This window comes from Glycomyces sambucus (genome assembly GCF_900102815.1).
Taxonomy (GTDB): Bacteria; Actinomycetota; Actinomycetes; order Mycobacteriales; family Micromonosporaceae; genus Glycomyces; species Glycomyces sambucus.
Window position 1 is genome coordinate 286282 of the sequence record NZ_FNGF01000003.1, and the last position, 227179, is coordinate 513460.

197 protein-coding genes, 4 tRNA genes, 2 pseudogenes and 1 riboswitch (2 of these 204 running past the window's edge) are annotated in these 227179 nt (G+C 71.5%); of the genes and pseudogenes, 95 read left to right on the forward strand and 108 right to left on the reverse strand.

What is annotated here, in order from left to right:
- Both BLS99_RS11030 and tilS read left to right on the forward strand, forming a co-directional pair.
- Nucleotides 1–908, forward strand: partial view of a zinc-dependent metalloprotease gene (locus tag BLS99_RS11030; protein ID WP_091048719.1) — the 3' portion only. It extends 139 nt beyond the left edge of the window; only the last 908 of its 1047 coding nucleotides appear in the window; its start codon lies beyond the left edge, outside the window; its stop codon occupies nucleotides 906–908.
- Entirely contained in the window at nucleotides 901–1923 is a 1023-nt protein-coding gene (gene tilS, locus BLS99_RS11035) for a tRNA lysidine(34) synthetase TilS (RefSeq protein WP_176953312.1), read from the forward strand. The genes BLS99_RS11030 and tilS overlap by 8 nt, the downstream gene beginning before the upstream one ends.
- A 402-nt stretch (nucleotides 1924–2325) precedes the next feature.
- On the opposite strand, the gene hpt is transcribed toward tilS, so the two are convergent.
- Complete coding sequence (gene hpt / locus BLS99_RS11040; protein ID WP_245712223.1) at nucleotides 2326–2901, reverse strand: hypoxanthine phosphoribosyltransferase; 576 nt, start codon at nucleotides 2899–2901, stop codon at nucleotides 2326–2328.
- 346 nt (nucleotides 2902–3247) lie between these two features.
- Here hpt and ftsH point away from each other — a divergent pair, with 346 nt between their 5' ends.
- Together ftsH and folE are read left to right on the forward strand one after the other, a co-directional pair.
- Nucleotides 3248–5227, forward strand: coding sequence for an ATP-dependent zinc metalloprotease FtsH (gene ftsH, locus BLS99_RS11045; protein WP_091048727.1), 1980 nt, complete (start codon nucleotides 3248–3250; stop codon nucleotides 5225–5227).
- Between the two features lie 104 nt (nucleotides 5228–5331).
- Nucleotides 5332–5973, forward strand: coding sequence for a GTP cyclohydrolase I FolE (gene folE, locus BLS99_RS11050; RefSeq protein WP_091048730.1), 642 nt, complete (start codon nucleotides 5332–5334; stop codon nucleotides 5971–5973).
- A 126-nt stretch (nucleotides 5974–6099) separates the two neighbouring features.
- Here the strand turns inward: folE and BLS99_RS11055 are convergent, their stop codons facing one another.
- On the reverse strand, nucleotides 6100–6735 hold the full coding sequence (locus BLS99_RS11055; RefSeq protein WP_091048734.1) for a hypothetical protein: 636 nt from the start codon (nucleotides 6733–6735) through the stop codon (nucleotides 6100–6102).
- Nucleotides 6736–6892: 157 nt separating this feature from the next.
- Between BLS99_RS11055 and BLS99_RS11060 the strand changes: the two genes are divergently transcribed.
- Nucleotides 6893–7465, forward strand: a complete 573-nt coding sequence (locus tag BLS99_RS11060) for a hypothetical protein (protein ID WP_091048737.1) — start codon at nucleotides 6893–6895, stop codon at nucleotides 7463–7465.
- A gap of 80 nt (nucleotides 7466–7545) precedes the next feature.
- Here BLS99_RS11060 and BLS99_RS11065 read toward each other — a convergent pair whose 3' ends face one another.
- From BLS99_RS11065 to BLS99_RS11075, 3 genes are all read right to left on the reverse strand, one after another.
- Nucleotides 7546–8700, reverse strand: coding sequence for a DNA polymerase III subunit delta' (locus tag BLS99_RS11065; protein ID WP_091048741.1), 1155 nt, complete (start codon nucleotides 8698–8700; stop codon nucleotides 7546–7548).
- The gene (gene tmk, locus BLS99_RS11070; protein ID WP_218126418.1) at nucleotides 8697–10844 is read right to left on the reverse strand and encodes a dTMP kinase; all 2148 of its coding nucleotides are present in this window, start codon (nucleotides 10842–10844) and stop codon (nucleotides 8697–8699) included. The genes BLS99_RS11065 and tmk overlap by 4 nt, the downstream gene beginning before the upstream one ends.
- 118 nt (nucleotides 10845–10962) lie before the next feature.
- The gene (locus tag BLS99_RS11075; protein WP_218126419.1) at nucleotides 10963–11634 is read right to left on the reverse strand and encodes a TetR/AcrR family transcriptional regulator; all 672 of its coding nucleotides are present in this window, start codon (nucleotides 11632–11634) and stop codon (nucleotides 10963–10965) included.
- A 357-nt stretch (nucleotides 11635–11991) separates the two neighbouring features.
- On the opposite strand from BLS99_RS11075, the gene mshA reads away from it, so the two are divergent.
- The 8 genes from mshA (at nucleotide 11992) to BLS99_RS11115 (ending at nucleotide 19818) form a co-directional block, all read left to right on the forward strand.
- Complete coding sequence (gene mshA / locus BLS99_RS11080) at nucleotides 11992–13227, forward strand: D-inositol-3-phosphate glycosyltransferase (protein WP_342761275.1); 1236 nt, start codon at nucleotides 11992–11994, stop codon at nucleotides 13225–13227.
- A complete protein-coding gene (locus BLS99_RS11085) occupies nucleotides 13224–13700 on the forward strand; it encodes a type III secretion system chaperone family protein (protein ID WP_091048749.1) in 477 nt (158 codons plus the stop codon). Before mshA ends, BLS99_RS11085 begins: the two co-directional genes overlap by 4 nt.
- Nucleotides 13701–13792: 92 nt before the next feature.
- A complete protein-coding gene (locus tag BLS99_RS11090) occupies nucleotides 13793–14545 on the forward strand; it encodes a phosphoglyceromutase (protein ID WP_091048752.1) in 753 nt (250 codons plus the stop codon).
- An 89-nt stretch (nucleotides 14546–14634) separates the two neighbouring features.
- Entirely contained in the window at nucleotides 14635–15876 is a 1242-nt protein-coding gene (locus tag BLS99_RS11095; RefSeq protein ID WP_091048756.1) for a sensor histidine kinase, read from the forward strand.
- 12 nt (nucleotides 15877–15888) lie between these two features.
- Nucleotides 15889–16575: a response regulator transcription factor gene (locus BLS99_RS11100; RefSeq protein ID WP_091048759.1), complete on the forward strand. Its 687-nt coding sequence runs from the start codon at nucleotides 15889–15891 to the stop codon at nucleotides 16573–16575.
- Nucleotides 16576–16644: 69 nt separating this feature from the next.
- Nucleotides 16645–17637, forward strand: a complete 993-nt coding sequence (gene mgrA, locus BLS99_RS11105) for an L-glyceraldehyde 3-phosphate reductase (protein ID WP_091048764.1) — start codon at nucleotides 16645–16647, stop codon at nucleotides 17635–17637.
- 136 nt (nucleotides 17638–17773) lie between these two features.
- Nucleotides 17774–18271 carry a PH domain-containing protein gene (locus BLS99_RS11110; protein WP_091048770.1) on the forward strand — a complete coding sequence of 166 codons (498 nt, stop codon included), beginning with the start codon at nucleotides 17774–17776 and terminating at the stop codon, nucleotides 18269–18271.
- The gene (locus BLS99_RS11115; protein ID WP_218126420.1) at nucleotides 18268–19818 is read left to right on the forward strand and encodes a PH domain-containing protein; all 1551 of its coding nucleotides are present in this window, start codon (nucleotides 18268–18270) and stop codon (nucleotides 19816–19818) included. The genes BLS99_RS11110 and BLS99_RS11115 overlap by 4 nt, the downstream gene beginning before the upstream one ends.
- On the opposite strand, the gene BLS99_RS11120 is transcribed toward BLS99_RS11115, so the two are convergent.
- The 5 genes from BLS99_RS11120 to BLS99_RS11140 all read right to left on the reverse strand — a co-directional run bounded on the left by BLS99_RS11120 (nucleotide 19807) and on the right by BLS99_RS11140 (nucleotide 28012).
- Nucleotides 19807–21030 (reverse strand): NAD(P)/FAD-dependent oxidoreductase, encoded by a 1224-nt coding sequence (locus tag BLS99_RS11120; protein WP_091048774.1) that lies wholly within the window; start codon nucleotides 21028–21030, stop codon nucleotides 19807–19809. The two genes, BLS99_RS11115 and BLS99_RS11120, sit on opposite strands and share 12 nt — an antisense overlap.
- 118 nt (nucleotides 21031–21148) lie before the next feature.
- Complete coding sequence (gene narI / locus BLS99_RS11125) at nucleotides 21149–21892, reverse strand: respiratory nitrate reductase subunit gamma (protein WP_091048777.1); 744 nt, start codon at nucleotides 21890–21892, stop codon at nucleotides 21149–21151.
- The gene (gene narJ, locus BLS99_RS11130; RefSeq protein WP_245712225.1) at nucleotides 21889–22509 is read right to left on the reverse strand and encodes a nitrate reductase molybdenum cofactor assembly chaperone; all 621 of its coding nucleotides are present in this window, start codon (nucleotides 22507–22509) and stop codon (nucleotides 21889–21891) included. The genes narI and narJ overlap by 4 nt, the downstream gene beginning before the upstream one ends.
- Entirely contained in the window at nucleotides 22506–24233 is a 1728-nt protein-coding gene (gene narH, locus BLS99_RS11135; protein WP_091048782.1) for a nitrate reductase subunit beta, read from the reverse strand. The genes narJ and narH overlap by 4 nt, the downstream gene beginning before the upstream one ends.
- Entirely contained in the window at nucleotides 24233–28012 is a 3780-nt protein-coding gene (locus BLS99_RS11140) for a nitrate reductase subunit alpha (RefSeq protein ID WP_091048785.1), read from the reverse strand. Before BLS99_RS11140 ends, narH begins: the two co-directional genes overlap by 1 nt.
- Before the next feature lie 185 nt (nucleotides 28013–28197).
- Here BLS99_RS11140 and BLS99_RS11145 point away from each other — a divergent pair, with 185 nt between their 5' ends.
- From BLS99_RS11145 to BLS99_RS11155, 3 genes are all read left to right on the forward strand, one after another.
- Nucleotides 28198–29394: a nitrate/nitrite transporter gene (locus tag BLS99_RS11145; protein ID WP_091048790.1), complete on the forward strand. Its 1197-nt coding sequence runs from the start codon at nucleotides 28198–28200 to the stop codon at nucleotides 29392–29394.
- Between the two features lie 84 nt (nucleotides 29395–29478).
- The gene (locus BLS99_RS11150; protein WP_091048795.1) at nucleotides 29479–30348 is read left to right on the forward strand and encodes an ABC transporter ATP-binding protein; all 870 of its coding nucleotides are present in this window, start codon (nucleotides 29479–29481) and stop codon (nucleotides 30346–30348) included.
- Nucleotides 30345–31526 (forward strand): ABC transporter permease, encoded by a 1182-nt coding sequence (locus BLS99_RS11155; protein WP_091048799.1) that lies wholly within the window; start codon nucleotides 30345–30347, stop codon nucleotides 31524–31526. The genes BLS99_RS11150 and BLS99_RS11155 overlap by 4 nt, the downstream gene beginning before the upstream one ends.
- A gap of 59 nt (nucleotides 31527–31585) precedes the next feature.
- Here BLS99_RS11155 and BLS99_RS11160 read toward each other — a convergent pair whose 3' ends face one another.
- The 3 genes from BLS99_RS11160 to BLS99_RS11170 form a co-directional block, all read right to left on the reverse strand.
- Nucleotides 31586–32962, reverse strand: coding sequence for an NCS2 family permease (locus BLS99_RS11160; protein ID WP_091048802.1), 1377 nt, complete (start codon nucleotides 32960–32962; stop codon nucleotides 31586–31588).
- Between the two features lie 424 nt (nucleotides 32963–33386).
- On the reverse strand, nucleotides 33387–34487 hold the full coding sequence (locus tag BLS99_RS11165; RefSeq protein WP_091048805.1) for an LPXTG cell wall anchor domain-containing protein: 1101 nt from the start codon (nucleotides 34485–34487) through the stop codon (nucleotides 33387–33389).
- A 232-nt stretch (nucleotides 34488–34719) separates the two neighbouring features.
- Nucleotides 34720–35385 (reverse strand): hypothetical protein, encoded by a 666-nt coding sequence (locus BLS99_RS11170; RefSeq protein ID WP_091048809.1) that lies wholly within the window; start codon nucleotides 35383–35385, stop codon nucleotides 34720–34722.
- A gap of 164 nt (nucleotides 35386–35549) precedes the next feature.
- Here BLS99_RS11170 and BLS99_RS11175 point away from each other — a divergent pair, with 164 nt between their 5' ends.
- Nucleotides 35550–37814, forward strand: coding sequence for a glycosyl hydrolase family 95 catalytic domain-containing protein (locus BLS99_RS11175; protein WP_091048811.1), 2265 nt, complete (start codon nucleotides 35550–35552; stop codon nucleotides 37812–37814).
- A gap of 74 nt (nucleotides 37815–37888) precedes the next feature.
- Here BLS99_RS11175 and BLS99_RS11180 read toward each other — a convergent pair whose 3' ends face one another.
- The 5 genes from BLS99_RS11180 to BLS99_RS11200 form a co-directional block, all read right to left on the reverse strand.
- Complete coding sequence (locus BLS99_RS11180; protein ID WP_143034760.1) at nucleotides 37889–38389, reverse strand: hypothetical protein; 501 nt, start codon at nucleotides 38387–38389, stop codon at nucleotides 37889–37891.
- Between the two features lie 43 nt (nucleotides 38390–38432).
- Entirely contained in the window at nucleotides 38433–38987 is a 555-nt protein-coding gene (locus BLS99_RS11185; RefSeq protein WP_091048819.1) for a hypothetical protein, read from the reverse strand.
- Between the two features lie 63 nt (nucleotides 38988–39050).
- Nucleotides 39051–39428 (reverse strand): hypothetical protein, encoded by a 378-nt coding sequence (locus BLS99_RS11190; RefSeq protein ID WP_091048823.1) that lies wholly within the window; start codon nucleotides 39426–39428, stop codon nucleotides 39051–39053.
- Between the two features lie 83 nt (nucleotides 39429–39511).
- The gene (locus BLS99_RS11195; protein WP_091048825.1) at nucleotides 39512–39880 is read right to left on the reverse strand and encodes a hypothetical protein; all 369 of its coding nucleotides are present in this window, start codon (nucleotides 39878–39880) and stop codon (nucleotides 39512–39514) included.
- A 195-nt stretch (nucleotides 39881–40075) separates the two neighbouring features.
- A complete protein-coding gene (locus BLS99_RS11200; protein ID WP_091048828.1) occupies nucleotides 40076–40924 on the reverse strand; it encodes a hypothetical protein in 849 nt (282 codons plus the stop codon).
- Nucleotides 40925–41379: 455 nt separating this feature from the next.
- Here BLS99_RS11200 and glnII point away from each other — a divergent pair, with 455 nt between their 5' ends.
- Complete coding sequence (glnII, locus tag BLS99_RS11205) at nucleotides 41380–42393, forward strand: glutamine synthetase GlnII (RefSeq protein ID WP_091048831.1); 1014 nt, start codon at nucleotides 41380–41382, stop codon at nucleotides 42391–42393.
- 81 nt (nucleotides 42394–42474) lie between these two features.
- Here the strand turns inward: glnII and BLS99_RS11210 are convergent, their stop codons facing one another.
- Complete coding sequence (locus BLS99_RS11210; RefSeq protein WP_091048833.1) at nucleotides 42475–43788, reverse strand: glycosyltransferase; 1314 nt, start codon at nucleotides 43786–43788, stop codon at nucleotides 42475–42477.
- Complete coding sequence (locus BLS99_RS11215; RefSeq protein WP_091048837.1) at nucleotides 43785–46901, reverse strand: glycosyltransferase; 3117 nt, start codon at nucleotides 46899–46901, stop codon at nucleotides 43785–43787. Before BLS99_RS11215 ends, BLS99_RS11210 begins: the two co-directional genes overlap by 4 nt.
- A gap of 207 nt (nucleotides 46902–47108) precedes the next feature.
- On the opposite strand from BLS99_RS11215, the gene BLS99_RS11220 reads away from it, so the two are divergent.
- The 4 genes from BLS99_RS11220 to BLS99_RS11235 all read left to right on the forward strand — a co-directional run bounded on the left by BLS99_RS11220 (nucleotide 47109) and on the right by BLS99_RS11235 (nucleotide 53041).
- On the forward strand, nucleotides 47109–48647 hold the full coding sequence (locus BLS99_RS11220) for a glycosyltransferase (protein ID WP_091048840.1): 1539 nt from the start codon (nucleotides 47109–47111) through the stop codon (nucleotides 48645–48647).
- Nucleotides 48648–48705: 58 nt separating this feature from the next.
- Complete coding sequence (locus BLS99_RS11225; protein WP_218126421.1) at nucleotides 48706–49329, forward strand: hypothetical protein; 624 nt, start codon at nucleotides 48706–48708, stop codon at nucleotides 49327–49329.
- 137 nt (nucleotides 49330–49466) lie between these two features.
- A complete protein-coding gene (locus BLS99_RS11230; RefSeq protein WP_143034761.1) occupies nucleotides 49467–51344 on the forward strand; it encodes a glycosyltransferase family 2 protein in 1878 nt (625 codons plus the stop codon).
- A complete protein-coding gene (locus BLS99_RS11235) occupies nucleotides 51341–53041 on the forward strand; it encodes a glycosyltransferase family 2 protein (protein WP_218126422.1) in 1701 nt (566 codons plus the stop codon). Before BLS99_RS11230 ends, BLS99_RS11235 begins: the two co-directional genes overlap by 4 nt.
- A 54-nt stretch (nucleotides 53042–53095) precedes the next feature.
- On the opposite strand, the gene BLS99_RS11240 is transcribed toward BLS99_RS11235, so the two are convergent.
- The 7 genes from BLS99_RS11240 to BLS99_RS11270 form a co-directional block, all read right to left on the reverse strand.
- Nucleotides 53096–53704 carry a hypothetical protein gene (locus BLS99_RS11240; protein ID WP_091048847.1) on the reverse strand — a complete coding sequence of 203 codons (609 nt, stop codon included), beginning with the start codon at nucleotides 53702–53704 and terminating at the stop codon, nucleotides 53096–53098.
- A 90-nt stretch (nucleotides 53705–53794) separates the two neighbouring features.
- Entirely contained in the window at nucleotides 53795–56152 is a 2358-nt protein-coding gene (locus tag BLS99_RS11245) for an acyltransferase family protein (RefSeq protein ID WP_176953314.1), read from the reverse strand.
- A gap of 198 nt (nucleotides 56153–56350) precedes the next feature.
- Entirely contained in the window at nucleotides 56351–58510 is a 2160-nt protein-coding gene (locus BLS99_RS11250; protein ID WP_176953315.1) for an acyltransferase family protein, read from the reverse strand.
- Nucleotides 58511–58611: 101 nt separating this feature from the next.
- The gene (locus BLS99_RS26930; RefSeq protein WP_245712226.1) at nucleotides 58612–60279 is read right to left on the reverse strand and encodes an ABC transporter permease; all 1668 of its coding nucleotides are present in this window, start codon (nucleotides 60277–60279) and stop codon (nucleotides 58612–58614) included.
- Complete coding sequence (locus BLS99_RS11260) at nucleotides 60266–61318, reverse strand: iron-containing alcohol dehydrogenase family protein (RefSeq protein ID WP_091048855.1); 1053 nt, start codon at nucleotides 61316–61318, stop codon at nucleotides 60266–60268. Before BLS99_RS11260 ends, BLS99_RS26930 begins: the two co-directional genes overlap by 14 nt.
- Entirely contained in the window at nucleotides 61318–62136 is an 819-nt protein-coding gene (locus BLS99_RS11265) for a phosphocholine cytidylyltransferase family protein (RefSeq protein WP_091048858.1), read from the reverse strand. Before BLS99_RS11265 ends, BLS99_RS11260 begins: the two co-directional genes overlap by 1 nt.
- Before the next feature lie 208 nt (nucleotides 62137–62344).
- Complete coding sequence (locus BLS99_RS11270) at nucleotides 62345–63568, reverse strand: NADP-dependent isocitrate dehydrogenase (protein ID WP_091048862.1); 1224 nt, start codon at nucleotides 63566–63568, stop codon at nucleotides 62345–62347.
- A 466-nt stretch (nucleotides 63569–64034) separates the two neighbouring features.
- Here BLS99_RS11270 and BLS99_RS11275 point away from each other — a divergent pair, with 466 nt between their 5' ends.
- Genes BLS99_RS11275 through BLS99_RS11295 form a run of 6 tightly spaced genes read left to right on the forward strand, consistent with a single transcriptional unit; the run spans nucleotide 64035 to nucleotide 70225 of the window.
- On the forward strand, nucleotides 64035–65135 hold the full coding sequence (locus BLS99_RS11275) for an ABC transporter permease (RefSeq protein ID WP_143034762.1): 1101 nt from the start codon (nucleotides 64035–64037) through the stop codon (nucleotides 65133–65135).
- Nucleotides 65135–66037 (forward strand): ABC transporter permease, encoded by a 903-nt coding sequence (locus BLS99_RS11280; protein ID WP_091048869.1) that lies wholly within the window; start codon nucleotides 65135–65137, stop codon nucleotides 66035–66037. The genes BLS99_RS11275 and BLS99_RS11280 overlap by 1 nt, the downstream gene beginning before the upstream one ends.
- Nucleotides 66038–66041: 4 nt before the next feature.
- Nucleotides 66042–67115: an ABC transporter ATP-binding protein gene (locus BLS99_RS11285; RefSeq protein ID WP_091048871.1), complete on the forward strand. Its 1074-nt coding sequence runs from the start codon at nucleotides 66042–66044 to the stop codon at nucleotides 67113–67115.
- Nucleotides 67108–68271 (forward strand): ABC transporter ATP-binding protein, encoded by a 1164-nt coding sequence (locus BLS99_RS11290; protein ID WP_091048874.1) that lies wholly within the window; start codon nucleotides 67108–67110, stop codon nucleotides 68269–68271. The genes BLS99_RS11285 and BLS99_RS11290 overlap by 8 nt, the downstream gene beginning before the upstream one ends.
- Entirely contained in the window at nucleotides 68259–68447 is a 189-nt protein-coding gene (locus BLS99_RS26180) for a hypothetical protein (RefSeq protein WP_176953316.1), read from the forward strand. The genes BLS99_RS11290 and BLS99_RS26180 overlap by 13 nt, the downstream gene beginning before the upstream one ends.
- On the forward strand, nucleotides 68444–70225 hold the full coding sequence (locus tag BLS99_RS11295) for an ABC transporter substrate-binding protein (protein WP_176953317.1): 1782 nt from the start codon (nucleotides 68444–68446) through the stop codon (nucleotides 70223–70225). Before BLS99_RS26180 ends, BLS99_RS11295 begins: the two co-directional genes overlap by 4 nt.
- Before the next feature lie 295 nt (nucleotides 70226–70520).
- Here BLS99_RS11295 and pknB read toward each other — a convergent pair whose 3' ends face one another.
- From pknB to BLS99_RS11330, 7 genes are all read right to left on the reverse strand, one after another.
- Nucleotides 70521–72422 carry a Stk1 family PASTA domain-containing Ser/Thr kinase gene (gene pknB / locus BLS99_RS11300; RefSeq protein WP_091048881.1) on the reverse strand — a complete coding sequence of 634 codons (1902 nt, stop codon included), beginning with the start codon at nucleotides 72420–72422 and terminating at the stop codon, nucleotides 70521–70523.
- 70 nt (nucleotides 72423–72492) lie between these two features.
- Nucleotides 72493–73797, reverse strand: coding sequence for a serine/threonine-protein kinase (locus BLS99_RS11305; RefSeq protein ID WP_143034763.1), 1305 nt, complete (start codon nucleotides 73795–73797; stop codon nucleotides 72493–72495).
- A 205-nt stretch (nucleotides 73798–74002) separates the two neighbouring features.
- Nucleotides 74003–75469, reverse strand: a complete 1467-nt coding sequence (locus BLS99_RS11310) for a penicillin-binding transpeptidase domain-containing protein (RefSeq protein ID WP_143034764.1) — start codon at nucleotides 75467–75469, stop codon at nucleotides 74003–74005.
- Nucleotides 75466–77316 (reverse strand): FtsW/RodA/SpoVE family cell cycle protein, encoded by a 1851-nt coding sequence (locus BLS99_RS11315; RefSeq protein ID WP_176953318.1) that lies wholly within the window; start codon nucleotides 77314–77316, stop codon nucleotides 75466–75468. Before BLS99_RS11315 ends, BLS99_RS11310 begins: the two co-directional genes overlap by 4 nt.
- 185 nt (nucleotides 77317–77501) lie before the next feature.
- Nucleotides 77502–78743, reverse strand: a complete 1242-nt coding sequence (locus BLS99_RS11320; protein ID WP_176953319.1) for a PP2C family protein-serine/threonine phosphatase — start codon at nucleotides 78741–78743, stop codon at nucleotides 77502–77504.
- A gap of 112 nt (nucleotides 78744–78855) precedes the next feature.
- Nucleotides 78856–79344 carry an FHA domain-containing protein FhaB/FipA gene (locus BLS99_RS11325; RefSeq protein WP_091048897.1) on the reverse strand — a complete coding sequence of 163 codons (489 nt, stop codon included), beginning with the start codon at nucleotides 79342–79344 and terminating at the stop codon, nucleotides 78856–78858.
- Nucleotides 79345–79722: 378 nt separating this feature from the next.
- The gene (locus BLS99_RS11330) at nucleotides 79723–80436 is read right to left on the reverse strand and encodes an FHA domain-containing protein (protein ID WP_091048899.1); all 714 of its coding nucleotides are present in this window, start codon (nucleotides 80434–80436) and stop codon (nucleotides 79723–79725) included.
- Between the two features lie 226 nt (nucleotides 80437–80662).
- Between BLS99_RS11330 and BLS99_RS11335 the strand changes: the two genes are divergently transcribed.
- The gene (locus BLS99_RS11335; RefSeq protein ID WP_218126423.1) at nucleotides 80663–81001 is read left to right on the forward strand and encodes a helix-turn-helix domain-containing protein; all 339 of its coding nucleotides are present in this window, start codon (nucleotides 80663–80665) and stop codon (nucleotides 80999–81001) included.
- A 228-nt stretch (nucleotides 81002–81229) separates the two neighbouring features.
- Here the strand turns inward: BLS99_RS11335 and hisC are convergent, their stop codons facing one another.
- Together hisC and BLS99_RS11345 are read right to left on the reverse strand one after the other, a co-directional pair.
- Nucleotides 81230–82282 carry a histidinol-phosphate transaminase gene (hisC, locus tag BLS99_RS11340; RefSeq protein WP_091048905.1) on the reverse strand — a complete coding sequence of 351 codons (1053 nt, stop codon included), beginning with the start codon at nucleotides 82280–82282 and terminating at the stop codon, nucleotides 81230–81232.
- Complete coding sequence (locus BLS99_RS11345) at nucleotides 82279–83136, reverse strand: RDD family protein (RefSeq protein WP_091048907.1); 858 nt, start codon at nucleotides 83134–83136, stop codon at nucleotides 82279–82281. The genes hisC and BLS99_RS11345 overlap by 4 nt, the downstream gene beginning before the upstream one ends.
- 505 nt (nucleotides 83137–83641) lie before the next feature.
- Between BLS99_RS11345 and BLS99_RS11350 the strand changes: the two genes are divergently transcribed.
- On the forward strand, nucleotides 83642–84415 hold the full coding sequence (locus BLS99_RS11350; RefSeq protein ID WP_091048912.1) for a DUF4190 domain-containing protein: 774 nt from the start codon (nucleotides 83642–83644) through the stop codon (nucleotides 84413–84415).
- A gap of 56 nt (nucleotides 84416–84471) precedes the next feature.
- On the opposite strand, the gene BLS99_RS11355 is transcribed toward BLS99_RS11350, so the two are convergent.
- On the reverse strand, nucleotides 84472–85590 hold the full coding sequence (locus BLS99_RS11355) for an amidohydrolase family protein (RefSeq protein WP_091049634.1): 1119 nt from the start codon (nucleotides 85588–85590) through the stop codon (nucleotides 84472–84474).
- A 180-nt stretch (nucleotides 85591–85770) separates the two neighbouring features.
- Between BLS99_RS11355 and BLS99_RS11360 the strand changes: the two genes are divergently transcribed.
- Nucleotides 85771–86556, forward strand: coding sequence for a DeoR/GlpR family DNA-binding transcription regulator (locus BLS99_RS11360; RefSeq protein ID WP_091048916.1), 786 nt, complete (start codon nucleotides 85771–85773; stop codon nucleotides 86554–86556).
- Nucleotides 86557–86627: 71 nt separating this feature from the next.
- Here the strand turns inward: BLS99_RS11360 and BLS99_RS11365 are convergent, their stop codons facing one another.
- The 6 genes from BLS99_RS11365 to BLS99_RS11390 all read right to left on the reverse strand — a co-directional run bounded on the left by BLS99_RS11365 (nucleotide 86628) and on the right by BLS99_RS11390 (nucleotide 91589).
- A complete protein-coding gene (locus BLS99_RS11365) occupies nucleotides 86628–87881 on the reverse strand; it encodes a hypothetical protein (RefSeq protein WP_091048919.1) in 1254 nt (417 codons plus the stop codon).
- Nucleotides 87882–87917: 36 nt separating this feature from the next.
- A complete protein-coding gene (locus BLS99_RS11370; protein WP_143034765.1) occupies nucleotides 87918–89189 on the reverse strand; it encodes a hypothetical protein in 1272 nt (423 codons plus the stop codon).
- Nucleotides 89190–89268: 79 nt separating this feature from the next.
- Nucleotides 89269–89826, reverse strand: a complete 558-nt coding sequence (locus tag BLS99_RS11375; RefSeq protein ID WP_091048927.1) for a DUF3180 domain-containing protein — start codon at nucleotides 89824–89826, stop codon at nucleotides 89269–89271.
- Nucleotides 89819–90340 (reverse strand): 2-amino-4-hydroxy-6-hydroxymethyldihydropteridine diphosphokinase, encoded by a 522-nt coding sequence (folK, locus tag BLS99_RS11380; RefSeq protein WP_091048930.1) that lies wholly within the window; start codon nucleotides 90338–90340, stop codon nucleotides 89819–89821. The genes BLS99_RS11375 and folK overlap by 8 nt, the downstream gene beginning before the upstream one ends.
- Nucleotides 90337–90702, reverse strand: a complete 366-nt coding sequence (folB, locus tag BLS99_RS11385) for a dihydroneopterin aldolase (protein WP_091048933.1) — start codon at nucleotides 90700–90702, stop codon at nucleotides 90337–90339. Before folB ends, folK begins: the two co-directional genes overlap by 4 nt.
- A 47-nt stretch (nucleotides 90703–90749) precedes the next feature.
- A complete protein-coding gene (locus tag BLS99_RS11390; RefSeq protein WP_091048936.1) occupies nucleotides 90750–91589 on the reverse strand; it encodes a hypothetical protein in 840 nt (279 codons plus the stop codon).
- 69 nt (nucleotides 91590–91658) lie between these two features.
- On the opposite strand from BLS99_RS11390, the gene BLS99_RS11395 reads away from it, so the two are divergent.
- The 5 genes from BLS99_RS11395 to BLS99_RS11415 all read left to right on the forward strand — a co-directional run bounded on the left by BLS99_RS11395 (nucleotide 91659) and on the right by BLS99_RS11415 (nucleotide 96687).
- Nucleotides 91659–93422 (forward strand): glycerol-3-phosphate dehydrogenase/oxidase, encoded by a 1764-nt coding sequence (locus tag BLS99_RS11395; RefSeq protein ID WP_091048940.1) that lies wholly within the window; start codon nucleotides 91659–91661, stop codon nucleotides 93420–93422.
- Between the two features lie 14 nt (nucleotides 93423–93436).
- Nucleotides 93437–93512: transfer RNA gene (locus BLS99_RS11400), tRNA-Arg, on the forward strand.
- A gap of 94 nt (nucleotides 93513–93606) precedes the next feature.
- Nucleotides 93607–94578 carry an NAD-dependent epimerase/dehydratase family protein gene (locus tag BLS99_RS11405; protein WP_091048944.1) on the forward strand — a complete coding sequence of 324 codons (972 nt, stop codon included), beginning with the start codon at nucleotides 93607–93609 and terminating at the stop codon, nucleotides 94576–94578.
- A gap of 122 nt (nucleotides 94579–94700) precedes the next feature.
- Nucleotides 94701–95402 (forward strand): glycoside hydrolase family 11 protein, encoded by a 702-nt coding sequence (locus BLS99_RS11410; protein ID WP_091048947.1) that lies wholly within the window; start codon nucleotides 94701–94703, stop codon nucleotides 95400–95402.
- A gap of 82 nt (nucleotides 95403–95484) precedes the next feature.
- A complete protein-coding gene (locus BLS99_RS11415; RefSeq protein ID WP_143034766.1) occupies nucleotides 95485–96687 on the forward strand; it encodes a hypothetical protein in 1203 nt (400 codons plus the stop codon).
- Nucleotides 96688–96880: 193 nt separating this feature from the next.
- On the opposite strand, the gene BLS99_RS11420 is transcribed toward BLS99_RS11415, so the two are convergent.
- Entirely contained in the window at nucleotides 96881–97234 is a 354-nt protein-coding gene (locus BLS99_RS11420; protein WP_091048955.1) for a hypothetical protein, read from the reverse strand.
- A 487-nt stretch (nucleotides 97235–97721) separates the two neighbouring features.
- Here BLS99_RS11420 and BLS99_RS11425 point away from each other — a divergent pair, with 487 nt between their 5' ends.
- A complete protein-coding gene (locus tag BLS99_RS11425) occupies nucleotides 97722–97967 on the forward strand; it encodes a DUF397 domain-containing protein (protein WP_091048962.1) in 246 nt (81 codons plus the stop codon).
- A gap of 164 nt (nucleotides 97968–98131) precedes the next feature.
- Nucleotides 98132–98967 (forward strand): annotated as a pseudogene (locus tag BLS99_RS11430) (helix-turn-helix domain-containing protein).
- A gap of 164 nt (nucleotides 98968–99131) precedes the next feature.
- On the opposite strand, the gene BLS99_RS11435 reads toward BLS99_RS11430, so the two are convergent.
- From BLS99_RS11435 to BLS99_RS11450, 4 genes are all read right to left on the reverse strand, one after another.
- Entirely contained in the window at nucleotides 99132–99950 is an 819-nt protein-coding gene (locus tag BLS99_RS11435; RefSeq protein ID WP_091048967.1) for an SAM-dependent methyltransferase, read from the reverse strand.
- Between the two features lie 233 nt (nucleotides 99951–100183).
- Nucleotides 100184–101329: an LCP family protein gene (locus tag BLS99_RS11440; RefSeq protein ID WP_091048970.1), complete on the reverse strand. Its 1146-nt coding sequence runs from the start codon at nucleotides 101327–101329 to the stop codon at nucleotides 100184–100186.
- A 69-nt stretch (nucleotides 101330–101398) separates the two neighbouring features.
- Nucleotides 101399–102367 carry a UDP-glucuronic acid decarboxylase family protein gene (locus tag BLS99_RS11445; protein ID WP_091048974.1) on the reverse strand — a complete coding sequence of 323 codons (969 nt, stop codon included), beginning with the start codon at nucleotides 102365–102367 and terminating at the stop codon, nucleotides 101399–101401.
- Between the two features lie 82 nt (nucleotides 102368–102449).
- Nucleotides 102450–104021, reverse strand: coding sequence for a sugar transferase (locus BLS99_RS11450; RefSeq protein WP_091048978.1), 1572 nt, complete (start codon nucleotides 104019–104021; stop codon nucleotides 102450–102452).
- A 221-nt stretch (nucleotides 104022–104242) separates the two neighbouring features.
- Between BLS99_RS11450 and BLS99_RS27630 the strand changes: the two genes are divergently transcribed.
- On the forward strand, nucleotides 104243–105394 hold the full coding sequence (locus tag BLS99_RS27630) for a glycosyltransferase family 4 protein (protein ID WP_091048981.1): 1152 nt from the start codon (nucleotides 104243–104245) through the stop codon (nucleotides 105392–105394).
- On the opposite strand, the gene BLS99_RS11460 is transcribed toward BLS99_RS27630, so the two are convergent.
- Nucleotides 105391–106092 carry a CDP-alcohol phosphatidyltransferase family protein gene (locus BLS99_RS11460; RefSeq protein WP_091048982.1) on the reverse strand — a complete coding sequence of 234 codons (702 nt, stop codon included), beginning with the start codon at nucleotides 106090–106092 and terminating at the stop codon, nucleotides 105391–105393. The genes BLS99_RS27630 and BLS99_RS11460 overlap by 4 nt on opposite strands.
- A gap of 261 nt (nucleotides 106093–106353) precedes the next feature.
- Here BLS99_RS11460 and BLS99_RS11465 point away from each other — a divergent pair, with 261 nt between their 5' ends.
- A complete protein-coding gene (locus BLS99_RS11465; protein WP_091048985.1) occupies nucleotides 106354–107850 on the forward strand; it encodes a glutamate-cysteine ligase family protein in 1497 nt (498 codons plus the stop codon).
- A gap of 74 nt (nucleotides 107851–107924) precedes the next feature.
- Here the strand turns inward: BLS99_RS11465 and BLS99_RS11470 are convergent, their stop codons facing one another.
- Entirely contained in the window at nucleotides 107925–109211 is a 1287-nt protein-coding gene (locus BLS99_RS11470) for a hypothetical protein (protein ID WP_091048989.1), read from the reverse strand.
- 190 nt (nucleotides 109212–109401) lie between these two features.
- Here BLS99_RS11470 and BLS99_RS11475 point away from each other — a divergent pair, with 190 nt between their 5' ends.
- The 3 genes from BLS99_RS11475 (at nucleotide 109402) to BLS99_RS11485 (ending at nucleotide 114204) form a co-directional block, all read left to right on the forward strand.
- Nucleotides 109402–110676: a serine hydroxymethyltransferase gene (locus tag BLS99_RS11475; protein ID WP_091048992.1), complete on the forward strand. Its 1275-nt coding sequence runs from the start codon at nucleotides 109402–109404 to the stop codon at nucleotides 110674–110676.
- Nucleotides 110677–110885: 209 nt separating this feature from the next.
- Nucleotides 110886–112466: an LPXTG cell wall anchor domain-containing protein gene (locus BLS99_RS11480; RefSeq protein WP_091048997.1), complete on the forward strand. Its 1581-nt coding sequence runs from the start codon at nucleotides 110886–110888 to the stop codon at nucleotides 112464–112466.
- A 190-nt stretch (nucleotides 112467–112656) separates the two neighbouring features.
- Nucleotides 112657–114204 carry an LPXTG cell wall anchor domain-containing protein gene (locus tag BLS99_RS11485; RefSeq protein WP_091049001.1) on the forward strand — a complete coding sequence of 516 codons (1548 nt, stop codon included), beginning with the start codon at nucleotides 112657–112659 and terminating at the stop codon, nucleotides 114202–114204.
- A 144-nt stretch (nucleotides 114205–114348) separates the two neighbouring features.
- Here BLS99_RS11485 and BLS99_RS11490 read toward each other — a convergent pair whose 3' ends face one another.
- Nucleotides 114349–114567: a hypothetical protein gene (locus tag BLS99_RS11490; RefSeq protein WP_091049003.1), complete on the reverse strand. Its 219-nt coding sequence runs from the start codon at nucleotides 114565–114567 to the stop codon at nucleotides 114349–114351.
- 320 nt (nucleotides 114568–114887) lie between these two features.
- On the opposite strand from BLS99_RS11490, the gene BLS99_RS11495 reads away from it, so the two are divergent.
- Both BLS99_RS11495 and BLS99_RS11500 read left to right on the forward strand, forming a co-directional pair.
- Nucleotides 114888–115712 carry a P1 family peptidase gene (locus tag BLS99_RS11495; RefSeq protein WP_091049005.1) on the forward strand — a complete coding sequence of 275 codons (825 nt, stop codon included), beginning with the start codon at nucleotides 114888–114890 and terminating at the stop codon, nucleotides 115710–115712.
- 90 nt (nucleotides 115713–115802) lie between these two features.
- Nucleotides 115803–116702: a glycoside hydrolase family 191 protein gene (locus BLS99_RS11500; protein WP_091049008.1), complete on the forward strand. Its 900-nt coding sequence runs from the start codon at nucleotides 115803–115805 to the stop codon at nucleotides 116700–116702.
- Here the strand turns inward: BLS99_RS11500 and BLS99_RS11505 are convergent.
- Nucleotides 116684–118255 carry a GGDEF domain-containing protein gene (locus BLS99_RS11505; protein ID WP_143034767.1) on the reverse strand — a complete coding sequence of 524 codons (1572 nt, stop codon included), beginning with the start codon at nucleotides 118253–118255 and terminating at the stop codon, nucleotides 116684–116686. The two genes, BLS99_RS11500 and BLS99_RS11505, sit on opposite strands and share 19 nt — an antisense overlap.
- A gap of 162 nt (nucleotides 118256–118417) precedes the next feature.
- On the opposite strand from BLS99_RS11505, the gene BLS99_RS11510 reads away from it, so the two are divergent.
- The 4 genes from BLS99_RS11510 (at nucleotide 118418) to BLS99_RS11525 (ending at nucleotide 123093) form a co-directional block, all read left to right on the forward strand.
- Nucleotides 118418–119365, forward strand: a complete 948-nt coding sequence (locus tag BLS99_RS11510; RefSeq protein WP_143034768.1) for a hypothetical protein — start codon at nucleotides 118418–118420, stop codon at nucleotides 119363–119365.
- A gap of 177 nt (nucleotides 119366–119542) precedes the next feature.
- Nucleotides 119543–120679 (forward strand): LCP family protein, encoded by a 1137-nt coding sequence (locus BLS99_RS11515; RefSeq protein WP_091049016.1) that lies wholly within the window; start codon nucleotides 119543–119545, stop codon nucleotides 120677–120679.
- A gap of 79 nt (nucleotides 120680–120758) precedes the next feature.
- A complete protein-coding gene (locus BLS99_RS11520; protein ID WP_091049019.1) occupies nucleotides 120759–121874 on the forward strand; it encodes an LCP family protein in 1116 nt (371 codons plus the stop codon).
- 106 nt (nucleotides 121875–121980) lie between these two features.
- On the forward strand, nucleotides 121981–123093 hold the full coding sequence (locus BLS99_RS11525) for an LCP family protein (RefSeq protein WP_143034769.1): 1113 nt from the start codon (nucleotides 121981–121983) through the stop codon (nucleotides 123091–123093).
- Nucleotides 123094–123216: 123 nt separating this feature from the next.
- Here BLS99_RS11525 and BLS99_RS11530 read toward each other — a convergent pair whose 3' ends face one another.
- The 5 genes from BLS99_RS11530 to BLS99_RS27400 form a co-directional block, all read right to left on the reverse strand.
- Nucleotides 123217–123474, reverse strand: a complete 258-nt coding sequence (locus tag BLS99_RS11530) for a hypothetical protein (protein ID WP_091049025.1) — start codon at nucleotides 123472–123474, stop codon at nucleotides 123217–123219.
- Between the two features lie 155 nt (nucleotides 123475–123629).
- Complete coding sequence (locus BLS99_RS11535) at nucleotides 123630–124475, reverse strand: siderophore-interacting protein (protein ID WP_091049030.1); 846 nt, start codon at nucleotides 124473–124475, stop codon at nucleotides 123630–123632.
- A gap of 531 nt (nucleotides 124476–125006) precedes the next feature.
- Nucleotides 125007–126974 (reverse strand): FtsX-like permease family protein, encoded by a 1968-nt coding sequence (locus BLS99_RS11540; protein ID WP_091049035.1) that lies wholly within the window; start codon nucleotides 126972–126974, stop codon nucleotides 125007–125009.
- Complete coding sequence (locus BLS99_RS11545) at nucleotides 126971–127735, reverse strand: ABC transporter ATP-binding protein (RefSeq protein WP_245712229.1); 765 nt, start codon at nucleotides 127733–127735, stop codon at nucleotides 126971–126973. Before BLS99_RS11545 ends, BLS99_RS11540 begins: the two co-directional genes overlap by 4 nt.
- An 8-nt stretch (nucleotides 127736–127743) precedes the next feature.
- Nucleotides 127744–127872, reverse strand: a complete 129-nt coding sequence (locus BLS99_RS27400) for a hypothetical protein (RefSeq protein ID WP_281243580.1) — start codon at nucleotides 127870–127872, stop codon at nucleotides 127744–127746.
- A gap of 114 nt (nucleotides 127873–127986) precedes the next feature.
- On the opposite strand from BLS99_RS27400, the gene BLS99_RS11550 reads away from it, so the two are divergent.
- A complete protein-coding gene (locus BLS99_RS11550; protein ID WP_091049042.1) occupies nucleotides 127987–129189 on the forward strand; it encodes a sensor histidine kinase in 1203 nt (400 codons plus the stop codon).
- 228 nt (nucleotides 129190–129417) lie between these two features.
- On the opposite strand, the gene BLS99_RS11555 is transcribed toward BLS99_RS11550, so the two are convergent.
- Nucleotides 129418–129502, reverse strand: a tRNA-Tyr gene (locus BLS99_RS11555).
- A gap of 222 nt (nucleotides 129503–129724) precedes the next feature.
- Here BLS99_RS11555 and BLS99_RS11560 point away from each other — a divergent pair.
- Together BLS99_RS11560 and BLS99_RS26185 are read left to right on the forward strand one after the other, a co-directional pair.
- Entirely contained in the window at nucleotides 129725–130216 is a 492-nt protein-coding gene (locus tag BLS99_RS11560) for a YajQ family cyclic di-GMP-binding protein (protein ID WP_091049045.1), read from the forward strand.
- Nucleotides 130217–130218: 2 nt separating this feature from the next.
- Entirely contained in the window at nucleotides 130219–130392 is a 174-nt protein-coding gene (locus BLS99_RS26185; RefSeq protein WP_176953320.1) for a hypothetical protein, read from the forward strand.
- Nucleotides 130393–130408: 16 nt separating this feature from the next.
- On the opposite strand, the gene recD2 is transcribed toward BLS99_RS26185, so the two are convergent.
- Nucleotides 130409–132625: an SF1B family DNA helicase RecD2 gene (gene recD2 / locus BLS99_RS11565; RefSeq protein ID WP_091049049.1), complete on the reverse strand. Its 2217-nt coding sequence runs from the start codon at nucleotides 132623–132625 to the stop codon at nucleotides 130409–130411.
- A 152-nt stretch (nucleotides 132626–132777) separates the two neighbouring features.
- Between recD2 and BLS99_RS11570 the strand changes: the two genes are divergently transcribed.
- Nucleotides 132778–133455: an exonuclease domain-containing protein gene (locus tag BLS99_RS11570; RefSeq protein WP_091049637.1), complete on the forward strand. Its 678-nt coding sequence runs from the start codon at nucleotides 132778–132780 to the stop codon at nucleotides 133453–133455.
- Nucleotides 133456–133515: 60 nt separating this feature from the next.
- On the opposite strand, the gene BLS99_RS11575 is transcribed toward BLS99_RS11570, so the two are convergent.
- The gene (locus tag BLS99_RS11575; protein WP_091049053.1) at nucleotides 133516–134256 is read right to left on the reverse strand and encodes a hypothetical protein; all 741 of its coding nucleotides are present in this window, start codon (nucleotides 134254–134256) and stop codon (nucleotides 133516–133518) included.
- A gap of 408 nt (nucleotides 134257–134664) precedes the next feature.
- Here BLS99_RS11575 and BLS99_RS11580 point away from each other — a divergent pair, with 408 nt between their 5' ends.
- The 4 genes from BLS99_RS11580 to BLS99_RS11595 are packed head-to-tail and all read left to right on the forward strand — an operon-like array spanning nucleotide 134665 to nucleotide 137696.
- Entirely contained in the window at nucleotides 134665–135162 is a 498-nt protein-coding gene (locus tag BLS99_RS11580; protein WP_091049057.1) for a CarD family transcriptional regulator, read from the forward strand.
- A gap of 24 nt (nucleotides 135163–135186) precedes the next feature.
- Nucleotides 135187–135669 (forward strand): 2-C-methyl-D-erythritol 2,4-cyclodiphosphate synthase, encoded by a 483-nt coding sequence (gene ispF / locus BLS99_RS11585; protein ID WP_218126425.1) that lies wholly within the window; start codon nucleotides 135187–135189, stop codon nucleotides 135667–135669.
- A gap of 22 nt (nucleotides 135670–135691) precedes the next feature.
- Complete coding sequence (locus BLS99_RS11590) at nucleotides 135692–136546, forward strand: tetratricopeptide repeat protein (protein WP_091049061.1); 855 nt, start codon at nucleotides 135692–135694, stop codon at nucleotides 136544–136546.
- A 55-nt stretch (nucleotides 136547–136601) separates the two neighbouring features.
- Nucleotides 136602–137696, forward strand: a complete 1095-nt coding sequence (locus BLS99_RS11595) for a fumarylacetoacetate hydrolase family protein (protein WP_091049064.1) — start codon at nucleotides 136602–136604, stop codon at nucleotides 137694–137696.
- 64 nt (nucleotides 137697–137760) lie between these two features.
- On the opposite strand, the gene BLS99_RS11600 is transcribed toward BLS99_RS11595, so the two are convergent.
- Together BLS99_RS11600 and sp36 are read right to left on the reverse strand one after the other, a co-directional pair.
- Nucleotides 137761–138243 (reverse strand): RidA family protein, encoded by a 483-nt coding sequence (locus BLS99_RS11600; protein ID WP_091049067.1) that lies wholly within the window; start codon nucleotides 138241–138243, stop codon nucleotides 137761–137763.
- Between the two features lie 2 nt (nucleotides 138244–138245).
- Nucleotides 138246–138404, reverse strand: a complete 159-nt coding sequence (gene sp36, locus BLS99_RS26190) for a Sp36 family protein (protein ID WP_091049070.1) — start codon at nucleotides 138402–138404, stop codon at nucleotides 138246–138248.
- A gap of 114 nt (nucleotides 138405–138518) precedes the next feature.
- Here sp36 and BLS99_RS11610 point away from each other — a divergent pair, with 114 nt between their 5' ends.
- From BLS99_RS11610 to BLS99_RS11620, 3 genes are read left to right on the forward strand one after another with little or no spacing between them, the layout of a single operon-like run.
- The gene (locus BLS99_RS11610; RefSeq protein ID WP_143034770.1) at nucleotides 138519–139100 is read left to right on the forward strand and encodes a hypothetical protein; all 582 of its coding nucleotides are present in this window, start codon (nucleotides 138519–138521) and stop codon (nucleotides 139098–139100) included.
- 14 nt (nucleotides 139101–139114) lie between these two features.
- Complete coding sequence (locus BLS99_RS11615) at nucleotides 139115–140080, forward strand: ArsA-related P-loop ATPase (RefSeq protein WP_091049076.1); 966 nt, start codon at nucleotides 139115–139117, stop codon at nucleotides 140078–140080.
- Nucleotides 140070–141209: an ArsA family ATPase gene (locus BLS99_RS11620; RefSeq protein ID WP_091049080.1), complete on the forward strand. Its 1140-nt coding sequence runs from the start codon at nucleotides 140070–140072 to the stop codon at nucleotides 141207–141209. Before BLS99_RS11615 ends, BLS99_RS11620 begins: the two co-directional genes overlap by 11 nt.
- A 926-nt stretch (nucleotides 141210–142135) precedes the next feature.
- On the opposite strand, the gene BLS99_RS11625 is transcribed toward BLS99_RS11620, so the two are convergent.
- Nucleotides 142136–142462, reverse strand: coding sequence for a WhiB family transcriptional regulator (locus BLS99_RS11625; RefSeq protein WP_091049643.1), 327 nt, complete (start codon nucleotides 142460–142462; stop codon nucleotides 142136–142138).
- A gap of 340 nt (nucleotides 142463–142802) precedes the next feature.
- Between BLS99_RS11625 and BLS99_RS11630 the strand changes: the two genes are divergently transcribed.
- Nucleotides 142803–145244: a penicillin-binding protein gene (locus tag BLS99_RS11630; RefSeq protein WP_091049083.1), complete on the forward strand. Its 2442-nt coding sequence runs from the start codon at nucleotides 142803–142805 to the stop codon at nucleotides 145242–145244.
- A 185-nt stretch (nucleotides 145245–145429) separates the two neighbouring features.
- Here BLS99_RS11630 and BLS99_RS11635 read toward each other — a convergent pair whose 3' ends face one another.
- The 3 genes from BLS99_RS11635 to BLS99_RS11645 form a co-directional block, all read right to left on the reverse strand.
- Nucleotides 145430–146140: an ATP-binding cassette domain-containing protein gene (locus BLS99_RS11635; protein WP_091049647.1), complete on the reverse strand. Its 711-nt coding sequence runs from the start codon at nucleotides 146138–146140 to the stop codon at nucleotides 145430–145432.
- A gap of 216 nt (nucleotides 146141–146356) precedes the next feature.
- Nucleotides 146357–147286 carry an endonuclease/exonuclease/phosphatase family protein gene (locus BLS99_RS11640; protein WP_218126426.1) on the reverse strand — a complete coding sequence of 310 codons (930 nt, stop codon included), beginning with the start codon at nucleotides 147284–147286 and terminating at the stop codon, nucleotides 146357–146359.
- 119 nt (nucleotides 147287–147405) lie between these two features.
- A tRNA-Ser gene (locus BLS99_RS11645) sits at nucleotides 147406–147496 on the reverse strand.
- A 108-nt stretch (nucleotides 147497–147604) separates the two neighbouring features.
- On the opposite strand from BLS99_RS11645, the gene deoD reads away from it, so the two are divergent.
- Complete coding sequence (gene deoD / locus BLS99_RS11650; protein ID WP_091049087.1) at nucleotides 147605–148312, forward strand: purine-nucleoside phosphorylase; 708 nt, start codon at nucleotides 147605–147607, stop codon at nucleotides 148310–148312.
- A 116-nt stretch (nucleotides 148313–148428) separates the two neighbouring features.
- Here deoD and BLS99_RS11655 read toward each other — a convergent pair whose 3' ends face one another.
- Nucleotides 148429–150567: an acyltransferase family protein gene (locus BLS99_RS11655; RefSeq protein ID WP_176953321.1), complete on the reverse strand. Its 2139-nt coding sequence runs from the start codon at nucleotides 150565–150567 to the stop codon at nucleotides 148429–148431.
- A gap of 542 nt (nucleotides 150568–151109) precedes the next feature.
- Between BLS99_RS11655 and BLS99_RS11660 the strand changes: the two genes are divergently transcribed.
- The 3 genes from BLS99_RS11660 (at nucleotide 151110) to BLS99_RS11670 (ending at nucleotide 154468) form a co-directional block, all read left to right on the forward strand.
- Nucleotides 151110–152633, forward strand: a complete 1524-nt coding sequence (locus BLS99_RS11660) for an acyl-CoA carboxylase subunit beta (protein WP_091049654.1) — start codon at nucleotides 151110–151112, stop codon at nucleotides 152631–152633.
- A gap of 12 nt (nucleotides 152634–152645) precedes the next feature.
- Complete coding sequence (locus BLS99_RS11665) at nucleotides 152646–153773, forward strand: acyl-CoA dehydrogenase family protein (protein WP_091049093.1); 1128 nt, start codon at nucleotides 152646–152648, stop codon at nucleotides 153771–153773.
- A gap of 209 nt (nucleotides 153774–153982) precedes the next feature.
- Complete coding sequence (locus tag BLS99_RS11670) at nucleotides 153983–154468, forward strand: Rieske (2Fe-2S) protein (protein WP_091049097.1); 486 nt, start codon at nucleotides 153983–153985, stop codon at nucleotides 154466–154468.
- Nucleotides 154469–154666: 198 nt separating this feature from the next.
- On the opposite strand, the gene BLS99_RS11675 is transcribed toward BLS99_RS11670, so the two are convergent.
- From BLS99_RS11675 to BLS99_RS11685, 3 genes are all read right to left on the reverse strand, one after another.
- Entirely contained in the window at nucleotides 154667–155056 is a 390-nt protein-coding gene (locus BLS99_RS11675) for a DUF3151 domain-containing protein (RefSeq protein WP_091049102.1), read from the reverse strand.
- 119 nt (nucleotides 155057–155175) lie between these two features.
- The gene (gene nhaA / locus BLS99_RS11680; RefSeq protein ID WP_091049105.1) at nucleotides 155176–156522 is read right to left on the reverse strand and encodes a Na+/H+ antiporter NhaA; all 1347 of its coding nucleotides are present in this window, start codon (nucleotides 156520–156522) and stop codon (nucleotides 155176–155178) included.
- Nucleotides 156523–156570: 48 nt separating this feature from the next.
- On the reverse strand, nucleotides 156571–156987 hold the full coding sequence (locus BLS99_RS11685) for a Fur family transcriptional regulator (RefSeq protein ID WP_091049108.1): 417 nt from the start codon (nucleotides 156985–156987) through the stop codon (nucleotides 156571–156573).
- Nucleotides 156988–157176: 189 nt separating this feature from the next.
- Between BLS99_RS11685 and BLS99_RS11690 the strand changes: the two genes are divergently transcribed.
- Complete coding sequence (locus tag BLS99_RS11690; protein WP_091049111.1) at nucleotides 157177–158658, forward strand: catalase; 1482 nt, start codon at nucleotides 157177–157179, stop codon at nucleotides 158656–158658.
- Nucleotides 158659–159031: 373 nt separating this feature from the next.
- On the opposite strand, the gene BLS99_RS11695 is transcribed toward BLS99_RS11690, so the two are convergent.
- Complete coding sequence (locus tag BLS99_RS11695) at nucleotides 159032–159631, reverse strand: helix-turn-helix domain-containing protein (RefSeq protein WP_091049114.1); 600 nt, start codon at nucleotides 159629–159631, stop codon at nucleotides 159032–159034.
- A gap of 101 nt (nucleotides 159632–159732) precedes the next feature.
- On the opposite strand from BLS99_RS11695, the gene BLS99_RS11700 reads away from it, so the two are divergent.
- A complete protein-coding gene (locus BLS99_RS11700; protein WP_091049658.1) occupies nucleotides 159733–160509 on the forward strand; it encodes a TSUP family transporter in 777 nt (258 codons plus the stop codon).
- Here BLS99_RS11700 and BLS99_RS11705 read toward each other — a convergent pair.
- The gene (locus BLS99_RS11705) at nucleotides 160506–161603 is read right to left on the reverse strand and encodes a calcium:cation antiporter (RefSeq protein ID WP_091049118.1); all 1098 of its coding nucleotides are present in this window, start codon (nucleotides 161601–161603) and stop codon (nucleotides 160506–160508) included. The genes BLS99_RS11700 and BLS99_RS11705 overlap by 4 nt on opposite strands.
- Before the next feature lie 150 nt (nucleotides 161604–161753).
- Here BLS99_RS11705 and BLS99_RS11710 point away from each other — a divergent pair, with 150 nt between their 5' ends.
- Complete coding sequence (locus BLS99_RS11710; RefSeq protein WP_091049121.1) at nucleotides 161754–163145, forward strand: aldehyde dehydrogenase family protein; 1392 nt, start codon at nucleotides 161754–161756, stop codon at nucleotides 163143–163145.
- A 6-nt stretch (nucleotides 163146–163151) separates the two neighbouring features.
- On the opposite strand, the gene BLS99_RS11715 is transcribed toward BLS99_RS11710, so the two are convergent.
- The gene (locus BLS99_RS11715) at nucleotides 163152–163625 is read right to left on the reverse strand and encodes a MarR family winged helix-turn-helix transcriptional regulator (protein ID WP_091049125.1); all 474 of its coding nucleotides are present in this window, start codon (nucleotides 163623–163625) and stop codon (nucleotides 163152–163154) included.
- Between the two features lie 96 nt (nucleotides 163626–163721).
- On the opposite strand from BLS99_RS11715, the gene BLS99_RS11720 reads away from it, so the two are divergent.
- The 4 genes from BLS99_RS11720 to BLS99_RS11735 all read left to right on the forward strand — a co-directional run bounded on the left by BLS99_RS11720 (nucleotide 163722) and on the right by BLS99_RS11735 (nucleotide 167558).
- Nucleotides 163722–164159 carry a nuclear transport factor 2 family protein gene (locus BLS99_RS11720; protein WP_091049661.1) on the forward strand — a complete coding sequence of 146 codons (438 nt, stop codon included), beginning with the start codon at nucleotides 163722–163724 and terminating at the stop codon, nucleotides 164157–164159.
- A gap of 11 nt (nucleotides 164160–164170) precedes the next feature.
- The gene (locus BLS99_RS11725) at nucleotides 164171–165034 is read left to right on the forward strand and encodes a haloalkane dehalogenase (RefSeq protein ID WP_218126429.1); all 864 of its coding nucleotides are present in this window, start codon (nucleotides 164171–164173) and stop codon (nucleotides 165032–165034) included.
- A gap of 326 nt (nucleotides 165035–165360) precedes the next feature.
- On the forward strand, nucleotides 165361–166548 hold the full coding sequence (locus BLS99_RS11730) for a sulfotransferase family protein (RefSeq protein ID WP_091049130.1): 1188 nt from the start codon (nucleotides 165361–165363) through the stop codon (nucleotides 166546–166548).
- 86 nt (nucleotides 166549–166634) lie between these two features.
- On the forward strand, nucleotides 166635–167558 hold the full coding sequence (locus BLS99_RS11735) for a phosphotransferase enzyme family protein (protein ID WP_091049132.1): 924 nt from the start codon (nucleotides 166635–166637) through the stop codon (nucleotides 167556–167558).
- A 44-nt stretch (nucleotides 167559–167602) separates the two neighbouring features.
- Here the strand turns inward: BLS99_RS11735 and BLS99_RS11740 are convergent, their stop codons facing one another.
- A complete protein-coding gene (locus tag BLS99_RS11740) occupies nucleotides 167603–168103 on the reverse strand; it encodes a DinB family protein (RefSeq protein ID WP_091049135.1) in 501 nt (166 codons plus the stop codon).
- 284 nt (nucleotides 168104–168387) lie between these two features.
- Nucleotides 168388–168876: a MarR family winged helix-turn-helix transcriptional regulator gene (locus BLS99_RS11745; RefSeq protein WP_091049139.1), complete on the reverse strand. Its 489-nt coding sequence runs from the start codon at nucleotides 168874–168876 to the stop codon at nucleotides 168388–168390.
- Between the two features lie 30 nt (nucleotides 168877–168906).
- On the opposite strand from BLS99_RS11745, the gene BLS99_RS11750 reads away from it, so the two are divergent.
- Entirely contained in the window at nucleotides 168907–169983 is a 1077-nt protein-coding gene (locus BLS99_RS11750) for a bifunctional NAD(P)H-dependent oxidoreductase/GNAT family N-acetyltransferase (protein ID WP_091049142.1), read from the forward strand.
- A gap of 58 nt (nucleotides 169984–170041) precedes the next feature.
- Here the strand turns inward: BLS99_RS11750 and BLS99_RS11755 are convergent, their stop codons facing one another.
- Nucleotides 170042–171211 carry a serine hydrolase domain-containing protein gene (locus BLS99_RS11755; RefSeq protein ID WP_176953322.1) on the reverse strand — a complete coding sequence of 390 codons (1170 nt, stop codon included), beginning with the start codon at nucleotides 171209–171211 and terminating at the stop codon, nucleotides 170042–170044.
- Nucleotides 171212–171412: 201 nt separating this feature from the next.
- Here BLS99_RS11755 and BLS99_RS11760 point away from each other — a divergent pair, with 201 nt between their 5' ends.
- Together BLS99_RS11760 and BLS99_RS11765 are read left to right on the forward strand one after the other, a co-directional pair.
- Nucleotides 171413–171769, forward strand: coding sequence for a BlaI/MecI/CopY family transcriptional regulator (locus tag BLS99_RS11760; protein WP_091049148.1), 357 nt, complete (start codon nucleotides 171413–171415; stop codon nucleotides 171767–171769).
- Nucleotides 171766–172707, forward strand: a complete 942-nt coding sequence (locus tag BLS99_RS11765; protein WP_091049151.1) for a M56 family metallopeptidase — start codon at nucleotides 171766–171768, stop codon at nucleotides 172705–172707. The genes BLS99_RS11760 and BLS99_RS11765 overlap by 4 nt, the downstream gene beginning before the upstream one ends.
- Before the next feature lie 51 nt (nucleotides 172708–172758).
- Here the strand turns inward: BLS99_RS11765 and BLS99_RS25645 are convergent, their stop codons facing one another.
- Nucleotides 172759–172959 (reverse strand): hypothetical protein, encoded by a 201-nt coding sequence (locus tag BLS99_RS25645; RefSeq protein ID WP_143034771.1) that lies wholly within the window; start codon nucleotides 172957–172959, stop codon nucleotides 172759–172761.
- A gap of 83 nt (nucleotides 172960–173042) precedes the next feature.
- Nucleotides 173043–174011, reverse strand: coding sequence for a C40 family peptidase (locus tag BLS99_RS11770; RefSeq protein ID WP_143034772.1), 969 nt, complete (start codon nucleotides 174009–174011; stop codon nucleotides 173043–173045).
- A gap of 237 nt (nucleotides 174012–174248) precedes the next feature.
- Here BLS99_RS11770 and BLS99_RS11775 point away from each other — a divergent pair, with 237 nt between their 5' ends.
- The 3 genes from BLS99_RS11775 to BLS99_RS11785 all read left to right on the forward strand — a co-directional run bounded on the left by BLS99_RS11775 (nucleotide 174249) and on the right by BLS99_RS11785 (nucleotide 176903).
- Nucleotides 174249–175157, forward strand: a complete 909-nt coding sequence (locus BLS99_RS11775; protein ID WP_143034773.1) for a hypothetical protein — start codon at nucleotides 174249–174251, stop codon at nucleotides 175155–175157.
- 68 nt (nucleotides 175158–175225) lie between these two features.
- On the forward strand, nucleotides 175226–176194 hold the full coding sequence (locus BLS99_RS11780) for an RNA polymerase subunit sigma-70 (RefSeq protein WP_091049162.1): 969 nt from the start codon (nucleotides 175226–175228) through the stop codon (nucleotides 176192–176194).
- Nucleotides 176195–176306: 112 nt separating this feature from the next.
- Nucleotides 176307–176903, forward strand: coding sequence for a dihydrofolate reductase family protein (locus tag BLS99_RS11785; protein WP_176953323.1), 597 nt, complete (start codon nucleotides 176307–176309; stop codon nucleotides 176901–176903).
- Between the two features lie 389 nt (nucleotides 176904–177292).
- On the opposite strand, the gene BLS99_RS11790 is transcribed toward BLS99_RS11785, so the two are convergent.
- Entirely contained in the window at nucleotides 177293–177655 is a 363-nt protein-coding gene (locus tag BLS99_RS11790; RefSeq protein WP_091049167.1) for a DoxX family protein, read from the reverse strand.
- Nucleotides 177656–177746: 91 nt separating this feature from the next.
- Here BLS99_RS11790 and BLS99_RS11795 point away from each other — a divergent pair, with 91 nt between their 5' ends.
- Both BLS99_RS11795 and BLS99_RS11800 read left to right on the forward strand, forming a co-directional pair.
- On the forward strand, nucleotides 177747–178355 hold the full coding sequence (locus tag BLS99_RS11795) for a TetR/AcrR family transcriptional regulator (RefSeq protein WP_091049168.1): 609 nt from the start codon (nucleotides 177747–177749) through the stop codon (nucleotides 178353–178355).
- A gap of 82 nt (nucleotides 178356–178437) precedes the next feature.
- Entirely contained in the window at nucleotides 178438–180078 is a 1641-nt protein-coding gene (locus tag BLS99_RS11800) for an FAD-dependent monooxygenase (protein WP_091049172.1), read from the forward strand.
- Nucleotides 180079–180246: 168 nt separating this feature from the next.
- On the opposite strand, the gene BLS99_RS11805 is transcribed toward BLS99_RS11800, so the two are convergent.
- Nucleotides 180247–180903 carry a response regulator gene (locus BLS99_RS11805; RefSeq protein ID WP_091049177.1) on the reverse strand — a complete coding sequence of 219 codons (657 nt, stop codon included), beginning with the start codon at nucleotides 180901–180903 and terminating at the stop codon, nucleotides 180247–180249.
- A complete protein-coding gene (locus tag BLS99_RS11810) occupies nucleotides 180894–182045 on the reverse strand; it encodes a sensor histidine kinase (protein ID WP_218126430.1) in 1152 nt (383 codons plus the stop codon). The genes BLS99_RS11805 and BLS99_RS11810 overlap by 10 nt, the downstream gene beginning before the upstream one ends.
- Nucleotides 182046–182196: 151 nt before the next feature.
- On the opposite strand from BLS99_RS11810, the gene BLS99_RS11815 reads away from it, so the two are divergent.
- Nucleotides 182197–183465 (forward strand): serine hydrolase domain-containing protein, encoded by a 1269-nt coding sequence (locus BLS99_RS11815; RefSeq protein ID WP_091049181.1) that lies wholly within the window; start codon nucleotides 182197–182199, stop codon nucleotides 183463–183465.
- A 155-nt stretch (nucleotides 183466–183620) separates the two neighbouring features.
- Here BLS99_RS11815 and BLS99_RS11820 read toward each other — a convergent pair whose 3' ends face one another.
- A complete protein-coding gene (locus BLS99_RS11820; RefSeq protein WP_091049184.1) occupies nucleotides 183621–185099 on the reverse strand; it encodes a non-reducing end alpha-L-arabinofuranosidase family hydrolase in 1479 nt (492 codons plus the stop codon).
- A gap of 120 nt (nucleotides 185100–185219) precedes the next feature.
- Complete coding sequence (locus BLS99_RS11825) at nucleotides 185220–186320, reverse strand: RICIN domain-containing protein (protein ID WP_091049188.1); 1101 nt, start codon at nucleotides 186318–186320, stop codon at nucleotides 185220–185222.
- Between the two features lie 304 nt (nucleotides 186321–186624).
- Here BLS99_RS11825 and BLS99_RS11830 point away from each other — a divergent pair, with 304 nt between their 5' ends.
- On the forward strand, nucleotides 186625–187011 hold the full coding sequence (locus BLS99_RS11830; protein WP_091049191.1) for a hypothetical protein: 387 nt from the start codon (nucleotides 186625–186627) through the stop codon (nucleotides 187009–187011).
- 165 nt (nucleotides 187012–187176) lie between these two features.
- On the opposite strand, the gene BLS99_RS11835 is transcribed toward BLS99_RS11830, so the two are convergent.
- Nucleotides 187177–187253: transfer RNA gene (locus BLS99_RS11835), tRNA-Phe, on the reverse strand.
- 372 nt (nucleotides 187254–187625) lie between these two features.
- On the opposite strand from BLS99_RS11835, the pseudogene BLS99_RS11840 reads away from it, so the two are divergent.
- Nucleotides 187626–188744, forward strand: a pseudogene (locus BLS99_RS11840) (glycoside hydrolase family 27 protein); the annotation flags it as partial.
- 15 nt (nucleotides 188745–188759) lie between these two features.
- Here the strand turns inward: BLS99_RS11840 and BLS99_RS27635 are convergent.
- On the reverse strand, nucleotides 188760–189152 hold the full coding sequence (locus BLS99_RS27635; RefSeq protein ID WP_091049671.1) for a VOC family protein: 393 nt from the start codon (nucleotides 189150–189152) through the stop codon (nucleotides 188760–188762).
- Between the two features lie 92 nt (nucleotides 189153–189244).
- Between BLS99_RS27635 and BLS99_RS11850 the strand changes: the two genes are divergently transcribed.
- Complete coding sequence (locus BLS99_RS11850; protein WP_218126432.1) at nucleotides 189245–189997, forward strand: TetR/AcrR family transcriptional regulator C-terminal domain-containing protein; 753 nt, start codon at nucleotides 189245–189247, stop codon at nucleotides 189995–189997.
- Between the two features lie 6 nt (nucleotides 189998–190003).
- On the opposite strand, the gene BLS99_RS11855 is transcribed toward BLS99_RS11850, so the two are convergent.
- Together BLS99_RS11855 and BLS99_RS11860 are read right to left on the reverse strand one after the other, a co-directional pair.
- Nucleotides 190004–191878, reverse strand: a complete 1875-nt coding sequence (locus tag BLS99_RS11855; protein ID WP_091049198.1) for a YhgE/Pip family protein — start codon at nucleotides 191876–191878, stop codon at nucleotides 190004–190006.
- On the reverse strand, nucleotides 191875–192864 hold the full coding sequence (locus BLS99_RS11860; protein ID WP_091049200.1) for an ATP-binding cassette domain-containing protein: 990 nt from the start codon (nucleotides 192862–192864) through the stop codon (nucleotides 191875–191877). The genes BLS99_RS11855 and BLS99_RS11860 overlap by 4 nt, the downstream gene beginning before the upstream one ends.
- A 150-nt stretch (nucleotides 192865–193014) precedes the next feature.
- Between BLS99_RS11860 and BLS99_RS11865 the strand changes: the two genes are divergently transcribed.
- Nucleotides 193015–195093, forward strand: a complete 2079-nt coding sequence (locus BLS99_RS11865) for a S9 family peptidase (RefSeq protein ID WP_091049203.1) — start codon at nucleotides 193015–193017, stop codon at nucleotides 195091–195093.
- A gap of 57 nt (nucleotides 195094–195150) precedes the next feature.
- Here BLS99_RS11865 and BLS99_RS11870 read toward each other — a convergent pair whose 3' ends face one another.
- Entirely contained in the window at nucleotides 195151–195351 is a 201-nt protein-coding gene (locus BLS99_RS11870; protein WP_091049206.1) for a hypothetical protein, read from the reverse strand.
- A gap of 185 nt (nucleotides 195352–195536) precedes the next feature.
- Here BLS99_RS11870 and fbaA point away from each other — a divergent pair, with 185 nt between their 5' ends.
- A complete protein-coding gene (gene fbaA / locus BLS99_RS11875; protein WP_091049208.1) occupies nucleotides 195537–196559 on the forward strand; it encodes a class II fructose-bisphosphate aldolase in 1023 nt (340 codons plus the stop codon).
- 80 nt (nucleotides 196560–196639) lie between these two features.
- On the opposite strand, the gene BLS99_RS11880 is transcribed toward fbaA, so the two are convergent.
- From BLS99_RS11880 to BLS99_RS11905, 6 genes are all read right to left on the reverse strand, one after another.
- Nucleotides 196640–196837 carry a FitA-like ribbon-helix-helix domain-containing protein gene (locus BLS99_RS11880; RefSeq protein ID WP_091049211.1) on the reverse strand — a complete coding sequence of 66 codons (198 nt, stop codon included), beginning with the start codon at nucleotides 196835–196837 and terminating at the stop codon, nucleotides 196640–196642.
- The gene (locus BLS99_RS11885; RefSeq protein ID WP_218126433.1) at nucleotides 196834–197268 is read right to left on the reverse strand and encodes a type II toxin-antitoxin system VapC family toxin; all 435 of its coding nucleotides are present in this window, start codon (nucleotides 197266–197268) and stop codon (nucleotides 196834–196836) included. The genes BLS99_RS11880 and BLS99_RS11885 overlap by 4 nt, the downstream gene beginning before the upstream one ends.
- The gene (locus tag BLS99_RS11890; RefSeq protein ID WP_143034774.1) at nucleotides 197265–197534 is read right to left on the reverse strand and encodes a FitA-like ribbon-helix-helix domain-containing protein; all 270 of its coding nucleotides are present in this window, start codon (nucleotides 197532–197534) and stop codon (nucleotides 197265–197267) included. Before BLS99_RS11890 ends, BLS99_RS11885 begins: the two co-directional genes overlap by 4 nt.
- 130 nt (nucleotides 197535–197664) lie before the next feature.
- Nucleotides 197665–197994 carry a YciI family protein gene (locus BLS99_RS11895; protein ID WP_091049218.1) on the reverse strand — a complete coding sequence of 110 codons (330 nt, stop codon included), beginning with the start codon at nucleotides 197992–197994 and terminating at the stop codon, nucleotides 197665–197667.
- 134 nt (nucleotides 197995–198128) lie between these two features.
- Nucleotides 198129–199679 carry a glycoside hydrolase family 13 protein gene (locus tag BLS99_RS11900; RefSeq protein ID WP_091049221.1) on the reverse strand — a complete coding sequence of 517 codons (1551 nt, stop codon included), beginning with the start codon at nucleotides 199677–199679 and terminating at the stop codon, nucleotides 198129–198131.
- 14 nt (nucleotides 199680–199693) lie between these two features.
- The gene (locus BLS99_RS11905) at nucleotides 199694–200695 is read right to left on the reverse strand and encodes a LacI family DNA-binding transcriptional regulator (protein ID WP_091049225.1); all 1002 of its coding nucleotides are present in this window, start codon (nucleotides 200693–200695) and stop codon (nucleotides 199694–199696) included.
- A 156-nt stretch (nucleotides 200696–200851) separates the two neighbouring features.
- On the opposite strand from BLS99_RS11905, the gene BLS99_RS11910 reads away from it, so the two are divergent.
- Genes BLS99_RS11910 through BLS99_RS11920 form a run of 3 tightly spaced genes read left to right on the forward strand, consistent with a single transcriptional unit; the run spans nucleotide 200852 to nucleotide 204566 of the window.
- On the forward strand, nucleotides 200852–202087 hold the full coding sequence (locus BLS99_RS11910) for a sugar ABC transporter substrate-binding protein (protein WP_091049229.1): 1236 nt from the start codon (nucleotides 200852–200854) through the stop codon (nucleotides 202085–202087).
- A gap of 41 nt (nucleotides 202088–202128) precedes the next feature.
- Nucleotides 202129–203676 carry an ABC transporter permease subunit gene (locus tag BLS99_RS11915; protein ID WP_091049232.1) on the forward strand — a complete coding sequence of 516 codons (1548 nt, stop codon included), beginning with the start codon at nucleotides 202129–202131 and terminating at the stop codon, nucleotides 203674–203676.
- Nucleotides 203673–204566, forward strand: coding sequence for a sugar ABC transporter permease (locus BLS99_RS11920; RefSeq protein WP_091049235.1), 894 nt, complete (start codon nucleotides 203673–203675; stop codon nucleotides 204564–204566). Before BLS99_RS11915 ends, BLS99_RS11920 begins: the two co-directional genes overlap by 4 nt.
- Before the next feature lie 100 nt (nucleotides 204567–204666).
- Here the strand turns inward: BLS99_RS11920 and BLS99_RS11925 are convergent, their stop codons facing one another.
- The 4 genes from BLS99_RS11925 to BLS99_RS27405 all read right to left on the reverse strand — a co-directional run bounded on the left by BLS99_RS11925 (nucleotide 204667) and on the right by BLS99_RS27405 (nucleotide 205912).
- On the reverse strand, nucleotides 204667–205017 hold the full coding sequence (locus BLS99_RS11925; protein ID WP_091049239.1) for a hypothetical protein: 351 nt from the start codon (nucleotides 205015–205017) through the stop codon (nucleotides 204667–204669).
- Between the two features lie 11 nt (nucleotides 205018–205028).
- On the reverse strand, nucleotides 205029–205211 hold the full coding sequence (locus BLS99_RS11930) for a hypothetical protein (protein WP_091049242.1): 183 nt from the start codon (nucleotides 205209–205211) through the stop codon (nucleotides 205029–205031).
- 90 nt (nucleotides 205212–205301) lie between these two features.
- On the reverse strand, nucleotides 205302–205511 hold the full coding sequence (locus BLS99_RS11935) for a heavy-metal-associated domain-containing protein (RefSeq protein WP_091049246.1): 210 nt from the start codon (nucleotides 205509–205511) through the stop codon (nucleotides 205302–205304).
- A gap of 44 nt (nucleotides 205512–205555) precedes the next feature.
- The gene (locus BLS99_RS27405) at nucleotides 205556–205912 is read right to left on the reverse strand and encodes a metal-sensitive transcriptional regulator (protein ID WP_091049249.1); all 357 of its coding nucleotides are present in this window, start codon (nucleotides 205910–205912) and stop codon (nucleotides 205556–205558) included.
- A gap of 206 nt (nucleotides 205913–206118) precedes the next feature.
- Nucleotides 206119–206272: riboswitch (cyclic di-AMP (ydaO/yuaA leader) on the forward strand.
- 9 nt (nucleotides 206273–206281) lie between these two features.
- Between BLS99_RS27405 and BLS99_RS26195 the strand changes: the two genes are divergently transcribed.
- On the forward strand, nucleotides 206282–207217 hold the full coding sequence (locus BLS99_RS26195; protein ID WP_176953324.1) for a C40 family peptidase: 936 nt from the start codon (nucleotides 206282–206284) through the stop codon (nucleotides 207215–207217).
- A gap of 200 nt (nucleotides 207218–207417) precedes the next feature.
- Here the strand turns inward: BLS99_RS26195 and BLS99_RS11950 are convergent, their stop codons facing one another.
- The 9 genes from BLS99_RS11950 to BLS99_RS11990 form a co-directional block, all read right to left on the reverse strand.
- Nucleotides 207418–209037, reverse strand: coding sequence for a beta-N-acetylhexosaminidase (locus BLS99_RS11950; protein ID WP_091049258.1), 1620 nt, complete (start codon nucleotides 209035–209037; stop codon nucleotides 207418–207420).
- A gap of 275 nt (nucleotides 209038–209312) precedes the next feature.
- Entirely contained in the window at nucleotides 209313–210638 is a 1326-nt protein-coding gene (locus BLS99_RS11955) for a hypothetical protein (protein ID WP_091049261.1), read from the reverse strand.
- A gap of 163 nt (nucleotides 210639–210801) precedes the next feature.
- The gene (locus tag BLS99_RS11960; RefSeq protein WP_091049264.1) at nucleotides 210802–211821 is read right to left on the reverse strand and encodes a hemolysin family protein; all 1020 of its coding nucleotides are present in this window, start codon (nucleotides 211819–211821) and stop codon (nucleotides 210802–210804) included.
- A complete protein-coding gene (locus tag BLS99_RS11965) occupies nucleotides 211818–213200 on the reverse strand; it encodes a hemolysin family protein (protein ID WP_091049266.1) in 1383 nt (460 codons plus the stop codon). Before BLS99_RS11965 ends, BLS99_RS11960 begins: the two co-directional genes overlap by 4 nt.
- 127 nt (nucleotides 213201–213327) lie before the next feature.
- Nucleotides 213328–213651: a heat shock protein transcriptional repressor HspR gene (locus BLS99_RS27410; protein ID WP_218126453.1), complete on the reverse strand. Its 324-nt coding sequence runs from the start codon at nucleotides 213649–213651 to the stop codon at nucleotides 213328–213330.
- A 268-nt stretch (nucleotides 213652–213919) separates the two neighbouring features.
- Nucleotides 213920–215044 carry a molecular chaperone DnaJ gene (gene dnaJ, locus BLS99_RS11975; RefSeq protein WP_091049268.1) on the reverse strand — a complete coding sequence of 375 codons (1125 nt, stop codon included), beginning with the start codon at nucleotides 215042–215044 and terminating at the stop codon, nucleotides 213920–213922.
- A gap of 35 nt (nucleotides 215045–215079) precedes the next feature.
- The gene (gene grpE / locus BLS99_RS27765) at nucleotides 215080–215949 is read right to left on the reverse strand and encodes a nucleotide exchange factor GrpE (protein WP_091049271.1); all 870 of its coding nucleotides are present in this window, start codon (nucleotides 215947–215949) and stop codon (nucleotides 215080–215082) included.
- Complete coding sequence (dnaK, locus tag BLS99_RS11985; RefSeq protein ID WP_091049273.1) at nucleotides 215949–217793, reverse strand: molecular chaperone DnaK; 1845 nt, start codon at nucleotides 217791–217793, stop codon at nucleotides 215949–215951. The genes grpE and dnaK overlap by 1 nt, the downstream gene beginning before the upstream one ends.
- A 208-nt stretch (nucleotides 217794–218001) precedes the next feature.
- Nucleotides 218002–218430, reverse strand: a complete 429-nt coding sequence (locus BLS99_RS11990) for a hypothetical protein (protein ID WP_143034775.1) — start codon at nucleotides 218428–218430, stop codon at nucleotides 218002–218004.
- A 484-nt stretch (nucleotides 218431–218914) separates the two neighbouring features.
- Here BLS99_RS11990 and BLS99_RS11995 point away from each other — a divergent pair, with 484 nt between their 5' ends.
- Nucleotides 218915–219451, forward strand: coding sequence for a DUF1349 domain-containing protein (locus tag BLS99_RS11995; RefSeq protein ID WP_091049278.1), 537 nt, complete (start codon nucleotides 218915–218917; stop codon nucleotides 219449–219451).
- A 276-nt stretch (nucleotides 219452–219727) separates the two neighbouring features.
- Here the strand turns inward: BLS99_RS11995 and BLS99_RS12000 are convergent, their stop codons facing one another.
- On the reverse strand, nucleotides 219728–222343 hold the full coding sequence (locus BLS99_RS12000) for a glycoside hydrolase family 48 protein (RefSeq protein ID WP_091049280.1): 2616 nt from the start codon (nucleotides 222341–222343) through the stop codon (nucleotides 219728–219730).
- 523 nt (nucleotides 222344–222866) lie between these two features.
- Here BLS99_RS12000 and BLS99_RS12005 point away from each other — a divergent pair.
- From BLS99_RS12005 to BLS99_RS12020, 4 genes are all read left to right on the forward strand, one after another.
- Nucleotides 222867–224213, forward strand: a complete 1347-nt coding sequence (locus BLS99_RS12005) for an ABC transporter substrate-binding protein (protein ID WP_091049282.1) — start codon at nucleotides 222867–222869, stop codon at nucleotides 224211–224213.
- Nucleotides 224214–224550: 337 nt separating this feature from the next.
- Nucleotides 224551–225486, forward strand: a complete 936-nt coding sequence (locus tag BLS99_RS12010; protein ID WP_091049286.1) for a carbohydrate ABC transporter permease — start codon at nucleotides 224551–224553, stop codon at nucleotides 225484–225486.
- Nucleotides 225483–226415 carry a carbohydrate ABC transporter permease gene (locus BLS99_RS12015; RefSeq protein ID WP_091049288.1) on the forward strand — a complete coding sequence of 311 codons (933 nt, stop codon included), beginning with the start codon at nucleotides 225483–225485 and terminating at the stop codon, nucleotides 226413–226415. The genes BLS99_RS12010 and BLS99_RS12015 overlap by 4 nt, the downstream gene beginning before the upstream one ends.
- Nucleotides 226415–227179, forward strand: partial view of a GH1 family beta-glucosidase gene (locus BLS99_RS12020; RefSeq protein WP_091049290.1) — the 5' portion only. 660 nt of this gene lie beyond the right edge of the window; the window shows 765 of its 1425 coding nt (coding positions 1–765); it begins with the start codon at nucleotides 226415–226417; the stop codon falls past the right edge of the window. Before BLS99_RS12015 ends, BLS99_RS12020 begins: the two co-directional genes overlap by 1 nt.

Here is a 227179-nt window from a genome sequence, read left to right on the forward strand (position 1 = left end):
TCACCGAATACACCGGGCTCGTGCCCGAGACCCTCGCGCCGGTCGACGTGGTCGACCGCGCCCGCTGGAGCCGGATCAACATCGCCGGGTTCCGCCGCCTCCTCACCGGCCTCGGCGCCGAGGCCCCCGGCGACGACGCCGCGCCCACCGCGGCCGCGAAGCTCACCGGCGTCCAGGCCGGCGCCGTCCTCGCGTTCCTGTCCTCGCGGGTCCTCGGCCAGTTCGAGACGTTCTCCACCGACTCCGGGCGGCTCCTGTTCGTCGCCCCGAACATCGTCGAGGTCGAACGGCGCCTGCGGCTCCCCTCCCGCGAGTTCCGGCTGTGGATCGCCGTCCACGAGGCCGCGCACCTCACCCAGTTCACGGCCGTGCCGTGGATGCGCGGCCACTTCCACGGGCTCATCCAGACCTTCTTCGACGCCGCCGAGCCCGACCGGTCCTCCGCCGCCGGGCTCGCCCTCGCCGTGCGCCGCGCGCTCGCCTCCGCCCGCGAGGAGGAGCCGCCGGAGGGACCGGGCACCGACGTCATGACCGCGGTCACCAGTCCCGAACAGCGCCAGGCGATCTCGGAGATCCAAGCGCTCATGACCCTGCTGGAGGGGCACGCCGAGGCCGTCATGGACGGGGTCGGGCGCACCTCCATCGACCACGTGCAGCTCCTGCGCCGCCGCTTCGACCGGCGCCGCGCCAACCCGACGACGCTCCAGAGGTTCCTGCGCCAGCTCCTCGGGCTCGACGCCAAGATGCGCCAGTACGCGGCCGGGCGGCGGTTCGTCGACCACGTCGTGAACGGGCACGGCGTCACCGGGTTCAACCGTGTCTGGGAGGCGCCCGCGAACCTGCCGACCGAGGCCGAGATCGACCGGCCGGAGCTGTGGACCGCCCGCGTCCTCGGGGCCCGTGGCTAGACTGCCGCCCGCGGTGGCGCGCCTGCGCGCCGCCGTCCGGCACGGCCTCGCGGACCTGCCCGCGGGATCACTGGTGCTCGTCGCCTGCTCGGGCGGGCCCGACTCGCTCGCGCTCGCCGACACCGCCGCGTTCTGCGCCCCGCGGATGGGGCTGCGGGCCGGGCTCGTGAGCGTCGACCACGGGTTGCAGGAGGGTTCGGCCGCGCGCGCGGCCGGCGTGGCGGCGTGGGCGCGGGGCGCCGGGCTCGACCCGGCCGAGGCGGTGACCGTCGCGGTCGGCGCCGGCGGCGGGCCCGAAGGGGCCGCCCGGGAGGCCCGGTACGCGGCGCTCGACGCGGCGGCCGAACGGCACGGCGCCAGTGCGGTCCTGCTGGGGCACACCAGGGACGACCAGGCCGAGACCGTGCTGCTCGCGCTCGTGCGCGGCGCCGGGCCGCGCGGGATCGCCGGGATGCGGGCCGTGCGCGGGCGGTACCGGCGGCCGCTGCTGGAGATCGCCCGCGACGACACGCACCGGGCGTGCGCCGAGCGGGGCCTGGAGCCCTGGGCCGACCCGCACAACACGGACCCGCGGTTCCTGCGCTCGGCGCTGCGGCCGGCGCTCGACTCGCTGGTGGGGGTGCTCGGCGAGGACCTGGTGGCGAACCTGGCGCGCACCGCGGCGCTCGTCGGCGAGGACACCGACCACCTGGACGCGCTCGCGCTCGCGGCCCTCGACGAATGCCGGGCCGCGAGCGGCCCGGATCGGGAAGGTGCGGGGGACGGACCCGGTCCGGAGCGGACCGCGGACGGGCTCGACGCGAAGCGGGTCGCGGCGCTCCCGGCGCCGATCCGGACCCGGGTCCTGCGGGCATGGGTCCTCGAATCGGGCGTCGACGGGGCCGAGCTCAACCACCGGCACCTCGCGGCGGTCGACGCGCTCGTCGCCGACTGGCGCGGGCAGGGCCCGGCCTTCCTTCCCGGCGGGATCGAGATCCGCCGGAGCGACGGGTGGTTGACCGCCTCGGCGCCGTGAGCGGGACTCGGACTATCGAGGGCTGATCGGAGTTCGGTTCCACGCCGGAAGCCGCCCCAGGCCGAGGATCGGTCCGGATCGAGGGCAGGGTCGAGCGCCTCGCGGAGTCGGATCGCGGGCCCCCGGTACCAACCCTGCGCCTGGGGTCCGACAGGACCGAGGAGACATTCGGGGTCGATGCGGCCGGGCCGTTCGAATCGTTAGCAGTATCGAGGGCGCGGGCGGGCACCTTGCGAGGCGGGATTTCGGGCCCCGGATAGAACCCTGACTCGGGGGTGCGACAGGAATCGGCGTGTCGCCGGTCGGTTCCGCTGATAGCGAAACTGGGAGAATTGCCAGTGAAGAGGAAAGGCCCGCGCGAATGCGCGGGCCTGCGACGGAAAGGGAAGCGATGATGAGCCGCTACTGGTAGACCTCGGGCTTGAGGACGCCGATGAACGGGAGTTCACGGTAGCGCTCGGCGTAGTCGAGGCCGTAGCCGACGACGAACTCGTTCGGGATGTCGAAGCCCAGGTAAGCGATCGGGATGTCGACGCGCTGCACGCCGGGCTTGCGGAGCATCGAGACCACCGCGACCGACGCCGGGCGCAGCCCTTCGAGGTACTTGAGCAGCCACGACAGCGTCAGGCCCGAGTCGATGATGTCCTCGACGACGAGGATGTGCTTGCCCGCCACGTCGGAGTCGATGTCCTTGAGGATGCGGACCGTGCCCGAGGAGGTGGTGCTGCTCCCGTACGAGGACAGCGCCATGAACTCCATCTTCACCGGCACCGACAGGGCCCGCGCGAAGTCGGCCATGAACATGACCGCCCCCTTGAACACGCCCACGAGCAGCAGCTCGTCGCCGTCCTCGATCAGCCCGGCCGCGTAGTCGGCCGAGACCCGCTCGCCGAGCTCGGCGACCTTCGCTCGGATCTCCTCCTCGGTGATGATGGTGCGCTCGATCTGCTCGGCGTACCACGAATCCGGATCGAACACCGCGTCCTCCGCTGCGGGGGACGGCACTGATGCTGGGCTGGCCAACTCCGACGTCATGTAACAAGGGTGCCACCCGTTCGCTCGCGCCGCAGGCTTGGGTGGGCGAAGTCAAGCCGCCCGTGGTACTAATTACGGACTATCGGCGGGGCGGGTAAAGGGCGGTTTCCGGCGCGGAGCGCCGTTTCAGGGGTGCGACCGCTGCGGGACGCCGAACCTTCACACCGTGTACGTTCGAGGTGGCAACGCCTTGCGGCCAAGGAAACCCAGCGAGGCGCCAGCGAGGCCCGCGTGCCGACACGACCGCGGCCCCGCACGGATACGCGACGAACGCAGCAGGAGGAAACGAGTGGTCGACGCCGGGAGACCCACACCTGAGCGGAAGCGGTTCTTCCGCAGGCCGCTCGTCTGGATCGTGCTCATCGCCCTCATCGCGGTCCTCATCGGCAGCTTCTGGTCCGGCGGCTCCGACTACGACGAGGCCACCACCTCCGAGGTCCTCAAGGACATCAACGACGGCAACGTCAAGGAGGCGAACCTCCTCGACAAGGAGCAGCTCGTCCAGCTCACGCTGAACGACGAGACCCAGGTCGAGGCGTACCTCCCCGCGGGGATGATGGAGACCGTCGCCGGCGAGCTCGAAGAGGCCGGCGTCAAGTTCGACACCGAGGTCAACGAGACCTCCGTGTTCGTGAGCTTCCTGCTCAGCCTCCTCCCCATCGTCCTCATCGTCCTGCTGCTGCTCTTCTTCATGTCGCAGATGCAGGGCGGCGGCTCGCGGGTCCTCAACTTCGGCAAGTCCAAGGCGAAGATGGTGTCCAAGGACACCCCGAAGACCACGTTCGACGACGTGGCCGGCGCCGACGAGGCCGTCGAGGAGCTCCGCGAGATCAAGGACTTCCTCGAGGACCCGAAGAAGTACCAGGAGCTCGGCGCCAAGATCCCCAAGGGCGTCCTCCTGTTCGGCCCGCCCGGCACCGGCAAGACCCTCCTCGCGCGCGCCGTCGCCGGCGAGGCCGGGGTCCCGTTCTACTCCATCTCCGGCTCCGACTTCGTCGAGATGTTCGTCGGCGTCGGCGCCAGCCGCGTCCGCGACCTGTTCACCCAGGCGAAGGAGAACGCGCCCGCCATCGTCTTCGTCGACGAGATCGACGCCGTCGGCCGCCACCGCGGCGCCGGCATGGGCGGCGGCCACGACGAGCGCGAGCAGACCCTCAACCAGCTCCTGGTCGAGATGGACGGCTTCGACACGCGCGGCGGGGTCATCCTCATCGCCGCCACGAACCGCCCCGACATCCTCGACCCGGCCCTGCTGCGCCCCGGCCGCTTCGACCGCCAGATCCCCGTCGACGCCCCCGACAAGGAGGGGCGCCAGGCGATCCTGGCCGTCCACGCCAAGGGCAAGCCGTTCGTCCCGAACGTCGAGTTCGACACCATCGCGCGCCGCACCCCCGGGTTCTCCGGCGCCGACCTCGAGAACGTCATCAACGAGGCCGCGCTCCTGACCGCCCGCCACAACGAGAAGGCGATCTCCGCCGACGCCCTCGAAGAGGCCATCGACCGCGTCATCGCCGGGCCCGAGCGCAAGGGCCGCGTCATGGGCGAGGCCGAGAAGAAGATGACCGCGTACCACGAGTCCGGCCACGCGCTGGTCGCCCACGCGCTCCCCCACGCCGCGCCCGTCCACAAGCTCACGATCCTGCCGCGCGGCCGGAGCCTGGGCCACACGCTGGTGCTGCCGACCGAGGACAAGTACACGCAGACGCGCTCGGAGATGATCGACACGCTCGCGTACGCGCTCGGCGGGCGCGCCGCCGAGGAGCTCGTCTACCACGACCCGACGACCGGCGCCTCCGACGACATCTCGAAGGCCACCAAGGTCGCCCGCGCCATGGTCACCGAGTACGGCATGTCGGCCAAGCTCGGCGCCGTCAAGTACGGCTCCAGCGGCTCCGAGCCGTTCCTGGGCCGCGAGTACGGCCACCAGAAGGACTACTCCGACGAGATCGCCGCGCTCGTCGACGCCGAGGTGCGGGCCCTCATCGAGATCGCCCACGACGAGGCGTACGCCATCGTCACCGAGTACCGGGACGTCCTCGACCAGATGGTCACCGAGCTCCTCGAGAAGGAGACCCTCAACCAGGAGGACCTGGAGCGGATCGCGACGCGCGTGGTCAAGCGCCCGCCCATGTCCCCCTTCAACGGGACCGACAAGCGCAAGCTCGGGCAGCCGCCCGTGTCGACCCCGAACGGGTCCCGGCCCGCCGAGGGCCCCGAAGCGGGCATCGAGATCGGACCGGGGACCGAGGGCCAGAGCCCGCAACCGTAGCGAAATCTTTACCGGGCCCGCCTACCTGCGTAGGCGGGCCCTCGCGTTTCCAGTGCGTGACGAAGCGCACTCGGATCCGGAGGGCCAGACCGTAAGCTTGCGCCATGGCTGAACTCGACAACCTGGCCGCACGCCTCATCGACGGCCGCATCAACGGCAGCCCCGTCGAGGACGCCGTCGACCTCGACCGGATCGAGGCCGCCGTCCGCGAGATCCTCGCCGCCATCGGCGAGGACCCCGACCGGCCCGGCCTCAAGGAGACCCCCCGCCGCGTCGCCCGCGCCTACGCCGAGCTGTTCGCCGGACTCCGCGTCGACCCCGCCCAGGTCCTCAAGACCTCCTTCGACGAGAACCACAACGAGCTCGTGCTCGTGCGCGAGATCGAGGTCCAGTCCTTCTGCGAGCACCACCTGCTGCCGTTCACCGGCGTCGCCCACGTCGGGTACATCCCCGGCGCCGGCGGGCAGATCGTGGGCCTGTCGAAGCTCGCGCGCCTCGTCGAGGTGTACTCCCGGCGCCCGCAGGTCCAGGAGCGCCTCACCAGCCAGATCGCCGACCAGCTCTACACGTCCCTGGAGGCGACCGGCGTCATCGTCGTCGTCGAATGCGAGCACACCTGCATGTCGATGCGCGGCATCAGGAAGCAGGGCTCCAGCACCATCACCTCCGCGGTGCGCGGCAGCCTCCAGTCCGACGCCCGCACCCGCGCCGAGGCCATGTCGCTCCTGCGCGGCACCACCGGCTGAGGCGGGACGCCGCCGGGGGTCCCGAACCGGGCCCGGAGACGACGAGAGGCCGGATGCCATCGGCATCCGGCCTTCGCGTATGGAGGGGACTGAGGCCAGGGGTGTCCGGACTCGAGCACCGGGTCGTTAGAAGACCTGACCGGTCTGCGACTGGAAGGAGTCGCCCTCGGGGGTGGCCTCGGTGTAGACCTGGTCCAGGAACAGGTCGCCGTCGGAGTCCTGGAGGACGGTGTCGGTGACGCCGTCCGCGTCGGAGTCCACCGCGATCTCGTCCACGAAGCCGTCGGAGTTGTAGTCCTCCGCGACGACGTCGGTGAAGCCGTCGTTGTTGGTGTCGGTGGCGACCGAGTCGACGTAGCCGTCGCCGTTGTAGTCGACCGAGACCTGGTCGGTGAGGCCGTCGCCGTCCGTGTCGGACTCGTAGGTGTCGATGAGGCCGTCGCCGTCGGTGTCCGAGGCGTAGGACTCGAGCGAGCCGTCGCCGTCGGTGTCCAGGATCAGCTCGTCGCTGATGCCGTCGCCGTCGTAGTCGGTGGCCACGCCCTCGGCGTCGCCGTCGCCGTCCGCGTCGATCAGGGTGACGCCGTCGGCCGAGATCGTGGTGTCCTCGTAGCCGTCGCCGTTCACGTCGAAGGACTCGTCCACCGAGGAGACCGCGGTCTCGTCGTAGCTGTAGTCCTCGGTGTAGGTGGTGTCTTCCTCAGCGGTGTAGTCCTCGGTGACGTCTTCCTCGACCGGGGCCGCTTCGTCGTACTCGCTCATCGTTCTTCCATCCTCAGGGTGTCGCGCCGTGCTTGATACAGAGAACTCTACGACCGCCGCCAGGGCCGTGAATCCCCAGAGTGTGCCAACCCCCTATGCTTTTCTCCGGTCCCCCTTGCACGCAGTTGTCACATAAGGTCAGGAGCGTCCATTGGGCTTGTCGGACAGCTCATTCGAGGTCCCGGATCCGCCTCCGGCCCTGGTCCCGGTGCCCGCGGGCAGGGCGTTCGACCTCCACTCCTCCCGGGTCGTCACCGGCGCGCCGGGGTGCGGATGGCAGTTCGACCTCCGCGCCGACGACCCCGTCACGCGCGACGGGATGCTCGTCGTCCCGCTCATCTCCGAGGCCGACTACTACCGCGCGATCGACGGCGACGGGGACGCCTATGCGAGCCTCGTCCCGGCCGCCGACGTGTGGGTGCAGCGCCCCGAGCCCGGCACGGGCGCACCGCGCCCCGGCTACCTCATCGAGCGGCTCTCCGACCCCGACGCGCCGCCAGTGCGCCGGCCCTACCCGGCCTCCGACGTGCCCAACCTCATCGGCCGGCGCGTCTGGAACTGGGTCGACGGGCTGTTCCGGGACGACTTCCGGTGCGTCTCCGAGCCGTTCGAGACCGACGGGGACTTCTGCGTGCGCGTGGTCGAGGAGCGGGCCTGGTACCGGTGGCGGCGCTCGGGGCAGATCCCGAAGGCCCAGGACGCGTACATCCACCACCTCTGGACCCAGTAGGCCGCCCCCGGGGCCGGGGGTGTCGCGACCGCGGGCCCCCGGTACGAGGGTGACGCACGGGTGCGACATCGGGACCGGGCTCAGGCCCGCCACAGGGAGAGCATCATCGCCTCGACCGCGATGCGCGGGCGCACGTTCGCCTCGATGGCCTTGCGGCACTCCAGGATCGCGTCGATGCGGCGCAGCAGCGACTCGGCGCTGAGCCGCGAGGCGGCCGCGCGGGTCGTGTCGGCCATGTCCGGGTGGATCGGGTCCACGCGCGCCCCGAAGCCCGCCGCGAGCGCGTCGCGGTAGAACGCCGCCAGGTCCACCAGGGCCCGGTCGAGCGAGTCGCGCTGCGCGCGCGTGTCGCGGGTCTTCTGGCGCTTCTCAAGCTCCTTGAGCGCCGCCGAGGCGCCGCGCGCGGCCCGCGACGCGCCCTTGCCGGTGCCGCCCTTGCCGAGCGCGGTCTCCAGCGCCTCCCGCTCGGTCGCCGACTGGTCGGTGTACGTGCCGGACGCCTCGGCCTCGGCGGCCTCGATGAGCTCGACGGCGGCGGTGAAGCACGCGCCGAGCCCGGTGAGGCGCCTGGGGATCTGGAGGACGTCGTGCCGCTTCGCGCGGGCCTCGGCATCGGTGGCGAGCCGCCGGGCGCGGCCCACGTGGCCCTGCGCGGCGGCGGCGAACAGCTCCGCCTCGCGCCGGTCGAGGCCGTCGCGGGCGACCAGGAGGTCGGCGATCGCCCCGGGCGGCGGCTGGCGCAGGCCCATGACGCGGCAGCGGGAGCGGATCGTCACCGAGACCTCGGCGGGGTTCGTCGAGGGGGCGCACAGCAGGAACACCGTCCGCTCCGGCGGTTCCTCGACCGCTTTGAGCAGGGCGTTCGCGGCGGCTTCGGTGAGGCGGTCGGCGTCCTCGATGATGAGGACCTGCCAGCGCCCGGAGGTGGGCGCGCGGGAGGCGTCGAGGATGAGGCCGCGGACCTGGTCGACGCCGAGGGACAGGCCCTCGGGGATGACGCGGGTGACGTCGGGGTGGGTGCCGCCGAGCGCGGTGCGGCAGGCGTGGCATTCGCCGCATCCGCCGTCGGGGCACTGGAGGGCGGCGGCGAAGGCGACGGCGGCGGTGGACCTGCCGGAGCCGGGCGGGCCGGTGAACAGCCAGGCGTGGGTCATGCCGGTGCCGCGGGCGGCGGCGCCGAGGACGCGGCGGGCCTCGTCCTGGCCGACGAGCTCGTCGAAGACGCCGGCGGTCACGCCCGACCGGCCTCTTCGGCGACGTTGTCCCAGCCGTACTCGGTGTCGGTGCGGGGGGCGTCCTTGTCGGTGTCGAGGCCGGGCCAGCCGGCGTCGGTGCGGGCGGTCTGGGTGCGGATGTCGAGGCGTTCGGCGACGGCCTCGCGGACCCTGGCGGCGATCTCGTCGGGGGTGCCGCCGGCGGGGACGACGAGGTAGCGGCGGGGGTCGGCGGCGGCGAGGCCGAGGAAGGTCTCGCGGACGCGCTCGTGGTAGTCGAGGCGCTCCTGCTCCAGGCGGTCGCCGTCGCCGCCGGCCTTGGCGCGGTGGAGGCCCTGGGCGGGGTCGACGTCGAGGAGGACGGTGAGGTCGGGCTTGAGGCCGCCGGTGGCCCACTGGGAGACCCAGGCGACCTCGTCCTTGCCGAGTTCGCGGCCGGAGCCCTGGTAGGCGATGGAGGAGTCGATGTAGCGGTCGGAGACGACGACGGCGCCGCGTTCGAGGGCGGGCCGGATGACCTTCTCGACGTGCTGGGCGCGGTCGGCGGCGAACAGGAGGGCTTCGGCGCGCGGGGAGGGGGCGGTCTCGCCGCCGTCCTTGGTGGCGGGGTCCAGCAGGAGGGAGCGGATGCGCATGCCGATGTCGGTGGCGCCGGGTTCGCGGGTGAGGACGGCCTCGTAGCCGCGGAGTTTGAGCCAGGCGGAGAGCTTCACGGACTGGGTGGACTTGCCGGCGCCTTCGCCGCCTTCGAAGACGACGAAGAAGCCGTCGCTGGCGAGCGGGAGGGCGGGCGAGAGGGGGCGGCCGCGCAGGGAGGACCAGAGGTCGGCGAGGACGGGGACGCCGGGCTTGTCGTCCATGGAGCGGAACGCGGTGACGCCGAGCCACACGACGAGGGCGGCGGCGACGAACAGGAGGATGCGGCTCATGGAGACCTCGACCGCGGTGAATCCGAGGTCGAGGCGCCGGGCGGCCTGCCAGCCGGCGAGGGGGGCGGAGATCGTCATGGCGAGCATGAGGATGACGCGGGCGGAGACGGCGATGAACGCGAACATGCGGCCGCGGATCTCGTCCTCGGTCTCGCGCTGGAGGAGGGTGATCCCGGCGAGGAAGGCCATGCCGGCGCCGAGGCCGATGACGACGGAGCCGAGGATCGAGAAGACCATGTGGGGGGCGACGGCGTCGAGGGCGAGGCCGGCGCCGGCGAGGACGATGCTCATGCCGAACCAGCGGAGGCGGGAGAGTTCGCCGATGAGCTTGGGGCCGAAGGCGATGCCGGCGCCGAGGCCGAGGAAGAGGAACACGGCGAGGGTGTAGAACGCGGCGTCGCCGGCGCCGAGGGTGCCCGCGTAGACGGTGCCGACGCCGATGAGGATGCCGGCGCCGCTGAAGGCGCCGAGCATGCCGAGGATGAGGCCGCGGACGCGCTCGGAGGTGCGCAGGTAGGACCAGCCCTCGACGAGGTCGTGCCAGACGCTGGTGGTCTTGGCGGCGACCTGGCCGTAGCGGCCGGAGATCTGCGGGATGAAGAAGTAGACGGTGACGGCGAGGATCGCGAACATGGCCGCGGTGAGGTAGAGCGCGATGACCATGGGCTCGGCCCAGGAGCCGAGGTTCGCCCAGACGCCGGAGCCGCGTTCGAGGACGGCGAGGACGGCGAAGGCGAGGGGCGGGGCGATGCCGTAGGTGGTGGCGAGGCTGAGCTGGTTGGCCGCCTCGTACTTCTCGCGGGGCAGCAGGTTGGGGACCGCGGCCTCCTTCGCGGGCGACCAGATGAGGACGGCGCCCTCGATGCAGAGCTGGGCGACGGCGAGCCAGACGACGGTGAACGCGGTGTTGTTCGTGATGAGGTAGACCGTGGGGACCGAGGCGATGAGCAGGAACCGGGCGGTGTCGCACGCGGCCATGGTCTTGCGCCGGTCGAAGCGGTCGGCGAACACCCCGGCGACGGGTCCGAGCACCAGGGACGGCAGGAGCCGCAGCACGATGGTGGCGGAGAACGCGGCGCCCTTGGCCGCGGGGTCGTCGAACAGGGACTGCGCGAATCCGGCGGTGGCGAAGATCGCGAGCCAGTCTCCGAAGGAGGCGAGGCCGAGTACGGTCCACAGCCGTCGGAACGGCTTGATCCGCAGCACCGTCTGGATGTCGGCAAGGGTGTTCGCCATGCTGCTCCTCGAAAGTCAGAGACCGCACCGGGTCGACTACGAGACTAGTCGGCCCGATGCGGCCCTGCGTCCCGGCGCGGTCGGATAGTGGCCCGCGTCCGGGCCTGGTGTTTCGCGGCTACGGGAGCCGGCGGGCGAGGTAGTCGCAGACGACGCCGTTGGCCTCGGCGATCGAGGCCGAGCAGCCCTCGGGGTCGCGGCGGAAGGCCAGGCGGACCAGGGCCTGCCCGGTCTCGACGGCGACGGTGACGGTCTTGCCGAGCTCGTCGTCCCCGCCGATCCCGAAGCGCTGGGCGAGCCCGGCGAGGATCTGGTCGGCGATGACGTCGCCGCCGGTGGTGACGGCGTCGGCCCGGCCGGGGTCGATCGCGTCGGCGAGGTGGAGGACGCGGAAGCCCGGCGCCGTGCGGTACATGTGGACGTACTCGGCGATCGCGGCCTCGACCCCGGCCCGCCAGTCGGCGGGGGGTTCGGCGTCGAAGCGCGCGGTCAGGCGCTCGAAGTACAGGTCGATGTAGCGCTGCGACAGCGCCTCGGCGAGCGAGCGCTTGTCCCCGAAGAACTGGTAGACCGAGCCGATCGCGACGTCGGCGCGCTGGGCGATGGCCGTGGTCGAGAGCCGGTCGTAGCCGACCTCCTCGATGAGGTCGGCGGCGGCGTCGAGCATCCGGCGCACGCGGGCGGCCGAGCGCTCCTGGACGGGCAGGCGGCGAAGCGAGTGCGTCTGGCCGAACTTGGACACCGGCGACATCGTGGGCTGCCTGGCGGCGGGCACGGTTGCAGTGCTCATGGTGTTGTCTCCCCCCTGGTGATGACAAGTCTCCCCATCATGGCCGACTTGCCCGGATTTGAGGCTCATTCCCGGTCGTGTCGCGAGAGAAATTCCGGCTTCCCCCGACCGAGTGTCACCATTCGGCCACGAAACGGCATGAAAACGTCATGTCGCTTCACGTCTTGCGGGAATGCGGAGTTCGTCACTCCCGCGCGTGCGGCGGTTGTGCCCGGACACCCCCAGGCGGAAGGATGGCGAGGGTTTTGCGCGTTGCTCTAGGGGATGGCAGCCGCGGGAGAGGAAAGACACGTGAGTCAACGGCGCACACCGGCGTTCCGGGCCCGATGCCGCAAGCAGGCGGTCCGCCGCGTCGCGATGGTCTCGGTCCACACCTCCCCGCTCGCCCAGCCGGGGACCGGCGACGCCGGGGGCATGAACGTGTACGTCCTCAACACCGCGCGCGAACTCGCCCGCGCCGGCGTCGAGGTCGAGATCTTCACCCGCGCCACCAGCTCCGAGGAGCCCCCCACCGTCGAGGCCGCCCCCGGCGTCCTCGTCCACCACCTGCCCGCCGGGCCCTTCGAGGGCCTGTCGAAGAACGACCTGCCGACGCAGCTGTGCGCCTTCACCGGCGGCCTCCTGCGCGCCGAGGCGCACAACCGGCCCGGCCACTACGACCTCATCCACGCCCACTACTGGCTCAGCGGCCAGGCCGCGTGGGTGGCCTCCGACCGGTGGAACGTCCCGCTCGTGCAGACCTTCCACACCCTCGCCAAGGTGAAGAACGCGCAGCTCGCCGAGGGCGACAAGCCCGAGCCGATCGGCCGCGTGTGCGGCGAGGAGCAGATCACCACCGAGGCCGACCTCCTCATCGCCAACACCGCCGCCGAGGCCGCCGAACTCCAGCACTACTACGCCGCCGACGCCCGGCGCGTCGAGGTCGTGCACCCGGGCGTGGACCTCGGGGTGTTCCGCCCCGGCGACCGCTACGCCGCCCGCGAGGCCCTCGGGCTCCCCCAGGACGCGCTCGTCGTCGCGTTCGTCGGCCGCATCCAGCCCGCCAAGGCCCCCGACGTGCTCCTGCGCGGCCTCGCGCGGCTGCGCGAGACCGACCCCGCCCTCGCCGAGCGCATCGTCCCCGTCTTCGTCGGCGGGCCCTCGAACACCGACCTGTACTGGCTCCCCAAACTCGCCGGGGAACTCGGCCTGGGCGACCGGGTGCAGTGGCGCAGCCCGCGCTCGGGCGAGGCGCTCGCCCAGGCGTACCGGGCCGCCGACGCCGTCGCCGTCCCCAGCTACAACGAGTCGTTCGGCCTCGTCGCCCTCGAAGCCCAGGCCAGCGGCACGCCCGTGCTCGCCGCGAAAGTCGGCGGGCTGACCACCGCCGTGGACGACGGCGTCTCGGGGATGCTCGTCGACTCCCACCGCGCCGACGACTGGGCCGGCGCCGTCGGGCGCCTCATGCGCGACCGCGCCCTGCGCGAACGCCTCGCCTCCGGCGCCCGCGCCCACGCCGCCCTGTTCTCGTGGCAGGCCACCGCCGAAGGGCTCGGCGCCGCCTACCGGCGCGCCGTCCTGCGCCGCTCCCAGGCGATTACGCTGAACCGGTGATCGAGCGACTCGCGGCCGCCCTCGACGAGACCGGCGCCGACTACCGCCTGGACACGCCGCGCTCGGCGGTCGTGACCCTCCCCGGCCGGCGCAAGCTCGCCACCGAGTGCGGCCTCGTCATCGAGGACCACGCCCTCCGCGTCGAGGCGTTCGTCGCCCGCAGCCCCGAGGAGAACCGCGCGGCGGTCTGGGAGGAGCTGCTGCGCCGCAACGGGAAGCTGTACGCCGTCGCGTTCGCGATCGACGGCAGCGGCGACATCCACCTCGTCGGCCGCCTCCCCTTCGCCGCGATCGACGCCGACGAGCTCGACCGGGTCCTCGGCCAGGTCCTGGAGGCCGCCGACACCGTGTTCGACACCATCCTCGAACTCGGCTTCAAGACCTCCATCCAGCAGGAGTGGCGCTGGCGCCTCGCCCGAGGCGAGTCCACCGCGAACCTCGCCGCCTTCGAGCACCTGCGCCCCGCGGACTGATCCCACCAGGCGGAACGCCCCGGCGCGACGGCCGCCACACCTTCGCGGCGACCCGGGGGCCGGGGGCGCGCGGAGGCGGCAGGATAGGGGGCATGACCTACACTCTCGTGCTGCTTCGCCACGGCGAAAGCGAATGGAACGCCAAGAACCTGTTCACCGGCTGGGTCGACGTCAAGCTCTCGGCCTCGGGCGAGGACGAGGCGCGCCGCGGCGGGCGGCTGCTCGCCGACGCGGACCTGCTCCCCGACGTCGTCCACACCTCGCTGCTGCGCCGCGCCATCAACACCTCCGAGCTGGCGCTGTCGGAGGCCGCGCGCTCCTGGATCCCGGTCAAGCGCTCCTGGCGCCTGAACGAGCGCCACTACGGCGCCCTCCAGGGCAAGGACAAGGCCGCGACGCTCGCCGAGTTCGGCGAGGAGCAGTTCATGATCTGGCGCCGCTCGTACGACGTGCCGCCGCCGGTCATCGAGCCCGGCTCCGAGTACTCCCAGGACGGCGACGCCCGCTACGCCGACCTGGCCCCCGAGGTCCGCCCCGGCACCGAGTGCCTCAAGGACGTGCTCGACCGCATGCTCCCCTACTGGTACGACGGCATCGTCCCCGACCTCAAGGCCGGCAAGACCGTGCTCGTCGCCGCCCACGGCAACTCGCTGCGCGCGCTCGTGAAGCACCTCGACGGGATCTCCGACGACGCGATCGTCAAGCTGAACATCCCCACCGGCATGCCCCTCAAGTACGAGCTGGACGAGGCGACCCTCAAGCCCGTCAAGGCCGGCGGCGAGTACCTCGACCCCGAGGCCGCCGCCGCGGCCGCCGCGGCCGTCGCCGCGCAGGGCAAGAAGTAGGCGGAGGCGACCGCGCCGGGTGAACGGCGTGTGACTTCGATGACGGCCCGGTGCTCGACGCCGGGCCGTTTTCTGCTTAACCTGGGGTCGTGGCCCACAACGAACCGCAGCCCAAGAGCCTCGGGAGAGGCGTCGGGCGCGTCCTGACCGGTCTCGCCGCCGGTGCCGCTTTCGGCGCCGCCGCGACCGCACTCATGAGGATCAGGCACCGGGGAGCGCCCCACCCCGAGCCCCGGTCCGCCCCCGTCCCCGACACCCGCCCGTGGGAGGCCGCGGTCGGCCTGCTGCGGACCGGCGTCTGCCTGGTCGACGACCACAACCGCGTCCTGTACACCAACCGCGCGGCCCGCGACCTGGGCCTGGTCGACGACCACGAGATCGTGTCGCTGACGCTGCGGGCGCTGCTCGCGCAGGCGCGGCGCTCGGGCCGCTACCGGGACGCCGAGATCGAGGTCCCCAAGCAGGTCATGGGCGAGCCGAGCGCGGTGAGCGTGCGCATCACGCCGCTGCCCGACGGCGTCTCGGTCGCCGAGTTCCAGGACATCTCCGAGCTGCACCGGGTCGAGCGGGTCCGCCGGGACTTCGTGGCGAACATCAGCCACGAGCTGAAGACCCCGGTCGGCGCGATGCAGATCCTGTCCGAGGCGCTCAAGGACGCCGCGGAGGACCCCGACGCGGCCGCGCGCTTCGCCGACCGCATCCGCTCCGAGTCCAAGCGCATGAACCACCTGGTCACCGACCTTTTGGAGCTGTCGCGGCTCCAGGGCGCGGAGAAGCTGCCCGACCCCGAGCCGGTCGAGGTCGACCGGATCGTGATGGAGGCGTTCGACCAGACGCGGATAGCGGCCGAGGAGAAGGGCATCGAGCTGCGCCTGACCGGCGTCGAGGACACCGAGGTGCTCGGGAACGAGCCGCAGCTCGTCACCGCCGTGAAGAACCTCGTGGGCAACGCCATCTCCTATTCACCTGAGCACACGGCGGTGGAGGTGGAGACCTCGGTGACGTCCCCGAACGGGCACCTCGCGGGGGTCAAGATGGTGTGCATCGCCGTCCGCGACCAGGGGATCGGCATCCCCGCGGAGGAGCTGGACCGGATCTTCGAGCGCTTCTACCGGGTGGACGCGGCCCGGTCGCGCGCGACCGGCGGCACCGGCCTCGGCCTGGCGATCGTCAAGCATGTGGCGGTCAATCACGGGGGTAGGGTGGAAGTGTCCAGTATGCCCGATGCCGGATCAGTGTTTACCTTGATGTTGCCTGCTCGTTCCCTTCCGTCCGACGCCACGGCACCGGACTCGGATGAAATCGGAACAAGCCAGCAAGCCGCCCGCTAGAAAGGTTCACTCGTGACCCGCGTGCTCGTAGTTGAAGACGAGGAATCGTTCTCCGATGCCCTCTCCTACATGCTCCGCAAGGAGGGCTTCGAGGTGGCGGTCGCCGCCGACGGCGACGCCGCCATCAAGGAGTACGAGCGCGCCGGCGCCGACGTGGTCCTGCTCGACCTGATGCTGCCGGAGAAGTCCGGCACCGAGGTCTGCCGGGAGCTGCGCGCCAACTCGAACGTGCCGATCATCATGGTCACGGCCCGGGACTCCGAGGTCGACAAGGTGGTGGGCCTGGAGCTGGGCGCCGACGACTACATCACCAAGCCGTACTCCTCGCGCGAGCTGGTGGCCCGCATACGGGCCGTGCTGCGCCGCTCGGCCGAGCCCGACGACCCGATCGTCACGGTCCTGGAGGCCGGGCCGGTGCGCATGGACGTGGACCGCCACACCGTCACCGTCGGCGGCGGCGACGTGCAGCTCCCGCTCAAGGAGTTCGAGCTGCTGGAGATGCTGCTGCGCAACGCCGGGCGCGTGCTCACCCGCGGCCAGCTCATCGACCGCGTCTGGGGCGCGAACTACGTGGGCGACACCAAGACCCTCGACGTGCACGTCAAGCGCCTGCGCTCCAAGATCGAGCCGGAGCCGGGCAAGCCGCGCCACCTCGTCACGGTCCGCGGCCTCGGCTACAAGTTCGACCCGCACGCGTAGCCGTTCACCCCGGGTTCACCCGGGCCCGAACCCTATGACAACGCTTGCCGGACGGGATAGGGTGCACTGGTGACCTACCTTCCCGCGGACGACCGCTACGAGTCCATGCCCTACCGCCGCTCCGGACGCAGCGGCCTCAGACTGCCCGCGATCTCGCTCGGCCTGTGGCACAACTTCGGCCACACCCGGCCGCTGGAGACCCAGCGGGCGATCGTGCGGCGCGCCTTCGACCTCGGCGTGACCCACTTCGACCTCGCCAACAACTACGGCCCGCCCGCCGGGAGCGCCGAGGAGAACTTCGGCCGCCTCCTCGCCTCCGACCTCAAGGCGTACCGGGACGAGATCGTCGTCTCCTCCAAGGCGGGCTACTACATGTGGCCCGGCCCGTACGGCGAGTGGGGCTCGCGCAAGTACCTCGTGTCCTCGCTCGACCAGTCGCTCCAGCGCCTGGGCCTGGACTACGTCGACGTGTTCTACCACCACCGGCCCGACCCGGACACGCCGCTGGAGGAGACCATGGCCGCCCTCGACGCGATCGTGCGCTCGGGCAAGGCCCTGTACATCGGCGTCTCCAACTACACGTCCGAGCAGGTCAGGGCCGCCTCCGCGATCCTGCGCGACCTCGGCACGCCGCTGCTCGTCGACCAGCCGCGCTACTCGATGTTCGACCGCCGCATCGAGGACGACCGCCTGCTCGACGCGCTGGAGGAGGCCGGCGCCGGCTGCATCGTGTTCAGCCCGCTAGAGCAGGGCGTCCTCACCGACCGGTACCTCAAGGGCGTCCCCGCCGACTCCCGCGCCGCCACCAGCGTCTTCCTCAACGAGGACCGCCTCGACGACGCGACCATGGCGAAGGTCCGGGCCCTGAACGAGATCGCGTCGGCCCGCGGCCAGTCCCTCGCGCAGACCGCCCTCGCCTGGGCCCTGCGCGACCCGCGCATGACCAGCGTCATCATCGGCGCGAGCAGCGTCGCGCAGCTCGAGGCCAACGTCGCCGCGACGGCGAACCTCGGCTTCACGGCCGACGAACTCGCCGCGATCGACGCCGCCTCCATCGGATAGCAAGGCCCGCAACGACTCCCGCGGGACCGCCGACCTTCGGCGGTCCCGCGCTTCGTACCTCGGTATGACTTCCGTCCGGTGGAATCTCCCCCGCGAAGGGGAAGCGACCGGCCCGGTCATTTCATACGATTCGTGCATGACCGCTCCACGGACCGCCCTCCGCCCGCCCCAGCACCGCTTCGACCCCCGCACCGTGCCCTGGTGGCGCGTGCAGTGGCTCATCACCACCGCCGTCCCGGTCGTGCCGCTGGCGGTCCTGGGCCTCCTCATCCCGCCCGCCCGGCTGTGGCTCCTCGGCCCGGCCGCCGTGATCCTCGTGCTCGGCCTCGCCTCGGCGCTCGCGCTGCCCGTGTGGTGGCACCGCGTGCACCGCTGGGAGGTCACCGACACCGCCGTCTACACCCTGACCGGGTACTTCTGGCGCACCTGGCGGATCGCCCCGATGTCGCGCATCCAGACCGTCGACACCACCCAGGGCCCGGTCCAGCGCTCCTTCGGACTGTCCACCGTGATCGTCACGACCGCGTCCTCCGCGGGCGCGGTGAAACTCGAAGGGCTCGACCAGGACGAGGCGTCGGCGCTGGCCGAGCGCCTCACCGAGCTCACCGACGCCACCCCCGGGGACGCGACGTGAGCGAGCAGCAGATCCACGGACCCCAAGCGCCCGAGGGCGATCCGGTCGAGACCGGCGAGCCCTGGCGCAAGCTCCACCCCGCCGGCATCAAGGTCACCGTCCTGTACATGCTTGGCGTCGTGGTCGCCGCCGGCGTGCCCGTCGCCATCGGCATCGGCTCCGGACCGGGCCTGCTCATCGCGCTCGCGTTCGTCGTGCCCGGCGCCCTCCTCGTCTTCGGCGCGGTCGTCGTCTACGAGATGATCCGGCTGCGGATCACCAGGTACCGCGTCACCGGCCAGCGCGTGGAGATGCACACCGGGGTCCTGTTCAAGACCCGCCGCTCGCTCATGCGCGAGCGCATCCGTTCGGTCGACCTGAGCGCCAACCCGCTCGAACGCGTCTTCGGCCTCGCCAAGGTGAAGGTCGGCACCGGCGAGACCGGCAGCGGCTCGGGGTCGACGAGCGAGCAGACGCTCACCCTCGACTCCGTCGACCGCGAGGAGGCCGAACGGCTCCGCGGCGAACTGCTGCGCCGCGCCGCCGTCGAAGCGGGCGAGGACGGCGAGCAGCGGCTGGCCACGTGGGAGCCCGGCTGGCTCAAGTACGCGCCGCTGTCGTTCCTGACGCCGATGCTCGCGGGCGCCGCGGTCGGCGCGGTCTTCCAGGTCGCGGACTGGTTCGGCAAGGGCGGCCTGCCCGTCGAGATCGTCGGCGGCCTCGTGGAGGACCACGGCGCGTGGACGGTGCTCGGGCTCGGCCTGGTCGGCCTGCTCCTGCTGGGGGCGGTCGCGAGCCTCGCGCTCCAGGGCGAGGCGTGGTGGGCCCACCGGCTCGACCGCGAGCCGGGCGGGACGCTGCGCGTGCGCCGCGGGCTGCTCGTCGCGCGGTCGCTCAGCCTGGAGGAGGAGCGCATCCGCGGCATCGAGATCGTGGAGCCGCTCGGGGTCCGGTCGGCGGGCGCGGGCCGGCTCGACGTGGTCGCGATCGGCCTGAAGACCGACGAGCAGGGCAGCGACCTGAGCACCCTGGTGCCGGCCGCGCCGCTCCCCGCGGTGACCGCCGCGGCGGCGTCGGTGATCGGCCCGGTCGACTGCGCGCTCGCTCCGCATCCGCGGACGGCGCGGGCGCGGCGGCTGCGCTGGGCCGTCGTCGCGGTCGCGGTGCTGGTCGCCGCGGGGGTCGTGCCGCACCTGCTGTGGTCGCTCCCGGCGCTGCTCAGCGCCGCGATCGTGCTGGCGGCGGTGCTGGGTTCGGCGTTCGCGCTGTGGACGGCCGTCGACTCGTACCGGTCCCTGGGACACGCGCTCACCGGCCGCCACCTGGTGTCGCGGCGCGGCAGCACCCGGCGTGCCACCGTCCACCTCGACCGGGCGGGGATCATCGGCTGGCGGATCACGCAGTCGGTGTTCCAGCGGCGCATGGGCCTGATGACGCTCGACGCGACCACCGCGGCGGGCAAGGGCCACTACGCGGTGATCGACGCCGACGAGCACGAGATCCTCGACTTCGCGGACGAGGCGGTGCCGGACCTGCTGCAGCCCTTCCTGGTCCGGTCAGCGGAATGACCGGAGCGCGTCCTCTCCGGGCGGGGTGTCGGCGCGGATCAGGGCCTCGATGTCGCCCGCGCGGTCCCAGGTGTTGACGGCCATGCCCGCGAGGACGCGCCCGTCCTTGGTCCAGAACGCGGCGAACTCCAGGGACGCGATATCCCCGGAGACCACGACGGTGTCGTAGGCGTCGGGCCCGGCGACGAAGCCGACGTACTCCATGCCGAGGTCGTACTGGTCGGTGAAGAAGTACGGGAGCTTGTCGAAGGCCGCGTCGGACCCGAGGACGGCCTTCGCGGCGTGCACGCCCGTGTCGATGGCGGTCTGCCAGTGCTCGACGCGGACGGGGCGGCCGTAGTGCGGGTAGGGCGCGCTCGCGATGTCGCCCGCGGCCCAGACGTCGGGGTCGCTGGTGCGGAGAGCGGCGTCGACGGCGACGCCGCCGCCGAGGTCGCGGCCGCGCAGTTCGAGGCCGCCGGCGGCGGCGAGTCCGGTGTTGGGGGCGACGCCGACCGCGACGAGCACCAGGTCGGCCTCGACGCGTTCGCCGTCGGTGGTCTCGACACCGACGGCGCGGCCGTCCTCGCCGAGGATCTTCGCGATCTGGGTGCGCCGCCGCAGGTCCACGCCTTGGTCGAGGTGGAGTTGGGCGAACACGAGGCCCATCTCGGGGCCGAGGACCCGTTCGAGGGGCTGGGCGCCCATGCCGAACAGGGTCACGTCGCGGCCGAGCTGGCGCGCGGAGGCGGCGACCTCCATGCCGATCCAGCCGTCGCCGACGATGGCGACGCGGCCGTTCCCGCCCGTGAGCCGGGCGTTGAGCAGGTCGGCGTCCTCGACGGTGCGGAGCAGGTGGACGCCGCGCAGGTCGGCGCCGGGCACGGGCAGGGCCCTGGGGGTGGCGCCGGTGGCGAGGACGAGCTTCGCGTAGTCGAGGGTGCTCCCGTCGGCGAGCGCGAGCCGGTGCGCGGCGGTGTCGAGGCCGGTGGCGGGGACGCCGGTGCGCAGGTCGGCGTGGTGGCGGTACCAGTCCTCGTCGACGGTGAAGAGCGCGGAGCGGTCGGCGTCGCCGCGCAGGTAGTCCTTGGACAGCGGCGGCCGCTCGTAGGGCCGGTGGGGTTCTCCGGCGACGATGACGAGGTCGCCGCCGTACCCCTCGTCGCGGAGCGTCTGCGCCGCTTTGGCAGCGGCGAGGCCACCTCCGGCGATGACGATCGGTGCTTCGCTCATGTGCGTCTCCTCGCGGTCGACGGGGCCGTGCGGTGCGGCCCCTGCGGACGGCCGGTTCTCATGCCGCACGGGTGACCCGGGAGGGCCCGCGCACACCCGTCCGGCGCGGTTTTCCGCTCTAGGTCCAGCCGCGGCGGATGGGCCGGGTGGCCTGGGTGGGCTCCTTGTCGCGGGAGCGGTAGACGACGTAGGGGCGGAAGAGGTACCAGACGGGGGCGCTGAAGGCGTGGACGAGGCGGGTGAAGGGGAAGAGCGCGAAGAGGGCGAGGCCGATGAGGGCGTGGAGTTTGAAGGCGCCGGTGGCGGCGGCCATGGCGGCGACGTCGGGCTGGAGGACGAAGACGCTGCGGAACCAGGGGGAGACGGTCTCGCGGTAGTCGGCCTCGTGAGCGCCGGTGAGGCCGGCGGCGGCGCTGAGGAGGGTGGTGGCGAGGCCGGCGAGGATCGCGGCGACGAGGACGAGGTACATGACCTTGTCGTTGGCGGTGGTGGCGCTGAAGACGGGGCCGGTGGTGCGGCGGCGCCAGATGAGGAGGGCGATGCCGCCGAGGGTGGTCACGCCCGCGACGGCGCCGAGGGAGAGGGCGGTGGCGTGGTACATGTCGTTGGTGATGCCGACGGCGTCGGTCCAGGTCTCGGGGACGAGCAGGCCGACGACGTGCCCGATGACCACCACGAGGAGTCCGAAGTGGAACACGGGGCTGGCGATGCGCAGGAGCCGGGACTCGTAGAGCTGCGAGGAGCGGGTGGTCCAGCCGAAGCGGTCGTAGCGGTAGCGCCAGAGGGTGCCGCCGACGAGGACGGCGATGACGACGTAGGGCAGTGCGCCCCAGAGCATGTAGTCGAGGACGGTCGGGTTCATGTCGCGGCTCCGATCTTGGCGGGCATGCCCAGGGGGACCCTGCCGAACGGGTCGAGTCCTACGTCTTCGGCGGGTGGGCCGGCGGCGGCCAGGCGGGCGGCCTCGCGGCGGGCTTCGTCGGGGGGCGGGAGGGTTGCGGCCACGGCGTCGAGGACAGCGGCGTACGGGCCGCCGGCGAGGGCGGCGCGCAGGAGCTCGATGCCGGGCTGGAAGCGGACGAGGAGCCGTTCGCCCTCCTCCCGGTTCCCTCGCGCGGCGAATTCGAGGACCACTGCCAGGTGGTCGGGCAGTTCGGCGGCGTCGAGTCTCCAGCCGCAGGCGCCATAGATCTCCTTGATGCGGGCGAGGGCGTGCCCGCGCCTGCGGGTGTCGCCGTCGGTGTAGTAGGTCAGGTGGAGCGCCCTGCGGCGCTTGAGGTCGAAGGTGCGGACGTACTCGCCGCCGAGCTCGAGGTCGGTGCGGGCGGCGGCGTAGGCGCAGAACGCGGTCAGCGCCTCGCGGGCCTCGCCGGGAGGGAGTTCGGCGACGGCGGCCCGCACGAGCGGGAGGCGGTCGCGGAAGCCCTGGTCGGGGTAGCACAGGAGCATGGCGGCGGCCTGGCGGATCACGTCGTTCACTTGGGCTCCCCGCTGCCTTCGAGGTACTTGCCGTCGCTCGTGTTCTGGTCGGCCGCATCCCGTTCCCTGTCGGGGAACAGCCCCGGCGGGCGGCCGTTGCCGTCCCAGTTGAGGAGGTTGAAGCGGCGGGCCGGTCCGGAGCGGCCGTCGCTGGTCTGGCGGTCGCGCAGGGCGTGGAAGTTCTCGACCGAGGCCGGCTGCGGCCTCCCGGACGCCTCGCCGAAGGGGACGGCGCCGCCCATGCCGCCCATGCCGGGGCCGCCCTCGAAGTCGAGGCTGCACCCGATCTCGTCGATGACGCCCCGGTCGGCCTCGTCGACGCCGTACGCGGTGGGGATGACGTACCGGTCGTCGTACTTGGCGATCGCGAGCAGCCGGTACATCGCCTCGATGTCGGCGCCGGTCATGCCGACCGCCTCGGCGATCGACTCGTCGGGCTCCTGCCCGAGGTTGATGCGGCGCATGTAGGAGCGCATCGCGGCGAGCTTCGCGAGGACGCGCTTGACCGGCTCGGGGTCGCCCGCGGTGAACAGCTCCGCGAGGTACTCGACGGGGATGCGGAGGGTGTCGATGGCCGCGAACAGGTTCCCGGGGTCCTCCCCGTCGTGCCCGGTCTCGCTGAGCGCGTCGACCACCGGCGAGAGCGGCGGGATGTACCAGACCATCGGCATGGTCCGGTACTCCGGGTGCAGCGGCAGCGCGACCTCGAAGTGCTTGGCGAGCCGGTACACCGGGGACTTGCGCGCCGACTCCAGCCAGCGCTCGGGGATGCCGTCGCGGAGCGCCGCGGCGGCCACCTCGGGGTCGTCGGGGTCGAGGAAGACGTCGAGCTGGGCGGGGTAGAGGTCGTGCTCGTCCTTGACGGCGGCCGCTCTGCCGACCCGTTCGACGTCGTAGAGGACGACGCCGAGGTAGCGCAGGCGGCCCACGCAGGTCTCGGAGCAGACGGTGGGCATGCCGACCTCGACGCGCGGGTAGCAGAGCGTGCACTTCTCGGCCTTGCCGGTCTTGTGGTTGAAGTAGACCTTCTTGTAGGGGCAGCCGGTGACGCACATGCGCCAGCCGCGGCACTTGTCCTGGTCGACCAGGACGATGCCGTCCTCGGCTCGCTTGTACATGGCGCCGGAGGGGCAGGAGGCGACGCAGCTGGGGTTGAGGCAGTGCTCGCAGATGCGCGGCAGGTAGAACATGAACGCCTGCTCGTACTCGAACCTGACCTTGTCGCCGATCTTCTGCACGATCGGGTCGTTCGACGCCAGCTCTTCGCCGCCGGCGAGGTCGTCGTCCCAGTTGGCGCTCCACGTGATGGGCATGGGCTCGCCGGTGAGGAGCGAGCGCGGCCGCGCGCCGGGGATGTCGTCGCCCAGCGGCGCGGTGACGAGGTGCTCGTAGTCGTACGTCCAGGGCTCGTAGTAGTCCTGGATGGCGGGCATCTTCGGGTTGGCGAAGATCGTGGCGAGTTTCTTGAGGCGCCCGCCCGCGCGGGGCTTGAGGCGCCCGGCGGCGGTGCGCTTCCACCCGCCCTGCCAGCGCTCCTGGTCCTCGTGGCGGCGCGGGTAGCCCTGGCCGGGGCGGGTCTCGACGTTGTTGAACCACACGTACTCGACGCCGGAGCGGTTGGTCCACGCCTGCTTGCACGTGACCGAGCACGTGTGGCAGCCGATGCACTTGTCGAGGTTCATCACCATGGCGACCTGGGCCATGACCTTGCCGATGCGTGCCATCAGTACGTCACCTCGGTGGTTCGCTTGCGCACGACCGTGACCTCGTCGCGCTGGTTGCCGGTGGGGCCGATGTAGTTGAAGGCGTAAGAGAACTGGGCGTACCCGCCGATGAGGTGGGTGGGTTTGACGAGGAGGCGGGTGAGCGAGTTGTGGATGCCGCCGCGCTTGCCGGTGGTCTCGGTCTTCGGGACGTCGACCACCCGTTCCTGGGCGTGGTACATGTAGACCGTCCCTTGCGGCATGCGGTGCGAGACGACGAGGCGGGCGGCGACGACGCCGTTGCGGTTGACGGCCTCGACCCAGTCGTTGTCCTTGGCGCCGATGGCCTCGGCGTCGGCGGGGCTCATCCAGATGTTGGGGCCGCCGCGCGAGAGCGTGAGCATGAGCAGGTTGTCCTGGTACTCGGAGTGGATGGACCACTTCGAGTGCGGGGTGAGGTACCTGACGGCGACGGCCTTCTCACCGGTGGGCCCGACCTCGGGCTCTCCACTGTGCTTCCCGGTTCGGATCGCAGGCTCTCCGAACAGGGCTGCCATGTTCAGCGGCGGCCGGTAGACCGGCAGCGCCTCGCCGAACTCGTGCATCCAGTCGTGGTCGACGTAGAAGTGCATGCGTCCGGTGAGGGTGTGCCAGGGTTTGTCGTGCTCGATGTTGATGGTGAACGGCGAGTACCGGCGGTCGTGGGCCTCCTTGCCGGACCATTCGGGGCTGGCGCCGACGGGGGTGGGGCCGTGCTGGGTGTCGGAGAAGACGACGCGGCGCTCGGCGGCGCCGTGGACGAGTTCGCTGAAGTCGGTGCCCGTTCGGGCGGCGAGGCGCTCGAACCCCTGGGCGGCGAGGCGGCCGTTGCTGGTCCCGGACAGGGCCAGGATCATCTCGCACGCCTTGACGTCGGTGTCGATGAGCGGGCGGCCGATCGCCGGGTGCTGCCGGGAGGTGCCGTTCCTGGCCGCGAGCCAGCCGATCTCGGCGTCGGGGGTGAACGAGACGCCTTTGACGGGCAGGCCCTTGGTCTCGGTGAGCGGCCCGAGCGCGGCCATCTTGGCGGCGACGGCGGGGTAGTCGCGTTCGACGGGGATGATCGCGGGCATGGTCTTCCCCGGAACGGGCGGCACGCCCGCGGCCTTCCAGTCGGGGGCGGTGCCGCGCGGCTGGGCGAGTTCGCCGGGCGTGTCGTGCTGGTGGGGGGCCGCGACGAGGTCGACGGCGGTGCCGAGGTGGTCTTCGGCGAGTTCGGAGAAGCGGCGCGCGAGGGCGTGGAACGTCTCGAAGTCGGTGCGGGCCTGCCAGGGCGGGTCGATCGCGGGCGAGAACGCGTGCACGTACGGGTGCATGTCGGTGGTGGACAGGTCGTGCTTCTCGTACCAGGTGGCGGCCGGGAGCACGAGGTCGGAGAGGAGGGTCGTGGAGGTCATGCGGAAGTCGAGGGAGAGCAGCAGGTCGAGCTTCCCCTTGGGCGCCTTGCCGTGCCACACGACGTCGTCGGGGCGGTGCTCGGGTCCGGCCTCCTGCCCCTGGACGGAGTTCTGGGTGCCGAGGAGGTGCTTGAGGAAGTACTCGTCGCCCTTCGCGGAGGACCCGAAGAGGTTGGCGCGCCACACGGTGAGCACGCGCGGCCAGTTCTCGGGGGCGTCGGGGTCCTCGCAGGCGAAGCGGAGGTCCCCGTTCGCGAGTTCGCGGGCGATGTACGGGCCGGGTTCGAGTCCCGACTCGTGCGCCTCGCGGGCGAGCAGGAGCGGGTTGCGGTCGAACGTGGGGTAGGAGGGCATCCAGCCCATGCGGGCGGAGGCGGCGACGAGGTCGGCGGTGTGCCTGCCCGCCAGGCGGTTCGGGCCGGTGGCCGACAGGAGCGCGTCGGCGTCGTAGGTGTCGTAGCGCCACTGGTCGGTGTGCAGGTACCAGTAGGGGGTGGCGGCCATGAAGCGCGCGGGCCGGGTCCAGTCCATCGCGGAGGCGTACGCGGCCCAGCCGGTCTGGGTGCGGCACTTCTCCTGGCCGACGTAGTGGGCCCAGCCGCCGCCGTTGACGCCCTGGCAGCCGGTGAGCAGCAGGAGCGTCAGGAACGAGCGGTACATGGTGTCGCCGTGGAACCACTGGTTGGTGCCGGCGCCGAGGACGATCATGGCACGCCCGCCCGAGTCCCTGGCGGTGGCGGCGAACTCGCGGGCGATGCGCGCGATCCGGTCGGCCTTGACGGAGGTGACCGAGGCGGCCCACGCGGGCGTGCACGGCTCGGCCGCGTCCTCGTAGCCGGTCGGCCAGCGCCCGGGCAGGCCCGGCCGCTCGACCCCGTACTGGGCCAGGAGCAGGTCGAACACGGTGGTGACGAGTCGCCCGGCGACCCGGCGGACCGGGACGCCCCGCTCCGACACGTCGCCGTCCTCGGGGCCGGTGCCGTCGTTCAGATTCACACTGTCGTTCAGATTCACACTGTCGTTCAGGTTCACACTGTCGTTCAAGCTCACGCTGTCGAAACGCGGCAGCGCGACCACTGCCGTCTCGGCGCCCTCCTCGTAGAGCGAGAGCCGGGGCGTGACGCCCTCGAGGTCGAGGTTCCACTTCCCGGGCCGGTCCTCGTCCCAGCGGGTGCCGAGGGTCCCGTTGGGCGCCACCGGCTCCCCGGTGGCCTCGTCGAGGAGCACCGGCTTCCACTCCGCGTACGGGTCCTCCCCCGGCAGGGCGTCGCGGCGCAGGAACTTCCCGGGCGTCACGCGGCCGTCGCGCTCGTCGAGCTCGACGAGGAACGGCAGGTCGGTGTACTTGCGCACGTAGGCGTCGAACGCCTCGGTGCGCTGCTCCACGAAGTGCTCCTTGAGGATCACGTGGCCCATGGCCATCGCCATCGCGCCGTCGGTGCCCGGGTGCGGGGCCAGCCACTCGTCGGCGAACTTCGCGGCGTCGTTGTAGTCGGGGGCGACGGTGACGACCTTCTGGCCCCGGTAGCGGGCCTCGGCCATCCAGTGCGCGTCCGGGGTGCGCGTGACGGGCACGTTCGATCCCCACAGGACCAGGTAGGCCGCGTCCCACCAGTCGCCGGACTCGGGCACGTCGGTCTGGTCGCCGAAGACCTGCGGGGAGGCCACCGGCAGGTCCGCGTACCAGTCGTAGAACGAGAGCATGGAGCCGCCGAGGAGGTTCACGAAGCGGGCGCCCACGCCGTGGGAGACCTGCGACATCGCGGGGATCGGCGAGAACCCGGCGATGCGGTCGGGCCCGTAGGCGCCGATGGTGTGGACGTGCGCGGCCGCGGCGATCTCGACCGCCTCGTCCCAGGTGATGCGCACCAGCCCGCCCTTGCCGCGCGCCGACTGGTAGCGCTCACGCTTGACCGGGTCGGTGGTGATCTCGGCCCACGCCGCGACCGGGTCGCCCAGGCGCGCCTTGGCCTCGCGGAACATCTCGACGAGCACCCCGCGCCCGTACGGGTAGCGCACCCGCGTGGGCGAGTAGGTGTACCAGGAGAACGCGGCCCCGCGGGGGCACCCGCGCGGCTCGTACTCGGGCCGGTCCGGGCCCACCGACGGGTAGTCGGTCGCCTGGGTCTCCCACGTGATGATGCCGTCCTTGACGTACACGTTCCACGAGCACGAACCCGTGCAGTTGACGCCGTGCGTGGAGCGGACGACCTTGTCGTGGGACCAGCGGTCGCGGTAGAACACGTCCCCCTCGCGCCCGCCCTCCTTGAAGACCGCGCGCAGGTCCCCGGTCGCCTCGGACCGGGTGAGGTGGACGCCCGTGCGCAGCAGCAGGGCGGAGGCGGGCTGGTCGGATCGGGCCACGCTGGTCTCCCCCTCGGTCGGGCGGCGTCCCCCTGCGCGGAAGCAGGCGCCCGCTGCCCAGATTAGGGTCTTCGGTCCCCGCAAAGAGGACTAATCGGCATACTGTCCCCGGGCCCGTGCCCGGGCCCCCGCGCCGCCGGTCCTGCGAGGACCGCGGCGGGCACCGTGCACAGAGGAGGCCGCCGATGGGCAGCACCGACACCGTCCGGCGCGGCGCCGGGAGGAACCTGGCGCTCGCCACCGCCGCGTTCGCGCTGACGTTCTGGGCGTGGAACCTCATCGGCCCGCTCTCCAAGACCTACGCCGACGACCTCGCCCTGAACCCGACCCAGACCTCGGTCCTGGTCGCGTTCCCGGTCCTGGTCGGCGCGGTCGGGCGCATCCCGGCGGGCATCCTCACCGACCGCTTCGGCGGCCGGGTCATGCTCACGGCCGCGTGCTTCGCGTCGATCGTCCCGGTGCTGCTGGTCGGCCTCTCGGGCGGCTCGTACGCGGCGCTGCTCGCCTCCGGGTTCCTCCTCGGCCTCGCGGGCACCTCGTTCGCTGTCGGCATCCCGTTCGTGAACGCCTGGTACCCGCCCGCGCGGCGCGGCTTCGCCACCGGGGTCTTCGGCGCGGGCATGGGCGGCACCGCGCTCTCGGCGTTCCTCACCCCGCGCCTGGTCGACGGGATGGGGCTGCTGCCGACGCACCTGCTCATGTGCGCCGCGCTCGCGGTCATGGGGTTCGTGTGCTGGTCCTTCGCGCGCGACGCCCCGCAGTGGGCGCCGACCACCGAGCCGGCCCTGCCGCGCCTCAAGGGGGTCATGAGACTCAAGGTCACGTGGCAGATGTCGCTGCTGTACGCGGTGGCGTTCGGCGGGTTCGTGGCGTTCTCCACCTACCTGCCGACGATGCTGGTGACCGCGTACGACCTCGCGCAGACCGACGCGGGCCTGCGCACCGCCGGGTTCAGCCTCGCCGCGGTCGTCGCGCGCCCGGCCGGCGGCATCCTCTCCGACCGGGTGGGGCCGCTGAAGATCTGCCTCACCTCGTTCTTCGGGGCCGCGGTCATGGCGGTCCTCCTGGCGTTCGAGCCGCCGCTGGAGGTCCCCGCGGGCACCTGCTTCGTGCTCATGGCCCTGTTCCTGGGCCTGGGCACCGGCGGCGTGTTCGCCCTCGTCGCCGAGCTGGTCGAACCGGCCCGGGTCGGCGGCGTCACCGGGATCGTCGGCGCCGCGGGCGGCCTCGGCGGGTACTTCCCGCCGCTGGTCATGGGCGCGGTGTACCAGGCGCGGGGCGACTACTCGATCGCGCTGCTGCTGCTGGCGCTGACGGCGCTGCTGGTCGGCGTGTTCGCGCTCCAGGCGTTCCGGCGGCCCCAGGCCGCCGTGCCTGCGTGATTACTTCTCGCGAATGAAGCGGACCGGGCCGGAATCAACCTCAAGCATGAGGAACCGGCCCGGCCCCGCATCTAGGGTGAAGTCATGTTGGAAATCAAGGACCTGCACAAGCGGTTCGGCGACACCGTTGCCCTCGACGGGGTGTCGCTCTCGGCCGAGGCGGGCGAAGTCGTCGGGTTCGTCGGCGCCAACGGCGCCGGGAAGACCACCACCATGCGCATCGCCATGGGCGTGCTCGCCGCCGACTCCGGCCAGATCGTCTACGACGGGGCGCCGCTCGGCGTCGAGCAGCGCCGCCGCTTCGGCTACATGCCCTCCGAGCGCGGCCTCTACCCCAAGATGAAGACCGGTGAGCAGGTCGCCTACTTCGGCGAACTCCACGGGATGACCAAGGCCGAGGCCAAGCGCTCCGCCGCCGAGCTCCTGGAGCAGCTCAGCCTCACCGAGCGCATCGGCGACTTCGTCCAGGACCTCTCGCTGGGCAACCAGCAGCGCGTCCAGCTCGCCGTCTCCCTCGTCCACGACCCCGAGGTGCTCATCCTCGACGAGCCGTTCTCCGGCCTCGACCCGATCGCGGTCGACGTCATGGGCACCGCGCTGCGCGACCGCGCCGCCGCCGGCGCCCCCGTCATCTTCTCCAGCCACCAGCTCGACCTCATCGAGCGGCTCTGCGACTCCGTCGTCATCATCGGCAACGGCAGGATCATCGCCTCCGGGCCGGTGGACGAGCTCAAGGCCAAGGAGGTCAAGCAGCTCCGCATCAGCGTCGAGACCGGCGAGGACCTGACCGCGCGGTTCTCCGGGACCGTCACCCGCGACGGCGACGACTACCTCATCGAGGACGGCGACGACCAGGAGGCGCTGCGCATCGCCGCCGCCGCCGGGCGCGTCACCCGCTTCGCCTACGACCAGCCGACCATCGCCGAGATCTTCCGAGAGGCCGTGACCCGATGACGCAGAACGAACCCTCGAAGATGCGCGGGCTCATGCTCGTCGCCGGGCGCGAGATCCGCGTCCGCGGCCTGTCGAAGTCCAACGTCATCAGCCTCGTCGTCACCGTCGTCATCGTCGGCATCCTCGCCGCGCTCCCCAGCCTCATCGGCGGGGACGACAGCGACACCAGGGTCGGCCTCTCCGGCGACACCGCGCCCGCCATGCAGGCGCAGCTCGAAGCCATGGGCGGCTTCGACATCACCGTCTTCGACACCGCCGACGAGGCCGAGCGGGCGGTGGAGGACGAGACCGTCGACGCGGCCGTCGCCGACGGCTCGCTCTTCAGCCTCGACGGCATCGGCAACGAGGACGAGACCAAGATCGACGCCGCCTGGCAGACCGCCAGCGTCCAGACGAACCTGTCGGACGCCGGGCTCAGCGACCAGCAGATCGGCGAAGCGCTCACCGTGCAGCCGCTGGAGTTCGTGACCCTGGAGTCCGAGGGCGGCGTCAGCAGCACCCTCGACTACTTCACCGGCCTCATCATCTCCATCATCATGTTCATGATGCTCATGACCCCGGTCCAGTACATCGCCATGGGCGTCGTCGAGGAGAAGTCCAGCCGGATCGTCGAGATCCTGCTGACCAGCCTCAAGCCCTGGCAGCTCCTGGGCGGCAAGGTCATCGGCCTCGGCGTGATCTCCCTGGTCAACCTGATCGCCATGGTCGCCGTCGGCCTCGGCGTCTCGGCCGCCACCGGGATGCTCTCCGACCTGCCGCCGGGCACCGCCGGCGCGGCGGTCTCCTCGATCGGCTGGTGGCTCATCGCGTTCGCGCTGTTCGGCACCCTCGCCGGCGGGGTCGGCTCGCTCGTATCGCGCCAGGAGGAGTCCGGGTCGGTCCTGACCCCGCTTATCATGTCGCTGACGCTCTCCTACCTCGGCGCGATCTTCCTGCTCAACGCGCCGACGAGCACGTTCGCGGAGGTCCTGTCGATCGTCCCGCCGTTCTCCGGCATCGCGATGCCCACCCGCATGGCGATCACCGAGGTCCCGGCCTGGCAGATCGGGCTCTCCGCCCTGCTCCTGGCGCTCGCCGCGGCCGGGGCGCTCGCGCTCGGCTCGCAGCTGTACAAGCGCAGCGTCCTGTACACCGGCTCGCGCATGAAGATCAGCGAGGCGCTCCGCCGCGCCGCCTAGGCGCCCGAGGCGAAAGGGCCCGGGAGGAGATCCTCCCGGGCCCTTCGACGTGCGGTTCCCTATTCGGTGAGGAACAGGAAGTAGCCGATCGAGGCGAGCATGAGCACCCAGGCGATCGGGTGGACCTCCCGCCAGCGGCCCTTGGCGGCCATCATGATCGGGAAGAACACCAGGCCCAGGGCGATGCCGTTGGAGATCGAGTACGTCAGCGGCATCGCAGCGACGATGAGGAACGCCGGGATCGCGTACTCCAGCTTCGCCCACTCGATCTCGCCGAGCGCCTTCGCCATGAGCACGCCCACGACGATGAGCGCGGGCGCGGTGACCGCCGGGTTGTTGGCGACCAGGCCGAACACCGGGAACGCCACCAGCGACACGATGAACCAGAACCCGGTCGTCACCGCGGTCAGGCCGGTGCGGCCGCCGACCGAGACGCCCGCGGTCGACTCGATGTACGCGGTCGTGGTCGAGGTGCCGAGGACGGCGCCCGCGGAGGTCGCGATCGAGTCGGTGGCGAGGGCGCGGCCGGCGCGCGGCAGCTTGCCGTCCTTGACCAGGCCCGCCTGGCCGGCGACGGCGAAGAGCGTGCCGGCGGTGTCGAAGAAGTCCACGAACAGCATGGTCAGGATGACCGCGATCATGTGCACGGTGAACGCGTCCTCGAAGCCGGTGAAGGCCGCGCCGAACGAGTCGAGGTTCGGGGTGAAGCCCTCGGCGAGTTCGAAGTCGATGACACCGGTGAGGACGCCCAGGACCAGCGTGGCGAGCATGCCGTAGAACACGCCGCCCTTCCAGCCCAGGACCATGAAGACCGCGGTGGCGACCAGGCCGAACACGGTGAGCAGGACCGTCCCGGAGGTGAAGTCGCCGATCGTCACGAGCGTGGCCTCGGAGCCGACGACGATGCCGCCGCCCTTGAGGCCGATGAACGCGATGAACAGGCCGATGCCCGCGCCGACCGCCAGCTTGAGCTGCGCCGGGATCGCGTTGATGATCGATTCGCGCGCGCCGGTCACGGCGAGGATGAAGAACAGCACGCCGGAGACGAGCGTGCCGGTGAGCGCGGTCTGCCACGGGATGCCGAGCGTGAGCACCACGGTGAAGGCGAAGAACGCGTTCAGGCCCATGCCGGGGGCGGTGGCGATGGGGTAGCGGGCCCACAGGCCCATGACGAGGCAGCCGAGCGCCGAGGCGAGCGCGGTCGCGGTGAAGACCGCGCCCGGGTTCGGGGCGTCGACCCCGGCCGCGGACAGGCCGAAGCTGAGGATGCCGGGGTTGACCGCGAGGATGTAGGCCATCGCGAGGAAGGTCGTGGTCCCGGCGAGGACCTCGCGCTTCCAGTTGGTCTGGTTCTCGGTCATGCCGAAGTACTTGTCGACGCGTCCCGGTTCGGGCTCGGGCGCGTCCTTCTTCTCTTCTGTGGCTTCAGTGGCCATGTGGCGGGCACTCCTGTGCGGGCGTGGTGGATGCCGGGCAGCAGGCACCATGGGAAACAGGGTAATGGGGCAGGTACTGAACCTGCGGGTAATGTACCGGGTCCGCCACGGAAAGAGAAGCGAGCAGGGCGCGAAGTTGTGAGTTTTACACACTCTTCACAGGCCGGGGACAAGGCGACGCCCCGGAGCCAAGGGGGGGACGGCTCCGGGGCGTCGACTTAGGGTCGAGCCCCCGGTGGCAGGATTCCGGGGGCTCGACAAGGACCGCACCGTCAAGCAGCGGGCGGTAGTCGGAGGTCTCGCCCCGGCGCGCACTCCGCCGGGCTCCCTGCCCTGAGACAACTGCTAAACGCGGCGGCACCGCATGCGGTTGCATAACGGTTCCATAACGGGCGCGATTTTTTTCGGACCGCGCCCGCACCCCCTACTGCTCCTCGACTTCCTTGCGGCGGCGCAGGAACACGAGGATCACGATGCCGGCGACGAGCGCGATGGCGGCGCCGACCAGGTAGTACGTGAGGGACGAACCGGTCGTCGGCAGCGCCGACCCGGCCGGGGAGGTCGACACCGAGCCGGGAGCGGAACTGGTCGCGGCGGCCGAGCTCGACTCGGTGGCACTGGACGACTCCTCGGTCCCGGTGGTGGCCTCCTCGGACGTGGTCTCCTCGGACGAGGTGGTCTCTTCTTCAGAGGTCGTCTCCTCCTCAGAAGTGGTCTCCTCCTGGGAGGTGGTCTCCTCTTCGGAGGTGGTCTCCTCCTCGGAGGTCGTCTCCTCTTCCGAGGTGGTCTCCTCCTCAGATGTCGTTTCCTCTTCCGAGGTGGTCTCCTCCTCGGAAGTCGTTTCCTCTTCCGAGGTGGTCTCCTCCTCGGAAGTCGTTTCCTCTTCCGAGGTGGTCTCCTCCTCAGAAGTCGTCTCTTCCTCGGAAGTGGTCTCCTCTTCCGAGGTGGTCTCTTCCTCGGAGGTCGTCTCCTCCTCCGAGGTGGTCTCCTCGGACGAGGTCGTCTCCTCAGACGAGGTGGTCGGCTCCTCGCTGGGGGTCTCCTCCCCCGGGGGCTCCTCGGTCGCGGGGCAGGTGTGGGTCAGGTTGAACTTGGCCTTGTCGTCCTGCTTCTTGAGCTTGACCTCGGCCTCGGCGTCGACGAGCGTGAGCCCGGCGGGCGTCACGATGTACGCCTTGTTGTTCCCCGAGCCCGAGACGATCCCGCCGTGGTCGTTCGTGTTGTAGAACCAGGTGTCGCCGTCCTCGTCCTCGAACTCGGCCTCGATGTAGCGGAAGTTCCCCTCCGCCTTGACCGAGGCCGGGAGCACGAAGACCCAGCCGTCGAGCCAGTCGTCGGTGTCGTCGGGGATCTGGTCGCAGCTGTTCTTGAAGTCCTCGGCGGTCGTCGGGACGTTGCCGTGGTTGATCGGGATGAACTGCGTGTCGCCCGCGAGCGCGGGCACGGCGAAGGCGAGCGCGACGGCTCCGGCGAGGCCGGAGGCGAGCATGGCGCCGGCCAGCTTCTGATGGCGTGAGAGTTTCAAGGGAGTGCACTCCGTGATGGGTCGTCGGAGGTGTCGAACGTGCCGGTTCGACGGCGCCTGGGCCAGGCGCGGACGAGATGACCACGCAGGCGGGTGCACGGCAGTTGCACCCCGAACGGGTGGTTCCGGGATTCGTCCGAACGGCTGACCTGCCAATCCATCCCGAAATCGCCGAAAAACGACGGCGTCCCCGGGGCCGAGGCCCTGAGGACGCCGTGTCGGGAGGTTCGGTCTAGGACTCCTGGGACTCGCGGCGGCGCAGGATCAGGAGCAGTGCGGCGCCCGCTGCGGCGAGGGCCGCGGCCGTGACGAACGCGGTCCCGAGCGGGAGTCCGGTCACGGGCAGGATCGGGCCGGTCGGGGAGCTCGACTCCCCGGCGCTCGGGCTCTCCTCGCCAGAGGTGGACGGCTCCTCGCTCGGCGAGGTCGGCTCCTCGGTCGCCGAGGGCTCTTCGGTCGGCGCGCCGAGGCAGGTGCGGTCGAGGTCGAAGGTCGCGCCTTCGGCGGGGTCCTCGACCAGGGCGTCGGCGTCGAGGAGGGTCCAGCCGGTCGGCGCGGTGACGTACGCCGAGTCCGCGCCGAGGACGCCGCCGTGGACCCCCATGGTGCGGGTGCGCTCGCTGCCGGTCGCGTCGGCGTAGGTCGCGGTGATGTCGATGAAGCCGCCCTCGGCCTCGGCCTCGGCGGGGAGCCGGAAGATCCAGTAGTCGTGGTCGTCGCTCGGTTCGGTCAGGCCCTCGCAGGAGTGGGTGCCGAACTCCTCTGCGGTGGTGGGGATCTGGTCGCGGTCGACGAGGATGATGACCTCGGCGGCCTGTGCGGGTGCGGCGAGCGCGAGGACCGCGGCGGTGCCGGCGGCGGCCGCGAGGCCGGTGGTGAGGGAACGCTTGATTCGCATGGAGGGGACTCCGAACGGCTCGACCGGAGGTGTGACCCTGCCGGATGCGGAGGTGGGCATTAGCATCACGTTCGGCGTTGAGCTGCGGTTGCGTCCGCGTTCACCTGTTGTTCAGCAGGACCGGGCCGACGCTCGCGGCGGCATGGATCCTATAGGATACCGGCATGTCGCGAGCACTGAAGCTGAGCTATGACGCACCCGCGGAAGCCTGGCACGACGGCCTCCCCCTGGGGAACGGCCGGATCGGGGCCATGCTGTGGGGGGACCGGATCGACCTGAACGAGGACGGCTTCTGGGCGGGCGGCGGCGCGCACCCCGTGCCCGACGGCGTCGAGGGCATCGCGGCCGAGGCCGCCGAGCTGGTGCGCCGCGGCGAGTACTTCGCCGCCGATCAGCTCGTCTCCCGCCTCCAGGGCCCGAGCCCCCACGCCTACCAGCCCGCGGGCGCGTTCATCGCGGTCCACTCCGACTCCACCTCCGACCCCGAGACCGGCACCGAGCACCGCGAGCTCGACCTGCGCGACGGTGTCGCGACGGCCGTGCGCGGCCGGGTCCGCCAGGAGGTCTTCGCGTCGGTCGCCTACGACGTCATCGCGATCCGCTGGAGCGCCGACGAGCCGTTCGACCTCGATCTGCGCTTCGCGTGGCCGCACGAGGGCGGCTCGACCGTCGCCGACTACGACGAGTTGAGCTTCACCGGGCACGCGCCCGTGAGCGTCCAGAGCGGCACGCCCGACTACTCGTCCACCGCGGGCGTGCGCCGGCTCGGCCTGAACGCGCAGCTGCGCTGCGACGGCGACGCGGCCCCCGCCGAGGGCGGGCACCGCTTCACCGGCTGCCGGGAAATCGAGGTCTACCTGGCGCTCCGCTCCGACTTCGACGGGGACGCGGCCCTCGACCGGGCGCGGGACGAGGCCCGGCGCGCCGCAGCGAACGGCTGGAAGGGCCTCCTCCACGACCACGTCGCGGCCCACCGGTCCGTGATGGACCGGGTCGGCCTCGAACTCGGTCCGCAAGAGCCCGTTGAGGAACCGACCTCGGAGCGGCTGCGCCGCCGCGCGGCGGGCGGGTCCGACGAGGGCCTGGCGGTGCTCGCGTTCCAGTTCGGGCGCTACCTCCTGGCCGCGTCCTCGCGGCCGGGCACGCAGGCCGCGAACCTCCAGGGCATCTGGAACGACCGGGTCACGCCGCCGTGGAACTGCGACTACACCACCAACATCAACGTCGAGATGAACTACTGGCCCGCCGAGACCTGCGGCCTGCCGGAGTTCCACGAGCCGCTGTTCGACCTCGTCGACGGGCTCGCGGCCACCGGTGCCGAGACCGCGCGGAGGCTCTACGGCGCGGGCGGCTGGTGCTGCCACCACAACACCGACTACTGGCGCCTGACCACGCCCGTCGACGGCCGGGCCTGCTGGCAGGCGTGGCCGATGGGCGGGCTGTGGCTGTCGATGCACCTCGCCGAGCACTGGAGGTTCGGGCGCGACGAGGAGTTCCTGGCCGACCGGCTCCCCGTGGTCCTCGGCGCGGCGCGCTTCGCGTTCGACCGCCTCTCGGAGGGCAGGGACGGCACGCTGGTCACCAGCCCCGCGTCGAGCCCGGAGAACGAGTTCGTCACGCCGCAGGGGAACTCGGCGATCGACGAGTCGACGGGGATGGACGCGGCGCTCGTGCGCGAGCTGTTCGCGTTCGTGGTCGAGGCCGCCGACGTGGTCGCCGAGACCCTGCACGGCGCGGACCTCCAGCTCGTCAAGGACATCGAGGAGGCGCTGCCGCGCCTGGCCGGCCCGAAGGTCGGCGCCGACGGGCGGCTCCTGGAGTGGGCGGACGAGCGCGAGGAGGCCGAGCCGCACCACCGGCACGTCTCGCACCTGTACGGGGTCTTCCCCGGCGACTCGCTCGCCGACTCCCCCGAGCTGCTCGACGCGGCCCGCAAGAGCCTCGAAGCGCGCGGCGACGCCGGGACCGGCTGGTCGCTCGCGTGGAAGACCGCGCTGTGGGCGCGCCTGGGCGACGGCGACCGGGCGCACCGGCTGCTCGGGGAGTTCCTGACCCCGGTCGGGTTCCGCGGCGAGGGCGCGGAGTACGCCGACGGCGGCGTCTACTCCTCGCTGCTGTGCGCGCACCCGCCGTTCCAGATCGACGGGAACTTCGGGACGACCGCGGCGATCGCCGAGATGCTGGTGCAGTCGCACCGCACCGACGACGGCGACCCGGTGATCGAACTGCTCCCGGCGCTGCCGGGCGCGTGGCCCGAGGGCGAGGTGCGGGGCCTGCGGGCCCGCGGCGGGGTCACCGTCGAGCGCCTGGCCTGGAAGGACGGGGAGGTCACGGACCTGGAGCTGGTGTCGGCCGGCGGCGCGCGGGTGCTGGTGCGGGGCCAGGCCGTGCACCTCGCGGCCGGCGTCCCGTGGACGCTCGCGGTCTGAAGCGGCTTTAGGACACAGGGGAGCGGCCGGAGTCCAGAGGACTCCGGCCGCTTGGGTATGAAAGACGATCCCGGTCAGCAGGTGGACGTGACGTTCGCCTGTCCGACAGAGAAACCGCAGACGGACCACTGGAAGGCTCCGGTGGTGTCGGCGTTGACCAGCGACATCCCGCTCCCGGGACTGACCGGTTCCTGCGGGCCCTGGATCGAGTTGTCGCACACGGCGCCCTGGGCCTCGGCCGCGACCGCGACCCCGCAGACCTTCCACTTCGCGAAGTTCCGCAGGTCGACGTTGGCGAGCGAGGCGCCACCGTAGCCCGCGGGGGTCTCCGGAAGGGCCTCGCCGTGCGCCATCTCGTCCGGTGCGGGCGATCCGAGGACCGTCCCGCAGGCCATGTCCGTGATCGCGCCGGCCTGGTCGGACTCGCAGACGCCGGGAAGGACCGAGTCGTGCTCGGACTCCACGGTGGCGAGCGTCAGCCAGTCGGGTGTGGAGGCCTGGGCCGCCCCGCCCGTGAGCGCCGCTGCCGCGGCGGCTGCGGCGGCCGAGACCGCCACCATGGTGGTGTTTCGCATGTTCCTCTACCTTTTCTCGACCAAACCGGGGGAGGCGACTGGTCTAGTAGTCGCCCTGGTCGTCGCCCTTGTCGGGGTGGTCGCCGTCGTCGGAGACGTGGTCGGCGTTGAGGCACTGCTGGTTCCACGACGGCGCGACGAGCACGTTCTGGCCGCAGATCTGCCAGTGCGCGGCCGAGGAGGCGTCGAGGTTGGCGGCCGAGACCTCGCTGGAGTCGATGCCCGAGCCCGCGTTGTCGCCGAAGTGGTCGCGGTTGTCGCAGACCTGGTCGAACGACTGGGCGAGCACGTTCTGGCCGCAGATCTGCCAGTGCGCGGCCGAGGAGGCGTCGACGTTGGCGAGCGAGACGTCGCCGGCGTCGACGCCGGAGCCCTGGTCGTCGCCGAAGTGGTCGCGGTTGTCGCAGTTCTGGTCGTACGACTGGGTCAGGATGTTCTGACCGCAGATCTGCCAGTGCGCGGCCGACGACGCGTCGACGTTGACGAGGGACACGGGGCCGGCGTTGACACCGGAGGCCGCGGCCATGACGGGCGAAGCCGCACCGAGGGCGGCGACGGCGCCGGCAGCGGCGGCGGTGACGGCGAGAACCTTGCGCATGTGATGAGTCCTTTCGTAAGTGACGGGGCGGGCCCTCAGGCTGAGGGCCCGCCCCCGGTCGAATTACTCGGCCGCGTGGGTCAGGTGGTCGTAGTTCTTGCAGTCCTGGTCGAGCGACGGCGCGACGCCGACGTTCTGGCCGCAGATCTGCCAGTGGGCGGCGTCCGAGATGTCCAGGTTGCCGAGCGACACGTCGCCCGCCTGCACACCCGACTGCGGGCCCATCCCGATGTGGTCGCGGTTGTCGCAGTTCTGACCGAACGACTGGGTCAGCACGTTCTGGCCGCAGATCTGCCAGTGGGCCGCGCTGGAAGCGTCGATGTTCACCAGGCTGACCGGGCCCGCCCAGACGCCCGAGTTCTGGGCCATGGCGGTCCCGGCGGAGCCGAGAGCGGCGACCGCTCCGGCAGCGGCGGCGGTGACGGCGAGAGCCTTGCGCATTGTTTGTTCCCCGTTCTTCGTCGGATTTCTTGGTGATTCCGCGGGGCGGTCCGTCCGGTGAGGACGGCCCGCCCTGGGAGGTCCTACTCGTTCAGGTGGTCGTAGTTCAGGCACTGCTGGTCGAGCGACGGCGAGACGCCGACGTTCTGGCCGCAGATCTGCCAGTGGGCGGCGTCCGAGACGTCCAGGTTGGCCAGCGACACGTCGCCCGCCTGGATGCCGGACTGCGGGCCGGGGCCGATGTGGTCGCGGTTGTCGCAGACCTGGCCGAACGACTGGGTCAGCACGTTCTGGCCGCAGATCTGCCAGTGGGCGGCCGAGGAGGCGTCGATGTTCACCAGGCTGACCGGGCCTGCCCAGACGCCGGAGTTCTGGGCCATGGCGGAGCCGGCGGAGCCGAGAGCGGCGACGGCGCCGGCAGCGGCGGCGGTGACGACGAGAGCCTTGCGCATGAGTTGCGGTTTCCTTCTGGGTTGTGCGCCCGATCGTTCGGGCGGCTTTCTCTGATGTCCACCGCCCCTGCGGGGGCGGCGGTGACGGCCTGCCGCGCGTCGGCGCGCCGGACGGCCCGGGCGCGAGGCCCGGAGCACTGACCGAGGGGGAGGCGAAGGCGGACTTCGATTCCCGCGCGTCGACGCGCGGCGGCCCTAGTCTGGGGCGACGGACAGCTCGGCGGCGCGGTCCAACGGCCGCCCCAATTCCCCGATCACCGTGCGGGAGAGTGACACCTCTTCCCCCCCGGCGGACGGGGAGACGCAGACAGCGTTGTGGCCGCTGTCGACGCTGATACCGGCGGTCGAGCCAGTGGCTCCACCGGGGATGATCTTCAGGCCGGGAAGCGCGGGGCCGTGGTGCCCCCACGGCTTCGCCGCGGTGCGCGGCGCGCCGCCCACCGCTTCGACCTCGGACTGGTCCGTCCCCCGCGAGCCGTGATCGGCTGCGGAGCACTCGAAGGCGGCGGCCGGCCGGCCGCTGGGCGCTCCTCGGAGCGCCGCCGCCACCTCGCTGGAGTCGGTACTCGCCGCAAGTGTGGTGAAGCTCGGCTGTCCTGCGGCAGCGGCGAGGACGCTCCCGGGCGTCGTCGCGTCGCCGAGACGCAGGCCATCGGTCACCAGTCGCGCCAGGTCGCCGACCTGATCGGTCGGGGGCGCGACAGTCTCATAGACACCGGACACCACGGGGGCGGGGCGGTCCGCGATGGACGCCGTTCCCTGCACGAGGGTTCCCACCAGTGGTGCCACTACTTCGGCGGTGCCGTCTCCGACGGACTTGTCGTCCAGGTCGAGCAAGCCGGGTCCGGCACCGGTCGGCAGCACGGAGTGCACGGCCTCGTCCGTCTCGTCCACCAGTGATCCCATCGGCGCTGACAGGCCCGACACCAGCCCCGTGACCTCCCCCTGCACCGCCGGCGTCCGATGTCCCTGCTGGTTCTGCGGGACCAGTCGCGCGGCCAGGCGCGACATGTCGGAGACCTCTGCGGAGAGGGGGTCGGTCATCGCGGCAAGGCCCTGCGATGATGCGGAATCGTCTGATGCCCAAGCGGAAGTCGCCAATGCGAAGGCCCCCAAGAGAAGAGAGCCGAATGCTGTGAGCGCGGCGCCGAGGAGGAACCGGAGCACGCTGAGGCGGCGAGAACTCCCGCTGCCTCCGGCGATGCGTCCCATCGTCTCCCCCGTCGTCCTGAACCTGAGTCGCGAGCGGTCCCGCCGCTCGCACAGGTATGAACGAGAACGGACCAACGGGGGATACGGGGTGAATCAGATTTTCTCCCCGAAATAGGGCGAGAAGGACTCACAGCCCCTCGTTCCTCACGCACAGCACCGGTTAACACACTGTTTACAAGTGATCAACGAGCGGGAAATTGCCGTTTGGGAGCGTGGCAGCACAGCCCCAGGCCCGGCCGGTCCGAGCCCCGAGCTGGACCGCGTATTGAAGAAGGGCTCCCAACCTGATGGCGATCAAAGCCGAGTACATCTGGATCGACGGCACCGAGCCGACGGCCAAGCTGCGTTCCAAGACCAAGATCCTCGGCGCCGGCGAGGAGCCGCCGATCTGGGGATTCGACGGCTCCAGCACCAACCAGGCCGAGGGCCACACCTCGGACTGCGTGCTGCGCCCCGTCAAGGTCGTGCCGGACCCCATCCGCGGCGGCGAGCACCTCCTGGTCCTGTGCGAGGTCCTCGACATCGACTTCACCCCGCACCCCTCGAACACCCGCGCCGCCGCGGCCGAGACCGCCGAGCGGTACGCGGGCCAGGAGTCCTGGTTCGGCATCGAGCAGGAGTACACCTTCATGGTCGGCGAGCGCCCGCTCGGCTTCCCCGAGGGCGGCTACCCGGCCCCCCAGGGCGGCTACTACTGCGGCGTGGGCTCCGACGAGATCTTCGGCCGCGAGATCGTCGAGAAGCACCTCGACAACTGCCTCGCCGCCGGGCTGCCGATCTCCGGCATCAACGCCGAGGTCATGCCCGGACAGTGGGAGTTCCAGGTCGGCCCCGCCTCGGCCCTGGAGGTCTCCGACTCGCTGTGGCTGGCCCGCTGGCTGCTGTACCGCACCGCCGAGGAGTGGAACGTCTCCGCGACCATCGACCCCAAGCCCGCCAAGGGCGACTGGAACGGCGCCGGCTGCCACACCAACTTCTCCACCAAGGCGATGCGCGAGGACTACGAGCCCATCATCGCCGCGTGCGAGGCCCTGGGCGAGAAGGCCGCCGAGCACATCGCCGTCTACGGCGACGGCATCGCCGACCGCCTGACCGGCGCCCACGAGACCGCCCACTACACCGAGTTCTCCTACGGCGTCTCCAACCGCGGCGCCTCGATCCGCATCCCGTGGCAGGTCGAGAAGGACAAGAAGGGCTACCTCGAGGACCGCCGCCCCAACGCCAACATGGACCCCTACCTCGTCACCGGCAAGATCGTCGACACGGTCTGCGCGGCTCTGGAGAAGAAGGGCCTGGTCTAGCCCCCAGGACTCCCCGGAACGGGAGGAGGGGCGCAGCGGAATCCGCTGCGCCCCTTCGCTTTGCCCTGAGTGCGGCCCGGTTCAGCGGGCGGCGGCGACCCCGAGTCCGGCGACGCGGCGCAGCAGCGCCGCGTGCGAGAACCGCTCCTCGACCGCCTTGAGCCCGCGCTCCCGCTGGGCCGCATAGGCTTCCGGGTCGGCGACGAGGGCCCGGACGGTCGCGGCGACCTCTTCCGGCTCGCAGTAGACCGCGGCGTCGCCGAACAGCGGCGCGAACCGCGGGTCCATGACGGCCGGCACGCCCGAGGCCATGGCCTCCAGCGGCGCGAGGCCGAACGCCTCCCGGCCCTCGGCCGCGATGAAGTACACGAACACGTCCAGGTCCCGCAGGAACGAGCGGGCGGTCGTCGACCCGAACGGCAGCACCGTCCAGTTCTCCGGCAGCGGTCCGAGCCGCTCGGCGACGGTGTCGGCGCCGCCGAGGATCCGCACGTCGAAGTCGGCGGACACGGGGTAGGCCGCCTCCAGGGCCTCGCGGGTCTGCGGCCACTTGAGCGCGTGGTCGCGGGTGTGGCGCCCGATCCGGATCGGGCCGCCGGACGGCGCGTCCTCGCGGTCGCCCCCGCCCCACAGGGCCGGGTCGAGGCACTCGTGCCAGTCGTCGGCGGCGAGGCGCACGCCGTCGAGCTCGGCGGCGTGGTGCGTCCCCAGGACCTCGCGGACCATGGGGCCCACCGGGTACCAGGTGCACTCGCCGACCCACTCGTCCATGCTGGCGCGGACGCGCGCGACGTCCCACGCCTCCTCCGCGCCGCCGTCCTCGCCGTAGTACTTGAACGGGGTCTGGTTCACCACGAGCACCGTGCGGTCCGCCTCGATCGCGGGCATGTCGTCGCGGCGGCGCAGGACCACCGTCGGCAGGCGCACCACCAGGAGCGCGCACCGGACCGAGTCCCAGGCGCCGATGAGCCGGACCAGGTCGCCGTCGACCTGGTCGGCGATCTTCGGGTTCAGCGGGCGCGAGACGTCCCAGTGGAACACCGGGTGGTGCAGCAGGCCCACGCGCAGGCCCGCGCGGCGGTACGCGGTGACCTCCTCGGCGACCGCGGTGGTGTTCCCGCCCGGCAGCGCGAAGTGGGACACGATGACGATGTCGAAGTCCAGGTGCCGGTCCTCGGCGCGCGCGGCGCGGCGGCGGCGCTGCCAGTCCAGCAGCAGCCCGCCGGCGGCGAGGCGGGTCGCGGGGGTCTCGCCGGCGTCGCCGACGAGCCGGCGCAGCTCGGGCGCGGCCTCGGTGGAGAACCCGTGCTCCAGCCGGGCGCCGAGCTTCGCGAGGAGCCGGCGCCTGCTGGAGGTGACCTGGCCGAGGTCCTGCTCGGCGGGCTTCGCGCTCATCGCCGCATCGCCGCCTCCGGCACCGCGATGCCCAGGTCCGCGGCGCGGCGCAGCAGCGCCTCGTAGGAGAAGTCCCGCTCGGCCTTCGCGAGCGCGCGGGCCGACAGCTCCGCGTACCGCTCGGGGTCGTCCATGAGGTCGCGCACCACCGACTCGACCTCGCCGGGCTCGCAGTAGACCGCGCCCTCGCCGAACAGCGGCTCGAAGCTGCGCGGCAGGACGCACGGCAGGCCCACGGCCATGGCCTCCAGGGGCGTGCGGCCGAACGCCTCGTCGCCGGACTCGGCGATGAAGAACACCACCGCGTCGAGGCCGTGCAGGAACTCGCGGGGCCGCTCGGAGCCGAACGGCAGCACCGTCCAGTTCTCGGGCAGGCGCCCCAGCAGGCGCTTCGCGGCGCGGGCGCCGCCGAGGACGTGGATCTCGAAGTCCTCGGACGGCGGGTAGCAGGCGAGGAGGTCGGCCGGCGTCTCCGGCCACTTGCGGGCGTGGTCGCGGGCGTGGCGGCCGATCCGGATCGGCCCGCCGCCGGGGCGGCGGCCCTCGCGGTGCCACTCGGCGACGTCGAGGACCCCGTACCAGTGGTCGGCGGCGATGTCGATCCCGGCGGTCTCGGCGGCGTGCTCGGTCTCCAGGACCCGGCGGACCACCGGGCCCTGCGGGTACCAGGTGTGCTCGCCGAGCCAGCCGGTGAGGTTGCGGTGGACGGTGCCGACGTCCCAGGTGAGGCGGCGCCCCTCGGCCGCGCCGTAGAACTCGTGCGGCGGCTGGTTCACCACGAGGATCGTGCGCCGCGCCTCCAGGTGCGGCAGGTCCTCCATGGGGCGCATCATGATCCGGGGGAACCGGACGATGGCGAGGTCGCAGGCGACGCGGTCGTGGGCGCCGATCCAGACCACGCCGTCGTCGTCGAGGAGCTCGCGGATCTTCTCGTTGAGCGGGCGGTCCAGCGGCCAGTCGTACACCGGGTGGTGCAGCAGGCCCACGCGCAGGCCCGCGCGACGCAGCGCCCGGACCTCCTCGGCGCTGGAGGAGGAGCTGCCGCCGGGGAGCATGAAGTTCGAGATGACGACGACGTCGAGGGCGAGGTCGCGGCGCTCGGCGCGGTCGTCGGCCTCGTACCAGTCGGCGAGGAGCGCGGTCGCGGCGAGCCGGAACTCGGCCGACTCGGACTCGTCGGCGGCGGTGCGGCCGAGGTCGTCGGCGGCCGACGCGGACCAGCCGCCGGAGAGGCGGGTGCGCCACAGTTCCATCAGGAGCTTCTGCGGCTCGGTGAGCCCGGGGACTGCCGGGCCGCGCAGGAGCCGCCGGGCGAGGGACCGGCCGCGGCCGGCGGCGCGGCGCAGGGCCGCGCGCTTGCCGCGCAGCAGCCGCTTCGCGACGCGCTTCGGCAGCCGGGCGCCGCGGGCGGCACTCGCCCGCAGGCGCACCGCCGCGGAGGGGCGCGCGGGCGCCTCGTCCTCGGTGAGCGGGGGCGGCGGGAGGACGCGGACGGCGGTGCCGGGGAAGTCCACGGCGACCGCGGCGCCGACCTCCTCGTCGGCGGCGGCGACCTCGCCCGCGTCGATCTCGTCGAGGCCGACCCACTCCACGCCGAGCGCGGCCGCGCGGGCGACCGGGGCCGCCGCGATCGGCACGTACTTGTCCTCCACGGACGCCCAGCTCTGGTAGTGCACCAGCGCGACGGCGACCCCGGCGCCCACGTCCTCGGCGAGCGCGTCGAGCGCGGCGCGCTGCGCGGGCCCGTCGTAGCGCCAGTCGGCGACGTACACGCGGTCGGCGCTCCGCGGCCGGGCCGCCGCGCCGAGGATGCTGCGGGGCGCCGGGAAGGGCCGGACGCGGGCGGGCGCGGCGATGAGCGGCTTCGCGCGCCGCTGCTGGATCGCCTTGTGCCAGTGGTGGAACCCGGCTTCGTACGCGGCGCGGGACGGGTGCATCCAGCCGTCGCCGACCTCGCTGGAGGACAGCGAGGCCGCGTGCAGCCGGATCACGGTGTGGTGGTCCTCCATGCCGATCCAGCGGCGGGACCCGAAGGTCTTCTGGAGGCGGAGCCGGAACTCGGTGTCGGCGCCCTTGCGGGCGGCGTCGAAGTACCCGAGCTTCTCCCGGACGGGCTTGGCGCGGTACATGACCGAGGTGGAGCTGACGGCCGTCACACTGCGCCCGGGCGCGGTGAACAGGCGCAGGTCGCCGGTGGCGCGCACGCCGCGGCTGACCGACATGACGAGCTGGTCGCCCTCGCGCAGCGGCCGCGACTGCTCCTGGAGCCAGCGCGGGTGGGCCCAGTCGTCGGCGTCGAGCCCGGTGACGAACTCGCCGCGTGCCTCGGCGAGCGCGCGGTTGCGGGCGCGGTAGGTGCCGCCGTTCTCCGGCTGGACGAGGACGCGGACGCGCTCGTCGAGGGATCCGGCCTCGGCGAGCGTCTCGGCGTACTCGGGTCCGGAGGCGTCGTCGACGACCAGCAGCTCCCAGTCGGCCCAGGTCTGGGCGACGACCGAGCGGACGGCGGTGAGGAGTTCGGCGCCGGGCCGGTGCGCGGTCATGACGACCGAGACGAGGGGCCCGGAGCGGGTCCCGGCGGGGAGGGTCGAGCGGAGGCGGTCGAGCAGGGGCGCGTCCGGTGCGGGGTCGAGCGCGATCCCGGTCCAGCCGGTGAAGGCCGTGAAGTGCTCCAGGAAGACGGCCTCGTCGCCGCCGTCGGCGGCGTGCGAGAGTTCGGCGCGGACGGCGGAGGCGAGCCCGGCGGGGAGCCGGTCGCCGTCGGCGAGCAGGCGCTCGACCCGCTCCCGGTCGCCGGAGCGGACCGCGAGGCGCAGGTGCAGGCCGCGGTGGAGCTCGGTCATGCGCCCGCCGGCCCCCGCGCGGGCCCGGTCGTACAGCTCCAGCGCCGCGTCGAGGTCGCCGGGCTCCCCGGGCCGCATGGCGAGCGTGCGGGCGAGTTCGCACAGCGCGTCGGGGTCGCGCTCGGCGCGGACCGCGAGCACGCCGCGGCCGATCGCGGAGCCGCCTCGGATCGCGGCGGCGGCAATGGCGCCGAGGGGCGCCGACGCCAGTGCCGGCCGCTGCCCGACGAACGCGAGGACGTCGTCGCGCGGGTCAAGTTGATCGGTCATGGGTCCAATACGGGGACGGGGCAGCCGAGCTGCGTTTCCTGGCTGAGGAGTGGCACCGGTCCTGAGGGACCGGGACCGGCGGCCGCGAACGATCCGGCGGTTCCATTGTCGCAAACCGGCTACGGGACCGCCACCGAGCGAGCGGGCGCTGCACTGCCCGCCACAGTAGCCAGCGGCCGCAAGCCCGGGCAGTAAGCTCGGGGCACCATGGAACCCTCGATCCCCGGCCCCGGCGCGGGCCTGCGCGTGCCCCGGAACGACGGCGGCTCGGTCGCCCCCGCCCCCCTCGGCGAATGGAACCCGCAGGCGCTCGTGTCGGTCGTCGTGCCCGCGTACGGCGGGCAGGACAAGCTCGACCTGGTCCTCGCGGGCCTGGCGGCGCAGACGTACCCGGCCGCCCTCATGGAGACGATCGTCGTCGACGACGGCAGCGAGCCGCCGCTGCGGCTCCCACAGCTGCGGCCCGAGGGGACCCGCCTGGTCGCGGCCGGGCCCTGGGGCATCGCCGCGGCCGTCGCGGCGGGCGTGCGGGCCTCGCGCGGCGCGATCGTGCTGCGGCTGGACTCGGACGTCGTGCCGGCCGCCGCCCATGTGGAGGCGCACGCGCGCTGGCACCACCTCGCGGACTACTTCGCGGTGGTCGGGAAGCTCGCGTTCGCGGACGCCGACGTGGCGGCGCTGACGCCGGAGGGGGTCCGCGACGCGGTCGCCGCCGGGTCGGTGCCGTCGCTGTTCGCGGGCCGCGAGGTGAGCGCGGACTGGGAGATCGCGCTCGTGCGGGAGTCCGGCGGGGTCGTGGAGGACCCGGTGCGGGCGTTCACGATCGCGAACGGGGCGACGATCTCGTTCACCCGCGCCATGTTCGACGACTGCGGCGGCATGGACGAGGCGGTGCGCCTCGGCAGCGACACCGAGTTCGGGTACCGGCTCGCGCAGCACGGCGCGCTGTTCATCGCGGACGGCGAGGCCGGCGCGTGGCACCTGGGCCTGTCGCAGCTCAAGACCCGCCGCGCCGAGGGGAAGCGCTACCGGCGGCCGTTCGCGGCGAACCGGATCCCGCCGCTGCGGCACCTGCGGTCGATGCCGGGCGTGCAGTGGGAGGTGCCGTACGCGGAGGTCGTGGTGGACGCCGCGGGCGCGCGCCTGGAACCGGTCCGCGCCACCGTCGGCGCGGTGCTCGGCGGCACGCTCGCCGACGTCGCCGTGGTCCTCACCGGCCCCTGGTCCGAGCTGCACGAGGACCGGGTCGCGCCGCTGGAGGACCCGCTGCTGGACCTGCGGCTGATCCGCGAGACGTTCCGGGGCGACCCGCGCGTCTCCTTCGCCGAGCACGCTCCCGAGGGCCCGAGCCGGGTCCCGTTCCGGCTGCGCCTCGCGCCGGGCGCGGTCCCGCACCGCGACGGCCTGGAGGCGATGATCGCGCACGCGGACTCGCGCCGCCTCGGCCGCGTGGACACCGCCGTCCCGAGCAAGGCCGGCCCGCTCCGCGCCCGCCTCGACCGGACCGCGGCCCTCGCCCGCGCCGACCGCCTCGCCAAACCCGGCGAGTCCCCCGACGACCTCCTCGCCGAACTCTGGGGGGCCGAGACGGCCGCCCCGGACCCCTGGTTCGCCGTCGGCGACACCAGGACCCGCGAGATCGCCCGCCTCAGGGCCGAACTGGCCCGCCTCGAGGCCGCCCCGCCCGCCCGCCGCTCCCTCCCGCGCCGCGCGGCCGGCCGCCTGCGCCGCCTCTTCAAGGGCTGACGCGCGCGCGGAAGCGGACCAGGCGGCTGCGTCTATCATCGACTGACACTCCTCCTCCGTGAAGCCGCTCCTCTCCGACGCGAAGGCCCCTGCGATGACCAATGTGTTCGTCCTCTGCACCGGGCGGTGCGGATCGGTCACCTTCGCCGCCTCCTGCGAGCACCTCGACAACTACACCGTCGGGCACGAGAGCCTGGCGAAGACGATCGGACCGGACCGCTTCGCGTACCCCGGCGACCACATCGAGGTCGACAACCGCCTCGCATGGCACCTCGGGCGGCTCGCGGCCGAGTTCGACGGCCGCGACGTCAAGTACGTGCACCTCCTGCGCGACCCCGAAGAGGTCGCGCGGAGCCTGCTCGACCGCTGGAACTCCCCCTACCGCGCCTCGATGATCCGCGCCTACGGCCACGGGGTCGTCATGCGCATGCACGACTGGCCCGAAGCCGAGCGGATCGACGTGTGCCGCGACTTCGTCGCCACCGTCACCGCCAACATCGAGGACTTCCTCGAGGGCCGCGACTCCATGACGGTGCGCACCGAGAAGGCCGTCGAGACGATGCCGGACGTGTTCGACTGGATCGGCGCCGAAGGCGACATCGACGCGGCGCTCGCCGAATGGGGGCGGCGGCACAACGAGACCACCGACTACGACCGCGGCATCGCCGCGGCGGAGGACTGAGACCGGGAGCGCGGACGGCCGCAGCGGCATTACTCCCTGGTCGCGGTGCGATAGCATCCACTCTGCCGAGCCGGTCGAGCCGCCCAGCACCGCCGGCCCCAATCCCGAAACGCTCTGAGGACGGACGACAGCGCCCCATGATTCCCGAACACTTGCAGCGCCTGGCCGGCGACGCCGCGTTCATCGGCCACGCGGGCTTCGGCCGCCGGTTCGCGGCCCCGCCCTCGGACGACGGCACGGTGGTGGCGGACCTTGACGGGGAAGCACCGGAACTGGAGCCTCCGGACGGCGTCGGCGGGATCTTCCTGATCGCCCGCACCACGACCGACCTCCACCGCCTCGCGGCCCTGGGACCGCGCCTGCCCTCGGGCAAGCGGCTCGTGGTGGCGGTCGCGGACATGGCCCCGCAGCACCGGCCGACCTCGATCGCGCTGCCGCCCACACCGCGGTGGTCCTCCCTGGTGGAACTGCGCGTCCTGCGCGGCCCCGACGCCCACTGGCGCGTCGAGGCCCGGCTCGACCGGCCCGCGCCGGTCGGCGAGCTGATCGGCGCCGTCGTGGCCGCTCGGCGCCGCAACCTCGGGCCCCGCGCGCCCCGCATCGGCGCCGTCGGCCCGAAGGCCGCCCACTGGACGACCGGGCTGCACGCGGTGGGCCTGACCGCCGACGAGACCTCCGAATACCCCGACGCCGACATCGTCGTCACCACCGGCGACCCCGCGCACGCACCGACCTGGGGCGGCCACGCCGCGGTGCTGGAGCGCCCCGACCCGGCCGGCGCCGTCCGGCGCCCCACCGCGGACCCGGTCCACGACGACCCGTTCGACGCCCCGATCCCGCCCGTCGACGAGTGCACCGTCAACCCCGTCGGATTCACGACCGCCGCCGACGGCGGCACCGCCGAACTGCGCTTCGACGGCCGTACCTGGGCGCTGTTCGACGACGGCGGCAACTACGACGTCCTCCCCGGAGACGGCGCGGTCACCGACGCCGACGTCCACGTGATCCGCGGATACGAGTCGCTGCGCGTCGACTGGGACTCGCACCCCGGGACGACCGCGGGGGTCAGGACCGTCGCCGCCCTGGCCGCCGCCGGCGTACCGCTGGTCTCGCGGGCCCCCGCCCCGATGTGGGCCGCGGCGCTCGGGAAGGACGTGCTCGTCGAGATCGACAGGTACACGCCCGCCGACCTCGCCGACCCGTTCCCGCGGGAGCTCCACAGCGTGCGCCTGCGCCGGGCCGCCCTGGACCGCCATGCCGCCTACGCGCATGCCGGACGGCTGCGCTCCGGCGGCGGGGCCTCCGTCTCGGTGGTCCTGTGCACGCGGCGCCCCGAGTACCTGCCCGCGATCATCGAGCAGGTCAACCGGCAGACGCATCCGGAGACCGAGCTCATCGCCGTGCTCCACGGCGTGCCCAAGGAGACCCCCGCCATCGCGGCGGCGCTCGCGACCGCGACCGTGCCGCTCACCGTGGTCGAAGTCCCCGGGGAGACGGTGTTCGGCGAGGCCCTCAACCGCGGGTTCCGGGCCGCCTCCGGCACGCACGTGGCGAAGTTCGACGACGACGACTGGTACAGCCCGCACCACCTGGCCGACCTCCTGCGCGCCGAGCGCTACTCGGGGGCCGCGCTCGTGGGCGCGCACACCGAGCTCATCCACGTCGAGGAGTACGACCGGACCGTCAGGAAGCAGTTCCAGGACGCCGAGGCGTTCACCGTCCACCTCTCGGGCGGGACGCTCCTCATGCGCCGCGAGCACTTCCACGCCCTCGGCGGCTACCGCCCGGTCCGCACCAGCGAGGACCGCGGCCTCCTCCAGGACGTCCTGGCCGAAGGCGGCGGCGTGTACAAGATCCACCCGCTCGGCTACGTCCTCTCCCGCCGGGCCGCCGGCCACACCTGGGACGTCGGGTCCGAGGTGTTCCTGGAGAACAGCGTCCGCGAGTGGCCCGGCCGCAACCTCGGCACCCTCGTGGTCGCCGATGAACTCGAACAATGCGCGTGGGACCGATGAAAGGCACCGACTCCGTGACCACCAAGCCCTCTGACGCCCCCCGCGTCATGCGGAACGACTACAGCTCCCTGGAACTCCCCCGGCTGGGCGCGTGGACGCCGACCGACACGGTGTCGGTAGTCGTCCCCGCCTTCCAGGACCAGGACAAGCTGGACCTGGTGCTCGCGGCGCTCGCGGGCCAGAGCTACCCCCGGGAACTCATCGAAGTCGTCGTCGTCGACGACGGCAGCGAGCCGCCGCTCGAGGCCCCGCGCGTCCGCCCCGAGCGCACCCGCGTGATCCCCAACCGGCCCGGCCACTGGGCCAGCGCGAGCGCCGTCGACACCGCGATCGCCGCTTCCGACGGTGCGATCATCCTGCGCCTGGACGCCGACGTCATCCCCGACCGGCACCATGTCGAGGCGCACGCCCGCTGGCACCACGCCGCCGGGTACCTGACCGTCATGGGCCACATCGCGTTCGTCGAGGCCGACCCGGCCTCGTTCGACCCCGGGACCGTGCTCGAGCTCGTCGCCGACGGCCGGGGCCGCGACCTGTTCGACGGCCACGACGTCGAGTACAAGTGGGTCATCAAGTTCGTCGAGGAGACCGACGGCCTCCGCGACGACGAGCGGCGCGCGTTCTCGGCCGCCAACGGCGCCTCCATCTCCTTCCGCCGCGCCCTCTACGACGCGTCCGGGGGCCTGGACGTCGGCATGCGGCTCGGCGGCGACACCGAGCTGGGCTTCCGGCTCGCGCAGGCGGGCGCGGTGTTCGTGCCCGACCCCGACGCGACCGCGTGGCACGTCGGGCTGTCGCAGATGCGCAAGCGCACCGGCGACGGGGCCCGCTACCGGCAGCCGTTCCTGGCGCACCGGGTGCCCTCGTTCCGGTACATGCGGGTGCCGCGCCCGGGCGTGCTGTGGAAGGTCCCGTTCGTCGAGATCGTCGTCGACGCGTCGAAAGCGGATCTCGAAGCGGTCTCCTCCACCGTGGACTCAGTGCTCGCGGGGTCGGTCGCCGACGTCGCGGTGACGCTGCTGGGCCCGTGGGACCGGCTCCACTCCGACCGCAACGCGCTGCTGGAGGACCCGCTGCTGGACCTGCGCCTGATCCAGGAGACGTACAGCGGCGACCCCCGCGTCCGGTTCGCCTCGGCCGCGGCGGCGGACGCCGCTCCGGTGCCGTTCCGCCTCACCGTGCCGGCGGGGCCGCGCCTGTCCCGCGAGGCCGTGCAGGAGGTGACCGACCTCGCCGAGAAGCGCCGGGTCGGGCGCGTGCGGCTCCACTGCGAAGACGAGGATCGCGGTGAGGTCGAGGCGGTGCTCGACCGCACCGCCGCCCTGGCCCGGGCGCGCCTGGTGCGCGGGGTGGACGAGCCGTTCGAAGCCGCGGTCGAGTCCGTGTGGGGCCTCTACGTCGAGGACGGCGCGCAATGGCTGCTCGCGTCCGACGCGGACGGGATGTCGCCGGTGGACGCGCGCGCCAAGCGGCTCAAGGAGTTCCGGGACACCGAGCGCGAGGCCCGGATGCGCGCCGACCGGTGGCGCAAGACCGGCAGCCGGGCGCGTGCGGAGGCGAAGGAGTGGGAGCGGGCCGCCAGGGAGTGGCAGCAGGCCGCCGAATGGTGGGAGGACCGCTCCAAGGCGCACCGCGAGCACAGCGGTTCGCTGCTGCGCCGCGCGGGCCGGAAGCTCAAGCGGGCCCTGCGGGGGTGAACGGAAAGGGCCCGGCGTCGCCGCCGGGCCCTCGTCTCGCTCTGATGCCGCCGCTCAGGCGGCTCCGGCCTGCCAGCCCTCGGGAGCCGGGAAGCCCGCCTCCAGGCTCTCGCAGCCGGCCATGACCGCGTCGAAGTCGTCGGTCCAGCGGCAGGTGATCTGCACCAGGTGCGTGTCCTGGCCGAAGTAGTGGTTGTACTCCTTGGCGGGCGTGCCGCCGAGGTCGATCTCCAGGTAGCGGTGGACGCCCCCCATGCGGTGGACGATCGCGTGGCGGTACTGGACCGGGTCGGCCTCGAAGCCGCGGGCGACGTCGTACTCCATGACCACCGGCAGCACCCCGTCGAAACCGGGGGCGGCGAGCGCCGCGTCGAGGGAGTAGCTGGTCACGAGGATCTGGTTGCCCGGGCTGGCGCCGTCCAGGTTGAACACCTGGCTGACCTGGTTCGCGGCCAGCGGGTCGGGGCGGTCCTCGCCGTCGGCCAGGACGAAGCCCTCGGGGGCCTCGAGTTCGAACGCGATCGGCGCCCCCGCGACGACCTCCGGAGGAGCCGCCTCCTCGACGGTGGGCTCGCCGCTCGGTTCGTCCTCCTGGCCGCCGTTGGAGCTGCACCCTGCGAGCAGGGCCAGCGCGGCGATCACCACCAGCGGCTTCGTGTTCATCGGGGGTTCCTCCTGGTCTGGGGCGGGTCGGATCCAGAATAGCGGGCCGGGCCCAGACCGGCGGTCCGGCGGGGGCCGGACCGGCCGGACTCACAGTGCCGGAAGCGCCTCCGCGAGCAGCGGGGTCAGCGACTTCGCGTACGGCGTCGACATGTGGTGCGTGTCGCGGTAGACGACGATGCCGTCGACGATGAGCGGGCACCGCCCGTCGAGGCAGAACCACTCGCCGGTCTCGATCACGGTCGCGCCCTCGTCCTGCTGCGCCGCCACGCCGGCCTCGCGCCGCTCCTCGTAGGAGATCTCGTACGGCTCCTCGGCGAGGCAGTCCTGCACCGCGTTCTGGTGCAGGGACAGGCAGTCGGGCGCCGAGTCCCCGGTGGCCCACGGCGTGTCGGTGAGGGTCACCACGGCGCCGGCGGCGGCCTTGAGACGGGAGAGCGTCGACGTCCACCCGTCGCTCCAGAGCTGGAGGTGGTCGTCGCCGCCCAGCAGCTCGGGGTCGTCGGCGCTGCCGACGACGACCATGTCGGGACTCATCAGGGACAGCTCGTCGAAGACGTTGTCGCGCCACTCCTGGCACTCGGTGTACTCGCGGCCCTCGCCCGAGAGCATGGACCGGACCGACACCGGCGTGCACGAGCTCTTGGTGCGGGTGATGAGCTGCCACCCGTTCTCCTCGGCGACCGCTTCGAGAGCCGGGAACCACTGGGCCGCATGGGAATCGCCGAACAGGACGACCGTGGTCGTGGACTCGGTGTCGCCGAACACGCACCCTTGGCGGGGCTCGGTGGTCGCGAAGTCGAGGTGGCAGGCGCCGTCCTCGCCCTTCTTGTAGATCTTGGGGGCGTCGTCGGCGATGCCCGCCAGCGGCGGCACCACGCCCTCGGGCACGGTCTCGACGCCCAGCCCCAGTTGCAGCCGCTGCGCCATCTCGGTCTCGTTCTCGACTTCCTCGACCGCCTCGAGGTCGACCGGGCCGTCGTCGACCGACCGCGGATAGACCACCGTGAACATGACGATGAGGGCGATGCCGAGGACCGAGCTGAGCGCGCCGGTGGCGAGCCCCCACCCGTGGCGCGACTTGAGCAGCCGGGCGTTGCGGATCGGCTCCTCGATGTAGAGGTACGAGAGCTGGGCGACCGCGATCGTCGCCAGGAGCAGGACCGTGTTGAGTCCGAGGCCGACCTCGGCGTCGATCGCGAGGGGGATGAGGATGAGGATCGGCCAGTGCCACAGGTAGAGGCTGTAGGAGATCTTCCCGACGTACTGGAAGGGGCCGGTCGCCAGCAGGGAGCTCGCGGGGTTCTTCGCGCCCGATCCGGCGGCGATCACGGCCGCGGTGCCCAGAACCGGCAGCAGCGCCGTGTACCCGGGGAACGGCGTGGACGCGTCGTACAGGACCCCGGAGGCGACGATCGCGGCGAGCCCGGTGATGCCGAGTACCCACGCCAACGCCTTCGGAAGGCGTTTCAGCGTGGGGAGCATGAGCGCCAGGATCGCGCCTGCGGCGAGCTCCCAGATGCGGGTGTGGGCCGCGTAGTACGCGGTCGGCTGCGAGATCTGGGTGGTGAGCACCGACAGGACCAGGCTGAGCGCGAAGATCCCGGCGCACGCGGCGAGCGCGGTGCCGACGAGTCTGCGCGGATCGCGCTTGGCGAGGACCAGCAGGCCGACCAGGAGCAGCGGCCACAGGACGTAGAACTGCTCCTCGACCGCCAGGGACCAGTACTGCTGGAACGGCGAGGGCATCTGGTCGGCGTTCAGGTACTCCGTCTCGGTGGCGACGAACCGGTAGTTCACGGCGTAGACGATGACGGTGAACGCGTCCTGCATCACCGCTTCGATCCGGGTGACGGGGAACCACAGCCACGCGCCGACGACCGTGGCGATCGTGACGGCGCTGGCGGCCGGGAGGATGCGGCGGGCGCGGCGGGCGTAGAAGCCCGCGATGGAGATCCTCCCGGTGTCGAAGACCTCCTTGACCAGCAGTGAGGTGATGAGGAACCCGGAGACGACGAAGAACACGTCCACGCCGACGTACCCGCCCGCGGCGAACGAGTAGCCGACGTGGGAGAGGAGCACGAGGGCGACCGCGACGGCTCGCAGGCCCTGGATGTCGGGGCGGAAGCCGGTGCCCTCCCAGTGCTGGGGCGGTCGGGCCGGGGAGGGCGCGGGGCGCGGGCGGGCGCCGGTGGTGCGCATCGGACCGTCGGGGGCGGCGGGCGGCGGAGGGGCGGGGGCGCGGAACGGGGGCCGGACCGGGTACGGGCTGGGGGCGGTGCGCTGCGTGACCGGGGCGGGCTGGGCGACCGGTGCCGATTGGGCGGCCTGCGGCGGCGGTTGGGCGGCCGATCCGGGGGTGGTCGTCGGCAGGTGGAGGGTCGCTTCGTTGACGCCGCCCCCGGTAGCGGCTCGGGTCTGGGGCCGCGGGGGCTGGGGCGAGGTCATGTCCGAGGTTCTCCGTCTAGGGATGCCGGGCGGTCGCTTCATTCTAGGCGCGGCCGACCCCTGCTCGGACCGGTCGATGACCGGTTCGGCGACCAGGACGCGCGACTGGCTGCGAGCGTTTCTCATATCGTACCGACGGCGGTCGCGCGCTGCGGTGCCGCACGCCGCGATCGCGCCCGAATTGCCTCGCTCACACCGTTATCGAAGGTCCGGTAGGGACTCGCCGAGGAGCGTTGCGAGGGAGGCGATGTACGGGGTCGAGACGTGGTGGCCGTCGCGGTAGACCGCCACGCCCTCCACGACGAGCGGGCAGCGCCCGTCGAGGCAGAACCACGGCTCGGTGTCGACGACGGCGGCGCCGGCGTCGGCCGCGGCGTCGAGGCCCGCCTCGCGGAACTCGGGGTGCTCCACCTCGTAGGGGTCGTCGGCGACGCACTCCTGGACCGCGTCCATGTGGAGGGCGAGGCATTCGGGGGCGGCCTCGCCGGTGGCCGAGGGGGTGTCGGCGAGGACGGCGACCTGCTGGGCGGGGGCGGCCCGCTCCAGGGTCTCGGTCCAGCCGGCGTTCCAGGCTTCGACCGCGGCGTCGCCGTCGAGGCCGGTGACGGTGTTGTCGTCGTAGGTGCCGAAGACCACGAGTTCGGGCTCCAGGGAGGCGATCTCGTCGAAGACCTCCTGCTTCCAGTCCCAGCACTCGGCGTACTCGCCCTCGTGGACGGTGCTGTCGATGCGCACGGACACGGGGGTGCAGGAGCTCTTGGTGCGGCTGACGAGCTCCCAGCCGTTGCGTTCGGCGAGGAGTTCGAGGGCCGGGAACCACTGGGCCGCATGGGAGTCGCCGACGAGCATGACCTCGGTGCCGGAGTCGGTGTCGCCGAAGGAGCAGTCGCCGGGCAGTGCGACGGTCTCGACGTCGAGGTGGCAGTCGCCGTCGTAGATCGCGGGCCGGTCGGCGCTCATATCGGCGAGGGACGGGGTGAGGTCGTCGGGGACGGTGGTGACGGCGAGCCCGTCGGCGAGGCGCCGGCCGAGTTCGTCGGCGGTGGCGACGGGTTCGACCGCGGCGAGGTCGACCGGGCCGTCGTCGGCGGGGGCCTTGGGGAAGACGTTGACGAGGGCGAGGACCACGGCGGCGCCGGCGACGGAGGCCATGAGGCCGAGGACGATGCCGGCGCCGTTGCTGCGCTTGAGGGGCCGCCAGTTGCGGACCGGCTCCTCGATGCAGGCGTACGAGACCTGGGCGACGGCGACCGTGGCGGCGATGAGGACGAGGTTGAGGCGCAGGGTCGGCTCGACGCCGAGGGCGAGCGGCGCGAGGATGAGGATCGGCCAGTGCCACAGGTAGAGGCTGTAGGAGATCTTGCCGACGAACTGGAACGGGGCGGTGGACAGCAGCCCCGACACGGGGTTGCGGCCCGGGCCCGATCCGGCCGCGATGACGGCCGCGGTGCCGAGGACCGGCGCGAGCGCCGCGTACCCGGGGAAGGGGGTCGCCTCGGTGTACATGACGCCGGACAGGACGATCGCCGCGAGCCCGCCGATGCCGAGGACCCACGCGAGGCCCTGCGGGGTGCGCTTGAGCGCCGGGAGGGTGAGGGCGAGGAGCGCGCCGGCGGCGAGCTCCCAGGCGCGGGTGTGGGCCGCGTAGTAGGCGGTCGGCTGGGACTCGGCGGTGACGACGACCGAGAGCGCGAGCGTGGCGGCGAAGATGAGGGCCGAGCAGACGATCGCGGCGGTGACCAGGCGCTTCGGCCGGCGCCCGGCGAGGAGGAGCAGCACGAGCAGGAGCAGCGGCCACACGACGTAGAACTGCTCTTCGACCGCGAGGGACCAGTACTGCTGGAACGGGGACGGCATCTGGTCGGCGTTCAGGTACTCGGTCTGCTCGGCCACGAACCGGTAGTTGACGATGTAGACGATGACCGCGAGCGCGTCCTGCATGACGGCGTCGAGGCGCGTGACCGGGAAGAACATCCACGCACCGAGGGCGGTGGCGATGGTCACGGCCATCGCCGCGGGCAGGATGCGGCGGGCGCGGCGGGCGTAGAACCCGGCGATCGAGATCTTCCCGGTGTCGAAGACCTCCTTGACCAGGAGCGACGTGATGAGGAACCCCGAGAGGACGAAGAAGACGTCGACGCCGACGTACCCGCCCGCCGAGTGGGGGAACCCCGCGTGGGAGAGCAGGACCAGGCCGACCGCGACGGCGCGCAGCCCCTGGATGTCGGGCCGGAAGCCCATGCCGGTCCACTGCTCGCGCTGCGGTTCGGGGGCGATGCGGGGCAGCAGGAGGGTGTCGGTGCGGTTGCCCGGAGGGTTCGCGGCGTGGTGGGTCGTCGGGGAACCCGTGGAGACCATCGGGACATTCTCCACCATGCGTGCGAACCCGTGGTGAACGGTGCGTGGATTGTGAGACGCGAGCGGCCCCGACCAGAAGGTCGGGGCCGCTCGTTCCGCGCCTACAGCGCCTTGAGGACTCGGGGCTCGAGGCGGTAGAAGATCCAGCGTCCGAAGAACAGCAGGAAGATCGAGAAGCCGACCGCGATGCACACCTGGTAGAGGTTCGGCGCGAGCTCGGGGTTGAACGCCGCGCGGTGCATCGAGAAGATGCCGACGAGCGGGTTCGAGGAGAACACGTCGTACACCCACGGGTTCTCCTTGACCGTGGGCGCGTCGGCGACCTTGGAGACCGGGTAGATGATCGCGGAGCCGTAGAACAGCACGCGCATGACCAGCGGCATGAACCGCTGCACGTCCTTGAACAGGACGTTGGCGGCGGAGAGCACGAACACCATGCCGGTGGTGAGCATGGCCTGCACCAGGATCGCGGGGATGAGCCACACGAGGTTGAGCCCGAACACGCCGCCGTCGAGGAAGGCGACGATGAGGAGAATCGGGAAGCCGACCGCGTACTCGGCGAAGCGCGCGAGGACCTTCGAGACGGGGAACACCTCGCGCGGGACCTTCATGACCGTGATGAGGCTCGCCTGCCCGCCGAGGGCCTTCTGGCCCTCGTTGACGGCGGAGCTGAACCACTGGTAGGCGAAGATGCCCGAGACGATGAACAGCAGGTACCCGGAGGTGCCCGGGAGCGAGTTGCCGCCGCCGAAGACGAGGTCGAACACGAACCAGTAGATGAGCGTCAGGCCCAGCGGCTCGATGAGCGACCACACGTAGCCCATGAACGTGGCCTGGTACTTGACGGCGAGGTCGCGGCGGACCAGCACCGACATGGCGTACCGGTGGCGCAGGAGCGCGGTGAAGCCGGTCGTGAGCGGGAACTTCCGCTTGAGCGGCTTGACCTCGGCCTCGCGGGACTTCTCCAGCGGGCCTTCGTCGCTGCGCGCGGAGTCGAGGAACGCGGGGAGCTCGGCGGTGTCGTCGAGGTTCCGGCGGATCGGGGAGGCCCCGGCCATCGGCATGTCGCGGCCCGGTTCGACGCGGGTCGCGTAGGGCGCCTGGGGGACCTGGCCCGGGCCTCCCGCGGCGACGTGGGCCGGGGTGGGCGCGACCGCGGGCGGCGGCGGGGGAGTCTGCGGCTGGTAGTGCTGCTGGGACGGCTGCGCGGGCTGCCCGTACGGCTGCGGCGGCTGCTGTCCCTGCGGATGCTGCGGGTGCTGCCCGTGGGGCGCCTGGCCGTGCGGGGGCTGCGGCGTCTGGTGCGGCTGGGGCGGCTGGTGGGGCTGCGGCGTCTGGTGCGGCGGCGGGCCCTGGTGGGGGTGCGGCGGCTGGCCCGGGTGGTACGGGGCCTGCGGGGCGCCGTAGGGCTGCTGCGGGGACCCGTACGCGGCGGGCGGCGGGCCCTGGTGCCCGGGAGGGCCGTACGGCGCGGGGTGCTGCGGGGAGGGAGCGTGCTGCTGCCCGTAGCCCTGCGGCGGCTGCTGGCCCTGCGGGCCCTGGCCGGGATGCGGCGGCGGGGTGATGCCGCCGGGCGCGGCGGCGGGCGGAGGGCTCGCGAACGCGGCCGATCCGGAGCTCATGGCCCCCGGCGGGTAGCCCGCGGGGGCGGCCGAAGGCCCGGCGCCGTAGCCGCCCTGGGGGGCGGCCGCGTCGGTGGAGTCCGGGCTCCCGTCGCGGTTCCCGGCTGGGCCGGAGACGCCGTCGGGGTGCGGGCTAATCGAGCTCATGCATCATCTCCGTCAGGTGTCGCTCCAGCGCCACCGAGTCCAGTTCACGATGTTCGAGAATCGTATAACGGCCTGGCCGCGTCCTCGGCGCGTAGGCCACCGCTGTGGCGAGCTCCGCGGTGTTCAACCCGAGTTCATCTGCGGTGCGCGGCAGGCCGTGCCGCTTCATCGCGGCCGACAGCTCGGCGAACATCGCAGTGTCGCCGCGCAGCCACGTGCACACCAGGGCCCCCAGGGCCCCCTCGGCTCCGTGCGAGGCGAGGCCGGGGTGGAGCGCTTCGAGCGCGTGCGCGATCTCGTGGCAGCCGCCCGAGCACGGCCGTGAGGACCCGGCCATGCTGGAGGCGAGGCCGCCCTGGATGAGCGCGTCGGCGAGCGTCGCCAGGAACGCGTCGTCGGCGATGGTGCCCGGGTGGCGCAGGACCGCCTCGGCGCCGGTGCGGGCGATGGCGGCGGCGAGGCCGTCGACGGGCTCGCCGTTGACCTCGTGCGAGAGCTGCCAGTCGGCGACCGCGGAGAGGTTGGTGAGGGCGTCGCCGATGCCGGACTGGAGCTGGTTCGCGGGCGCCCGGCGGATGAAGTCGAGGTCGGCGAGGACGGCGAGCGGCGGGTGGACCCCGTAGGAGACCGAGGCGCCGTCGCGAACGAGCGAGGCGGTCGGCGAGGCGAGGCCGTCGTGGGCGAGGCTCGTGGCGACCGAGACCATCGGCAGGCCCAGGTCGGAGGCGGCCCACTTGGCGGTGTCGAGGAGCTTGCCGCCGCCGATGCCGACGAGGGCGTCCACGTGGTCGTCGCGCAGGCGCCGGGTGAGCTCCTTGGCGGCGTCGAGGGTGCCGGGCTTGACGGTGTGCACGACCGCGTCGGGCAGGTGGTCGAGCTCGTCGGTGAGGGTCGCGCCGAGGCCGGGCCCGAGCGCGACCGCGACGCGGCCGCCGGAGGAGATCCGGGAGTCCGCGAGCAGTTCGGGGAGGCGCGCGACGGCCCCCGAGGAGACCTCGACCGTGATCGGGGCGAGCACGGTGCGGGCGAAGGTGGGCACTAAAGCGCTCCGGCGCCGTGCTCGCGGGATCGCTCCGCACCCTGCCGCCTTGATCGCTCCGCGATCTCCGCACCCTGCTGCCCGGATCGCTCCGCAAGCTCCGCGATCTCTTTGGCGAGCGCCCAGTCGGCGTGGTCGTCGACCTCGGTCCAGCGCACGGGCCCGGTGGAGACCGTCCCGATGCGGCCGGCCTCGGCGAGGAGCTGGTAGGCGTCCTCGTAGTAGAGGGTCGTGTCGCGGGTGTAGGTCGCTTCGAGGGCCTTGGTCAGCTCCTCGGCGATCCCGGCGGGGATGAGGCTGACGCCGATGTACTCCCCCGCGGCGGCCTCGACCGGCTGCGCCTTGTGGATGAGCTCGACACCGTGTTCGCCGATGCGGACTTTCATCGCCTCGTCGGTGAGCTGCTTGTGGTCGTCCAGGGCCAGGAGCAGGCGCGGGTCGTCCTTCGCGGCCTCGAGGAGGTTCCGCTCGATGCTCGCGGGGTGGACGGTGTCGCCGTTGACGAGGATCGCGCCGTCGGCGTAGTGCTCGCGGGCGGTCCACAGCGAGTACGCGTTGTTCCAGTGCGGCCTGTCGTTGTCGACGATCGTCACCGCGACGCCGTAGCGCGCTTCGAGGGCCGGGGCGTGCTCGCGGATCCGCTCGGCCGCGTGCCCGACGGTGATGGCGATGTCCGTCACATCGACCTCGGCGAGCCCGCGGACGATGGTGTCGAGGATGGTCTCGGACCCGGTGACCGGCAGGAGCGTCTTGGGGAGGCGGTCGGTGTCGGGGCGCAGGCGCTGCCCCTGTCCGGCGGCGAGGATGACGCCTCTCATGTCTGCCTTTCGGTCGGGGGGCGCGGTCCGGCGCAATCTGCGCGAACCGGTGTGCAACCCGGCTAGTTTACAAGCCGCGAAAGGGGGGAGGCCCCTGCCGGATGTGCGCTCGCACACGCCGGCCGGGGCCTCCAACTGGGAAGGGGCGGCCACCACACCGGTGGTGACCGCACCCTCTACAACGAGTCTCCGCGGACCCGGTTACGCGCTACTTCGCCGAGACGGCCTTGGCGAGGTTCTCCGACAGGGTGTCGAGGAACTCGTCGGTGGTCTGCCACGGCTCGTCACGGCCGATGAGGAGCGAGAGGTCCTTGGTCATCTTGCCGCTCTCGACGGTGTCGACGACGACCTTCTCCAGCTCGTTCGCGAACGCGGTGACCTCGGGGGTCCCGTCGAGCTTGCCGCGGTGCGACAGGCCGCGGGTCCACGCGAAGATCGAGGCGATCGGGTTGGTCGAGGTCTTCTCGCCGCGCTGGTGGGCGCGGTAGTGGCGGGTGACGGTGCCGTGCGCGGCCTCGGCCTCGACGGTCTGGCCGTCGGGGGTCATGAGCACGGAGGTCATGAGGCCGAGCGAGCCGAAGCCCTGGGCCACGATGTCGGACTGGACGTCGCCGTCGTAGTTCTTGCAGGCCCAGACGTAACCGCCGTCCCACTTGAGCGCCGCGGCGACCATGTCGTCGATGAGGCGGTGCTCGTAGGTGAGGCCCTTGGCGTCGAACTCGGCCTTGAACTCGGCGTCGAAGACCTCCTGGAACACGTCCTTGAACATGCCGTCGTACGCCTTGAGGATGGTGTTCTTGGTCGACATGTACACCGGGTAGTTCCGCTGCAGGCCGTAGCGGAAGCTGGCCCGCGCGAAGTCCTCGATGGACTTGCGGAAGTTGTACATCGAGAGCGCGACGCCGCCGGCCTCGGGGTACTTGACGACCTCGAACTCGATCGGCTCGGAGCCGTCGTCGGGGGTGAACGAGACGGTGAGGGTGCCGGGGCGGTCGACCTTGAAGTCGGTGGCGCGGTACTGGTCGCCGAAGGCGTGGCGGCCGATGACGATCGGCTTGGTCCAGCCCGGGACCAGGCGCGGCACGTTGCTCATGATGATCGGCTCGCGGAAGACGACGCCGCCGAGGATGTTGCGGATGGTGCCGTTCGGGGAGCGCCACATCTTCTTGAGGCCGAACTCCTCGACGCGGGCCTCGTCGGGGGTGATGGTCGCGCACTTGACGCCCACGTGGTGCTCGGCGATCGCGTTGGCGGCGTCGACGGTGACCTGGTCGTCGGTGGCGTCGCGGTGCTCGATCGAGAGGTCGTAGTAGTGCAGGTCCACGTCCAGGTAGGGGTGGATCAGCTCGTCCTTGATCTTGCTCCAGATGATGCGGGTCATCTCGTCGCCGTCGATCTCGACGACGGGGTTCGCGACCTTGATCTTCGCCATGGGTTTCGGCACCTCTCCTTGCGCTTCGCCGCGCGTGGTCGGGACGGGGAGCGGAACGCTCCTAACAGTACGAGCGTACTGGGCCGGGACCGGGGCCCGTCGCCCGCCCGGGGAGTCGTTGGCCACAGGCCGCCTGGGGCCCGCCGCTCGGCGGACGCGGGGATCGCCCGAACGGGCCTATCGCCCCGCATCGGGGCCCGGTATCGGACCGCGCGGCCCCGACGGCCCGTTCGCAGTGTCGCCGACCGGCTACCGTCGGACGGCACCCGCCGGATGAGACCAGGGAAAACGTTCCCTGAAGTTCAACGTAACGATTCCGTCTCAAGGCTGGCGTGCGCCGGGTCACGACAGGTAAGTTCGTTAACTAGAAACAATCTTTCCAATTTGTTTCGGGATCCGAGACCGCTCAGCGGCGACGCATGCGAGCCGCGGACGAGCCCGACCACGCACGAAGGAGTGCCCCCAGGTGACCGCACCTACCGCACCCCCGCCGCGCTCCGACGCGGCGGTCGGTACGCCGCCCCCCACTGCGCGTCCGTCCCTGCTCCGCCGCGTGTGGACCTCCTACGCCTTCCGGCGCATCTGCCAGTCCGTGTTCGTGGTCTGGCTCGTCGCCACCATCACGTTCCTGCTCATGCACCTGATGCCCGGCGACCCGATCGAGATCATGGCCGGGCGCCTCAACAGCTCCGGCATGAGTCACGACCAGGCCATGGCCACGGCGGCCAACATCATCTCCTACGACCCGAACGCCAACGTGTGGGTCCAGTACCTCGAGTTCATGCGCGGCCTGGTCACCTTCGACCTCGGCAACTCGCTGACCAACCCCTCCAAGACCGTGTTCGAGCACGTCATGGAGTACCTGCCGTGGACGCTGTTCGCCGTCGGCGCCGGCGTCGTCCTCGCGGTCGTCATCGGCCTGTCGGTCGGCATGGCCATGGCCTACCGCCGCGGCTCCTGGTTCGACCACGTCATGACCTCCATCGGGTCCTTCCTCACCGGGGTCCCGAACTACATCCTCATCGCCGCCGTCATCGTCGTCGGCTACACGATGCTCGGGGTCCTGCCGTTCCTCGACATGCGCGGGCGGATCACCGCCGGCGTCGAACCCGGATTCAACTTCGTGTTCTTCGGCGACGCGGTCTTCCACGCGATCCTGCCGATCATCGCCTTCGCGTTCACCGCCACCGGCTCCTTCATGCTCAACATGAAGGCCGCCACCACCGAGGTCCTCACCGAGGACTACGTGACGGTGGCGCAGGCCCGCGGTCTCAAGGCCGGGCGCATCAGCCGCAGCTACGTGGGCCGCAACGCGATGCTGCCGATCATCCCCCAGATCGCGCTCCAGCTCGGCACCCTCGTCGGCGGCTCCATCGTCATCGAGCAGATCCTCCAGTACCCCGGCGCCGGCCAGATGCTCATGGCGGCCATCTCCAACCGCGACTACCCCGTCGTCCAGGCCGCCGTCATCATCCTCGCCACCTCCGTGGTCATCGCGAGCCTCATCGTGGACCTCTTCCTCGTCCGCGTCGACCCCCGCATCAAGTCCGAAGGGCAGGACGCCTGATGACCACCGTGGACGCCGCGATCATCGCCAAGCCGCGCAAGCACTTCGCCGAGTCGTTCTTCGGCCGCCTGTGGATCGGCCTCACCCGCTCCCCCGCCGGGTTCGCCGGGACGGTCCTCGTCCTCGCGATCGTGCTGTTCTCCTTCGTCGGCCCCCTCCTGGTGAACCAGGACAACCCGACCGACACCACCCAGATCTGGACCTCGCCCTCCGCCGAGCACTGGCTCGGCACCCAGTACGAGGGCAAGGACACCTTCACGATCCTGGTGAACTCCGGCGCCCAGCCCATCTGGGTCGGCACCCTCGCCGCCCTCATGGCCGTGTTCGTCGCCGTGACCTTCGGCTCCATCGCCGGGTACTTCCGCGGCCGCATCGACGCGGTGCTGCTCCAGCTCACCGACGTCACCGTCACGATCCCGCAGTTCCTGCTCATGCTCGCGGTCGTCGCCTTCTTCGAGGACATCCCGCCGTGGGGCATCTCGATCGTGGTCGGCTCCACCATGTGGGCCTTCCTGTTCCGCTCCATCCGGGCGCAGGTCATGTCCCTCAAGGAGCGCGAGTTCGTCGAGGCCGCGCGGCTCCAGAACCTGGGCGCCTCCCGCATCGTCTTCCGCGAGATCCTGCCGAACATGGCCGGGTTCATCTTCGTGAACTTCGTGATCTCGGTGAACCAGGCCATCTACGCGATCGTCGGCCTCTACGTCCTCGGCCTCATGCCCTCGGGCACCCCGAACTGGGGCCTGATGATCCACCAGTCCTGGGGCCAGAACTTCTACCTCAACCCGGTCGCCCTGCCGTTCGTCGTCGCGCCGCTGCTCATGATCGTGCTCTTCACGATCGGGCTCGTGACGATGGGCCGCGGCCTCGACCAGGCCCTCAACCCGCGCCTCCGGGAAAGGTGAGACCATGACCGACCCGATTCTCAGCGTCCGCGACCTCGCGATCGCGTACCGGACCGGCCGCAAGGAGTCCGTGACCGCCGTCAGCGGCGTCGACCTCGACCTCTACGAGGGCCAGTCGCTCGCCCTCGTCGGCGAGTCCGGCTGCGGCAAGACCACGCTCGGCCTGGGCCTGCTGCGGCTCCTGCCCGGCCTCGGCGAGATCACCTCCGGCTCCCTCACCTACCGGCTCAAGGACGGCAGGCGCGCCGACCTCCTCAAGATGAAGAAGGAGCAGCTGCGGCGCTTCCGCTGGAACGAGGCCGCCATGGTCTTCCAGGGCGCCATGAACGCCTTCAACCCGGTCATCAAGATCGGCGACCACTTCGCCGACACCCTCCGCGACCACTCGGACGGGAAGAAGTGGACGAAGGCCGCCGTCGAGGCGCGCGCCGGGGAGCTCCTGGAGACCGTCCGGCTCGACCCCGACCGGGTCCTCCAGTCCTACCCGCACGAGCTGTCGGGCGGCATGAAGCAGCGCGCGCTCATCGCCCTCGCCATCGCCCTGGACCCGCAGGTCCTCGTCCTCGACGAGCCGACCACCGCGCTCGACCTGCTCACGCAGCGCTCGATCGTGCAGCAGCTCCACGAGCTGCGCAAGAAGTTCGGGTTCACGATGGTGTTCATCACCCACGACCTCGGCCTCGCCGCCGAGCTCGCCGACCGGGTCGCGACCATGTACGCCGGCCGGATCATCGAGACCGGCTCCTCGCGCGACATCTTCTACGGGCCCAAGCACCCGTACACCGCGGGGCTCATCAACGCGGTCATGCCCGTCAAGGGCGCGCGGCCCGCGCTGGAGTCGATCCCCGGCTACCCGCCGAGCCTCAAGGCGATGCCCGAAGGCTGCGCCTTCAACCCGCGCTGCGCCTTCGCCACCGCCGAGTGCAAGCGCGACCGCGTCCCGCTCGAACTGCTCACCGACCGCTCGCTGGCCATGCACCACGCGGTCGCGTGCCTCCACCACGACCAGGTCCGCCTCCAGCGTCCCGCACACGGACAGCTCGCAAGCGTCGCTGAAAGTGAGAACGCCAATGTCTGAGTCAGCCGGCAGCGCCGCGCCCCTGCTCAAGCTCCGCGGCCTGGAGCAGGTCTTCGACACCAAGAAGGGCCCGGTCGCCGCCGTCGGCGGCGTCGACTTGGAAGTGAAGCCCGGGAAGGTCCTGTGCCTGGTCGGCGAGTCCGGCTGCGGCAAGACCACCACGGCCCGCGCCGCCGCCGGGATCACCCGGCCCACCGGCGGCGCCGTCGAGTTCCGCGGCCGGCCGCTCACCGAGATGAGCGCCGCCGAGAAGACCGCCTACCGGCGCGCCGTCCAGTACATCCACCAGGACCCGTACGCGGCGCTCAACCCGACCCGCACCGTCGCCTCGACCCTCACCGCGGGCCTCAAGCGCCACGGGCTGGTCAAGACCCGCACCGAGGCCCGGGCCAAGGCCGCCGAGCTGCTCCAGCTCGTCAACCTCACCCCGCCCGAGTCCTACCTCGACTCCTACCCGCACCAGCTCTCCGGCGGCCAGCGCCAGCGCGTGAACGTCGCGCGCTCGCTCGCGATGAACCCGGAGCTGCTCATCTGCGACGAGTCGACCTCGATGCTCGACGTCTCGATCCGCGTGAGCCTGCTCAACACCCTGGGGCGGCTGCGCGACGAGCTCGACGTGGCGTTCCTGTTCATCACCCACGACCTCGCCGTCGCGAAGTACTTCGCGTGGGACGGGGAGATCGCGGTCATGTACCTCGGGAAGGTCGTCGAGCACGGCCCCACGCCCGAGGTCATCGGGAACCCCCAGCACCCGTACACGAAGGCGCTCATCGGCGCCGTGTGCGAGCCGGACCCGGACCTCGCCAGGGCCAACCAGTCCGCCGAGCAGCTCCGCTCGGCCGAGATCCCGTCCCTCACCGACCTCCCCGCCGGCTGCGCCTTCCACCCCCGGTGCCCCGCATTCGAACCCGGCCTGTGCGATGCGACCGAACCGGTCCTGGAACGCACGGGTGCGAACGGCAACGGCGCCGCCCGCGGCCGCCGCGTCTCGTGCCACGTCGTGGCGCGGGACCAGCGGCGCGAGCACGTCCGGGGCGCGGCCGACGGCCGCGACGACCGGACGCTCACCCTCGACGCCGTCCCCGGTTCGCGGCGTCCCGCCTCAGGGGCGGCCGAAGATCCAAAGAAGACACCGGGAGCGGCATGGTCGGCCTGATCGCCCGCGCGGGGCTGGCGTTCGGGGTCCTGCTGACCCTGGCCGCCGGGCTCCTCCTGCTCCTCCTGCCCAGCGGAACCGCAGAGTCCTCCGTCAGCGCGCTGACCGTCGGACTCGGGGTGTTCCTCATCCTCATTACCTCTATCGCCCTCTACATCGAAAGGAAACGGCGATGACCTCTCAGCGATTCGAGATCAGCCGACGCAACCTCATGCAGGCGGTCGGCCTCGGCGCCGGCGCCGTTGCGACCACCTCCGTCCTCGGCGCGTGCCAGGCCGACAGCGGCGAAGGCGAAGGCGCCAGCGGCAAGTTCGTGTACGTGTACCCGTTCGACATCTCCGTCGAGCACTACAACGCGGCCCTGAACACCGGTGTGCTGCTGACGGCCGCCCCCGTCGCCGAGCTCTTCATCCCGCGCAGCGCGATCCTGAACTGGGACACGCAGGAGTGGGTGCCGCAGCTCGCCGAGTCCGTCACGCTCGACGGCACGACCCTGACGATCAAGCTGCGTTCGGGCATCAAGTGGACCGACGGCACCGACGTCCTCGCCAAGGACGTGGCCGGCACCATCTACCTGCAGAAGCTCAACGCCGCGCAGGGCACCATCGGCTGGGACCAGCTCGTGTCGGCCACCGCCGACGACGACACCACCGTCACGGTCACCTACACCGAGGCGTTCACCGGTGTCGAGCACGGCGCGCTCAAGGCGCAGGTCCTCCCCTACTCGCGCTACGGCGCGTGGATGGACGAGGCCCAGGGCCTGGTCGAGGCCGGCGAGGTCCAGGGCGGGCCGGGCCAGGTGGCCCTGTCCGAGAAGATCGCGGCCGAGGACTTCCTCGACGAGGACTTCATCTCCTGCGGCGCCTACAAGTTCGAGCAGATCGGCGAGACCGTCATCACGATGTCGGTCCACGAGGACGGCCTGTTCGCCGACCAGGTGAAGTTCGAGACCGTCGAGGTCCAGAAGGGCGACAACGCCGCGTCGGTGCAGTTCCTGCTGTCCTCCGCCGTGGACTACTCGACCCAGGTGCTTGGCGCGACCGACCGCTCCACGATCGCGGGCGTCGAGGGCCTCAAGGAGATCTCGACCCCCGGTTACGACGGCGTCGGCCTCATGCTCAACGAGGGCCGGTTCCCCGAGTTCGCGGACCCCAAGGTGCGCAAGGCGTTCATGTACGTCTTCGACACCGAGGTCATCGGCGAGATCGCGAAGGGCAACGGCGGCTACTACGTGCCGTCGACCTACACCGGTCTTCCCGACCCGCACGCGGAGGGCCTGTTCGACGACGTCGAGCTGGAGTTCTACGCGACCGACCACGCGAAGGCGGAGTCGCTGCTGACCGAGGCCGGCTGGGCGAAGGAGTCCGACGGCTGGCACAAGCCGGACGGGGAGCTCGCCGAGTACAAGATCATCGGCGTCGAGGGCTGGACCGACTTCTCGCTCACCGGCGAGCAGGCGGCGTCGCAGCTGACCGAGTTCGGCCTGGCCGTGTCGTACGAGAACGTCCCCGCCGACAACCCGTGGGGCATCTGGGGCGCGGGCGACTTCGACATCGCGGTGCGCCAGTGGGCGAACCCGTTCGTGCCCTACGTCTACGGCTCCTGGCAGATGGCGTGGTTCACGGACAACTCGCAGACCGCCGACGCGCCGGGCATGGGCCTGGCCACCGCCGAGGTCGAGACCACCTCGCTCGGCACGGTGAACGTCGACGAGCTGTACCTGGCGTCGCAGAAGGGCACCGAGGAGGAGCAGGCCGAGGCGAACAAGACGCTCGGCATCGTCTTCAACGAGACCCTGCCGCGCCTGCCGTTGTTCCTCAACCAGCGCGTCTCGTACGCGATCGAGGGCGAGCGCGTGAAGGCGATCGAGGCGGGCGACTACGAGCTCAACGACATCTACTTCGACAACCCCATCATGGTCCGCATCCTCGAGGGCGGCATCGAGCCCGCGTAGGGGACCGTGGCCCGCTCCCGGAGACGCTGCTCGCTCCGGGGGCAGGACTCGGCGGCGGGGCCCCCACAGGGGCCCTGCCGCGGCCGCGCGACACCGAGGCGGGTTGAGCGCGGCGAGAGAAGCGAAGGGCCCCGGCCGACAGGCCGGGGCCCTTCCGCATGTCCGGAAGCGGGCGTGCGGCTCAGAGATCTCGACCGAAGCGGTAGCGACACGCGCGGGGCTCAGATTCGAGGCTCAGCACACGTAAGAGGGGCCCGGCGCTGTCGCGCCGGGCCCCTCACGTGTGTTCGTCGACCTACGTGTCGTCGCAGGTCGGGTCGATCGGGTTGCAGGTCTCGCCGTCGGTGGTCGTCTCGTCGTCGCCGCCTCCGCCGCCGTCGTCGGGGGCGGGGACGATGGTGATCTCGGTGCCGGGGGCGACCGCGGTGCCGCTGGTGAGGGCGCCGTCGGGGCCGGAGACGCTCTCGATGACCTCCAGGGTCGCGTCGCCGTCGATCACGGCGGTGAGGCCGGCGGCGTTGAGCGTGTCCATGAGGGACTGCGGCGTGGTCGCGGCGTCCCAAGTGACCGTCACGCCCTTGGCGGTGATGGTGACCGTGGTGCCGTCCTCCTCGGTGGAGCCGTCCTGGGGGTTCTGCTCGTAGACGACGCCGACCGTGTTGCCGCCGGAACCGTACTGGAGGTCGTAGGTGAAGCCCGCACCCTCCAGCGTGCTGATCGCCAGGTCGGTCTCCATGCCGACGACATTCGGGACCGTCGCCTCGCCGCCCGCGGAGACCGTGAGCGTCACGGTGGTCCCCGGCGCGACCATCGTGCCGCCCTCGGGGTTCTGCTCCAGGACCGTGCCGGGCTCCTCGGTGCTGGCGATCTCGTTCTTCTCGACGACCAGGTTGTCCTCTTCAAGGGTCGCCTGGGCGTCATCGAACTGCTCGCCGAGCACGTCGGTGACCTCGACGTCGTCGGGGGCGACCAGGACGGTGAGCTCCACCGTCGTGCCCTCCTCGACCTCTTCGCCGGGCTCGGGGTTCTGGGCCGTGACGTTGCCGATGTCGGGGTTGTCGCCGGTCTCGGCCTTCTGCTCGACCACCTCGACCTCGAAGCCGTCCGTGGTCAGCGTCTCCGTCGCGACCTCCTGGGTCTCGCCTATCACCCCCGGGACGGTCTTGAGGGCGGCCTCGTTCATGGCCGTCATGATGCCCCAGGCGGCCGCTGAGACCGCCACGAGCGCCAGGACCACCCCGAGGGCGATGAGCCATGGGCGGCGCTTGCTGGAGGTCGTGGAGAGCTGGCGGATGGGGGCGGTCGCGTCGGGGTCGATGATCGCGGTGCGGTCGGCGGCGCCCATGACCGCGGGGGCCATGACGTCCTGGCCGCGGGCGGCCCGGATGAGGTCCTCGCGCATCTCGGCGGCCGAGTGGTACCGGTTCTCGGGGTTCTTCGCGAGGGCCTTCATGACCACGGCGTCGACCGAGGGCGGGACGTTCGGGTTGAGCTCCGAGGGCGGCCGGGCCTCCTCGCGCACGTGCTGGTAGGCGACGGACACGGGGTTGTCGCCGGTGAACGGCGGGTGTCCGACGAGGAGTTCGTAGAGGACGCAGCCGACGGCGTACACGTCGGAGCGGGCGTCGACGGTCTCGCCGCGGGCCTGCTCGGGCGAGAGGTACTGCGCGGTGCCGATGACGGCGCTGGTCTGGGTCATGGTCGCCTGGTTGGAGGCGAGGGCCCGGGCGATGCCGAAGTCCATGACCTTGACCTGGTTGGTGTCCGAGAGCATCACGTTGCCGGGCTTGACGTCCCGGTGGATGATGTGGTGCTTGTGGCTGAAGTCGAGGGCCGAGCACATGTCGGCGACGACCTCGCAGGCCGCGGTGTACTCGAAGCGGCCCTCCGCGATCAGGACCTCTTTGAGGGTGCGGCCGTTGACGAACTCCATGACCATGTAGGGGATGCCCAGGTCCTCGCCGGTGTCGAACACGGCGACGATGTTGGGGTGGTTGAGGGAGGCGGAGTTCTGGGCCTCGCGCTGGAAGCGGATGAGGAACGACTCGTCACGAGACAGGTCGGCCCGCAGCAGCTTCACCGCCACGTCGCGGCCGAGACGCAGGTCGCGGCCGCGGTGGACTTCGGCCATCCCCCCGTAGCCGACGACCTCGCCGATCTCGTATCTGCCGCCGAGCAGGCGGGGCTCTGTCGTCATCGCGTTTTACGTCCTCGTGTTCCGTTCATCGCGGATTGATTCTAGTGGCAGGGCCAGGCCCGGAAGCCCGCTATCCGTCGTTGCACTGGTTCCCGATGCAGTCGCCGATCCCGCCGCCGCCGGTCTCGTCGCCGGTCCCTTCGTCGGGGCCTTCGGCGGTGCTCCGCGGGTCCTCGGGGGAGCTCTCGTCGACCTCGTCGTCGCCGGTGCCCTCCTCCGCGGAGGTGGAGTTCGTGGTCGGGTCCTCGCCGCCGCCTTCATCGGGGTCGTCGTCGTTCATCGACAGCAAGAGCCACACCATACCGCCCACCAGGACCAGGGCCACCAGGCCCACGATCGCGCCGAGCAGCGCCCTGCTCGGTCCCGGCTTGGACGGACCGTGGGCCTGCGGGGCTCCCAGGTCGATCCCGGACGGGGTGGCGGGGCCCTGCGGCGCGTACTGCGGGGCGGGTTCGGCGACGCCCGCGGGCGGGCCGCCCATGGCGACGACGCCGGCCCGCTGGGGCAGCTGGCCGACGGGGGGCATGACGGAGGTCGCCGGGGCGGCGTCGACAGCGGTGAGCGCGGCGGCGGCCATCTCGGCGCCGGTGGCGAACCGCCGGTGCGGGTCCTTGGTCATGGCGCGCTCGACGAACGCGCGCACGCCCGGGGGGATGTCCGGCGGCAGCGGCGGCGGGGGCGTGCGCACGTGGTGCAGGGCGAGTTCGATCGGGTTCTCGGCCTGGAAGGGCCGGTGGCCGGTGAGGCCGTGGAAGGCCACGACCCCGAGCGAGTACATGTCGGAGGCCGGGAGCACGCCGGTGCCCTCGGCCTGCTCGGGGGCGATGTAGGAGGCGGTGCCCATGACGGCGCCGGTCTGGGTGAGGTCGCCGGAGGCGCCGGAGCGGGCGATGCCGAAGTCGGTGAGGACGGCGCGCCCGTCGCGGTCGCGCACCAGGATGTTCCCGGGCTTGATGTCGCGGTGGATGACGCCGTGCACGTGGGCGTGGTACAGGGCCTCGGCAGTCGCGGCGAGCACGGGCATGAGCTCGCGGGCGTCGATGCGGCCGCGCTCGGCGATGAGGTCGGCGAGGGACTTGCCCTCGACGAACTCCATGACGAGGTAGGCGGTGGTCTCGCCGCTGGGCAGGTCGGCGTTCCCGAAGTCGTGGACGTTCACGATGTGGGGGTGGGTGAGGGCCGCGACGGTCTTCGCCTCGGCGGTGAAGCGCTGGGTGAAGCCCGGTTCGCTCAGCAGGGAGGGCAGCATGGCCTTGACGGCGACGGTGCGCTCGAGGACGGTGTCCTCGGCTCGCCAGACCTCGCCCATGCCGCCCACGGCAATGCGTTCGCGCAGGCGATAGCGCTGCCCGAGGAGCATTTCGGGGCTCAACAAGGCGTCTCCTCATTTCTTGGGGCGGATCGGTATCGGGCGGACTCGGTCCGTTGGGATCGACGCTTCAGTCTACTGGGAGAAAGCCCGGCACCTGGGCTCCCGTTATCGCGCTGCCGCCGAACCGTCTCCCAAGATCCACGTCCGAAGGGCCCCTTCGGTTGCCGTTCCCGGCGATCTCGAGGAAACCGCGTCCTTCCCGCCGCCCCTACTCGCCGCCGCCCTCCAGCACCTGCTCCATGAGCATCCCGGAGATGTCGGCGGCCTCGGCGGAGGCGCCGTCGCCGTAGGAGTCGAGGAACACGGCGACCGCGACGGCGGGCTCGCCGTCCTCGTTCAGCGCCCAGCCGTGGAACCAGCCGTGGTCGGGCAGGCGGTTCTCGCTGGAGTCGGAGTGCTCGGCGGTGCCGGTCTTGCCGCCGACGGTGTAGCCGTCGATCTGCGCGTTCGAGCCGGTGCCGTTCTCGACCACGGCCTCCATGAGCTTGCGCAGCTCCTCGGCGGTGTCGCCGTCGATGACGCGCCCGGCGGAGTCCTCGTCGCCGTTCTGGACCGTCTCGCCCTTGGAGTCGGTGAGCCGGTCGATGAGCTGCGGCTCCATCCGCTCGCCGTCGTTGGCGACGGTCCCGGCGATGATCGCGTTCTGGAGGACGGTCTCGCGGACCTCCTGCTGGCCGATGCACGCCTGGGCGCGGAAGGCGTCCTCGGAGATGTCGCCGGTCTGGGAGGCGAGGGTCTCCAGGGGCGTCTCGAACGCCTCGCCGAAGCCGAACTGCTCGGCCATGTGCGAGATGTCGTCGGCCGACAGCTCCTCGACGCACAGCCGCGCGAACGTGGTGTTGCACGACCGCTCGAACGCCTGCTCCAGCGTGAGCTGGTCCTCGGGGCACTGGTCGGAGGAGTTCTCGATGACGTGGTCGGTGTTCGGCGCGGTGTAGGAGTTCCCGGCCGGGACCATGGTGTCGGCGCTCGCGCCCTGGTCCTCGATGAAGGCCGCGGCGACGACGGTCTTGAAGGTCGACCCGGGCGGGTACCACTCCTGGCCGGTGCGGTCGAGCGCCGGGTTGTCCTCGTCGTCGTTGATGGCGGCCCACGCCTCGGTGGCGGTGTCGCCGTCGTTGGAGGACACGTCGGTGGGGTTCCAGCCGGGGTAGGACGCCTGGGCGAGGATGCGCCCGGTCTGGGGGTCGATGACGACCGCGCCGCTCTTGACGCCGGTGTCGGCGAGCGCCTCGTAGGCGGCGACCTGGAGGGCGGGGTCGATGGTGGTGACGACGTTCCCGCCGGGCTTCTGGTCCTTCTTGACCGTCGCCCAGAAGTCGTCGAAGGCCAGCAGCGAGCTGGAGCCGTTCAGGATCGAGTTCTCGGCGGCCTCGAGCCGGCTGGAGCCGAAGTTGAACGACTTGAAGCCGGTGATGTTCCCGAAGGCGTCGCCCTCGGGGTACTGGCGCTCGTACTTGTAGAAGTCGCCGTCGACGTCGACCGACTGCGCGATGACGGTTTCACCGGCGAGGATCTGCCCGCGCGGGACCGAGTACTCGGCGATGAGGGTCCGCGAGTCGGCGATGAGGTCGTAGTCGTCGTGGTGGAAGAAGCTCACCCACGTCGACTGCGCGATGAGCGCGGCGAGCAGGATCAGCGCGATGATGCCGGTGCGGCGCAGGGCTGGGTTCACCGGTCGCCCTCCTTCGAGTCGGTTCGGGGATCGAACGCCGAGGGCGGCGGCGGGGGCGGGGTGTGCGGGGCCGGCCGGGTCGGCGGCCCCTGGGGGGCGCCGTAGGCGGAGCCGGGGGGCGCGGGCGGGGTCTGGGGGCGGTACGGCTGCGTCGGGCCCGCGGGCGGCGGGGAGTACCCGCCGGGGGGCGGGGACGGGGGCGGCGAGTAGCCGCCGGTCGGCGGGGGCGAGGACGGGCCCTGGCGGGTCGGGGAGACGACGTCCTCCTCCACGGTGCTGCCCTTTTCGACCGTGCCGCCCTTCTCGACCGTGCCGCCGGGGGCGCCGGTGCCGGAGCCGCCCTGGAGGTGCCCGGGGATGATGAGCTCGGTCGGCTGGTCGCCGCCGGGGATCGGGCCGGAGTCCATGACGCCGGCGGCCTCGGCCTTCGCGGCCTCCTCGGCGGCGCGCTTGGCGGCCTGCTCGGCGAGGAACTCCGGCGGGGCCTCGGTCTTCATGAGGCCGTAGGACGCCTGCCACGGCCTACGGGCGTCGTCGGAGACGCGCACGAGCAGGCCGATGAGCAGCCAGGAGCCGACGAGCGAGGAGCCGCCCGCGGCCAGGAACGTGGTGGTCTGGCCGGTCATCGGGATGAGCCCGGTGACGCCGCCGAACACGACGAAGAGCTGGAACGCGACCAGGAACGCGAGGCCGCCGGCCATGAGCTTGCCGAACAGGTCCCGCGACATGAGGCCGGTCTTGAAGCCGCGCTGGACGAGGATCGCGTACAGCAGCAGGATCGCGGTGAGCCCGATGAGGCCGACCTCCTCGCCGATGGCGGCGAGGATGAAGTCGGACTCGGAGGCGGGGATGAGGTTCGGGTTGCCCGAGCCGGGGCCGTTGCCCAGCAGGCCGCCGGAGTTCAGGGCGACCAGGCCCTGCACGAGCTGCCAGGAGGTGCCGGTCTCGAAGACCTTCACCGGGTCCCACGGGTTCAGCCAGATGTCCACGCGCACCTGGAGGTGCGAGAAGAACGGGAAGATCGCGACGCAGCCGCCGATGAACATGGTGAGGCCGATGAGGATCCAGGAGGCCCGGCGGGTGGCCATGTACAGCATCGAGAGGAAGATCGCGAACAGCAGCAGCGAGGTGCCGAGGTCGCGTTCAAAGATGAGCATGAGGAGGCTGGCGGCCCACACGATCACGATGGGGCCCAGGTCCTTCATGCGCGGGAGCTGGAGGCCGAGGATCTTCTTGCCCGCCACCGAGAGCATGTCGCGCTTGCGCACCAGGTACACGGCGAAGAAGATCAGCAGCATGAGCTTGGCGAACTCGCTGGGCTGCACCGAGAACGACCCGAAGCGGATCCAGTTCTTGGAGCCGCCGGACTCCGAGATCGACGCGGGCAGGAAGCCCGGCAGGGCCGCGAACGCGATGCCCGCGAACAGCAGGATGTAGGCGTAGCCGCGGAGCATCCGGTGGTTGCGCACCACCGCGAGCAGGATCGTCAGGAGCACGACCGCGGCCATGTAGTACATGAGCTGGCGCCCGCCCTGGCCGCCGAAGATCCCCGCGTCGGCGGGGAGCGGTTCGTCGGTGAGCGCGGTCCGGTCGATGCGGCGGATGTACACGATGCCGATGCCGGTGAGGAACGCCGCGATCGGCACGAACAGCGGGTCGGCGTAGGGGGCGAGGAACTTCACCGCGGCCCACGCGCACATCGACACGATGAAGATGGTGATCGGCAGCAGGAAGGTGACGGGCGTGGTCCGCTGGATCAGCGCCATGTCGATCGTGAGCTGGAAGCAGAAGACCCCGATCCCGCCCATGACCAGCATGATGATCTCGCGGCCGATGCGCTTGGGCATGCCCGACAGCGGAGTGAGCGGCGTCTCGGACGGCCCGGCCGCCCGGGCTGTCGCCGACATGGGCTGGGCCATCGGTTCCCCTCGGTCTGCTTCGTTCTCACGCGCCGGCTCGCCCTGCGCGCCTGGGCGCGCGCGGCCCCCGCGCCTGCGGCGCGCCGGACGCTGTGAGCGTACAACGGTGACGCTCAGTCGTCGCGGCAGTCCTTTGACGCCGTAGGCACCGCCTCAGTGTCCGAAACGGAGCACAGCGGATCGAGGTTCCCGTTGGTGGAGGCCGGATCGGTCAGCTCCTCCAGCTCGTCCTCGGCGTCGGCGCGGCCGTCGGTGGTCCTGCCCTCCTCCAGCTCCGCCTCGACCTCGTCGGTCGCCTCGGAGGCGGGGCGCTCGGACTCGATCTCCAGCCAGGCCGCGCGCAGCCCGGCCACCTCAAAAGGGAGGCCCCGGTAGACGCTGATGTTGCCCGCGTCGGAGACCCCGATGAAGTACTGCGTGCGCGCCCAGTAGGCGCCCGCGCCGGCGGCCAGGACCAGGACGATCAGGCAGGACAGGACGGTGCGCCACACGCGCCCGCCCTTCTTCTTCTTTTTCTTCCCGCCGTCCTCGCCGTCGGCGCCCTCCGCGCGCAGGCTCACGGTCTCGTCGCCCGAGGGCTCCTCGCCGTCCTCCTTGATCGCGCGCAGCACCGCCGTGTCGGACTCGGCGAGCCGCTGGTCGGCGGCCGCGCCGCCGATGATCTGGCGCTGCTCCCCCGGGTACTCCTCGACGACGTCGGCGACCAGCACCGTCACGTTGTCGGGGGCGCCCGCGTCGAGCGCCTGCTGCACGAGGGTCTGCGCGGCCTCCTGCGGCGAGGCCGAGGTCTGGAGGGTCCGCGCGATGTCGGCGTCCGACACCGGGCCCGAGAGCCCGTCGGAGCACAGCAGCAGCCGGTCCCCGGCCACGCCCTTGATCGTCTGGAACGCCGGCTCGACCTCGGAGGCGCCCAGGGCGCGCAGCAGCAGCGAGCGCTGCGGGTGCCGCTCGGCCTCCTCGGCGGTGATCCGGCCCTCGTCGACGAGCATCTGCACGTACGTGTCGTCGACCGTGACCTGCTCGAACCCGCCCTCGCGCATCCGGTAGGCCCGCGAGTCCCCGATGTGCACCAGGTTGAACCACTCGCCGTCGAACCACAGGGCCGTGAGCGTGGTGCCCATGCCCTCCTTCTGCGGGTCGTCGGCCACGCAGCGGCGGATCGCCCGGTTCGCGTCCGCGACGGCGTCGGCGAGCTCGTCGACGACCGAGTCCGAGGGCGGGGGGACGTCCAGCCGGGCCACGGTGTTGATGACGATCGCCGAGGCCAGGTCGCCGGCGGCCATGCCGCCCATGCCGTCGGCCACGGCGATGAAGTGGGACCCGGCGAACACCGAGTCCTGATTGCCTTGCCTCACCACACCGCGGTCGGAGACGGCCGCATAACGCAGGTGCAAACTCATGTATCAACCGCCGTAGCGCGGGGCACGCCCGCAGATCGATGCCGACATCGCCGCGTCGCTCTCGGGCTCACGGGCGCAGTTCGAAAGAGGAGCGCCCGATCCGGATGGGCACCCCGAGCGGGACCGGCGTGGGTCTGGTGACTCTAGCGCGCCCCAGGTACGTCCCGTTCGTGGAGCCCAGGTCCTCGACGACCCACTGGCCGTCCATGGGCACGACGCGCGCGTGCCGGCTCGACGCGAAGTCGTCCCGGATCACGATCGTCGAGTCCGCCGCGCGCCCGATCGAGATCGGCTGGCCGGACAGCACGAACCGGCGGCCCTGGAGCTCGCCGGTGGTCACCACCAGCCACTGCGCCGCCTGGGCGGCCTGCGGGCGGGCGCCGCCGCGGTTCCCCGGCGCCGGGGGCGCCGACACCGGGCCCGCGGCCGGGCCGGCCGCGGCGGGGCGCCGCTGCGCCAGGAGGTCGCGGGTGATGGTCCGGGCCGCCGCGAACACGAACAGCCACAGCAGCACCAGGAAACCGAACCGGGCGACGGTCTGGACTATCTCAGGCATTCGGTGCTCCCACAGCGGATGAACGAACGGTCTCAGACACGGTAGCCCACGTGCGCGCGCGCGAGAAGCCGAGATGGCGAACCGGCCCGGTCATCCCACCGCTACGCGCAAGGGCCCCTAGAGGAAACGCCCCGGAGGCGGGTTCCGGACACGGCGGTGCCGCCGAGGACGGCGCCGCTCCGGACCGGTGGGCGGCCATGCCCCTGACACGACGCCTCTCGACACCACGCGTTCCGGCACCACGCCCCCTGCCAGGGCATCCCCTGACACTGCGCCCCTGACACTGCGCTCTTGGTACTGCGCCCCTGGTACTGCGCGCCCTCTGACACGACGGCGCCCCGACCCTCGCGGGTCGGGGCGTGCCGTGGCATGTGGGCGCTAGCCCGCCTGGAGGGTCAGCGAGGTCGTCCCGATCTGGATCACGTCGCCGGGCTGCATCGACACGGTCGCGATCCGCTGGCCGTTGACCAGGGTCCCGTTCGTCGAGCCCAGGTCGGTCACCGAGACCTGGCGGCCGTCGAAGTCGATGCGCACGTGGCGGCGGGAGATCCCGACGTCGGGCAGGCGGATCTGCGCCTGCTCCCCGCGGCCGATCACCGTGGCGCCGTGCGCCACCGAGAACTGCCGGCCGTCGGCCGTCACCAGCACCGGACCGGTCGGGGCCTGCGGGTGCGCGGGGCCGTAACCGCCCCCGGACACCGGCTGGTCGACGCCCTCGTTCAGCGCCGCGACCTCGGCCGTCACACGGAACATGCCCGTGTCCAGGCCCTCCCCGCGCTCGATCTCGACGATGACGTCGCCGTACACCGTCCAGCCGTTCTCGCCGATGAACTCGGCCTGCGACTGCGCGAGCTCCTGCGCCAGCGCCGCCGCGTACGGCGCCAGCCGGTCGTGGTCGGGCGGCGAGAGGTCGATGACGTATCGGTTCGGCACCAGCACGCGCCCTCCGGCGAGGACCGCCTTGTGGGTCTCGGCCTCGCGCTGCATGGCGCTGGCGATCTCGACCGGGTGCACAACGCCCTTGAACATCTTGTTGAAGGTGCCCTCGAACAGGCCCTCCAGTTGTTTTTCCAAGCGTTGCAGAACGCTCACCGGTTCTCCCCTCCTCGTCTGGCGTCGCGGGGACGCACTACGCGTCGACTTCCGATGGTATCGGCTGGCTTCACACGACGGCGAGGGGTTGAGACGCAACCGCCTCCCGAGTCGCTTTCATATCGTCTGATCGGGTGAGCCCGGTGTCGGCCGGTAGTACCGAATGTCGGGTAGGTCAGGCGGGCCCAGGTGGCGGACCCGCCCCGGGGCGCGTATGGTGACGCGGGTGACAGATCGCGACTTCAGCTCATTCGTCCGGGACGTGCGCAAACGCGCCCACGTCTCGTTCCGCGAGCTCTCCGACTCCGCCGGGGTCTCGAACCCCTACCTCCAGGGCGAGCGCGGCGTGCGCCGCCCCAGCGGCGCGGTGCTCCGCCAGCTTGCGCTGGCACTGCGGATGACCACCCCGATCATGTACCTCCGCGCCGGCGTCGGCCGGGGCGAGGACGGCTCGGCGACGCCGCTGGCGATCGCCACCGACCGGGACCTCACCGCCAGGCAGAAGCAGACCCTCACCGAGATGTACGAGGCGTTCTGCGACCAGAACGACCGCACCGCCAAGTAGCCGGCTCCGGGCGCCGGTGGGGCGCCCGGAAACTCGTCGAACACGGAAGGGCTGGACCGCTCCGGCCGCACCGAACCCGATGAGGCCGAGCCGATCCGGCCGAACCGTCGTACCCCCCGGGCACATTTGATCCGGGGGCGACACCGAACCAGACGATCACTCGCGATTGTCGTACCCCCCGGGCACTGTTGATCCGGGGGCGACAGCGGACCCGAAGGTCCCTCGCTTTCACCGCCAGTCGCGCAGCGCCTCCAGCAGCGCGTCGTTCTCCTCCGGCAGGCCGATCGTCACCCTGACGCCGTCGCCCGCGAAGGGCCGCACCAGGATTCCCCGCTCCTCGCAGTGCGCGGCGAACTCGACCGCGCGCTCCCCCAGGGGCAGCCAGAAGAAGTTCGCCTGCGTCTGCGGCACCTCCGGCACCAGGTCCCGGGCCGCCATCACGACCCGCTTGCGCTCCGAGGTCACCAGCGCCGCGCGCCGGCGCATCTCGTCCTCCGCCTCCAAAGCCGCGAGCGCCGCGGCCTGGCCGGGTCCGTTGACCGCGAAGGGGATCACGCACCGCCGCACCGCGTCCGCGACGTCGGCGCGCGCGACCATGTAGCCGATCCGCAGGCCCGCGAGGCCCCACGCCTTCGAGAAGGTCCGGAACACGACCGCGTTCGGGCGGTCCCCGTAGCGCTCCACACCGTCGGGCAGCGACGGGTCGTTCACGAACTCCCGGTACGCCTCGTCGATGACGACGAGCACCGATTCGGGCACGGCCGCGAAGATCCGGTCGAGCTCGGCCGCGGTCACGGAGGGGCCGGTCGGGTTGTTCGGCGAGCAGACGATGAGCGCCCGCGTGTCCGGCCCGACGGCGGCGATCATCGCCTCGACGTCGTGCCGGTGGTCGGCGGTGTTGGGCACCTGGACCGACTTCATGCCGGCGACGGTGGCGGCGATCGGGTACGCCTCGAAGGACCGCCACGAGTAGACGACCTCGCTGCCCGGGCTCGCCACGGCCTGGAGCAGGTGGCCGATGAGGGCCACCGACCCGGTCCCGGTCGCGATGCGCTCCGCACCGACGCCGAGGCGCGCGGCCAGCTCGTCCCGCAGCCGCGTCACGCCCATGTCGGGGTAGCGGTGCGCGTTCGCGGCCGCGTCGGCGATCGCCTCGGCGACCCCGGGGAGCGGCCCGTACGGGACCTCGTTGCTGGACAGCTTGAGCGCCTGGGGCAGCGCCTTGCCGGGGACGTAGCGGGGGATCGCGGCGAGGTCTTCGCGGATCGGCTCGGTCGTCATTGCGCGGGCTCCTTTTGGGGTCCCGCCTCCACGACGGCCGTTCCCGGCGACTTGTCGTGGAGGCACTGGCGGAAGGGTTGGTCTCGGGTGCACCATATCCCGTCCATGATCCAGAGGATCGCGCCGAAGGGGAAGCACAGGAGCGGCAGGGCCGCGTACGACCAGCGCAGGAGCAGGCGGCCCCAGCCGAGCCCGGCGGGCGCGAGGGAGACGACCTTGATGCCCATGAGGCGCTTGCCGAGGGTTTGCCCGGAGTTGAGGGTCGCGGGGACCTCGTAGGCGAACCACAGGCCGAGCGAGATGAGCAGGACGACCCACCACTGGTCGGAGGCGCGGGCGGGGAGCTGGATGTCGTTGGGGTCGTCGGCGGCGGCCATCTCCAGCATGTACGGCCAGACCGTCTGCATGAACTGGTATATGAAGTAGCCGTTGACGACCGCGTTGAGGAGCAGGAGGGCGACGGTGTCGACGATGCGGGCGACGAAGCGGTGCCCGGGGTGGGCGAGGACGCGGCCTTCGAGGATGCGGTCGACGTCGCGGTGCGAGATCCAGCCGACGGTGACGCCGAGGGACCGGATGGGGACGGTCCCGGGCGGCTGGACGGCGCCGGGGGTCCGCTGGATCACCTTCGGCGGCGGGCCCGCGCCGAAGCGCGGGTCCGGGGGGAGCTCCTGGACGTTCTTGTCCACAGTAGAGTGGGGAAGCGGCTCCGGTTCGGGGTCGACCGGCTCGGGTTCGGCGGGCGGCTCGGCTCCCGCGGGGATCGGCTTCCCGACCCAGGCGGAGCCGTCCCAGTAGCGCTGGGTGGACGGGTCGGCGGGGTCGGCGTACCAGCCGGGTGCGATCGTGGTCATCGTGGCCCATTCTTGCAGCCGCGGCGCGCGGTTCCCAGTCAGTTCGGACACAGGGGGCGCGGAGCGGGGTCCGGGACGGGCACGGAACCGCTTGGCGGGCAGACGACACGGCCCAGTCGGTCAATCGCCTCGACTGGGCCGCTCGAACTAGCTGCACTTCCGACCGAGTTACCAAGCGTGAAGTCTTTTATAGCGGCGCCCTGCTCCTAGGTGCTGGGCCCGCTGTGCCTCCCGACGGCTCAGGTCGCACGTGGGTGCTCGGCGGCGGTGCCCGAATCCTTCCGATCTCTGGAGACCGTGTCCCCTGGAAGTCCTTCCGGATCCGTAACTCATTTCTACTCGTCTACTGACGGGTAGTAAACCCCTAACTCCAAAAAATCCGAACGGAGTTCTCGAATCGGCGGCGGCCCCGGCCGGATCCCCTGATTCGCCACACGGTCAGTGGGGTTTGGGTTACCTTGCGGGGCATCGGCGCCGCGAGCGCATCCGAGCCGAGGAGGGCACCATGACGACCTACCCGCCGGCCCCCGAGCCGCCCGAACCCGAGCTGCCGAAGGACGACGAGAACGCCTGGAGCCCGAACGCCGAGTCGTCCCCGCGGCCCGATCCGGACCAGGCGCCCTTCAGCGGCAACGACGACGGCACGCCCGGCGGCTTCACCGAGGGCCCGCCCGTCGGCGGCGCCCCGGGAGGGACGCCCGGTCAGTTCGGCGGGCGGCCCGAGACCACCCCGGCCGACTTCGCCCGGCCCGAGGCGACGCCCGAGCAGCCGCTCGGCGGGCCCGAGGGGAACCCGGACGGTTTCAGCGACACCGGCGAGGGCGCGCCGCGCGCGGTGCCCGAGACGCCGCCGCCCGCCGGCATCCCGCCCGCGCCGCCGCTGCCCCCGCCCTCGGGCGCCGGGTACAGCCCGTACGCGGGCGTCGGGTCGGTCCCGCCGCCGCCTCCGCCCCCGCCGCCGTACAACGGCGACGGGCCGCTCCACGGGCGGCAGGAGGTGAAGAACGGCCTGGGCAAGGCCGCGCTGGTGCTCGGCATCATCGCGGTGGCGCTGTCGTTCGTTCCGGGCCTGAACGCCTTCTCCTGGCCGCTCGGTGTCCTCGCGATCGTGTTCGGCGCGATCGGGTGGGCCCGCGCGAACAAGGGCCAGGCGACGAACAAGCCGTTCGCCATCACCGGCCTGGTGCTCGGCATCGTCTCGTTCTTCACGTTCTGCCTGATCTACGTCATCATCGGGGCGGGCGGCACGGCCACGATGTACAACACGGCGCCGATGTAGGACATCGACGGAAGCGGGGCCGGGGCGTTCGCCCCGGCCCCGCTCGCGTGCGGTGCTCAGACCTGGAGCCAGGCGCCGCGGCGCATGACCGAGACCAGGTTGAGGTCGTCGTCGAGGACCACGGCGTCGGCGTACTTCCCCGTCTCGATCGCCCCGACCTCGCGCAGGCCCAGCAGCTCGGCGGGGGTCGCGGAGGCCATCTGCGAGGCGGCCTCGACGGTCTGGCCCGCGAGGCGCACCGCGTTGCGGAAGGCGTCGAGGAGGGTGATCGTGGACCCGGCGATGACGTCGGTGCCCGCGACGGTGGCGGTCCCGTCCTTGACCTCCACCTCGTGGCGGCCGAGGACGTAGTGCCCGTCCGAGAGCCCGGCGGCGTCCATCGCGTCGGAGACCAGGAGGGTCCAGGCCGGGAGCGAGAGGTCGAACGCGAACCGCATCGTACCGGGGTGCAGGTGCACGGGGTCGGCGATGACCTCGGAGAAGATCCGCTCGTCGTTCAGGAGCGCGGGGATCGGGCCGGGGTCGCGGTGGTTGAACGCCCGCATGGCGTTGAACAGGTGCGTGGCGGCCTGCGCGCCCGCGTCGATCCCGGCGGTCGTCTCCTCGTAGGAGGCGTCGGTGTGCCCGATCGAGGGCACGACCCCCTGGCCGTCGAGGTACTCGATGGCCTCCAGGGCACCGGTGAGCTCGGGGGCGACGGTGACCATCTTGACGGCGGTGGCGCCGTCCGCGAGGCGCCCGGCCGCGATGAGCTCGGCGAGCTCGCCGAGGTCGGGGTCGCGCAGGACCTCCTTGGCGTGGGCGCCGCACTTGGAGGCCGAGATGTAGGGGCCCTCGTAGTGGACGCCCGCGATGACGCCCTCGGCCGCGAGCGGGGCGAGGGCCTTGGTGGCGTCGAGCAGGAACTCGTGGGTCTGGGAGACCAGGGAGGCGACGACCGTGGTCGTCCCCCGCGAGGCGTGGAACCCGGCCGCCGCCCGCGCCGAGTCGGGGTCGCCGTTGGCGAGCGAGAAGCCGCCGCCGCCGTGGCAGTGGGCGTCGACGAAGCCGGGGAGCACCCACCCGGTGGGCTCGCCCTCGCGCTCGAGGACGCCTTCGAAGCGGTCGCTGTCGACGATCAGGGTCCCGTTGACGATGCCGTCGGGGGTGACGATCCGGCCTACGGCCGGCAGCATGACGCCGTCCACCGGCGCTCCTTCCAATCGATCCGGCGTGTGTCGGCCCACCCCGGTGCGGCACAATGTCCGTGAGCGCACGAGCATCGCATGAGCACGGCCCGAGCGCCTCAGAGCATACTTCGAACACTATCGTGCAGACGGCGGCGGCCCGCCCCGTCCCGACATCCGAGGAGCGACGTGGACCGCTACGCCCGGTGGAACACCCTGCTGGAGATCCTCGCAGAGACCGGACGCATCACAGTGGAGGGTGCGGCCGAACGGCTCGGCGTCTCGCAGGCGACGATCCGGCGCGACTTCGACCAGCTCTCCCAGCAGCAGATGATCACCCGCACCAGGGGCGGCGCGGTCGCCGGCGGCATCTCCTACGACCTGCCGCTGCGCTACAAGACCGCCCGGCACGTGGAGGAGAAGCACCGCATCGGCACCGCCGCGGCCGGCCTCGTCAGCCCCGGGCAGGTCATCGCCCTCAACGGCGGCACCACGATCACCGAGGTGGCCCGGTCCCTCGCGATGCGCACCGACCTCGTCGCCACCCCCGGCTCGACCGGGCTGACGATCGTCACCAACGCGCTCAACATCGCCAACGAGCTCATCGTGCGGCCCCACCTCAAGGTGGTCGTCGTCGGCGGCGTCGTGCGGCCGCAGTCCTACGAGCTCATCGGGCCGCTCGCGGCGCCGATCCTGCGCGAGATCACGCTCGACATCGCGTTCCTCGGCGTCGACGCCATCGACCACAAGCTCGGCGCGACCAGCCACCACGAGGGCGAGGCGGCGATCAACGCCCTCATGGCCGCGCGCGCCCGCAAGGTGGTCGTCATCGCCGACGGCTCCAAGATCGGCGGCCACGCCTTCGCCCGCATCTGCCCCACCGACCGCGTCCACACCCTCGTCACCGACGGCAACGCCCCCGCCGACCAGCTCCGCGGCTTCGAAGAGGCCGGCATCCGCGTCATCGTGGTCTGAGACGCGGTCTCCTTCGCCCGCATACTGAAGCGGGGCCGCCCATCGGGCGGCCCCGCTTCAGTATGCAGGTATTACCGGGCCGCGGTGGTGGCGTCCGGGAGGGTGGGTTCGAAGAGGCCGGTGCCGTCGTTGTCGTAGGGGGACATCTCGGCGGTGTCGGACTCGACGTCGGCATACTCCTTGGGGCGGCCGAGGCGGTCGAGGCCGAAGGAGACGAAGAGGCCGAGGAGGAGCAGGCCCGCGTAGACCGCGCCGGTCCACTCCATGAACCGCTCGTCGAGGCTCGCCCACACCAGGGACAGCGACCACACCGCGACCGCGGCGAGGACCGTGCCGAAGACGCCACCGCGCCGGCCCCACGGGCTGGTCCCGGCCAGGAACACCACGATGAGCACCTGCGGCCCGAGCACGAGCGCGTCGGGGCTGGCCTGGAACATCCCGGCGACGCCGGTCTCCAGCGCGAACACCGCCGGCAGGAACCCGGCGAGCGCGCCGAGCAGCAGCGCCAGGAACGTCCCGCCCAGCAGCACGGCCACCGAGCCGCCCTCGCGGTCGCCTGTGCCGTCCGCCGCGCCCTTGACGCGGCTGAATCGGTCGCGCACCGCCGGGACCAGGCCGAGGAGCCCGCCCGCGATCGACAGGGCCGCCGCGCCGAGGAAGAGCCAGAGCGCACCCGGGTCCGTCCAGGTGCCGGCCCCGTCGGCGCCGACCGCGCCCGAGAGCTTGCCCAGGGCCGCGAAGGATCCGGCGATGACCACCAGGGAGGCGACGCCCGCGAGCCAGGCGGGGATGCGCAGGACCACGGTGAGGATCGTGAACAGGACCGCGAGCACCGCCGCGGCGCCGGCCGTGTAGGCCAGGCCCACCAGGGGGTTGTCGCCCACGAACAGCTCCGGCAGCGCGATCACCAGTCCGGGCATGGCCGGGACGGCGAGGTTCACCGCGCCCAGGCGCAGCGTCAGCGCGAAGCCGGTGGCGAGCAGCAGCAGCGGCGTGAGCGCGGCGAGCTGGCCCTCGACGGCGTCGAACGTGACGGCGCCGCCGAGGATCTCCTCGCGGCGCTGGTAGACCAGGAACAGCGCGTTCAAGGTCAGCAGCAGGAGGATGGCCTCCCAGACGAACTGGAAGACCACCCGGTCCCGCGCGGGCGGGGCGGCCTCGGCGTAGCCGACGGTCACCGCGGGCCGGCCCGCGAACGGGTCGACCGGCTGGGCGCTCATGTTGTCGACCCCGTTGCCGATGGCGGGCAGGCCGGGGCTCGCGATGTCGAGCCGCTGGGTCTGGTCCAGCGCCTGGTCGTCGCGGTCGGGCGGTACGTACGTCATGATCGATGTCCTCTACGGGGTAGTGAGGGCGGTGGGTCAGCGGCCGTAGCGGCGGTCGGTGTCGAAGCGGGTCCCGTACCCGTCGCGCAGGTCGTCGAAGGCCCCGGAGGCCCCGAACGGGTCCGCGGCGGGCGCGGCCTTGGGGATGCCGCCGGTGGTCCGGATGCCGCCCGTGTTCGTCCACGGGTCGCCGCCGGAGCCGAGGTCGGCCAGGTCCTCGTCGTAGCGCTCGTAGGAGCCGGTGTCGCGCGGGTCCTCGTCGCGCAGGTCGTCGACCGACCCGGCGCGGGAGGTCGAGGCGGCCTCGACCTCGTCGACCTGGTTCATGGCCTCCACGAGGCGGGTCACGAGGAACCCGGCGACGATGGCGCCAAGCGCGATCCAGCTCGGGTCGAAGCTCCAGCCGCGCGCCTCGGCGAGCCACATGAGGCCCAGGACCAGGAGCGCGGCGAACACGGTGCCGCACACGCCGCCGCGGCGGCCCATGAGGCTGGTCCCGCCCAGGAGCGCCGCGCCGAGCGCGAGCACCGTGAGCAGGATCGGGTCGGGGAGCCCGGCGGCGCCCGCGTCGGGCACCGAGGTCCAGGCGGTGACGACGCCCGCGGCGCCCGCGAGGGACGAGGAGAGCAGCACGCCGAGGAACACCAGTCCCCCGCGCCCGTGCCGCTCGCCGGCCGGGGTGTCGCGGATCGGGGCGAGCCGCGCGCGGATGCCCGCGAACGCGCCGATCAGGCCCAGGAACAGCGAGATGCCCGCCGCGCCGGCGAGCGCGGCGAGGGCGCCGGTGCCGGGCAGTTCGGCGAGGGAGAACGCTCCCGGGTCGCCGGAGGTGCCGGCCCACAGGCCGATCGCGCCGCCGACGGCGCCGCTCGCGGCCCAGCCGGGGGCGCGCAGCCACGCGGTGAGGGTGGCGAGGACGATGCCGGTGAACGCGGCCGCGCCGAGGCCGACGGCGAGCGCCATGGCGGAGCCGGAGCCCGACGCGTCGACGAACATCCACGCCGCGAGCAGCGCGATCGGTCCGACGGCGAGGTTGACGGCGCCGACGCGCAGCGACACGGCCATCGCGCAGGCGAGCATGACGACCGGCGCGAGCGCGGCGGTGAACGCGGTGAAGCCGCCCTCGGCGAAGGGCCCGCCGGTGGAGCGGGTGAGGGCGAACAGCACGCCGCCGCCGAGGAGCAGCAGGCCGATCTCCCAGACCACGTGGACGGCCATGCGGTCGGGGGCGGTGTCGTCGCCGCCCGCCGGGACGGTCTTCATCTGCGAGGTCGTGTCGCCGCTTCGGGATGGGGAGTCGAATTTCATGGGGCGCACCTCTAAACGCGCGAGCTATTGGGGATATGGGGGGATGGGTCCGGCGCTGCGGGGTCGGTTCGGGGTCGGGTCAGGGTCGGTCGGGGCGGTCGTCGTCGCGGTCCTGCGGGGGGATTCGGCAGGAGTGCTCGAGCCAGACCGCGGCCGCGGTGAGCACGGCGCACGCGACGGTGCCGAGCACCGCCGGGGGGAGGTCGTCGGCGGCGGCGGTGAGGCGTCCTGCCTGGACCGCCAGCCACACGGTGAAGCCGAGGTACGCGCCGAAGAACGCGGCCCCGGCGATCGAGGCGGCCTTGCCGAGGACGGCGAAGCGGGCGATCTGGAGCGCGTGCTCCGGACCGTCCAGCCGTCCGGGGGCGGGCGACGGGTCGCTCCCGTCGATCGCGGCCGCTTGGAGGCGCTTCTTGTTGGGGCGCAGCGCCTTCCGGGTGGTCCAGGCGAGCCAGGCGAGGAGCGCGGCGAGGGCGAGGACGACCACGGAGTTGTACCAGGCGAGGTCGGGGGCCCGCTGGTAGAAGCGGGCGACGAGGAGCAGCGTGAACGCGGCCCCGACGAGTGCCGCCACCGCGAGGGTGGACGGCGAGGTCGGTCGAAGGCTCGGGCTCGGACCGTGCTTCCCGTCACTCATGATGCTCTGACCATATCGGGTGAAGTCGGCGGAGCGCGCGCGCGTCCGCCGCCACGGTCTCGTCGCGTAGCAGGTCCCTCACGCGGCCCTTCCCGGGCAGCTCCGCGTCGCGGTCGACGGCGAACCACGGGACCAGGACGAACGCCCGCAGGTGCGCGAGCGGATGCGGCAGCCGCAGGTGCGGCTCGTCGGAGCGGACGGGGCCGGCGCCGTCCCACACCGCGATGAGGTCGACGTCGAGGGTCCGCGGGCCGTAGGGGCGCTCGGGGTCGCGCACGCGCCCGGCCTCGGCCTCCAGGCGCTGCCCGAGCGCGAGCCAGTCCTGTGCGGAGCGCTCGGGGTCGTCGGCGATGACGGCGATGTTGTAGTAGGCGGGCTGCTCGTCGTCCCCGCCCCACGGCGGCGTCTCGTACACCTCCGAGACCGCGGCGGGGGCGACGGCCGCGATGGCGGCGCGCAGGGCGGCCTCGCGGTCGCCGAGGTTGGAGCCCATGCTGAAGACGACCCTGCTCACGGTGCGCTCCGCTCGATGGTGACGGCGACGTCGGCGAACCGCTGGTTGATCGGCGCCTGCGGCTTGTGGACGGTGACCTGAACCGAGTGGACGCCGTTGAGGGCGAGGCACGCGGCGGCGAGGCGCTCGGCGAGGGTCTCGATGAGGTCGACCGGCTCGCCCGCGACGATCTGGGCGAGCGTGTCGGCGAGCGCGCCGTAGTCGACGGTGTGCTTGAGGTCGTCGGTGGCGGCGGCGAGCGCGGTGGAGGTGCGGAGGGAGACGTCGACGATGAAGTCCTGCCCGGCGTCCCGCTCGAAGTCGAAGACGCCGTGGCGCCCGTGGACGCGCAGTCCGGTCAGGGTGATCAGGTCGGTATCCACGCGCCCGAGCCTACTCGAATCCGACGTGGAGTCGAGGAAGGACGATCTCAGGGGGTTTCGGCCGCCTCGACCGCGACCGCGGCCTCCAGGGGGACCTCCGGCAGGCGCGGCTCGGGCACGGCGGCGGGCGGCTCCGGCTCGGCTGCAGTCACCCCGGCCGCTGTCACCCCGGACGCCCCCGCCATGACCGCCTCCACCCCGGCTGCCTCCACCCCGGCTGCCTTCACCACGACCGCGGCGGCCGCCGCGGGGGTGCGGGCCGCGCGGCGCGCGACGGCGCGGGCGCGCACGAAGTACCACGTGGCGACGGCGAGCACCGCGCCCGCGAGGAGGATCGGCAGCAGCCGCAGGTTCGCATCGAACCAGTGCAGGAGCTCGCGGTACTCCGCGTCGGGGTCGAACAGCAGCACCGCCGCGATGGCGGCGGCGACCACGCCCGCGCCCGTGAACAGGCCCGACTTCCACCACAGGCCCAGGCTCAGGCGCCGCGCGAGGATCCCCGCGGCGTCGAAGATCCGCTTGGCGCGCAGCGCCCTGATGGTCCCGAGCAGGTACGCCAGGCGCAGCACCTGCGCGCCGCCCGCGGCGAGCACGAGGCTCACCAGGGTCAGCGCGCACACCGCGAGCATCCACTTGTGCCGCCACAGCCAGTCGCGCTTGTGCTCGGCCGCGAACAGCAGCACCACCGACTCGAACCACAGGACGGCGCCCGCCGCCCAGCCGATCGCCTTGCCCGCGAACGCGACGTTCCCGTCGGTCCAGACGGTGAGGAACACGGCGGGGATGGAGGCGGCCACCGCCACGATGACCGGGACCCGCAGCTTGTACTGGAGGAACCGGGCGACGACGGTGAGCTTGTCCGGGCGCGAGGGGGGGTGCGTGCTCACCCCTCCAATTTACGCGCCGAGTGCGCGGAGACCGGTGTCAGCCCAGCTCGCTGCACGTATCGTGAACGCATGCGCACGCCCGCCTCGTGGACCCGGTCCCAGGCCGGCCGCCTCTCCCCGGAGCGGCGGCGGGCGGATCTGGAGCGGCTGGGACGCGACGTGTTCGACGTGGTCGTGGTCGGCGGCGGCGCCACCGGCGCCGGGGCGGCCCTCGACGCGGCCTCCCGGGGCTTGAAGACCGCCCTGGTCGAGGCCCGCGACCTGGCCTCGGGCACCTCCTCGCGGTCGAGCAAGCTCGTCCACGGCGGCCTGCGCTACCTGGAGCAGCTCGAACTCGGCCTGGTCCACGAGGCCCTGACCGAACGCGGCCTCCTCGCCGGGAGCCTCGCCCCCCACCTCGTGCGGCCCGTGCCCTTCCTCCTGCCGCTCAAGGGAATCTGGGAGCGGGGGTACTACGGCGCGGGCGTCGCCGCCTACGACGTGCTCGCCACCGCGATGAGCCTCGGATCGGCCGGCGCCGGCCGCGGGGGCCTGCCGTGGCACCGGCACCTGTCGCGGGCGGGCGCGCTGCGCGCGTTCCCCGACCTGGACCCGCGAGTGCGCGGCGCGATCCGCTACTACGACGCCCAGGTCGACGACGCCCGCCTCGTGGTGGCGCTGGCGCGGACCGCCGCGTCGCTCGGCGCCGCCGTGGTCACCTCGGCCCAGGCGGTCGGGTTCGCGCGCGAAGGCGGGCGGCTCTCGGGCGTGGAGGTCCTCGACGTCGAGTCGGGGACGAAGCGGACCGTGAAGGCGCGCACCGTGGTCTGCGCGGCCGGGGTCTGGAGCGACGAGCTCGCGCGGATGCTCCCCGAGCGCACCGGCATGGCGGTCAAGGCGTCGAAGGGCGTGCACCTCGTGCTCCCCGGCGCCGCGATCCGGGGCTCGGCGGGCATCATCTCGAGGACGAAGTGGAGCGTCCTGTTCATCATCCCGTGGGACCGGCACTGGCTCATCGGGACCACCGACACCGAATGGGACCTCGACCCCGCGCACCCCGCGGCCTCCGCGAGCGACGTCGCGTACCTGCTCCAGCAGGCCAGCGACGTCCTCGGCCGCCGCCTCGACGTGTCCCAAGTGGAGGGCGTCTACGCGGGCCTGCGCCCGCTCCTGCGCGGCGAGACCGAGGAGACCTCGAAGCTCAGCCGCGAGCACGCCGTCGTCCGGCCCGAACCGGGGCTGTACTTCATCGCGGGCGGCAAGCTCACCACCTACCGGATCATGGCCAGGGACGCGATCGACGCCGCCGCCGCGCACCTCGGCCCCGACGTCCCCGCCAGCGGCACCCACCTCCTCCCCCTCCTCGGCGCCGACGGCTACGCGGTCTACTGGGACAACCGCGCACGGATCGCCAAGCGCGCCAAGACCTCCGTCGCCACGGTCGAGCACCTGCTGCGCCGCTACGGGTGCCTCGCGCCGCAGCTGCTGGCGATGATCGCCGAGCAGCCGCAGCTCGCCCGGCCCCTCGCCGACAGCGAGTACCTGCGCGCCGAGGTCGTCTACGCGGCCCGCTACGAGGGCGCGCTGCACCTCGACGACCTGCTCACCCGGCGCCTGCGCCTCTCCATCGAGTCCTTCGACCGCGGCACCCGCGCGGCCATGGACGCCGCCGCGCTCGCCGGGGCCGTCCTCGGCTGGGAGGACCCCCGCCGCGCCCTCGAAGTCGAGACCTACCTGCACCGCGTCGACGCCGAGCGCCGCTCCCAGCAGCAGCCCGACGACGACGCCGCCGAGACCGCCAGGCTCGCCGCCGTCGAGCTGCGCCGCCTCGCCCGCGCCCGGCCCATCGGCTAGACTCGGCTCTCGTCGCCCCAGTAGCTCAGGGGATAGAGCGTCGGTTTCCTAAACCGTGCGTCGCAGGTTCGAATCCTGCCTGGGGCACCACCAGACCTCCCCGACCGGGCCGCGCCCGCCCTCCCGAGCGTCCAGGCACCGGCCGCGGCCGGGTCCATCGGTCTCGGCGAGAGGGGAGCGCGGCATGAAGGTCGTCGTCATCGGAGGCAGCGGGCACATCGGGACGTACCTCGTCCCCCGGCTCGTGCGCGCCGGCCACCAGGTGGTCAACATCAGCCGCGGCACCCGCACCGCCTACGCCGACGCGCCCGAGTGGCGCGAGGTCGAGCAGGTCGCCGCCGACCGCGAGCGCCAGGACGCCGAGGGCGTCTTCGGCGACACCGTTGCAGACTTGCGCCCCGACGCGGTCGTCGACCTCGTCTGCTTCACCCTCGACTCCGCGACCGCCCTGGTCGAGCGCCTCCGCGGCGCCACCGGGCACCTCCTCCACTGCGGCACCGTGTGGCGCTACGGCCCCAGCCGCAAGTCCCCCATCGCCGAGGGCGAGGGCACGGCGCCGTTCGGCGAGTACGGGATCGAGAAGGACCGCATCGCCCGCATGCTCAAGGCCGAGACCGAGGGCGGCGGCCTCGCCACCACCTCGCTGCACCCAGGCCACATCGTCGGCCCCGGCTGGCACCCGATCGGACCGGTCGGCAACCTCGACCCCGGGGTCTGGCGGACCCTCTCGGCCGGGCGGCCCCTGCGCGTCCCCGGCGACGGCGCCGAGACCATGCACCACGTGCACGCCGACGACGTCGCCCAGGGCTTCGAGCTCGCGATCGCCCACCCCGAGGCCGCGCGCGGCGAGGACTTCCACGTCGTGGCCCCCACCGCGCTGAACGTCCGCGGCTACGCCCAGATCGCCGCGGGCTGGTTCGGGCGGGAGGCGGTCCTGGAGAGCGCCACCTGGGACGAGTTCCGCGCGGGCACCACCGAGGAGCACGGCCGGACCGCCTGGGAGCACCTGTACCGCAGCCACTGCCTCTCCATCGAGAAGGCCCGCACCCTGCTCGGCTACGCCCCCGCGTACCAGCCGGAGGCCGCGGTCCTGGAGTCGGTGCGCTGGCTCGTGGCGCACGGCGGGCTCGAGGTCGAGGGCGACCTGGTCGCCTGAGGTCCGGGACTTCCGGGGTGACTTCCGGATGAGGTTCCGAAACGTCCCGATAATCGTTGACGCGCCCGCGCGGCCGTGCCGATACTGATCGCATCGAATCTCCTCGATCGACTGGAGGACGCATGCCCGCAGCGCGCCCGGACCCCTCCCCCGCACGGCCCCGGAACCCGTTCGGCCGCGGCGGCCTCCTGCGCGGCGGCGCCGGACCGCTCGCGCCCGGCGGGCCGGCGCTCCTCCCCGCGGCCGGTGCGCCGACCACGGTGGCCGCGAACCGGACCGGGACCCAGGGCGGGTACTTCCACTCCTTCTGGACCGACTCGCCGGGCACGTGCGCGATGACCCTCGGCCCCGGCGGCGAGTACTCGGTGGCGTGGGAGAGCACCGGGAACTTCGTGTGCGGCAAGGGCTGGGCGCGGGGCGGCAGGCGCACGGTCGAGTGGTCGGGCGAGTTCGCGCCCTCCGGCAACGGGTACGTGTGCGTCTACGGCTGGACCGCGAACCCCCTGGTGGAGTACTTCATCGTCGACGACTGGGGCGCCTTCCGCCCGACCGGCGTCCACAAGGGTGCGGTGTCGAGCGACGGCGGGACCTACGACGTGTACGAGACGGTCCGCTACAACGCCCCGTCCGTGGAAGGCACCACGACCTTCGCGCAGTTCTGGAGCGTGCGCCGCGCCAAGCGCACCGGCGGCGCGATCACCACGGGCGCGCACTTCGACGCGTGGACGGGCCGCGGCATGCGGCTGGGGTCCTTCGACCACTACATGATCCTGGCGACCGAGGGCTACCAGGGCAGCGGTCGCGCCGACATCAGGATGGGCTGACCGGCCCCTGGACGGGCCCGCCCCGGCGCTCCCCCGCGTGTCGCGCGGTCGTTCCGGCGCCGCGATTTGCAACGATCGTGCCATGCGGAAACAAAGTTCACAATGGATACGAATCGGGACCATCGCCGCCGCGGTCGCCGCGGCGGTGCTCGCCCCCTCGGCCGCCGCAGCGGCCGGGCCCGGGTACGCGGCGTGGAGCGGGGGCGGCGGCGAGTACCGCATGGCGGCCCCGGCCGCGGGCTTCCCGGCGGCGGACCTGACCACCGACGGCTCGCCGGTCACCACGCCCTCGGGCAAGTCCATCTGGATGGGCGACGGCACGCCGTTCGGCGCCGCCTACGGCTCCTCGCGGGACCAGGGCTACATCGGCATCGGCACCACCTCGGGCAACCTGCCCTCGACCACGACGCTGGCGTTCGACACGCCGACGCCCGCCGCGAAGTGGGCGTTCGCGTTGGGCGACATCGACGTCGACATGGTCCGGATCTCCGGCACCGACGCGGGCGGGAACCCCCTCAGCGCCGCCGACCTCGGCTACCAGGGCTCGTTCAACCTCTGCCAGAACTCCCCGCGGCCGGCCGGGTGCGCGAGCGCGGCCACGGACCAGCCGACCTGGGACGCCGGGACCATGACCCTGCGGGGCCAGAACAACGGCGACACCACCGGACCGACCGGCTGGTTCCAGCCCACGGCCTCGGTGGCCTCGCTGACGTTCACGTTCTCCCGCATGAGCGGCATCCCCATGTTCCAGCTCTGGACCGCCGCCGAGGCGCACGAGGTGGTCACCGAGATCGAGCCGGTCCTGGTGAGCGCGCCCGCGCCCGGCACCGACCCCGGCGACGTGGTGGGCCACTGCGACGACATGGCCGGCGAGGTGAGCCTGGAGCTGCTCGACGCGAACGGCGACCCGGTCACCGACGAGAACGGCGACCCGGTCGTGGCCGAGCCGGTCGACGGCGCGTTCACCTTCCCGAAGGTCTTCCCCGGCTCCTACCAGGTGCGCATCGTGACCGACGAGCACTTCCCGGTCGACGGGGCGACGGTCCAGGACCTCGAAGTCGTCGACGGCGACGTGACCGGCCCCGCGTTCTCGGTCGAGTGCACCCCCGAGCCCCCGCAGGCCGAGCCGGTGGGCGACGACAAGACCGACGACGCCGCTGACGACGGCGCTGACGACGCGCGCCCGGCGCTCCCGATCACGGGACCCGGTGCGGGCCTGTGGATCGCGGCCCTCCTGGCGATCGCCGGCGGCGCCCTGGCCCTGCGCCGGGCCCGCCGCCTGTAGGAGGAGCAGGCTCCGGACAGTACCGCCGCCGCGCCGTGCCGAACGGGGCAGCGGCTGAAGACGCGAACTGAAGACGCGAGAACGGGCGGGGCCGCTGGGGTCCCGCCCGTTTTTCAGTGTGTCAGCACTGTTCGCGATGTGTTCAGGTCTTGGTGAAGAGCTCGGGGAGGCCCCCACCGGCCTCCCCGAAGCTCTATCCCACCAACTGGAGCAAAGTCTCGGGTGCGCGCTCCGATAAGCGGAAGCGCGCCGTGTAGATGTCGCCGTCCCGGATCCAGGCGAGCTGGAGCGAGGCGAACATGTCGTCCACGATGTCCTCGTCGGGGAGCCCGTAGTGCTCCCCCATGCTGCGTCCGCGGTAGTGCCACAGGAGTCCTGCCTGGACCTGGGCGGCGTCCGCGGTGTGCTTGCCGCAGGAGCGGGCGCACCGGTAGAGCACCTGGCCGCTGCGGTCGTACTCGATGGCCATCACCTGCTGGCACATCGAACTCCGCAGCTTGCCTGCCGCGGCTGCCTGGAGCAACGTCTGCGCCTCGAGACGTTCCATATGGCACCCAACCCCTCTCCGGGCGACGATCGGGCCTCACCGGAGCGGGGCCCGGCCAGGCTCTGCATGACGACGACTGGCGTGTTCGGTTGTGCGATGCGCGACGCCCTTCCACGAAGGCGATTGCCGGTCCGAAACCGGAGGTTTCGGATGGTTCCGCCTGTCGCTTCCCGGAACGTCGGTTAGCGGCTTTTGAGTCCGTGACAACGGTCGCACACCTTCCGCGGCCGTGTCTATGTGCATTGTCACATTCATCGTAACATGCATCGACACCGGGCAGATGCACGTGCATCTGCGCGCCCATCCTCCCGTGCAGTGACTGTGTGTAATGTGCGACACTTGATCCGATCGACTACGGGGATGTCGGAATCGTCCGCTGAGGTCACCGCCTGGTATTCCCGCGGCCCCCGGTTCCACGCCTCCGGCAGCCGGTCAAGGCACGAGAGAATCCGGCCGGACCTACCGGCCACTGGTGGAAGGAATCTCTATGGACAAGGCACGCAATGGAATCCCGGCAGGGGAACTCCCCTCGTCGCTCACTTGGCGCAAGAGCAGCCGCAGCGGCCCCAACGGCGGCAACTGCGTCGAGCTGGCGCCGCTCCCCGGCGGGGACGAGATCGCGGTGCGCAACTCCCGCTTCCCCGAGGGTCCCGCCCTCGTCTACACGGTCGCCGAGATCCGCGCCCTCGTCGAGGGTGCGAAGGACGGCGAGTTCGACGACCTGATCGTCTAGGGCCGGAAGCCGGAAGCCCAAGGGCTGCACACTCACCCTGGCAGGACGGGCCCGACGGGCTACCCTGTCAGGGTGAGTCGTTCCCGCCGGCGCGACCGCTGGAGGAGGAGGTGAGCAGGACGGCGAGCAAAGAGGACACCCCGACAGGGCCCACAGCACTGCGGATGATCATCGGCGGCCAGCTCCGCCGCCTCCGCGAGGCCGCGAAGATCACGCGCGGCGAGGCCGCCTACGAGATCCGCGGCTCCGAGTCCAAGATCAGCCGGATGGAGCTGGGACGGGTCTCGTTCCGGCTCAGGGGGACGTCGAAGACCTCATGGTCATGTACGGCGTCACCGACGAGGCCGAGGTCGAGCGCGTCCTGGAGCTGTGCCGCGAGGCCAACCGGCCGAGCTGGTGGCACCGCTACGGCGAGGCGCTGCCCGACTGGTTCAGCACCTACCTGGACATGGAGACCGCCGCGTCCACCATCCGCACCTACGAGGTGCAGCTGGTGCCGGGCCTGCTCCAGTCCCGCGACTACGCCCGCTCGCTGCTCATGCTGGGCTACGGGCACACCCCGCTCCAGGAGATCGACTACCGGATCGACGTGCGCATCGCACGCCAGAAGGTCCTCGACCGCGAGCACGACCCGGCCACACTGTGGACCGTCATCGACGAGGCCGCGCTGCACCGGCCCTTCGGCGGGCGCGGCGTCATGCGCGACCAGCTCATCTCGCTCATCGAGGCGTGCGACCGCCCGAACGTGCGCATCCAGATCGTCCCGTTCTCCAGCGGCGCCCACTCCGGCGCCGGCGCGCCGTTCACCTGGCTGCGCTTCGCGTACCCGGAGCTCAAGGACGTCATCTACATGGAGCACCTCACCGGCGGCCTGTACCTCGACCGCGACGCCGATGTGGACGCCTACCAGGCGGCGATGGAGCACCTGTGCGTCCAGGCCGCCCAGCCGCGCGAGACGCCCGACATCATCAACCGGATCATCCGGGACCACTACTCTTAGTGATCGTTCTTCGGTTCCGGTGACCCTCGGCGCCCGCTGGACGCCCGGGTGCGACTTCCATGAATTCACCCCATCGGGTGAGACACCGTCCGGGACGGCCCGTGCCCGCACACGCCGACGGCGCGCGACCACCGGTCGCGCGCCGTCGATCAGCGTCCTGCGTCCTACGGCTTGCGGGCGACGCCGCCCATCATGATCTTGTGCCACGGCTCGATGTCCTCGACCGCGGGCACCTCCTTCTCGGGCTCGCCGGGGAACCAGCGCGGGATGAAGTCGATCTTGTCGTCGACCAGGGGCAGGCCCAGGAAGTGCTCCTTGATCCGCTCGGGGGTGCGGATCCAGCCGTTGCCCAGGGACTCCAGGCCGGCCTGCTCGATGGCCTTCTGGAGCGGTTCGCCGGTGTTGACGAAGTCGGTGATGAGCAGGTAGGACCCGCTGGGGCAGGCGTCGACGAGGACGCGCACCCACTCGTCGGGCTGCTCGTCGTCGTGGAAGTGCATGTGGAGGCCCACGACCATGAGCCCGATGGGCCGGGTGAAGTCGATGTGGGCCTTGACCTCCTCATTGTTGAGGATGCTCTCGGGGTCGCGGAGGTCGGCGGTCACGATCGTCGTGGACTTGTTGGTGGCCAGCAGGGCCCGGCCGTGCGCGAGCACGATCGGGTCGTTGTCCACGTAGACCACCGTCGCCTCGGGGTTGACGCCCTGGGCGATCTGGTGGGTGTTCTGCATGGTGGGCAGGCCCGCGCCGATGTCGAGGAACTGGTCGACGCCCTGCTTGGCGATGTACTCGACGCCCTTGCGGAGGCCCTCGCGGTTGTCGAGCGCGACGTCCCTGGCGTTGGGCACGTACTTCACGTAGGCGTCCCGGCCCTCGCGGTCGGCCGCGAAGTTGTCCTTGCCGCCGAGGATCGCGTCGTAGACGCGGGCGATGGTCGGCCTGGAGATGTCGAAGTCGGGCACGTATTCGTCGTTGTCTGCCATGGCTCAGCCTCTTCGTCGAAGGAACGTTGCGCACATCGTACGACCTTGATCACACTGCCGGGCTTGGGGATCATGCCATGCAGACACACGAGTACCAATGGGCGCAACAGAATCGATGAACCCGGCAGCCACATCGGACCATCGGGGACGCACCGGCACCGGGACGGCGAAGGGCCCGGCCTGACGGCCGGGCCCTTCGCGCGAGCGCTTCTGCTGCGGCTGTTGGTCCGCGGCTACTCTTCCTCGTCCGCGGGGTTCGCCGCGACCCAGTCGCCGACGGTGTCCTCGCGGACGGCCTCCCAGAGGCTCGTCGCCTCCGGGTTGTCGCCCTCGGGGTTGTCGAGGTCGTACGTGTAGACCACGACCGACTCGCCGTCGAACGTGTCGGTGCCGAGGTTCGGCGTGGTCATGAAGACCAGGTCGTCGCTGCGCAGGTCCATGAGGCTGATCGCGGTCGACACCACGTTGAACTCGGTGTCGACCTTGACCGCGTCCGAGGTGGACTCGATGAAGCTGGTGAGCTTCCCGCGGTCGGTGAGGACGCCGGCGCTGAGCGCGGAGTCCATGATCGCCTTGATGAGCTCCTGCTGGTGCTGCATGCGCGCGAAGTCGCCGCGGTTCCACTGGTACCGCTGGCGCACGTAGTCGAGCGCCTCCTCGCCGTTCAGCAGCAGCGGGCCGGCCTCGAAGTAGCGGTGCTCGCCGTGGATCGAGGTGACGCCGTTCTCGTCGTAGTAGTCCGGCGCGTCGGCGGGCTCGATGTCGATCGTGACGCCGCCGAGGGCGTCGACGACCTGCACCAGGCCCGCGAAGTCGATCTCCACGACGTGGTCGACGCGCACGCCCGTCAGCTCCTCGACGGTGAGCACGGTCAGCGTGACCCCGCCCCACGCGTACGCGGAGTTGAACTTCGAGTTCGAGCCGGTGTACTCGGGGTAGTTGCTCGCCTCGGCGTACTCGGGGATGTGCACGTAGAGGTCGCGCGGGATCGAGACGCCGTACGCCTCGGTGCCGTCCTCGTTGACGTGCATGAGGATGACCGTGTCGGAGCGGGCGTCCTCCTCGGCGTTGCCCTCGCGGTGGTCCGAGCCGATGACGAGGATGTTCAGGGCCCCGTTGAGCCGGTCGGGCCGCTCGTCCTCGGGGATCGCCTCCAGGTCGAAGGGGCGTTCGAGGTCGGCGTCGGTGGTCTTGGCGGTCGACCAGATCGCGAAGCCGCCGCCGGTGGCCGCGATCGAGGCCACCAGGCCGATCCCGGAGCCGATGAGGCCCCGCCGGGTCGGTCCGCCGCCCGCCGCCGAGGCGACGCGCGCGCCCCCGCCGCCGCCCGCGGGCGGCACCGAGGCGCTGCCGCGGTAGTTGGAACCGGTATACGTCATGGTGCCAGCTTACGTGGTGTCCGCCCGCCTTCCGGGACCGCGCACGCGGCGCGGATCCTCGGAGCACGCTTAAACGGCGGTGAGCTTCCCCGCAGCGCGCCGCGCCGCGAAGTAGTCGATGGTGGCCTTGAGACCGGACTCGTAGTGGACCTGCGGCTCGTACCCGAGCAGGTCGCGGGCCGCGGTGAGGTCGGGGCGGCGGCGCTCGGGGTCGTCGGAGGGCCGGTCGGTGTACTCGATCGTCGAGGACGAGCCGGTGAGCCGCAGGATCACCTCGGCGATCTCGCCCACGGTCAGCTCGTACTCGGTGCCGAGGTTGACCGGGCCGTACTCGCCGGACTCCAGGAGCAGGACCAGCCCGTTCACGAGATCGTCGACGTAGCACAGCGAGCGGGTCTGGGACCCGTCGCCGTAGACCGTCAGCGGCTCGCCCGCGAGGGCCTGGGAGATGAAGTTCGGGATGACGCGGCCGTCGTCGGGGCGCATCCGCGGGCCGTACGTGTTGAAGATCCGCACGATCGCCGCGTCGAGGCCCTTGTGCCGGTGGTAGGCCGCGACCGCGGCCTCCGAGAAGCGCTTGGCCTCGTCGTAGCAGGAGCGGACGCCGATCGGGTTCACGTTGCCCCAGTAGGACTCCGGCTGCGGGTGCACGAGCGGGTCGCCGTACACCTCGGAGGTGGAGGCCATGAGGAAGCGGGCGCCGTCGGCGAGGGCGCGGTCGAGCGCGTGCAGCGTGCCGACGGAGTCGACGCGGAGGATCTCGACGGGGAGGGTCTCGAAGTCGACCGGGCTGGCCGGGCACGCGAAGTGGAGGACGGCGTCGAAGGGCGCGTCGCCGACGGGCAGGCCCTCGGTGACGTCGGCCTCGACCACCGTGAGGCGGTCGTGGGGGTCGAGGTTGGCCTTCGAGCCGGTGGAGAAGTTGTCGACAGCGGTCACGTCGCAGCCCTTCGCCAGGAGCGCGTCGACCAGGTGGCTCCCCACCAGGCCCGCGCCGCCCGTCACGAGGATGCGGCTGCCGGTTCCGTAAGTAGTCATCAAGATCCCAGATTATCAGGGTTGGCCTGGCGTTCACCTGGGCGCAGGCTGTGCGTTCGCTCAACGCACGCCCGTGTGCCCGTCAGTACGCGCCCTTTCGGCGCAATACTACGGCGACCGTGCGGAACAGGATCTGGAGGTCGGTCGTGAGGGACCAATTGTCGACGTAGTACAGGTCCAGGCGGACCGCGTCGTCCCAGGACAGGTCGGAGCGGCCCGAGACCTGCCACAGGCCGGTGATGCCGGGGCGCACGAGCAGGCGCCGGCGCACGTCGCCGAGGAAGTCGCCGTTCTCGGCCGGGAGCGGCCGGGGGCCGACCAGGCTCATCTCGCCGCGGACGACGTTGATCAGCTGCGGGAACTCGTCGATCGAGGTGCGGCGGAGCCACTTGCCGACCTTGGTGATGCGCGGGTCGTCCTTCATCTTGAACAGCAGGCCGTCGGTCTCGTTGTGCATCATGAGCGCGGCCTGGCGCTCCTCCGCGTCGATGTACATGGTGCGGAACTTCCAGCACGAGAACGTCTCGCCGTCGCGGCCGACGCGGTTCTGGCGGAAGAACACGGGCCCGGGGCTGTCGGCCTTGATGGCGATCGCCACGGCCAGGAACAGCGGCGACAGCAGGATCAGCCCGAACGTCGAGGAGGAGATGTCGAGGATGTTCTTGATCAGCCAGCCGATGCCGGAGATCTTCGGCTCCTCGACGTGCAGCAGCGGCAGGCCCTCGACGGGGCGGATGTGCACCCGGGGGCCGGCGATGTCGGTGAGCGCGGGGGCCACGACCAGGTCGCGGCCGGTCCCTTCGAGCTGCCAGGCGAGGCGGCGCAGGTCGGCGGCGTCGGCCGAGGCCGAGCCGCACACGGCGAGCGTGTCCGCTTCGAGGCGCTCGGCGCAGGTGACGACGTCGGTCCCGGCGAAGACCGGGACCGGGGTGTCGAGGTTGCGGACCGAGGAGGCGCCCTCGGTGACGTATATCCCCACGGGCACGAGGCCCGCGGCGGGCGCGCGGCGCACCGTCCGGTACACCTCCAGCGCCTCGGGGTAGGCGCCGATGAGCAGCACCCGCTGCACGCCCTTCCCGGCGAGGCGCATCTTGTGCAGGCCGTACCGGGCGCCGTAGCGGAAGCCGCACACGAGGACGGCCGCCACCAGGAGGATGACCGCGACCGCGACACGTGACACGTCGGCCTTGAAGGTCAGGGCCGCGAACGACACCAGGGCGAGCATGAACATGGAGGCGCGGATGACGCGCTTGAACTCCTCGTTGCCCATGCCGAAGTACCGGCGGTCGTAGGAGCCGGTGCCCCACAGGGCGAGCAGCCACGCGAGGGGCAGCACCAGCCAGACCGTCAGGTAGAAGAAGTGGAGCTGGTCGTCGGTGTTGAACCCGGCGGCCGGGGAGTGGGTGAGGTTGACGGCGATGACGGTGGCGAGCAGGGCGGCGAGCAGGTCGACCCCGACGAGGGCGCCCTGGTAGTAGCGGTGCCAGTTCGAGGCGCGGACGAGGCGTCGCCAGGTGCGGCGGGTGGCGCCGTTCGTGACCAGCTGGGGGTCACCGCCTACGCGAGCACCGGCCACCTGCGTCCCCGTCCGTCCGTACGGAACACTGCCACTTCCGTGGAGGTTGTTTGCTGGACGTTCCAGGCTCGTAGCCACTGCACATCCCTGCGGTCGTCAGCTTACGGTGGAGGTGAGTGTCCGCGGGGGGAGATCGACGCTGCGTCTTCCGGGCGGCCCGCCGACACGGTACCCGACAACCTACACCTATTCGGCTCCTGCGGTATCTTCGGCCGAGCTGAAAGCCGTTCCCGCCACCCCGTGCGAGGCAGCACCGTCAAGGACAGCACCGCGAAGGACAGCACCGTGAAGGAACACCTGTGAAGATCGTCGTCGCCCACAACCGGTACGCCTCGGCGCAGCCTTCGGGCGAGAACGTCATCGTGGACTACGAGATCGGCGCCCTGCGCGAGGCCGGCGTCGAGGTGGTGCCCTTCCTGCGGTCCTCCGACGAGATCGGTTCCCTTCCCCCGCAAAGGAAGGCGATGCTCGCCGCCTCCCCCGTGCACGCGGCCGGCGTGCAGCGGCGCCTCGCCGAGCTCATCGAGCGCGAGCGCCCCGACCTCCTCCACCTGCACAACCCCTACCCGCTGCTGTCGCCGTCCGTGGTCCACACCGCGCACCGCGCCGGGATCAAAGTGGTCCAGACCATTCACAACTACCGGCACGACTGCATGAACGGGCTCTACTTCCGGGACGGCCGCGACTGCCGCGACTGCCACGGGAAGCGCTGGAACGCGCCCGGCGTCGAGCACGCCTGCTACCGGGGCTCGCGCGCGCAGAGCGCCGTCATGGCCCTCACCCTCGGCGTCCACCGCGACACCTGGCGCTCGGTCGACCGGTTCATCGCGCTCACCGACGCCATGGCCGGGTACCTCAAGAGCATCGGCATGACCGACGAGCAGATCCGCGTCAAACCCAACGCCGTCGCCGACCCCGGCGTGGCGCCCCTCGGCGAGGGCTTCCTGTTCAGCGCCCGCCTCGTCCCCGAGAAGGGCGTCGAACTCCTGCTCGACGCGTGGAAGAGGGCCCGGCCCGCGGTGCCGCTGCGCATCGCCGGGGACGGACCGCTCCGCGGCCTGGTCGAGGAGGCCGCCGCCGCCCACCCCGAGATCCACTACCTCGGGCAGCTCGACCCGGCCGCGCGCGACGCCGCCGTGGCCGCCTCCGCCGCCGTCGTCGTGCCCTCCATCTGGCAGGACATCCTGCCGACCTCCGGCATCGAGGCGCTCGCCGCCGGGCGCGCGGTCGTCGCCACCCGCATGGGCGGGGCGCCGTTCATCGCCGGTGAGGGCACCCCCGCGCCCGCCGGGGTGGTGGCCGCACCGGACGCCGACGCGCTCGCCGCGGCCATCGCCGAGGTCGCGAAGGACCCGTCGTACGCCGCGAACGCGCGCGCCCGCTACGAGGCGGTGTTCGCGCCCGAGGTGACACTGCGCCGGCTCATCGAGATCTACGGGGAACTGCTCTAGCGCAGCGTCGCCCGCGCGCTCACCGCGATGCTCGCCAAGAGGAACAGTCCGTTCACCGCACCGAGGCACAGCATCACGGCCGCCATCGACTCGGGCCACATCAGCGCGAGCGCGATGACGACGATGACGAACCCGTAGTCGCGCACCAGCTTCACCAGCCGCACCGCGATGCTCGTGCTCGTCACCATCGACACCGACGCGTCGTCCTTCGCCATGACCGCGGTGACGAGGTTCGTCATCCACAGGGCCGCGAACGCCGCGCCGCACCACGCGGGCACCCACGGCGTGTACGCGTCGACCACCGCGACCACCACCGCGACCACGGACGCCTGGATGGCGACGTCGCTGAGGATGTCGACCCGCGCCCCGGCGTCGGAGCCGGTGCCGGTGACGCGCGCGAGCTGCCCGTCGGCGCAGTCGAGCATGTAGGCGGCGTGCCACAGCACGAGCGCGCCGAGGGCCGCCGGCCACCACGGGGCGCCGTCGCGCGCCAGCGGGATGTAGGCGATGACGGCGGCGCTCGTGGCGAGCCCGATCACCAGGTTGAGGAGCGTGAGGTGGGTCGGCTTCAGGCCGAGTCGCCATGCGGCGTAAGCGAAGAACGCACCGCCGCGCTGGTCGAGGAGGGTGGCGAGGCCGCCGCCGCGGTGGGCGGCGAGGAAGTCGGCGGGCCGGCGGGACGGGCGCTGTTCGGACACGCGGCGATCCTATCGGGGCGGGCGGCGGGCCCGGGGTGGTGCGGGGCGGTGGCGCCGGTCGCAACGCTGCCGACCTGCCTCGCGACGCAACGTCGCCGGGCGGGACCCCGTTGTGTCAAGATCCCGACACCACCACTGCGGACGACTCCCTAATATGAGCGCGACGTACACCATTTGGGACGAAACAACTTCTCCTTTGGTAGCCAGCGCATGACCAAGCGTCCTAGAGTTGATGGACGTTCGATTCCTGGGGAGGAACATATGGGCGACGAGGTGAGCGGCTCTGCCTTGAAGCACTGGGATCACCCCGCGTACTCGGCGAGACTCCAGGCGGGACGGGCGGCCCTCGCGCAGTTGCTCTCCGAGGAGCGCCTGGACCGGGGCAGACCGATGACCGGGCTCGAACTGGAGCTGGATCTCCTTGAGCCCGACGGGAGTCCGGCGTTCGCGAACGACGCGGTGCTGGAGCACCTGCGCACCTCGGGCGAGGAGGACGCGCTCTACGGGGCCCAGCACGAGCTGGGCGCGTTCAACATCGAGCTGAACCTGCCGCCGCGGCTCCTGGACGGGGCCGGGCTCACCTGGTACGAGAGCGACCTCGCGGCGGTGCTCGCGGAGGTGCGGGAGGCGGCCGGGAAGGCCGGGGTGCAGATCTGTCCGATCGGGACGATGCCGACGCTGTTCACCGACCACATGGGAGTGGACGCGCTCTCGAGCGCGCGGCGGTACCGGATCCTCAACGAGGAGATCATGTCCCAGCGCGGGGAGGACCTGCGCATCGACATCCGGGGCGCGGAGTCGGTGGACTTCACGTCCTCGTCGATCGCGCCGGAGTCGGCGAACACGTCGGTGCAGTTCCACCTCCAGGTGGCGCCGGAGGACTTCGCGCGGCACTGGAACGCGGCGCAGGCGTTCGCGGGCGTGCAGGTGGCGACGGCGGCGAACTCGCCGTACCTGTTCGGGCGCCAGCTGTGGGCCGAGACGCGGGTGATCCTGTTCGAGCAGGGCACCGACACGCGGCGGGCGAACCAGCGGGCGGCGGGCGCGAAGCCGCGGGCGTGGTTCGGGGAGCGGTGGATCGGCGGCGTCCTGGACCTGTTCGACGAGAACTACCGGCACTTCGCGCCGCTTTTACCGCTGTGCGACGAGGAGGACCCCGAGGCGGTCGTGTCGCGCGGCGGGGTCCCGACGCTCCAGGAGCTGCGGTACCACAACGGGACCGTGTACCGGTGGAACCGCCCGGTGTACGACGTGCACCGGGGGCGTCCCCATGTGCGCGTGGAGAACCGGGTGGTCGCGGCGGGGCCGACGGCGATCGACATCTGCGCGAACATGGCGCTGTTCTACGGCCTGGTGGCGTACTTCGCGGACGCGCCGGTGCCGCTGAGCGAGCGGTTCGAGTTCGCGACGGCGGCGGCGAACTTCCGCGCGGCGGCGCGGCACGGGATCAACGCCGACCAGGTGTGGCCGGGGATGGGGCTGGTCCCGGTGCGGCGCCTGGTCCTGGAGGAGCTGCTGCCGAAGGCCGCGGAGGGGCTGTCGTCGCTGGGCGTCGGGGGCCGGGACGTGGACCGGTACCTGGGGGTGGTCGAGGCGCGGTGCCGCCGGGGCGTGAACGGCGCGACCTGGCAGGTCGCGCGGGTGCAGGTCGCCGAGCACCGGCAGCGGCTGGAGCGGCGGGACGCGCTGCGGGCGATGGTGCTCGACTACGCGGCGCGCTCGGCGGACGGGCGCCCGGTCCACGAGTGGGACCTGTGAGAGCAAGAGCATGAAGCGGCCGGGCCCGATGGGCCCGGCCGCTTCCGCTTGCGCTGCTCGCCGTCCGGTACCGCCTACTCCTCGGCGTCGTCCTCGGAGTTGATCTTGCGGCGGGTGCGGGCGGTGGTCTTCTTGGCGCGCCGGTTCGGCTTGGGGGCCTCTTCCTTGGGCTCGTCCATGTCGACGGCCTTGAGCTCCTGCACCCAGTCGACGTCGGGGTTGGGGGTGTCGTCGCCCTCCTGCGGCTCCCATTCGGCGCGCTTCTGCGCCTCCTGCTTGGCGGCGCGCTCGGAGTCCTTCGCGATCTGCTTCTCGCGGCGGGTGGGGCGCTTGGGCCGCGCGGGGGTCGCGGGCGCGGCGGGCAGGTCCTTGGTGGTGTCCTGGCCGTCGTCGTAGGCGGTGGCCGGGGCGGGGACGGTCCAGCCGGGGACGGACTCGGTGAGCCCGGCGGGGGTCTCGCGGACCTCCTCGGCGCGGTCGTCGATCTGGCCGCCCCCCTTGGGGAGCGCGCACACGACGAGGGAGCCCAGGAGCCCGGCGATGGCGGCGTACGGGCCGACGAGCATGACGGCGAGGGACTCGGCGTTGTCGAGGCGGGAGGGCCCGGCGACGAGGTGGGCGACGGTGACGATGAGGGGCCCGGCGATGCCCGAGGCCGCGGCGATGCGGTACCCGGAGCTGGAGATGTGGCTGCGGCGCGCGAACGCGGCGACCACGGCGCCGATGACGAGCGAGCCGGTCACGAACGGGATCGCGATGGAGAATCCGCGGGTGCCCAGGAACGTGTCGGACCCGGCCCACGAGCCCCACACGGCGAGCTCGGTGACCGGGGAGACCCGGTCGCCGACCTCCACGAACACGGCGAGGATCGCCAGGAGCCACACCAGGGCGGCGGAGGCGCCGACGTTGACGGCCACGGACCGGGAGGACAGGCCGATGAGCGCCAGCGCGAACCCGACCGCGGCGCCGAGGCCGGCGGCGATGAGCGGGTCGACGGGGAAGCTGGTGAACACCGCGCCCTGCTCGGCCGAGAGGGCGACGAGCGGGCCGACGGTGAACGCGCCGGCGGCGGAGGCGAGGACCGCGGCGAAGCGGGTCGCGGGGGTGGAGTGGGCGGCGGCCCGGGAGCCGATGGCGCCGGAGGCGAGGCCGCCGACGACGCAGGAGGCGGCCGTGAACCACGCGACCCACGCGAGGTTGGCGTTCCAGCGGTAGTCGAGGACGGGGTCGGCGGCCCCGGGGGCCGCGTCGGCCCAGGAGAGGAGCCCGAAGCCGTAGGCCAGGCCGAGCTGGGCGAGCGCGGCGAGCGCCGCGACCGCGAACCCGGCGCCGACGGTCTTCGCGGCGGATCTAGGTGACATACGTCGCACGCTACTGCGTGTACGCAATGGAGTCTCGCACGGCCGATCGCGTGAGGGCGCGGGCGCCCGCGCCGTCTCACACGCGGGGAAACGGGCGGGGCCCGGACCGGCCCCTCCGGCTATGCTCGGACCATCAAGGCCACCTGCCCGGTCGCCGTGCGAGATCATGCCGATCAGCGAGGAGCATTGCATGTCCGACGCCTACGAGGCCCTCACCGCGAAGCTCGCGGCCGCCGACCCCGAGATCGAACGGCTCATCGAGGCCGAGGGTCGCCGCGAGTCCGAGAAGATCCGCCTCATCGCGTCCGAGAACTACGTGTCCCAGGCGGTCATGGAGGCCACGGGCTCGATCCTGACGAACAAGTACTCCGAGGGGTACGCCGGGAAGCGCTACTACGAGGGCCAGCAGTTCATCGACCCCGTGGAGCAGCTCGCGATCGACCGGGCGAAGGCCCTGTTCGGCGCGGAGCACGCGAACGTGCAGCCGTACTCGGGCAGCCCGGCGAACCTGGCCGTGTACATGGCGTTCCTGAACCCGGGCGACAAGGTCCTGGGCATGGGCCTGCCCGCGGGCGGGCACCTGACCCACGGGTCGAAGGTCTCGGCCACCGGCAAGTGGTTCGACGCGGTCGCCTACGGGGTCCGCCGCGACACCGGGCGCATCGACCTCGACGAGGTCGCCGAGATCGCCCGCCGGGAGCGCCCGAAGCTCATCATCTGCGGCGGGACCGCGATCCCCCGCACCGTCGACTTCGCGGGCTTCGCGGCCATCGCCGAGGAGGTCGGCGCGGTGCTCATGGCCGACATCGCGCACATCGCCGGGCTCGTCGCCGGCGGCGCGCACCCGACGCCGGTCGGGCACGCCGACGTGGTCACCACGACCACGCACAAGACGCTCCGCGGCCCGCGCGGCGCGATGATCCTCACGACCGAGGAGCACGCGAAGGCGATCGACAAGGCCGTGTTCCCCGGCCTCCAGGGCGGCCCGCACAACCACACCACCGCGGCGATCGCGGTGGCGCTGCGCGAGGCGGCGACCGAGGCGTTCAAGGAGTACGCGGCGCAGATCGTGAAGAACGCGAAGGCGCTCGCGGCGGGCCTGACGGCGCGCGGCTTCGACCTGGTGTCGGGCGGCACGGACAACCACCTGATCCTCGCGGACCTCACCTCGAAGGACATCGGCGGGAAGCCGGCGGCGAAGGCCCTGGACGCGGCGGGCATCGAGCTGAACTTCAACTCGGTCCCGTTCGACACGCGCAAGCCGTTCGACCCGTCGGGGCTGCGCATCGGCACCTCGTCGGTGACGACCCGCGGCATGACCGAGGGCGACATGGACCTCATCGCCGGGTGGATCGACCGGGCCGTCGCGGCGGCGAAGGACGGCAAGGACGCGGAGCTGGAGTCGATCGCGGGCGAGATCCGCGAGCACACGAAGGCGTTCCCGATCCCGGGCTGGCAGGCGTAACCGCCGCCCACCTGCGAGAACAGGCGCTCCTCCACTCGGAGGGGCGCCTTTCGCGTGTGCGCTGCGCCACGCCGCGGAAATTTCTCGAAGTCCGCTGCATCAGGTGCGGGACCGGCGGCGTCTAGTAGTCATCGAGTCCCCGCACGGGAGCACCCACAAGGGACTGTCCACTCTCACCTGACGTTTCTCACCTGCCAAGGAATCCCGCCATGCCTGCACCCTCTTCCCTGGCGGCGCGCGCCCTCAAGCGCTCCGCCGCCCTCGCCGGGGCCGCCGCCCTCGGCGCCGGCGCCTTCGCCCTCCCCGCCCACGCCCAGACCCCCGCACCCGCGGTCGAAGTGGTCTTCGACGAGCCGGTCCAGGCCGGCGCCGACTTCGCGACCGGCGCGATCGGCCTCGAATTCGGCGACGACTTCACCCCCGGCGAGCACGACGTGTTCGCCCAGCTCAGCGTCTACGGCGACGGCTGGGAGCTCGCCCCCGGCGAGACCGGCGACGGCGCGTGCACCCTCGACGCGATCCCGCCGCAGTGGGTCAACTGCGACGCCGCCGACTCCGACGCGGAGATCGACTTCGCGTTCGACTACCGCATCGACGGCGGCGCGCCCTCGGGCGACTACGACTGGACGCTGCTCGTCAGCGTCGACGGCACCGCCCTGGAGCCCGTGAACGGCACCGTCGAGGTGGCCGGGGACGAGGGCGGGGGCGAGTCGCCGTTCCTGTACGAGTCCACCGAACTCGAGATCGAGTCCGGCAGCACCGTCGGCGCCGGCCCGGTCTACTACCAGGAGGGCGAGATCCCGGCCGACACGGCGGCGCTCGTCTACGGCGTCTCCGCGCCCGAGTACATGCTCGCCGGCACCGCCGAGGTGACCGCGCCCTACGACAACTGCGTCGACGGCTTCAACGGCGGCCCCGGCGTCACCTGCGTCGTCACCGACTTCCCCGACGAGCCCGGCAGCGCCGTGACGACCACCCAGCCGGTGGAGTTCACCGTGTTCCGCGAGGTCCCCGGCCCGATCGAGCTGTGCGGCTGCTCCTTCGAGGTCCGCGCGGTCGACGCCGCGGAACTCGAGGCCGAGTTCGGCGGCGTGCCGACCACGGGCGACCTCTTCGGGCTGGCCGTCGCCGACGGGAGCCACGACCCGGCCGACTTCGCCTCCTGGGGCCCGGTCACCATCCGCACCACCCCGGACCACCCGTTCGACCTCGCGATCGAGGACGCCGACATCAAGGGCGACAACGGCGACCAGGTCACCGTGACGATCCCCGTCGAGAACCTCGGCCCGGCCGACGCCTGGTCCTTCTTCGACGGACCCGGCTCCTACGCGCTCGTCGGCGAACTGCCCGAGGGCACCGAGTTCGTGTCGATCGCCGCCGACGAGTCCGCCTACTGCAAGGAGTTCTCCGACGACTACCTCGGCGAGACCGTCCCCGCGATCGAGGACCGCGACGCGGCCGACTTCGTCTGCATCTTCACCAGCGTCCCCCGCACGGCGACCTACGACGTCGAACTCACGGTGAAGGTCACCGACGAGGACGCCGACGCGAAGGGCGTGCTCCAGATCGTCGCCTTCCAGAGCGACGGCCACCCCGGCGCGATCGAGACCGAGACCGACGACAACCGCGCCGACCTCACCCTCAACGGCACCACCGGCTCCGGGCAGCTCCCGAAGACCGGCTCCTCGATGACGTGGATCCTCGCCGGAGCGGGCGCCGCGCTCGTCATCGGCGCCGTCCTCTTCATCGCCACCCGCCGCCGCAAGACCGCGGCCGAACCCGCCGAGTAGACCCGGCAGGAAGAGCTCACCACCGAGGAACACCGCGAGCGCCCGGCCCCCACAGGCCGGGCGCTCTTGCGTGCTCGCGAGGAACCGCAGGAAAACCGAAGGACGGTCGCAACCGGTCACCTTCCGTTCGCGTTGAGTTCATATAGGTCCGCCGCCCGGCCGCCGGCCGGGCCCTCGCAAAGGAACTCCCATGACTCCGCCCCTCCCGCACCGCGCGGGCAGGCGCCTGGCGGCCGTCCTCGCGGCCCTGCTCGCGGGGGCCCTCGCCGTCCCCGCCGCCGCCCAGGCGCAACCGCCCGCCGAGACGAACTACGACTTCAACGGCCCGGTGAACCTGGGCGACGCACCGCTGCCGGGCGGGTTCACGCTCGTCTTCGGCGACGACTTCACGCCCGGCGCGCACACGGTGACCGTGGCCCTCGACGTCGACGCCGCGCCCGGCACCTTCGCCTTCACCACCGGCGACCAGGGCGCCCTGCCCTGCACCCACCACGGCACCGGCGTCGACTGCGTCCGCGACGCCGCCGAGGCCGAACTGCACTTCGCGTTCCTGTTCGCCGCCGCCGACGACGCCCAGCCGGGCGTCTACGGGTACACCGCGACCGCGACCGTCGACGGCACCGAGGTCGACACGTACTCCGGCGCGATCGAGATCGTCGACCCGTTCCCGGCCCAGGCGTTCCCGTTCCGGCACGCGAACCTCGCCCACACCGGCGTCGAGCCCGGCGCCACCGTCGACGTCTTCCCCGAGTTCCTCCAGCAGGACGCGTTCGACCCGGGCACCGGCGCCGTGGTCCTCACCTTCACCGAACCCGAGTACGCCGCCTACGACCAGGGCGCGGACGCGATCGCCGCGTACGACAACTGCGCCGCCGACCACGCCGGCCGGCGCGGCGTCGTCTGCGTCGTCACCGACCTCACCGACGCCCCCGGGACCGTGTTCACCACGACCGGCCCGGTCCCCTACGAGGTCGACCCGCTCGCGCCAGGCCCCTTCGACGTGTGCGTCTGCTACTACAGCGCCACCACCGTCAGCAAGGACGAGCGCGAGTCGACCTACGGGGACATCACCTGGGACGAGGACGGCCACGTCCTCGGGCTGCGCGCCGTCGCCGACCCCGAACTGGAGTACTCGGACCCCACGGTCGGGGAGCTCGACATCGTCACCCGCGAGCACTTCTACGACCTGGCGATCGGCGACGCGGACGCGCGCGGCGCCGCCGGGGACGAGCGGACGCTCACCGTCCCGATCCGCAACGACGGGCCCGCGACCGCGTTCGGGCTCTTCGGGATCCACTCCTACTACGTGACCGGCGCGCTGCCGGACGGGCTCGACCTGGTCCGCGTCGACAGCGACGGCCGCGAGCACTGGGACTGCCTGGACGACGACGAGGCCGCCGAACTGCTCCCGGAGGTCGACGCGGGCGCGAGCGACTTCCTGTGCATGTTCGACCGGCTCGACGCCGGCGGGACGATCGCGTTCACGTTCACCGTGGAGGTCACCGACCCCGGCTCGACCGACCGGGGCGTCCTGGAGGTCCACGGCCGCAACAACGCCGGGATCTACCCGGGCGTGCTGGAGGACGACCTCGCGGACAACACCGGGTCGATCACCGTCAACGCCGTGTACCTGCCCGACACCGGCGCGTCGCTGACGTGGGTCCTCGCCGGGGCGCTCGCGGCGCTCGTCGCGGGCGCGGTCCTGTTCGCGGCGACGCGCCGCAGGTCCGGGAGGTAGACGGAGGGCCCCGGCCGCGATGCGGCCGGGGCCCGTCCCGTGTCCGGGCGTGCGAAACGCGCCGGGCCCGTGGGCCGGCGCGTTCAGCGGTCGGAGTTGTTGCAGTCCGGCGCGGCGCCTTGTGGGCGCGCTCGCCGCTCGGTCCTAGCGGGCCAGGCCGGCGAGGGCGCGGCCCTCGACCCGGTCGGCCACCCGGCGCAGGACGCCGGCGGTCGAGAGGCGGACCTTCTCGGGGCGGGTGACGCCGAAGGCGTACGGCCTGTCGGCCCGTCCGTCGTCAACGACCGGCGCGTTCGGCAGGGCCGAGGTGGCGGTGGTGTTGGCGGCGTCGACTGCGAGGTAAGCACCTACGAACTCGTACATGATGATTCCTTCCCGGCGGGGTGCGCCGGATCGTGGATTCTGAAGGGGGGCCGCTCGTCGATGACGCCATTGTCGACGGCGGGGAACCGTCGCGGTCGCTGACCGCTTCGGGAGGCCGCTCGCGGAAGCGGTTCGGGTTCGCCGTTCCGGCTCCGCCGTTCCCGGCCTCTGCACCAATGTTAAGCCCGCCCGACGAGGGAAATCCAGGGATTTCGCGTGGGTCACAGGTGTCCCGCGACACTGTCCACAAAGATCTGAGTTACCGTTCGGTTATCGAATTTCAGAGGCGTTCCGGGGCACCGCGGCGGTACTCTGTCCGGATGCGGGACTTGGGAGTTCGCGTCGGCCACTGGACCGGCGAGCACACCGGCTGCACGGTGCTGCTGTTCGAGGAGGCCGTGCTCGCCTCGGGCGAGGTCCGCGGCGGCGCCCCCGCCAGCCGCGAGATCGAGCTCCTCGACCCCCTCCGCTCCAACACCGGCATCGACGCGGTCCTGCTCACCGGCGGCTCCGCGTTCGGCCTCGCCGCCGCCGACGGCGTCATGCAGTGGCTCGCCGAGCGCGGCCGCGGCGTCCCCACGCCGGGCGGCACGGTCCCGATCGTCCCCACCCTGGGCCTCTACGACCTCGACGGCACCGGGAACGTCCCGGCCGCCGCGCACGGCTACGAGGCGTGCGACGCCGCCATGGCCCCGTTCGAACCCGCACTCGACGGACCCGTCGGCGCCGGCCGCGGCGCCACCGTCGGCCAGTGGCGCGGCGTGACCCTCCCCTCGGGCCTGCGCACCGCCACCGTCAGCGCCGGACCCGTGGTCGTCACCGCCCTCGCCGCCGTCAACGCCTTCGGCGAACCCGGCCCGCTCGACCGCGACCTCCTCAGACCCGAGGGCTTCGCCGCCGGCGGGTTCGGCCGCAACACCACCATCGGTGTCGTCGTCACCAACGCCCGCCTCGACAAGGTCGAATGCGCGCTCGTCGCCCAAGGCGCCCACGACGGCCTCGCCAAGGCGATCAGCCCGGTCCACACCCGCATGGACGGCGACGCGTTCATCGCCGCCGCCACCGGGGGCCTCCACGCCTCCGTGGACGTGGTCCGCGCCCTCGCCGTCGAGGCCGTCGCCGAGGCGATAGGCGACACCGACTGATAGGCGGCACCGACTAGGCGCGCGGCCGGAGGCCACGCCCGCGCGAAGGCGAAACCGGCCCACTCGCCGGACCGGGATACCCTCGGGCGCATGAGACGCATCGGCGCCGCCATCGCAGCCCTCCCCCTCCTCCTGGCCGCGTGCACCCAAGCCGACGCCGACCCCCTCGGCGAACCCCTCCCCGAGGACGCCGCCGCCCCTGACAGCTGGCTCTACCAGCTCAGCGGCTACGAGGACGACACCCTCGACGCGGTCGCCGCCGCACCCCAGCCGACCGCCGTGATCGACCTCGCCCGCGACGGCGGCGACGGCTACTGGACCGCCGCGGAGATCACCGCCCTCCACGACGCCGGCAAGACCGTCTACGCCTACTTCTCCATGGGCTCCATCGAGACCTACCGCCCCGAGTACGACGCCGTCGCCGCCACCGACCTCGTCCTCAACCAGTGGGGCGACTGGCCCGACGAGTACTTCGTCGAGTACTGGGACCAGCACTGGTGGGACCTCGTCATGCAGCCGCGCCTCGACCAGGCGATCAGCGCGGGATTCGACGGCGTCTACCTCGACGTCCCCAACGCCTACGAGGAGATCGACCTCGCCCTCGTCCCCGGCGAGACCCGCGAGACCCTCGCCCGCAAGATGGCCGACCTCGTCATCGCCGCGGACGAGTACACCGCCGACCGGCTCGCGATCCTGCCCCAGAACTCCCCCGAGCTCATCGACCAGGACGGCTACCTCGACGCCATCGACGGCATCGGGATCGAAGAACTCTGGTTCCTCAACGCCGACACGCCCTGCGACGAGGACTGGTGCGCCGAGAACCTCGACAACACCCGGGCGATCCATGACGCCGGCAAGCTCGTCCTCGCCGTCGACTACGCCGCCGACCCGGCCAACAAGGCCGCCGCCTGCGCCCACTACGCCGAAGAGGGGTTCACCGGAGCCGTCGCCGGCGTCGACCTCGACACCGTCTACGAACCGTGCCAGTAGACCACGCCGTAGTCCTCCGGGTCGTCCGCCTCGTCGGCAGTTAAAAGGCCCTTCCGCGACCGCTTCATCTGGTACATCGCCTGGTCCGCGGCCCACAGCGTCTGCGACGGGTTCCCGCCCGTCGCCAGCCTCGCCCACCCGATCGACACGTCGACCGGCGTCCCCGGCACCGAGTACTCCCAGTTCTCGGCCGCCACCGCCACCCGGATCCGCTGCGACACCGCGTCCGCGTCGTACTCCGACGCCCCCGGCAGCACCATGATGAACTCGTCGCCGCCCGTGCGCGCCAGCAGGTCGCCCGAGCGCACCACGCTCGACAACAGCGCCGCCAGCCGCTGGAGGATCGCGTCCCCCGCCTGGTGGCCGTGCGTGTCGTTCACCGCCTTGAACCCGTCCAGGTCCAGCACCGCGATCATCCCGTCGCCCTCGACCTCCGCCAGGAACGCGTCCAGGCGGCGCCGGTTCGGCAGCCCCGTCAGCTCGTCGGTGTTCGCCCGGTCCGCCCAGCCCGCCGCCGCCCGCCGCAGCTGGTCGTGGTCGACCAGCGCCGCCGCCGACGCCAGGTAGATCGTGTGGAACTCGTTGATCTGCTTGTACAGCGCGTACGTCGTCGCGTGCGCCGCCAGGATCGACGCCGCGTGGTCGCCCTTCGCCACCAGCGCCAGCGACCGCAGGTGCTGCGGCTCCATCACCCCGAGGGTCTCGTCCCCGATGTCCCGCGCCTCCAGCACCTCCAGGGCCTCCAGGCCCCGCGCCTGCGCGATGAGCCGCGACGCCCGCGCCATCGTCCGCAGGTCCATCGCCTCCACCGACGACGTCTCCTCGGGCAGCAGGTGCTCCACCGACCACTGCTCGCTGAACCCCAGCAGCGACAGCCGCGCGAGCGCGTAGTGCACCCACTCCAGCTCCCGCGTGTCCAGGTCGTGCAGGCTCGGTTTCACCCGCCGCAGCTCCTGGCGCAGCAGGCCCGTGCACGCCCGCGGGTCGCCGGTGTAGTACCGCAGCAGCGCGTCCCGCACCCGGATCTCCACGCCCTCCACAGAGGACCGCGTCACCCCCGCCCGCTCCGCGAGCGTGTGGCACTGGTCCAGCGCCCCCGCCGCCTGCTGCTGGTACCCGCAGTTCGACAGGATCACCGCCAGGTCGTACCAGGCGTCGACCGCCGCCTGGCTCGCCTCCGTCATCGACCGCAGCGCGCGCGACGACAGGACCAGGCGCTGCGCCGTGAAGTCGAGGGACTTGATGTGGTGGTGGTAGTACCAGGCCGCGAGCGCGTGGTACTTCCCGTCCAGGCGCGGGTCCCGGCAGCGCGCGACCGCGGTGCCCGCCTGGTCGATGGTGTTCGGGATCTTGTCGATCGCCCGCTGGGAGATCTGGCCCTGGAGGATGAACAGCCACGCCTGGGCCCGCTGCTGCGCGGTCTCGGAGTTGTAGACGATCCAGGTCGCCTCACTGACGGCCTCGGCCACCTGGCCGGACCGCATGAGTCCGCGCAGACGCCGGTACTGGTCGGCATAATCACGCGCTGACGTGAGCTCCCTCCGTGGCGTCACGCGTCTATCCTGCCACCCGTTCGGCGATATATCCAGTGCCGCAGGTGCCGGGCCCGGCCCCCGCGGGCCCCGGAAGGTCATGGGCGCGAACCGTTCTCCCCCCTCGGAGGGGAATCGGCGCCTAGAGTTGGGGCAGTGCCCGATATGGAAGGATGGTGGGCTTTGCTCCCTGCGTGTCCGTGCACGTCCTGCGGCGAGCCGCTGCCGGTGGCCCCGGGCGCGACCGTCCTGGCCTGCGAGTCCTGCGGGACCGCCCTCCACGGCCGGCCCGCCGCGCGGCGCCTGGTCGACCCCGACTGGACCGCGTTGCCGCCCAAGGCGAAGGGCCGCTACGCCGACGACACCCCCGAGCTCATCACCGTCCCCGACGCCATGGTGCCGTTCAGGATCGAGCGCGCCACCGCCCGCCGCCTCCTGCGGGACCGGACCCGGCGCCACTGGTTCGCGCCGCGGGCGTTCCGGAAGGTCGACGAGGCCGAGTCGTTCCGGGCCGCGTACCTGCCGCACTGGGTGTGGGGGGCGTGGACGCGTTCGCGGTACCGGGCCGCGCGCGGGGACTTCACATGGGCGAGCGCGGGCCGGGCGGGCGCGGCGCACGGCAGCCGGGTGCGGGGCGTGCGGTGGCGACCGGCGGCGGGGACGCTGGACCGGACGTTCGCCGACGTGGTCGTGCCGGCGACGGTGCGCGTGGACGCGGGGATGCTCGCGGACCTGCTGCGGGACTGGCGGCTCGGCGGCGCGGTGCCGTTCGACCCGGCGCTCCTGGAGGGCCGGTGGGTGCAGCGGTACGACCTGGAGCCGGAGGTCGGCCTGGAGCTGGCGAAGGCGCGGATGGCGGCCGCGGTGGAGGCCGAGGTGCGGGGCCTGGTGGGCGGGGACGCGCAGCACGTCCCGGTGATCGACACGGCCTACTCGGGCCTGGGGTACCGGCTGGTGCTGCTGCCGGTGTACTTGGCGTCGTACCCGCACCGGGGCCGGCGGCGGATGGTCGCGGTGCACGGCGAGTCGGGCCGGGTGGTGGCCGGGCGGCCGTGGAGCGGGACGAGACTCGGAATCGCGTTCGCGCTCGCAGCGGCTGTGGCAAGCGTCATACTGTATTCGGTGATGTAATCCGTTTTCGTCCGGAACTGCGGGCGGACGGGATGGTATGCAGCGCGGCCACCGGATGAACATGAACTACTGTCTGGTGAACGCAACCCCGCCGGCGGACCGCGCGTGTCCACCGCGAAGCGGGCCAGCCGCCCCCGGCTGTGCTGCGACACCCCGTCTGTAGTTCCGGGAGAGGCAATGAGCGACCCGATCAAGCACGCTGCCAAGGCGACCTCGCCTTGGTGGGCGAAGGCGATGGTCATCACCGGCTCGATGGTCATGGTCGTCGCCGGCGGCGGCGCCATCGCGGCCCAGGTCAGCCTCAACCTCGTGAACAACTCGGTGAACCAGGAGGACCTGCTCGGCGACCAGCGCGTCGAGACCGAGGAGGGCGCCGCGATCGAGGGGCCGCTCAACTTCCTGGTCCTGGGCACCGACGAGCGGGTGGACGCGGGCGGCGAGGCGCGCACCGACGCCGACATCATCGTCCACGTCAACGCCGACCTCACGCAGGTGTCGATGATCTCCCTGCCGCGCGACCTGCTCGTGGACATCCCCTCGGGCATCCCGGCCGAGCAGACGAAGCTCACCGAGGCGTTCGCGTACTCCGAGGACTGGGGCGAGTCGTTCCAGAACACCGCCGAGACCATCACCAACCTCACCGGCATCCAGTTCGACGGCGGCGCGATCGCGAACTTCGAGGGCTTCCTCGACATGGTCGACGAGCTCGGCACGATCGAGCTGTGCCCGTGGCACGAGATCACCTCGATCCACACCGACAAGACGTTCGAGGCCGGCTGCGCCCAGTACGACAAGAAGGACGCGCTCGACCTGGTGCGCCAACGGTACGGCTGGGACTGGGACGAGGACTACGCCAACGGCACGTGGGGCGACTTCGGGCGCCAGAAGATGCAGCAGCAGGCCATCAAGAAGATCCTCGAAGCGGCCAAGGAGCAGGGCTACGCGACCAACCCGGCGAAGGCCGTGGAGCTCCTCGGCTCGTTCGGCGACGCGCTCACCGTCGACGTCGGCGGCTACAACCTGGTCGACATGATCACGCAGATGCGCGACATCGACCCCAACGAGATCCTCTCCATCGGCACGCCCTCCTCGGAGGGGAACCTGAACGGGACCTCGTACGTGCTCATCCACGAGGGCACCGACGAGGAGACCGCCTCCGACGCCCTGTGGGAGGCGATCCAGGGCGACACCGTCGAGGAGTGGGCGTGCCAGTACCCCGACTGGCTCAGCGGCGACTCCGCACCGGACTGCGCCACCACCTCCCCCGCCTCGACCTCGACCCCTACCGGCGCCGCCTCGGCGTCGGACGATTAGCCTGGGTCCGGGCGCAACCGGGGGGTGTGGCCGAAGCGTTGTCAGTACGGGATAATGCTGTCCAGACCCTGGGAGAAGCATGGCAGTGAAGAGCGGCGCGCCTTGGTGGGCCCACCTGATGATGTACGCCGGCGGCGTGACGATGGTCGTCGCCGGGGCGACCGCGGGCATCGCCCAGTACGCCCTCCACACGGCGAACAACACGATCGAGGCCGAGGACATCCTCGGTGACAACCGCGCCGAGATGGACGTCGAGAACATCGAGGGGCCGCTGAACATCCTCGTGCTCGGCGTCGACAAGCAGGGCGGCTCGACCCGGTCGGACACCATGATCATGGTGCACGTCAACGCCGACCTCACCCAGGTGTCGATGGTGTCGCTCCCCCGCGACCTGTACGTGGAGATCCCCGACTGCGGCCCCGACTGGGGCAACAACACCTGCATGCAGAAGCTCAACCACGCGGCCTCGATCTCCGACGACTGGGACGTCACGCGCGCCAACGTCGTCGACACGATCTACAACCTCACCGGCGTCGAGTTCCACATGGGCGCCACCGTCGACTTCAACGGCTTCATGGACCTCGTCGACCTCGTCGAGGAGATCGAGCTGTGCCCGTGGCACGAGATCCAGTCGATCCACGGCGACAACCGCGTCTTCCCCGAGGGCTGCAACTACTACAACAAGGAAGAGGCCCTCGACCTCATCCGCCAGCGCTACCCGTGGGACGAGCCCGAGGACTACGAGTCCGGACTGTGGGGCGACTACGGCCGCCAGGCCATGCAGCAGCAGGCCATCAAGGCGCTCATCAAGGAGCTCAAGGCCGACGGCTACGCCTCGGACCCGACGCGCCTGACGCAGGTCCTGGAGGGCCTGGAGGGCAAGCTGACCCTCGACCTCCCCGACGGCCTGACCGCCATCGACCTGGCGCTGAACCTGCGCGACCTCAACCCCGAGGACATCACCTCGATCCGGGTCCCGGCCACGTCCCAGGAGACCGAGGTCGGGTCCTCGGAGGTGATCGCCGAGGGGGAGCAGCAGATCGCGGCGGACGCGCTGTGGGACGCGCTCCAGAACGACACCATGACCGAGTGGATCGCCCAGTACCCCGAGTGGGTCAAGCAGACCGGCAGCAACGCGACCACGCCGGCGGAGGAGCCGTCGGGGGACGCGTCCTCCGAGGCGACCACCGACTGAGCGTCGCGACTCCAGCACGAGGGGTTGCCCGGCTCCGGCCCGGCAACCCCTTCGGCGTCCCGGGGCGTCTACCACCGGACGGACCGACTTCGAACCCTGGAGACGCATGGCAGGCGGGAACCGGGCCCCCTGGTGGGCGCATTTCATGACGTACGCGGGCGGCCTCACGCTCGTGGTCGCGGGCGGCACGGCGGCGGTGGCGCAGTACGCGGTGAACAAGGCCGACCAGGTGATCCCGCAGGAGGACATCCTCGGCGACGCGCAGGCCGAGATGGACGTCGACCACATCGAGGGGCCGCTCAACATCCTCGTGCTCGGCACCGACAAGCAGGGCGGGTCCATCCGCTCCGACACGATGATCGTGGTGCACGTCAACGGGGACCTCACCGAGGCGACCATGGTGTCGCTGCCGCGCGACCTGCTGGTGGACATCCCCGACTGCGGGCCCGGGTACGCGAACGAGCCGTGCACGAACAAGCTCAACCACGCGGCCTCGATCTCCGACGACTGGGAGGAGACGCGGGCCAACGTCGTGGGCACCGTCCACGACCTCACCGGGCTGGACTTCCACCTGGGCGCGACCGCGGACTTCAACGGGTTCGTGGAGATGGTCGACATCGTCGGCACGGTCGAGATCTGCACCTGGAAGGAGTTCCAGTCGCACCACACCGACCGGGTCTTCGAGGAGGGCTGCCACGAGTACGACAAGGAGGCGGCCCTGGACCTGGTGCGCCAGCGGTACCAGTTCTACGACCAGATCGACTACGACCTGGGCCTGTACGGCGACTACGCGCGGCAGAACTTCCAACAGCAGGCCATCAAGTCGCTGCTGGAGAAGGCGAAGGAGCAGGGGTTCCTGGAGGACCCGGCGAAGCTCACCGAGCTGCTGGAGGGCTTCGGGGAGGACAAGGTGTCCATCGACCGGCCCGACGACCTGTCGATCGCCGACCTCGCGGTGAACCTGCGGAACATCGACCCGGGCGCGATGACGACGATCCGGGTGCCCGCGTCCTCCGAGGAGGGCACCGAGTGGGGCTCGGTCGAGCGGATCCACGAGGGCGCGGAGGCGGAGGCCGCCGCGTCGCTGTGGGAGGCGCTCCAGAACGACACCCTCGCCGCGTGGATGGCCGCGAACCCCGAATGGGTCAAGAGCGACGCGGCGAACCCCGAGAGCTACACGGAGACGGACGGGGAGCCGACGCAGGAGCCGACCGACTGAGTAGCCGGCGTCCGCGCGGTCGCGGCCGGCAAGGCCCGGAGATCGGGTCGCTCGGGAACGCGTGACGCGTCAGGAATACTCGGCGGCTCAGGAGTCCTCGGCAAGTCAGAAATGCCGTGCGGCTCAGGAATGCTTGGCGAGCTCCGCCGAGTTCCGGGCCTCTTCGAGCTTCGCGGTGAGCGCGGCGGCCATGGCGCTGGTCTCCTCCAGCTGCTCCTTGCCGAGGTTGAGGGCGTTCGCGGCGGCTTCGATCCCGAGGGACTGGAGCTGTCCGAGGACTTCGTCGACCTGGGCCTTGCTGGCCTCGATCTGGCCCTGGAGCTCGTTCACCGCATCGACGTTCGCGCTGATCGAGGTGAGGACTTCGTCGATGCTCGCCATGGTCGGGGCCTTTCTCTCAGGGGTGCGGGGCGCCGGGGCCGATCGTGCGGGCCGGCGCGGCCGTGTCGCCGAGCGCGCCGCGCACGTTCAGCACCGGCGACACTACCCGAATCCGGCTCCGAGCGCAGCCCCCATGCGCGTCGCTCAGATCGAATTCACTTGCCTCCCTTGGCCTCTTCGGCCTCGTCGACGGCGTTCCACTCGCGCTTGGAGGACTGCCAGCCGTCCTCGTTGTGGCCGACCCGCCAGTACCCGGAGATCGACAGGCGCTCGCGGGGGACCTCGCGCTCGAAGCGGAGGTAGCGGCGGATCTCGCGCACGAACCCGGCCTCGCCGTGGACGAACGCCTGCACGTCGGCGGTCGGGAACTCGAAGCCCTGGACGGCGTCCACGAGGCGGCTCCCGACGGGGGCCGCGCCGCGGTGGAGCCAGGCGACGGTGACGTCCCCGGCGGACTTGAACTGCTGCTCCTCTTCGGGCCCTTCGACCTCCAGGAAGACGAAGGCGCGGGCGCCGGGCGCGAGGCGCTCGACCGCCGAGGCGATGGCGGGCAGGGCGCTCTCGTCGCCGGCGAGCAGATGCCAGTCGGCGTCTGGGCCGGGCGCGTACCCGCCGCCGGGTCCGGCGAAGCGGAGCAGAGCGCCGGGCTGCGCGTTCGCGGCCCAGGGGCCGGCGATGCCCTCGTCGCCGTGGTAGACGAAGTCGATCCAGAGCTCGCGGGCGGCGGGGTCCCAGCGGCGCACGGTGTAGGTGCGGGTGACCGGCCACTGCTCGCGGGGGTACTCCTCGCGGATCGCGGCGAGGTCGAAGGGCTCGGGGTAGGCGACGCCCTCGATCGGGAACTGGAGCTTCAGGTAGTGGTCGGTGTAGTCGCCGCACTCGAAGTCCGCGAGGCCCTCACCGCCGAGGACCACGCGGATCATGTGCGGCGTGACCTGCTCGGTGCGCACCACCTCGGCGGTCTTCAGGGCGGGATTCCTGCGTCCACGGCGTTCGGCCATACCGGCTCCTTCGTTCAAGCGGCTCACACGTCCACTCGGCGAAGCCCTCGAGCCGCGAGGTCGGCCTCGTCAAGACGATCAGCGGTTAGGTTCTCCTAACCCTCACACCCTCAGTTGTACCTCGCCACCCCACCACCCCGCCTGCCGCAACCCGCAGAAAACCGAACGACCAAACCCGCCTTAGTAGGCCCACCCACCCCAAAACCTCTCCCACCAGCCCGGACAGAAGTTATCCACAGGCACGAAATCAATCCTGTACAGCAGGGGCCCGACCTGTGATTGTTGGTAGCAAAAACACCTTTCTTCTGGTGGTGGTTGGAGGAGGAGGGAGGTGGAGTCGGTCTGGCAGGACTGGCGGTGAATGTGGGATTCCCCGGGGGCCGCCCCCGAAGACCGCGCGGGAGTGCACTCCCGCGCGGCTCCTGCCAGACACCCTCGCGAGGAGAAGATCGCGGGCGCATCGGCACCCAGCCGATGCGCCCGCACCAAAAAAACTCCGACCCGTCGGTGCCGGGACCGGCAGCTCGGGCCCTAGTCGGGGCGCGGGCTCACGTCTCGCATCACTGAGGCGAGCAGGGGCCGCGAGAGCGATCCGGCTGCGATCACCGATGCGGTGCCGGCTGCGAGGGTCGCTCCCAGGATCAGGGCGCCGCTCGCGTCGAAGCCCAGGCCGCCGATGACCGGGGAGGTCAGGAGCATGCCGGTCAGGACCGACGCGCCTCCCAGGAATCCCAAGGGCAGCAGGGCCTCCTGGCGGCGGGCCTGGTCGAGGACCTTTTGCGGGGTCCCGGCGAGGTGGAGGAGGCGGTAGGTCTGGCGGCGGTCGAGGACCGAGCCGATGGCGCTGATCGCGGCCGAGACGGCCGCTGTCGCGAAGACCACCGCGAGGACCACGGTCACGCCGGTGCGGACCGACCCGACGATGCGGTTCGACATGATGCTCGAATCGATCTCCCGCTCGGGCGGGTCGCCCGGGAGGATCGCGGTCATGGTGGAGCGCACCGATTCGAGGTCCGCGCCGGAGGTGGTCGCCTCGATGACCGCGGCGCCCGAGTCGGCGGTGAGGAACCCGCTGTCGTCGGCGACCGCGACCTCGGCCCGGTCGCCGAATTCGGCGGTCAGTGCCGCCGCGAAGGTGTCGGCGTCGGCCGCGGGGACCATGGCGGCGATGGTCTCGGTGGACTGGGTGCTGGTGTCGGTCACCATCATCGGGAACATCGCGACCGAGCCGGCGACGAAGCCCGCGATGGCGACGCCCGACACTGTGCGCCAGGCGGCCTTCGGGTCCTCGGCGAGGCGCCGGGCCGCGAGGAGCCGCGCGGGGCCCCTGGCGGTGCGCGCCAGGGTGCGGCCGAGGCGCTGGACCGTCCACGGGCCGATGAGGTTCACGGCGGCGAGGGTCGCGGCGAAGAGCACGATGAGGATCGCCACGGCGACCATGCTCCCGCCGACGAGCTGGGTCGCGACCATGAACAGGATCGAGAGGGCCACGAACACCGCCACCCGGATCGCCCTGAGCCCCTTGGGTTTCACCCGCCGCGCGACCCCGAGCGGGCTGATCACCACGCTGCGGAGCCCGATGAGCGCCGAGACCGCGACCAAGACCGGCACCGCGACCGCGACGGCCGCCATCCACGGCGCGCCCGCCCACAGGTCGGCCGCGAACCAGCGGCCGCCGTCGATCGGGATCAGCGCGACCAGGGGCGTCACCAGCATCCACGCGACCGTCCCGGCCACCGATCCGGCCGCGGCCGCCAGCACCGTCTCGATGAGCGTCAAGCGCATGACCTGCCCCGGGGTCGCGCCGATGAGGCGGAGCGTCGCGAGCCGTTCGTCGCGCCGCGACACCGTCAACCGGGCCGCCGCCGCACCGAACACCGCCGCGGGAACGGCCATCAGGATCGCGGCGAGCACCATCAGGATCATGTAGAAGCCGTAGACCGCGTCCGCCCGCCCCCCGGCGAACCCGTCGATCGCGCGCGGCGACACCGCGTCCGCGTTGAACCGCTCCGCGGTCATCGCCGGGTCGTCGGCGGCGCGGCCCACGACCGCGACCAACTCGTTCGGGTGCGCGAGCGCCTCCGCGCCGAGCAACCCCGCGACCTCAGCATCGCCGTAGCGGGCGAGGAAGTCCGATTCGGGCACGTCGGCGAGGAGGTCGGCCGCCGCCGGCGAGAGCCACACCGCCCCGGGCGCGGGGAACGCGTCCATGCCGGGAGGCGCGGGTGCGTCGCCGTCGAGCGCCGCGAAGTCGATGCGGGTGACCGACTGGCCGCCGAGGTGGTCGACGGCGGTCGCGATGACCGCCGTCCCGGTCCCGTCGGCCTCGGGCGCGTCGCGCCACGAGGTCCGGTCGGCGCGCGCGTCGAACGCGAAGTTCCCGGCGACCGCGAACTGAAGAAGGAGGGTCGCGACCGCGACGGCGAGCGCGGTCAGGCCGGTGCTCAGCAGGGCGCTGCGCCCACCGAGCCGGGTCAGGCGCCAGGCGAGCTCGGTCATCGCCACACCTCCACGACCGGCTCGTGCCCGAACCGGCCGTCGCCGTCGACCACCGGTCGCGCCTCGGCGGCGGCGAGGCCGGGGGACGCGCCGTCGCCGGTGCGCGGGGTCCCGCTGAGGCGCCCGTCGCGGATCTCGATGGTGCGCGTGCACCGGGCCGCGATCCGCGGGTCGTGCGTGACGACGACGAGGGCCGCGTCGAGTTCGGCGACGGTGTCGAGCAGGACGCCCATCACCTGGTCGCCGGTGGTCCGGTCGAGCGCCCCGGTCGGTTCGTCCGCGAACACGACCGCGGGCCTGACGACGAGCGCCCGCGCCAGCGCGACCCGCTGGGCCTCACCGCCGGAGAGCTCGCCGGGCCGGCGTCCTTCCTTACCTTCGAGGCCGAGTTTGCGCAGCTGCGCGCGGGCCGGTTCGAGCGCGGCCTTGCGCGGCGTGCCGCCGAGCATGAGCGGCAGGGCGACGTTCTCCTCCGCGGGCAGTTCGGGCAGGAGCTGCCCGAACTGGAACAGGAACGCGAACCTGGTGCGCCGCAGGTGGCTGCGCGACCGCTCGGAGAGCGTGTCGATGCGCTCGTCGTAGAGGCGCACCTCCCCCGAGTCGGGCCGGATGATCCCGGCGAGGCAGTGCAGGAGCGTTGACTTGCCGGAACCGCTGGGCCCGGTGACGGCCACGGATTCCCCGGGCGCGACGGCGAAGTCGACGCCGTCGAGCGCGGGGGCGGTTCCGAAGTGCTTGACGAGGGAGCTGGCGCTGAGCATGGGGGGCCTCATCGGCGGGCCTTTCGGTGGTCGGGGAGGAAGGGCAGCGCGGTGCCCGCGACGAGGAACACCGCGGTGAGCACGAGGCCCAGCACGGTGCCGATCTCCAGGCTGATCTTCAGAAGCACGTCGTTCATGGGGCAAGCCTCGCCCGGGACGCGCTTCCTCGGCTTCGGCTCGGCGACGGGTTTCGGGCGCCGCGGGTCGGCCGTTCGACGGAGGGGCCCGGAATCCGGGTTACCTTCGAGCACATGAACGCTCCCAAGGTGGCCATGTCGGGCCGCTTCAGCCGGCTGGTGATGCGCCTGCTCAAGATCGGCGTCGTCTCGATGCTGATGCTCGCGCTCATCGCCGAGATGTCCTCGCACATGGCCGACGAGAAGCCGCCGTACTACTCGTGGGTGTCGTGGGTGCAGTTCGCGACCTCGCTGTTCGCGATCGGCGTCTACGTCTGGTACCGGCCGGGACGCAAGCACTGGATCGCGGTCGCGGCGGTCGCGTCGCTGGTGGCGACGGGGATCGACATCGTGTACGACCAGGGACCGCGCGGGGTCGGGTCGGCGGAGCTGATGGCGCTGGGGCTGCTGCTGCTGTTCGCGGTGCGGCACTGGGACGCGGCGCCGGGCCGGTGGGTGGCGTTCGCGCTCGGTGCGGCGATCCTGCTGATCGGCGCGCGCCTGTTCGTCTACGAGGGTTCGGCGGTGGGCGGGACGGTGCTCATCGGGCTGGGCATCTCGACGGTGGTCGGCTTCGGCGCGTACCTCAGGTCGATGGACAAGCTGCGGCGGGAGACGCAGGAGGAGGTGCGGCGCGCGGAGCGCCTGGAGCTGGCGCGGGAGATGCACGACTTCGTGGCGCACCACGTGACGGGCATGGTGGTGCTCGCGCAGGCCGGGCAGGTGACGGCGACCGATCCGCGGAAGGCGTTCGCGGACATCGAGGAGGCGGGCCTGGCGGCGCTGGCGTCGATGCGGCGGATGGTGCGGATGCTGCGCGACGACGACGCGGGCGGGGGCGTGAACCCGCTGGGCGACCTGTCGCAGATCGAGGACCTGGTGGACCGGTTCACGCGGGAGGGGACGGACGCGTCGTGCTTCATCTCGCCGGAGCTGGCGGGCGCGGTGGCGCCGGAGATCGCGGCGACGGCGCACCGGGTGGTGCGGGAGGCGTTGACGAACGTGCGCAAGCACGCCCGGGGCGCGACCCGGGTGCGGGTGGTGGTGGCCGCGGCGGGCGGGCACGGCATGGAGGTGTCGGTGCGCGACGACGGGCGGGCCGCGCGGGTCAAGGCGGGCCGGGAGTCGCTGGCGCTGTCGGGTTCGGGTCTGGGCCTGGTGGGGCTGCGGGAGCGCGTGGAGGCGGTCGGGGGCCAGTTGCGGGCGCAGGAGCGCCCGGAGGGCGGCTGGGAGACGGCGGCGTGGCTGCCGCGGGAGGCGGCGACGGTCGAGGTGTGAGCGGTTCGGTCCGCGGGCCGGCCGGTCCCGACGACCAACGACCAACGACCAACGACCAACGACCAACGACCAACGACCAACGACCAACGACCAACTGAGCGTGCTCGGCCCGCCGATCATCGACAACCGCCGGACCGCAGCCACCCTCGCCGCGGACCCGTTCCGGGCGTTTTCCCGCCGGTACGCGAAAGGCCCGCTCCGGGTCTCCCCGGGCGGGCCGTCCGCTACTGGTGGCAGGTGCAGGATTCGAACCTGCGAAGTCGATGACGGCTGATTTACAGTCAGCTCCCTTTGGCCACTTGGGTAACCTGCCGTGGCTTGTAGCGAGAGCAAGAATAGCGTCCCCTCCCAGGGGGTGCGCAAGCGGGTTCTCCCCCGTTGAGACCGCGTTCACTGCCGTCCGGTCCGGGCGCGGGCGCGTGCGGCGGCGGGCCCGGACTAAGCTTGGCGGTCGCGCCCCCGCGTCGTGTCCTCCACCGCTTCACCGCGGTGCCGCCGACGTGATCCGCCAACGACACTGGAAGGACCGGACGCCATGGCCGACGCCTCGTTCGACATCGTCTCCGAGATCGACCTCGCGGAGCTCGACAACGCGATCAACCAGGCCCAGCGGGAGCTGGGGACCAGGTTCGACTTCCGCGGGACCGGCACGACGGTGGACCGCAGCGGCGACGAGGCGGCCGTGATCTCCGCCGAGACCGAGGACCGCGCGAAGGCGGCCCTGGAGGTCCTCAAGGAGAAGCTCGTCAAGCGCGGGATCTCCCTGAAGGCCCTGGACGCGGGCGAGCCGCGCCAGTCGGGCAAGGAGACGAAGATCGACGTCGCGTTCAAACAGGGGATCTCCACCGAGGACGCGAAGAAGATCGGGAAGATCATCCGCGACGAGGGCCCCAAGGGCGTCAAGCCGCAGGTGCAGGGCGACAAGCTCCGCGTCACCGGCAAGAAGCGCGACGACCTCCAGGAGGTCATCGCGCTCCTCAAGGGCAAGGACCTCGAGGTCGCGCTCCAGTTCACGAACTACCGCTAGCCGTGGACGTCTCCGACGCCGTGGCGCTCGCCCTGTTCGTCGTGGGCGGGGGCCTGGTCGGCCTCATGGTCGTGGTGACGCAGCGCTCGTACAAGAAGGACGAGCGCTCGGAGTTCTGGGTCGTGTACCCGTCCGCGAAGGGCGAGCGGGCCGTCGAGGCGCCGCGCGAGGAGTGACCCCGCGGAGCAGCCCCTAGGCGGCGAGCCGGTGCGTGAGCCCGGTGTGCCGCTTGCCGGTGCCCGCGGTGCGCACCGCGACGGCGAGCGCCTGCTTCGACCCCACGAGCACGACGAGCCGCTTCGCGCGGGTGATCGCCGTGTACAGCAGGTTCCGCTGGAGCATCGTCCACGCGCTCGTGGTCACGGGGATGACGACGGCGGGGTACTCCGAGCCCTGGGAGCGGTGGACGGTGACGGCGTACGCGTGCTGGAGCTCGTCGAGTTCGGTGAACTCGTAGTCGACGTCCTCGTCCTCGTCGGTGCGCACGGTGAGGGTCTGGGCGACGGTGTCGAGGGCCTGGACGATGCCGCCGGTGCCGTTGAAGACGCCCGCGCGGCCCTTCTGGTAGTCGTTGCGGATCTGCACGACCTTGTCGCCGACGCGGAAGACCCGGCCGCCGTGGCGGCGCTCGGGCAGGCCCTCGCGTGCGGGCGTGAGCGCCTCCTGGAGGCGCGCGTTGAGGTTCCCGGCGCCGGGGCCGCCGCGGTGCATCGGGGTGAGGACCTGGACGTCGCGGACGGGGTGGAGCCCGAAGCGGGCGGGGATGCGGCGGGCGACGATGTCCACGATCCGGTCGGCGACGAGGTCGTTGTCGTCGCACCCGAACCAGAAGAAGTCCGGGTACCCGTCGAGTTCGGGCGCCTGCCCGCGGTTGACCTTGTGCGCGTTGGCGACCACTCCCGACTCGGCGGCCTGCCGGAAGATCCGGGTGAGGCGCACGCGCGGGATCGTGTCGGCGGCGAGGAGGTCGCGCAGGACCTCGCCGGCGCCGACGCTGGGGAGCTGGTCGACGTCGCCGACCAGGAGCAGGTGCGCGCCGGGCGGGACGGCCTTGACGAGCTTGTTGGCCAGGACCGTGTCGAGCATGGACGACTCGTCGACGACGAGGAGGTCCACGTCGAGGGGCTTGTCGCGGTCGTAGGCGGCGTCCCCGCCGGGCCGCAGTTCGAGGAGCCGGTGCAGCGTCCGGGCCTCGAACCCGGTGAGCTCCGCGAGGCGCTTCGCCGCGCGCCCGGTGGGGGCCGCGAGCATGACCTTGGCGCCCTTCGCCCGGGCGAGCGCCACGATCGAGGACACGGTGAAGGACTTGCCGCACCCGGGCCCGCCGGTGAGAACGGCGACCCGCTCGGTCAGCGCGAGCCGCACCGCCTCGGCCTGCTCGGGCGCGAGCTCGGCGTCGCCGCGGCGGCGCAGCCACGCGAACGCCTTGTCCCAGTCGACGCCCTTGAACGCGCCGAGCCGGTCCTCACTGGTGCGCAGGAGCGCGAGGAGCCCGGCGGCGAGGCCGCGCTCGGCGTGGAAGAACGGGGCGAGGTACCGGGCGGGCACGGTGGCGTCGCCGACCGGCACGTCCTCGGCCATCACCCGCTCGCCCGCCTCCGCGAGTTCGGCGAGCGCGGCGGCGACGGCCCCGGCGGGGAGCGCGAGGAGTTCGACGGTGTCGGCGACGAGGTTCGGGGCGGGCAGGAAGCAGTGGCCGCCGTCGGACGCCTGCGAGAGCGTGTACTGGAGGGCGGCCTTGACGCGCTCGGGCGAGTCGGCGGGGATGCCGACGGCGCGGGCGATCGCGTCGGCGGTCTTGAACCCGATGCCCCACACCTCGTTCGCGAGCCGGTACGGCTCGTTCTTGACCACGCCCACGGACGCGTCGCCGTACTGCTTGTAGACGCGGACGGCGAGGGAGGTGGAGACGTCGACGGACTGGAGGAACACCATGACCTCCTTGATGGCCCGCTGCTCCTCCCAGGCGGCCGCGATGGCCTTCGTGCGCTTGGGGCCGAGCCCGGGCACCTCGGCGAGGCGGGTGGCGTCGGCGTCGATGACGTCGAGGGTCGCGGTCCCGAAGTGCGCGACGATCTTCGCGGCGGTCTTGGGACCGATCCCCTTCACCAGGCCGGAGCCGAGGTACCGCTCGATGCCCTGGACGGTGGCGGGGAGCACGGTCCGGTACGACTGGACCTCGAACTGGCGCCCGTACTTCGGGTGGCTCGACCAGCGGCCGGTGAGCGAGAGCGACTCGCCGACCTGGGCGCCCAGGAGCGGCCCGACGACCGTGACGAGGTCGGCGCCGCCGCGGGCGGGGCTGGCGCGGGCGATCGTGTAGCCGGTCTCCTCGTTCGCGTACGTGACGCGTTCGAGCACCGCCTCCAGGACGGTGCCCGGCGCCCGGGTCCCTTGTGCCTCCGCCATCCGGCAACGGTAGACGCCGGGTCCGTCACTCGATTCCGTGAAGCGGTGCGGCCGTTTCGAACACCGGGCCGGACTCGCACCCTTTCGGGATGGTTCGTCGCGCCGCGCAGCGCATCGGCGGGTATGTCGGAGGCCCCCGGTACGGTGTGGACATGAGCGAGCGATGGTTTGAGGGGCCCCTGCTGGGGTTCGACACCGAGACGACCGGCGTCGGGGTCGACAAGGACCGGATCGTGCAGGCCGCGTTGGTGACCGGCACGGGCGACCTGGTGTGGCTGATCGACCCGGGCGTGCCGATCCCGCCGGGCGCGACCCGCGTCCACGGCATCACCGACGAGCGCGTCAAGGCCGAGGGCCGCCCGGCGGCCGAGGCCCTCGCGGAGGTCGCGGCGGCTCTGCGCGCGGCGGTCGACGTGGGCACGCCCGTGGTGGCGTTCCGCGCCGGCTTCGACTGCACGCTCCTGTCGTACGAGCTGGAGCGGCACGGGATCGAGCAGCCCGCGTGGGAGCGGATGTCGGTCATCGACCCGTCGGTGCTCGACAAGCGCGTCGACAAGTACCGGCGCGGCAAGCGCACCCTGGGGGCGACGTCGGTGCACTACGGGGTCGTGCACGACGGGGCGCACTCGGCGGCGGGCGACGCGGCCGCGACGGTGGCGCTGGCGCGCGCGATCGGGGCGCTCCACCCGGAGGTCGGGGACCTCACCCCGCAGGAGCTGCACGTGTCGCAGATCCGGTGGCACGCGGAGGACGCGGCGAGCCTGGAGGCGTACTTCAAGCGCAAGGGCCGCGACGAGGCGGTGGACCGGCGCTGGCCGCTGTGCCGATGACACGGTGCCGGTAAACGCGAGAGGCCCCGGTCCGCTCGGACCGGGGTCTCGTCGAAGCTGCTAGTGCCCTTCGGCTTCTTCCTGGGGCTCGTAGTACTCGCGCTCTTCCTCGCCGGTGAGGTCCTGGCCGGTGGGGATCGCGGCGTCGGCGGTGCTGCCGTCGGAGAACGTGAAGACGATCCAGAGGGTGTCGCCGACCGGGAGGTCCGCGGCGAGGTCCTCGATGAGGAGGTACGGGCCGTTCTCGACGCCCTGGTCGAGGCGCGCGTACTCGGAGGGGGCGATCGGCACGTCGATGGCGGGGTCGCCCTCGAACTCCGGCTCCTCGGGGGTGGGGGCCTCGGAGGCGGACTCGGACGCGTCGCCGCTGGGGGTCTCGGTGTCGCCGCTCGGGCTCTCGCTCGGCTCGTCGGCGGGTGCGGCCGGGTCGACGTAGGTGACGGTGCCGGCCAGGTAGGGCTCGGGGTCGCCGACGGCCGCGGCCTCGGCCGCGTCCTCCGCGCTGGCGAAGACGGCCACGCCGGTGAGGCTGACCTCCTGCTCGCCCTCGTTGCCGATCCACACGCGCAGCGCGGCGGACTCGCCGGCGGCGTAGCCCGCGGCCGAGTCGAACTCGACCTGGAGGTCGCGCAGCGCGAGGTCGCCCGCGTCGACGTTCACCCCGGCGATCGCGCTGACCTTCATGTCGGTCTGGGTCTCGTTGCCCGCACTGCACGCCGACAGCGCCGCGGCGGCGGCGCCCGCGATCGCGATGGCGGCCGCGCGGCGAGCCGTGATCGCCGTCCTGATCCCCTTGGCCACTGCTGGTCCTCTCCGAGTTCCGACAGGAATGCTCACGACAGCGTAGACGACTCGCTCTCACCTCTCGCCCGGGACGGTGCGGCGGTGGAACCTGGGTCTCACGGCCCGGCCGGTCCCGTTGGGCCGCAGCGCCACCCGGCCCGGGCGGGCGGGAGGCTCCCGGTGCCGGGCGGTGCCCCGCCGTCCGCGGCGCGGGGCGCGGTCCGGGCCCGGCGGTCCCGGGAGCGGCGCCCGGCACGGGGGAGCGACCTGGGCCTCATTCGCCCCGTCCGCGGAGCGGCCGAAAGCCCAAGGTGCCGTAGAGTAATCAGTCACATACCAACTGACCAGGGAATTCGTGGCGTTCCACTGTCGGGGAAACCCCCGATGGCGTGTTAGGCTAGACACAGCGAAAGGGGTTTCGATCCTATGGGTTTTAGTGTCGGCGAGACCGTTGTCTACCCCCACCACGGGGCCGCACTCGTTGAAGCTGTAGAGACTCGCACCATCGGCGGTATCGAACAGGAATACCTCGTGCTGCGCGTCGAACAGGGTGACCTCACGGTCAAGGTTCCAGCCAAGAACGTCGAGCTCGTCGGCGTCCGGGAAGTCGTCGGTGCCGAGGGCCTCGAAGAGGTCTTCGAGGTGCTGCGGGCCCCGCACACGGAGGAACCCACCAACTGGTCGCGGCGGTACAAGGCCAACGTCGAGAAGCTCGCGTCCGGCTCCCCGCTGAAAATAGCAGAGGTCGTCCGCGACCTGTGGCGGCGCGACCGCGAGCGGGGCCTCTCGGCCGGGGAGAAGCGCATGCTCTCCAAGGCCCGCGAGATCCTCACCGGCGAGATCGCCCTCGCCGAGGACTGCGTGAAGGACGAGGCGGACAACATCCTCGACAAGGTCCTCCTCCAGGAGGCACCGGTCAAGTAGCCGGCCCGCCAGCGGACCGCCAGCGTGAGTTCCAACCTGCCTTACGTCATCGGGCACGGCACCGACGTGCACCGTTTCGACGCCGCCCGGCCCTGCCGCCTCGCCTGCCTCGACTGGCCCGGCGAGGCGGGGCTGGCGGGGCACTCCGACGGCGACGCGGCCGCGCACGCGGCCTGCGACGCCCTCCTCTCCGCCGCCGGCCTCGGCGACCTGGGCTCCAACTACGGCACCGACCGGCCGGAATGGGCCGGCGCGTCCGGGACCGCCCTCCTCGCCGAGACCGCCCGCCGCGTCCGCGACGCCGGGTGGGCCGTCGGCAACGTCTCCGTGCAGGTCATCGGCAACCGGCCCCGGCTCGGCGCGCGACGCGCCGAGGCCGAGGCCGCCATGGCCGCCTGCGTCGGCGCGCCCGTCAGGCTCTCCGCGACCACCGCCGACGGCCTGGGCTTCACCGGACGCGGCGAGGGTCTGGCCGCGACCGCGGTAGCGTTGCTGTACCAGCCCTGATTTCCTGTCCGGGAGTAGACCCATGGACGAAGACCCCAAGCGCACGGTCGGCGAGCACCTCCGCAGCGCCGAGCTCCTCTACGAGCTCGGGCAGGTCGCCGACGCGCGCGCCGAGGTCGACACCGCGCTGCGCCTCGACCCCCTCGACCCCGACGCCAACGCGATGGCCGCCGCGTGCGCCCTCGCCGACCACGACCCCGACGAGGCCCTCGTCTACGCCGGGGCGGCCCTCGCCCAGACCCCCGGGCACCCGCGGGCGCTCGTCACCCGCGGCTACGCGCTCGCCGACGCCGGGCGCCGCGACGAGGCCATGCAGGCCGCCGCGAGCCTCCTCGAACTCGACCGCGCCTCCTGGCAGCACCACATCCACTACGCGCTCATCACCCGCCGCGCCGGAGCCGCCCAGCCCGCGCTCGACGCCGCGTGGAACGCCGTGAACCTCGCCCCCGAGCAGCCCCGCACCCACCTCGCGCTCGCCGCGATCGCCGAGGACCTCGGCATGGACGACCTCGCCAGGCGCTCCCGCCGCGCCGCCGCCGACCTCGGGCACACCGGGACCGAGCCGGCCAAGCACCGCTGGAGCGGCGCCGCCGCGGACGTCGGCGGCATCGCGCCCGCCGTCCGCCCCGCCCGCCGGCCCGCCTGGGTCGACGCCGCCAAGGACGACCCACACTGGCGCGAGAAGATCTACGGCCCCGGGTTCTTCCGCGGCGCGCTCGGCCGCTCGATCCTGCTCGGCCTCGCCGTCGTCTTCGCCGTCCCCGCGCTCCTCGGCACCGAGATCGCGCCCGGCCCGCGCCTGTTCTTCGCCGCCGTCGCGGTCGCCGCATGGGTGGGTTGGTTCACAGTTCTGCGCCGGCACCGCAACCCCGAGTGACCTCCGGCGGGGGGCGCTCGTTACTCCATCACACCGATCCGATGGAGGACGACACGTGACCACCTGCTGGGTACCCCGGGCCGACGAAAGCCCGTACAACATCCACAACCTGCCGTTCGGGGTCTTCTCGACCGCCGACGAGACGCTGCCGCGGATCGGCGTGCGCATCGGCGACCAGATCCTCGACATGCACAAGGCGGTCCTCTCCGGCGACTGCCAGACCTGCGCCGCCTGCACCGCCCTGCGCGACCCGGCCCTCAACCGGCTGCTGTCGCTCGGCAAGCCCGCCTGGAAGCAGGTCCGCGCCCAGGTCCAGGAGGCCCTGAGCGAACCGAGCCTCCAGGACGTCGCGTCCAACTGGCTCACCCCGATCGGCGACGCGGTCATGCACGCCCCGCTCCTGGTCACCGACTACGTCGACTTCACCATGCGCGTCCCCGGCTCCGACCGGGTCTACCCGCGCGCCTCCAACGGCCGGCCCTCGACGCTCATCCCCTCCGGGATGGACCTCGTGCGCCCGGCCGGGCACCGCCGCGGCGACGACGGCCACCTCGCGTTCGGCCCCAGCCGCGCCCTCGACATCGAGGCCGAGGTCGGGTTCATCGTCGGCGGCGAGTCCGAACTGGGCCGCCCCGTCTCCCCCGACGAGTTCGAGGACTACGTGTTCGGCGCGGTCCTGCTCAACGACTGGACCGCCCGCGACTTCCAGGAGCTGGAGACCGACGGCCTCGGCCCCATCGCCTCAAAGTCGTTCGCGACCTCCATGAGCGCCTGGGTCACGCCCATCGAGTCGCTCAGCGCCGCCCGCACCGCCGCGCCCCAGCCCGCCGCCGACATGGCCTCCTACCTGAAGGAGTCCGACCGGTACGGCTTCGACCTGCACCTGAACATCGAGGTCAACGGCGTCGCGGTCGCCGGCGCCGACTTCGCCGAGGCGTGCTGGACGCCCGCGCAGCAGCTCGCCCAGCTCACCGCCGGCGGCGCGCTCCTGCGCTCGGGCCTCATGTACGGCTCCGGCGAGGCCGTCACCGGCCAGTGGAGCCTGGAGAACGGCGACGTCGTCAAGGTCACCGCCACCGCGCCCGGGCCGCGCGGCACCACCATCGCCCTCGGCGAGGTCGAGACCCGCGTCCTCCCGTCCATCACCTGACGGACACGGCCGAAACCGGTCGGTCCCCGCGGGGACCGACCGGTGGAAACCGAACGGGATGCGCCTAGACCGGGACCGTCTTCGCCACCGGGGCGAGCCGGGCCACCAGCTCGACCTCGACCGGGGCGTCCAGCGGCAGCACCGCGACGCCCACCGCGCTGCGCGCGTGCGTCCCGGCCTCCCCGAACACCTCCCCCAGCAGCTCCGAAGCGCCGTTCACGACCTTCGGCTGCCCGGTGAACTCCGGCGCCGACGCCACGAAGCCCACGACCTTCACGATCTGGACCACCCGGTCGAGCGGCGCCACCGAGGCCACCGCCGCCAGCGCGTTCAGCGCGCAGGTCCGGGCCAGCTCGTAGGCGCGCTCGGGGTCGACCTCCGCGCCGACCTTCCCGGTCGCGGCCAGGGCCCCGTCGACCATCGGGAGCTGCCCCGAGGTGTACACGTAGTCCCCCGCCACGACGGCGGGCCGGTAGGCGGCCACCGGCGGGACGACCGCCGGGAGCGCCAGGCCCAGACGGGCGAGCGCGGCCTCGACGTTTGCCACGGCTACTGCTCCTTCTTGCGCTTGAAGTACGCCACCAGCTGCTCCGAGTTCTGGCCGGGCAGGACGGTGACCAGTTCCCAGCCGTCCTCGCCGAACGTATCGAGGATCATCTTGGTGTTGTGGATCAGCAGCGGTGCCGTGAGGTACTCCCATTTCTCCATGGGCCCACAGTACGGCGTCTTGATTCGCCCGCGGCGCACCGCTACGCTCAGAGTGCGTCGCCTCCCCGAAGAGTCCCGCGGCCCCGTGCCGCACCAGTGAACCAGGGAGTCCCCATGTCGTCAGACACTGCGGCGCAGTCGTCGGACGCCGCCGCCGAACCCGTGCGCGACCGCGCCGCCGAGTCCCCGCCCGCGCAGGTCCCGCGCCAGGAGCCCGCCCCGAGGCGCACCGTCCCGCCGCATCCGCGGCCCGGATCGTCCGGCGACCGGTCGAGTCTCTTGTGGACAGTAGTGACGGCCGTGGCGGCGGTCCTGTTCTGCGCCGCGCTCGTGTTCGGCGCGACCCGGCTGTTCCTCGGCGGCGAGACCGCCGCCGAGGTCACCGACTCGCCCGAGCGGACCGTAGCCGCGTTCCTCGGCGCGCTCCTCGACGAGCGCGACGCCGAGGCCGCCGCGACCTGGCTGTGCACCGACAAGGCCGACCGCGACCTGAGCGCGGTCGTCGCCGCGATGGCCGCGGCCGACGGCGGGCTGGCGTGGAGCGGGGTCGCCGAGACCGGGCGCTCGGTGGGTGCGGCGGCCGTCACCGCCGAGATCGCCATGGACGGCGGCGCGTCCCCGGCCACCTGGGAGTTCACGCTCGTGGCCGAGGAGGGCGATCCGCAATGGCTCATCTGCGGGATCGCCGCCGGATGACTAGACTCCGATGAATGACTGCCTCTGCGCTCCCGGTGCCGCGCCTGCACATCGTCACCGGGAAGGGCGGCACGGGGAAGACCTCGGTCGCCGCGGCGCTCGCCCTGGCGCTCGCCGGCCCCGGCCGGCGGGTGCTGCTGGCGGAGGTCGAAGGGCGGCAGGGCATCGCGCCCCTGTTCGGGACCGCGTCCCTCGGTTACGAGGAACGGCACCTCGCCGCGGGCGCAGGCGGCGGGGAGGTCTTCGGCCAGTCCGTGGGCGCCGACGAGGCGCTGCTGGACTACCTGACGATGTTCTACCGGCTCGGCTCGGCCGGGCGGGCGCTCCAGAAGTTCGGGGCGATCGACTTCGCGACGACCATCGCGCCGGGCCTGCGCGACATCCTGCTCACCGGGAAGCTCAAGGAGGCGGTGTCGCGGACGGAGTCGGGGCGGATGGCGTACGACGCTGTCGTCCTCGACGCGCCCCCGACGGGCCGGGTCGTCAAGTTCCTCAACGTCACCGTGGAGTCGGGGCGCCTCGCCAAGACCGGGCCGATCGGGAAGCACTCGCGGTCGGTGGCGCGGCTGCTGCACTCGTCGCAGATGGCGGTGCACCTGGTCACGACCCCGGCGGCGATGCCGGTGCAGGAGACGGTCGACGCGCACCGCGAGCTCATGGCCGCGGACCTGCCGGTCGGGCGGATCATCCTGAACAAGGTCACGGGCGCCAAGCCCGCCGAGATCACGCCCGACGAGCTCGAGGCCGGGCTCGCGTCGGCGGGCCTGGTGCCCGATGCGGCGCTGGTGGCCGGACTCATGAGCGAGTACGAGTCGGCGCGGGCCGAGATCCGGGCGGTCGACGCGTACCGGGACCGGCTCGAGCAGCTCGGCCGGCGGGTGGAGGAACTGCCGCTCATCCCCGAGGGCGTCGACCTGTCGGGGCTGTACCAGCTCGCCCGGGAGCTCACGCCCCGGCTCGGAGGCCAGGATGCGCACTGAACTCGACATCGACGCGCTGCTCGGCGACGAGGGCAAGCACGTGATCGCGTGCTGCGGCTCGGGCGGTGTGGGCAAGACCACGACCGCGGCGGCGCTGGCGCTGCGCGCGGCCGAGGCGCACGGCCGCCGGACGGTGGTCCTGACGATCGACCCTGCCCGGCGCCTCGCCCAGTCGCTGGGCATGGAGGCCCTGGACAACACGCCGCGGCCGGTCGCGGGGGTGCGCGACGGGTCCCTCGACGCGATGATGCTCGACATGAAGCGGACGTTCGACGAGGTCGTGGCCTCGCACACCTCGAAGGACCGGGCCGCGGAGATCTTCGCGAACCCGTTCTACCAGGCGGTGTCGTCGACGTTCTCGGGCACGCAGGAGTACATGGCGATGGAGAAGCTCGGCCAGCTCCGGGCCACGGGCCGGTGGGACCTCATCGTCCTCGACACCCCGCCGTCGCGATCGGCCCTCGACTTCCTCGACGCCCCCGCGCGTCTGGCCCGGTTCCTCGACGGGCGGATCATCCGCCTGCTCTCCGCCTCGACCCCGGGCGCGCGCCGCTCGATGCTCTCGCTCATGGGGGCGAGCGCGGCAGTGTTCACGCGGGTGTTCAACAAGGTCCTCGGCGGGCACCTGCTCACCGATGTCGCCGAGTTCACAGCGAGCCTGGAGGACACCTTCGGCGGCTTCCGCAAGCGCGCCGAGGCCACCTTCAGGGCCCTCCAGGACGACCAGACCTCGTTCCTGGTCATCGCCGCCCCCGAGCCGGCCGCGGTCGGCGAGGCCGTCTACTTCACTCGCCGCCTCACCGAGGAGCACATGCCTCTCGACGGCATGATCCTCAACCGCCTGACCCCGGTCGACGCCGACCTCTCGGCCGAACGCGCCCTCGGTGCGGCGGCCCAACTCGAAGAGGCCGACCCGGCGGACCCCGTCGCGGCGGTCCTGCGAACTCACGCCGACCTGGCCCGCCGCCGCACCGCCGAAGAACGCGTGGCCGCCCGCTACGAGGCCGCCTGCCCCAAGGTCCCCCAGCGCTGGCTTCCCTCCCTCGGCGTCGAGGTCGTCGACCTCGAAGACCTCCGCGCCTTCGGAGCCGCCGCAGTCGGCACCCAGACCAGACCAGACCAGACCTGACCTGACCTGAACAGGCAGGGCTCTCACATGGGGTCTCCAACCCGATCACTACGGACCACCCCAGCAGCGCAGCCTTGCCCCTCCCGACCCCCAGAAACCGCGCCCTCTCGCCCTGCCCGGCCCTCAAGCGCCCATCCCCAGGCCGCGCCCCTCCCACCCAGGGGCCTCGGATTGGGTGTCGGCTGCGGCCGCGACTGGCAACGGCGGTGCCTTTAGAGGCTGTCACGGCCGGCCCGATCGGGTTCGTGCGAATGAATCCGCCCGCGTGAGTGAGACTTCTTTTTCTGGGGCCATTTCGCCGTTGATCGGTTTTTACGGCCCGTCGTGCGGAATGGCGAATTCGGGTGTGCTCACGCCAGGAATCGGCATTTATCTCGGTCGCTTGTGCGAATTATCTCGATCGGTTGGATCGATTGTGCTCGGCGCGTTTCTTCGTCTTTAGTGCCGGGCGACAGGTTTGTCTTCGGTTGGTTGTTCGAATGTCCGGTGGTCGGTTGCTTGCCGATTCGGTGGTCGTGTTCTTTTTGGTGCGGGCGCATCGGCTGGTTTGCCGATGCGCCCGCGCTTTCTTCATCACCTCGCGAGGTGTGTCTGGCAGGAGCCGCGCGGGAGTGCACTCCCGCGCGGTCTTCGGGGGCGGCCCCCGGGGAATCCCACATTCACCGCCAGTCCTGCCAGACCGACTCCACCTCCCTCCTCCTCCAACCACCACCAGGAGAAAGGTGTTTTTGCTACCAACAATCACAGGTCGGGGCCCTGCTGTACAGGATTGATTTCCCGCCTGTGGATAACTCTGTGAGGGATTGACATTTTGCCTGGTGGTGAGCGGAGGAGTTTTCCACAGGGGTCCGGACGTGAACGAGCCCGGACGGCTTCGCCGTCCGGGCTCGTAAGCGTGAAGTGGCCGCCATCGGGCGGCCGGCCGGTCAGAAGTTGAGGTTCACCGGTATCCGGCGCCGGCTGCTCCTGCGAGCGTTGCGCTGCTCATCTTCGAGGGCGACTTCGAAGACCGCCCTCCATGAACGGACATCGGCGTGCTTGCGCAGCAGCGCCCGCCGCTCCCGTTCGGTCATGCCGCCCCAGACTCCGAACTCGATGCGATTATCGAGTGCGTCTGCGAGGCATTCCAGCCGGACTGGACAGCCGCGGCATACCTTCTTCGCATTGTTCTGCTCGGCCCCTTGAACGAACAAGGCGTCAGGATCACCATCCTGGCAAAGTGCCTTGGTCGTCCAGTCGATCAGCAGTCCCATCCGCATGACCTCCCCGTGAGATCTACCCTTCATACCCCCGACGACTACAATCGAGTGATCTCTCGATCACACAACGTCGCCGTCAGAACGGACCCTACACCTCTTGTAAGTGTTTGACTACTCTCCGAGACGAAATTCGGACTCCATGGGACGCCTTCACCCCTACGGTTCGCCACGCGAATGCGACTCGCGATAATAACGATTCCAATACGGGGGCACCCTCGATCCGTGCTCGCGGCGTATCCCTCTGGGGCACCGCCGGCGCCGGTTCCCGTGGCCGTGCTCCGCACAACTGCCCGGCAGTCCCCGCGCTTCCCGACGTCCGTTCTAATCTGAGGCGGTGGAGACCTTGAAACGCGACCGCAGTCCCTTCGGGGATGCCGTAGCCCTGCTCGTCTGCGGCGTCCTTGCCGGGATCCTCGCGGCCGCGGCCGCCTTCCCCCTGGCGGGACTCTTCGGCATGGCCGCCGAGAACAGCATCCAGTCGTTCGAATCGCTGCCGACCGAGCTCACCAAACCGACGCTCCCGCAGACGTCCTATGTGTACGCATCTGACGGAGAGACCCTGATCACCTCCTTCTACGAGGAGAACCGCCGCGAGGTCGCACTCGACGAGGTCTCCCCGCTCATGGTCGAAGCACTGCTCGCCGCCGAGGACTCGAAGTTCTACGAGCACAACGGCGTCGACTGGGCCGGGATCATCCGGGCCGCGGTGGCGAACCAGGGCGGCGACTCGCAGGGTGCATCCACCCTGACGATGCAGTTCGTTCGCAATACCCTGATCTACTCGGCCTCAACCATCGACGAGGTCATCGCCGCGTCCGAGGACACCTACGAGCGCAAGCTCCGAGAAGCCCGGTTCGCCATGGCGATCGAGGAGTCGATGTCCAAAGAGGAGATCCTCGAGGGCTACCTGAACGTCATCTACCTCGGCAACCAGGCGTACGGTGTCCACGCCGGCGCCTACAGCTACTTCAACAAGCCCCCGAGCGAGCTCACCCTCGCCGAGGCCGCCACTCTCGCCTCCCTGCCGAAGTTCCCCTCCTACGCCGACGGCCTCCTCGACGGCGAGGGCGACGACAGCCAGATCATCGAGCGCCGCAACTGGATCCTCGACCGCATGGCCTCCCTCGGCTCGATCTCCCAGTCCGACGCCGACGCCGCCAAGGAGCAGCCGCTCGGCCTCAACCCGCGGCCCGTCCGCAGCGAGTGCGTCGACGTGGCCACCGCCAACTGGGGCTTCTTCTGCGACTTCTTCAAGGAGTGGTGGGGCAGCCAGGAGATCTTCGGCGAGACCGAGCGCGACCGCATCTCCCTGCTCAAGCGCGGCGGCTTCAAGATCGTCACCTCGCTCGACGCCGACCTCCAGAACGACGCCACCGAGCGCCTCGCCGACGAGGTCGACGTGGACGACCCCGCCACCCTCGGATCGGTGACCCTCACCCCCGGCACCGGGCACGTCAGGGCCATGGCCGTCAATCGCGTCTACAGCCTCGACCAGACCGACAACGGTCCACGCACCGACGGCGACGACTCCAAGCCCTCGAACTACCCCAACACCACCATCCCGCTGCTCAGCGGCAACGAACGCGTCGCCGGCTACCCCGCCGGCTCGACGTTCAAGATGTTCACCATGCTCGCCGGCCTCGAAGAGGGCTGGCCGCTGGAGACGCGCATCCCCTCGCCGGGCACGTACACCTCGCACTACCTCACCTCCGCCGACGACCCGTCCTCGTGCGGAGGCACCCTGGAGCACAACCAGAAGCACTGGTGCCCCTCCAACGACGGCAACTGGTCCGCCTCCCCGATGAACATGTGGGGCATGTTCGGACGCTCCTCGAACACCGCGTTCGTGCAGCTCCAGGAGATGGTCGGCACCAGCAAGGCGTACGACGCGGCCAAGCGCGCCGGGATCGACTTCTACAACAACGACGTCCTCGACGGCCACATCGAGAACGGCACCCTGGACGACTACGGCGTCTTCACCCTCGGGTTCGACGCCACGACCCCGATGGACATGGCCGAGGCGTACGCCACGGTCGCCGCCGGCGGCGTCCACTGCAACCCGCTGCCGGTCACCCAGGTCATCAAGGCCAACGGCGAGGACTGGCCCGAAGCGGCTGCGCCGCAGTGCGACCAGGCGTTCTCCGAGGAGGTCGCGGACGCGGCCGTCAGCGCCGGCCGCTGCGTCGTGGGCCAGAGCGTCGACGGCACCCAGTGCTCCGGCAACGGCACCGCCGCCGCCTACACCGGCGGCTTCGACCGCCCGCTGTTCGGCAAGACCGGCACCTCCGACTCCGACCGCGCCTACTGGTTCATCGGCTCGACCCCGAACGCCACCACCGCGACGTTCGTCGGCGACACCGACGCCACCTACCGGTCCGGCGTCGCCACATCGGGTCTCAAGGACTCCGTGAAGCAGGTCGGCGTCTGGATCCTCGAGAAGGCCGTCAAGGACCTCGAAGAGGAGGGCTGGTCGAAACCGTCCGACGAGATGATCAACGGCAAGAACCTCACCGGCATCCCGTCGATCGAGTGCATGGACGCCGACGACGCCCGCTCCCGCGTCGCCAACGCGGGCTTCGACGCCTCGATCGCCCCCGGCAGGTTCGACTCCGACTGCAAGGAGGGCGAGGCGTTCGCGACCTCCCCGTCCGGGTCGGCACCGAGCGGCGCGCCCGTCTACATCCTCGTGTCCAACGGCTCCGACTTCGAGGAGGAGGAACCCGAGGGCGACGAGACCACCGGCGGCCCAGGCGGTCCGGGAGGCGACCGGGACTGAGGTCCGGCCCCGGCCGAACCACTCGAGCGCTCATGCGGCGCCGCCCCACTCGGGGCGGCGCCGCAGTGCTTCGTCCGGACGGCGGCCCCGGACTGCGGAACGGGAGACAGCACGGGAGAGGGCCCGCACCATCCGGTGCGGGCCCTCGTTTTCCTTGGGAGGGTGTAAAGACGGGGACGCGGCGGCTAGTCCGCGCGGGGCATGACGAGCGTGCCCGGGGCCGGCTCGTCGGTCGGAACGCGGCCGTCGCCGACGTGGTTGCCCTCGCGCAGTTCGCCGTCGCGGATCGTCACCGCGCGCTGCGCGCGCTCGGCGACGTCGTGGTCGTGGGTGATCATGAGGACCGTCAGGCCCCCCGAGTGCAGCTCGTCGATCGTCGCCAGGACCGCCTCGGCAGTGTGCGAGTCCAGGTTGCCGGTCGGCTCGTCGCACAGCAGCAGGCTCGGCTCCGCCGCGAGCGCGCGGGCGATCGCCACGCGCTGCCGCTCGCCGCCGGAGAGGGTCGTGGGGAGGGCGTCGAGGCGGTGGCCGAGGCCGACGAGTTCGAGCTTCTCGCGGGCGATCTGGCGGCGCCTGCGGCGCGGGATGCCCTGGTAGACCAGGGACATGGCGACGTTCTCGGTGGCGGTGCGGTGGGCCATGAGGTGGAACGACTGGAAGATGAAGCCGATCTTGTCGGCGCGCAGGCGGGTCCGCAGGGACTCCTTCATCGTCGAGGTGTCGTGCCCGTCGAGCCAGTACGTGCCGGAGGTGGGCGCGTCGAGCAGGCCCAGGAGGTTGAGCAGGGTCGACTTGCCGGAGCCGGAGGGGCCGACGATCGCGACGTACTCGCCGTCGGCGACCTTGAGCCGCACCGGTTTGAGCGCTTCGACGGGCGGCGGGCCGGGGTAGGTCATGCCGACGCCGTCGAGTTCGATGAGCGCCCGCGGGTCGGGGCCGACGCCGGGCGCGGGGGTGTCCTCGGCGACGCGCGCGAACACGGCGGTGTCGTCCACCGAGCCCTCCGCGGTGACGGTGGGCAGGATCAGCGTGGCGTCGTCTCGGGTCACGTCAGTGAGACGCCGACACCCCCGCCGGGAGTTGCACCCGCCGCGAAAACCCGGGCGGCGGGGTCAGAACGCGAAGTCGGCCTGGACGGGGCGGTGGTCGGAGGCGGTCGCGTCGAGGACGTCGGAGCCGGTGGCGTTCAGGCCCCGGTAGAGGACCTGGTCGATCCGGGCGAGCGGGGTGTCGGCGGGCCAGGTGAACCCGAAGCCCTTCCCGGCGGACGCCTGCGCGGACTCGAGCTGGTACGTGATCGGGGCGAGGGAGCGGTCCTGGACGGTGCCGTTGAGGTCCCCGGCGAGGACCACCCGGTCGAGCTCCTCGCCCGCGATGGCCTCCCCGAGGAGGGTAGCGGTCTCGTTGCGCTGCTCGGAGGTGAAGCCCTCGGTGTTGACGCGCACGGAGAGCAGGTGGGCGACGTAGAACGCGACGGGCTCGCCGTCGATGTCGATCGCGGCCCGGAAGGCGCGGGCCCAGCCGAGGTTGAGGTCGACCTCGTTCGACTCGGTGATGGGGTGGCGCGACCAGAGGGCGACGGTGCCGTAGGCGGCGGAGTACTCGTAGTCGGGGTCGAGGACGTCGGCCCAGGCCGTGCGCTGGTCCTCGGTGAGCTCGACGAGGACGATGACGTCGGGCGCGGCGGCGAGGAGGGTGGCGGCGGTGGCCTCGGTGTCGGTGTTCTCGGCGTTCACGTTGTGGGCGACCACACGGAAGTCGCCCTCGCCGTCGTGCTTGTCGGGGATGAGCGCGGCGTACATCTGGAACCAGACGAGCGCGGGCAGGAGCGCGCAGATGATCGCGATGGGGCGGCGGCGGATGGCGGCCAGGAGGATGAGGACCGGGACGCCGATGCCGAACCAGGGCAGGAACGTCTCGATGAGGCTGCCGAGGTTGTACCAGCGGTTGGGGATGAACCGGTGGAGGAGCAGGATCGCGGCCAGGATGAGGGAGGCGGCGATGACGACGCCGCTGTAGAACTTCGCACCCGTCTTGCCCACCCGGTCCGCCCTTCGAGGTCGAGCGGCGCACGCGGGCCGCTTCGGAGTTTCGACAGCCTAGCGGGAGGCCGCCAGGAACCACGAACGCCGGGCCTCGGTGAGGCCCGGCGTTCGGACGTTGGCGGTGGCGGTGGGATTTGAACCCACGGTTGAGGGTTACCCAACACTCGCTTTCGAGGCGAGCTCCTTCGGCCGCTCGGACACGCCACCGCCGAAAACGTTACCGGATGCCCGCGGCGCGATCGCGACCGGGATCGGGCGATCCACCTCACAGACGGTCTCCGCGAATTCATGGGATGTTTATGAGAAGCTGGCGGCATGACTGCACACATCTCCGCCGAGCCCGGCGACATCGCCGAGAGCGTCCTCCTTCCGGGGGACCCGCTGCGCGCGAAGTGGATCGCCGAGACCTTCCTCACCGACGCCGAGTGCTACTCGGAGGTGCGGAACATGTTCGGGTTCACCGGGACGTACAAGGGCAAGCGCGTCTCGGTCCAGGGCACGGGGATGGGCCAGCCGTCGGCGTCGATCTACACGCACGAGCTGCTGGACGTGTACGGCGTGAAGACCGTGGTGCGGGTCGGCTCCGCCGGTGCGATCCACGACGACATCGAGCTGCGCGACGTGGTGGCGGGCATCGGGGCGTCGACGAACTCGTCGATGAACCGCATCCGCTTCAACGGCGTGGTCGACTACGCGCCCGTCGCCGACTTCGGGCTGCTGCGCGGCGCCGTCGACGCCGCGGCCGCGCGCGGGATCGAGCTGCACGTGGGCCAGCTGTACTCCTCGGACACGTTCTACACGGACGCCCCCGAGGTGGAGGCGAAGCTCGCCGACTACGGCATCCTCGCGATCGAGATGGAGGCGGCGGCGATCTACACGCTCGCCGCGAAGTTCAAGGCGCGGGCGCTGGCGCTGTGCACGATCTCGGACCACATCCTCAAGGGCACGGAGCTGCCCGCGGCCGACCGCCAGGAGTCGTTCTCGGAGATGGTGGAGATCGCCCTGGACGCCGTCACGGCGTAGCGGCTCAGCGCCGTGATGGCATAGCGGCGGCGCGGTGCGGTTTCGCGATCCGCGCCGGGCGGAGCACGGCGGCGAGTTCTCCCGGAAGGCCCGGCCCAGAGGACCGGGCCTTCCGGCTATCCGAGGGCGGCCGCGAGCTCGGCTTCGAGGTAGGGGCCGAGGGTCGCGGCGTACGTGTTGGTCAGGTGGGCGTCGTCGCGGTAGACGAGGACGTTGCCGACCACGGGCGGGCAGGTCTCGGGTCCGCAGATGTAGTCCGTGAGGTCGATCTTCGCGATCCCCTCGGGGACGGCGAGCGCGGCGAAGGCGCCCTCCTCGTAGTAGGCGCCGCGGTCGACGGTGCACTCGGCGGCGTCGGGGCCGTGGAGGTCGACGCACATGGGGACGTCGAAGCGGGGGCTCGGGGTGTCGCGGATGACGGCGACGTTCGCGCCGGTGGCGAGGAGCTGCTCGTAGCGGTCGGTGTAGTCGGGGAACGTCTCGTACGCCTCGTATCCGACGCGGGAGCCGTAGGTGAGGACGAGGTCGGGGTCGATGTCGGCGATCTCGGCGACGACGGCGTCGTTCCAGGCCGCGCAGGAGCGGTAGCGCTCCTCGCCGAGGGCCTCCTGGCCGGTCTCGATGATGCAGGCGTTCTTGGTGTAGGCGATGACGTGCCAGTTCCGGGCCTCGGCGGCTTCGAGGACGGCTGGGAGCCACTGCCAGATCTTGGAGCCGCCGTACATGACGACCGTGGCAGCGGCCTGGTTCTGTCCTTCGCCGGTCGCCACCGGTTCGCCTCCGGCGCTGGACACTGGTTCGCCTCCGGCGCTGGACACTAGTTCGCCTCCGGCGAAGTCGCACCGGATCGGCTCGTAGCCCTCCATGGTGACGTTGCAGTGGCCGGAGAGCGCGGGGTCGTAGTCCTGGGCGGCGTCGAGGGTGGAGGGGGCGAAGTCGGCGTCGGGGAGGTCGAGGTCGAGGGCGGGGTCGAGGGCTGCCGCGCCGGGGTAGCGGGCGGGGTCGGTGGCGGCCTCGGCGAGGCGGGCGCGCTCGTGGGCGATGTACCAGGTCATGGAGGCGCAGGCGGCGAGGACGAGGGCGAGGCAGGCGGCGCCGAGGGCGAAGGCGCCGCGGGAGGTGCGCTGGCCGAGGCCGCTGGCGGGGAGGCGCCGTTCGACGGCCCAGTGGGTGAGGGCGGCGAGGGCGGTGGCGGCGGCGAGGATGGCGAGGCCGCCGGGGAGGGTCGCGGTGTCGCGTCCGGTGGCGGTCAGGTAGCAGACGAGGATCGGCCAGTGCCAGAGGTAGAGCGTGTAGGAGAGGGTGCCGAGGCGCTGGAGCGGCCAGGTGTTGAGGAGGCGTCCGGCGCCGGTGCCGGGGGCGGCGGTCGCGGCGAGGATCACGGCGCAGGCGCCGGCGACGGGGGCGAGGGCGGCCCAGCCGGGGAACTGGGTGGATTCGAGGAACGCGCCGGCGAAGACGAGGACGGCGACGCCGGACCAGCCGAGGATCGCGGGGACGGGGCCGGCGAGGCGTCCCGTCCAGGCGCGGACACTCGGGCGGAGGGCGAGGGCGAGGAGGCCGCCGGCGGCGAACTGCCAGATGCGGGCGCGGGTGTCGAAGTAGGCGTACGCCTGGTTCGTCGCGGTCTCCCAGAGCGCGAAGGCGAAGGAGGCGGCGAGGACGAGGGCGAGGGCGGCGGCGACGGTGCGCATCGGGGGGAGGCCGGTGCGGCGGGCGGCCCAGAGGACGAGGCCGATGAGGACCGGCCAGAGGACGTAGAACTGGGTCTGGACGCCGAGGGACCAGTAGTGCTGGACGATGCTCGCGCCGTTGTTGGAGGAGAGGTAGTCGACGGAGTGGGCGGCGAGGTTCCAGTTGCCGTAGTAGAGGGCGGAGGCGGTGATGTCCCCGAGCTGCTGGGACCAGGTGGCTCGCGGGAGCCAGAGGAACACCATGAGGACGGTGGCCGCGGCGACGACGAGCGCGGGCGGGAAGATGCGGCGGACGATGCGGGCGGCGTAGGGGAGGTAGCCGAGGCCGCGGCCGGCGTCGGCCGAGCGGAGGAAGCCGGCGGTGATGAAGAAGCCGGACATGAGCAGGAAGATGTCGACGCCGCCGGAGACGCGGTCGAACCAGATGTGGTAGACGGCGATGACGGCGATGGCGAGGCCGCGCAGGCCGTCGATCTCGCGCAGGCGCGGCGGTCGGGCGGCGGGCGCGGGGGCGGTCCGGTCCGGTCCGGCCGCGGGTTCGGCGGTGGAGGTGGCGCTCATGGGTCTCCGGGGGCGGGGCGGCGGGGTGCGGCCGGGATGCGGCCGAGATGCAGCCGGGATGGCGGGGTGACGCATCGAGCGTAGAAGGCGGGGCGCGGCGGGAGCGGTCCGGGGCGGAACGTGAATGCGGAGGAATCGGGCATTCGCAGGCACCCCCGGATCAACAGTGCCCGAGGGGTGCGACATGGGGCCGGTCTCGGGGGTGCGGGAGGCGTGCCGAATGTGAATGCGGAGAAATCGGGCGCGGCGAGGCGCCCCCGGATCGACAGTGCCTGAAGGGTCCGACAGCGGTGGGCCGGGCGCGGCGGCGGGTGCTCCGGTGGGGCCGAGCGGAACGTGAATGTGGGCGAATCGGGCGTTCTGAGCGCCCCCGAATCCAAGGGTGACGCGGGGGTGCGACATGGGGTTTCGGCGGGGCGGATGCGAGGTGGATTCAATGAATTGCGGGGGCGCGGAGATCGATTGACAGGGGGGCGGCGCCATGCCACGATTACGGTGCCTTAACGATCGTTAAGGGATTGATCGTCAAGGAGGACGGCACCGTGGACTTCAGCGGGGACTACCCGGCCGAACGCGAGCGGATCGAGCGCGGCGGGGCCGAGAAGTACCACCAGGCGGCCGCCGCCGCGGGCAAGTACCACGCCCGCGAGCGGATCCGGCGGCTGTGCGACCCCGACTCGTTCCGCGAGGACGCCCTGTGGGCCAACCCCGACCCGTCGCTGCCCGCCGACGGCGTGGTCGTCGGCTCCGCCACCGTGCAGGGCCGCCCGGTCCGCCTCGTCGCCAACGACTCCACCGTCAAGGCCGGGTCCTGGGGCGCGCGCACCGTCGAGAAGATCATCCGCACCATCGAGGCCGCCCAGCTCGAGCAGCACCCGATCGTCTACCTCGTCGACTCCGCCGGCGCCCGCATCACCGACCAGGTGCAGCTGTTCCCCGGCCGCCGCGGCGCCGGGCGGATCTTCCACGAGCAGGTCCGGGCCTCGGGGAAGATCCCGCAGGCGTGCGCGCTCTTCGGCCCCAGCGCCGCCGGCGGCGCCTACATCCCCGCGTTCTGCGACATCGTCGCCATGGTCGACGGCAACGCCTCCATGTACCTCGGCAGCCCCCGCATGGTCGAGATGGTCACCGGCGAGAAGACCACCCTGGAGGACATGGGCGGCGCCCGCGTCCACTGCGAGCAGTCCGGCGTCGGGCACTTCCTGTGCCGCAACGAGGACGAGGCCATCGCCGACGTCCGCCGCTGGCTCTCCTACCTCCCCTCGAACTGGACGCAGCCCGCGCCCGTGCGCGCCGCCCGCCCCGCCCTCCCGGTCGACCTCGCCGCCGTGATCCCGCCGAGCGAGTCGGCCCCGTTCGACATGCGCGACTTCGTGAAGGGCCTGGTCGACCAGGGCTCCATCCTCGAAGTCCAGGCCCGCTGGGCCGGGGAGCTCACCACCGCGTTCGCGCGCCTCGACGGCCGCCCCGTCGGCATCGTCGCCAACAACTCCGCGATCCGCGGCGGCGTCCTGTTCTCCGACTCCGCCGACAAGGCCGCCCGGTTCGTCAACACCTGCGACGCGTTCAACGTGCCGCTGCTGTTCCTCGCCGACGTCCCCGGGTTCATGGTCGGCTCCGCCGTCGAGCACGCCGGGATCATCCGCCACGGCGCCAAGATGATCGCCGCCGTCGCCGAGGCCACCGTCCCCAAGATCTGCGTCGTCGTCCGCAAGGCGTACGGCGCGGGGCTGTACGCCATGGCCGGGCCCGCCTTCGGGTCCGACGCCGTGCTCGCGCTCCCGACCGCCCGGATCGCCGTCATGGGCGCCGAGGCCGCGGTGAACGCCGTGTACGCCAACAAGATCGCCGCCATCGACGACCCCGCCCAGCGGGAGCAGTTCGTCGCCGACCGGCGCGCCGAATACGAAGCCGACGTCGACCTGCGAAGGCTCGCAGGGGAACTCGTCGTCGACGACGTCCTCGCCCCCGAGGAACTCCGCGATGACCTCATCGCCCGTTACCGCCGGCTGTCCCACAAGGACCGCCGGTTCGCCGACCGCAGACACCCGATCACACCGGTGTAAGAGGAGCCCGCCATGAAACTCGACCTCGAGCAGACCGAATTCGCCGCCGCCGTGCGCGCCTACGCGCAGGAGCAGGTCCGACCCGTCATCGGCGACTTCTACGAGCGCGGGGAGTTCCCGATCGAGCTGGTCAGGGGGCTCGGCAAGCTGGGCGTCCTCGGGGTCACCCTTCCCGAGGAGCACGGCGGCGCCGGCATGGGCCTGTTCATGCTCGGCCTCGCGCTGGAGGAGATCGCCCGCGTCGACGCCTCCGTCGCCGTCACCGTCGAGGCGTCCGTGACCCTCGGCGCCGAGGCCATCGCCAAGTACGGCACGGCCGAGCAGCAGGCCAAGTGGCTCCCCAACCTCGCCGCCGGGCAGGGCCTCGTCGCCTTCGCCCTCACCGAGCCCGGCGGCGGCACCGACGCGGGCCACACCGACACCAAGGCCCGCCTGGAGGACGGCGAATGGGTCATCGACGGCGCCAAGTGCTTCATCACCAACGCCGGCACCGCCATGACCGACCTCATCATCACCACCGCCCAGACCGGGCCCGGCGAGGTCACCTGCATCGCCGTCGAACCCGGCACGCCCGGACTCCAGATCGGACCCGAGTACTCCAAAGTGGGCTGGCGCGCCTCCGACACCCGGCCCGTGTACTTCGACGACTGCCGTGTGCCCGAAGCGAACATCATCGGCCAGCGCGGGCGCGGCTTCGTCCAGTTCCTCGAACTGCTCGACTCCGGGCGCGTCGCCATCGCGGCGCTCGCGACCGGGTCCGCGCAGGGGTGCCTGGACGAGGCGCTGGCGCACGCGAAGGACCGGGAGGCGTTCGGGCGGCCGATCGCGGAGAACCAGTCGATCGCGTTCATGCTCGCGGACATGAAGCTCCGGGCGCACACGTCGCGCCTGGCGTGGCAGGACGCGGCGCTGAAGGCGGAGGCCGGGGAGCCGTTCGGGACGGACGCGGCGCTGGCGAAGCTGCACGCGTCGATGGCGGCGGTGGACAACGCGCGGGAGGCGACGCAGATCTTCGGCGGGTACGGGTTCATGAACGAGACGCCGGTGGCGCGGGCGTGGCGGGACTGCAAGGTGCTGGAGATCGGCGAGGGCACCAATGAGGTGCAGCGGATGCTCATCGCGAGGTCCATGGGGCTGTAGGTGTTTCAGGCGGCGGCCGGGGTTCCGGTCGCCGCCTGAGAGTTTACTGAAAACTTCAACTAAAGGTCTTGAGTTTCTCCCCCGAACCGTGACAAGCTCGGCTCTTCGGCAGTAGCGTTGCCGCCGCGGCCTGATACCTCTCGCATGGCTTGCAGGCTGCCATGGGGCCGTCCACCGGACGGGCGGGCCGCTCGAAAAGGAGCTCAGACATGACCGACAGCAAGACCGGAAGCGACCTCGCCCAGCGGGTCCTCGCCTCGCGGCGCGGGCTGATGTGCGGGCTGGCAGGGCTCGGCGCCGCGGGTGCGCTGGCCGCGTGCGGGACGGCCGAGTCGCCGTCCTCGGATCCGACCTCGGGGTCGGACGACGCGACGACCGGGGGGTCCGAGGGGTCGACGGGGGACGCGGGCGGGGGGACGGCGATCGCCGCGACCGCGGACGTGCCGGAGGGCGGCGGGATCGTCGTCGAGGACACGGTGCTGGTGCAGCCGAGCGCGGACGAGTTCCTGGCGTTCTCGGCGGCGTGCCCGCACATGGGGACGACCGTGAACCCGCCGGACGCGGACGGGGTGATCGTGTGCCCGAACCACGGTTCGCAGTTCTCCCTGGAGGGCGAGCTGGAGCAGGGCCCGGCCGAGACCGGGCTGGCCCCGGTGGAGATCACCGTGGAGGACGGGCAGATCTTCCTCGCCTAGGGCGAGGGGACGGATGGACGGCGGAACGGCCGGGGAGCTGGGCTCCCCGGCCGTTCCCCGTCGTCGTCCCGGGGCGTGCGGCCCCCGGGCGGTGCATAGCGGTGCAGTGCGCGGTGCATTGCAGTGCGGTGCAGCGCACTGCGGCGGGCGGGCCGCACCCGCGCGGCCCGCACCGGCGCCGCGTCCGCGCCGTGCGGATCAGGTGAGGGCGTCGGCGGCGGCCGGGTCCGAGTCCCGCAGGAACTGGGCGCAGCGGGCGGCCTCGTCGGCCTCGCCGATGGCGGCGGCGGCGCGCGAGAGCTGGTGCAGGGACTTGAGGAAGCCGCGGTTCGGCTTGTGCTCCCACGGGATCGGGCCGTGGCCCTTCCAACCGCTGCGGCGGAGCTGGTCGAGGCCGCGGTGGTAACCGGTGCGCGCGAAGGCGTAGGCGGTGACGTCGTCGCCCGACTCCAGGGCGTTCTTCGCCAGCCGCGCCCACGCGGCGCAGAACCACGGGAACTGGCGGACGGTGTCCTCGGGCGAGTGCTCGTCGAGGTACTTCCTGGCCTCGGTGTCCTCGGGCAGCTGCGTCGCCGGAGGCTGTGACATCAGATTCTGCGGAGCCAATGCGGGTCCTCACTCTAGGGTCGAGTCGCTCGTGAAAAGCAGTCGGCCAAGCCTAACCCCGCCTTCGGCGCGGCCTCCGTGAGCGGGTCGGCATCGTCCTCCTACGGCGTTCGGGGCGCGGTGAGGTGGACGGCGACGCCGCCGATGACGGCGGCGAGGAGCGAGGCGGCGAGGACGCCCGTCTTGCCCTCGTAGGTGAGGGACGGGTCGCCGCCGCGGAACGCGAGCTCGGTGATGAACAGGGCCACGGTGAAGCCGATGCCCGCGATGGCGGCGATCGCGGTGAGCAGCGGCCAGCTCGTGCCGCGCGGCATCCGCCCGAGGCCGGTCCTGACGACGATCCAGGTGGTGAGGGTGATGCCGGCGGTCTTGCCGGCGACGAGGCCGAGCACGATCCCGAGCGTCACGGTGGAGCCGGCGGCGGCGCCGAGGAGGTCGGCCGAGAGCGGGATCCCGGCGTTGGCCAGCGCGAAGAGCGGCAGCACGACGAAGGAGGAGAAGCGGTGGTTCTGGTACTGGAGCCGGTCGGCGGGGGGCTGGGCGTCGCGGGTGAGCCTGACGAGGCGCTCGGTTTCGGCGACGGTGAGGCCGTCCTTGGCGAGCTCCTGGGCCTCGGCGTGGGCGACGGCGGGGTCGAGGAGGGGCTTGGCGGCGATGATGAGGCCCATGGCGACGCCGGCGATGGTGGCGTGGACGCCGGATTCGAGCATGGCGACCCACAGGAGGACGCCGATGACGAGGTAGATGGGGGTGGACCAGACGTTGAGGAGGCGCATGAGGACCGCGAGGGCGATGAGGGCGGCGGCCGTGGCGAGCCAGGGCATGGAGATCCGGTCGGTGTAGAAGACGGCGATGACGGCGATGGCGCCGAGGTCGTCGACGATGGCGAGGGTGAGGAGGAAGACCTTGGCGGCGGCGGGGATGCGGGAGCCGAAGAGGGCGAGGACGCCGAGAGCGAAGGCGATGTCGGTGGCCATGGGGATGCCCCAGCCGTGGGCGCCGGGGGTGCCGGCGTTGAGGGCGGTGTAGAGGAGGGCGGGGACGGCCATGCCGCCGACGGCGGCGGCGATGGGCGGGACGGCGGAGCGGGGGTCGCTGAGTTCGCCGGAGACGATCTCGCTCTTGATCTCCATGCCGACGACGAAGAAGAACACGGCCATGAGGCCGTCGTTGATCCAGTCCTTGAGGGTGTGGTGGAGGGTGAAGTCGCCGAGGCTGACGGTGATGTCGAGGCCCCAGACGGCGTCGTAGGTCGCGGACCAGGGGGAGTTGGCCCAGGCCATGGCGAGGACGGCGCAGGCGACGAGGACGAGGCCGGCGGCGGGTTCGATCTTGAGGAACTCGGCGGCGGGGCGGCCGACGTAGCGGGCGATGGGGCGACGCGAGTAGAGGAACGCGGGGCGGTCGCGCCAGATGTCGGACTTCCAGGGCTCCTTGGGCAGCGTCATGGGCCAGAGCCTATCCGGGCGGGTGGGGGCGAACCACTCCTTAGGGGACTATGCGCCCTGGCAGTCGGGGCACAGGCCCCGGTAGGTGACGGAGGAGCGGGTGACGGTGAAGCCGTGGCGCTCGTCGCCGGGGAGCCAGTCGGCGGGGTCGGCGACGGTGTGGACGTCCTTCATAAGGCCGCAGCCCTCGCAGATGAGGTGGTGGTGCTCGTGGTCGGCGTTGGGGTCGTAGCGCTTGGAGCGGCCTTCGAGGGTGAGTTCGAGGATCTCGCCGAGGGCGACCATCTCGTTGAGGGTGTTGTAGACGGTGGCGCGGGAGAGTTCGGGCATGCGCTCGCAGGCGCGTTCGAGGATCTCCTCGGCGGTGAAGTGCACGTGGGAGCCCTCCAGCGTCTCGGCGATGACGCGTCGCTGAGGGGTGATGCGCCAGTTGTGGCGCCGCAGTCGGGTTACCAGGTCACTCATGCTGTTCTCTCACACGGTCAGGAAGTCGAATACCACCCTAGCAGGACAAACGGGTGTGGCACCACTGACACTGGACGGCTTCTTAGTTTAGACATAGTCTAAGTTAGGATCGAGTCCGACGCACGAGACATCGAGGACGGTCCCCGCCGGCGACGGCGCCGGGGACGACCGCCAGGAAGGGGCTCCACCGTGAGCACAACCGAGAGCACCGACTTCGACGACACGGCCGGGCCGCTGACCACCGAGTCCGGCGCCCCCGTCGGCTCCGACGACCAGAGCGAGGCCGCCGGCCCCGGCGGGCCGCTGCTCGTCCAGGACCAGGTCCTGCTGGAGAAGCTCGCCCACTTCAACCGCGAGCGCATCCCCGAGCGGGTCGTCCACGCCCGCGGCGCCGGCGCCTACGGGACCTTCACCGTCACCGCCGACGTCTCCGCGTACACGCGCGCCGCGTTCCTGAACGGGGTCGGCAAGGAGACCGAGACGTTCCTGCGCTTCTCCACCGTCGCCGGCTCCCTCGGCTCGGCCGACGCCGTGCGCGACCCGCGCGGCTGGGCGCTGAAGTTCTACACCGAGGAGGGCAACTACGACCTCGTCGGCAACAACACCCCGGTGTTCTTCATCCGCGACGCGATCAAGTTCCCCGACTTCATCCACACCCAGAAGCGCGACCCGTACACCGGTTCGCAGGAGGCCGACAACGTGTGGGACTTCTGGGGCCTCTCCCCCGAGTCCACGCACCAGGTCACCTGGCTGTTCGGCGACCGCGGCATCCCCGCCTCCTACCGGCACATGGACGGCTTCGGCTCGCACACCTACCAGTGGGTGAACGAGGCCGGCGAGCAGTTCTGGGTCAAGTACCACTTCAAGACCGACCAGGGCATCCGCAACCTCACCCAGGACGAGGCGAACGCGGTCGCCGGCACCGACCCCGACTCGCACCAGCGCGACCTGCGCGAGGCGATCGAGCGCGGCGACTTCCCGTCCTGGACCGTGCAGGTCCAGATCATGCCCGCCGCCGAGGCCGCGGCCTACCGGTTCAACCCGTTCGACCTCACCAAGGTCTGGCCGAACGCCGACTACCCGCGGATCACCGTCGGGAAGCTCGAACTGAACCGGAACCCGGACAACGTGTTCGCCGAGGTCGAGCAGTCCGCGTTCTCCCCCGCGCACTTCGTGCCGGGCATCGGGCCCAGCCCCGACAAGATGCTCCAGGGCCGCCTGTTCGCCTACGGCGACGCGCACCGGTACCGGGTCGGGATCAACGCCGACCAGCTGCCGGTCAACCGCCCGCACGCCACCGCGGCGCGCAACGGGAACCGCGACGGCACCGGCTACGACGGCCGCCACGGCCGCGCGAAGAACTACGGGCCGAACTCCTTCGGCGGCCCCGAAGCGACCGGACGGCCCCTGTGGGCGCCGGTCCAGGTCGCGGGCGCCACCGGCGAGTGGGAGACCCCGCACCACGCCGAGGACGACGACTTCGTGCAGGCCGGGGACCTCTACCGGCTCATGACCGCCGCCGAGCAGGACCGCCTCATTGCCAACCTCGCCGGGTTCCTCGCCAAGGTCACCCGCGACGACATCGTCGAACGCGCCGTCGCGAACTTTGCGAAGGCGGACGAGCAGTACGGGAAGCGGCTTTCGGAGGCCGTTGCCGAACTGCGACCGTGACGCCGCCGCTTCCCGTACCGGGAAGCACAGCGGGAAGCGGCTCGCGGCGGCCGTAGCCGCACTGCGACCGTGACGCCGCCGCTTCCCGCACCGCGAAGCACAGCGGCAAGCGGCTCGCGGAGGCCGTAGCCGAACTCCGGCGGTAACGCCGCGACCGAAGACGCCGAGCGGGGACGGGTCCCAGAAAGAAGCCGCCGGGACCCGCGACCGCCTCGACACCGGCTCTGCCGCGCCGGCGCGCCCCCTGTCAACAGGAGCGCCGGCGAGAGCCGCCGCCCGCCCGGGTTCGAAGGGCTTTCCCGGGCGGGCACGCGAACGGCCCCCGTGCGCTTCCAGCGCGGGGGCCGTTCCGCGTCCGCGGTCCGCTTCCGGGCTACTCCTCCAGGACGCGCCCGCACTCGCCGCACTCCGGCGGCTTCTGCCGCGGGACCTCCACGAACTCCTCGGCCACGATCCACAGCCGCCACCGCTCCACGCTCTCGCGGATCACCGTGATCGAGGTGATGTCGTCGCGGCTCGGGCGCTCCAGCCCCCACATGATGTCCAACGGCGCCTTGTGCTTCGCGAGCTTCACCTCGCGGCCCTTCAGGTAGTACCCGGCCCGCGAGTACACCAGCTGCTCCTGCTCGCCGTGCTCCTTCGGCGCCGGCTCGCGGCTGCGCCCGTTGAGGAACGCGTGGTACTCGGTGTGGAGCTGCCGCGCGATCTGCTGGAGCGGCACCGACGAGTACGCCTTGACCCACCGGTTCGGGGCCTGGTCCTTCCACTTGGTCAACCGGGCCGAGATCTCCGCGTACGAGATCTTCTCCCCCTTCGCGCGCCATTCGCGCTGGAACACCGACAACGACCAGTTGTACACGGCCCGAACCGCTTCGAGGGTCTCCTCCAGGTTCCTCCGCTGCTGGTCATCGGGCTCGAACGCGTACTCGTAGCCGCGTTTCACCAAGTGGGTCATAGGCTTCGTCATGTCCATGACCTGTTGATATCAGACGATTACGCACCGCCACGTGTTCCTCACCTCATCGGCGTGTCTCCCAGCCGCGCGGCAAGTAACTTGGCCTGGTGCCCTTCGACATCGACCCCGGCGTGTTCGCCCTGCTCATCGTCGCGGCCGTGTTCGCCGGATGGGTCGACGCGGTCGTCGGCGGCGGCGGGCTGATCCAGCTTCCCGCCCTCCTCGTGGCCTTCCCCACAGCCCCGGTGCAGCTCATGCTGGGCACCAACAAGATGGCCTCGGTCTGCGGCACCACCATCTCCGCGATCACGTACTCGCGCAAGATCAAACTCGAGCACCGGCTGCTGTGGCCCACCGTCGGCCTCGCCCTCCTCGGCTCCGGCGCGGGCGCGGTCGCCGCCCTCGCGGTCTCGGCGAGCGCGTTGAAGCCCATCATCATCGCGGTGCTCCTGGCCGTCCTGGTCCTGGTCATCGCCCGGCCCCAGCTCGGCCTCGAACCGCAGCCGAAGCTGCGCACCCCGCTGCGCGCCGCCGCGCTCATGCTCACCGCCGGCGTCGGAGTCGCCTTCTACGACGGCATCATCGGCCCCGGCACCGGGATCTTCCTCGCCGTCGCGTTCACCGCCATCACCGGCTTCGACTACGTCGCCGCCGCCGCGCACACCAAGGTCGTCAACGCCACCACCAACATCGGCGCGGTCACCGTGTTCGCGCTCCAGGGCAACGTGTCGTGGCTCCTGGGCCTGGTCCTCGGCGCCGGGTGCATGGCCGGGGCCTGGTTCGGCGCCCGCACCGCCATGGCCCGCGGCTCCCGGTTCGTGCGGATCGTCCTGGTCGTGGTCGTGCTCGCCCTCCTCGCCCGCCTGAGCTGGGACGTGTGGGCGGGCGCCCGCTAAGGGTTGATCGCCAGGAACAGGTAGGCCGCCAGCAGCACCAGGTGGACGCCGCCCTGGAGGCGCGTCGCCCGGCCCGGGACCACCGTCAGGACGCTCACGACCAGGGTCAGGCCCAGCAGCACGATCTGGGTCGAGCCGAGCCCGAGCAGCAGCGGCCCGTCCATGAAGAACGAGGCGATCGCGATCGCCGGGATCGTCAGGCCGATCGAGGCCATCGCCGACCCGTAACCGAGGTTGATGCTCGTCTGCATGCGATCGCGCGAGGCCGCGCGGATCGCCGCGATCGACTCCGGGAGCAGCACCAGCAGCGCGATCGCCACACCGACCGAGGAGGCCGGGAACCCGGCCGCATCGACGCCCGCCTTGATCGCCGGGGACTCGACCTTCGCCAGGCCGACCACGCCCACCAGGGCGACCATGAGCATCCCCAGGCTCAGCAGCGCGGTCTTCCCGCTCGGCGGGTCGGCGTGCGTCTCCTCGGTGACCACGCCCGACTCGGTGATGGGCAGGAAGAAGTCGCGGTGGCGCACCGTCTGCGTGAACACGAACAGGCCGTACAGGACGATCGACGCCAGCGCCGCGAACACGAGCTGCGACGTCGAGTACTCCGGGCCGGCCTCGCTGGTGGTGAACGAGGGCAGGACCAGGCCGAGGGTCGCGAGGGTCGCCACGGTCGCGAGGGCCGCGCCCGACCCTTCGGAGTTGAACAGGACCGTCCCGTACTTCAAGGCGCCGACCAGGAGCGCAATGCCGACGATGCCGTTGGTGGTGATCATGACCGCGGCGAACACGGTGTCGCGGGCGAGGGTCTCGGCGTCGTGGCCGCCGGAGGCCATGACGGTGACGATGAGGGCGACCTCGATGACCGTGACGGCCACGGCGAGGACGAGGGAGCCGTAGGGTTCGCCGACCCGGTGGGCGACGACCTCGGCGTGGTGGACCGCGGCGAGGACCGTGGCCATGAGGGCGACCGCGGCGATCGTGACGAGTACGGCACCCGAGTCGCGGCCCCACGTGAGGGCGAGGACGAGGATGCCGACCACCGGCGCGATGACGGTCCAGGACAGCAGCGGGGATCGTTTCGCGACGCTCATGCGCGACATCCTGTCACGGGGTGGTCGCATTGTCTCGGGCGCCACATCCGCGCATGGACCGTGACACACCCGTGCGGTCCTTTTTGCGGTGTTCGATCGCAGGTCGGGCGCACCCCACCGCGGGGCCCCGGGAGTCGCTAGAGTCGATCCATGTCAAGCGCGTACGGACCAGAGTCCCCCTCAGACACCGTGTCCCGCCTCCGGGAGCACTTCGCCACCGGCCGCACCAAGCCGGTGCCGTGGCGCCTGGAGCAGCTCAAGGGCCTCGACCGGCTGCTGCGCGAGGCCGGGGAGGAGCTCGCCGACGCGCTGCGGGCCGACCTGGGCAAGGCCGCGCCCGAGTCGTTCCTCGCCGAGATCGACTTCGTGTCCGCCGAGGTGCGGGCGCTGCGCAAGCACCTGCGGTCCTGGCTGCGGCCCAAGCGGGTCTACACGCCGCCGCACCTCCAGCCCGCGCGGGCGTACGTGCTGCGCGAACCGCTCGGGGTGGTCACCGTCATCGGCCCGTTCAACTACCCGGTGCAGCTGCTGCTGGCGCCGCTCGCGGGCGCTCTGGCGTGCGGGAACGCGGTCGTGGTGAAGCCGAGCGAGGCGTCGGCGGCCACGGCGTCGGTGCTGGGCCGGCTCATCGGGGAGTACCTGGACCCGGAGGCGGTCGCGGTCGTGCAGGGCGGGGCCGCGGAGACGGCGGCGCTGCTCGCCGAGCGGGTCGACCACATCTTCTTCACCGGGTCGGCACGGACGGGCCGGATCGTCGCGAAGGCCGCGGCCGAGCACCTGACGCCGGTGACGCTCGAACTTGGCGGCAAGAGCCCGGCGATCGTGGAGCCGGGCGCCGACCTCGCGGCGGCGGCGCGGCGGATCGCGTGGGGCAAGTTCATGAACGCGGGCCAGACCTGCATCGCCCCCGACTACGTGCTCGCCGTCGGCGGGGTCGGCCCGGAGCTGGAGCGCCACCTCGCGGAGGCGGTCCGGGAGATGTACGGGCACGCGCCGGCCGACAGCCCGGACTTCGGTCGGATCATCGACGAGCGGGCGTTCGACCGGCTCGCGCGGTTCCTCGGCGAGGGGCGCCTGGTGTGCGGGGGCGGGCACAACCGGTCCGACCGGTACATCGCGCCGACGGTCCTGGCGGACGTGTCGCCCGACGACGCGGTCATGCAGGAGGAGGTGTTCGGTCCGGTCCTGCCGGTGCTGGCGGTCGACACGGTCGACGACGCGGTGGCGTTCGTCAACGCCCGCGAGAAGCCCCTGGCGCTGTACGCGTTCACGAACTCGGACGCGACCCGGCGCAAGCTGCTGACCCGCACCTCCTCGGGCGCGGTCGGGTTCAACGTGCCGATGGCGCACATCGACGTGGCCGGGCTCCCGTTCGGCGGGGTCGGGATGTCGGGGCTCGGCGCGTACCACGGGAAGGCGTCGATCGAGACGTTCAGCCACGCGAAGTCGGTGCTGGACAAGCCGCTCGCACCGGACACGCTGCGGGTGGTGTACCCGCCGTTCACCGGGCTCAAGGAGCAGGTGATGCGGCGCCTGCGTTAGCGGGCGCTAGTCCTGCGCGAGATGGGCGTTGACGCGGCCCAGCAGTGAGAACAGCTGGGCGCGTTCGGCACTGCTGAGCGGTGCCATGATCCGCTCGTTGACGCCGTCGAGGACCGCCTCGATCTCGGCGAGGCGGGCGCGGCCGGCGTCGGTGACGGTGATGACGTTGCGGCGCTTGTCGTCCGGGTCGGGGGCGCGCACGATCCAGCCGCCCTCGGCGAGGTCGTTGAGGACGGCCACGAGGTCCGAGCGGTAGATGCGGGTGCGGTCGGCGATGGCGGCCTGGCTGGCGGGCCCGAACTCGTCGAGGACGGCGAGGACCACGAAGTCGGCCTTGCGAGCGCCGATCGGCGCGAGCGCGTCGGCGGCCGTGCGGCTCATCTGGGCGCTCGTCATGCCCGTGAGTCGCGAGATCTGGCGCTTGAGGCGCTCGGGGGTCTGCCCGCCGTAGTCGAACCGCAGTTCACCGTTGGTGTCCATGCGGGGATCCTACCCCGGTTGCGTTAGTGGGACTAACGATGTAGATTCATTAGCGACACGATCATTAGATTGACTAACGACTTGAAGGGGACCACCGTGACCACCACCGAACAGCTCCTCCGCGACCTCGCCGACCGCGCCGAACTCGCCGACCTCGTCGCCCGCCACAGCGTCTGGATCGACGAGGGCCGCTGGGACGAGACCGACCGGATCTTCACCGCCGACGTCACCACCGTCTCGCCGCGCGGCACGGCGCACGGCACCGACGAGCTCCTCGCCCTCGTCAAGAAGGGCCACGACGTCTTCGCGCAGACCGTGCACAACAAGGCCAACGTCGTCATCGACCTCGACGGCGACACCGCGACGGTGCGGGCCACCGACCTCGCGCTCTTCGTCGTCGACGACACCGCCGTGTCCCTCGCCGCCGGCATCGCCCACTACGAGGCCCGCCGCACCGGCGCCGGGTGGCGCATCAGCGGCCTCCGCATCGCCCCCGCCGCCCTGACCGCGAACATCGACCGCGCCGCCATCTGAAAGGCATCCCTGTGAAGACCGTCGAACTCCTCGGCACGCACCTCGCCTACACCGAAGCGGGCGAAGGCGACACCGTCGTGCTCCTGCACGGCAACCCCACCTCCTCCCACATCTGGCGGAACGTCGTGCCGCGCCTGGCCGGCCGGGCCCGCGTCATCGCCCCCGACCTCGTCGGCATGGGCGAATCCGGCAAGCCCGACATCGAGTACTCCTTCGCCGACCACGCCGCCCACCTGGAGGCGTTCCTCGACGCGGTGGGCGCCGAGCGGCCCGTCCTCGTCGGCTACGACTGGGGCGGCTCGCTCGCCCTCGACTGGGCCGCACGGCATCCCGACCGCATCCGGGGCGTCGCCGTCATGGAGACGTTCCTGCGCAAGATGACCTGGGCCGAGTACCCCGCCGGGGCCGTCGGGTTCTTCCGCGCCCTGCGCACCCCCGGCGAGGGCGAGCGGATGGCCCTGGAGGAGAACTGGTTCATCGAGAACGCGGTGCGCGCCACCAACGGCGGCATCTCGGACGAGGACCTGGCCGTCTACCGCAAGCCCTACCCCGACCCGGAGTCCCGCCGGCCGCTCCTGGCCTGGCCCAGGCAGATCCCGCTCGCCGAGACCGCGGACGGGCCGTACGAGCCGGCCGCGACCGCCGCGCGCTTCGACGCCTACGGCGACTGGCTCGCGACCGCCGCCGTCCCGAAGACCCTGCTCACGGCCGGACCCCACGGACTCGGGTCGCCCGCGATGGTCGCGTGGGCGCGCGATCACGTGGCGGCCCTGGAGGTCCGGAGCATCGGCGAGGAGGTCGGCCACCACGCCCCCGAGGACGCCCCCGGGCCGATCGCCGACGCGGTCCTGGACCTGCTCGGACGGCTCTCCTGAAGCGCCTGAAGACGAAGGGCGCAAAACAGGCCCTGACCGGTGAAGAACGCCGGTCAGGGCCCATACCCCTCGAAGACAAGTCTGCGATCAGGTTAGCATCCCCTTGCGCGCGCTACCGCAGGGGACTCCCCGGTCGATGTTCAACGCTCCCAACGGAACACGTTCCATTCGCGACCGAAGTCGGTCTAAAGGGGACTTCTAGTCGGCGACCGGCGGTTCGAACCCCCGAGACCGGGTCTGTACAGGATAGGAGCCCATCGGTAATATTGTGCCGATTGGGAGTGACAATCCATTCCTTTTAGGACGTTGTGTCGTTAGGACGCCCCATGCGACGAATGGTGCTCAACGCCGCTCTCGGCCGGACCGCGCGCGCCCGCCGGGACCCCGCCGAGGCGCTCACCGCCTGGCGGGAGCGCCTCCGCGCGGTCCTCGCCACCGCCGACGGCGAACCGGACGCGGCCGACTGGGCGTTCGCGGAGGACCTCGGGTTCCTCCTCCAGTGCTTCGCCGCGGTCCCCGAACTCACCCCGCTGGGATGGACGATCCAGCTCCGCAGCGCCCAGCAGCGGTTCGAGAACCGCCTGCGCGTCAAGTGGATCCACGCCCGCAACCCGCTCGTCGGCGCGGCGCCGGTCGAGTCGCCCGTCTTCGTCGTGGGCCTCCCGCGCGCCGCGGGCACCCTCGCCCACCGGGTCCTCGCCGCCTCCCCCGGCCACCGCGGCCCGCTCCTGTGGGAGCTCCAGCGCACCGGCCTCGACGACGGCGGACGCAGCAGCGGCGCCGTCGAACGCCAGGCCACCGCCCTGCGGCGCCTCGCCCCCGACTACGACGCCGTGCGCCCGCTGCGGGCCGACCGGCCCGAGGAGTCGACCGAGGTCCTGTGGCGCACCCCCGCCCCGCTCGCCTGCGCGCCGCTGCCCGACGACTACCGCCACGACCTCGACCAGGCCGACGTCACCGGCGACTACCAGTACCTCAAGCAGGTGCTCCAGGTCCTCCAGTACGGCGAGCCCCCGCGGCGGTGGATCCTGCGGTCCCCGTGGGACGTCGCGCACCTCGACGTGATCCGGCACGTGTTCCCCGACGCGGTCTTCGTGTGGATGCACCGCGACCCGGTCTTCGCGGTGCCCTCGTTCTGCTCCCTCGTCGAGCGGCTGACGGCCCTGCACTGCAAGGAGGTCGACCCTGCGGCAATCGGTCGCCGCTGGCTGCCGCTGCTCGCCGACGCGGTCGAGCGCGGCCGCAAGCTCCGGCGCGGCCTCCCCGAAGGGGCGGTGGCCGACGTCAACCACCACCGCTTCACCGGGTACCCGCACGAGTTCGCGCCGCTGCTGTTCGAGCGCATCGGCGCCGAGTGGACCCTCTCGGACCGCAACGGGCTCAACGGGATCCTCGACGACCCGGCCCGCTCCCGGCCCCACGACTACACACTCGAACGCTACGGCCTCGACAAGGCGGAGGTGTGCGCGGCGTTCGGCGACTACCGCCAGGAGGTGGCGGACCTGCGGGGCTAGGCGGACGATGTCGAGGGGCCCCTCTATAGGTTCACGTCCCGGACACGGTCCCCGTAGACTTCCCCGACACGCCCGGAGGTCCGTTCATGCCGCACCAGTCGCGGGAATCCCCCGCCGAGGAGATTGCGACGTTCACCTCGGCGACCGCGCTCGACGCCCTCGCGGCGGCGCTCGCGGCGACAGGAGTCGCCGAGACCGGCGCGCTCCGCCTGCTCCAGCCGCCGACCGACAACGCCGTGGTCCACGTGCCCGCGCTCGGGCTCATCGCCCGGATCGCCGCCACCACGGCGCACCGCGACCGGCTCGGCCGCGAACTCGAGACCGGCGCATGGCTGCACCGCAACGGCATCGACGCCGCCCGCCCCGCGAGCGATCCGCCGACGCCGCAGCTCACCGTCGTGAACAGCCGGGTCCTCTCCTGGTGGGAGCACCTGGACGCGACCGCGTCCACTGACTACGCGGGCCTCGGGCGGCTCCTCGCGCGCCTGCACGCGCTCCCGGCCCCGGCGTTCCTCCCGCGGCTCGACCCGTGGTCGCGCATCCCGCACCTCATGGCACTCGCGGGCCAGGGCCTGCCCGAAGCCGACTTCGCACGGCTGCAACGGGAGTACGCCCGCCTCGGCGGGGCGCTGGCCGCGTCCTCCTGGGCGGACGGCCCCGCCGGGCCCGTCCACGGCGACGCCCACCTCGGCAACACGCTCGACCTCGGCGGCCGGGCGCACCTCATCGACTTCGAGGACATGGCCGCGGGCCCGGTCCTCTGGGACGTCGCGACGATCTTCAACACGCACCAGCTCGGGTGGCTCGGCGACGCCGACTGGACCGCGTTCACCACCGGCTACGGCACCGACCCCACCGGCCACCCCGACATCGAACTGCTCGGCGAGGTCCTCGCCCTGCGCCGCACCGTCTGGCTCGCCGCCCGGACCGGCCGCGAACCCCGCTTCCTCGACACCGTCAGGAGCCGCATCGACACGTTCGACCTGCCACTCGCCCAACGGCACTGGTGAAGTCCTGCGGGGGCGCCGTCAGCGCCCCCGCAGGACCGCTCGGGCTACTCTCCGGTCACGCCGTCGGCGAACTCGCGCATGATGTCGAGGTGCCCGTTGTGGCGGGCGGTCTCCTCGATCAGGTGCAGCAGGACCCACCGCAGCGAGCACGGCTCGCCGCCGGGCGGCGGGGCCAGCTCGACCGCGTCGAGCGCCGTCGCGTCGGCGATCTCGACCGAGCGGGCGCACTGCGCGTCGTACTCGTCGAGCAGCCGCGCGAGCGGCACCCCGTCGACCTTCATCTCGGCGTCGGGGTCCTCGTCGGTCCACGGCCCCCGGTCGGGCAGGCCGGCCAGGTTCACCTCGAACCAGGAGTGCTCGACCCACCGCAGATGCGAGACGAGTCCCGCGACGGTCATGAGCGGGGAGGGCAGGAACCGCCGGTGGGCGTCGGCCTCGGCGAGTCCTTCGGTCTTCTTGCGGACGGTCTGGCGCTGCCAGCGGAGCCGTTCGTAGAGCGCGGTGCGCTCATCGGGCGGCTGGGGCAGGGCTCGGTCGCGTTTCATCGCTGTGCTCCATGGTCACGGGTGCCGCCCCGCCCGCGGAGGCGCCGCTTCAGCGCACTCGGCGGGAGGGGGACACCGGTTCGTTCTGATTCGACACTGGTCGCACCTCCTTCCCTCGCTCGTTCGGATGTGCCGAGCCTACGCACTCGGGCGCGGTCCTGTCGCCTCGATTCGGGCCCGATCGCCCCGCGGAACCGGGTGATCGCCGCAGCCGCGGGCGCGCGTTCGCGGCTGGGAGGTGGTGCTCGCGGTAGGCGGCGAGGAGCCGCGCGACGCCTCACGCGCTAGACGTCGCCGTCGCGCTCCTCCATGCGGGCGGCGATGCGTTCGAGGGCGGCGAGGTCGGCGGCGGCGAGCCGGTCGATGAAGTGGCGGCGCACGGACGCGAGGTGCGCGGGCGCGGCGTCCTCCAGCACGGCCATGCCCTCGTCGGTGAGCACGAGGAGGCAGCTCCTGCCGTCGTCGGCGTCGGGGTCGCGCCGCAGCAGGCCGCGGGCCTCCATGCGGCTCGCGTGGCGGGACAGGCGGCTGCGCGACCAGCCCATCTTCCGGGCCTGCTCCCGCAGGGTGCTGGTCCGTTGCGGCCGTTCGGAGAGGGTGCTCAGCACCTCGTAGTCGGCCTCGGAGAGCCCGATCGCGGCCAGGTCCCGCGCGGTGCCGGTCTGGACGACGGTCACGACCCGCCTGAACGCCCGCCAGGCCCGCTCCTCGTCGGCGTCCAGCCAGCGCACGGCCTTGTCCGAAGAACGCTTCCCCGAAGAACTCGTTGACATGTAATCAATCTAGCAGGTATCTTCGTTTCCATGTCAACGAAAAAACTCCGCGTCCTCGTCATCACCTGCAGCAGCAGGCCCGGCGCACTCGGGCCCGCGGTGGGCCGCTGGCTGACCGGCGCGGTGGCCGCGAGCGCCGGCGAGCTCGGCGTCGACCTCGTCCCCGTCTCCCTCGGCGAGCTCGACCTGCCGTTCCTGGACGAGGAGGAGCACCCGTCCTCGGGCGTGTACCGCCACGAGCACACCCGCAGGTGGAGCGCGATGGTCGACGCGGCGGACGGGTTCATCGCGGTCACGCCCGAGTACAACTACGGGATGCCGGCGACGCTGAAGAACGCGCTCGACTACCTCAGCGCCGAGTGGGCCTGGAAGCCGATGGGCTTCGTCAGCTACGGCAACACCTCCGCGGGCACCCGTGCGGTGCAGCACGCCAAGCAGGTCGTGACCACGCTGCGCCTGGTGCCGCTCGGCGCGACGGTGGCGATCCGCATCGGCGACGCGGTCGAGGACGGAGAGCTGCGGCCAGACGCGTCCCGCGACGCGGCGGCGGCCCGCCTGTTCGGCGAGTTGACCCGGACCGCGAACGCCTTGCGGCCCATGCGGGAACGCGCCCGTCCCGAGTCGCTGCCTGGTCCGGTGCCCGGCTCCTATGCGCGGACGCTGACGCCCGACGACGCCGCGGAGGTCACCGTGCTCCAGCGGTGCTGCTGGGTGGAGGAAGCACTCGTCAACGGCACCTTGGACATCCCGCCGCTCCACGAGTCGGTCGACGAGGTGCGCGCCTGGCTCGCCGAGTGGCGCACCACCGGGCTGTGGCTCGACGGCAGGCTCCTCGGCATGGTCCGGGGCCGCCGCGCCGACGACGACTGGGACATCGGCCGCCTCGCCGTCGCCCCCGACCAGCGCGGCAACGGCCTCGGCACCTGGCTCCTGCGCACCGCCGAGGCCGACGCCGACCCGGACTGCAAGCGCCACATCCTCTTCACCGGCGCCAAGAGCCAGAAGAACATCGACTTCTATGCGCGCCAGGGCTACCTGCCCGCCCCGACCCCCGCCCCCGAAGGCGCCGTCGGCCTCGCGAAGGCCCGGACGCCCCTCCTCGCCTGAGGACAGGGCGAATCCCCGTCCCCCGAGCCATGGCAAGGGAGACGGGGAGGGATTCCGGTCAGCCCTCCTCGCCGCACAAGGCGGTCCGGAGGAGCGCGTCGAGGGCGTCGTCGAAGGTGTCGGGGTCGGTGTAGCCGTGCTTGTCGCCGATGTTCCACGCCACGGTCACGTGGCGCTCGCCGTCGAGGGAGTGGAACGAGACGACCTCGTGGCCGAGGCCGTCGCCGTCGTGGCCGATGAAGACCTCGTCGGGGTCGTCGGCGCAGCCGAACCGCTTCCCGAACAGGCCGAGGCCGTACTCGAAGCTCTTGCCGGTCTCAACGAAGTCCGTGGCCTCGGCGAGCTCGTCGGCGGTGAGGAGCGTGCCGTCGGTGAGCGCCGTGTAGAAGTCGTTCAGGTCCGCGACGTTCGAGACGACGCCGCCGCCGGCCCACAGCTGCGAGGCCGACAGCTTCGTGGTGTCGAAGTACGGGTCGTCCTCCTCGCCCGTGGTGATGTACGGGGTCAGTTGCGGCCCTTTGAGACCGGTGCCCCGCCCGCTCGGCAGGTAGGTGCGGTCGAGCCCGGCGGGCTCGATGATGCGCTCGCGCATCTCCGTCCCGAGCGCGTGCCCGGTGACCTCCTCGACGAGCATCCCCAGCACCATGTACCCGGCGTTGGAGTACGCGTAGCCGGTGCCCGGCTCGAACCGCAGGGGCGCCTGGGTGGCGAGGGCGACGAGCTCGGCGGGCTCGTAGTGGCGCCGGTAGCCCTCCCGGACGTCGCTGATGTCGCCGGTCGCCAGAGACGGGTAGAGGAACGGCAGGAAGTCGGGCAGGCCGCTGGTGTGGGTGAGGAGCTGCCGGATGGTCGGGTCCTCCTCGTAGGGCAGGAGGCCGGGGAGGTGGTCGCCGACCGGGTCGTCCAGGTCGAGGGCGCCCTCGCCCTGGAGCTGCACGAGGATCGCGGCCGTGAACGACTTGGTGGCGCTGCCGATGCGCACCCGGTCGCCCGGCCGGGCCGCCTCTGCGCCCGGCTCCAGGCTGCGGAGGCCGCTCGCCTCGGACCAGACGTCGTCGCCGTCGCGGACCTCGGCGAGCACGCTGTGCCCGCCGAGCGCGGCGAAGTCCGCGAACCGGGTCTCCAGGGCGTCGCTCGCGGTCTCGGCGGGGGCCGCGCTCGCGGCGGCGGGGACGGCGACCAGTCCGGCCGCCAGGGCCGCGGTGATGCGGAGGAAGGTGTTTCTCATGCATCCGAGCGTATGGATCCGGACCTGCGCGCGCACTACCGCGAGCTGTACACCTTCCATACCGCCCAGGGGAACCCGCACCTCCGGCAGACCCCCGCAACGGGGCCGGCGCCGCTGCGTGAGCGGACCGTGAAGGGAGCCGGGCACTATGCCCGATAGTAGGATCGGCCGCACCCGTCCCGACACCGAGAGGAGACCGGCGTGCGCCGACTGGGCGAACTCGAGGCCGCGGTCATGGACGTGCTCTGGTCCGCGCCCGGCCCGCTGACCGTGCGCGGCGTGCTCGGGCTGCTCGCGCGCGAGCCCGAACTGGCCTACACGACGGTGATGACGGTGCTGGACAACCTGCACCGCAAGGACGTCGTGACGCGCGAGCGGGTCGGGCGGGCCTGGGCGTACCGCCCGGCGCTCGCGCGCGAGGAGTTCGACGCCGAGGCGATGGCGTCGGTCCTGGAGTCCGCGGCCGACCGCGGGGCGACCCTGATGCGCTTCATCGGGAAGATCCCGCCCGAGGAGCTGGCGCAGCTCCGGGCGCTCATGGACGAGGACCGGCGATGACCGCCGCCGCACTGCTCCTGGCCTACGCGGCCGCGCTCGCGGTCCTCGGGCCGCGGCTGCTGGACCGGGCCGCCTGGACCGCCGGCGCGCCGCGGCTGGCGATCGGGACCTGGTTCGCGACGGCGGGCTCGTTCCTCCTCGCGGTGGTCCTGGCCGGCGTCGTGATCGTGGTGCCGCTGGAGGTGCACCACGGCGCGGGCGGCGAATTCGTCTGGCATTGCCTGCGGGAGTTGCGGGAGCACTACGGGACCGTCGGCGGGACCGCGCTCGCCGCGGCCGCGGTGGTCCTCATGTGCGCGGCGCCCGCCCGCCTCGCGGCCTCGCTCGCGGTCGTGCTGCGGGAGGCGCGGCGCGAACGCGGGCGGCTGCGCCGCGGCCTGGCCGGGCTGCCGGTGGAACCGGAGTCCGGCGCCGTCGTGGTGGCGGGCGAGCGCCCCGCGGCCTACTGCCTGCCGGACCGGGGCGGGCTGATCGTGCTCACCTCCGGCGCCGTCTCGATGCTCGACCGGGAGCAGCTCCGCGCGGTCGTCGCCCACGAGCGGGCGCACCTGCGGGGGCACCACCACCGCCTCGCGGCCGTGGCCGAGGCGGCCGGACGCGGGTTCGGGCGCCTGCCGCTGTTCGCGCGCCTGCCCGAGCGGATCGGGCACCTGGTGGAACTCGCGGCCGACGACGCGGCGGCCCGCGCGGTCGGGAGCCGCGTCCTGGCGAAGAGCCTGCTGGAGGTCGCTGCCGCGCAGGCGCCCGGCGGCGCGCTCGCGGCCAGCGGCGGCGACACCGTCGCCCGTATTGAACGGCTCCTGCGGCGCCCCGCCGCTCCGGGCCCGGCGGGGATCGGCACGATCCTGGGCGGGAACCTCGCCGCGCTCGCCGTACCGCTGCTGATCGTGGCGGCCCCGGTCGTCACGGCCGTCGGCGTCGCCTGCTGCCGGATCTGAGCCCGCCACCGGTCGCGAGCGGATCGGTGCGGCGAGATCGCTTCCGCGGGCCTAGATGCGCCAGATGCACAACCGCGCGGAGCTGGGGCAGAAGCGGGTGATGACGTCGGCGGACCATCCCCCCGCACTCGGCGGGACGGACGGGAAGACGCCGCAGAGGTATGCGGTGGCCAGCGCGGCGAGCAGCACCGCCACCAGGACGGCGCAGCGGCGCGCGCCCGAGGCGAGGGTCGGTGGGTCCGCTGATGTCATGCAGCCGAGGCTAGTGCGGCCCGGAGGGCCCGGCGGGCCGCCGCGCCGGTCCGCGCACCGGAATACCGCGCGCGATGTGCTCGCTAGTGGAGGATCGTGCCGGCGCCGTAGTAGACGTTGCCGTGGTCGACCTCGACGATCTTGACGACGGTGGACGAGTTGGGGGCGTGGATGATCAGGCCGTTGCCGATGTACATGCCCATGTGCGACAGGTTGTTGTAGAAGACCAGGTCGCCCGGTTGGAGCTCGTCGCGGCTGATGCGCGCCGACTGGTCGTACTGGGCGGCGGCGTTGTGCGGCAGGTCGATCCCGATCTCGGCGTAGGCGCCCATGACGAGCCCGGAGCAGTCCCAGGTGTCGGGCCCGGCGGAGCCGTAGACGTACTGCTCGCCGCGCTGGGCGAGGGCGGCGGAGACGACGGCGTACTCGTCGTCGGTCATGCGGGGCAGGTCGAACTCGTCGAACTCGGCCACCTCTTCGCCTGCGGCGGTGGCCCACTCCTCTTCGAGGTCGGACATGCGGGCGGTGAGCTCGTCGGCGGCGGCCTCCAGTTCGGCCTCCTGGGCTTCGAGGTCGGTCTGGAGGTCGTTGAGGAGGTCGAGCTGGGTCGTGTACTCGGTGGAGGCGTCCTTCAGTTCGTCGATGAGCGCGAAGTTGTAGAGGTTCGCGGAGTTGAGGCGGTCGAGGCGCTCCACGAACGCGTCGGGGGACCCGGAGTCGAGCAGGACCGCCGCGTCGCCGATGCCCTGGTCGACGTAGGTCGCCGAGAAGTAGTCGGCGAGCTGCTCGCGCAGGGCGCCGAGGTCGGTCTCGGCGGCGTCGAGGGAGGTCTGGGTCTGGGCGATGAGCTCGCGGTTGTCGTCGGCCTCCTGCGCGAGCCGGTTGTACTCCTCGACGGCCGCGCCGAGGTCGTCGTCCAGGGCGTCGATCTCGTCGTTGATCTCGGAGGGGTCCTGCTGGGCCCAGGCCGGAACGGACCCGGCCGAGGCGGCCAGCAGCCCGCCCACCACGGCGACAGAAGTCCACTTGCGACGGAGGTATGACGGCTTCACGAGGAGGAGGCCCTTCGGCATAGGGGAGGCCCGGCCGCGGTCTTCCGATCCGCGCCGCCGCCATCTACTAACACGGATAGTAGTACAGCGGTGCGGCCCGCCGACGGGGTGCGGGCACTCGGGCCGTTGCGCCTCGCGCACTTCCACGATCGCGGCAATGCGGACATCCCGATCGGTGCGTTCGGGACGATCGGCTGCGGCTCCCGACCTCCGTCCGGCCTCGCTTACCCTTTGCACATGCGTGCTCGTACACCCCTCACGTTCACAGCCGTCCTCCTCGTCGCGGCCACTGCCGGATGCGGCGTGTCGGAGATCGACACGGCGCAGCCGGGCTATGTGCAGGCGGGCGAGGCGTTCTGGGGCGAGTGGCGGGTGCCGGAGGGAGCGGTGCTGCTCGGCACGCCGTTCCCCGAGGAGTTCGCGCCGCAGCAGGAGGGCCTGCCCGAGGACCCCGAGTCGGTGACGGCCGAGTTCCTGCTCGTGGACGACCCGTACTTGGCCGTCCGCGACCTGGTCGCGCAGATCGAGGCCGAAGGGCTGCGAGTGGTCGCCGAGCCGGACTCGCGCGCCTGCGGCGTCGACCACGGCTTCTCCTGCCGGCTGTACGGCGTCGGCGACGACGGCCTGACGAAGGTCGCCGCCCGCTTCATCGGGGCCGCGCAACCCGAGAGCGGCGATCCGTTCCCGCTCCTCGAACTCGAGATCGGCGCCTGGACCTCGCTGTACCCCTCCCGCGACGACTGGGTCGACTTCGAGGCGCCGCAAGGGGAGTCGGGCTTCGACCTGCCGCAGACCGCCGCCGACGAACTTGGGCCCGGCACCGAGGTCCCGCTCTTCGGCTCGACCACCGTGCTCGGCCAAGTCCCCGAGGGGGCGCGACTCCTCGCACCGCTCTACAACCCCTCGGCGACCTACGGCGTCCACGCGGTCTTCCACATCGAGGAGGACACCGCACTCGCCGAGATCGAGGCCATCGCCGACCGGGTCTCCAGCGGTGAGCGCTACCCCGATGCCGACCTCACCTCCGGCGACCTGACCTCGCACCGCATCGCCTACAACGGCGACGCGGGCGGATGCCAGGTCGAACTCGACACGGTCGAAACCGGAGACGCCGCGATCGCCCTCCTCCACGTCGCCTGCGACTGACCCCATCGCGCTCGACTGATCCCACCGGGACAGATCGTGATGCTCACTGTCGGCCCTATAGTGGCCGCATGGAGACCCTGGCGGCGGCGCGCGGTGGTGATGCGGCTGCGTTCGATGCGCTCGTCGCCCCGCACCGGCGCGAGCTCATGGCCTACTGCTACCGGGTCCTCGGGTCGCCCGAGGACGCCGAGGACGCGCTCCAGGAGACCCTGCTCGCCGCCTGGAAGGGGCTCGAGGGGTTCCAGCAGCGCAGTTCGCTGCGCACCTGGCTGTACCGGATCGCCTGCCACTGCTGCCTGCGCCTGGCCGAGAAGCGCCCCAAGCGGATCGTCTCCTGGGACCACGGCCCCGCCCGCGCCCCGGGGGACGATCTCGGCGAGCCCGTTCCCGGCGCCGCGTGGGTCGAGCCCTGGCCCGACCCCGCCGACGGTGCCGACCCCGCCGCGTCCTACGAGCGCCGCGAAGGCGTCGAACTCGCCTATGTGGCGGCGCTTCAGCACCTGCCAGCCCGGCAGCGCTCCGCGCTGATCCTCCGCGAGGTGCTGGCCTTCTCGGCGGCCGAGGTCGCCGACCTGCTCGACACCACGACGGCGTCGGTCAACAGCGCCCTGCAACGGGCCCGCAGCACCCTCGACGGCAGGCCGTTCACCGATGCGGGCCGTGCCCGGCCGCTCGACGAGGACGATCGCGAACTCGTCGGCCGCTTCGCCGCCGCCTTCGAGCGGGCCGATGTTCCCGCGCTCGTGCGGCTCCTGTCGGACGACGTCCGCTTCACCATGCCGCCGCTGCCGGCCTGGTTCGAAGGACGGGACGACGTCGCCGGCTTCCTCACCCAGCGCGTGTTCGCGACCGCCTGGTGCGTCCGCCCCCTCTCGTGCAACGGGCAGCCCGCCATCGCCTGCTACCAGGAGAACGAGGGGCGGTTCCCGCTCAGCGCGCTCCTCGTCCCCGGAGTGCGCCGCGGCCGCATCCGGTGGCTCGCCTCCTTCATCGACGCCGACTTCCTGGCCCGGCTCGGCCTGCCCAACGAGGTCTGAACGGAACCGCGCCGCCGCGCGCTCCGAGAAAGTCCGGCACCGCCGATGAATTCCGGGGCGAGGCCGTCTCTGTACTGATACCGACCGCGAACACAGTATGGAAGGACGCCTCATGCGCACCGTCATCGTCTGCAACATCGTCTCCCTCGACGGCCGCTACGAGGGCCCCGGCGGGGACTTCACGGCCCTCGACATGGACGGGGCCTTCGACGCCTACAACCTGGACCTCATCAGGAGAGCCGGCACCGTGGTCCTCGGCCGCAGGTCGTTCGAGCTGTTCGGATCCTTCTGGCCCGCCGTCGCCGACGCCCCCGAGGACGCCTCCGACCCCGTGCTCACCGACGTCAACCGCGAGTTCAGCCGCCGCTGCAACCGCATCCCCAAAGTCGTCGTCAGCGACTCGTACACACCGCCCCTCGACCACCCGTGGACGGACACCACCACCGTCGTCCCGCGTGCCGAGGTGGGAGCCTGGATCGCCGAGGAGCGCGGGAACGGCTCCGGCGACATCGTCGTCTTCGCCAGCCGCACACTGTGGACCGGCCTGCTCGAAGAGGACCTGATCGACGAGATCCACCTGGCGGTCGATCCCGTGGTGCTCGCCGCCGGTACGCCGCTCTTCCAGGAGCCCGCGGCCCTGGAGACCTTGGACGCGCTCCGGCTCGACGGTTCGAACAACGTCCTGCTCCGCTTGCGCCCGAAGCGGTAACCGCCACCCGCCCGGCCACGGCGGGCCGGTCACGAGGCCGGCATCCGGATCTCACCGGCCAGAAGCGTCAACGCGGATCGGGATCGGTGGTCGCGAACGCACTGTCGCCCTCGAGGTAGCGCTTCGGGGTGGTGCCGACGGTTCGGCGAAGCAGAAACCCCGCCTTCCAGTGCCTGCACTGGGAGACGGGGATCAGTCTGGTGGCCAGTTCCAGGGTCGAACCGGCGACCTTCCGCTTCTCGGGCGGACGCCCACGCTAGTCGCTCAAAAACTCGCCGAGCTGCGAATTCAATCGGAGCCCGAGATTGCCTCGCCATCAACAGCCAAAACTCGACGACCAACCGTGGATCGCGAGCCGACCTGCGGGGATGCCGATGGGACGCGATCGCTCAGATGACCAGCAGCGTGCCGGCCAGTCCGAGCACGAGGAGCAGCACGATCGGGGCCGCGGCGCTGCCCCGGTGGTGTCGGCTGCGGGAGTCACCGGCGCGGGCGTGGACGACCACGGCGCTCAGCAGCAGCGCCGCCAGGCCGATCCCCGCCGCTAGCCCGAGCGGCACGAACCAGATGCCGACCACGAGGCCGCTCGCACCCGCGAGCTCCAGGACGCCGATGAGGCGGGTCGCGCGGTCGGCGACGCCGAGTCTGCGCATCGGCTCGGTCACGTTGCGGCGCAAGGCGATCTTCTGGGCGCCTGCCATGAGGAGTACGAGAGCCGCGAGAGCGGCCAGGATGGCGGCGAACAAGGGCATGGATCCTCCAGCAAATTTGAACGAATGTTCGTTCACTATGAGGCGACGATGTGGGTTTGTCAAGAAGGAACGTTCGATCTAGGTTGGTGCCATGACTCGCGTATCCCAGGAGCATCTCGACGCGCGCCGCCGCCAGATCCTCGACGCCGCACGGCGCTGCTTCGTCCGCAACGGCTTCCACGCCACGTCCATGCAGGACGTCCTCGTCGAGGCCGGCCTGTCGGCCGGGGCCGTCTACCGCTACTTCAAAGGCAAGGACGCGATCATCTCGGCGATCGTCAGCGAGACGCTCACCGACGTCGCAACATCCTTCGCGGCCGAGGAGGACGCGCCGCCCCCGGACCTGGACGACATCGTCGAGATCGTCTTGCGCGTCGACGCCCCGGTCCTGTCCAAATCAGAGGAATCGGCGCGGCTGCTCGTCCAGGTGTGGTCCGAGGCGCTCCGCTCGCCGGAACTCGGCGCTCAGCTGAAGGACATCATGGACGAAGCCCGTCAGGTGGTCGCCGGACTCGTGCGCAGGCACCAGGAGCGGGGCGCGCTGCCCCGGGACGTCCCGGCCGAGCACATGGCCGCGGTCCTGGTCGCCCTGGTCGACGGCTTCATGGTCCAGTGGGCGGTCGACGGCCGCGCCGATCCCGCCGCGTTCCGCAGCGGGCTGCGGGCACTGATGTCGGCGGGCTCGCGACCCGAAAACTGAAAGAACGAACATTCTCTCTTGAAAGTTGGCGGCGATCGTGGTCCGATAAAGAGAACGAACGTTCGCTTTACTTGGAGTCGCCATGACCGCCAACGCATCCGTCCTCATCGTCGGCGCCGGGCCCACCGGCCTGGTCCTCGCCGTCGACCTCGCCCGACGCGGCCTGATCCCCCGCGTCATCGACGCCGCCCCGCCCGAGGGCAAGGAGAGCCGCGCCGTCGCGGTCGTCGCCCGCTCGCTTGAGATGCTCGAAGACCTCGGCGTCGCCGATGCCGCGGTCGACCGCGGCATCCCGCTGCGCGCGCTCAACTTCTACGAGGGTGGCAGGACCCTCGCCGAGATGAACCTGACCTCAGTCGAATCGCCGTACCCCATGGACCTGTGCATCCCGCAGTGGCAGACCGTCGCCCTGCTGCGGGAGCGCGCCGAACGGCTCGGCGCCACGATCGAATGGAACACGCGCCTGATCTCGATCGAGGCGCACGACGGGGGCGTCACCGCCGAGATCCAGGGCCCCGACGGCGCGCTCGAACAGTCCGAGACCGATTGGCTGATCGGCTGCGACGGCGCGCACAGTACCGTGCGGCGGGCCGCCGGCATCGGTTGGGAGACCTCCGACCTGCGCCGCGGTTTCATCCTCGGCGACGTCGCCGCGGACTGGGACCTCGTCCGCGACCGCTTCCACGCCCATTTCGGCAAGAGCGGCGTCCTCGCGGTCTTCCCCATGCCCGGAGGCCACTGGCGAGTCCTGGCCAGCACCGGCGACGACCGCCCGCCCAAGGAACCGGGACTGGCCGACTTCGCCCACTACGTCGGCCTCCAGACCCGGCTCGACGCGAACGTCCGCGATCTGGTGTGGAGCTCCTCGTTCACGGCCCGCGAGGGCCTGGCCGAGCGGTATCGCTCGGGCAGGGTCCTGCTAGCCGGAGACGCGGCGCACAGCCACAGCCCCGTGGCCGGACAGGGCATGAACACCGGCATGCAGGACGCCTACAACCTGGGCTGGAAACTCGCGCTGATCGCCGCCGGCCGCGCCGAGGACGCCCTCCTCGACACCTACACCGCCGAACGGCGGCCGGTCGCCGAAGCGGTCATCGCCACCACCTCCGCCACCACGCGCATCGCCTCCGGTCAGGCGAGGGCGCTGCGCCGCGCCCGCAACGACGCCCTACGACTGCTCGGACGGTTCGGCGCCGTCCAACGCCGCATGGCCATCGCCCTGGGCGAGTACACGATCCACTACCGCCACAGCGGCCTGGTCGCGGAGTCTTGGAGCGGATCGAGGCCCCGGGCATGGAGCGACGGCGCCGATACCGGGCCGCAGGCGGGCGACCTCCTCCGCGACGCCTACCTGGAGGACCGGTCCGGCCCGGTGGCCCTGCGCCACCTGGTGGGCGGCACCGAGCACCACCTGATCGTGTTCGCCGCCGACACCAGCGACCCCGAGCTCCTGACCGCTTGGAGGGACGAGGCACGGGACGCGATGGGCGATTTCGGCCCGGTCCACCTCCTCACCCGCGTCCACCTCCCCCGGGCGATCGAGGACGACGCACTGGTCGACCGCCGCAACGAGGCGCACAACCGCTACGGCGCACGCCGCCCGAGCATGTACCTGATCCGGCCCGACCAGTACATCGGCTACCGAACCGACACCGTCGACTTCACTCCGATCCGCGACTACTTCCGCACCCTGACCGGCGCAGGTGGCGGCTCTCGCCGCTGAGGCCGAACGGTCGGATCGCCCAATCCGCGACTCAGTACCTCCACAAACAGATATTTAGGACATGAGGGATCATCGTGTAGATGGTCCCTCATTTCTTCGTCCAGGCGAGTCATGCTGTGCGGCATTGGACAAGCTCCTGCCAGTTTCGTCGGATCCGGTCCGGCACGGTTACGGGGCTGCAGGAATGCCGTGGCGGCGGAGGTATGCCAGGACGGCGAGGACCCGGCGGTGGCCGCTGTCCTCGACCGACAGTTCGAGTTTGAGGAAGACGTTGCCGATGTGCTTGTGGACGGCGTTGTCGGTGATGAAGAGTCGTTTGGCGATGGTGGCGTTGTCGTGGCCTTCGGCCATCAGCGCGAGTACTTCGCGTTCGCGCAGGGTGAGGGCATCGACGGGATCACTGTGCGCGAGGAGTTGGGCGATGACCTCGGGGTCCATGGCGGTGCCGCCGTCGGCGACGCGGCGCAGTGCCTCGGCGAACTCTGCGACACGGCTCACGCGGTCCTTGAGGAGGTATCCGATGCCTCCGCGGGTGTCCGCGAGGAGCCGGCGGGCGTAGGACTGCTCCACGTACTGCGACAGGACCAGGATCGGCAGGCCGGGGTGATCGCGGCGGGCCTGGAGTGCCGCCCGGATTCCCTCGTCGCGGAATCCAGGCGGCAGCCGCACATCCACTATGGTCACATCGGGTCGATGGGCCTCCACTGCGGCGATGAAGGCGGGGGCGTCGGTTGCGACGGCGGCGATCTCGAACCCCCTGGACTCAAGCAGCAGTTCGAGCCCGGACGACAGCAGTACGTTGTCCTCGGCGATCACTACGCGCACGGCAACTCCAATGCGATGACGGTCGGCCCGCCCACCGGGCTGTCGACGGTGACGGCGCCGTCCAGGGCGGCGGCACGGCGGCGCATGCCGTCCAGGCCGGTGCCGCGGTCGGGGCGGGCGCCGCCGATCCCGTTGTCTGCGATGCGGAGCCGCAGGAGTGCGCCGTCGCGGGCGACGCTGATCGATGCCTCGGTCGCGCCACTGTGCCGGGCGGTGTTCGCAAGCGCCTCCGTGGCGGCGAAGTAGGCGACCGCCTCGACCGCGGCGGGCACCTCCCCAAGCGGGCCCACGTCGAGGCGGACGGGGACCCCGGCCCGCGCGGCCAGGGTGGCGAGCGCCCCTGCGAGGCCCTGGTCGGCCAGCACCGGCGGGTAGATCGTGTGGATGACCGAGCGCAGCTCGGTCATCGCCTCCTCGGTCTCGGCCTGCGCCTGTCGCACCAAGACGGCGGCCGCCCCGGGGTCCGCGGCGTAGGTCTCGTCGGCGACCGCGAGTCGCATCGCGATGGCCACGAGCCGGGCCTGGGTGCCGTCGTGCAGGTCCCGCTCGATGCGGCGCAGTTCCGCACTGTGCGCTTGGAGGACGTCGACGCGGGTGCGGGTGAGTTCGGTGACGCGTTCGACCAGTCGCTCCTCGGGCGAGGGGGCCAGGATCGCGAGGCAGCACCGGGCGTGCGCGCTGGCGAGCGGCGGGATGACGAGCGCGGACAGTCCTGACAGGACGGCCGCGTTCACCGCGCTGAGCGATATCGCGGTGCTCCAGTCGGTGATGGGGTCGCTGACCACCGGTAGCCACGGCGTCCAAGGGAAGGCCCACCACAGGACGGCGGTGACGAGGGTGAGCAGCAGGCAGCCGGCAAGGAGAACGGTGACGGCGCCCGACGACAGACCGAGGCCGATCTGTGCTGCGAGCCAGACGATATCGCGGCGGGCGGCGCGCGGACGAGGCTCGACCGGTCGGCCCAGCAGCGCTCCGGCACGGCGACGGTGCTGCTCCGCCCAGGGCTGCGCGAGGGACGGCACGCACAGCAAGGGCGCCGCGACGAGCGTGGCCGTCGCGGCGACCAGGGCCTCCGCCAAGTAGACCCCGCTGCGACTCGACTTGAGCGACCGCTCGCGGACCGCGCGGAGTATGCCGAGCACTGATCCATTCCCCTCTGACGTACCGGTCCCCCATGGGGCTTCGTGCCCACCTTAGGGAGCGTTCGGGTGCGCCACACTACAGGCAGCTGTAGGTTCCCTTCGGGAGTTCGCGGTACTGCAGCGGAACCCGTCGCATTTCTAGCGTTGGACCATGACCAGAACCGATCCGGCCCTTGCGCCGCAACGCGATTCCGAAACCACGACAGATCGACGCCGCATCGGCAGACGCTGGACCGCGCTCGCTGCGGCGGTCCTCCTCGCCGCTGGCGCGGCCGTCGCCGTCGAACTGGCGACCACCCCGGACGAGGTTTCCGGCTACGGCCAGGACGACCTGCTCCGGGACACCGAGGCGCTCGAAGCGCTCGGCATCGTCGGCGTCCAGGCGCGGGTGGCCACCGATTCCGGCCCGGACCTGTTGGCCACCAGCGGGTTCGCCGAGGACGGCACCGACCGCCCAGTGGACGGCGACGGCTACTTCCGGATCGCCAGCACCGGCAAGGCGCTCGTGGCCACTGTGGTCCTGCAACTGGCGGAAGAGGACGCGCTGACCCTCGACGACACGGTGGACCAGTGGCTGCCCGGGCTCGTGGCGGGCAACGGCAACGACGGCGGCGCGATCACCGTCCGCCAACTCCTCCAGCACACCAGCGGCATCCACGACGACCTCCCCGGTTTCGCGGACCACGAGGACTACCTGGAGCGCCGGTACGACGTGTACACACCCGAGCAGATCGTCCAACGGGCGATGGCGCACCGGCCCGACTTCGCACCGGGCACCGGATGGGGGTACTCCAATACCGGCTACGTCCTGCTCGACATGATCGTCGAGCGGGCCACCGGCCGCCCCTGGCACCATGAGGTCGAGGAGCGGATCCTGGAGCCTCTCGACATGGACCGCACCTATCTCCCGGGCGACGATCCCACGCTTCGCAGCCCGCACGCCGACAGTTACGAGGTCTACGCCGACGGCGAGCGGCTCGACGTCACCAAGGTGATCGTCCCCGACCCCGGCGGCTACGTCTCCACCACTGCGAACGTCAACCGCTTCCTCCAGGCCCTGCTCGGCGGCGAGCTCCTGTCCGAGGCGAGTCTGGCCGAGATGCAGGACACCGTGCCGGTCGGCGAGGACATGCAGGCGTTCTGGCCGGGCGGCGCCTACGGCCTCGGCCTGGTCGAGCGGCCCCTGTCCTGCGGAGGGAGCTATTGGAGCCATGAGGGCGGCGAGAGCGGCTACATCAATCTCAACGGCAGCACCGACGACGGCCGCCGCGCCGTCACCGTCTCGATGAACACCGCCCTGGGCGGTTCCCCTGAGAGCATGATGCGGCAGGAGCGGACCGCCAGCGACCTCGTCGACCATGCGCTGTGCGGCACCCCTGGCGCGGGGCGGGATCGGGGCTTAGGCACTGCTTCCCGATAGCGTCGTCTGATGACCGCTCCTTTGGCGTCATCGCGGCGCTGCACGGGCACCGCCCGACTTCGAGCTTCAGAGCCGCCGACGGGCTGAGGCGGGCGGTCTCGTAGTGAGACCGCCCGCTGGCTCAGGGACAGCCGAGGCGGGGCTGGGTTGTGCCGCTAGCGCTGCAGGGTCAGCAGGCCGGGGCGGTACGGCAGGAGGCCGTAGTCCATGCCGTCGGAGCGGGGGTCGCGTCCCTGGTAGAGGAATTGCAGGTTGCAGGGGTCGATGGTCTTGGTCTGGTCGGGGTTGGTGCGGACCAGGTCGCCGTGACTGATGTCATTGGTCCACGTGGCACCGCTGTTGGCCTTGCCCGCGAAGGGGCTGCTCTCGGTCGCGGCCTGCGGCGTCCAGGCGCCGTTGAGGCTGGTGGCCGTGAACGAGCGGAAGTAGCGGCCCTGGGCGCCCATGGCCTCGACGATCATGAGGTACTGGTTCTGGCCCTGGACCTTGTAGACCTCGACCGCCTCGAACAGGTTCGCCTTCGTGTCGCTCATGACAAGCTGGTAGCTCGTGCCGAAGCTGCTCGGGAAGTTGCCGAGCGGCATGCTCGCGCGGTAGATCTGGCCCTCGTCGTTGGCGAAGAACAGGTACATGTTCTGTTCGTCGGCGATGAGGGTCTGGTCGATGGGGTTGTTCACGGGAAGGGTCCCGTTGAAGAGCTCCTGGTGCGGGCCCCAGCTGTTGGGGTCGGCGGGGTTGGTGGACGTGCGGTAGGAGAACTTGTACGGCCAGCCCCACTGGTAGGCGATCACCCAGACGTTCTTCGGGGCGAAGTAGAACAGTGTGGGGGCCACCGGGTTGAAGGTCGTCACCCTGGTCTGGCCGGCCGAGGCCATGTCGGACCAGTTGGTGAACGGGCTGAAGACCACCGAGTTCCAGGCGGTTCCGGCGTCGTGCGTCGTCGCGTAGACGAGGTACTGGCCGTTGTGGCGGACGGCGGTGAAGTCCTTGAGCGAGACCTGCCCGTTCTTCGGCTCCGCAAGCGGGCCCGTCGACGTCCAGCGGTAGGTCGACGGAAGCGCGCAGGCGCCGCTGCCGCCGTCGACGCGGGCGAGCTGCCATTGCTGGTTGGCGCCGCCGTGGTCGCTGTACTGCACGACGCTCGCGCCGTCGTTGGTCGCCCCGTTCTGGACCTCGACCGCCTTGCTGCTGTTGCGGTTGATCAGACGCACGTAGCCGCTGTCGGAGTCGGCCAGCCGGAACTGCTGGTTGGCGCCGCCGTGGTCGGTCCACTGGTGGACGGCGGCGCCGTCGGCGGTGGACCAGCCGGCGACGTCGAGGACCTTACCGGAGTGCCGGGCCTTGATCCGGTAGTAGCCGCCGCCGGCGTCCACGAACTGGAACTGCTGGTTGTTGGTGTTCGCGCGGGTCCACTGGTGCAGCAGGGCCCCGTCCGCGGTGGACACACCGCTGACGTCGAGGACCTTGCCGCTGTTGCGGTTCACCAGGACATACCAGGCGGTGGTGTCCACTGTGGCGGCTTCGGCCGCGCTGGCGAACGGGTTGAGCACGGTCGCGGCGGCGGCCCCGGCGAGCACGCTGGCTCCGCCGATGAGCATCCGTCTGCGGCTCTTGGGGTTTTCCGTCCAGGCCATGTTGGCCTCCTTAGTTGAGGTTGAGCGGTCATAGATGGAGATGCGGGTTCATTGCCGCGGTCGGGATCAGACCGGGTAGTCGCGGACGGACCGGCGTCCGCGTCGCGTGTGAAGCCGTGGTCACCGCCTGGTCCACTGCTGGTTGGCCTGTGCGCCGCCGCAGGCCCAGAGCTGGACCTTCGTGCCGTTGCCGGTGCCCCAGCCCGACGCGTCCAGGCAGAGGCCCGACTGCACCCCGGTGATGGTGCCGTCGGCGTTGAGGTTCCACTGCTGGTTGGCCTGCCCGTTGCAGTCCCAGATCACCACCGCAGTGCCGTTGCTGGTGCCCTGACCGGAGGCGTCCAGGCACTTGCCGCCGTATACCGTCAACTGCTTGCCCGCGGTGTAGGTCCACTGCTGGTTGGCGCCGCCCCAGCAGTCCCACAACTGCACGCCGGTGCCGTTGGCGGTACCGGCCCCGGTGACCTCCAGGCAGCGACCGGACTGGGCGCCCACGATCTCGGTGCCGTCCGCTGCGCCGACGCTGCCGGGCACCGACCGCAGTGCGGCGTACCAGACCGCGGCCATCTTGTCGTATCCGGCGGCGGTGGGGTGGACGCCGTCGTCCAGGTCGGCGGCGTTCAGGGCGCTGTGCATGTCGACCAGGTGGACGTTCTTGCCAGCGTTCACCTTGCTCTGCACGATGCCGGGGATCGCCGCGTTGAAGCTGTTCACGGCCGCGTCCCCCTCGCTCCACCCGAGCGGAGCGATCTGCGCGACGAACACCTCGGCGTTCGGCGCCGTCGCGGTGATGCGGTCGATCAGTGCGGACAGCCGGTTCGGGGCGCCGGCGACGTCGTAGTTCTGGAGGATGTCGTTGGTGCCGATGTGCAGCAGCACCGTTTTCGGCTGGTAGGTGTTCAGCCAGCCGACGGCGTTCGCATGGATCTGGTCGATGCGCCAGCCGGGGTGGCCTTCGTGATCGTGATCGCCGAGGTTTCCCGGCCCGTTGAACTGCGACCCGACGAAGTCCGCGGTGTACCCGCCGCTCGCGAGGCGCTGCCACAGGCCGATCCGGTAGCCGCCCGGCGTGGCCGTGCCCTCCGTGATGGAGTCGCCCAGCGGCATGATCCGGACCCCGCCGTTCGACTCCGCGCTGGCGGTGCCGATGGGTATCGCCACCATGCCCGCCATGAGACCGAGCGCCACGATCCACCCGAGCCACCTTGCTCTTCTTCGCATCTCTTGTTCCTTGAATTCGTAGGATTGCTTCTGTTTCAGGCGGTCACGGGCGTAGAGGTTATCGCTCACATTTCGGAGTCAAGTTCCGATACATCTGATGAGTCGGCAGCTCAACTATAGATATGCATCGATGTGTAGTCAACGACTCGACCGAGATTTGTTGATGCACCTAGCGTTACGGGCCGGCACGGGGTCGAGATCTGCGGCGAGGCCGGTGAGTAGGCAAAGTGCACAGGTAGCGAAGGAGGCCGCCGAGCGGCAGCGCGCCCGCGAAAAGGCCGAAACGGACGCTCACTCGCGGGCGATGTCCCAGTTCAAGGCCGAGACCCTCTACCGGCAGGTGGAGGCGTTCGAACGCGCTCGTGCGATCAACACCTACTGTGACGTGCTCGAACAGCAGATCGAGGCCGCTGATGTCCTTGAGTCGGATCGGGATGGGGCCACTGCCTGGCTCGCGTGGGCCCGGGTCCATGCCGCCCAGATCGATCCGTTCCGAACCCTGCCGACCATGCCCAACGCCCCCGAGTTCACCTCCGAGCAGCTGGCGCGCTTCATGGATGGAGCCGAAACACTTGAGCCGCAAAGGGATCGGTTTCGTTCGACACCTCCGCAGTACATGGAACCGGCGCTGACGCTGCTTCACCTTCAGGCGGAAAAATCATCCTTCAGGAGATGGCATCCTCATGTTTGATATGACTGATTTGACTGATTAGTTATATTTGCAAGAAATGTCCGGACTGCTATAGGACCGTAAACTGGCCGGAATCAGCCGGATTTCACCGGTCGGAGCCGGATATGAGGAAACCCCGCCTTCCAGTGTTCGTGCTGGTAGACGGGGTGAAATGCCTGGTGGTGATGGTGGCCAGGGCCGGGGTCGAACCGGCGACCTTCCGCTTTTCAGGCGGACGCTCGTACCAACTGAGCTACCTGGCCAGGACGTGCGCATGGTGCGCGTTGCCGTGAACACTGTACAACATCCCCGGCCGCGCGACCGAACTGGTATTGCACCGAACGTGACGCCCGCCCCGGCGGGGGCGCGGGGGCGGCGCCCGGTCGGGGGAATGCCGGGGCCGACAAGCCGGTCCAAGCCCCGCTGAACCAAGTCAAAGCGCCGCAAGGAATTCCGCCCGGGCAGTGGAAGGAGTCGGCGGGCGCGAGTAGCGTACAGGGCACCCTACCCCCGAGGAGGCTCCTGTGACCGGACTCGCCGCCGTCCCGCCGATGGGCTGGAACTCATGGGATGTGTTCGGGACCTCGGTCACCGAGGCCGAGACCCGCGCGAACGCCGAGTTCGTCGCCGAGCACATGGTCGGCCACGGCTGGGAGTACGTCGTGGTCGACATCCAGTGGTACGACCCCGCGGCCCGCGCGGGCGGGTACAACTCCGGGACGAAGCTGGCCCTCGACGAGTACGGGCTGCCGCAGCCGGCCCCGAACCGCTTCCCCTCGGCCGCGGGCGGCGCCGGGTTCAAGCCGCTGGCCGACTACGTGCACTCGCTGGGCCTGAAATTCGGCGTCCACATCCTCCGCGGCGTCCCCCGCCAGGCGGTCGCGGCCGACACCCCGATCAAGGGCAGCGAGTACTCGGCCGCGCAGATCCCCGACCGGGAGCGGCGCTCCTCGTGGGTCGACGACAACTGGGGCATCGACCACTCCCACCCCGGCGGCCAGGCGTACTACGACTCGCTCGTGCGCCAGTTCGCCGACTGGGGCGTGGACTACGTCAAGGCCGACGACATGATCGCCCCCTACTGGGAGGACGAGGTCGAGGCGTTCTGGCACGCGGTGGCGCGCGCCGACCGGGACATCGTGCTCAGCCTCTCCCCGGGCATGAACCTTTCGACCGACCACGCCGAGCACCTGAAGGCCCACTCGCACCTGTGGCGGGTCTCCGCCGACCTGTGGGACCGGTGGCGCGACGTCAACGCGCAGTTCGACCTGCTCCGGGAGTGGGCCCCGCACGCGGGCCCCGGGCACTGGCCGGACGCCGACATGCTCCCGCTGGGCCGCATCGGCATCCGCGCGGAGGTGGGCGAGGCGCGCGAGAGCCAGCTCTCCCCCGACGAGCAGCGGACGATGCTCACCCTGTGGTGCATCGCCCGCTCCCCGCTCATGGTCGGCGCCGACCTGCCCGCGTCGAGCGCTGAAACGATCGAACTGCTGACCAATCCCGAAGTGCTCGCGGCGCAGCGCCACCCGGTGGGCGCGCGTGAAGTGTGGCGCGAGGGCAAGCACGTGGCCTGGGCCTCGGAGGACGGCGCGTTCGCAGCGGTCTTCAACCGGAGCCCGGACGCCGCCGAGGTGCAGCTCCCGTGGCACGTGCTGGGAGCGGCCCGGCCGGAGCGGATCCGCGACTGCTGGACCCGCTCCGACCTCGTCCCCGGCGAGCGGCTACGGGCGAAGCTGCCCGCGCACGGGTCGGCGCTGTTCCGGCTCTCCTTACGCGGCGGCGGGGTCGGTCATCCACTGCACGAGCTGGATGACGACGCCGTTGGGGTCGGCGGTCTGGAAGTAGCGCTCGCCCCACTCCTCGGTCTCGATCGGCGTGGTGATCGCGACCCCTTCGGCCTGCACGCGCGCGTACTCGGCGTCGATGTCCTCGACGACGAACGCCAGCAGCAGGCCGTCGGCGGGTCCCTTCGCGCTCTCGGGCTTGAAGGTGGACAGGCCCGTGCGCAGGAAGATCACGTTGAACCCGGCGTCGGGGCGGGAGAGGGACACGAAGCCGTCGGCGGCCATGTCCTCGGTGAAGCCGTAGTGGCGCTTGAGGAACTCGGCGGAGGCGGTCGGGTCGGCGACGTTAAGCGAGACGGCGGACGAGGTGATTCGCATGGGCGCTCCTTGGCGGGTCCTGTTTCTTCGTACGCTGTATATTGTACTTAGTACGTCGTACGATGTACAAGTTCCGGGATAGGATTTTCCGCGTGACTGCTGCCACCGAGACGCCGAAGCCGAACCTGCTCGAACTGCTGTGGCGGGCCGGGCCCGAGGCGAGCCGCGGCCCGCGCAAGGGGCTCACCGTGGACGCGGTGGTCGCCGCCGCCGTCGACCTCGCCGACCGGGAGGGGCTGGAGGCGGTCACCGTGCGGCGGCTCGCGCAGGAGCTGGGCAGGGCGCCCATGACGCTGTACACGTACGTGCCCGGGAAGACCGAGCTCGTCGCGCTCATGCTCGACTCGCTGTTCGCCGCCATGGACCGGACTCCGGTCGACGGCCTCCCCTGGAGGGAGCGGTTGGCGGCAGTCGCCCGGGACGCCTACGCGCTCTACCGAGACCATCCGTGGGCCGCCGCGGCCTCGCCGAGCCGGCCGCCGCTCGGCCCCGGGCAGTGCGCCAAGTACGAGCACGAGCTGCGGGCCCTCGAAGGGCTGGGGCTCGGCGACGTCGAGATGGACGACGCCCTCGCCCACCTGCTCGGGTTCGTGCGCATCGCCGCCCAGGACGCGGCCCAGGCCGACGCCGAGCGCGCCGCCAGCGCGATGAGCGACCACGAGTGGTGGGAGGCGAACGGCCCCCTGCTCGCGAAGGTCCTCGACCCGGCGGTGTTCCCGACCGCAGTCCGCGTCGGCCAGGCCGCCGGGGAGGCGCACGACGCGGCCTACGACGCCGAGCACGCGTTCCGGTTCGGGCTCGACCGGACCCTGGACGGCCTCGCCCCGCTCATCGAACGGCCGTGAGGGGACTCAGACCTGGAGCGGTTCGTTCAGACTGTCGGGCTTCCACCTGCGGCGCATGGCCACCACCAGCGACGAGACCGCCAGCGCCCCGACGAGGTAGACCACGAGGATGACGACCGCCCGCGTGATGTGCGCGCCCTCGCCGCCGCTGATGGTGACGCGCAGGGCGTCGACCACGTAGCTCATCGGCAGCAGCGGGTGCAGGGCCTGGAAGAACCGGGGCGTCGTCTCCACCGGGTACAGGCCGCCCGCGCTGGTGAGCTGGAGCATGAGCAGGACCACCAGAAGCAGGCTCCCGGCGGTGCCGAACGCGAGCTTGAACAGGTGCGCCATCGCGGTGAAGGTGAGGATGACGAGGATCGACAGGCCGACCGTGTCGAGGGCGTCCTTCGGATCGAGGCCGAGGCCGAGCTCCACCGCGAGGTAGAGGACGAGTGCGGAGAGGACGCCGAGGAAGGCGCCCGGCAGCCAGCCGCCGATCGCGATCGGGACGGAGCGCAGCGGTCCGGCGAGGGCGCGGCCGTTGACCGTCGAGAGCACGAGGTAGGCCATGAGTCCGAAGACCCACAGGGCGATCGCGATGAAGAACGGGGCGAGGCCGCGCCCGTAGGTCCCGGCCGGGTTGCTGTTGTCCTCGCTGATCGCGACGGGGCTGCCGTACGCCTCGGCGTTGCCGGCGTCCTCGGCCGGGTTGGTGCTGGGCACGGACTCGGCGGCGGTGGAGAGCTTCGACGCGAGGGTGCTGGCGCCGTCCTGGAGCGTGGTGAGTCCGCCGGCGAGGTCGCCGGCGCCGTCCTCGGCGGTGGCCGCGGCGGTGGCGACCTGGGAGGCGCCGTCGGCGACGTCGCTCGCTCCGGTCTGGAGGGTGGTGAGGTCCTCGGACGCCTGGTCGAGGGTGTCGGTCGAGGTGGACTGGATCTGGTCGTTGGCGTTCTGGATGTCGCCGTTGACGTCGTCGGCGTCGGTGATGAAGCCCTGGAGCGCGGCGCAGGCGTCCGCGTCGGCGTCGGGGTTGCCGGTGCACAGGGTCGCGTAGACGGTGTCGAGGTCGGCGTCGGCGCGGTTGGCGAGGTCGGCGGCGCTGGAGGCGCCGGTCTGGATCTGGGACCAGTTCTCGGCGAGGGCCTGGACGACGGGCTGGGCGGTGCCCACGGCCTGGTCGACGCCGTCGCTGACCTGGCTCGCGCCGTCGGCGACCTGCTGGGCGCCGGTGGTGAGCTCGCCGAGTCCGGACTGGAGGTCGGCGGCGCCGGACTGGGCGGTGCCGATGCCGTCGGCGAGGTCGCCCGCGCCGTCGGCGGCCTCGGTGAGGCCCTGGTTGAGCTCGGTGAGGTCGCCGAAGATGGTGGTGGCGAAGGTGACGTAGACGGCGGTGTTGATCTGGTTGCGCAGTTCGGCCTCGACGGTGGAGGCCATGATGCCGGCGACGTAGCCGTTGGCGTCGTTGAGGTCGAACTCGACGGTGGCCTGCTCGGGGTCGGCGCCGGAGAGGCTGGCGAGCTTGGTGGAGAAGTCCTCGGGGACGGTGATGACCATGTAGTAGTCGCCGTCTTCGAGCCCTTGGGCCGCAGTGGAGGCGGAGGTGAACCGCCAGTCGAAGATGCGGTCCTCCTTGAGCTGCTCCACGAGCTGGTCGCCGCCGTTGATGTCCTGGGAGGCGCCGTCGACGTCGACGGTGGCGCCGGTGTCCTCGTTGACGACCGCGACGGGCATCTGGTCGAGCTTGCCGTAGGGGTTCCAGGCGAACCAGAGGTAGAGGCCGCCGTAGACGAGCGGGATGAGGACGATCGCGACGAGGGCGAGGGTGCGGATGGGGTGCCCGCGGAAGCGGCGCAGTTCGGCGGCGGCGAGCGTGAAGGGGCTGGTGATCGACGGGCTCACTGGTGGCCTCCGTTCCCGGCGCGCTCGTGCCGGTGGTCGCGGTGGTGTTCGGGCGGGCGGTGCTGGCCGCGGAGGTCGACGACGGTGTCGGCCGGGGGGTTGGTGCGGGTGCAGGCGGCGATGACGAGCTGGCCCGCGTCGGCGACGGTGCGCAGGGCCTCGAAGACGCGTTCGGCGCCGCAGACGTCGAGTCCGGTGTCGGTGTCGTCGACGGCGACGGCGGGGGTGCGGGAGGCGGCGGCGCAGGCGATCGCGAAGCGGATCTGGTCGATGCGGGGCAGGAACCCGAAGGTCTGGCCGGAGTCGACGCCGACGCAGAGGCGGTCGAGCCAGGCGCGGATGTTCGCGGCGGTGGCGGCGCCGCCGGAGACGGCCACCGTCTCCTTGATGCAGCTCGCCACGGTGTGGTACTGCGCCAAGCGGATCGGGGGTCCGGCCTGGGCGATCGTGAAGCGGCGGCGGATCTGGGAGGGGCGGGTCTGGCCGTCGACGCGGAGGGTCCCGGCGTCGAGCTTGAAGCGGCCGGCGAGGGCGAGGAGGAGTGAGGAGCGGCCGTCGCCGCCGTCCCCGGTGACGGCCACGACCTGGCCGCAGCGGGCGGTGAGGTCGACGCCGGTGAAGATCGTGCCCTGGCGGCCGGTCGCGGTGAGGCCCTTGGCTTCGAGGAACGGGTCGCCGCTCGGGTGCTCGAGCAGGGCGGTGCGGTCGAGGACCGAGGTGCGGTCGATCGCGGCGGTGTCGGCGGCGGGCGGCGGGGCGACGGCGGCGCCTTCGCGCGGGCGTTCGAGGGCGGCGGTTTCGTCGGCGGTCGGGGCGGCGTCGCCACCGCGTTCGGCGGCATCGTCAGGGGCGTCGAGGACGGCGGTGCCGTCGCCGGCGGCCTCCTGCCGTGCCGTTTCCGGTTCCGGACCGGTGATCTCCGGCTCCCCGGTCTCGTCGGCGGACGTTCCGGGCGTGCGCCCGCCTTCGTCGCTCCTGTCGCTCATGGGCACTATCCTCACAGGCCGGTGCGCCCTGGTTCGGGCGTTTTCACGGGATTCCAACCGCATGAATGTTACTCACGAGTAACTTGTGATCGACGGGAGGCGGGCGAGCTGTGACCGACGCGTCCCGCTCCGGGCCCTTATTGTTGAGGCATGTCGGAAACGCAACCCGCGACACCCGCGGCGCCCCGCCGCGAACACGCGCGAACCCACCACGGCGACACCGTCGACGACCCGTACGCCTGGTTGAAGGACCCCGAGGACCCCGAGACGCTCGACTACCTCCGGGCCGAGAACGCCTACGCCGAAGCGCGGACCGCGCACCTCGCCGGGCTGCGGCAGGCGGTCTTCGGCGAGATCAAGGGCCGCACCCAGGAGACCGACCTCTCCGTGCCCGTCCGCAAGCGCGGCTGGTGGTACTACGGGCGCACCGAGGAGGGCAAGCAGTACGGCATCCAGTGCCGCCTCAAGGCGTCCGGGGACACCCCGCCCGAGATCGAGGCCGGCGTGGCCGTCGAGGGCGAGGAGATCCTCGTCGACGGCAACGAGCTCGCCGAGGGCCACGACTTCTTCTCCCTGGGCACCTGCGACGTCTCCCCCGACGGGAACCTGCTCGCCTACGCCGTCAACTACTCCGGCGACGAGCGCTTCACCCTCCGCTTCCGCGACCTGCGCACCGGCGAGGACTTCCCCGACGACATCCCGAACGTGTTCTACGGGGGCTCGTGGTCGCTCGACGGCTCGGTGTTCTTCTACACCAAGGTGGACGACGCCTGGCGCCCCTACCAGGTGTGGCGCCATGTCCTCGGCGAGCACGAGGACAAGGACGTGCTGGTCCACCAGGAGGACGACGAGCGGTTCTGGACCGGGATCGACCTCACCCGCTCGGAGCGGTACCTCTTCATCGTCTCCGGTTCGAAGATCACCACCGAGGTCCGCTACCTCGACGCCGCGGACCCGACCGGCGAGTTCACCGTCTTCGGCGCCGGCCGCGAGCAGGGCGTCGAGCTCTCCGTGGACCACCAGGGCGACCGGTTCTGGGTGCTGCACAACCGCGGTGCCGAGAACTTCACGCTCGGCTGGACCCCCGTCGCGGACACCACGCAGTTCCACGAGGTCATCCCCCACGACGAGGCCGTGCGCCTGGAGTCGGCCGACGCGTTCGAGGACCACGTCGTGGTCTCGATGCGCCGCGCCGGGCTCTCCCAGGTCGCCATCCTGGACGAGGCCGGGAGCCTCACCGAGATCGCGTTCGACGAGCCGATCTACTCGGTCGGCCTGGGCGAGAACCCCGACTACGAGTCGCGGCAGATCCGCCTCGGGTACACCTCGCTGGTGACCCCGTCCTCGGTGTACGACTACGACATCGACGCGGCCGAGCTGCACCTGCGCAAGCGGACCCCGGTCCTGGGCGAGTTCGCGCCCGCCGACTACGTCCAGTACCGCGAGTGGGCGGTCGCCGAGGACGGCACGAAGGTCCCGATCTCCATCGTGGCCAAGGCCGGCGTCACCGCCGACGGGACCGCGCCGTGCCTGCTGTACGGCTACGGGTCCTACGAGCACTCCATCGACCCGTACTTCTCGATCGCGCGGCTGAGCCTGCTCGACCGCGGCGTGGTCTTCGCGATCGCGCACGTGCGCGGCGGCGGCGAGATGGGCCGGCAGTGGTACGAGCAGGGCAAGCTCCTGCACAAGAAGCACACGTTCACCGACTTCGTGGACGCCGCGAAGCACCTGGTCGACGTCGGCTGGGCCGCCCCGGACCGGATCGTCGCGCGCGGCGGGTCCGCCGGCGGGCTCCTCATGGGCGCGGTGGCGAACCTGGCCCCCGAGCGGTTCACCGGCATCCTCGCCGACGTCCCGTTCGTCGACGCGCTCAACACGATCCTCGACCCGACCATGCCGCTCACGGTCATCGAGTGGGAGGAGTGGGGCAACCCGCTCGAGTCGCCCGAGGTGTACGCGTACATGAAGTCGTACTCGCCCTACGAGAACGTCACCGGGGTCACCTACCCGGCGATCCTCGCGGTGACCAGCCTCAACGACACCCGCGTGGGCTTCCACGAGCCCGCGAAGTGGATCGCGAAGCTGCGCCACGAGAGCCCGTCCTCGGACGTGCTCCTGAAGACCGAGATGGAGGCCGGCCACGGCGGCCGGTCCGGGCGCTACGACGCCTGGGAGGAAGAGGCGTTCAACCTCGCATGGATCCTCGACCGGCTGGGTAAGGCGTAAGGACCGGAAATGCACCGGGGCCCGGCACCGCACTGCGGCGCCGGGCCCCGTCTCGTTCTATGCGGGGGACTCGTCGTCCTCGTCGAACGGGACGGCGGCGAGCTGCTCCACCGCGTCCGCGGGGTCGGCCTCGTCGGGCAGGGGCGGGTCCGCGACCGGCGACTCGGGGTCGGGGTCGTCGAACGGCTCACTGGAGTTGGACAGGTCGAACTCGGACAGCTCGTCGTGCTCGTCCGCCCATTCCTGCTGATAATTCATAAACCCACCGTAGTGGCGAGGGCCCCGTCCGGCCAGTGAACCACCAGGTAGCCTGAGTCTTGCCTTCACATGTTCGTGGGCGATACTTCACCTCGACGCAATAGTCTCGAGGCCATCAGACAGCGGCGTCTGGGTCTGGCCCCCGGTCGGGGAGCAATCATCGACTTGTCTAAGGAGCAGGCAGCATGCCTATCGCAACACCCGAGGAATACAACGAGATGCTCGACCGGGCGAAGGCCGGCTCCTTCGCCTACCCGGCCATCAACGTGACCTCGACCCAGACCCTCAACGCCGCCCTGGCCGCGTTCGCCGAGGCCGAGTCCGACGGCATCGTCCAGGTCTCCACCGGCGGCGCCGAGTACCTCTCCGGCCCCACCATCAAGGACAAGGTCACCGGCGCCGCCGCGCTCGCCGCCGCCGCGCACGAGATCGCCAAGAACTACCCGGTCAAGGTCGCCCTGCACACCGACCACTGCCCGAAGAACCACCTCGACGGCTTCGTCCGCCCCCTGCTCGCCATCAGCGAGGAGCGCGTGGCCCGCGGCGAGGAGCCCCTGTTCCAGTCGCACATGTGGGACGGCTCGGCCGTGCCGCTCGCCGAGAACCTGGAGATCGCCCAAGACCTGCTCTCGCGCACCTCCAAGGCGAAGGTCGTCCTCGAGGTCGAGATCGGCGTCGTCGGCGGCGAGGAGGACGGCGTCGAGGCCGAGATCAACGAGCAGCTGTACACCACGGTCGAGGACGCGCGCGCCACCGTCGCGGCCCTCGGCTCGGGCGAGAACGGCCGCTACATGACCGCGCTGACCTTCGGCAACGTCCACGGCGTCTACAAGCCCGGCAACGTGCACCTGCGCCCTGAGATCCTCAAGGACATCCAGGACGAGATCGGCAAGGAGACCGGCAAGGACAAGCCGTTCGACCTGGTCTTCCACGGCGGGTCCGGCTCCACCGCGCAGGAGATCTCCGACGCGGTCGACTACGGCGTCATCAAGATGAACATCGACACCGACACCCAGTACGCGTTCACGCGTCCGATCGTCGACCACATCTTCAAGAACTACGACGGCGTGCTCAAGGTCGAGGGCGAGGTCGGCAACAAGAAGGCGTACGACCCGCGCGCCTACGGCAAGCTCGCCGAGGCCGGTATGGCCGCCCGCATCATCGAGGCGTGCCAGCAGCTCCGCTCCGCGGGCAACAAGATCAAGTAAACGCGAGTCGCCGCGAGCCCGGACCGTTTCCCGGTCCGGGCTCGCGGCGCTTCCGGGCGGCCGATCGGCACGCCCGCAGGTCATTCGATCCGGGTGGACCGCCGAGCCTCATCGGCCGCACGCGATTGCGCCAAGATCGCCTTCGCCTCCGAGGACATCGAGCGGCCGTTGCCCGCCGCTCTCCTCCTCAGCCAGCCGAACAGCTCGGGATCGATGTCGCGCACGATCAACCTGTGCGCGACCGCCACGGCTTCGCCGCCCCTCTGCACCTGGCTCATTCCGGTGTCCTCTGATCCTTCCAAGGGTCGAGGAGCGGCACCCCGGTTCCCTCGAAGTCCTTGATGTTCCTGGTGGCGAGCGCGGCACCGCGGGAAGCGCAGATCGCCGCGATCATCGCATCGGTCGAGCCCATCGGGCGACCGGCCGCCTTCCGCGCCTGCCGGATCCGGCCGTAGTGCGCCGCCGCTCGCGCGTCGAACGGCAGGATGCGGTCGCGGAACGCCTCGATCTCGATCTTGTCCACCGCGATCTCGAGGGCGGTGCGCTTCCGGCCCGCCGGCAGCTGCGCCACGCCCCACCTGAGTTCGGCGATGCACACCGAGGTGGTCAGTGCCTCGGCGGTGTACCTGTTGCTCCAGAGGACGATGCCGAAATCGCCGTTCTCGCGGATGATCTCGGAAACGACGTCGGTGTCGAAGACGACGATCAAGACAGGTCCAGTGCGCGGTCGGGCTCGTCGCGGTCGGGGAGTGCGAGGTCCGCGCCGCCGACGTCCTCGACGTAGGAGCGGATGAGCGAGCCGATCCCCTCTGCGCCGCGGTCGAACTCGCCGTCGGCCAGGCGGGTCAGGACTTCCCGGATCTCGGCCTCCATGGACTGGCCGTGCTTCGCGGCCCGCACGCGGATCGCTTCGTAGACCTGCGCGTCGAGCCCGCGGATGGACATGTCGCGGGTCTTGGGAGGTACACGGGTCATTGCATTCACCCCCTCACGCTATCGATGCTAGCACCGGAATCCGGGGAGGACACGACGAACGTTCGGCGTGTTCGTCGCGGAACGGCGCCGGGCCCCGCCGCGATGCGGCGGGGCCCGGCGTCTTCTGCGGTCAGGGGGTCCGGAGGGGCCAGACCTCGACGACGCCGTGGGCCACCGCGCACGGGGTCGGGGCCACCAGGCGGGTCGCCTCCTCGATGTCGGCGGCCTCGATGACGGAGAAGCCCGCCACCGGGAGGTCCGCGCGCATGAAGGGGCCGTCCTCGGTGGCGGTGCCGGAGGAGTCGGGGTTGCGGACCAGCACGGGCGGACCGGCGACGCCCATGACGGCGCCCGCTTCGCGCAGCCGGGCGTCGTGCTCGTGGGCGGCGTCGCGCAGGGCGGGGTCGGTGCGCTCGTAGTCGGCGGCGTCGCCGTATCCGATGGTGATGAACCAGGGCATGCCGGCCTCCGATCGTCGTGGGTTCCCGGTCCGGGCGGCGGCCCGGGCCTCGTCCGAGCATATGGCCGGGCTGTGACAGCCGCATCGGAAAGGGGCGGCGGGCCGATGGCCCGCCGCCCCTCGATGCGCTTGCGCTACTTGGCGAACCAGACCGCCGCGCCGCCGGGGAGGTGGCCGTCGGCGAGGTCGGCGCTGGCGAGGAGGACCTCGGTGCCGTAGCCGGCGACCGGGACGGGCTCGTCGCCGAAGTTGACGACCGCGACGAGGGCGCCGTTGTCGAACGCGAACGCGTCCTCGCCGGGGTCGGCGAGCCAGGTCAGGCCGGTGGCCTTGTGGCCCTTGCGGGTCGCAATGGCCTGGCGGTAGAACTCCAGGGTCGAGCCGGGGACGCCGTCCTCGGCCTCCACCGACAGGTCCGACCACGCCGCGGGCTGCGGCAGCCACGGCTCGCCCGCGGGGCCGAAGCCGAGCGAGACGCCCTCCTTCGCCCACGGGAGCGGGACGCGGCAGCCGTCGCGGCCGATCTGCTCGCCGCCGGTGCGGTGGAACGACGGGTCCTGGCGGACCTCGGCGGGCAGGTCCAGGACCTCGTCGAGGCCCAGCTCCTCGCCCTGGTAGACGTACACCACGCCCGGCAGCGACAGCAGCAGCTGCGTCGCGGCCTTGGCGCGGGCGAGGCCGCGCTCGCCGCCGCCGTAGCGGGTGACGTGGCGCTGCACGTCGTGGTTGGAGAGCACCCACGTGCAGGGGGCGCCGACGCCCGCGTTGTTGGCGATCTCGGAGTCGATGGCCTTGCGGAAGTCGACCGCGCGGAACGGCGCGAGGACCAGGTCGAAGTTGAACGCCTGGTGGAGCTCGTCGGGGCGCAGGTACAGGGAGCGGCGCTCGGCCGAGTCCGTCCACGCCTCGGCGACGAAGATCCGGTCGCCCTCGTACTCCTCGATGATGGGGCGCCACGTGCGGTAGATGTCGTGGACGCCGTCCTGGTCGAAGAACGGGGCCTGCGTGGTGCCGATCATCTCGATGGTGCCGTCGCCGCCGGTGTCGGGCAGGCCCGGGGCCTTGACCATGCCGTGGGCGACGTCGATGCGGAAGCCGTCCACGCCGCGGTCGAGCCAGAACCGCAGCACCGACTTGAACTCCTCGTGGACCTCCGGGTTGTCCCAGTTCAGGTCCGGCTGCGAGGAGTCGAAGAGGTGCAGGTACCACTGGGCGCCGTCGTCGGTCTTCGTCCACGCGGGACCGCCGAAGATCGACTGCCAGTTGTTCGGCGGCACTTCGGGATCGGTGACGTCGCGGAAGTGGTAGCGCTCTCGCTCGGGCGAGCCGGGGGCCGCGGCGAGGGCCGCCTGGAACCACTCGTGGTCCGAGGAGGTGTGGTTGGGGACCAGGTCCACGATGAGGCGGATGCCGGCGGCGTGCGCGTCGGCGAGCATCCGGTCGAAGTCGCCGAGGTCGCCGAAGCGCGGGTCGATCGCCCGGTAGTCCGCGACGTCGTACCCGGCGTCGCGCTGGGGCGAGGCGTAGAACGGCGACAGCCAGATGGCGTCGACGCCGAGCGCCGCGAGGTAGGGGATCCGGGAGCGGATGCCCTCCAGATCGCCCATCCCGTCGCCGTCCGCGTCGGCGAAGGAGCGCGGGTACACCTGGTAGATGACCGCGTCGCGCCACCAGTGTTCACTCATCGGTGAGTTCCCTTTCAGTCTTCTCGGGGTGCCGCACCGGTGGAACCGCGTACGACGAGTTCGGGCCGGAACAGGTATTCCGACGAGGGGGTGGGCTGCCCGGCGATCTCGTCGAGCAGGGCCCGCGCCGCGGCGGTGGCGATGTCGCGCACCGGCTGCCGCACGGTCGTGAGCGGGGGGTTGGTGTGGGCGATGAGCGGGGAGTCGTCGTATCCGACGACTGAAAAGCCTTGCGGGACGGTGAGGCCGCGCTCCTCGGCGGCGCGGATCGCGCCGAGGGCCATCATGTCCGAGCCGCACACGACCGCGGTCGCGCCGCGGTCGATGAGGCGGGTGGCCGCGGCGTGGCCGCCCTGCTCGCCGAAGAGGGTGAGCTCGATGAGTTCGGGGCCGACGCCCTGCATCGCGGCCCGGTAGCCGGAGATCTTGCGGCGCACCGGCCAGTAGCGGTCGGGGCCGGAGACGAGCCCGATCCTGGTGTGGCCCAGGCCCGCGAGGTGGTCGACGGCGATCCGGGCGGCGACGGTGTCGTCGCAGGAGAACGAGGCGGCCTCGACCCCTTCCGGATGGCCCGTGACGAAGGCCACCGGGAGGCGCTTGTCCTTGAGCTCCTGGTAGCGTGCGGTGCTCGCGGTGGTGTCCGCGTGCAAGCCTGAAACGAAGATGATCCCGGCGACCGCCCGCTCGCGGAGCATCTCCACGAACTCGTCCTCGGAGACGCCGCCGGGGGTCTGGGTGCACAGCACCGGGGTGTAGCCCGAACCGGCCAGGACGTTCGAGATCGTCTGCGCGTACAGCGGGAAGATCGGGTTCTCCAGTTCGGGCACGACCAGGCCGATCAGGCCGATAGCGTGCTTGCGGAGGGCCTGGGGGCGTTCATAGCCGAGCACGTCGAGGGCAGTGAGGACGGACTGTCTGGTCTGCTGACCGACGCCGGGCTTGTCGTTCAGGACCCGGGACACCGTTGCCTCACTGACCCCGGCCTGCCGGGCGATGTCAGAGAGTCGAAGCCGCATGATGACAGACTAGCCTATCTGAAACTTGGCAACAGTTTGGTTGCAAGGCTTTCCTGATTCTGAAACATCTTGCTAATGTCGTAGGCAGTCGGGTACGCGAGTCCCCGGACCAGCGGCCCCCGCCCCGGGGCCCCTCAATGAGGAGAGAAGAAGACAATGCGCAGAAGGACCCTGGGTATCACCGCCGTCTCCGCCGCCGCGCTCGGCGCGGCCGCCGCCTGCGGCTCCGACGACGGCGGCTCCGACAACGAGACCACCGAGGAGTTCTCGGGCGAACTCGTGATCTGGGCCGACGAGACCCGCACCCCCGTCCTCAAGGAGTTCGTCAAGGACTTCGAGTCCACCGTCGGCGTGAAGGTCACCGTCGAAGAGCACGTGGAGACCCTCCGCGAGGACTTCCTCACCGCGGCCGAGCAGGGCCAGGGCCCCGACATCGTCGTGGGCGCGCACGACTGGTCCGGCCAGTTCGCCGCCGACGGCGTCATCGCCCCCATCACCCTCAGCGCCGACCAGCAGGCCGCCCTCAGCGAGGCCGCCGTCAAAGCGTTCACCGTGGACGGCAACCTCTACGGCGTCGCCTACGCCCTCGAGAACCTGGGCCTCATCCGCAACACCGACCTCGCCCCCGAGGCCCCCGCCACCTTCGAGGAGCTCATCGCCGCCGGCCAGGCCGCGGCCACCGACGAGGTCCTCACCATGGAGGTCGGCGTCGACGGCAACGCCTACAGCGCCTACCCGCTGTTCTCCTCCTTCGGCGGCTACCTGTTCAAGGACGACGGCACCGGCACCCTCGACCCGACCGACGTCGGCGTCGACTCCCCCGGCGGCATCGCCGCGTTCGAGAAGTTCGCCGAGCTCGGCGCCGCGGGCGTCCTCAAGACCACCATCGACGCCACGAACACCATCCCGTTCTTCGTCGACGGCAAGACCGCCTTCATGATCTCCGGCCCGTGGGCCCTCACCGACGTCCAGGGCGCCGGCCTCAACTACGAGGTCACCGCGATCCCCGGCTTCGAGGGCCAGGGCCCGGCCTCGCCGTTCCTCGGCGTCCAGGGCTTCTACGTCTCCCAGACCGCCGCGAACGCGGTCTTCGCGCAGGAGTTCGTCACCAACTACGTCCTCACCGAGGACCTCCAGCTCAAGCTCGCCGAAGCGGGCGGGCGCCTCCCGGCGCTCACCGCCGCCGCCGAGGCGTTCTCTGAGGGCAACGCCGACGTCCAGGGCTTCGCCGCCGCCGGCGAGAACGCCGTCCCGATGCCGAACATCCCCGCGATGAACGCCGTCTGGGAGCCCTTCGGGCGCGCCCAGGCCGACGCGGTCGACGGCGTCTCCACCGGCGAGGCCGCCGCGACCACCGCCGCGCAGGCCATCCGCGACGCGGTCGCCGGCTGAGCACGCCCCCCGGTAGACCCCGACGAGCGAAGGACCGCACTGTGCTCGACCAACGTTCCCGGACGGCCGGCTCCACGACCGCCGCGGGCCTGATCATCAAGATCGGCGTACTCGCGGTGGTCGCCGCGCTGGCCGTCTGGGCGGCGTTGCCGCTCATCGCCGCCGGGGCCTGGTGGGGCCTGGCGCTGGAGGCGGTCGTCGTGGCCGTCCTCTTCTTCGTGTACCTCCAGCGCCGGGCGATCCAGCTCAAGTACCTGATCCCCGGCACCCTGCTGCTCATCGCGTTCCAGATCCTCCCGGTCGTGCTCACCATCGGCACGTCGTTCTCCAACTACGGGGACGGGCACCGGGTCGACAAGGAGCAGGCGACCGAGGCGATCATCGCCGCGGGCGTGCAGCAGACCCCCGGCGGCGCCACCTACCTCCTCGCCGTGGGCGAGTCGGCCGCCGGCGACCTCACCCTCCTGCTCACCGACACCGCCGACGGGTCCACCTGGGCCGGCACGGCCGAGGGCCTGACCGAGCTCGACGGGGCCACCGTGGACCCGACCGGGCGCATCACCGCCGCGCCCGACTACACGGTGTGGACCCTCGCCGACCTCAACGAGCGCCAGGCCGAACTCGCCGAGCTCGCCGTCCCCACGGGCGAGGAGACCGGCATCAAGGTCCAGGGCCTCTCGGCCTTCGAGGGCCAGTCGACGCGGTCCTACGACGAGGCGTGCGACTGCATCACCGACACCGCGAACGGGACCGTCTGGTACGCCGACGACGAGACCGGGTCGTTCCTCACCGAGGACGGCCAGGCCGCGCTCGTGGGCTGGCGCGTGAACATCGGCGCGGACAACTACCTCGCCGTCATCACCGACCCCGACATCCGCGGCCCGTTCCTGGGGGTCTTCACCTGGAACGTCATGTTCGCGGCCGGCTCGGTCCTGTTCACCTTCGCGATCGGCCTCGGCACCGCGATGGCGCTGAACCGGCCCGGCATGCGGGGCACGAAGGTCTACCGGGCCTTCATGATCCTGCCGTACGCCATGCCCTCGTTCGCGATGCTGCTGGTGTGGGCGCAGATGTTCAACCGGGACTTCGGCCTGGTGAACGAGCTGTTCAACCTGAACGTGGCCTGGTACGACGGCACCTGGTCGGCCCGGGCGATGGTCCTCATCGCGAACACCTGGCTCGGCTGGCCGTACATGTTCCTCATCTCGCTGGGCGCGCTCCAGGCGCTGCCGTCGGACTCGCTGGAGGCGGCGAAGATCGACGGGGCCACCGGGATCACCGCGTTCCGCAAGATCACGCTGCCGCTGCTGCTCATCGCCTTGACGCCGCTGCTGATCTCGTCGTTCGCGTTCAACTTCAACAACTTCAACGCGATCGAGCTGCTCTCGGGCGGCCACCCGTTCGCGGCCGGCGACGCCGTCGGCGGCACCGACCTGCTCATCACGTACGCGTTCCGCCAGGCGTTCGGCTCCTCCAGCGCCGACTACGGCTTCGCCAGCGCGATCAGCGTGTTCATCTTCCTGATCGTCGCGACGATCTCGGCGTTCATGTTCCGCTTCACCCGCAGCCAGGAGGACGTGTACTCATGACGGTGACGCCTGTGAAGCGCAAGGGACGGCACCCGTTCGCCAAGTGGGCCGGAGACACCGGCTGGCGGCACCTGGTCGCGTGGGCGGCGCTGCTGTTCGGCCTGATCCCGATCGTCTACGTGGTGTCGGCGGCGTTCAACCCGAACGGGACGCTGTCGTCGACGAGCCTGCTGCCGACCTCGTTCGGCCTGGGCAACTTCGCGAAGCTGTTCACCGACGAGAACGTGCCGTTCGCGTCGTGGTTCGCGAACTCGCTCATGATCGCGGTCCCGGCGGCGTTCATCTCGATCTTCATCTCGTCGCTGGCGGCGTACGCGTTCAGCCGGTTCCGGTTCAAGGGGCGGCGGCCGATGCTGCTGTTCCTGCTGCTGATCCAGATGTTCCCGGCGTTCCTCGCGGTGGTGGCGCTGTACCTGATCTTCGGGTCGATCGGCGAGTTCTACCCGGTGGCGGGCCTGAACACGAAGCTGGGCCTGATGCTGGTGTACATGGGCGGGGCACTGGGCGTCTCGACGTGGCTGATGAAGGGCTTCTTCGACACGATCCCGAAGGAGCTCGACGAGGCGGCGACGATCGACGGGGCCTCGCACGCGCAGATCTTCTTCGGGATGATCCTGCCGCTGGCGGCGCCGATCATCGCGATCTCGGGGATCCTGGCGTTCGTGGGGACGATGAACGACTTCATCCTCGCGTCGCTGTTCCTGACCGACCGGCCGGAGATGACGCTCGCGGTGGGCCTGAAGACGCTGACGGCGGAGAACTCCCCGGCCTCGTACTTCGGGATCTTCGCGGCGGGCACGCTGCTGACGTCGGTCCTGACGGTGGCGGTGTTCATGAGCCTCCAGCGGTACATCGTCTCCGGGCTCACCGGCGGGGCCGTGAAGGGATAACAGACCTCTGCTCGACACCTTGGGCCCCCTTCTCGGGGGCGCAGCGCAGGGCCCGGACCAGGGGGAGCCTCCCTCCCCTCGGTCCGGGCCCTGCGGCGTGTCAGCTCTCGATGAGTTCGCGCAGGAGCCCGATGGGCTCCTTGAGGTCGGCGTACTCCTCGAGTTCGGTGACGCGGTGCTGGAGCTGCTCGATGCCGAAGGCGACGACCGCGACGCGGTCCTCGGTCGGCGATTCGAGGAGGTCGATGGCGCGGTCCATGAGGCGGAGGGCGTCGTCGAGGGTCTGGAGGTCGTCGGCGTTCTGGAGGCGGGCGGTGGCGTCGCCGGGGCGCAGCGCGAGGCGGTCCCAGTTGGCGCGGCGCTCCTCCTGGAAGCGGGCGATGCCCGCGCGCAGGAGGATGGCGCGGGCGACGAGTTCGACGCGTTCGCTCGGCGGGAATGGGTCTGGCATCGGTGCTCCGCTCAGGACCAGTGCGGGGGGCGTTCGGCGATGAGGTCGCGGTCGCGGGGGGAGAGTTCGCGGCGGGTGCGGCGGGGGGCGGGGGCCTCGCCCCAGCCCCGGTCGGTGTCGTCGGAGGTCTGGTCCGGGAGCACCGAGAAGTCCTCGTCGAGTTCGACGGAACGGTCGTCGTCGGAGACTGCCATGCGTCGACTGTACGTCAGGGGGTCGCGGGGGCCGCAACGGTGAGGCCCTGAACACCCGGTGAACCGGGGTCCAGGGCCTGTACGCGGGAGTTACGCGACGCCGGCGAGCTGGTAGCCGGCCTCGTCGACCGCGTCGCGGACCTGCGCCTCGGTGAGGGCGGCCGCGCTGGTGACGGTGACCCTGCCGGTGTCGAGGGCGACGTCGACGGACTCGACGCCGGGGAGCGCGGTGAGCTCCTGGGTGACGCTGCCGGCGCAGTGGCCGCAGGTCATGCCCTCGACGAGGTACACGGTTTCCATAGTGGCGCTCCTTGTTCGCGAATGTGGTTGCGGCTCAGCGGGTGTCAGGTCCTGAGCAGGCGGGCCACCGCGTCCGAGGCTTCCTTCACCTTGGCTTCGGCGGCGGTCGGGTCACCCGAGGTCTGCGCTTCGGCGACGCAGTGGGCCAGGTGGCCTTCGAGGAGGTTGAGCGCGACGGCCTGGAGGCCCTTGGTGGAGGCGGAGATCTGGGTCAGGATGTCGATGCAGTACTGGTCGTCGTCGACCATCCGCTGGATGCCGCGGATCTGGCCTTCGATGCGCTTGAGGCGGCGCGTGATCGCGGCCTTGTCGCCGTGGTACCAGTAGTGCTCGTGACCGCCGTCCCCGCCGCCGTCGGGCCCGGGCGCGTGCGAGTCGTGCGTGGTCGCTTCGCTTGCCATGTCGCTTCCCTCCACTCGTCATAGTATACCCCTGCGGGGTATGACGGCAACTGCTCGTCAGCCCCGCGCAGCGGCCGGTAGTTTTCCGTGCCATTGTGCGAGAAATTCTCCCCCTGCCCTTGTCACCGTTGGGGACGCCCTCTAACGTGAACCCGTCGCGTCGGAAACTTGCGATACACCCCGTATCCACCGTGCGACACCGTCGAGTCGGTGAAGCGCCCCAGCGTCACCGAGCCGGGGAACCAGCAGTCGGCCGCCCACACCCGGCCGGCGGGGTGAATCGCGCCATCGCGCGTAGGGCGACCCTTCCTTCCGCCCGAACCCGACAGCTAACCCGGTAGGCGGCAAAAGGAAGGAGCGCATCCCTTGGTGCGTACCCGGCGTATCGCGGCCGCCGTCCTGGCCGCGGCCCTGCTGCCCTCGGCGGCGGCGCTGTTCACCTCCTCCCAGGCGTCCGCGCAGACGAGCGAGGAGATCCAGGCCGAGATCGACGAGCGCCACGCCGACCTCGAGAAGGTCATCGAGGAGTACAACGCCAAGCGCGAGGAGCTCGACGACGCCAACCAGCTGATCGCCGACATCGAGGCGCAGCTCCCGGCCCTGGAGGCCGCCGGCCTCGCCGCGCAGGACCGCGTGGCCGAGCTCGCCGCGACCGCCTACACCGGCGGCGACTTCGCGATGGTCAACTCGGTCCTCGCCGGCGACCCGTCGGACTTCGCCGACCGCCTCATGTACCTCGCCAACCTCACCGACGCCGAGAACTCGGCCCTCCAGGACTCCCTCGCGCAGGTCGAGGAGCTGGAGACCCGCAAGGCCGAACTCGAGGCCCTCCAGGCCAGCGCCGACGACATCCTCGCGGAGATCGACGCGCAGCAGGAGGAGATCGAGGACGAGATCGCCGCGCTCGAGGACGAGTACGACGACGCCGTCCAGGAGGAGTACCAGGAGGAGTGGGGCGACTACACCGGCGACTCCGCCGTGGTGGCCTTCGCCTACGACCAGCTCGGCGACCCCTACGTGTACGGCGAGGACGGCCCCGACTCCTGGGACTGCTCCGGCCTCACCCAGGGCGCGTGGGGCGCGGCCGGGGTCTCCCTGTCGCACAACACCGAGATGCAGTGGAACGAGACGGCGCGGATCTCCCGCGACGAGCTCCAGCCCGGCGACCTCGTGTTCTACAACGGACTCAGCCACGTCGCGATCTACATCGGCAACGGCGAGATCATCCACGCCCCCAACTCGACGACCGTGGTCAAGATCGCGGACATCGACATCATGGGCATCGACGGGTACGGCCGGCCGTAGCCTCCCGCCGCGAGACGTCCCCGGGGCCGCTCCCGGTCCCGGGGCCGGACTCCCCGGCGGCGGCGCGGGCGCTCCCATTGCTGACCCTGCTGCTGACCCCGCAATAGCCCCACCGCCGCCGGGGACCACCCCATCGTAAAGAAGCCCTCGCGGCCCGTGTGAACGGGCCGCGAGGGCTTCTCGTGTACTGGGGGCGAAGGCTACTCGGCCTCGTGCTCCTGGAACGTCCAGTTGAACCGCGTGCGCCGGCCCGAGCCCCCGCGCTGCCAGCGCTCGGGGCCGGTCGGCGGCCGGTAGTCGACGCCCATGGCGTGCAGGCGCTCCAGGTGGTCCTCCAGGCGGTCCTGCACCGGGTTCGCCTCGCGCACGTCCAGGTTCGTCCAGCCGACCTCGGCCATCACCGACAGGCGCGGGAACGCCGAGTACTCGACGTCGCGCGGGGTCGGCAGGTACTCCGACCACAGCTGGCACTGGATGCCGAGGACCTTGTCGGGGTCGATCCCGGGCGGGACCGGGTCCCAGCCGGCGACCTTGTCGACGGTGGTCAGGCCGTGGATGCGCAGCGGCTCCTGCGGGTCGTCGCTCTCGTAGTGGTCGTAGTACGCGTACGGCTCGGGCGAGGCCACGACCTGGTGGCCCGCGGCGATGGCCTTCTTGACGTACGCCTCGTTGCGCCACACGTGGACCACGGCCTCGGCCGGGGCGCCGCCGTCGAGGATCTCGTCCCAGCCGATGACGCGCTTGCCCATGGCCGTCAGGCGCTCGCAGAACGCCTTCGTGAACCACGCCTGGACGCCGCGCACGTCCTCCATGCCCTCGCGCTCCATGAGCTCGCGGGCGACCGGGGAGGACTCCCACTGGGTCATCGGGACCTCGTCGCCGCCGATGTGGACGAACGGGCCCTCGAAGACCTCGGCGACGGCCGTGTACGCCTCCAGCGCGAAGTCGAGCGCCTCGGGCGTGGGTTCGAGGACCTCCTCGAACACGCCGAACGTCGGCGACACCGGCTTGTCCTGGCCCGCACCGAGTTCGGGGTAGGCGGCGAGGACGGCGCGGGCGTGCCCGGGCAGGTTGACCTCGGGGACGATGAGGATGTGGCGCTCGCGCGCGTACGAGGCGATCTCGCGCAGGTCCGGGACCGAGAAGATCCCGCCGTGCGGGGTCGGCTCGTATCCGGCGGCCTCGTCGCGGGCGTGCCCGATCTTGGTCTCGGCGCGCCAGGAGGCGATCTCGGCGAGCTTCGGGCGCGAGGGCACCTCGAAGCGCCAGCCCTGGTCGTCGGTGAGGTGCAGGTGGACGACGTTGAGGCGGTGCAGCCAGGCCCGGTCGATCATCTTGAGGACGAAGTCCTTGGGCTGGAAGTGCCGCACGACGTCGAGCATGACGCCGCGCCAGCGCAGGCGCGGCTCGTCGGCGATGGCGACGAGCGGGACCACCGGGTCGGCGGCCGGGGCCTCGCGCAGGGCGTCGGCGGGGAGGAGCTGGCGGAGGGTCGCGATGCCGCGGGAGATCCCGGCGGGGTGGGCGGCGGCGAGGACGACCCCGTCGGCGGTGACGTCGAGGCGGTACGCCTCGGCGGCGGTCGTCAGGTCCTCGGGCCGGTCGCCTTCGAGGCGCAGGCGCAGGACGCGGCCGCCGGTCTCGGGGCCGGCCACGGCCAGGCGCAACCCGGTGCCCCGGTTGAGGAGGTCCGACAGGAGCCAGGCGAGGGGGTGCAGCTCGGGGTCGGCGGCGATGGCGTCGAGGGTGCTCAGGTCGAGGTCGCCGGCGGCGGCCGAGAGCTGCTGCGGCTGAGGGATCAGCGAGATGCGGCGCTGCATAGTGCGGGGGCTCCTGTGGTAGTCGTGCAGTTGTCCGGCTCCCGCGCGGCGCTTCGGATGCGGCCACGCCGGGGCGGAACCGGTTCGGGGGACCCGGCCCCGGGCTGGGGCGCGACGCTCCCACCGAATTAGTTCAGTTTATTTATAATATAGGGCCGCGCCGCGGTCGGCCAGTGCACGGAGCGGATTGCTCGACATCGAGCGGATCTTCCGGCACGGGCGACCGCGGCGCGCGCGGCTTCGGAGTGCGTTCCCCGGCGGGTGTCGACGACCCCCTAGTGCACCTTCGGCAGGTGCTGGGTGGCGTCCAGGTCCTCGGGCGACTCCCGCTGCCGGTTGATCGGCAGCGGCGCCGACTCCGACGCGAACACCCCGCTCACCGCCGAGTCGTAGCCCGAACCCGCCGAAGGGGAGTCGAACGAGCTCGACAGCGACGACGACACCGTCTTCTCCTCCTCGCCCGAGACCAGGCCCAGCTGGCGGCGCAGGTCGGTGAGGTTCGAACCGGCGCTGTCGCGCTGGCGCTCCAGGGCCGCGACCTCCTCGGCGAGGGGCTGGACGCGCTCGGCGGCGCGCTCGGTGGCGCTGCGCCGCAGCCGCGCCGCCTCGGTGTCGGACTCCGCCTTGATCGACTTCGCCTGCTCGGCGGCCCGCTGCACCACGTCCTTCGCCTGCTGGTCGGCCTCCTCGCGGCGCTCGATCGCCCGGTTCTCGGAGGAGCGGGTCCGCTCCTCGGCCAGCGCCAGCCGGTCCTCGGCCTCCGAGACGATCCGCTGCGCGGTCGCGATGGCCTGCTGGTGCCGGTCGGCCTCCTCCTTCTGCGCGCGCTCGCGGCGGTCGGCCTCGGCGAGCGTGAGCTCCTGGGTCTTCTTCTTGCGGAACTCGGCGGCCTCGGCCAGGAGCTGGTGGGCGGCGCTGCGCTGCTGGTCCGACTCGCGGGCGGCGAGGGCCTTGAGCTCGGTCATCTCCCGCTCCGAGGTGGCCCGCATGACCGCGATCTCCCGCTCGGCCTGCGAGCGGGCCTTCTCGGCCCCGGCGCGCGACTGGCTCTGCGCGGTCTGGGCCTCCCGGTGGGCGTCGGCGACGGCCAGGTCGTGGCTGCGCCGGGCGTTCTCGCGCAGCTCGGTGGTCTCGTTGACCGCGCGGGAGCGGATCTCGGTGACGTCCTGCTCGGTGGTGGCGGTGATCTCGGCGGCCTCGGCGTGCGCGGTGCGCATCATCGAGTCGGCCTCGGTGCGGGCCTCGGCGAGGAGGGCCGCGGCCTGGCGCTTCGCGTCGGCCTTCTGGACGCCCGCGTCCTGCTCGGCCGCGCGCAGGATCTTCTCGACGCGGGCGCCGAGCCCGGCGAGGGTGGGCTGCTCGGCCTCGGCGATCTGGGTGGCGCGCTCGGAGACGCGCCGCTCCAGGGCGCCGATGCGCTCCTCGGCCCGGCGCAGCTGCTGCTCCGCGGCCTCCAGTGCCCGCGCCGCCTCGTCGCGGTGCTGCTCGTGGGTCTTGATGTTCTGATACAGCCGGGAGGTGAACTCGTCGACCTGGTGGCGGTCGTAGCCGCGCATGGAGACGGCGAATTCGGGCCCGGTTTCCTCGAAGAATTTCGACATGGTCTTCCAGAGTCACAGGAAACGGTTGATGAATCATGATCACGCCTGAAGGGCCCGAAACCCGCGACGAACACGCCCGGCGGGCGTGTCGCGGCGAAAACGTCCAGGCGGGAAGCGGAAAGGGCCCCGGCCGAAGCCGAGACCCTCTCTTGTATCCGGTGCGCTAGACGGCCTTGTCGGTCTCGTCGTAGAAGTCGCCCATGATCTCCTCCAGCAGATCCTCCATCGCGACCAGGCCGGTGACCTCGCGGCCGGGGCCCGTGACGAGGGCGAGCTGGGCCCGCTGGCGCTTCATGAGCGTCACCGCCCCGGCCACCGTGGTGTCGGCGGCGACGAGCAGCGGCGCGGCGGCCAGGTCGGCGACCGCTACGTCCGGCGCGGCCTGCACGGCCTCGCGGACGTGGACGAGCCCGACCGGGCGCTCGTCGGCGTCGACCACGACCAGGCGCGAGCGGCCGGTGTCGCGGCTGCGCTCCTCGGCCGCGACCGCGGTCGCGGCGGCCGGGATCGTGACGACCTCGGCCCACGGGATCTGGACCTCGCCGACCCCGCGGCGCTGCACCTCGATGGCGTGGGCGAGCATCTGGTGCTCCTCCTCGCCGAGGACGCCCGCGGCGGCCGAGGACCGCAGCAGGTACCGCAGCTCCTCGGGGGAGTGCGCCTGCGCCTTCTCGTCGGCCGGCTCGACCTTGAACAGCCGCAGCATCGCGTTCGCGCCGTGGTTGAGCCCCAGCAGGATCGGCTTGGTGACCCACACGTACCCGGTGAACGGCCAGATGAGCGCCATCGCCGAGGACTCGGGGTGCGTGATCGCCCAGGACTTCGGCATCATCTCGCCGACGACCATGTGGAGGAACACCACGACGACGAGCGCGAGCGCGAACGCGATCGGGTGCGCCGCCGCCTCCAGGCCCAGGTGCTCCAGCGGGACCTCGATGGTGTGCGCCAGCGCCGGTTCGGCGAGCGCGCCGAGCCCGACGGTGCACGCGGTGATGCCCAGTTGGGCGCCCGCGAGCATGAGCGAGAGGTTCCTGGTGCCGCGCAGGGCGGCCCGGGCCGCGGCGGACCCGTCCTGTTCGAGCCGGTGCTGGCGCGAGGCCACGAGCGCGAACTCCGCGGCCACGAAGAACGCGTTGGCGGCCAGGAGGATCGCCGAGATCAGCAGTGCCGAGCCGGTGCTCACGGCGCCCCCTCCCCGTTCGCGGGGCGCAGCTCGATCGCCTGCGGCACATGGCGGGCGGAGGAGACCACGACGAGCTTCACCGAGCGCGGGACCGGGTCGGCCTCGCCGTCGCCGTCCTCGTCGTAGAAGTCCCCGGCCGCCGCGGTCGCGACCTCGACGGTATCGCCGGGGTGGGCGACGCGGCCGAGCTCGGACATGACGAGCCCGGCGATGGTCTCGTAGTGCTCGCCCTCGGGGAGCTGGATGCCGGTGGCGTCGGCGACCTCGTCGACGCGCCAGCGACCGGGGATGAGCCAGCCGCCGCCCGCGAGGGCCACGGGCACGGCCTCGAACCGGTCCTGCTCGTCGCGGATCTCCCCCACCAGCTCCTCGGCGAGGTCTTCGAGGGTGACGATCCCGGCGAAGCCGCCGAACTCGTCGACCACGCACGCGAGCTGGCGGTGGCGCCCGCGCATCTGGTCCAAAAGCTGCGGCAGCGGCAGGGACGCGGGCACGAGCATCGCGGGGTCGGCGATCTCGGCGACGGTGACCGAGGCGCGGGAGGCGCGGGGGACGGCGATGATCTGGGTGATGCCGACGACGCCGCGCAGGTCGTCCACGTCGTCGCCGACCACCGGGAAGCGCGAGTGCCCGCCGGCGAGCGCGGCGACCGCGTCGGCGACCGTCGCACCGGCCGGGAGGGTCTGGACGCCCACGCGCGGGGTCATGGCCTGCTCGGCGACGGTGTCGGAGAAGTCGAGGCCGCGGTCGAGCAGGACCGACAGCTCCTCGTCGAGGGCGCCCTCGTCGCGGGAGACGTCGATGATGCGGTGCAGGTCCTCGGCGGTCGCGTTGTGCTCCAGCTCCTCGACCGGCTGGATGCCCAAGAGCCGCAGCAGCTTCGTGGAGGCGGCGTCGAAGAAGCGGATGATCGGCCCGCACACGGTGAGGTAGGTGCCGGTGGGGGCCGCGAGGGCGAGCGCGAGGGCCTCGGTGCGGGCGATCGCGAGGTTCTTGGGGCCCAGCTCGCCGAGGATCATCTGGACGACGTTCGCGATGACGAACGCGATCACGGTGCCGGTGGTGACGGCGACCGCGGCGGGGACCCCGGCGACGCCGAGGAGCGCCGCCATGCCCTCACCGAGGTAGGGCTCGGCGAAGAAGCCGACGAACAGGGCGGTGACGGTGATGCCGAGCTGCGCGCCCGAGAGGGCGAACGACAGCCTCCCGCAGATCTTGAGGGCCCGGCGGGCCCGGGCGGCGCGCTTGGCGTCCGGTCCGGCGGCCAGGTCCTCCAGTTTGGACCGGTCGACCGCGGTGTAGGCGAACTCGAGCGCCACGAAGAAGCCCGTGGCGGCGGTGACGGCCAGGATGATGACCAGCCCGATCGCTATGAGCACGGGTCACTCCCGGGGGAGGGAGGCTCCGATGCGGGAAGACCGCGGCCGCGCGGCCGGGGACTTCGGTACCGTCGTCGTCTGCGTCGCATGGGGCGATCTTAACGGGACCGGGAGGGCGGGCGAGCGGTCAACCTTGTTCGCCCCGCCACAGGACGATGTCGGTGGAGCGGCCGAACGGACCGGCCAGGGCGCGCAGCTCGGCGAGCTGCCGGCGGGCGCGCTGGAGCTCCTCGACGACGGCCTGGGCCTCGGCCCGGATCGCCTGGACCTCGCGTTCGAGGTCCATGATCCGCTTGATGCCGGCGAGGTTGACGCCCTCGTCCTGGCTCAGGCGCTGGATCTCGCGCAGCCGCGTCACGTCGCGGGCGGAGTAGCGCCGGCCGCCGCCGGGGGTGCGGGCGGCCTCGACGAGGCCGAGCCGGTCGTACTGGCGCAGCGTCTGCGGGTGCATCCCGGCGAGTTCGGCCGCTGCGGAGATCGCGAGGATCTTCGCGTCGAAGTCGATCTCCTCGTCCGGTCCGCGCCGGCCGTAGGAGATCTCGACGCGCACGCGGGGGCGGTTCACGTCGGGCGTGCGATCGGCTGCGGTCACGGTTCACTCCTCTCTCCGGGGCCCGGGGCGCCGGGGGGCGCCGCGCGTTCGGTACAACGCCGGAGGGCGCGCCGGTTGTTCCGGCGGCCCCCCGCGGGGCGCCGCCGACCTTCGAGCGCCGCGGGTCTCATTGGCCCGTCAGCTGTTCCAGTTTCGCGCGGTCGGGCGCGGGGGCGGCCGCCGCGTACTTCTCCAGGGCCTCGCGGGCCTCGGCGGTGAGCGAGGACGGGACCTCGACGTCGACGGTGACGAGCAGGTCGCCCTTGCCGGGGACGCCGCGGCCCTTGACGCGCAGCACCCGCCCGGTCGGGGTCCCCTCGGGGACCTTCAGGGTCACGGGGCCGTCGAGGGTCGGGACCTTCACCTTGGCGCCCAGGGCGGCCTCGGGGAAGGACACCGGCAGGCGCAGGGTCACGTTGTCGCCGTCGCGGGCGAAGAGCGGGTGCGCGCGCACGGTGACGCGCACGAGCAGGTCGCCGGCGGGTCCGCCGCGCTCGCCCGGGGTGCCGCGCCCGGCGAGGCGGATGGTCTGGCCGTCGCCGATCCCGGCCGGGACCCGGACGGTGATGACGCGGTCCTTGGTGGTGGCGCCGGTGCCGCCGCAGTCGGGGCACGGGTCGGTGACCACGGTGCCGGTGCCGTCGCACTCGGGGCACGGCTGCGCGAAGCTGAACGCGCCCTGGTTCTCGGTGACGAGCCCCCGGCCGCTGCACTTGGGGCAGGTCGAGGGCGCGGTGCCGGGCTTGGCGCCCGAGCCGTGGCAGGTCTCGCACTCGCCCGGGGCGCGCATCCGCAGCTCCGTGGTGGAGCCCTTGACGGCGTCGGCGAAGTCGAGGGTGACGTTGGTGCGCAGGTCGTTCCCGCGCGCGGCGCCGCCGCGGCGCCGCTGGCCCGCGCCGCCGCCGAAGAGCCCGCCGAACAGGTCGGAGAACGAGCCCGAGGACGACCCGGCGTTGCCGAACAGGTCCTCCAGGTTGATGCCCCCGGCGGCGTGGGCGCCGCCGAAGCCGCCCCGGCCCGACTTCATGAGCTGGATCTGGTCGTACTCGCCGCGGGACTTGTCGTCGTGGAGCACCGAGTACGCCTCGGAGATCCCCTTGAACCGCTCCTCGGCGTCGTCGGCCGAGTTGTGGTCGGGGTGCCACTCGCGCGCGAGCTTGCGGTACGCCTTCTCGATGTCCTTCTTGGAGGCGTCCTGCGGCACGCCGAGCACGGCGTAGAAGTCCTTCTCGAGCCACTCCTGCGATGCCACCGGACGCCTCCTTCGTTTGTCTCCAGGGTGCGGACTTACGCGTCCTTGCCCTTGTCCCGCTTCTTCTTCCTGCGTTCGGGTGCGGCGTCCTCGGACGCCTCCGGCTCCGCGTCCGCGGCCGGCTCGGCCTCGGGAGCGTCGCCGGACCCGGTCTCGACCGCGTCCTCGGCGGTCGCCTCGGCCGGGTCGCCGCCGTCCGCCGCGGCCTCCGCCTCGGCCTGCCCGGTCTCGGCGGCCTCCGACGCGTCCTCGGCGAGGTCGCCGGGGGTGTCACCGGCGGTGTCGCCGGCGCTGTCATCGGCGGCGTCCTCGGGCTCGGCCGCGGGGGCCGGCTCGTCGGACGGCTCCGCGACCGCGACCAGGGCCGGGCGCAGCAGCTTGTCGCCGAGGCGGTAGCCCGAGCGCATCACGTCGATGCACGTCGGCCCGTCCACATCGGGCATCTGCATGTGCGCGACCGCTTCGTGGATCTGCGGGTCGAACGGGTCGCCCTTCACCCCGAAGGCCTCGAGGCCCTGCTTGGTGAGCGCGTTGACCAGCTGGTCGGCGACCGAGCCGAAGGGCCCGTTGAGGTCCCCGTGCTCCCGGGCCCGGTCGAGGTCGTCGAGCACCGGCAGGAGGCTCTGGAGCACCCCTGCCGTCGCCAGCTCGCCCGCCCGGGCCTTGTCGCGCTCCACGCGCTTGCGGTAGTTCTGGAACTCCGCGGTGATCCGCTGGAGGTCGCGGGTGCGCTCCTCCAGGGTCGCCTGGAGGACCAGGACCGCGTCGTCGGCGGCCTGGCCGTCGTCGGAGGCGGCGGCCAGGATGTCGTCGACCGTCAGCTCGTCGTCCGGATCCGCCTCGGGGGCGGCGCCGTCCTCGGGGCCGGGTTGCGCGTCGTCGGCGTCCTTCTTGTCCTCCGCCACTACTTCTGGTCCTTGTCGTCGTCGACGATCTCGGCGTCCACGACGTCGTCGGCGCCGGGAGCGCCCGCGCCGCCGGCCGGCTGCTGCGGTCCGCCCTGCTGGTCGGCCTGGGCCGCCGCGTACATCGCCTGCCCGGCCTCCTGGCTGACCTTCGACAGCTCCTCGGTGCCGCGCTTGATCGCCTCGATGTCGGTGCCGCCCAGGGCCGCCTTGAGGTCCGAGGTGGCGTCGTTGATCTTGCCCTTGAGCTCCTCGGGGATCTTGTCGCCGGACTCGGCGAGCAGCTTCTCGGTCTGGTAGACCAGAGACTCGCCCATGTTGCGGGCCTCGGCCTCCTCCTTGCGCTGCCGGTCCTCCTCGGCGTGCTCCTGCGCCTCGGACATCATCCGCTGGATGTCGTCCTGGGCGAGGCTGGAGCCGCCGGTGATCGTCATCGACTGGGCCTTGCCCGTGGCGGTGTCCTTGGCGGACACGTTCACGATGCCGTTGGCGTCGATGTCGAAGGTGACCTCGATCTGCGGGACCCCGCGCGGGGCCGGCGGCAGGCCGGTGAGCTCGAAGGTGCCGAGCTTCTTGTTGTAGGCCGCGATCTCGCGCTCGCCCTGGAAGACCTGGATGAGCACCGACGGCTGGTTGTCGTCGGCGGTCGTGAAGACCTCCGAGCGCTTCGTCGGGATCGTGGTGTTGCGCTCGATGAGCTTGGTGAAGATGCCGCCCTTGGTCTCGATGCCCAGCGACAGCGGGGTGACGTCGAGGAGCAGCACGTCCTTGACCTCGCCCTTGAGGACGCCGGCCTGGAGGGTCGCGCCGATGGCGACGACCTCGTCCGGATTCACGCCCTTGTGCGCGTCGCGGCCGATGAGGCGCTTGACCAGGTCGGACACGGCCGGCATGCGGGTCGAGCCGCCCACGAGGATGACGTGGTCGATCTCGGAGACGTTGATCCCGGCGTCCTTGACGGCCTGCTCGAACGGCTTCTTGCAGCGGTCGAGGAGGTCGGAGGTCATCTGCTCGAACTCGGCGCGCGAGAGCGAGACGTCGAGGTGCAGCGGCCCGTCGGGGCCGGCGGTGATGTACGGCAGGTTGATCGAGGTCTGGGTCGCGGACGACAGCTCGATCTTGGCCTTCTCGGCGGCCTCCTTGAGGCGCTGCATGGCCATCTTGTCCTTGGACAGGTCCACGCCGTACTGGCCGTTGAAGGTCTTGACCAGGTGCTGGATGACCCGGTCGTCCCAGTCGTCGCCGCCGAGGTGGTTGTCGCCCGAGGTCGCCTTCACCTGGATGACGCCGTCGGCGATCTCCAGGAGCGAGACGTCGAACGTGCCGCCGCCGAGGTCGAAGACCAGGATGGTCTGCTCCTCCTCGCCCTTGTCCAGGCCGTAGGAGAGCGCCGCGGAGGTGGGCTCGTTGATGATGCGCAGGACGTTGAGGCCCGCGATCTCGCCGGCCTCCTTCGTGGCGGTGCGCTGGGCGTCGGAGAAGTACGCCGGCACGGTGACGACCGCGTCGGTGACGTTCTCGCCCAGGTACGCCTCGGCGTCGCGCTTGAGCTTCATGAGGATCCGCGCGCTGATCTCCTGCGCGGTGTAGGACTTGCCGTCGATGTCGACGGCCCAGTCCGTGCCGATGTGGCGCTTGACCGAGCGGATGGTGCGGTCGGGGTTGGTGACCGCCTGGCGCTTGGCCACTTCGCCGACGAGCACTTCGCCGTTTTTGGCGAAGGCCACGATGGACGGGGTGGTCCTCGCCCCCTCGGCGTTGGTGATAACCGTGGCTTCCCCGCCTTCGAGGACGCTGACCACGGAGTTCGTCGTGCCGAGGTCGATGCCGACCGCACGTGCCATGTTGATCTCCTGACGTAGTCGAACAGATGCCCCTGCGTCTCAGGGGCGATGCTCTGCCTCAAGCGGCCGGGCGGGAACCCCCGAACCAAGTTGAGCCGGATAGACTCAATGTTCATCCGGGCCGTTTCGACTGTCAAGGCGATCACGGGTTTTGTGATCGATCGCACTAAAGTTGAGTCAGGTCGACTCAACTTTGCGTCAGGTGGGATCACCGGGCGGCGGCGGGCGCCCCTCCGGCGGCCTCGCAGCACTCGGTGAGCAGGTCGTCGGCGATCTTCCAGGTGTCGCAGGGCCACGCCTGCCGGCAGGAGGCGCAGTCGATGCCCAGGAGCTGCTCGGGCAGGTGGTCGCGCCACATGAGGGAGGCCAGGTTCCAGCCGGTGATCTCGGTGATCCCGGCCGGCGCCTCCAGCGGCGGCGGCTCCTCCAGGGAGAAGAGCTTCGAGGGCTGCTCGCGGCGGGCGCGGCGCGAGCGCGCGGGGATCGGCACGACCATCGACCCCTGGCCCGGGGCCGCGGGTTCGGCGGTGTGGCGCGAGCGGCGGGGCGGGGCGGTGCGTTCGGGCCGCGGCAGCCCGCGTCCTTCGGGCGCTTCCGTCTCCTGCGCCCCCGGCCTCGCTGAATGCTGCATGCTCACGCTATCTCCTCATTCGCCTTCGCTTCCGTGCCTGCGTACTCCTCTATCCGGATTAACGGTCGAGTAGCCCGAGAGGACACGGGTATGAGCACTCGGCACTCTAGTCCGCCCCCGTCCGCGCAATGCAGAGGCGAACTCGCATTCGCGCGCGAGTCACATGGAACGGGAATGCCGCGCCCGCGGCGGAGGCGGCACTGGCGACGGAGTAGTAGCCTGGACCGGTCGGATCGAAACCCCGCCGCGGATGGGGCGCCGCGCCATTCCAGTGCGATGAGTAGAGTTGCGGGGCAAGGGGTTCGGAAATCCACTCCAGTGGTTGTGCCAGCGTTCTCCAAGGAGCGTAACGCAAACCGCTTTTATTGCTCGCATACCGAGGTTGAGCTGGTATTTCGGCCCGGTTACCGAGCCTAACGGCGGATTAACTTTGGGTTACCATGTCCGTTTTGTCGTAAAACGACCCTTTCGCGTGTGGCATCATTGACTGATGCAGTCTCCTTCAGAAGAAGTACAATGGACGGTTGACGGTGGATTGATCACTCCCTACTTCGAGAGCCAGACCACCCTCGTCCGCAGCGCCGGGGACGAGCCCCAGCGCGACCACGTCTACATCTACGGACTCGAACTCAAGGGCGACGGGGAGATCGCCCTGCGCCTGCGCCCCGAGCACCGCCACCAGCACGCCGAAGCCTCCCTGGCCATCCGCGTCGACGAGTCCAACTGGGTCCGCACCGGCGCGGAGTACCTCGGCGGGCAGCACCTCATCAGCACCGTCGCCACCCGCGGGCGCACCGACTGGTCCCTGTTCCCGGTGGACACCGAGTCCGACGAGATCTGGCTGCGGCTCATCCGGTCCGGCGACACCATCACCGTCGCCCACGCCGACGACGGCGTCGACTACACCACCATCGCGTCCACGTACCTCCCCGGCGGCGTCCCCGCCATGGCCGGGATCGCCAGCACCCGCCCGGTCGCCGAGACCTTCTGGGACGCGGGGCTGGACCTCGACATCGACCTCGACTGAACCACCGACCGAACACCCCCCACGGCGCAGTGCGGCGCCGCTGAGCATAGAGGCCGGGCCCGGTGGGCCGCGGATTCACGGGCGGACCCGACCTGTGTGCTCACGCGGGACAGTCCTCGCGCGGGACAGTGCTCACGCCTGACGGTGCTCACGCGGGGCTGCGCTCAGGCGAGACCGTGCTCAGGCGAGACCGTGCTCACGCGGGACTCCGAGCAGTGCGACATGAGCGAAGCGCGGCCGGTCGCATCGCGACCGGCCGCGCTCATGCGGTGCTCCTTACTCGAACAGTGCGGCGTAGGTCTGGAAGGCCGTCGCGACCTCGACCTGGTGCCAGTAGCGGTGGTAGTTGAACTCCGGCGCGGGGCCGGTGCAGCCGCCGTCGATGTACGCCTGGACCTGGTCCCAGCCCTCGAACTCGGTCATGAACGACCGGGTCTCGATGAAGGTGACGCCGTTCTCGAGCACGTCGCCGTTCGGCATGGTGCCGGTCCAGCCCTCGGGGATGTAGACCTCGTCGCCGAAGCGGCAGTAGTCCGCCCGGCCCTCGGTCTGCGTGACGCCGACGCCGTCGTTGGCCTCCCAGAGCGCGTCCAGGAGGTTGGCGGCGGCCGTCTGCGACGCGGTGTCGCCGGTGGCCGCGGCGTGGTAGGAGAGGATCTTCGCGAACGCCCCGGCCACACCCGGGTCCTTCGACATGTTGATCACCGAGGCGGACAGGCCCGCCCCCGGCTCGCCGTTCCACTCCAGGTCGCCCGGCAGGCTGTAGTCCGCGGCGGTGATGTCCGACTCCGAGAGCGCCCAGGCGACCCACTCGTCGAGCAGGTTGCAGGCGCGGGGGTCGTCGGTCTCCATGCAGTACTGCGCGATGCGGTCCATGCCCCAGACCTGGAAGCCGAACCAGCGGTTCGACGGCGGGTCGTGCCACACGGGCTGCTCGTCGTAGTACAGGCCCTCGAACTCGGCGTTCGTGGTCGGGTTGCCGTAGTTGCCGCCCCAGTTGTTGGTCGCGCCGCCCGCGATGGCGCCGGCGCCCGGCGAGCCCTGCGGGACCTGCAGCCACTCGAGGAACTCGAGCTGCTGGTCCAGGCTGGCCGCCCAGTCGCTCGCCGCGGTGGGCGAGTTCGGCTCCAGGCCGCCCTCGGAGAGGGCGTACGCGGCCATGACGTTCTGGTAGCCCTGGTGGACACCGGAGCCGCCGATGCGGAACGACCAGTCGCCGTTCATGCCCGCGCCCCAGGAGTAGTACCAGGAGAGCAGGTAGTGGAACGAGTTCTTGCCGCTGCCGTCGGGGCAGTTGTTGATCCCGATGCAGTCGCCGGCGATCTGCTTGAAGTACTTGTCCGCGAACGAGTACCGCAGGAAGTCGCCCATCTTCGAGGCGTTGTCGAGCGACCCGGAGATCGTCGAGCTCTGCCCCTGCTCCTGCGCCCACTGCTGGGCCATCCACGCGACCTGCACGGCGCGCGCGTCGGCGTCGGGGGCGGCGGTGTAGCGCTCCTGCTGGGAGTACTGCGAGTCGCCCACGAACAGGTCCAGGAAGCCGTTGTCGCCGCCGAAGTCGAACGTCTCGCACGACGGGTGCGCGACGGTCTCCCACGTCGACTCCGAGGAGCCGCGCTGGAACGTGTTCATGTACGCGGGCTCGGTGGTCCCGTCGCCGCACTCGCCGAAGCCGTAGGCGTTGTCCACGTCCAGGATCCAGTGCATGCCGTAGATCTGGTTGTTGCCGTACGTGCTGCGCAGCTCCTGGCCCAGCGGGTCGGCGCCGACCGAGGCGTTGAAGTCGAGCTGGGTCGGGTAGTCGGTGATGTCGCCCGACTCGGGCGCGTACGAGGCCGGCGAGGCGGGGTTGTACGAGGTCGGGTTCAGGCCCGGGATCGCGTACTCCTCGGTGATGTCCCACGACTCGTTGTAGCCCGACCAGTCGCCGGTGACCTGCCCGTAGGCGGCCTCCAGCCACTGGAGGTAGCTCAGCGCCTCGGAGGTCGTCTCGTGACCGTAGTCCGGCGCCTCCACGATGAGCTCCTCCACCGAGTGGTAGGGGACGCCCGTCTCGTGCAGGTACGGGGAGTCGGCCCCGGTGAGCTGGTCGTACATCGCGAGGAAGCGCTCCTCGTTCTGCGTGACCTCGCCCAGGTCGGCGACGGTGACCGTCACCTGCACGGGCGAGTAGCCCGAGGACGCGACGGTGAAGACGGCCGACTCGCCGGGCTCGGCGCCCGCGGCGGCCGCGAACGTGACCGGCTTGGGGTTGGTGTCGCCGGCCGCGAACGACAGCGAGGCGCCCGAGGACACCGTGAGGTCGGTCGAGCCGGAGGTGCGGGTGGTGGTCACCGTGTGGGCGGCCGTGGTCGCAGCCGAGAAGCCGACCTCGATCGCCGAGGTGGACCCGGCGTCGACGACCACGTTGGCGCGGTCGACCTCGAGCTCGGGCTCGACCGGCTCCTCGGCGCCGTCGCAGGACTCGCCGTTGACGGTGATGCCGGTGGGCGCGGTGGAGGGGCCGGCGCCGATGAAGCCGAAGACCTCGCGGCTCTGGTTGGCCGCGATGTTCCCGTTCCAGCCCACGTCGGAGCCGGTGAAGGTGCGCCCGCTCTGGCTCCAGCCCACGTTCCACGCGCTGGAGACGGTGGTGCCGGCCGGGAAGTCCCATTCGATGTCCCAGCCGTTGAGCCCGGCGGTCCCCGCGGTGAGGACGACGTTGGCCTGGAAGCCCGAGCCCCACGAGGAGACGACGTTGTACTGGACGCCGCCGCAGTACTGGGCGGCGAAGGCCGACGGCGCGGCCACCGCTGCGAACGTGCCGACGAGCGCGAGGGGCAGCGTGACCGCGGCCGTCCGGCGCCATCGACGGCCCCGCCGGCGCGGCGGAGCCAGGTTGTCGGTTTCCATTATGGCTACTCCTGAACGTGGGTGGGTATGTCCGTTTTCATGGGAGCGCTCATGCCGGGTTCGCGGTCGGTGAATCGCATGAGTGGAACGAATCGGACCGAAATGCGGAAGCGCTCCCAGGCCATGCTCCCAAGCAGGCACCCCCGATGTCAATACATTGACATCTCTAAATTTCTCTTCAAACGAGGCAAACCGTTGCCGTTTGCCAGGTGTTTTCCCTGCTGATTGCGTCGGTATTCCGGTTTCACAGTTATGGATTCGCGACCTTCGATCCCCAGCTCGCGATCACGAGCGCAACGAAGTCGTAACGACCCTCACATCCGGGCTTGCGTCGTGGAACACGCTCCCGTACGATCCTGGTATCGCTCCCAAGGGCGATCGCCTCGGCGGTTTCAGTCCGCGGGCCGCCGCGCACTCATGGCGGCCCGCACCATCACCGCCCAGTGCGCCAAGCGAACAAGTCCCTCGAAACCCCTCTCAGAACACACGGCGCCGCCGAGGCGCACGGAAGGAACCAGCAAAGATGCAGATCCTCAAAGCCAGGCACGGCAAGGTGGCGCTCGCCGCCGCGGCCGCCGGCGCGCTCGCCCTCTCGACCGCCGCGTGCGGCGGCGACGGCGACCCCGAAGAGGCGGGGACCAACGCCGACGGCCAGATCGTCCTCACCGTCTCGATCTTCGGCAACTTCGGGTACACCCAGGCCGGCCTCGAGGCCGAGTACGAGGCCGCCAACCCCGACATCGACGTGGTCATCGAAGGCGACGGCGTCAACTTCGACACCGAGTACCGCCCCAACCTGGAGACCGCCCTCGAGACCGGCTCCGGCGCCGGCGACGTGATCGGCATCGACGAGCAGGCGTCGCCCCAGCTGTTCAACAACTCCGAGCACTGGTACGACCTCACCGCCGACTACAGCGACCGCGAGGCCGACTACACCGCCAACACCTGGGGCCTCGGCCACACCCCCGACGACAAGCTCGTCGGCTTCGGCACCGACATCGGCGGCATGGCCATGTGCTACCGCTCCGACCTGTTCGCCGAGGCCGGCCTGCCGACCGACCGCAACGAGCTCGCCGCCCAGTGGGCGACCTGGGACGGGTTCAAGACCGTCGCGCAGACCTTCGTCGACTCCGGTGTGGACGCCGCCTTCCTCGACGGGCCGACCCAGCTGCAGAACATGCTGCTGAGCCAGCTCGCCGGCCAGGGCGACGGCCAGATGTACGTCGACGACGAAGGCGGGCTCACGCTCGACTCCGCCGCCGCGACCGAGTCCGTCGCCACCGTCCTGGAGCTCCAGGAGATCGGCGCGATCGGCAACTTCGCCTCGTGGAGCGAGGAGTGGAACGCCGGCATGGTCGAGGGCGGCTACGCCGTCATGCCCTGCCCCGCGTGGATGGCCGGCGGCGTGATCCAGCCGACCTCCGGCGAGGAGAACGCCGGCAAGTGGGACATGGCCCCCGCGCCCGGCGTCGCCGGCAACTGGGGCGGCTCCTTCCTCGCCGTGCCCGCGCAGTCCGCGCACCCGGAGGAGGCCGCCGCGCTGGCCGCGTGGCTGACCGCCCCCGAGCAGCAGGTCAAGGTGTTCGAGGCCGTCGGCAACTTCCCGTCCTCGCCCACCGCGCAGGCCGACCCGAAGGTCGCCGGCTACACCAGCGACTACTTCTCCGGCGCCCCCATCGGCGAGATCATCGGCGCCTCGATCCAGTCGTTCGAGCCGCTCGAGTACTCGTACTACCACCCGCCGGTCAAGGGCGCGGTCGAAGGCGTCCTGAACGGCGTCGCCGACGGCACCTTCACCGCGGACCAGGCCGCCGAGGAGATCCAGAAGGCCGCTGAGGAAGCGGTCGAACTGGCCGGCTCGGGCCTGTAGCCCCCGGCGGGTCCGGCCCGGAGGAACCCTGCCTCCTCCGGGCCGGACCCCGGGCCCGGCGGCGCTCCGGCGCCCCGGGCCACGTGCCGCCGCACGGGCCGGCGGCGAGCGGTTCCCGGCATCCGCTCGCCGCGACCCCCAGGACCGGCCCGCACCCCCGGGCGGCACCGTGTCGGCCCGCCGCGCCCCAACCCGCGGCGGGCCGGCTCCCACCCGGACCGCACCCGGACCGGCACCGCGGTACGGCAGCCGCGGACCCGCCGACGGCGGTCCGCACGGAGAACCGCAGGCGGGCGGCGCGGCAGGCGTCACCGCGACCGTCCCAAGGAAGGCCCTCATGACCACCCGCAACGCCGCACCGCGCCTGACCCTGCGCGAGCGGCTCAACCGCGCGGACGTGAAGTTCACGCCGTACGCGCTGGTGTCGCCGTACTTCATCCTCTTCGCCGTCTTCGGCATCTTCCCGATGGCGTACACGCTCTACGCCTCGCTCCACGCCTGGAAGCTCGGCAGCCCCACCCGCGAGTTCGTGGGGCTCGACAACTACGAGTTCCTGCTCACCACGTACGACCGCTTCAACTGGTCCGTGGTCAACACGCTCGGCATGTTCATCATGGCCACCGTCCCCCAGCTCGTCGTGGCCCTCATGGTCGCCAACGCCCTGAACAAGCGGCTCAAGCGCCCGATGCTCTGGCGCATGCTCATCCTCGCGCCCATCGTCACCTCCGTCGTCGCCGTCGGCGTCATCTTCGCCCGCATCTGGGGCGCCGAGTACGGCATGGTCAACGGCTTCCTGGAGCTCATCGGCCTCGAAGGCGTCGACTGGCAGACCGGCCGGATCTCCTCCTGGTTCGCGATCTCCTCGATGATCGACTGGCGCTGGATGGGCTACAACTCGCTCATCTTCCTGGCCGCCATGCAGACCATCCCCAAGAACCTCTACGAGGCCGCCACGGTCGACGGCGCCTCGCCCCGCCAGCAGTTCTGGCAGATCACGATCCCCCAGCTCAAGCCGGTCCTCATCTTCACCGTCTTCGTCTCCTCCGTCGGCGGCATGACCCTGTTCGTCGAGCCCATGATGTTCGGCTCCGGACGGCTCACCGGCGGCGCCGACGGCCAGTTCCAGACCACCGCGATGGTCCTGGTCGACATCCTCCGCACCCACGGCAACTACGGCATCTCCGCCGCCGCCGGATGGCTCCTGTTCGCCGTGATCGGGATCGTCGCCGCCCTCAACTTCCTCGTCGTCAACCGCATCCAGGGGAACAAATGAGCACCGCCACCGCCCCGCGCCCCACCGCACCGGTCGCCGAGGACCCCCGGCCGCCGAAGCCGCCGCGCCGCAGGAAGGCCAAGGCCCCGGTCGAGTCCGACGGGGTGTTCGCCCCCACGGTCATGACCCGCGTCGGCCTCGCGTTCGTGGCGCTCCTGTCGATCTTCCCGCTGTACTGGATGGTCGTCATCGCCTCGCGCGTCAGCTCCGACGCCTCCGGCTTCCCGCCCGCGCTCCTGCCCGGCGGCAACCTCGGCGAGCACATCCAGACCGCGCTCGCCAGCGACGAGGCCAACCTGCTGCTGGGCCTGCGCAACTCCCTCATCATCACCGGCACGGTCACGTTCTCGGTGGTGCTGCTGTCGACCCTCGGCGGCTTCGCGTTCGCCAAGCTGCGGTTCCGCGGCTCGAAGTTCCTCATGGGCACGGTCCTGTTCTCCATGATGGTCCCGCTCCAGCAGCTCGGCGTCGTGCCGCTGTACATGGTCATGGTCGAACTCCAGTGGCTCGACACCCTCCAGGCCGTGATCCTGCCGTTCCTCATCAACGGCTTCGGGATCTTCATGATGCGCCAGTACGTCGAGCAGTCGATCCCCGACGAGATCATCGAGGCCGCCCGCATCGACGGCGCGACCACGTTCGGCATCTGGTGGCGGATCGTGCTCCCGGCCCTGCGCCCGGCCATGGTCGTCCTCGGCCTGCTCACGTTCATGCTCAACTGGAACGAGTTCCTGTGGCCGTTCATGGTCCTCAGCGAGCAGAACCCCACGATCCAGCTCGCGATCCGTCAGATCTCCACCGCCACCTGGGCGGCGGACCTCTCGATGATCTTCACGGGCACCTTGATCTCGATCATTCCCATCGCGATCCTGTTCGTCGTCTTCGGGCGGCAGATCGTCCACGGCATCATGGAAGGTTCTGGCAAGTGATGATCAACGAAATCGAAGGGGCGGCCGCACTGGCCGCCCGGTTCCCAACCGGGTTCACCTGGGGTGCGGCGACCTCCTCCTACCAGGTGGAGGGCGCCACCGGCGCCGACGGGCGCGGGAGGTCCATCTGGGACTCGTTCGTGAACGAGCCGGGCCGGGTGGTCGACGGCTCCAACGGCGACACCGCGATCGACTCCTACCGCAACATCGCGGGCGACGTCGCCACCATCAAGTCCCTCGGCCTCAACAGCTACCGGTTCTCCCTGTCGTGGCCCCGGATCTGCCCCGACGGGGACGGGCGGGTCAACCCGGCCGGCCTGCGCTACTACTCCGACCTCGTCGACGCCCTGCTCGCCGAGGGCATCACCCCCTGGATCACCCTCTACCACTGGGACCTCCCCCAGGCCCTGGAGGACCAGGGCGGCTGGCCCGTGCGCGAGACCGCGCTGCGCTTCGCCGACTTCGCCCTCATCGCGCACACCGCCCTCGGCGACCGCGTCAAGCACTGGATCACGGTGAACGAGCCGTGGTGCGCGGCGTTCCTGGGCTACGCCTCCGGCGAGCACGCCCCCGGGCGGCGCGAGCCCTCGGAGTCCATCGCCGCGGCCCACCACCTCATGCTCGCCCACGGCCTCGCCGCGCGCGCGATCAAGGCCGCCGACCCCGAGGCGACCGTCAGCATCGGCATCAACTTCTACCCGATCCACGCCGCCAGCGACGCCCCCGGCGACCTCGACGCGGCCCGCCGCGTCGACGGGGTCCAG

Excerpts from the sequence above, each read along its gene's own strand:
- BLS99_RS11325 (WP_091048897.1), bottom strand. The coding sequence starts at position 79,344 with ATGCCTGAGATAGTCCAGACCGTCGCCCGGTTCGGTTTCCTGGTGCTG.
- BLS99_RS11535 (WP_091049030.1), bottom strand. The coding sequence starts at position 124,475 with ATGGCCGAACGCCGTGGACGCAGGAATCCCGCCCTGAAGACCGCCGAG.
- BLS99_RS11580 (WP_091049057.1), top strand. The coding sequence starts at position 134,665 with ATGGGTTTTAGTGTCGGCGAGACCGTTGTCTACCCCCACCACGGGGCC.
- BLS99_RS11160 (WP_091048802.1), bottom strand. The coding sequence starts at position 32,962 with ATGGCCACTGAAGCCACAGAAGAGAAGAAGGACGCGCCCGAGCCCGAA.
- BLS99_RS11195 (WP_091048825.1), bottom strand. The coding sequence starts at position 39,880 with ATGCGCAAGGCTCTCGTCGTCACCGCCGCCGCTGCCGGCGCCGTCGCC.
- narH (WP_091048782.1), bottom strand. The coding sequence starts at position 24,233 with ATGGCACGCATCGGCAAGGTCATGGCCCAGGTCGCCATGGTGATGAAC.
- BLS99_RS11870 (WP_091049206.1), bottom strand. The coding sequence starts at position 195,351 with ATGAATTATCAGCAGGAATGGGCGGACGAGCACGACGAGCTGTCCGAG.
- BLS99_RS11705 (WP_091049118.1), bottom strand. The coding sequence starts at position 161,603 with ATGAGCGTCGCGAAACGATCCCCGCTGCTGTCCTGGACCGTCATCGCG.
- BLS99_RS12000 (WP_091049280.1), bottom strand. The coding sequence starts at position 222,343 with ATGGAAACCGACAACCTGGCTCCGCCGCGCCGGCGGGGCCGTCGATGG.
- BLS99_RS11670 (WP_091049097.1), top strand. The coding sequence starts at position 153,983 with ATGACCGACAGCAAGACCGGAAGCGACCTCGCCCAGCGGGTCCTCGCC.
- BLS99_RS26930 (WP_245712226.1), bottom strand. The coding sequence starts at position 60,279 with ATGAGCTCGATTAGCCCGCACCCCGACGGCGTCTCCGGCCCAGCCGGG.
- BLS99_RS11780 (WP_091049162.1), top strand. The coding sequence starts at position 175,226 with ATGGAGACCCTGGCGGCGGCGCGCGGTGGTGATGCGGCTGCGTTCGAT.
- BLS99_RS27410 (WP_218126453.1), bottom strand. The coding sequence starts at position 213,651 with ATGCACCCGCAGACGCTGCGCCAGTACGACCGGCTCGGCCTCGTCGAG.
- BLS99_RS11235 (WP_218126422.1), top strand. The coding sequence starts at position 51,341 with ATGAAAGGCACCGACTCCGTGACCACCAAGCCCTCTGACGCCCCCCGC.
- pknB (WP_091048881.1), bottom strand. The coding sequence starts at position 72,422 with ATGACGACAGAGCCCCGCCTGCTCGGCGGCAGATACGAGATCGGCGAG.
- BLS99_RS11345 (WP_091048907.1), bottom strand. The coding sequence starts at position 83,136 with ATGACCACGATCGCACCCGGCTGGTACGCCGACCCCGCCGACCCGTCC.
- BLS99_RS11470 (WP_091048989.1), bottom strand. The coding sequence starts at position 109,211 with ATGTCACCTAGATCCGCCGCGAAGACCGTCGGCGCCGGGTTCGCGGTC.
- BLS99_RS11420 (WP_091048955.1), bottom strand. The coding sequence starts at position 97,234 with ATGGAACGTCTCGAGGCGCAGACGTTGCTCCAGGCAGCCGCGGCAGGC.
- BLS99_RS11485 (WP_091049001.1), top strand. The coding sequence starts at position 112,657 with ATGACTCCGCCCCTCCCGCACCGCGCGGGCAGGCGCCTGGCGGCCGTC.
- BLS99_RS11175 (WP_091048811.1), top strand. The coding sequence starts at position 35,550 with ATGTCGCGAGCACTGAAGCTGAGCTATGACGCACCCGCGGAAGCCTGG.
- BLS99_RS11685 (WP_091049108.1), bottom strand. The coding sequence starts at position 156,987 with ATGAGTGACCTGGTAACCCGACTGCGGCGCCACAACTGGCGCATCACC.
- BLS99_RS11210 (WP_091048833.1), bottom strand. The coding sequence starts at position 43,788 with ATGAGCGCGAAGCCCGCCGAGCAGGACCTCGGCCAGGTCACCTCCAGC.
- BLS99_RS11525 (WP_143034769.1), top strand. The coding sequence starts at position 121,981 with ATGGCAGGCGGGAACCGGGCCCCCTGGTGGGCGCATTTCATGACGTAC.
- BLS99_RS11295 (WP_176953317.1), top strand. The coding sequence starts at position 68,444 with ATGACCTCTCAGCGATTCGAGATCAGCCGACGCAACCTCATGCAGGCG.
- BLS99_RS11180 (WP_143034760.1), bottom strand. The coding sequence starts at position 38,389 with ATGCGAAACACCACCATGGTGGCGGTCTCGGCCGCCGCAGCCGCCGCG.
- BLS99_RS11735 (WP_091049132.1), top strand. The coding sequence starts at position 166,635 with ATGCCGCACCAGTCGCGGGAATCCCCCGCCGAGGAGATTGCGACGTTC.
- BLS99_RS11185 (WP_091048819.1), bottom strand. The coding sequence starts at position 38,987 with ATGCGCAAGGTTCTCGCCGTCACCGCCGCCGCTGCCGGCGCCGTCGCC.
- BLS99_RS27635 (WP_091049671.1), bottom strand. The coding sequence starts at position 189,152 with ATGCGAATCACCTCGTCCGCCGTCTCGCTTAACGTCGCCGACCCGACC.
- BLS99_RS11635 (WP_091049647.1), bottom strand. The coding sequence starts at position 146,140 with ATGACCTACCCCGGCCCGCCGCCCGTCGAAGCGCTCAAACCGGTGCGG.
- BLS99_RS11730 (WP_091049130.1), top strand. The coding sequence starts at position 165,361 with ATGCGACGAATGGTGCTCAACGCCGCTCTCGGCCGGACCGCGCGCGCC.
- BLS99_RS11490 (WP_091049003.1), bottom strand. The coding sequence starts at position 114,567 with ATGTACGAGTTCGTAGGTGCTTACCTCGCAGTCGACGCCGCCAACACC.
- BLS99_RS11440 (WP_091048970.1), bottom strand. The coding sequence starts at position 101,329 with ATGACGTATACCGGTTCCAACTACCGCGGCAGCGCCTCGGTGCCGCCC.
- BLS99_RS11750 (WP_091049142.1), top strand. The coding sequence starts at position 168,907 with ATGTCAACGAAAAAACTCCGCGTCCTCGTCATCACCTGCAGCAGCAGG.
- mshA (WP_342761275.1), top strand. The coding sequence starts at position 11,992 with ATGGTCTCGGTCCACACCTCCCCGCTCGCCCAGCCGGGGACCGGCGAC.
- BLS99_RS11550 (WP_091049042.1), top strand. The coding sequence starts at position 127,987 with ATGAACGCTCCCAAGGTGGCCATGTCGGGCCGCTTCAGCCGGCTGGTG.
- BLS99_RS12015 (WP_091049288.1), top strand. The coding sequence starts at position 225,483 with ATGAGCACCGCCACCGCCCCGCGCCCCACCGCACCGGTCGCCGAGGAC.
- BLS99_RS11860 (WP_091049200.1), bottom strand. The coding sequence starts at position 192,864 with ATGAGCGACAGGAGCGACGAAGGCGGGCGCACGCCCGGAACGTCCGCC.
- BLS99_RS11515 (WP_091049016.1), top strand. The coding sequence starts at position 119,543 with ATGAGCGACCCGATCAAGCACGCTGCCAAGGCGACCTCGCCTTGGTGG.
- BLS99_RS11405 (WP_091048944.1), top strand. The coding sequence starts at position 93,607 with ATGAAGGTCGTCGTCATCGGAGGCAGCGGGCACATCGGGACGTACCTC.
- BLS99_RS11365 (WP_091048919.1), bottom strand. The coding sequence starts at position 87,881 with ATGACGTACGTACCGCCCGACCGCGACGACCAGGCGCTGGACCAGACC.
- BLS99_RS11930 (WP_091049242.1), bottom strand. The coding sequence starts at position 205,211 with ATGGCAGTCTCCGACGACGACCGTTCCGTCGAACTCGACGAGGACTTC.
- BLS99_RS11785 (WP_176953323.1), top strand. The coding sequence starts at position 176,307 with ATGCGCACCGTCATCGTCTGCAACATCGTCTCCCTCGACGGCCGCTAC.
- BLS99_RS11190 (WP_091048823.1), bottom strand. The coding sequence starts at position 39,428 with ATGCGCAAGGCTCTCGCCGTCACCGCCGCCGCTGCCGGAGCGGTCGCC.
- folE (WP_091048730.1), top strand. The coding sequence starts at position 5,332 with ATGGCTGAACTCGACAACCTGGCCGCACGCCTCATCGACGGCCGCATC.
- BLS99_RS11435 (WP_091048967.1), bottom strand. The coding sequence starts at position 99,950 with ATGGCAGACAACGACGAATACGTGCCCGACTTCGACATCTCCAGGCCG.
- BLS99_RS11110 (WP_091048770.1), top strand. The coding sequence starts at position 17,774 with ATGACCGCTCCACGGACCGCCCTCCGCCCGCCCCAGCACCGCTTCGAC.
- narI (WP_091048777.1), bottom strand. The coding sequence starts at position 21,892 with ATGAACCCGACCGTCCTCGACTACATGCTCTGGGGCGCACTGCCCTAC.
- BLS99_RS11230 (WP_143034761.1), top strand. The coding sequence starts at position 49,467 with ATGATTCCCGAACACTTGCAGCGCCTGGCCGGCGACGCCGCGTTCATC.
- BLS99_RS11755 (WP_176953322.1), bottom strand. The coding sequence starts at position 171,211 with ATGAGAAACACCTTCCTCCGCATCACCGCGGCCCTGGCGGCCGGACTG.
- BLS99_RS11950 (WP_091049258.1), bottom strand. The coding sequence starts at position 209,037 with ATGCAGCGCCGCATCTCGCTGATCCCTCAGCCGCAGCAGCTCTCGGCC.
- BLS99_RS11740 (WP_091049135.1), bottom strand. The coding sequence starts at position 168,103 with ATGAAACGCGACCGAGCCCTGCCCCAGCCGCCCGATGAGCGCACCGCG.
- BLS99_RS11800 (WP_091049172.1), top strand. The coding sequence starts at position 178,438 with ATGACCGCCAACGCATCCGTCCTCATCGTCGGCGCCGGGCCCACCGGC.
- BLS99_RS11880 (WP_091049211.1), bottom strand. The coding sequence starts at position 196,837 with ATGAGCCAGGTGCAGAGGGGCGGCGAAGCCGTGGCGGTCGCGCACAGG.
- BLS99_RS25645 (WP_143034771.1), bottom strand. The coding sequence starts at position 172,959 with ATGACATCAGCGGACCCACCGACCCTCGCCTCGGGCGCGCGCCGCTGC.
- BLS99_RS11500 (WP_091049008.1), top strand. The coding sequence starts at position 115,803 with ATGAGACGCATCGGCGCCGCCATCGCAGCCCTCCCCCTCCTCCTGGCC.
- BLS99_RS11590 (WP_091049061.1), top strand. The coding sequence starts at position 135,692 with ATGGACGAAGACCCCAAGCGCACGGTCGGCGAGCACCTCCGCAGCGCC.
- BLS99_RS11280 (WP_091048869.1), top strand. The coding sequence starts at position 65,135 with ATGACCACCGTGGACGCCGCGATCATCGCCAAGCCGCGCAAGCACTTC.
- fbaA (WP_091049208.1), top strand. The coding sequence starts at position 195,537 with ATGCCTATCGCAACACCCGAGGAATACAACGAGATGCTCGACCGGGCG.
- BLS99_RS11270 (WP_091048862.1), bottom strand. The coding sequence starts at position 63,568 with ATGGCGAAGATCAAGGTCGCGAACCCCGTCGTCGAGATCGACGGCGAC.
- BLS99_RS11145 (WP_091048790.1), top strand. The coding sequence starts at position 28,198 with ATGGGCAGCACCGACACCGTCCGGCGCGGCGCCGGGAGGAACCTGGCG.
- BLS99_RS11530 (WP_091049025.1), bottom strand. The coding sequence starts at position 123,474 with ATGGCGAGCATCGACGAAGTCCTCACCTCGATCAGCGCGAACGTCGAT.
- BLS99_RS11445 (WP_091048974.1), bottom strand. The coding sequence starts at position 102,367 with ATGACTACTTACGGAACCGGCAGCCGCATCCTCGTGACGGGCGGCGCG.
- BLS99_RS11655 (WP_176953321.1), bottom strand. The coding sequence starts at position 150,567 with ATGAGCGCCACCTCCACCGCCGAACCCGCGGCCGGACCGGACCGGACC.
- BLS99_RS11075 (WP_218126419.1), bottom strand. The coding sequence starts at position 11,634 with ATGAGCACTGCAACCGTGCCCGCCGCCAGGCAGCCCACGATGTCGCCG.
- BLS99_RS11910 (WP_091049229.1), top strand. The coding sequence starts at position 200,852 with ATGCGCAGAAGGACCCTGGGTATCACCGCCGTCTCCGCCGCCGCGCTC.
- BLS99_RS11935 (WP_091049246.1), bottom strand. The coding sequence starts at position 205,511 with ATGGAAACCGTGTACCTCGTCGAGGGCATGACCTGCGGCCACTGCGCC.
- BLS99_RS11090 (WP_091048752.1), top strand. The coding sequence starts at position 13,793 with ATGACCTACACTCTCGTGCTGCTTCGCCACGGCGAAAGCGAATGGAAC.
- BLS99_RS11890 (WP_143034774.1), bottom strand. The coding sequence starts at position 197,534 with ATGACCCGTGTACCTCCCAAGACCCGCGACATGTCCATCCGCGGGCTC.
- nhaA (WP_091049105.1), bottom strand. The coding sequence starts at position 156,522 with ATGACGCTGCCCAAGGAGCCCTGGAAGTCCGACATCTGGCGCGACCGC.
- BLS99_RS11545 (WP_245712229.1), bottom strand. The coding sequence starts at position 127,735 with ATGCTCAGCGCCAGCTCCCTCGTCAAGCACTTCGGAACCGCCCCCGCG.
- BLS99_RS11245 (WP_176953314.1), bottom strand. The coding sequence starts at position 56,152 with ATGACCTCGCCCCAGCCCCCGCGGCCCCAGACCCGAGCCGCTACCGGG.
- BLS99_RS11790 (WP_091049167.1), bottom strand. The coding sequence starts at position 177,655 with ATGCCCTTGTTCGCCGCCATCCTGGCCGCTCTCGCGGCTCTCGTACTC.
- BLS99_RS11865 (WP_091049203.1), top strand. The coding sequence starts at position 193,015 with ATGTCGGAAACGCAACCCGCGACACCCGCGGCGCCCCGCCGCGAACAC.
- BLS99_RS11710 (WP_091049121.1), top strand. The coding sequence starts at position 161,754 with ATGTCAAGCGCGTACGGACCAGAGTCCCCCTCAGACACCGTGTCCCGC.
- BLS99_RS11820 (WP_091049184.1), bottom strand. The coding sequence starts at position 185,099 with ATGGCCTGGACGGAAAACCCCAAGAGCCGCAGACGGATGCTCATCGGC.
- BLS99_RS11715 (WP_091049125.1), bottom strand. The coding sequence starts at position 163,625 with ATGGACACCAACGGTGAACTGCGGTTCGACTACGGCGGGCAGACCCCC.
- BLS99_RS27405 (WP_091049249.1), bottom strand. The coding sequence starts at position 205,912 with ATGGCAAGCGAAGCGACCACGCACGACTCGCACGCGCCCGGGCCCGAC.
- BLS99_RS11240 (WP_091048847.1), bottom strand. The coding sequence starts at position 53,704 with ATGAACACGAAGCCGCTGGTGGTGATCGCCGCGCTGGCCCTGCTCGCA.
- BLS99_RS11560 (WP_091049045.1), top strand. The coding sequence starts at position 129,725 with ATGGCCGACGCCTCGTTCGACATCGTCTCCGAGATCGACCTCGCGGAG.
- BLS99_RS12005 (WP_091049282.1), top strand. The coding sequence starts at position 222,867 with ATGCAGATCCTCAAAGCCAGGCACGGCAAGGTGGCGCTCGCCGCCGCG.
- BLS99_RS12010 (WP_091049286.1), top strand. The coding sequence starts at position 224,551 with ATGACCACCCGCAACGCCGCACCGCGCCTGACCCTGCGCGAGCGGCTC.
- BLS99_RS11155 (WP_091048799.1), top strand. The coding sequence starts at position 30,345 with ATGACGCAGAACGAACCCTCGAAGATGCGCGGGCTCATGCTCGTCGCC.
- BLS99_RS11520 (WP_091049019.1), top strand. The coding sequence starts at position 120,759 with ATGGCAGTGAAGAGCGGCGCGCCTTGGTGGGCCCACCTGATGATGTAC.
- BLS99_RS11795 (WP_091049168.1), top strand. The coding sequence starts at position 177,747 with ATGACTCGCGTATCCCAGGAGCATCTCGACGCGCGCCGCCGCCAGATC.
- BLS99_RS11610 (WP_143034770.1), top strand. The coding sequence starts at position 138,519 with ATGTCGTCAGACACTGCGGCGCAGTCGTCGGACGCCGCCGCCGAACCC.
- BLS99_RS27400 (WP_281243580.1), bottom strand. The coding sequence starts at position 127,872 with ATGAACGACGTGCTTCTGAAGATCAGCCTGGAGATCGGCACCGTGCTG.
- BLS99_RS11900 (WP_091049221.1), bottom strand. The coding sequence starts at position 199,679 with ATGAGTGAACACTGGTGGCGCGACGCGGTCATCTACCAGGTGTACCCG.
- BLS99_RS11815 (WP_091049181.1), top strand. The coding sequence starts at position 182,197 with ATGACCAGAACCGATCCGGCCCTTGCGCCGCAACGCGATTCCGAAACC.
- BLS99_RS11220 (WP_091048840.1), top strand. The coding sequence starts at position 47,109 with ATGGAACCCTCGATCCCCGGCCCCGGCGCGGGCCTGCGCGTGCCCCGG.
- BLS99_RS11920 (WP_091049235.1), top strand. The coding sequence starts at position 203,673 with ATGACGGTGACGCCTGTGAAGCGCAAGGGACGGCACCCGTTCGCCAAG.
- BLS99_RS11355 (WP_091049634.1), bottom strand. The coding sequence starts at position 85,590 with ATGCTGCCGGCCGTAGGCCGGATCGTCACCCCCGACGGCATCGTCAAC.
- BLS99_RS11925 (WP_091049239.1), bottom strand. The coding sequence starts at position 205,017 with ATGCCAGACCCATTCCCGCCGAGCGAACGCGTCGAACTCGTCGCCCGC.
- BLS99_RS11425 (WP_091048962.1), top strand. The coding sequence starts at position 97,722 with ATGGACAAGGCACGCAATGGAATCCCGGCAGGGGAACTCCCCTCGTCG.
- recD2 (WP_091049049.1), bottom strand. The coding sequence starts at position 132,625 with ATGGCGGAGGCACAAGGGACCCGGGCGCCGGGCACCGTCCTGGAGGCG.
- BLS99_RS11395 (WP_091048940.1), top strand. The coding sequence starts at position 91,659 with ATGCGCACGCCCGCCTCGTGGACCCGGTCCCAGGCCGGCCGCCTCTCC.
- BLS99_RS11055 (WP_091048734.1), bottom strand. The coding sequence starts at position 6,735 with ATGAGCGAGTACGACGAAGCGGCCCCGGTCGAGGAAGACGTCACCGAG.
- BLS99_RS11615 (WP_091049076.1), top strand. The coding sequence starts at position 139,115 with ATGACTGCCTCTGCGCTCCCGGTGCCGCGCCTGCACATCGTCACCGGG.
- BLS99_RS11955 (WP_091049261.1), bottom strand. The coding sequence starts at position 210,638 with ATGTCGAAATTCTTCGAGGAAACCGGGCCCGAATTCGCCGTCTCCATG.
- BLS99_RS11905 (WP_091049225.1), bottom strand. The coding sequence starts at position 200,695 with ATGCGGCTTCGACTCTCTGACATCGCCCGGCAGGCCGGGGTCAGTGAG.
- BLS99_RS11830 (WP_091049191.1), top strand. The coding sequence starts at position 186,625 with ATGTCCCAGTTCAAGGCCGAGACCCTCTACCGGCAGGTGGAGGCGTTC.
- BLS99_RS11495 (WP_091049005.1), top strand. The coding sequence starts at position 114,888 with ATGCGGGACTTGGGAGTTCGCGTCGGCCACTGGACCGGCGAGCACACC.
- BLS99_RS26180 (WP_176953316.1), top strand. The coding sequence starts at position 68,259 with ATGGTCGGCCTGATCGCCCGCGCGGGGCTGGCGTTCGGGGTCCTGCTG.
- BLS99_RS11475 (WP_091048992.1), top strand. The coding sequence starts at position 109,402 with ATGTCCGACGCCTACGAGGCCCTCACCGCGAAGCTCGCGGCCGCCGAC.
- BLS99_RS11250 (WP_176953315.1), bottom strand. The coding sequence starts at position 58,510 with ATGGTCTCCACGGGTTCCCCGACGACCCACCACGCCGCGAACCCTCCG.
- BLS99_RS11265 (WP_091048858.1), bottom strand. The coding sequence starts at position 62,136 with ATGAGAGGCGTCATCCTCGCCGCCGGACAGGGGCAGCGCCTGCGCCCC.
- BLS99_RS11480 (WP_091048997.1), top strand. The coding sequence starts at position 110,886 with ATGCCTGCACCCTCTTCCCTGGCGGCGCGCGCCCTCAAGCGCTCCGCC.
- BLS99_RS11745 (WP_091049139.1), bottom strand. The coding sequence starts at position 168,876 with ATGTCAACGAGTTCTTCGGGGAAGCGTTCTTCGGACAAGGCCGTGCGC.
- sp36 (WP_091049070.1), bottom strand. The coding sequence starts at position 138,404 with ATGGAGAAATGGGAGTACCTCACGGCACCGCTGCTGATCCACAACACC.
- BLS99_RS11775 (WP_143034773.1), top strand. The coding sequence starts at position 174,249 with ATGCGTGCTCGTACACCCCTCACGTTCACAGCCGTCCTCCTCGTCGCG.
- BLS99_RS11370 (WP_143034765.1), bottom strand. The coding sequence starts at position 89,189 with ATGAAATTCGACTCCCCATCCCGAAGCGGCGACACGACCTCGCAGATG.
- BLS99_RS11215 (WP_091048837.1), bottom strand. The coding sequence starts at position 46,901 with ATGACCGATCAACTTGACCCGCGCGACGACGTCCTCGCGTTCGTCGGG.
- BLS99_RS11540 (WP_091049035.1), bottom strand. The coding sequence starts at position 126,974 with ATGACCGAGCTCGCCTGGCGCCTGACCCGGCTCGGTGGGCGCAGCGCC.
- tmk (WP_218126418.1), bottom strand. The coding sequence starts at position 10,844 with ATGGCGAACACCCTTGCCGACATCCAGACGGTGCTGCGGATCAAGCCG.
- BLS99_RS11315 (WP_176953318.1), bottom strand. The coding sequence starts at position 77,316 with ATGCCCAAGCGCATCGGCCGCGAGATCATCATGCTGGTCATGGGCGGG.
- BLS99_RS11285 (WP_091048871.1), top strand. The coding sequence starts at position 66,042 with ATGACCGACCCGATTCTCAGCGTCCGCGACCTCGCGATCGCGTACCGG.
- BLS99_RS11200 (WP_091048828.1), bottom strand. The coding sequence starts at position 40,924 with ATGACCGACCCCCTCTCCGCAGAGGTCTCCGACATGTCGCGCCTGGCC.
- BLS99_RS11290 (WP_091048874.1), top strand. The coding sequence starts at position 67,108 with ATGTCTGAGTCAGCCGGCAGCGCCGCGCCCCTGCTCAAGCTCCGCGGC.
- BLS99_RS11150 (WP_091048795.1), top strand. The coding sequence starts at position 29,479 with ATGTTGGAAATCAAGGACCTGCACAAGCGGTTCGGCGACACCGTTGCC.
- BLS99_RS11695 (WP_091049114.1), bottom strand. The coding sequence starts at position 159,631 with ATGGACATGACGAAGCCTATGACCCACTTGGTGAAACGCGGCTACGAG.
- dnaK (WP_091049273.1), bottom strand. The coding sequence starts at position 217,793 with ATGGCACGTGCGGTCGGCATCGACCTCGGCACGACGAACTCCGTGGTC.
- BLS99_RS11995 (WP_091049278.1), top strand. The coding sequence starts at position 218,915 with ATGCAGTCTCCTTCAGAAGAAGTACAATGGACGGTTGACGGTGGATTG.
- BLS99_RS11570 (WP_091049637.1), top strand. The coding sequence starts at position 132,778 with ATGAGCGAGCGATGGTTTGAGGGGCCCCTGCTGGGGTTCGACACCGAG.
- BLS99_RS11895 (WP_091049218.1), bottom strand. The coding sequence starts at position 197,994 with ATGCCCTGGTTCATCACCATCGGATACGGCGACGCCGCCGACTACGAG.
- BLS99_RS11665 (WP_091049093.1), top strand. The coding sequence starts at position 152,646 with ATGAAACTCGACCTCGAGCAGACCGAATTCGCCGCCGCCGTGCGCGCC.
- BLS99_RS11120 (WP_091048774.1), bottom strand. The coding sequence starts at position 21,030 with ATGAGCGAAGCACCGATCGTCATCGCCGGAGGTGGCCTCGCCGCTGCC.
- BLS99_RS11625 (WP_091049643.1), bottom strand. The coding sequence starts at position 142,462 with ATGGGACTGCTGATCGACTGGACGACCAAGGCACTTTGCCAGGATGGT.
- BLS99_RS11620 (WP_091049080.1), top strand. The coding sequence starts at position 140,070 with ATGCGCACTGAACTCGACATCGACGCGCTGCTCGGCGACGAGGGCAAG.
- BLS99_RS11825 (WP_091049188.1), bottom strand. The coding sequence starts at position 186,320 with ATGCGAAGAAGAGCAAGGTGGCTCGGGTGGATCGTGGCGCTCGGTCTC.
- hisC (WP_091048905.1), bottom strand. The coding sequence starts at position 82,282 with ATGACGACCGAGCCGATCCGCGAAGACCTCGCCGCGATCCCCCGCTAC.
- BLS99_RS11765 (WP_091049151.1), top strand. The coding sequence starts at position 171,766 with ATGACCGCCGCCGCACTGCTCCTGGCCTACGCGGCCGCGCTCGCGGTC.
- BLS99_RS11675 (WP_091049102.1), bottom strand. The coding sequence starts at position 155,056 with ATGTCACAGCCTCCGGCGACGCAGCTGCCCGAGGACACCGAGGCCAGG.
- BLS99_RS11375 (WP_091048927.1), bottom strand. The coding sequence starts at position 89,826 with ATGAGTGACGGGAAGCACGGTCCGAGCCCGAGCCTTCGACCGACCTCG.
- deoD (WP_091049087.1), top strand. The coding sequence starts at position 147,605 with ATGACTGCACACATCTCCGCCGAGCCCGGCGACATCGCCGAGAGCGTC.
- BLS99_RS11350 (WP_091048912.1), top strand. The coding sequence starts at position 83,642 with ATGACGACCTACCCGCCGGCCCCCGAGCCGCCCGAACCCGAGCTGCCG.
- glnII (WP_091048831.1), top strand. The coding sequence starts at position 41,380 with ATGGCGATCAAAGCCGAGTACATCTGGATCGACGGCACCGAGCCGACG.
- BLS99_RS11465 (WP_091048985.1), top strand. The coding sequence starts at position 106,354 with ATGGGCGACGAGGTGAGCGGCTCTGCCTTGAAGCACTGGGATCACCCC.
- BLS99_RS11410 (WP_091048947.1), top strand. The coding sequence starts at position 94,701 with ATGCCCGCAGCGCGCCCGGACCCCTCCCCCGCACGGCCCCGGAACCCG.
- BLS99_RS11170 (WP_091048809.1), bottom strand. The coding sequence starts at position 35,385 with ATGCGAATCAAGCGTTCCCTCACCACCGGCCTCGCGGCCGCCGCCGGC.
- BLS99_RS11415 (WP_143034766.1), top strand. The coding sequence starts at position 95,485 with ATGCGGAAACAAAGTTCACAATGGATACGAATCGGGACCATCGCCGCC.